This is a genomic window from Pseudomonas sp. LBUM1673 (genome assembly GCF_059695645.1).
Window position 1 is genome coordinate 230686 of the sequence record NZ_CP166780.1, and the last position, 226111, is coordinate 456796.

The window sequence follows — 226111 nt, forward strand, 5'->3', positions numbered from 1 at the left end:
GCGCACAGCAAAGGAGGCGGAGTTGGGCCGTCCCCTTACTGAGTTGGAAACTCTGTTGCCGCCGAGAGGGCTTGTTGTGTCATACCGAGCTTTTTACGTAGCTCGACTATGCGTTGGGAAAAGCTCATGGCCGTTAACCAGTGGTGGGGATATCTACAGCCTGGGTGATCTGAGCATTGATCGCGGTGGCCTCGGCACGCGTGCCAGCCGCATCCTCAACAGCTCCGGTTCACCGAGGATTTAAAAGTCGCCCAAGGCATCGTTACTCAATTGGCGGTAAGCGCTCCATGAACCCCACATTTTAAAGGTGGGGATCTATGGCTATCTTGGAGTTTGCGGCGTGCAGTTCCACGGTAGCAAGGCCTCGAAGTCTTCTACGCTCGAGGCTTGTGGCAGGCGCTCAAGTGCGTGGCGCAGCCACGCATAGGGCTCTTGGCCGTTGGCTTTAGCCGTCTCGACCAAACTGTAAAGTTGAGCGCTGGCCGTCGCGCCTTTGGGCGTGTCGCTGAACAGCCAATTCTTGCGCCCGATAACGAAGGGCCTGATCGCACGCTCGCGGCGTTGTTGTCGATCGGCAAGTAACCGGCTTCGGTGTAGCGCACCAACTTGTTCCAGTTGTTGCCCAGATAACTGATCGCCTTACCCAGCGCGTTCTGCGCGGTTACTTGAGGCTGGGTTTTCTCCAGCCAGGCGTGTAACTGCGCCAACACCGGCAGACTGTTTTGCTGTCGACTTTCGTGGTGATGTTCATCGCCGACTTCTTTTAAATCTCGCTCAATACCGTACAGCTTGTTGATCATATTCAGCGCGATATCCGCGCGCCCAGTCTTGCCTTTGGGCTGCACTTTTTTGCGCTTCGACGAACTTGCGTCGAGCGTGTGCCCAACAGCCCATACGCTCGACACCAGGCTGTACACCCAGCGCGTTGTAACCGGCGTAATCATCGGTCATCAGGTAGCCGCGATAGTTTTCGAGCAAGCGCGACGGTACCTCCTGCGCTCGGCTGGTCGAGTAGTCAAAAAGAATGACTGGCTTATCAGGCGGCCCGCCGGTTTGAACCCACATCCAGGACTGGCTGCTCGGTTCTCGATCAGGTTCTTTCAGCACTTGTACGCGCGTTTCGTCGCAGTGGATGACGCGGCTTTCCAGTAGCCGGTCGCGCATCAAGTTCAGCAAGGGTTGCAGGTATTCACCGCACTGGATCACCCAGCGCGCCAAGGTCTGGCGTGGGATCTCGATACCGTGGCGGCCCAGCACTTTTTCGAAGCGGTGAAGCGGTAAGCCGTCGACGTATTTGGTCGTCAGCAACATCGCCAAAACACTGGGGCTGGCCATACTCTTTTCAATCAGTTGAGCCGGTTTGTCAGCAGTGACCGGCGCGGTTTCACAGCCACGGCAGGCGTAGACCTTGCGCACATGTTTGATCACGCGGATTTGCATCGGCACGATCTCCAGCTGCTCGCTGATTTCCTCGCCAATGGTGTGTTTACGGCAACCGCAGGTGCAAGTCAGCTCGTGATCAGGCAGTTCGTGGATGACTTCGATGCGCGGAAGATCGGCGGGCAGAGGCTTGCGTTTGCCCCGTCGCTTGGTCGGAGCTACGACCTCTTCTTCTGCCGTTTCGTCGACAGACTCGGCCACGCTTTCAGCTTCGTTGAACAAGGCCATTTGCGGGGTCGTGGGATCGGCCGTCTGCTCTGACTTGCGCCCGAAAAGGCGCTGACGCAACAGCGCGTTTTCTTCTTCGAGATGAACGATCTTGCCCTTATCCGACTCGCGCTCACTCAGCATTTGCTCAAGCAGTTGCTTGAGCAAAACAGGGTCGTCAGGAAGGTCTTTGGGCATGGAAATCATGCCCTGGATTATACCGAATCAGGCGACGAATCGAGGCGTCAAAACTTGATGCGGACGGTTGCGCCACAAATCAAAACCGTCCAGTAACCAGTTGAGTTCTTGAACCGTCAGCACGATGGCTTCACCCGAACAATCCGGGGATGTTTTGAAGCGCTCGGACTCCAGCCGCTTTAGCCAAAGGCAAAAGCCGTTGCGCTTCCAATACAAAATCTTCACTCGATTTCGAGGCTTGTTGAGGAACACGAAAAGCACCGGGTCAAACACCGCGACCTTGATGTCCAGTCCGACCAGAGCGGCGAGGCCAACGATGGATTTTCGGAAGTCGACGGGCTTGGGGTAGAGGTAGACTTTTTCGACTTTTGCGTCGGGGCGCATCATGAGGTGCTGGCTCCAGAAAGGAATCGGGAGCACAGCATCGGGGATCAGGTGGCGGCTTTGAATGTGGGGTTTATGGAGCGCTTACAACGTAATGCGTGATGGTGAGTGCTTGATCAAGGGCTGTGTACCGGACGGCTATATTAAATTTATCCAAAAATAGGATTTACTATGGATCGGAAAACGAACGAACTGCTCAATGGCATCCCGGAACAAGCAGATTATGCCGCTGAAGCAGGAGAGCTGGATCCTGAGGATATTCCGCAGGAGAGAATGAGTGCTGTGCTGGATTTGCTTATCAACTCAGATGATGAGGTGGTGCGCTTCCAAGCTGCGAAGTTACTGACTAGTTGGGGGATCCTTGAAGGCCTGGTTGCTTTGGAGAAAAGCATGGAAAGGCCTGAACTTATCAAGAATATCTATCTTCATAGACTGCATGGGTATGATGATACTTATCGTCAGATCCTGATGGCTGTAACTATGTATTTTGCCAATATGGCTGGTAGGGGGGAGAGAGAGGTGGCGAGGACTCAAGTCTTCTTACCTTTATCTAAGATCATAAAATTCGCAGGTAGCGAGCCTTTTGAAATATCCGATGCTTTTGCCTTTGTGAAGCGTGAAAGGTATCTAGAATATATCCCGCTTGTTAAGCAGCATCTCAGTTCGATAATCGATCATCCGGAAATACATTGGTGGAAAATTTACGATGCTATTGAGTTTTTAATGGGCTTTGAGCCGGAGTTCGTTATGTCTTTGTTGAAAGAAAAAAACAAAAGCATTGACGATTTTGTACCAAGACTACAGCGGTGACGTATGAGAAATGGCGATACTAGTAGAATGGTGGGCGCTATGCTTTCAGATGCCGATTGTCCAGTAATCTATCCGTAAGCCCGATGTATTGGGGTTTAAGTTCAAGGTTATATAGGACACCAAGGATCTCCACCATTTGCGCGTTCCATTATCTTCGAAAAATTTCGCTCAAAAGCCCGGCCTGAGGCCACGGCAGTCATGGTGGTTTTGCAGGCGGGGTTCTTTTCCGAGATGATCACGTTCATATAGAACTGGTTTCCGTAGATCGTCGGTGCCCATAGCACCATGTCGCTTCTTTCGTCATTCCTGTCGACTTTCAATTGGATGGTATTGACGAGTGTCCCACCTGTCGTGAGTTCGGTCACTTGCGGGTGAAAGCAATGGTTCAGGTAGCCTTGCACCCGTTCTTCCACCACCGCCCGCTCTTGCGTCAGGCAGTACTCGGGGCTGGTTATGCCAGTGTTCAGCAGGTCGTCCTTGGTATACGGATGCAGTGAGCAGCCGCTCAATAGCAGAAAAACGATCCCTGTAAATTTCTTGTACATGATTGGTGCTCCTGTAGAGCGTAATTGCTCGATAACGCTATCTAGTTTGCTGGTATCAGAGATATTGTTGGGTTTAATGGCGAGTCAGTACAGGAGCTTCGAGATGCATTTGAAGAGGCCGTCACTGATTATCTGGAGACTTGCGCCAAGCTCGGGCGCACACCGCAGAAGCCCTATTCTGGCCACCTCAGTCTGCGTTTAGCGCCGGCACTCCACGCAACTGTCGCCGTAAAAGCGCAGCTAGCCCACAAGAGTATCAATCAGTGGGTAGCTGACGTTCTTGATCGTGAGGTGCATGCCTGACCACTGCCATTGCACCTTCCTGAGAAGGAGCCAGAAGGTGTAAACCTTATTCAGGACGCGACAGACAACACCCACAAAAAAGCCCCAGACCCTAAGATCTGAGGCTTTCTCGTTTCTACGTATGGTGCACCAGGCGGGATTCGAACCCACGACCCCTGCCTTCGGAGGGCAGTACTCTATCCAGCTGAGCTACTGGTGCAATGCGGGCGCTATGATACTCATATGCGCTGCGGGCGTCCATGCTGCTGAATCGCCTGCGTTTTTCCCAAGCGTAACCTACGATTGCTACGCTGATCCGAAAAAATAGGCAAATGCGGCGTTTTCGTTCTTTTTTTCGAACAGCCTATTGTCCTTTACCCCCTTTGATCCTAGGATTCGTTTGAGATTTCAAACGCTCTTGTCTGGGTGCTGAACCGCACGAGTTCGATCAGTGCGCTATTTATGTGCTTCAGCCCGGTGAATGATTTCCCTGACGGCAGCCTATAAGGCGCCTTTCTACAATCATAATTCGCTCCGCGCTTGCCGCGGTGCTGTTAAGGAAAGCCGACATGCAGCTTAAAGACACCCAGTTGTTCCGCCAGCAAGCCTTTATAGATGGCGCTTGGGTCGATGCGGACAACGGTCAGACGATCAAGGTCACCAACCCGGCAACGGGTGAAACTCTGGGCACCGTGCCGAAAATGGGCGCTGCCGAAACCCGCCGTGCGATTGAAGCCGCTGATAAAGCGCTGCCGGCCTGGCGTGCACTGACCGCCAAGGATCGCGCGAACAAACTGCGTCGCTGGTTCGAGTTGATCATCGAGAACCAGGACGACCTGGCGCGCCTGATGACCCTCGAGCAGGGCAAGCCATTGGCCGAAGCCAAGGGCGAGATCGTTTACGCCGCTTCCTTTATCGAATGGTTCGCCGAAGAAGCCAAGCGCGTCTACGGTGACGTGATTCCGGGCCACCAGCCAGACAAGCGCCTGATCGTGATCAAGCAGCCGATCGGCGTGACCGCTGCGATTACCCCGTGGAACTTCCCGGCCGCGATGATCACCCGTAAAGCCGGCCCGGCCCTGGCCGCCGGTTGCACCATGGTGCTCAAGCCTGCGTCGCAAACCCCATTCTCGGCTTTCGCCCTGGCGGAACTGGCCCAGCGTGCCGGTATTCCGAACGGTGTGTTCAGTGTTGTGACCGGCAGCGCTGGCGACATTGGCAGCGAGCTGACCGGCAACCCGATCGTGCGTAAACTGTCGTTCACCGGCTCGACCGAAATCGGTCGTCAGTTGATGACCGAGTGTGCCAAGGACATCAAAAAAGTCTCGCTGGAGCTGGGCGGCAACGCGCCGTTCATCGTGTTCGACGATGCGGACCTGGATAAGGCCGTCGAAGGCGCGATCATTTCCAAGTACCGCAACAACGGCCAGACCTGCGTCTGCGCCAACCGCCTGTACATTCAGGACTCGGTCTACGACGCGTTCGCCGAAAAACTGAAAGTGGCCGTGGCCAAACTCAAGATCGGCAACGGTCTGGAAGACGGCACCACCACTGGCCCGTTGATCGACGAAAAAGCCGTAGCCAAGGTGCAGGAGCACATTGCTGACGCTGTCGGCAAAGGCGCCACCGTTCTGGCGGGTGGCAAGAGCATGCAAGGCAACTTCTTCGAGCCGACCATTCTGACCAACGTGCCGAATAACGCTGCCGTGGCCAAGGAAGAAACCTTCGGTCCATTGGCGCCACTGTTCCGCTTCAAAGACGAAGCCGACGTGATCGCGATGTCCAACGACACCGAGTTCGGTCTGGCTTCGTACTTCTATGCTCGCGACCTGGGCCGTGTGTTCCGTGTGGCTGAAGCCCTGGAATACGGCATGGTTGGCGTCAACACCGGGTTGATCTCCAACGAAGTCGCGCCGTTCGGCGGCATCAAGGCGTCGGGCCTGGGCCGTGAAGGCTCCAAGTACGGCATCGAAGATTACCTGGAAATCAAATACCTCTGCCTGGGTATCTGAGTCCATTGCTTCAAGCGCAAAGGGCACGAGAGCGCTGTCCCTTTGCGACGCTTCAAACGGAATTTTCTCTGTGGCCGGGAAAGCTGTGGCAGTCGATCATCGCATGCTGCCGTAGTTGCCTCCCCGCCGCATTTTCCTTGAACCACACCGCCCGATGAGCGGTGAATGAGGACACTATGAGCAAGACTAACGCATCCCTGATGAAACGCCGCGAAGCCGCTGTACCGCGTGGTGTTGGCCAGATTCACCCGATCTTCGCCGAGTCCGCGAAGAACGCCACCGTGACCGATGTTGAAGGTCGCGAGTTCATCGACTTCGCCGGCGGTATCGCGGTGCTGAACACCGGTCACGTGCACCCGAAAATCATCGCCGCCGTGACTGAGCAGCTGAACAAGCTGACCCACACCTGCTTCCAGGTACTGGCTTACGAGCCGTACGTGGAAGTGTGCGAAAAAATCAACGCCAAGGTGCCGGGTGATTTCGCCAAGAAAACCCTGCTGGTGACCACCGGCTCCGAAGCCGTGGAAAACTCCATCAAGATCGCCCGCGCCGCCACTGGCCGTGCCGGCGTAATTGCCTTCACCGGCGCTTACCACGGTCGCACCATGATGACTCTGGGCCTGACCGGTAAAGTCGTGCCTTACTCGGCTGGCATGGGCCTGATGCCAGGCGGTATCTTCCGCGCGCTGTACCCGAACGAACTGCACGGTGTGAGCATCGACGATTCGATCGCCAGCATCGAGCGCATCTTCAAGAACGACGCCGAGCCACGTGACATCGCGGCCATCATCATCGAGCCGGTTCAGGGCGAAGGTGGTTTCTACGTCGCGCCTAAAGAGTTCATGAAGCGTCTGCGCGCCTTGTGCGACCAGCACGGCATCCTGTTGATCGCTGACGAAGTGCAGACTGGCGCTGGCCGTACCGGCACCTTCTTCGCCATGGAGCAGATGGGCGTTGCCGCCGACCTGACCACCTTCGCCAAATCCATCGCTGGCGGTTTCCCGTTGGCCGGCGTGTGCGGCAAGGCCGAATACATGGACGCCATCGCTCCGGGCGGCCTGGGCGGCACTTACGCCGGTAGCCCGATTGCTTGCGCCGCGGCCCTGGCCGTGATGGAAGTGTTCGAGGAAGAGCACCTGCTGGATCGCTGCAAAGCGGTAGGCGAGCGTCTGGTGACTGGCCTGAAGGCCATCCAGGCCAAGTACCCGGTCATTGGCGAAGTGCGTGCACTGGGCGCGATGATCGCGGTCGAGCTGTTCGTCGATGGCGACAGCCACAAGCCGAACGCTGCTGCCGTGGCATCGGTTGTGGCCAAGGCGCGCGACAAGGGCCTGATCCTGCTGTCGTGTGGCACCTATGGCAACGTTCTGCGCGTGCTGGTACCGCTGACTTCGCCAGACGAGCAACTGGATAAAGGCCTGGCGATCATGGAAGAGTGCTTCGCCGAGCTCTGATTCATTTGTGATCTGATCGACAAAAAACCCGCTTCGCAGACTGTGTGAAAACACGCTGAAGGCGGCCTAAGCAAACGCCCCGACTTGTTCGGGGCGTTTGCTTTTGTGCAGGTAACAGGCGAAAAAAGGCTTTTCAGCCCATCAACTCCATCATTTGACGTACACCCAGCACATTGATCGCTCTTTTGAGGTTGTAGGCGTTCACCGCCAGGGCAATTTCCGCTTTTGCCCCCTCTAACTGTCGCAGCAGGAAGCGGCCGTTTCCAAACAGCCATTGTTTAAGGTTGCCGAAGGGATGCTCAACGATGGACCTTCGGCTCACCATCATTTCGGGATGCGCCTGCATGCGCTGCTCCATTCGCTCGAAGGCATCTTCGTGGGCGTGGCGTGAGACGTATCGGCGCTGAGCGTCGGTGCATTGACCTTTCAGTGGGCAGTTGGCGCAGTCGCTGATAGCTGCGTGGTAAATGCGCTCACCTTTATTCAGCTGTTTGAGTGTCAGCAGTTTGCCGGCAGGGCATTGGTACTGATCCTGCTGCGCATCGTAAGCAAAATCTTTTCGCTCGAAGAGTTCCTTCTCCTTGCTACGGGGGTTAACCGCTCGGTTGGGCGGCACGTACGCCGTAATGCCCGCGTCTTCACACGCCTGGAACTGCTTGCCGTTGGAGTAGCCCGCATCGGCGGTCACGCTCAGTTCGCTCTGCTGCAACTGTTCTTTGGCGGCCTTGGCCATGGGCTCAAGTTGCTGGGTATCGTTGCCGTCTTGTGTCACGTCGTGATGCAGGATCAAGCAATGTTCAGCGTCCACGGCGGTTTGTACGTTGTAAGCCACCCGCGGACCTTTGGGCGTGCGCATCATTCGGGCATCGCTTTCGCCGGTGTTGAACTGCTCGATCCCCATCGACTTCATCAGCGCCTGGCAGGTCAGATTGTTCAGTTGCCGGGCTTCAAGTTGCTTCAGCGCTGTCTTGATGGCGCTGCGATCAATGGTTTCACCCGCTTCGGCTTTATCGGCCTCATCCAGTTCAGCCAGATATTGGGCGATGCGCTTATCCAGTTTTTCCTGCTGGCGTTTGAGTTGTTTCACGTTCAGATGGCGCCGCGACGAGGCTACCGCCTGGAATTTACTGCCATCAATGGCAACCAGGTCGCCAGCGATCAAACCGACCGTACGACAGAACTGAACGAAGACCCGGCACGTTGCACTGAACGCCTGTTTGTTGTCCTTGCGAAAGTCGGCAATGGTCTTGAAATCGGGTTTGAGGCGGTTGAGTAACCACATGACTTCGATGTTGCGCTGGCATTCGGCTTCGAGACGACGGGAGGAGCGGATACACTGGAAATAGCCGTACAGATAGAGCTTTAGCTGATCGGCCGGATCGTAAGAGGGGCGACCTGTGCTTTTGGGCACCGCCTTGTCAAACCCCAGACGTATGAGATCGAGCTTGGCAACGAAGGCATCAATCACGCGAACGAGGTGATCCTCAGGGATTAAATCTTCCAGCGAAACCGGAAAAAGGCTGGTCTGATCGCGCGCTTGGCCCTGGATGTAAGCCATAACAAGAATGCCCCGTATCTTTCGATACGGGGCATTTTCTTAAACCGCGATGCAGATTGCTAGGTTTTCACACAGTCTGTTCGGCGGGTTTTTTCATACCGCTCGAAACACATCAGGGCAATTGAGCTGTATCGAATGGCCGGCATTGACTAAGGTGCAAGCATTGCCGTTGGAGTGTGCGATGACTGCTGTGGTGTTACCCGCTGTACCGCGTGTGCTGATTGCCGAGGCCGACCCCTGGTCCCGCGATCTGCTCAAGCAGGTAGTGCTGAATGTACGTTGCGATGCACGGCTGGACCTGTGTGCCGATGGCCAGGAGACACTGGGCCTGTTGGCGGAGAACCCTTACGACCTGGTGATCGTCGACTGGGAGTTGCCCGGCGTCGATGGCCTGAATGTCTTGCGCAGCGTCCGTCAGCGCAAACGTCATCCGCCGCTGCCCTTCATTCTGATGAGCAGCCGCAACGACAGCGCCAGCGTGCGCGAAGCCTTGCCCCTGGCGCCCACGGCGTACCTGACCAAACCCTTGGACATGGAAAACCTGACCCAGCGCTTGCAGGATTTGCTGTTGAACGCCGGTGAAGAGGTGCCGTGCGAGGTGCCGTCACTGGCACCGGGCATGACTTTGTCGGTGTACCTGGAGCGGCGGCGCGAACTGGCGGACGGTGCGCCGTTGATGACCGATGTGCAGGTGGCGATCAAACGTAGCCTCAATCCCAGTGGCCTCGATCTGACGCGGCTGGAAGACGAGATCCGCACCGACCCGCAAATCACCGCCGTCCTGATCGCCGCCGCCAACAGCGCGGCCCAGCATCATGGCGCCGCCGTGCAAACCTTGGCTCAGGCGCTGCATCGCTTGGGCACCGGGCAAAGCATGAACCTGATTCTGGGCCTCGCCCTCAAGCGCAGCGCCCGGCTCAGCGATCCGTGTCTGGCCGACTACGCGGAGCGTTATTGGGAGTTGTCCTTGCACACCGCCGAATACGCGCGGACGTTGGCGCGCTTGCTGGATCTGGATCAGGAGCGCTGTTATTGCGCGGGCGTGCTGCATCGCCTCGGCGATCTGGCGTTGTTACGGTGTTTGCAGGAGTGGAAACAGGCCGGTGGTGAGCTGGATGAGTTGGAAGAAGTCGGTGATGCACTGGCCGAATTCGGTGCGGCCTATGGTTCGGCGCTACGGACCCGTTGGCGCCTGCCGCTGGAGTTGCGGGAGCTGATTGCGGCGGTTTACCAGCTCGGTGGTGGGGTTTACTCCCGCGAAGCGCTGGTGATGAACATGGCCGCGCAACTGGCGCGCCTGACCGAGCATGAGGGGATCGAGGCGCTGGCCAAGAGCCGAACGGCGCGGTTGCTCAAGATCGGATTGCCGGAGTTGATGCGTTTGCGCAAAAAGTGAATCTGACACCGAACCCTTGTGGGAGCGGCGGTGCAGCGATCCGACTTGCTCGCTCCCACATTAGGTCTGTCAGCCGGAGATAATCCGGTTCTTGCCCTGGCGCTTGGCTTCGTACATTGCCGCATCGGCGCGGGCGAACAGGCTGTCGAGGCTTTCATCCTCGGGAGTGAGGCTGCTCAGGCCCTGGCTGACGGTGATGCCGAATGTCTGGTCGTCATGGCTGAAGCTTAACCGCTGAATCTCCCGTTGCAGGCGCTCGGCCACTTGCATGGCCATGTCCGGTGCGCAACCGGGGAACACGGCGGCGAATTCCTCACCGCCGATCCGTCCGAACAGATCACCGCGCCGCAGGGCCGCGCGACCGCTCTCGGCGATGCGTTGCAGCACCTTGTCGCCTTCCTGGTGGCCGTAAGTGTCGTTGACCACTTTGAAATCATCGATGTCCAGCAGCAGGAAGGCCATCGGCGCACCTTGCAGTCGCGCCTGTTCGAATTCGCGATGGGCGCATTCGAAGAAGTGTCGGCGGTTGCTGCTTTGGGTCAACACGTCGGTAGTGGCCAGGCGTTGCAGCTCGGCTTCCATCTGCTTTTTTTCGGTGATGTCTTCGGCAATGCCGACGATGATCACTGGTTGGCCCGGTTCGGCCTGACGGTTGATGAAACACTTGTCGCTAAGCCAGCGCACCTGGCCATCGGCAGCGATGATGCGGTATTCGCGGTCTTCAACGGCGCCTTTGACCAGCACTTGCGCCAGGCTGCGCTCGGCGTAGTCCAGGTCATCGGGATAGATACTGTCGCGCCAGTGCTTGTAGTCGGACAGCAGCAGACCGGCGGGGCGGCCGAAAATCCGGTCATAGGCCGGGCTGACATAGAGCACCTGACGGGTTTCCCAGTTGAATGCCCAAAGCACCGCGTTGACGCTGACCAGCAGCGAGCTGAACAGCTGCTCACGCTCGCTCAGGCGCGCCACTTCACCCTGGGCATGCATCAGCGCCATCAGTGTTTGCGCGGCCTCGGGCCACTGTGGAAGGGATGTGTCTTGTAGGTTTTTATTGACCATCGGCACAAGTCTCAAAGGGCATGCCGCTATGTCGACAGCGGCCAGAGCAAAGCCCGCCTGGATGGCGAAGTGTCTTTGAGATAGGGGATTTGGAGCGAAGTTCCCGCCTTATGTGGCGAGGGGGCTTGCTCCCGCCGGGCGGTATTGGCGACGCGCTTTTTCAGGTTAAACGCGTCGTCAGGTTTTACGGCTGCTGCGCAGCCGAGCGGGAGCAAGCTCCCTCGCCACAGGCAAGCCCCTTTACCAGAGGGTCAGACAGCGGCAGGGCGCAGGGAGTAGGTTTTCAACTGGTCGGCGAAATCACGCAGGGATTGAATCCCGCTGGCCTCGGCCTCGTGTACCCAATCCTTGATGGCGGCCAGCATGTCGTGACCATTTGAGCTTGTCTTGACCCAGATCTGCTGCAAGGCCAGGCGTTTTTCGTAAATTACCTTCAGCGCCTGGCTGTGCTCGAGCATGGTCTGGATGCGCACATGGTGTTTGTCGTCCAGCAGGCTGGTTTCCCGCGAGAGCAGGCGCTTGGCCCGGTGAAACTGGTGACGGACCGAGTGATCGACCTTTTCCAGCTCTTGCTTGACCAGCGGCGCGATCACCAGCTTGCGGTACTGGGCCATGATCTGGAAGCGGTTGTTGAGGATCGCCATGGCGGTGTCCATGTCCAGGCTGCCTTTGCCTTCGACACGGTGGGCGATCGGCGCGACCCGCTGGACCTTGGCCAGGCGCAGGAAGCTGAAGACTTGGATCCAGGCCCAGCCGAGGTCGAATTCCCACTTCTTCACCGACAGCTTGGCCGAGTTAGGGTAGGTGTGATGGTTGTTATGCAGTTCTTCGCCGCCGATCAGGATGCCCCAAGGCACCAGATTGGTCGCCGCATCGCGGCATTCGAAGTTGCGGTAGCCGATGGCATGGCCCAGGCCATTGACCACACCGGCGGCCCAGACCGGGATCCACATCATCTGGATGGCCCAGATGGTGATGCCGATGGTGCCGAACAACAGCAGGTCGATGACGCCCATGATTGCCACGCCCAGCAGAGGAAAGCGGCTGTAGAGGTTGCGTTCGATCCAGTCTTCGGGGCAGTTCTTGCCGTAGATGCGCAGGGTCTCGGGGTTTTCCGCTTCGGCGCGGTACAACTCGGCACCTTTGCGCAGAACGGTGGACAGACCCTTGATGACCGGGCTGTGCGGGTCATCGACGGTTTCGCATTTGGCGTGATGCTTGCGGTGGATAGCCGTCCACTCGCGGGTGTTCTGCGCCGTGGTCAACCACAGCCAGAAGCGGAAGAAATGTTTCAGGCCGGCATTGAGCTCGAGCGAGCGATGGGCTGAATAACGATGCAGATAGACCGTGACGCCGACGATCGTCACGTGGGTCATCAGTAGGGTGACTGCCACCAGTGACCAGGGCGATAAGCCAAGAAAACCTTCGTACCACATAGCCTATAGGACCCTCGATAAAGAGAAAAACAGCCTTTGCATTATCACTAAGCCCACAGATAAAACCAGTCGCCCTTTCAGATAAGAGTGGCTGGATGTTTCTTTAATCTATAATTCTGACCTTATTTGTAGGGACATGGACGCTCTAATGTCAGCCACATATCGCGATGCCTTGCGGGCGGCGCTGCTCTACCTAGTGCTTTCTGTAATTTGGCTCCAGTTGGGTGGTTATTTATTGAACAGATTCTTCGATCACTCCACCGACCTGCTGCGCTGGCAACTGATCAACGGTTATGCCTGGGTGGCGCTCAGTGCCGGGCTGATCTTCATTGCGCGGGCACGATTGTTTCGCTGCCTGGGCGTCGGCGCCACATTGCGTGAGCGCAATGCAGACCGGGAACGTTTGCGTCAGGCGGCCGCGGTGTTCGATTGCACCCGCGAAGGGGTACTGGTCACCAATAGCAAAGGGCTGATTGTCCATGTGAACCGGGCGTTCATGGAAATCACCGGCTACCAGCGCGAGGAAGTGCTGGGTCAGCGACCGAGCATGTTCAAGTCGGGCCATCACTTACCGGGTTTCTACCAGGCGATGTTCGCGACACTCGACGATATCGGTGAGTGGAGCGGGGAAATCTGGAACCGTCGCAAAAGCGGCGAGATCTACCCACAATGGCAGACGATCCGCCTCATTCGCGACGACCGAGGGCGGCTCAGCCAGTATGTTGCAGTGTTTTCCGACATCAGTGCGATCAAGAACACCGAGCATGAACTGACGCACCTGGCCCACCACGACCCGCTGACCGATCTGCCCAATCGCCTGTTGTTTACCGACCGTGCCGGCCAGGCCGTGGCCTCGGCGCAGGTCCATAAACGCGGCTGCGCGTTGCTGATGATCGACCTGGATCACTTCAAGTTGATCAACGACAGTCTCGGTCACAGTGTCGGTGACCAACTGCTCAAGGCTGTGGCTGAGCGCTTTAAAACCATGTTTGGCCCTGGCATCACGCTAGCGCGGCTCAGTGGCGATGAATTTGCGGTACTGGCTGAAAATTGCCCGCAACCGGGGCTCGCCGCGGCGCTGGCTCGGCGGGTCATCGATGGCCTCAAAGAGCCATTCCAGATCGACGGGCAGCCGCTATTCATCAACGCCAGCATCGGCATCAGCCTGTTCCCCAGCGATGCCTTGAGCGCCGAGCAGTTGTTGCGCAACGCCGATTCGGCGCTGTTCAAGGTCAAGAGCGCTGGCCGCGACGGCTATGCCCTCTACACCGAAGAATTGACCGCGCATGCCCAGCAGCGCGTCGAGATTGCGTTTGAATTGCGCCGAGCGCTGGAACAGCAGGAGTTGCGGGTTTATTACCAGCCGGTGCATGACCTCAAAACCAGTCGCCTGGTCGGCGTAGAGGCCTTGGTGCGCTGGGAGCATCCACAACGGGGGTTGGTGTCGCCGGCAGAGTTCATCCCCATTGCCGAACGCACCGGGCTGATTGCCGAGATCGATGCCTGGGTCATGCGCCAGGCCTGTCAGCAGATGTGCCAGTGGCAAGCGGCGGGCGTGGTGTTGTCGTTTGTCGCGGTGAATGTTTCTTCTCGCCTGTTCGCCCGCCGCGAGTTGTATCAACAGGTGGCTCTGGTGCTGCACGACACCGGGCTGGATCCGGCGTATCTGGAGCTGGAAGTCACCGAAAGCGCGGTGATGGAGGAGCCGGAAGTGGCACTGGAACAGATGCATCGCTTGCGCGAGTTGGGCGTGCGGCTGGCCATCGATGACTTCGGCACGGGTTATTCGTCGTTACTGCGGCTCAAGCGTTTGCCGGTGCAAAAGCTCAAGATCGATCAGGGATTCGTCGCAGGCTTGCCGGGTGATGAGGATGACGCGGCGATCGCGCGGGTGATCATTGCGCTGGCGCAGAGCATGGGCATGCAAGTGCATGCCGAAGGGATCGAACAGGTCGAGCAGGCGGGTTTCCTGCTCGAGCACGACTGCGATCTGGGGCAGGGGTACTGGTTTGGGCGGCCAGTACCGGAGGCATCATTGGATTGGGCTCGGGCGCCAGCGATTGGATGAGCGCTTGATCTGCTTTTTGTGGCGAGGGGGCTTGTTGTGGCGAGGGGGCTTGCCCCCGTTGGGTCGCGCAGTGGCCCCAAATTCTTGCGTCTGCTACGCAGCCCAACGGGGGCAAGCCCCCTCGCCACAGGGTTTTGTGCGCGCCTGAAAGTTGCAGATCCCCCGCAAACCCTTGCACCGTCAGATAATGCCTTATGGTTATATAAAAATTCTTAAATAGTATTTTTAAGAATATAAGCGCTTATCTACTATTGCTCTCACGCCTTAAGCAGTGCCGCCACTGCCAGGCACACCTCATTAAAGGAGCAGCACCATGAGCGCATCCCTACGTAGTGTTGACGGGCAGGACGAAGCCACCATTTTGCGTGAGATCCAGAGCGCCTTGCGCGACCTGCGCTTTGGCGCAGTGGAAATCACCGTGCACAACGCCCAGGTGGTTCAGATCGAACGCAAAGAGAAATTCCGTTTGCAGAACCCGAACAACAAACCGAGCTGAAGCGAAAGATCAAAAGATCGCAGCCTTCGGCAGCTCCTACGGGAGGCTGATGTGGGCGCTTTCGAAGGCTGCGATCTTTGAACAGGCAACCCGTTCCAGACCATAAGAAAAAGCCAACACATCAAGAACTCCAGGAGCTTTCACCATGTCGTCGATTCGCCATTTTGCTTTGGCCGCCCTGGCCAGTGCCCTTTTTGCTGGTTCCGCGGTTGCCAAGGATTACGAGCTGCTCAACGTGTCGTATGACCCGACCCGTGAGCTGTATCAGGACTACAACGCCGAGTTCATTAACTTCTGGAAGAAAGACCACGCTGGCGACAACGTGAAGATCCAGCAATCCCACGGTGGTTCGGGTAAACAGGCTCGCGCTGTCATCGACGGTCTGCGTGCCGATGTGGTGACCCTGGCACTGGCCGGTGACATCGACGAAGTCGCCAAACTCGGCAAGTCCCTGCCGGCTGACTGGCAGAAGCGTCTGCCGGAAGCGAGCACGCCTTACACCTCGACCATCGTGTTCCTGGTGCGTAAGGGCAACCCGAAAGGCATCAAGGATTGGGGCGACCTGACCAAAAACGGTGTGGAAGTCATCACCCCGAACCCGAAAACCTCTGGCGGCGCGCGCTGGAACTTCCTCGCGGCCTGGGCCTATGGCCTGAAAGCCAACGGCGGTAACGAAGCCAAGGCCAAAGAGTACGTGCAGACCCTGTTCAAACACGTGCCCGTGCTGGACACCGGTGCTCGCGGCTCGACCATCACCTTCGTCAACAACGGTCAGGGCGACGTGTTGCTGGCCTGGGAAAACGAAGCCTTCCTGGCTTTGAAAGAAGACGGTGGCGCCGACAAATTCGACATCGTCGTGCCTTCGCTGTCGATCCTTGCCGAACCACCGGTGGCCGTGGTCGACAAAAACGCTGAGAAAAAGGGCAACACCGAGCTCGCCGAAGCGTACCTCAAGCACCTGTACAGCCCGGCCGGCCAGGAAATTGCGGCAAAAAACTTCTATCGTCCACGTGACAAGGACGTGGCCGCCAAGTACGCCAAACAGTTCCCGAAACTGGACTTGGTGACCATCGACAAGGACTTCGGCGGCTGGAAAACCGCGCAACCGAAATTCTTCAATGACGGGGGCGTGTTCGACCAGATTTATCAGGCACAGTAATCTGAAAAAGGTCAGTTAAACGCAATTCATGTGGGAGCGGGCTTGCTCGCGAAGGCGGCGGCACAGTCAATATCGATGTTGTCTGACACACCGCTTTCGCGAGCAAGCCCGCTCCCACAGGTTACGCACCAACGGGCCCCGATTTCACCGTCGGGGCTTAGCGCGTTCTCAACCAAGGACTTTTATGTCGCGTCGTATCTCCCCCGTCATACCCGGCTTCGGGCTGACGCTGGGCTACACCTTGGTGTACCTCAGCCTGATTGTGCTCATTCCACTGGCGGCGATGTTCGTGCACGCCGCTCAACTTACCTGGGACCAGTTCTGGGCAATCATCTCGGCGCCACGGGTGCTCGCGGCGTTGAAGCTGAGCTTCGGCACCGCGCTGTACGCTGCGATCATCAACGGCGTGATCGGCACGCTGCTGGCCTGGGTGCTGGTGCGCTACACCTTCCCGGGGCGCAAGATCATCGATGCGATGATCGATTTGCCGTTCGCATTGCCCACCGCCGTCGCCGGTATCGCGCTGACAGCGCTGTACACCCCCACCGGCCTGGTGGGTCAGTTCGCGGCGGACCTGGGTTTCAAGATCGCGTATACCCCCCTCGGCATCACCCTGGCGCTGACTTTTGTAACGCTTCCATTCGTGGTACGTACGGTACAGCCAGTATTGGCCGATATTCCCCGTGAAGTGGAGGAGGCGGCGGCTTGTCTCGGGGCAAAACCGTTGCAGGTTTTCCGCCATATTCTGGTGCCGGCGCTGTTGCCAGCCTGGCTGACCGGTTTCGCCCTGGCCTTTGCCCGCGGGGTCGGCGAGTACGGTTCGGTGATTTTTATCGCCGGCAACATGCCGATGAAAACCGAAATTCTGCCGCTGCTGATCATGGTCAAGCTCGACCAGTACGATTACACCGGCGCCACCTCCATTGGTGTACTGATGCTGGTGGTTTCCTTTGTCCTGTTGCTGCTGATCAACTTGCTGCAGCGGCACATCGAAACCCCATAAGGAGGCGCAAAAAATGTCCCAATCGTCTATTGCAGCGGCCTCCTCGAACGCCGCCCGCCGTGGCAATGCCACGTCGCGGCGAATCCTGATCGGCCTTGGCTGGCTGATTTTTGCGCTGTTTCTGTTGTTGCCGCTGTTCATCGTGGTGTCCCAGGGTTTGAAGCTGGGCCTGGGTGCATTCTTCACGGCGATCTTCGAGCCAGACGCTTTGTCGGCGTTGAAACTCACCGTGATTGCGGTGTTGATTTCGGTGCCATTGAACCTGGTGTTCGGTGTCAGCGCGGCGTGGTGCGTGAGTAAATACTCGTTCCGCGGCAAGAGCATGCTGGTGACGTTGATCGACCTGCCGTTCTCGGTGTCGCCGGTGATCGCAGGTCTGGTCTACGTGTTGATGTTCGGCGCCCAAGGCTTGTTCGGCCCGTGGTTGCAGGATCACGACATTCAGATCGTCTTCGCCTTGCCAGGCATCGTGCTGGCGACGATTTTCGTCACCGTGCCGTTCGTGGCCCGTGAGTTGATCCCGCTGATGCAGGAACAAGGCACCCAGGAAGAAGAGGCCGCGCGCCTGCTCGGCGCCAATGGCTGGCAGATGTTCTGGCACGTCACCGTGCCCAATATCAAATGGGGCCTGATCTATGGCGTGGTGTTGTGTACGGCCCGGGCCATGGGTGAGTTCGGTGCGGTGTCGGTGGTTTCCGGGCACATTCGCGGGGTGACCAACACCTTGCCGCTGCACGTCGAGATCCTCTACAACGAATACAACCACGTGGCCGCGTTCGCCGTGGCGAGCCTGTTGCTGATCCTGGCGCTCTTCATCCTGCTGCTCAAGCAGTGGAGCGAAAACCGTATTAACCGCCTGCGCGCCAGCGCCGCGGAGGAATAAGTCATGTCGATCGAAGTGCGTAACGTCAGCAAGAACTTCCACGCGTTCAAGGCGCTGGACAACATCAGCCTGGACATTCAAAGCGGCGAGCTGGTGGCGCTGCTGGGGCCGTCGGGCTGCGGCAAGACCACGCTGCTGCGGATCATTGCCGGCCTGGAAACCCCGGATCAGGGCAACATCGTGTTCCACGGCGAAGACGTCTCCGGCCACGATGTACGTGATCGCAATGTCGGTTTCGTGTTCCAGCACTATGCCTTGTTCCGCCACATGACGGTGTTCGACAACGTCGCGTTCGGCCTGCGTATGAAGCCGAAAAACCAGCGTCCGAATGAAAGCCAGATCGCGGTGAAAGTCCACGAACTGCTGAACATGGTGCAGCTGGATTGGTTGGCGGATCGCTACCCGGAACAACTCTCCGGCGGCCAGCGTCAGCGCATCGCGTTGGCCCGTGCCTTGGCGGTGGAGCCGAAAGTGCTGCTGCTCGACGAACCCTTCGGCGCACTCGACGCCAAGGTCCGTAAAGAGTTGCGTCGCTGGCTCGCGCGGCTGCACGAAGACATCAACCTGACCTCGGTGTTCGTGACCCACGACCAGGAAGAAGCGATGGAAGTCGCCGACCGCATCGTGGTGATGAACAAGGGGGTGATCGAGCAGATCGGCTCACCTGGCGACGTCTACGAAAACCCGGCCAGCGATTTCGTCTATCACTTCCTCGGCGACTCGAACCGTCTGCATTTGGGTGAAGACCGGCACGTGCTGTTCCGTCCACACGAAGTGTCGCTGTCGCGCCATGAACTGGAAGACCACCACGCGGCTGAGGTGCGCGATATCCGTCCGCTGGGCGCCACCACGCGGGTGACGTTGAAGGTCGAAGGCCAGAGCGAGCTGATCGAAGCTGAAGTGGTGAAGGATCACGACAGCCTAGTTGGATTGGCCAAGGGTGAGACGTTGTTCTTCAAGCCGAAGGTCTGGCAGAAAGTCGCCAACCTTTAAAAGCAAAAGCTTCGCGAGCAGGCTCGCTCCCACAGTGATTTGTGTCGTTCACAAATCCCCTGTGGGAGCGAGCCTGCTCGCGATGGCGTCTTACGTTGCTGCGTTTTTCTGACGCAAACGCACACTCCCCACCCGCGCCTCGATCTGCTCTTTCAGCTCATGCCGCAACCCCAGCAAAAACGCCAACTCAACCACCACAAACAACGGCCCGACAATCAACCCCGTCACATCATCGACAAACGCCGGTTTGCGCCCCTCGTAATGATGACCGACAAACTGAATCGCCCATCCCACCACAAACATGCCGATGCCGCTGGCAAGCCAGACCAGCGTACTTTGCTGTGCGAGAACCTGACCCGCCCAAATGCACAGACCGAGTAATACGGTCATCAACACCCCAAGACGCACCTCCAGGCGCAGGTAAAACCACGCCGATGCCATCGCGACCAGCACCGCCGGCGAAATCCAGCCTCCACCCCATTGCGGCCGTGACAGCAACACCGCGACCGCCACTACAATCAGCGGGATACCGATAAAGTGGCTGGCGATATTGCGCGGGTCACGGTGGTAGGCGGCGTATTGACTGAGATGGTCAACGAGGTTTTTCATTGTTATTCCTCCAGAAGGGTGATGATCATGCCCCCGGGTTCATCTCTTGCTCTGTCAGCCAGGCGACAATCTCCAGGAGTTTTCATGGGCATGCAGGTTTGGCGTTCGCGCCTGGATACGGGGCAGTGGTTCAGTCATTTACCTGTTTCTTTACAGGATAGTCTGCTGGCTGCGGCCCGGGTTCGGCGCCTGCCGTCGGGGCAACTGCTATTCAAACGCGGCGACCCGCCGTGCGGGCTGTATGCAGTGCTCGAAGGTTCGGTGCGCATTGGCGCGGTGAGCGAGCAGGGCAAGGAAGCGCTGCTGAGCCTAGTGGAAGCGCCGCACTGGTTCGGCGAAATCTGCCTGTTCGATGGCCAGCCGCGAACCCACGATGCCTACGCCGTTGGCCAGTGCACCCTGTTGCACATCCCGCAGGCGACGCTGCTGAAATTGCTCGACCAACAACCGGTTTACTGGCGGCAACTGGCGTTGCTGATGAGCCACAAACTGCGCCTGACCTTCATCAACCTCGAACAGCTCAGTCTGATGCCTGCCTCGGCACGGCTGGCTCATCGCTTGCTGATGATCGCCGAGGGCTATGGCGAAACCGCCCCGCCGCGTCGTGTTCTGCAACTGCCTCAGGAGCAACTGGCGTCGATGCTGTCGCTGTCGCGCCAGACCACCAACCAGCTCCTCAAGGATTTGCAGGGGCAAGGGATTCTGAATCTCAAGTATGGCGAGATCGAGATTCTGGATGCCGAGCGGTTGCGGGCGTTGGCGGCGATTTGAACAAAAGATCGCCACAGTATTGGTGGGCTTTGTCCGCGAACGCGCCTAGCCTGTGATGACGACAATCGAGGTGTGCCATGCGTGTGCTGTTAGTGGAAGACGAACCCGAGACCGCCAGGCTCCTGGCCAAGGGCCTGAGCGAGGCGAGTTACACGGTGGATGTGGCGCTCAATGGCATGGACGGCCGGCGCTTTATCGAATCCGGCGAATACGAACTGATCATCCTCGACGTGATGCTGCCCGGCCTTAACGGCTGGCAGTTGCAGCAGCAGGTCCGCAAGCTTGGCGATACGCCGGTGCTCTTCCTCACCACCGCGGACGGCATCGAAGATCGCCTGCGGGGCCTGGAGCTGCATGAGGATGATTACCTGCTCAAGCCGTTTGCCGTCAGTGAACTGGTGAAGCGGGTGCGCAAGTTGTTGCGGCGTAAACGTTGATGCCAAGCGGTGAATTGATTGACGCCTTCGCGGGCAAGCCTCGCTCCTACAGATGACCGCGTATTCCCGTAGGAGCGAGGCTTGCCCGCGAAGAGGCCGGAAAATTCAACACACCTCCCGGATCTGTCACCGCAACCCATCCCGAAACTGCCCCGGTGTCATCCCGGTCCAGCGTTTGAATGCGCGGCTGAAGCTGCTGGTGTCGGCGAATCCCAGCAGGTAACTGACCTCGCTCAACGAGCACTGCGGGTCACGCAAGTGCAGTAGCGCCAGGTTTTCCCGACTTTCGTTGAGCAGCGTATCGAACCGACAACCCTCGTCCGCCAAGTGCCGTTGCAGGCTGCGTAAGCTCAGGTGCAGCGCCTCGGCGATGCGTTCGGCCGACGGCTCGCCTTCGGGCAATTGTTCTTCAATGGCGTCGCGAACCTTGCGTTCCCAGGTCAGGGGTTTGAGTTGCGCCAGGGTGCGTTTGAGCACGGTTTCGTTGTGTTCGGCCAGTTCCGGGTTGGCGTCGTCCAAGTGGCTGTCGAAATCCACCAGGGCAAATTCCAGTCGGTCTTCGTCGGCGGCGAAATACACCGGCGAGCGGAACACTTTGTGCCATTGATGCGGGTCGGCAGGTTCCGGACGGCGCAGGTAAACCGCCAGGGGAGCGTAGTCACGGCCCAGGCGATTGCGGCAGGTGCGTACGTAAATCGCCGCGAAGGCGTCGATGGCTTCGAAGGCGGGCGCGGGGTTGCCTTGGGGGATTTTCAGGCGGAAGCGGTAGCGATCCTCGGCGCGGACCAACTCCAGGTCCAGCGCATCGCTGACCACTTGGTGATAACGCACGATGCGCTCGAAGACTTCCCGCAAACTGCCGCTGGCCACCAACGCATATCCCAGCGCATGAAACGTGGTGGGGCTGACGAAACGCGACACCCGCAAGCCAATCGCCGGATCGCCGCTGACCTGCACCGCGATTTCCCACAGGCGCGTGGTACCGGACAACGGGTAACGGGCGTTCGGGTCGTCCATCAACCGCGGGTCGAGCCCCGCCTGTTGGCACAGGGCGGTGCTGTCGAGGCCCAGCGCATCGAGCTGCTTGCGCAGGGCGCGGGTCCAGCTGGCGAGGGAGGTCGGTTCAGTCATGTTGATTGGCGCGTCCGGTCAACAGGTTGGCGTTCACGGCTACCGCTCTGTAAATCATCACAGGGCAGGATGCGAACATCAATAACCAGAGGATGGAAGCATGGACGGTACTTCTGCAAGTCCCCAGCGACTGAATGCAGCACAGCGATCAGCGCATATTCGCCAGGTGGTATTGGCCAAAGGCGTCGAACTGCGTCAGCGCTACCCGATTCTCAACCATCAGGACGCCTTGGGCGCGGGCATTCTGGCCTTCGCGCTGGCCGGGATGATCGGTTCCGCAGCGCTGTACATCACCGGGTACATGGCCTGGTGGGTATGCCTGTTGCTCAACGCGTTTTTCGCCTCGCTGACCCACGAGCTGGAGCATGACCTGATCCACAGCATGTATTTCCGCAAACAGCGGGTGCCGCACAACCTGATGATGGGCCTGGTATGGCTGGCGCGACCGAGCACCATCAACCCCTGGATCCGCCGCCATTTGCACCTCAATCACCACAAGGTGTCCGGCACCGAAGCCGACATGGAAGAGCGGGCGATCACCAACGGTGAGCCTTGGGGTATCGCGCGGTTGTTGATGGTCGGCGACAACGTGATGTCGGCGTTCATCCGCATGCTGCGGGCCAAGACCCGGGCGCACAAGTTCAGCATCATCAAGCGTTTTCTGAAGGTTTACGCACCGCTGGCGCTGCTGCATTGGGGGGCGTGGTACGTGTTCCTCGGTTTCCACGCAGCCAATGGCATCGCCCATCTACTGGGTACGTCCATCGAATGGTCGGCGACTACTTTGGCGGTGATGCAGGTGATCGACATCGCCGCCGTGGTGATCATCGGCCCGAACGTGTTGCGTACGTTCTGTCTGCACTTTGTCAGCTCGAACATGCACTACTACGGTGATGTGGAGCCGGGGAATGTGATTCAGCAGACTCAGGTGTTGAACCCTTGGTGGATGTGGCCGTTGCAGGCGTTCTGCTTCAACTTCGGCAGCAGCCACGGGATCCATCATTTTGTGGTGAAGGAGCCGTTTTACATCCGCCAGATGACCGTCCCGGTGGCGCATGAGGTGATGCAGGAGATGGGGGTGCGGTTCAATGATTTCGGGACGTTCGGGCGGGCTAACCGGTTTGTGCGCAAGGCCTGGCGACGCAAGAGGTGTCTGCCGCTCAGGTTTGACAGATGTGTTCGGAAACTCAGTCGCTGGTCATAAATTTGACCCAAAGAAACGTTACGTTGTGACGCAAGCAGCGGTGGCTTGCATGCATTGTAATGAGTCGTATATATGACTTTGATCTAATAAAGTAATTAAATATTCCTTTATTGGATAACCATTTCAGCCAATCATCACCTCTCAGCGATGTGGTTCGCGCTAACAGATTTGAGTTTCCGGGGCCGTCTCCTTGGCAGGGTGCGGCCCCTTTTTTATTTTGAGGCAAGTACAAAACCCTGTGGGAGCTTATGTGGCGAGGGGGCTTGTCTCCGTTGGGGTGCGAAGCGCCCCTAAATCAGTCCTTACGATTCTGAATTTGGAAAGTGGTGACTGGTTTACGACTGCTTCGCAGTCGAACGGGGGCAAGTCCCCTCGCCAGCTTTATATTCTATATTGATCTTAATAAATATCTTCTTATTCCTTATCTAATATAACTCTCCTCCCTATACTCGGTCAGGAACAGACACGCAGCAGGAGAGCTCCCCCATGCGCAACGAATCAATTCGCTACCTGATTGTGCCGGGCTGGCAAGGATCGCCAGAAGATCATTGGCAAACCCATTGGCAGAACAGCCTGCCGAACAGTGCGCGGGTGGAGCAGGCCGATTGGCTGACGCCTCGTCGCGAGGACTGGGTCGCGGCGCTGGCCGAGGCGATTGCCGCCGACAGCACGCCAGTGATTCTGATCGCCCATAGCCTGGGTTGCATCACCGTTGCACATTGGGCGGCCACGGCGCCGCTGCATTTTTTGCGTCAGGTTCGCGGTGCCTTGCTGGTCGCCCCGGCGGACGTCGAGCGCCCGGCCTGCGCGCCGGCCCTGCGCAACTTCGCGCCGATCCCGACTCATTTATTGCCGTTCCCGAGCCAGGTCGTCAGCTCCGACAACGACAGCGCCGTGAGCGCGCCACGTGCGCTTGAACTGGCGCGCCAGTGGGGCGCCGAGGCAGGGATTCTATCGGGAGCCGGGCACATCAATGTGAAGTCCGGTCACCGGCGCTGGGAGCAGGGTTTTGCGTACCTCTATCGTCTGCAAAACCGCATGGAACAGCACGCCTTGCGTCGCGCTTGAACCTTTTCTTTTTTTAAAAATCGCCTCCGTCTTCCTGGCGGTTTTGGGCGGGAGTCTGCCATGAGCTTGCATGAAACCTTCGGTCAGCCGCTGCTGACCTTTCCCGACGCGGAAAAAAGCCCTCTGAGCATTCGCGCCAAGGCGCTGGTGTTTGTCGACCCGCGTTCCCGGCAGTTGCGCCAAGAGCTGGAACAATTGGCGCCACGTTCGATCTCGGTATTGATTCGCGGTGAAACCGGCAGCGGTAAAGAACTGCTGGCACGGCACATCCATCGCGCGAGTGACCGCGGCGGGTTGTTTGTGTCAGTCAATTGCGGCGCGATCAGCCCGACCTACGCCGACGCTGAATTGTTCGGCTATGCCGCCGGCAGTTACAGCGGTTCGGCCAGCAGTCGTGCCGGCTGGTTCGGTTCGGCCAACGGCGGCACCTTGTATCTGGATGAGATCGGTGACCTGCCGCTGCCGATCCAGATCAAGTTGCTCGCGGCCCTGGAAAACCACGAAGTCACTCGCGTCGGCGCTCACCAGCCGAGCCCGGTGGACGTACGTCTGGTGGCGGCCACCAGCATCGATCTGGCCCAGGCGGTGGCTGCCGGGAAATTCCATGAGCGGCTCTATCACTACCTCAGCGAAGGCCAGCTCGAACTGCCGGCATTGCGCGAACGGGTGGGCGATATTTTGTCGCTCGCCGAATACTTCCTCGGCATCTACAGCCAACGCCTCGACCTGCCGGTGCCATTGATCAGCGAAGCCGCGCAGCATCTGCTGGAGCAGCACAGTTGGCCGGGCAACACCCGGGAACTGGAGAACGTCATTCACTTTGCGTTGTTGGTGAGTACCGGCGACGAGATTTTGCCGGAGCATTTGAATCTGCCTGAGGCGCCCGTGTCGTTGCTACAGATCGAGCAGCACCTCAAACACATTCTCGGCAACGGTTCCGCCGCCGAGAAAGATGCCTTGAAAAGACTGCTCAAAGACGCCGACCTTTTGTAGGAGCGAAGCGCAAATCCATGTGGGAGCGGGCTTGCTCGCGAAGGCGGCGTGCCAGGCAACATTATTGTCGACTGACACATCGCCTTCGCGAGCAAGCCCGCTCCCACAGATGTGGTGGTTGTATGAACAAAATGGAATATGAAAGTGAATAAAAGATATTGTTCTGGAATAAAAAATCCCGGTATTGTCCGCGTCACGCCAGCAATAGCATTTCACTGGCACTCGTACTAACAGCCGTCGTCGATGACGACCGTGATTTTCGATAAGGACACTGCATGAAAAAGGTTCTGCTGTTCACCGCATTGGCGGCTGCCCTGACTGCGGGCCTGGCCCAGGCTGGCGAGAAACTGGTGGTTGCGGCAACCCCGATTCCACACGCCGAGATTCTGGAACTGATCAAGCCAACCCTCGCCAAAGAAGGCGTGGACCTGGAGATCAAAGTCTTCACCGACTACGTTCAGCCGAACGTACAGGTCGACCAGAAGCGTCTGGACGCCAACTATTTCCAGACCCTGCCGTACCTGAAAAGCTTCAACGAAGGCAAAGGCACTCACCTGGTGACCGTGATCGGCGTGCACGTCGAACCGTTCGGTGGCTACTCGAAGAAAGTCAAAACCCTGGCTGAGCTGAAGGACGGCGCAACCATCGCCATCCCGAACGAAGGCAGCAACAGCGGCCGTGCCCTGATCCTGCTGCAGAAGGCTGGCCTGATCGAGTTGAAAGACCCGAAAAATGCGCTGGCCACCCCGAAAGACATCGCCAAGAACCCGCACAACTTCAAGTTCAAGGAGCTGGAGTCGGCCATGCTGCCGCGTGTGCTGGATCAGGTCGACCTGGGCATGATCAACACCAACTACGCGTTGGACGCAGGTCTGAACCCGGCTAAAGACGCGCTGGTGATCGAAGGTGCCGATTCGCCTTACGTGAACTTCCTGGTGGCTCGTCCAGACAACAAGGACAGCGTCGCCATCCAGAAACTGGCCAAGGCCCTGACCAGCCCGGAAGTGAAGGCGTTCATCGACAAGAAATACAGCGGCGCGGTGCTGCCAGCGTTCTGATTTAACGCAGTCTCGAACCCCTTCAAGGTTTCAAACGCCGACGGCTGATATAGCGTCGGCGTTTTTTATTGAGAGTTCGTTCACCTGTAGCAAGAGGGCTTTTGTGGCGAGGGGGCTTGCCCCCGTTCGGCTGCGCAGCAGTCGCCGATCAGTCGATGAGGTGTGTCAGAGGGAGTCGGAATGCAGGTTTTAGGGCCGCTTCGCGGCCCAACGGGAGCAAGCTCCCTCGCCACAGGCTTCTCACTGACTCAAGATTCTCTTAAGTGAACAGCATTGCCAGCTACAGGGAACCTGCTCACCTCAGATCGGTCCAGGCCACCCTGGTCTTCAGCGCCTTGCGCAGCGCCACCAGCAATTTCACGATGTCCTGCGGATCCAGCCGCTGCGGCACTTTCAGGTCAGCCATTATTTCTCTTCCTTGTGATGGTTCGGCCGGGGAGTCTGGCCAAAAGCTGCACGTCCTTGGAGGGGGATTTTGAAAAAAAGATCCTTCCTGCAGCGCAAGGGAAAATAGCCGTCTTCCGCTGCCGCCGCAAATCCGCAGGATAGTTTTTTGCGTGATATCAATATGCTTTATCGGTATTTAAATTATTCTTTTTATACCTTTAAAGTCGGTGCCTGCCGGGTAGTTATCCACTGCCCATGGACTGCGTCATCGTCGCTTACCGAGTGGCGTACAGGGATGTTCAATGACTTTCGATTACGCTTTTATCCTTAGCACCCTGCCGGCGTTTCTCAACGCCGTGGGTGTGACGCTGCAGGTCGGCTTCATCGCCATCGGCACTTCGTTGCTGGTGGCGCTGATCAACGCGACGATCCTGGTGTTTCGCACGCCCTACCTTCAGCGCCTGGTCGGGCTGTACGTAGAACTGGCACGCAACACCCCACTGCTGATTCAGTTGTTCTTCGTCTACTTCGCCTTGCCGGCCCTGGGCATCAAGGTCTCGGGTTTCGCGGCTGCGATCATCACCATGACTTTTCTCGGCGGTGCCTACCTCACGGAAGTATTGCGTGCCGGTGTAGATGCGGTGCCCCAGGCGCAACTCGAGTCTGGCCGTTCCATCGGCTTGTCCCACGGCCAATTGCTGCGCTACGTGATTCTGCCGCAAGCCGGCATCCTCAGCCTGCCGTCGCTGTTCGCCAATTTCATTTTCCTGCTCAAGGAAACCACCGTGGTCTCGGCGGTGGCGGTGCCGGAGATTCTCTACACCACCAAGAGTTACATCGCGCTCTATTACAAAACCTACGAAATGCTCGCCGTGCTGACGCTGATCTGCGTGCTGCTGTTTTTGCCGTTGTCGCTGCTGCTCAGCCGTTTGGAAAGGAGGCTCCAGCATGGCCAGTTCGGGTCTTGAGTTGCTGTGGGTGTCGTTGCCGCAACTGGGCAAGGGCGCTGCGCAAACCTTGTCGATTTCTTTCCTGAGCATCGCCATCAGCACGGTGGGCGGTGTGCTCTACGGCGTGTTGCGCACGCTGAATGTGAGATGGCTGAACGCGATTTTGCGGGTCTATCTGGAGCTGTTCCGGGCAATCCCGGTGCTGGTCTGGCTGTATTTGCTGTTCTTCGGCTTGCCGATCTTTTTTGGGCTGAGCATTCCAAGCTTCTGGTGCGCGGTGCTGGTGTTGTCGCTGTGGGGCGCCAGCGAAGTCGGCGAAGTGGTGCGCGGTGCCTTGCATTCGTTGCCGCGCGGGCAACGTGAGGCCGGGTTGTCGATTGGCCTGGATGGCCCGCAACTCTACGGCTACGTGCTGCTGCCTCAAGCCTTGAAGCGCATGACGCCGCCGACCATCAACGTCTACACGAGGATCATCAAGACCAGCTCCCTGGCGGTGCTGATCGGCGTGGTGGACGTGATCAAAGTCGGCCAGCAGATCATCGAGCGCACCTACGAATCAGTGCTGATCTACGGCGCGCTGTTCCTGTTTTTCTTTTTCATCTGCTACCCGCTGTCGGCCGCATCCGGCGTGCTGGAGCGGCGCTGGACGCAAGCATGAGCGCATTGATCGAGTTCAAGGGTTTCAACAAGTTTTTCGGCGAGCAGCAGGTGCTCAACGGCATCGACCTGAAGGTAAAACCGGGCGAAGTGATCGTCATCCTCGGCCCCAGCGGCTGTGGCAAAAGCACCTTGCTGCGCTGCCTCAACGGCCTGGAAGTGGCTCACAGCGGCAGCTTGAATTTTGCCGGGCGCGAGTTGCTGGATAAGGGCACCGACTGGCGCGAAGTGCGTCAGCAGATCGGCATGGTGTTCCAGAGTTATCACCTGTTCCCGCACATGAGCGTGCTCGACAACCTGTTGCTCGGCCCGCTCAAGGTGCAGAAACGCGAACGCCGTGAGGCGCGTATCCAGGCTGAAGCCTTGCTGGCGCGTGTGGGCCTTTTGGACAAACGTGACGCCTTCCCGCGCCAGCTCTCCGGCGGTCAGCAGCAACGCATCGCCATCGTCCGATCGTTGTGCATGAACCCCAAGGTCATGCTCTTCGACGAAGTCACCGCCGCCCTCGACCCGGAAATGGTCAAGGAAGTGCTCGAAGTGATTCAGGGCCTGGCCCGCGAAGGCATGACCCTGTTGATCGTCACCCACGAAATGGCGTTTGCCCGCGCCGTGGCCGACCGCATCGTGTTCATGGACGCCGGGCGCATCCTTGAGCAACACCCACCCGAGATTTTCTTTACGAACCCGCAAACCGCACGAGCGCAGCAGTTCCTGGAGAAGTTCTCCTACGTCGCCGCACTACCCAAAACGACTCAAACAAAGGAATTGGAACTGCCATGAAAACTGCCAAGTCTTCTCTGCTGCTACTCCCGCTGTTCAGCCTGGCGCTGCTGGCCGGCTGCAACAAAACCGAAGAACCGGCGAAGCCGAAAGTCGCAAGCGTTAGCACCGCACCGGCCGGTTACCTGGAAAAAATCAAAGCCCGGGACAAGCTGATCGTCGGCGTCTTTACCGACAAACCGCCGTTCGGCTTTGTCGATGAGGCCGGGCGCTACGTGGGGTTCGATACCGACATCGGTCGCCAATTCGCCAAGGATCTGTTGGGCGACGAGAACAAGGTCGAATTCGTTGCGGTGGAGCCGGCGAGCCGGATTCCGTTCCTGCAAAGCGACAAGGTCGACTTGATCCTGGCCAACATGACCGTCACCCCGGAGCGCAAGGAAGCGGTGGAATTCACCAATCCGAATTTGAAAGTCGCGGTGCAGGCGTTGGTGCCGCAGGCAAGCTCGGTGAAGAGCCTCGATGACCTGGCGAGCCGCACCACCATCGTCACCACGGGCACCACGGCGGATATCTGGCTGACCAAGAATCATCCAGACTGGAAACTGCTGAAGTTCGAGAAAAACTCCGAGTCCCTGCAAGCCCTGGCCAATGGTCGCGGCGACGCGTATGCCCAGGACAACCTGGTGCTGTTCAGCTGGGCCAAGCAGAACCCGGGCTACCGCGTACTGGAGGAAAAACTGGGTGCCGAAGCACCGATTGCGCCAGCGGTGAAGAAGGGCAACATCGAACTGCGTGATTGGGTGAATGCGGAGTTGGCGAAGCTGGGGGAGGAGAAGTACTTGCTCAAGCTGTACGACCAATATGTGCGTAAGGAATTGAGCGATGACACCAAGCCTGAGAGCGTGATTGTCGAGGGTGGGAAGTGGCAGGGGTGATTTGCTTCAGATGATCGTTCCCACGCTTTGCGTGGGAATGCAGCCAGTGACGCTCTGCGTCACAGCCGCAGGGACGCGGAGCGTCCCGAGAGGCATTCCCACGCAGAGCGTGGGAACGATCAGTGTGTCTCAATCCGGCCAATACCACACCGGCTCATCCAGCATCCGCTGCCCGACCATCCCGGTCTGGCCGAAGTCCTTTTCCAGCACAATGCAATTGCACTCCGGGTCTTGCTGCAACGCCCAGATCAACCGCCGCGCATGGGATACCACCCACACCTGACACTGTTCGGACGCTCGGATGATCAAGCGCGCCAACGCCGGCAACAGGTCCGGATGCAGACTGGTCTCCGGCTCGTTCAACACCATCAACGTCGGCGGCCGGGGTGTAAGCAATGCCGCGACCAGCAGCAGATAGCGCAACGTTCCGTCCGACAACTCGGCGGCGGATAACGGCCGCAACAGCCCTTCCTGATAAAACTCGATCGCAAACCGTCCCCCCTGCAACGGCTCGATGCTCAGCCGCGCGCCGGGAAAGGCATCGCTGATAGCCGCCTGCAATGCCTCGGGATCGCCGATTTCGATGATGGTCTGCAAGGCTGCCGCCAGGTCGCGACCGTCGTGGTGCAGCACTGGCGTGCGGGTGCCGAGTTGCGGTTGGCGAACCGGTGCGTCGGCGTCACTGCGAAAGTGATCGTAGAAGCGCCAGCGACGGATGAACTCGCGTAATTCCAGAACCTCTGGCGAAGAACGCAAGCTGCCGACCTGATCGAACAGGCTGTCGAAATTCGGCGTGTGCTGAGCCAGTACATCCCAGCTGCGATTGGCTCGGGCACGGATCATCGGGCCGTCGCGATCCACCAGCAGGCTGGCCGGACGATAAATCGGCCCGGCCCAGACGCATTCACGCTTGATTTGCGGGTCGAGGTTGAAGCGTGACGGAATAGGTGAGCTGTGTTCGGGCAGCATGAAGTGGCCGTTGGAATCGGGCAGCCCGAGGCTGATCGAGTAGCTGAAATCCTCACCGGCAAACCCCAGCCGCAGTCGTTTGACGCCGTGTCTCACCGTTGCCTCGACCGGGACTTCGCCATTGCGCATGCGTCGGGTGACGTTTTCGGGGCCGGCCCAGAACGTCGAATCCAGCCCACCCTCACGAGCTAACGCATTGACCACGCCACCCTGAGCGGTTTCCGCCAGCAGGCGCAAGGCGCGGTAGAGGTTGGATTTGCCGCTGCCGTTGGGGCCGGTGATCAGGTTCAACCGGCCCAGCGGAATCACCAATTTATTGATCGAACGGTAATTGGCCACCGCGAGGGTTTTGAGCATGGGTAGCTTCCTGCTGCATGGTTCGTCATTCTGCCTTATTGTCAGCAACACGGTGATCCCTGTGGCGAGGGGGCTTGCCCCCGTTGGGTTGCGAAGCAGCCCTAAAACCAGTCACCGCGTTTCTTTCAGGATCACTGCGTCAGCCGGTTTACGACTGCTGCGCAGTCGAACGGGGGCAAGCCCCCTCGCCACAGGTAATCGCCTCAGCCACAGGGAATGCAGTAACCCCGTGCACCTGTTGAACCCTGTTCTAAGCTCACAGTCGTATCGTCACTGGCACGTTCGTACAACGCAAAGGAGTCTGCATGGCGGGTCCCGGATTGAAATTAATGGTTGGCTTGAGCCTCTTCGCCTTGCTGACCGCCTGTGAAGATAAAAAGCCCGTCGAAAAGGACCGTCCGCGAGTCTTCGTGCAAGAGGTCAAGCCAACCGATTACGCCGCCGCGGTGACACTCACGGGTGATGTTCAGGCGCGGGTACAAACCGAATTGTCATTCCGCGTGGGTGGCAAGATCATCCAGCGCATGGTCGACGTCGGTGACCGGGTTTCGGCCAAACAAGTGCTGGCCAGACTCGACCCCAAAGACCTGCAAACCAATGTCGACTCGGCTCAGGCTCAGGTCGTGGCCGAACAGGCCCGGGTTAAACAAACCGCCGCAGCCTTCGTTCGCCAGCAAAAACTTCTGCCCAAGGGCTACACCAGCCAGAGCGAATACGACTCCGCCCAAGCCGCCTTGCGCAGCAGTCAGAGCGCGCTGACCGCTGCTCAAGCGCAATTGGCCAACGCCCGTGATCAACTGAGTTACACCGCGTTGATTGCCGATGCGCCAGGGGTGATTACTGCGCGCCAGGCCGAGGTCGGCCAGGTGGTGCAAGCCACGGTGCCGATTTTCAGCCTGGCCCGGGACGGCGAGCGTGACGCGGTGTTCAACGTGTACGAATCGCTGCTGGCCGAGCCGCCGTCGGATAGATCGATTGTGGTCAGCCTGCTCGACAATCCGAAGATCAAGACCACGGGCACCGTTCGGGAAGTCACCCCGGCAGTGTCCGCGCAGACCGGCACAGTGCAAGTCAAAGTCAGTCTCGACCGTCTCCCCGAGGGCATGCAACTCGGGTCAGTGGTGAGCGCCACCGCCAAGCCAGTCGGTAAAGCCGCGGTGGAACTGCCCTGGTCGGCCCTGACCAAAAACCTCAGCGACCCGGCCGTATGGCTGGTGGATGCCGAGGGCAAGGCGCAGCTGCACACCGTCACCGTCGGGCGTTACCTGACCGGTAAAGTCATTGTCAGCGCCGGCCTCAACGGTGGCGAAAAAGTCGTCACCGCGGGGGGCCAATTGCTGCATCCGGGCGTGCGGGTGGAGATCGTCGAAAACACCTACCAGACCCCGACGACAGGAGCCCAACCATGAAGCGCCTGTTGCTGTTGTCCGCTGCTGTGCTGCTGGTCGCTTGCTCCAAGGAGGAAGCGCCGCCAGAACCGGTGCGGCCGGTGTTGTCCGTGGAGGTGAAAGCGCTCAATCAAGAAGACCTCGGCCGGTTTGCCGGCAGTATTCAGGCCCGTTACGAAAGCAACGTCGGTTTCCGGGTGCCGGGGCGTATCGCCAGTCGTAATGTCGATGTCGGCGCCGAAGTCCAGAAGGGCGCCTTGCTTGCCACCCTCGACCCCACTGATCAGCAGAACCAGTTGCGCTCGGCTCAGGGCGATCTGGCGCGCGTTCAGGCGCAGCTCATCAACGCCCAGGCCAACGCCCGGCGTCAGCAGGAACTGTTCAATCGCGGGGTTGGCGCGCAGGCGCAACTGGACATCGCCCAGACCGACCTGAAAACCACCCAGGCGTCCCTCGATCAAGCCAGGGCCGCGGTCGATCAGGCGAAGGACCAACTCAACTACGTCGAGCTGCGCACCGACCACAAAGCCATTGTCACCGCGTGGAACGCCGAAGCCGGGCAAGTGGTCACGGCCGGCCAGCAAGTGGTGACCCTGGCACAGCCGGACATCAAGGAAGCGGTGATCGACTTGCCTGACACTCTGGTCGATCAGTTGCCAGACGACGTGGTGTTCCAGGTTGCCTCACAACTGGACCCGAGCATCACCAGCACCGCCATCGTGCGTGAAATCGAACCCCAGGCCCAAAGCGCAACCCGTACCCGTCGCGCCCGCCTGAGCCTGACCGATACGCCGCCGGGCTTTCGCCTCGGCACGGCGATCAGCGTGACCCTCAGCTCCGCGATCAAGCCGCGCCTCGAACTGCCGGTGAGCGCGCTGCAGGAGGTCGATGGAAAGCTGCGGATCTGGATCGTTGATCCGCAGACGCAAACCGTTTCTCCACGGGAGGTCAGCCTGATCAGCCGGACCGATGCCACGGTGGTCCTGGCCAACGGCGTGAAGTCCGGCGAGCGGGTGGTCAGTGCGGGTGTGAACAGCCTCAAACCGGGGCAGAAAGTGAAAATCGATGAGGACAGCCCGCAATGAAAGGGAGTTTCAACTTATCCGAATGGGCCCTCAAGCATCAGTCGTTTGTCTGGTATTTGATGTTCGTCGCGCTGCTGATGGGCGTGTTCTCGTACCTGAACCTGGGGCGCGAAGAAGACCCGTCGTTCACCATCAAAACCATGGTGATCCAGACCCGCTGGCCCGGCGCGACCCAGGAAGAAACCCTCAAGCAGGTCACCGACCGGATCGAGAAAAAACTCGAAGAACTCGACTCGCTCGATTACGTGAAAAGCTACACCCGCCCCGGCGAATCAACGGTTTTCGTTAACCTGCTCGACACCACCAGCGCCAAGGACATCCCGCAAATCTGGTACCAGGTGCGCAAGAAGATCAACGACATCCTCGGCGACTTCCCCCAGGGCCTGCAAGGGCCGGGCTTTAACGATGAGTTCGGCGACGTGTTCGGTTCGGTGTATGCCTTTACCGCCGACGGCTTGTCGATGCGCCAGTTGCGCGATTACGTGGAGCAGGTGCGTGCCGAAATCCGCGAAGTCCCGGGGTTGGGCAAGGTCGAGATGGTCGGCGAGCAAGATGAAGTGCTGTACCTGAACTTCTCCACCCGCAAACTCGCCGCGCTCGGCATCGATCAGCGTCAGGTGGTGCAGAGCCTGCAGTCGCAGAATGCCGTGACCCCGGCTGGGGTGATCGAGGCCGGTCCGGAGCGGATCTCGGTGCGGACCTCGGGGCAATTTGCCTCTGAGAAAGACCTGGCCAACGTCAACCTGAAGCTCAACGACCGCTTCTACCGACTGGCCGACATCGCCAACATCAGCCGTGGCTACGTCGATCCGTCGACCCCGGAGTTTCGCTTCAACGGCCAGCCAGCCATCGGCCTGGCGATCGCCATGAAAAAGGGCGGCAACATTCAGGAATTCGGCAAGGCGCTGCACCTGCGCATGAACGAGCTGACGGCGGACCTGCCGGTGGGTGTTGGCGTGCATAACGTTTCCGACCAGGCCGAAGTGGTGGAAGAAGCCGTCGGCGGCTTCACCAGTGCGTTGTTCGAAGCGGTGGTGATCGTGTTGATCGTCAGCTTCATCAGTCTCGGTGTACGTGCCGGGTTGGTGGTGGCGTGCTCGATTCCGTTGGTGCTGGCGATGGTCTTCCTCTTCATGGAATACAGCGGCATCACCATGCAGCGGATTTCCCTCGGTGCGCTGATCATCGCCCTCGGCCTGCTGGTGGACGACGCGATGATCACGGTGGAGATGATGGTCACGCGCCTGGAAATGGGTGAAACCAAAGAGCAAGCGGCGACCTTCGCCTACACCTCGACCGCATTCCCGATGCTCACCGGCACGCTGGTCACCGTGGCCGGTTTCGTGCCGATCGGCTTGAACGCAAGCTCCGCCGGCGAGTACACCTTCACGCTGTTCGCGGTGATCGCGGTGGCCATGCTGGTGTCGTGGATCGTCGCCGTGCTGTTCGCCCCGGTGCTCGGTGTGCACATTCTGAGCGCCAAGGTGAAACCTCATGACGCAGAGCCAGGGCGCATCGGTCGGGCGTTCAATGGCGGCCTGCTCTGGGCGATGCGCAATCGCTGGTGGGCCATCGGCATCACCGTGGCGCTGTTTGTGCTCTCGGTGTTTTCCATGCAGTTTGTGCAGAACCAGTTCTTCCCGTCCTCGGACCGCCCGGAAATTCTCGTCGACCTGAACCTGCCGCAAAACGCTTCGATCGCCGAAACCCGCATGGTGGTGGATAAGCTCGAAGCGACGTTCAAGGATGATCCGGACATCGTGCGCTGGAGCACCTACATCGGTGAAGGGGCGATCCGTTTCTACCTGCCCCTCGACCAGCAATTGCAGAACCCGTACTACGCGCAATTGGTGATCGTCAGCAAAGGCCTGGAGTCACGCACGGCCCTGACGGCACGTCTGCAAAAGCGCCTGCGTGAAGAGTTCGTCGGTGTCGGCAGCTACGTACAGGCATTGGAAATGGGCCCGCCGGTGGGGCGGCCGATTCAGTACCGGGTCAGCGGCAAAGACATCGATCAGGTGCGCAAACACGCCATCGCCCTGGCCACCGAACTGGATAAGAACACCCACATCGGCGAGATCATTTACGACTGGAACGAGCCGGGTAAAGTGCTGCGCATCGATATCGCCCAAGACAAGGCGCGGCAACTGGGGCTGTCGTCGGAAGACGTGGCGAACCTGATGAACAGCATCGTCGTCGGCTCACCGGTAACGCAGGTCGATGACGATATATACCTGATCGACGTGGTCGGTCGTGCTGAAGATGCCGAACGCGGCAGTCCGGAAACCTTGCAGAACCTGCAGATCGTCACTCCCGGCGGCACCTCGATTCCACTGCTGGCGTTTGCCACGGTGCGTTATGAACTCGAGCAGCCGTTGGTGTGGCGTCGTGATCGTAAACCGACCATCACTATCAAGGCTGCGGTACGCGATGAAATTCAGCCGACCGACCTGGTGAAACAACTGCAACCGGACATCGACAAATTCGCCGCCAGTTTGCCGGTGGGCTACAAAGTTGCCACCGGCGGTACGGTGGAGGAAAGCGGCAAGGCCCAGGGCCCGATTGCCAAAGTCGTGCCGTTGATGCTTTTCTTGATGGCGACCTTCCTGATGATCCAGTTGCACAGTGTGCAGAAGCTGTTCCTGGTGGCCAGCGTCGCACCGCTCGGGTTGATCGGCGTGGTGCTGGCGCTGATCCCGACCGGTACGCCCATGGGCTTCGTGGCGATCCTCGGGATTCTGGCGCTGATCGGCATCATCATCCGCAACTCGGTGATCCTGGTGACCCAGATCGAATCTTTCGAGAAGAGCGGCTACACGCCATGGGACGCAGTGGTGCAGGCCACGGAACATCGGCGCCGACCGATTCTGTTGACGGCGGCGGCAGCGAGCATGGGGATGATCCCGATTGCCCGGGAAGTGTTCTGGGGGCCGATGGCCTACGCGATGATTGGCGGGATCATCATTGCGACGTTGCTGACGCTGCTGTTTTTGCCGGCGCTGTACGTGGCCTGGTACAAGATTCGCGAGCCGAAGAAAGAGGTGCAGTAATTGATGCATTGATCGTTCCCGAGTGACGTTTGGGAACGGTCCTACTTACATGGCCAGTGCGTTGCTGTAGGGTCCCTTTCCAAATGGAGGAGGGACTTCGATGTCATTGATGACCTATTGTCTGCACTATGTGCTGTTGCTTGGCGCTCTGTTGTTTTCACCCTCGACGCTGGCCGGCAGTGTGCTGGAAAATTCGCTGTGGCGCGTCGAACTCGACCCCGCCACGCTGGCGATCCGCGTCATCCCCGCACAAAATTCCCCAGTGCAAGCCTCGTCGGGCGTTATTGGGCACAAGGTCAGCGATCTCAAGCAAAGCGCCAATCGTCTGGACTGGGAGTGGGATGACGGCGCCTGGACGCTGAATGCCGCCCTCGATCAGCGCGATCTTTCCCTGTCCATCACTGCCCGCGATCCCGGTGAACTCAGCTTTCTCAAACAGCCCGGCAGTGCCATGGGCAAAGGTCTGATCTGGCCGCTGGCCGAGGGGCATTACGTGCCTGCCGGTGATTCTCTGTGGCAAACCTTTCTGCTCGATCAGGGGGAATTCAACACAACCCAAGACCTGAGTTTGCCGTTGTGGGGCGTTGATCACGGTGGTTTCACGCTGAACTGGCTGTTGACCAACCCTTACAACAATCGTTTGAGTTTCAGCGCCGAAGACAAGACCCTGGCGCTGGCTGCGCGTCATGAGTTCACCGTCCTTGAACCCGACACCTCGCTGACTTTCAAACTGTCGCTGGGTGATGCCGATCGGTTGGCCGGTGCCAAGCGCTATCGGCAATGGTTGGTCGATAACGGGCAATACGAAACTTTGAGCGACAAACTGCTGAAAACCCCCGAGGCCAAAAAACTACTGGGGGCCAGTCATATTTATCTGTGGGGTAACGACTTGCTTGGACCTGAGGATGTGCGCAGTTGGCCGGCGCTGCTGAAGGTCTTGAGAGGGAACGGCGCATTGGCCAGTGAATTGCGCGCTAGCTTCGACGCTGAAACCCGGCAGATTCTTGCCAACGCCCAACCGCAGCTCGACCAATATCAGCAAATCACGCTGGTGCGGAGCCTCAATGGCGCACTGAACAAAATGGCACGAAACGGCTGGCAGTCGGTCGGCGAACCGGACATGCAAAAACTCGCTGACGGCTACGGCCAGGTGCGTGCGCAACTGGCGACAGCGTTCGCCGAGGCGTTGACCGCGCCCCCTGAACGCTGGGGCAGTACATTGTCGCCGCGGACCTTTGAACGATTGAGGGCTGCCGGGTTACCGCGCTTATGGTTAGGTCTCGGTGAAGGCTGGGAGGGCGGTCTCTGGCATCCTGAAACAGTGCGTCAAGGCGTTGCGAACGGATACTTGATAGCGCCTTACGACTCCTATGAAACCGCGCTCGCCACCACTGAAAATCCGGACTGGACCACTGCGCATCTGGGCTCCCGGGCGAACCTTGAGTGCGCAATTGTTTTAAATACCGGCGCATTCAAAAGCGGTTTCCAGCAATCGGGGCATTACACTGATCCGCGCTGTGTGCGGCCATTGCTTGAGGCTCGAATTAGAGCGGTTCAGGCCAAGGCCGGGTTCAATAGCTGGTTTCTCGATGCTTACGCCACGGGCATGTTATTCGACAGCTACCGCTCGGGTGCCACCATGACTCAGGCGCAAAACGCCGAGCACAACATCGAGGCTTCACGCTGGGTGAACGAGGTCATGCAATTACCTGCCGGTTCCGAGGACGGCAACGCCACCACGTCCCTCGGCGTGTTGTTTACTCATGGCATGCAGACACCGGTGATCGGCTGGGGTGATGTGGATATGAGCAAAGACCCAAAGTCGCCCTATTACCTGGGCCGCTGGTTCCCTGGTGAACAGCCGCAGGTGTTTTTCAAATCCGTGCCGCTCAAGGAACCCTATCGCACGGTTCACTTTGCGCCGCAAACCCGTCTTCCGCTATACCAGGCGGTATTCCACGGCTCGTTGATCACCACCCATCATTGGCTGTTCGATAGTCTTAAACTGAGCAATGTGCGGGCCGAGAACGAACTGATGCAGTTGCTTTACAACGTGCCACCGCTCTATCACCTGAGTGCGGCGACCCTGAAGCAGCGATTACCGGTGGTTGCTCGACAGGATGCGTTCTTCCGCCCGCTGCATGAGCGTCTGGCGACTCAGGCGATGACAGATTTTCGTTGGCTGACCGAGGATCGTCAGGTGCAGCAGACAACGTTTGCCGATGGAACACGGTTGGTGGCGAACTTTGATTTGCACGAACGTGAGGTTGATGGGCAACGACTGGCCGGGCAAAGCATTACCGCGTTTGACGCGGATGGGGGGGTGGCGACCTATCAGGTCGCTGTGCAACGTTAAGAAATTTTTGGAAGCTGATTACACCGACTTGCGCCAAACACTCGCCAACCAAGGCTGCTGCTCCCGCGGCAGCCCCGCCGGCCGGTAGTAATGCTCCAGCTCCACAAACCCCGCCTCAGTCAACAGCTCCTGCCACGCCTGAAGATCGTAATACGCCCCATATCGCGGCCCGTTCCAGCCTTCCTGATTTTCACCACGCGGGTTTGAACTGAACAACACCCCACCCGGTTTCAACGCCTCGCGCAGATGCTTCAACACCCGAGGTAATTCCTGACTCGGGATGTGGAACAGCACCGCATTGGCAAAAATCCCGTCAAATCGATCGGCCGGCAAATCGAGTTTCAGAAAGTCCTGCTGCCAGACTTCGCAGCCACTGTCCTCCCGCGCCATCTGCGCAAACTTTTCCGAACCGTCGAGGCCGACAGCGGTGTGGCCCAGGCGCGTGAAGGTTTTCAGGTCACGACCAGGGCCGCAGCCAAAGTCGAGAAGGGTGAACGGCGCCTCACCCTGAATATGCCGCAACAGGGCGCTGATATTCTGGCTGACATCGTGATCGCGAGTGCCTTCCCGGAAGTCCTCGGCCACCGCGTTGTAATGGCCCAGGGTGGTAGAGGTGATCTGCTTCAGGTCGTCGGGAGTCTGTTTCATGGTCGGCTGCGCAGGCAATTGGGATTCGCCGAATATACGCCATGACGCCGGGGGCTGCTGCGCAGCCATTCGCGGGCAAGCCTCGCTCCTACAGGAGTACGACATAAATCCTGTAGGAGCGAGGCTTGCCCGCGAAGGCGATATCACTGAAAACCAATGACTTCAGCCAGGCTCAAGGTTTGTTAAAGACCGATGTCAGTGAATTGTCGGGTGGCAGCTGTACGTAGGTTAGTAGGCCGGTCAATAGGAAAACCGGTGCACCCGAGGATGCCCAGCGTACAGCCACCAAATCCTCAGGTCTGTTTCATCCCCAGGCATTCGATGGACCGATCAACCATCGCCTTGGCGATCTCCAGCAAATGCCAGACGGAGAACACCAATGCCCGATCGGCGCCCTTGAGTTGATCGCCACACTGATACGCCGTGACCGAGGCGCAGCGCAGCAGATCAGCGACATAGAGCTGGGCGTCTTCGAAGCTCACGTCTTTGCTGACGTTGTAGAAGCGTAATTCATCGGGAGCCGTCGGCTGCTTGCCGGTGAGGTGGAAATCGATCGCACGGTAGAGCGCCGATCGATCCCTGAGCGGGTCTTCAGTGGCGGTTTCGTTGGTGGGGGTTTCGGGAGGTGGATCGGGTACGGATTTTTTCATTGGTAAAACTCCTGGAATTAATTGGAGCCAACCGTTATCGCGACTAAACGAATAGGGGTGGCGGCTGCACGCAGGTTAGTCGACCGGTCTCCAGGCAACACCGGCGCACCCGAGGGTGCCCTGCGCACAGCCACCATAACTTTCAGGCAATGAAAACACCTGGAATGAGGTAGCGCTGTGCGCCTGGAAAGATCCGGGCGACTAAACCCGATCACTGATGAGCAGTGACGGACCGAGACTAGCCACGGAATTTGGCAGGCGCAAGCGAGCGGAATGATCTAGGAAACGTCCTGCAAATGAAAGGGATCTGGCCTGCTGGCCAACTGATTTTCCTGTGCGAAAACTTCCCTTCTGAGGTCGGTGATTACCCGTGGCGAGGGGGCTTGCCCCCGTTCGGCTGCGCAGCAGTCGCAAAACCTGCTGGCCGGTTTTATCTGACACACCTTATTGAATGGTTTGGGGGCCGCTTCGCAGCCCAACGGGGGCAAGCCCCCTCGCCACAAAGGTGCTCTCACCGCAATGAGAGCTCAACGCTTGTTCAACCCCCGCGCCAACCGATCCCCACCCAACTGAATCACCGCCACCAACACCACCAGCAACACAATCACCGTCAACATGATCTGGCCATCAAACCGCTGGTACCCATATCGATAAGCAATGTCGCCCAACCCACCGGCCCCAATCGCCCCGGCCATGGCCGACGAGTTGATCATCGTCACCAACGTAATGGTGAACCCGCCGACAATCCCCGGCAACGCCTCAGGCAAAAGCACATGCCAGACGATATGCCAGCGTCGGCAGCCCATCGCCTGCGCCGCTTCGATCAACCCATGGTCGACTTCCCGCAAACTGACCTCGGCAATGCGCGCGAAGAACGGCGTAGCGGCGATGGTCAACGGCACCACAGCAGCCCACACGCCATACGTGGTGCCGACGATCAGCCGGGTAAACGGAATCAACGCCACCATCAAAATCAAAAACGGAATCGAGCGAAACAGATTCACAAACGCACCCAACGCGCGGTTCAGCCCCGGTGCTTCGTAGATCCCGCCCTTTGAACTGGTGACCAAAATCACCGCCAACGGAATGCCCGCCAGTAGCGCGATCAGCGACGACACTCCAACCATCAAAAACGTGTCGATAAAACCCTGAAGCAACCGATCAAACCACATAACCCAGCACCTCCACCTGTTGCGCCCAGTTGCCAGCGCGCTGACGCAATTCCTCGGCACCGAGGGACGAGCCGGTCACCGCCAGCAGTAATTGCCCCAAGACATGCCCCTGAATCCGTTCCACGCCCCCTTGCAGCAAGCGCACGCGGCCACCGAGGGCGCTGAACAGCGCCGCCAGGTCTGGCTCGTCGCTGGCGCTGCCGGTAAATTGCAAACGCAGCACCACGGCAGCATCTGAAGACTGCGGTTGTGGACGCAGGCGGCTTTGCAGCTCTTCCGGCAGACCGTGTTGCAATGGCGCGAGCAAGGTCTTGCTGACCTCATGTTGCGGGTTGCCAAAGACTTCCCAGACCGGCCCTTGCTCGACTATTCGTCCGTGTTCCAGCACGACGACCCGATCACAGATATCGCGAATCACCGCCATCTCGTGGGTGATCAGCACGATGGTCAGGCCCAGGCGCTGATTGATCTCGCGCAACAGGCCGAGGATCGATTGCGTGGTCTCTGGATCCAGCGCCGAAGTCGCCTCGTCACACAATAGAATCTCCGGGTCATGCACCAGCGCGCGGGCGATGCCGACGCGCTGTTTCTGCCCGCCGGAAAGCTGCGCCGGGTAGGCTTTGTGTTTCTCTTGCAGGCCGACCAATTCCAGCAATTCGCGGACTTTCCGCTCGCGCTGCTCTTTGGGCACACCGGCCACTTTCAGCGGCAATTCGACGTTCTGCCAAACCGTCTTGGCCGACATCAGATTGAAGTGCTGGAAGATCATGCCGATCCGCCGGCGCAGCGCCACCAACCGGGCTTCATCAAACTCGCCGATGTCGACCTGATCGATCAGCACCCGCCCGCTGCTCGGTTGTTCGAGGCGGTTGATGGTACGGATCAGCGACGATTTGCCGGCGCCGCTGCGCCCGATGATGCCGAACACTTCGCCGCGCTGGATCGCCAGGTCGATGCCGTGCAGGGCCGCCACCGGACCTTGCTGGCCGTTGTAGGTTTTGCCCAGGCCGATGAAGCGCACGTGAGCGCGATTGAGGTCTGGGTGCAGTTCGGTTTGTGTGGCGTTATGTGGCTCCGGAAGTTCCAGTCGCCGTTGGATCGCGGCCGTCATGCTCAGCTTTCCCAGCCGGCTTGATAGAGCTTGCCGTGGGCCTTATCCAGCGCTGCACGAACGGCGGGCGAATGCTGGTAGATGTCGACGAATTTGATCAGCCGCGGGTCGGTTTTGCTTTTCGGCTGGATCACAAACTGGATCACGTACTCCTTGTGATCAAGACCGTCGAACAGCAGGGCGGAGCTGGCATCGAAGGTCTTCGACAGACGGATGTAGGCTGGGTAGCCCTGAACCAGATCGGCGTCGTCGTAGGCACGCACCAGCTGCACGGCTTCGACCTGAAGGATTTTGATTTTCTTCGGGTTGGCGATGATGTCTTCTTCGGTGGCCTTGTAGCCGACGCCCGGTTTGAGCGTGATCAGGCCAGCCTTGGCCAGCAGTTGCAGACCACGACCGCTGTTGATCGGGTCATTGGCGATGGCCACGCTGGCGCCTTCGGGCAACTCGTCGAAGCTTTTGTATTTTTCGAGTAGAGGCCGACGTTGTTGATGATGCCCGGGGCGAACGGCACCAGATCAAAACCGGCGGCGGCCTTGGCGTTTTCCAGGAACGGGATGTGCTGGAAATAGTTCACGTCGATGTCGCCCGAAGCGAGGCTGACGTTGGGGGCGATCCAGTCGCTGAACTCCACCAGTTCGACTTTCAGGCCTTGTTTGTTGGCTTCTTCTACTGCGGCTTCCAGGGGAATGGCGAAGGCGGCGGTGGTGCCGACTTTCAGTGGTGCGTCGGCGGCGAAGGTGATGGAGCTGAAGAGGCCGAGGGCCAGGGCCAGTGCTTTGACTGGGTGAGAGAGGTAGGTCTTTTTCATGATGGGGTTTCCAGTCAGTGCATTAAATTTTTGGTGTCTGTTCGGGCCTCATTGCGGGCAAGCCCGCTCCCACAGTGTTCTCGGGTGTTCACACAATCCCTGTGGGAGCGGGCTTGCCCGCGATGCTTTTAGCGGCGAAAAGCCGACCCGGAATGTTGCTCAGGCAAATGCGCTTCGCCGTGAAACAGCTTTTCCCGCAGGCTGCCGTTGTCGTATGCGGTCTTGTACGACCCTCTGCGCTGCAACTCCGGAATCACCAGCTCAATGAAATCCACATAGCTTTCCGGGGTGACGATCCGTGTCAGGTTGAAGCCATCCAGGCCGGTTTCCGCGATCCACGATTCCAGCTCATCGGCCACTTGTTCCGGCGAGCCGACCACGGTGATGTAGCGGCCACCGAGGGCGTGTTGTTCCAGCAGTTTGCGGCGGGTCCAGTCGTTGTTTTGCAGGTTCTTGGTGGCGGACTGGATGGCGTTGCTCTTCACGTACTGGATCGGTTCATCGAGTTCGTACTCGGAAAAGTCGATCCCGGTGGACGCCGAAAAGTGCGCCACACCGGCCTCGGCGCTGGCGTAGCTCAGGTATTCGGCGTGCTTCTTCCAGGCCAGCGCCTCTGTCTCACCGACGATCACGTTCAAGCCCATGAACACCTTGATGTCCCAGGGATTGCGCCCGGCCTCGACGACGCTGGCGCGAACTTTGTCCACCTGGACCCGGGTCGCCGGTTTGTTCTGACCGCTGATGAACACACACTCGGCATGCCGACCGGCGAACAGCAGACCGCGATCGGAACTGCCGGCCTGGAACAGCACCGGGGTGCGTTGCGGCGATGGCTCGCAGAGGTGATAACCCTCGACCTGATAGAACTCGCCCTTGTGCTCGACCTTGTGCACTTTCGCAGGTAAGGCGTAAATCCGTTGTTCGCGGTCGTTGAGCACCGCGCCGTTTTCCCAGCTGCCTTCCCAGAGTTTGTAGAGCACTTGCAAGTATTCATCGGCCTGGTCGTAGCGGCGGTCGTGTTCCACCTGTTCGCTCAGGCCCATGGCCTTGGCGGCGCTGTCGAGGTAGCCGGTGACGATGTTCCAGCCGACCCGCCCACGGCTCAAATGATCGAGCGTCGACATGCGACGGGCGAACAGATACGGCGGCTCGTAGGTCAGGTTGGCGGTGAGGCCGAAGCCGAGGTTTTTGGTGACCGCGGCCATGGCTGAGACCAGCAGCAGCGGGTCGTTGACCGGCAACTGGATCGACTCTTTGAGCGGCACATCCACCGAGTTCTGATAGACGTCGTACACGCCGACGATGTCGGCGATGAACAGACCGTCGAACAGTCCGCGCTCCAGTAACTGCGCCAGTTCAGTCCAGTATTCGATGGTTTTGTATTGGGTCGACGTGTCTCGTGGATGCGTCCACAGGCCGTGATTGATGTGCCCGATGCAGTTCATGTTGAACGCGTTGAGCAGGATCTTCTTTTTGGCGTCGGCCATCAGATGGTCCCCCGCAACGGCGGGTTTTCATCGTTGAGGTAGTAGTTGCCGACAGCGTGATACTTCCAGCGCACCGGGTCGTGCAGGGTATGCACCCGGGCGTTGCGCCAGTGGCGATCGAGGCCGTGCTCGATCAGGGTCGCCTGACTGCCGGCCAACTCGAACAACGTGCTGCCGGCGGCGAGGGAGATTTCGGTGCTGATGGCCCGTGCTTCGGCGACGGCAATCGACGCGGCGGCGACGGTCTCGGCATTGGTGTCGGCCTGAGCCTGATCGAGGAATTCGCCGGAGCGTTCCAACAAGGCTTCGGTGGCGTGCAGGCGAATGCTCAAGTGGCCGAAACTCTTGATCGTCAGCGGGTCTTCGGTGGCTTTGTCGTTGCCGGAATCAATCCATGGGCGAGTCTTGGTGCGCACAAAATGCAACGCATCCTCATACGCGGCGCGGGCAATGCCGGTGTCGATAGCGGCGTGGAGAATCTGCGCCAACGGGCCGACAGTGGTCGGGCGCTCGAACGCGCTTTGAAACGGGATTACGTCTTCGGCCGCGACGTAGACATCCTCGAATACCACCGAACCACTGCCGGTGGTGCGCTGACCGAAGCCGCTCCAGTCGTCGATCACCGTCAGGCCTTTGCTGTTGCGCGGGACGAAAGCCAATTGCTGCGCACCGTTTTCGTCCACCACTGACGTCGGGATGCGCTGGGCGTAAATCGCGCCGGTGGCGTAGAACTTGCGCCCGTTGATGCGGTAGCCGTTGCCGTCAGGGACCAGGCTGGTGACGCGATCATGGGCAGTTTTGGTGCCCAGCTCCGCGAGTGCATTGCCAAAGCGCTGACCGGCTAACACCTCTGCGTATAGGCGCTTTTTCTGCTCATCAGTGCCGTTCACGCGCAGCACTTCCAGGGCATAGAAATGGTTTTGTGGAATCTGTCCGAGTGAACCGTCAGCCTGGGCGATCAAGGCAATCACCTTGGCCAGGGTGACGTTGGAAACCCCGGCGCCGCCGTATTCTTTTGGCACGCTGATGCCCCAAAGACCCGAGTGGGAAAACACTTCCAGCTCCGGGTGCGGCAAACGACGTTCGCGGTCGCGCAGGGCGCTGTCGCGTTTGAAATCGTCGGCCAGGTCACTGGCGACGATCAGGGCTTGCTCATCGCTGGTGATGACCGCGACGTGGCGAGAAAGAGTCATGTGTTTCTCCAGAGATCTGGTCGTTAAATCCAGGAGTGGCGAGCCGGCAAAATGCCGTTCAAGTGGTAAGTGCCAACCGCGTGATACTTCCAGCGCACCGGGTCGTGCAATGTGTGCACCCGGGCATTGCGCCAGTGTCGGTCGAGGTTGAATTCGGCGAGGGTCGCGCGGCTGCCGGCCAGTTCGAAGAGTTTTTCGCTGGCCAGCAGCGAGATCTCGGTGGTCAGCACTTTGGCTTCGGCCACGGCAATCGAGGCGCGTGCCGCGGACTCGGCGGTGAATGGTGCTGCGTTAACCTGGTCGAGCACTTGCCCGGCCTTGCGCAGCAGCGCTTCGGCGGCGTGCAGTTCGATTTTCAGCTTGCCGATGTCGGCGATCACGTAGAGATCGTCACTGGCCCGTTCGACCTTGGCGTCAATCCAGGGGCGTGCGCGTTTTTGCACGAACTCGATGGCGTCATCGATGGCGCCCCGGGCGATGCCGGCGTCGATGGCCGCTTGAATCAGTTGCGACACGGCGCCCTGGATATTCGGGCTGTCATTGATCTTCCAGTTATCCACCACCAGCTCAGCGTCGACCCGCACGTTGTTGAGCAAAATGGTGCCGCTGGCAGTGGTGCGCTGGCCGAAACCTGACCAGTCATCAACGATGCGCAGGCCCGGGGTGCCACGACGGACGAAGGCCAGCACTTGCTTGCCGTCGTCGTTCAGCGCCTTGACGGCCACCCAGTGGGCGAACAATGCGCCGGTGGAATAGAACTTCTGCCCATTGATGACGAAGCCATCACCATCGGCGGTGATCCGCGCCTTGAGTTCGAGGGTATTTTTGGTCCCGCGCTCCGGCCCCGCGTTACCGATTCGCCAGCCTTCGAGCGCACTTTTGAACAGCTGCTTTTTCTGCGACTCGGTGGCGCTGCCGAGTATCAGGTTGATAATCCCGAACTGGTTCTGCGGGATCTGCCCCAAGGCCGGGTCGGCCGCGGAAATGATCGCGAATACCGAGGCTAAGGTGACGAATGAAACCTGTGGGCCACCGTACTCACGGGGGATGGCAATGCTGCCCAGGCCGCTGCGGGTGAACTGTTCGACTTCCGACCACGGCAACTTGCGCTGCTGGTCACGTTTGGCTGCTTGCAGGCGGGCAACTTGTGCCAGCTCATGGGCAGCCTTGATGGCTTGTGCGTCGTTGCGCAAAACCTGCGCGGGCAACAACAACGGGGCGATGTCCAGATCACTCTGGACGATTGCATCTGCCAGACTGGACATCAATGCCGCTCCTTGGCTGCACGCAATGCCCTGGCGATTTGCACTGGGGTGATTGTGTTCCGGACCATACCTACCTCACATTTCATGGAAGCGCCGCGATGGTTGCGGCGAACGAAAAACACGAATGTCCGGTGGTCCGGTGCATATACCCTAATCGCGTATAAATAATTAATGAACTAACTTTTAGGAATATGTATAGAAGGTCTGCTCTGAACCCTGTGGCGAGGGGGCTTGCCCCCGTTCGGCTGCGAAGCAGTCGTAAATCCTGCCTATGCGGTTTGCCTGACACACCTCATTGGAAAGGGCTGGGGCCGCTTCGCGACCCAACGGGGGCAAGCCCCCTCGCCACAAAGGCCCCCTCCCCAAAGAGGTCGGTGTTTACAGCAAGCTTTTTCACTTCTTTCGGGGTTCAGCGGCCATGAGCGCTTCTTTCGGCGGCACTTTCAGGTAAGGATTGGCACAGCCGATTTTCAGTGTGCGTGCCGGTGCCCAACGGGAGTTGTTACCCACCCGGTCGAGGATGCAGTAGGTCACTTCCAGTCGAAGGTCTTCGCCGGCTTCGAGAATGATCGCCGGCGGCACCCAGACCTGAATCGGCTGACCCACATCGCCGGCCTTGAGCTTGGGCAGGTCCATGCGCACATCGCCCCAGCGCAGGGTGATTTCGTCGTCGGCGGCCATGTTCAGGTACGGCTCGATGGTCAACGGGACACCGCGTTTGACCTGGTTCCGATTGACCCCCTGACGACGAATGGTCTCGGGGATGAACACGGGCGCCAGGCTCTGGTTTTCCTCATCGCAAAGGGGCGAGGGCTGGCCTCCCGGGCAATCGAGTTTGATCTGGACACGCGCCGCCGGTGATGCTGCGGGCCCTTGTCCGACCTGCATGACCTTGTAATGAATACGTGCAGAACCATTGGCGATGAAGCTTTCCGGTACCCGCAAACTCACCGCTTTGTCGCCATGGTCGGCACCCAATACGCTGGAGGCCACGTAGCAGTTATTCCAGAACAGCTCGATCAGGTCGCCTTCGTCCATGCCGGGGTAGGGTGGCACGTCGATCATAAGATGAGCGGCCGAGGTGATGTTGATGCCGGCCTTGTGGCTTTGCGCCAGGGTCGGGGCTGCAAGTTCGGGTTTGTTCGAAGTGCTTGTCATGGGGTTTCTCTCCTTGAAGCCTTGCCGCGAAGTCCGTTTCTGAAAGATCGAAAAGCGTGAACTACCAAGCAACAAAACGATTCAATATTCGTGCATTTAAATAATGATTGAGTGTGATGGTTGGTGCCTGTTGGAGACTAGATAAGAGTGCGCTTGAATAGGTGTCAATAGCGTTGATTGGTTAAAGGTTGGTTCTTGGGTTATTCAGAAATTTCCTACGCAGTGTAGTTAATAAACCACATTGCTCCGTCGAATTTAGTCCGACTTCTGGTGGTTTTTACGCCTTGGTGGGAGCAACCCGTTGACGATGGATGGCGAGAGATTTTATGGATTTTAGGCGGCATGAATCTGTTGCAGGACATATATATGTACCGCATGGAATGGAGGGGAGTTATCTATGATTGGGGGAATCAAATAAGTCGTTGGAGGCTGTCATGAAACTTTATAAAGCAGGGTCAATGTCACTTCCGTCCATGGAAGTTGACACTTTTCGAGTGGGGCAGCACTAAGCGTTATTAAGAAACTTGCTGAGAAACTGCTTCGTCCGTTCTTCTTTCGGATTGGCAAACAGTGCCTTGGCTTCGCCTTGTTCGACGATCACTCCTTTGTCGAAAAACACCACTCGGTTGGCCACGTCCCGGGCAAAGCCCATTTCGTGGGTGACGATCACCATGGTGCGTTTCTCCTCGGCCAGGCCGCGGATGGTCGCCAACACTTCTCCCACCAATTCCGGGTCCAGCGCTGAGGTCGGTTCATCGAACAGGATCACTTCCGGTTCCATCGCCAGCGCGCGGGCAATCGCCACACGCTGTTGCTGACCTCCGGACAGGCGTCGCGGGTAAGCGTCTTCCTTGCCCGCCAGGCCGACCTTGGCCAACAGTTTTTTACCCAAAGCAACGGCTTCGGCATGTGGGATCTTTTTCACCACCAGCGGGCCTTCGATGACGTTTTCCAGGGCCGTGCGATGGGGAAACAGGTTGAAGTTCTGGAACACGAAACCCACGTGCTGGCGCAAGCGCCGTACCAGGCTCTGCTGCTGGTTCAGGGGGCGGCTGCCATCGATCTCGATGTCGCCGACCTTGATCCGGCCGCTGCTAGGCTCCTCGAGAAAATTCAGGCAACGCAGGAAGGTGGTCTTGCCCGAGCCGCTGGGGCCGATGATCGCCACCACCTCGCCTTCCTTCACTTCAAGATCGATGCCGTTGAGCACGACTTGACCCTTGAACTGCTTTGTCAGTTTTTCCACGACAATCATGGGGTCAGGACTCCTGGTCGTGCCGATTGACCCGGGCTTCCAACTGGTTCTGGAAGTGCGACAGCACCGTTGCCAGAATCCAGTAGATCACCGCGGCGGCAAGATACATGGTGAAAATTTCGAAGGTGCGGGCGGTGATCAGCTGCGCCTGACGGAACAGCTCCGGTACCTGAATGGTGGCTGCCAGCGCGGTGTCCTTGACCAGCGAAATGAAGCTGTTGCCCAGCGGCGGCAACGCCGTGCGCATCGCTTGCGGCAGGATGGCCCGGCGCAGGGTCTGCGCGCGGGTCATGCCGATACTCGCAGCGGCTTCCCACTGGCCGCGTTCAATCGAACTGATCGCGGAACGGAGGATTTCACAGGCATAAGCGGCCATGTTCAGCGAGAGGCCGATCAGGGCTGCCGGTATCGGATCCAGTTCGAGACCCAATTGCGGCAAGCCGAAATAGATCATGAACAGTTGCACCAGCAACGGCGTGCCGCGAAAGAACGACACGTAGATGCGGGCGGTCCAGCTCACCAGTTTGAAGCGCGACAGGCGCATCAACGCCAGGCCGAAGCCCAGCAGCAAGCCGAAGAACATGCCGCCCAGGCTGAGGATGACCGTAAAGTACACGCCCTTCATCAGGAAGGGCGCGGACTCCAGTACGAGTTGGAAAGCTGCTTCCATTATTTAGTGACGTCAGCGCTGAAGTATTTTTCCGAAAGCTTGGTCAGCGTACCGTCGGCACGCAGCTTGTCGATGGCCTTGTTCACCGCGGCCAGCAGCTCAGGCTCGCCTTTGCGCAGGGCAATACCGGCTTCCTGGCGGGAGAACGCTTCGCCGGCGGCGGCAGTGTCCTTGGCCTTCCTGGCATATTCCAGCGCGGCCAGGCGGTCGATCAGAATGGCGTCGATGCGGCCGACGCGCAGATCCTGGAACTTGGTCGGATCATCTTCGTAGGTGCGGATGTCAGCCGTAGGCACATTGGCTTTCACCCACTGCTCATAGTTGGTGCCCAGACCTACGCCTACTTTCTTGCCGGCAAGATCGGCGGCGGTCTTGATGGTGTCTTTGTTTTTGGTCAGGGTCAGGGCCTGAATCCCGGAAACGGTATACGGCTCGGAGAAGTCATACTTCTTCTTGCGCTCTTCGGAGATGGTGACCTGGTTGATCACCGCGTCCAGACGCTTGGATTCCAGGGCTGCGAGGATGCCGTCCCATTTGGTTGGCTGCAGCTTGACCTTCACGCCCAACTCTTTGGCCAGGGCTTCGGAGAACTCGACTTCGAAGCCGGCCAGTTTGCCGTCGGCGTCGACGAAACTGAACGGTGGATAAGTGCCTTCCAGACCGACGTTGATCACGCCTGCGTCCTTGATTTTTTGCAGCTGCTCACCGGCCACTGCCTGCCCGAGCAGGCCGGCGCTCAGCGCCAGGCCCAGCGAACCCACCAGCAGATTTCGACGTAATGCGGAAAAATTCATGACAAGCCCCTGTGTTTTCTTATGGAAGACGCTTTAAGGAAAGTTGGCAAATTCGGGATTTGAACGACTGCGATATCCTGCCCTAAAGCAGCTTATGCGTCTTGCTGCAAATTCGCCTGCGGCGCGACTATATGATGGCGCTTTTAGAATGGAAAATAATAAATATAAATTTTGTTATTCTTAAAGTGAATATCGGTGTGGTGCATTCCTGTGGCGAGGGGGCTTGCCCCCGTTCGGCTGCGAAGCAGTCGCAAAGCCAGCCAACGCGCTCAATCTGAAAGAACCTGATCACAGGTTTTGGGGCCACTTCGTGGCCCAACGGGGGCAAGCCCCCTCGCCACAGAGAAACTTAAAAGACAGAAGTATAGGCAAACAACGCCGGCGCCCCACCGGTGTGCAGGAAGATGATCGGGCCGTCGTTGAAGCGCTGGCGCCCGATGCCGTCGAGCAATCCGGCCATGGCCTTGCCGGTATACACCGGGTCCAGCAGCAACCCTTCCTGGCTTGCCACCAACTTCACCGCCGCCAGCGTCCCGGCATTTGGCTCGCCATACCGTGGGCCGAAATATTCGTCCCACAGTTCGATTTTGAAACTCGCCGGCAGGCTTACGCCCAGCAGTTCGGCAGTGCGCTCGGCGAGGCCCTGGACTTTCGGTCGCTGATCTTCATCGCTGCGGGAAACGGTCACGCCGATCACTGGCAAATCCGGCAGTGCTTCACTCAACGCCAGCGCCAGGCCACTGTGGGTGCCGGCACTGCCGGACGCCAATACCACGGCGGCGAATGGCAGCCCGGTGTCTTTGATCTGTTCGGCCAGTTCCAGGCCCGCACGGACATAACCCAAAGCGCCCAAGGCATTGGAGCCACCAATCGGCACCAGATACGGCTTCTTGCCGTTGCTGCGCAGACGTCCGGCCAGCGCTTCCAACTGCTCGTCGGCGTTGTCGAGGTTTTCCACCAGCTCGACCTTGGCATCGAACAGATCCAGCAACAGCCGATTGCCGTTGCCGACGTAGTTGCTGTCGTCGGTGCCGAGCGGATTTTCCAGCAGGGCTACGCAACCCAAGCCAAGCTTGGCCGCAATGGCAGCCGTCTGGCGCACATGGTTGGACTGGATCGCGCCAGCAGTGATCAGAGTGTCAGCGCCCTGGGCCAAGGCATCGGCGGCCAGGTATTCGAGTTTGCGCAGCTTGTTGCCGCCCAGTGCCAATGGCGTCAGGTCATCGCGTTTGACGTACAGATCGCGGCCCAGCCAGGTCGACAGGCGTTCGAGTTTTTCCAGGGGAGTAGGATGACCAAGCAGGTCGAGGCGGTTAAAGCGGGCAAGCTGTTGTTTGATCATGGGTCCGTACTGGCGGAGGAAGATGTCAGGACTATAGGCACGGGTATTTAGTGGGGCAACTGCCAATCGCTTATAGCCAAAAGTGTTGAGCACAGCACTATTGGTTCTTAATTCGGCTGCAAGCCGTTGCCGTAAAGTAATCGCCGTTGACGCGGCCAGACAGTCCGGCCGCCCGTGAGGAGTTTTTACCGTGAGCGAGCGTTCCAGCCATTGGCAATTGCAGACCATCGTCAGCCAACTGCGCACGGCGCGCGACCAGTGGCGCGCACAAAACGGCCGTGCCAGCGGCGAGCAGGGCGGTCGCGAGTTGCCGTCCCGAGCGGCCATGGCGGAGATTCTCGAAGCCTTGTGTGGTGCGCTGTTCCCGATGCGTCTGGGCCCGGTGGATTTGCGCGAGGAGAGTGAAGACTTCTACGTCGGCCACACACTGGACGTGGCGTTGAACGCATTGCTGGCGCAGGCGCGGCTCGAACTGCGTTACGCCGCTCGCCACAGTGCCGAGGCCGACACCGAAGTCGAGGCCAAAACCATTTCGATCATTCAGGACTTCGCCCTCGCTCTGCCAGGGTTGCGCAGCCTGCTGGACACCGACGTTCTGGCGGCTTATCACGGCGACCCGGCAGCTCGCAGTGTCGATGAAGTGTTGCTGTGCTATCCGGGGATTCTGGCGGTGATTCACCACCGCCTGGCCCACCATTTGTACCGCGCCGGGCTGCCGCTGCTGGCGCGGATCAGCGCGGAAATCGCCCACTCGGCCACCGGCATCGACATCCATCCGGGGGCGCAGATCGGCCGCAGTTTCTTCATCGATCACGGGACGGGTGTGGTGATCGGTGAAACCGCGATCATCGGCGAGCGCGTGCGGATTTATCAGGCGGTGACCCTGGGCGCCAAGCGCTTCCCGGCGGACGAAGACGGCCAGTTGCAGAAGGGCCATCCGCGGCATCCGATTGTCGAGGACGATGTGGTGATCTATGCCGGCGCAACGATTCTGGGGCGCATCACCATCGGCAAGGGCTCGACCATCGGCGGCAACGTCTGGCTGACCCGTAGCGTGCCGGCGGGGTGCAACCTGACCCAGGCGAATCTTCAGCATGATGATGGGACGCAGAAGTAAGCTATATGACGCTTAACACTGTGGCGAGGGGGCTTGCCCCCGTTCGGCTGCGCAGCAGTCGCAAAACCAACCAACGCGGTCTATCTGAAAGAACCTGATCACAGGTTTTGGGGCCACTTCGTGGCCCAACGGGGGCAAGCCCCCTCGCCACAGCCCTTCCTTGAGCTAGCGTAGGAAAGCTACCGCCGAGCCCTGCGATTAGTCCTTAGCCCCCTATCCATGTTTAACTTGAACGCTCATTCAAGTTAAACCGCCGGTTTGCTGCCCGCTCACAACAGGAGGCTTGCCTTTGCCGAGTCCGTTATTGATTGCCCTGTTTCACCCCCTTGAGGTGCACCTTTCATGAGTGCATCGTCCACCCCCGCAAGCGGCCAGGTCCGCATGAATCCGCCGGTTTTTTATTTCGCGGCGACCTTTATTTTGTTGTTCGCCGTTGTCGTCATGGCGATGCCTGAACAGGCCGGTGCCTGGCTGTTGCAAGCGCAAAACTGGGCGGCCAATACGGTCGGCTGGTACTACATGCTCGCGATGACGCTGTATCTGGTCTTCGTGGTGGTCACCGCCTTGTCCGGCTACGGCAAGATCAAGCTCGGTGCCGACCACGACGAGCCCGAATTCAGCTACCTGTCCTGGGCCGGCATGCTGTTCGCCGCCGGGATCAGCATCACGCTGTTTTTCTTTTGCGTGTCCGAACCGCTGACGCACCTGGCGCAACCGCCCCAAGGCGAGGCCGGCACGGCGGATGCGGCGCGTCAGGCGATGCAGATTCTGTTTCTGCACTGGGGCCTGCACGGTTGGGGCGTGTTCGCCTTCGTTGGCATGGCGTTGGCCTATTTCGCCTATCGACATAACCTGCCGCTGGCCCTGCGTTCGGCGCTGTACCCACTGATCGGCAAGCGCATCAACGGCCCCATCGGTTACGCGGTGGATGGCTTCGGCATCATCGCCACGGTGTTCGGCCTCGGCGCCGACATGGGCTTTGGCGTATTGCACCTCAACTCGGGCCTGGATTACCTGTTCGGCATCGCCCACACCCAGTGGATTCAGGTCGGCCTGATCACGCTGATGATGGGCGCGGCGATCATCGTCGCGGTGTCCGGCGTCGATAAAGGCGTGCGAGTGATGTCGGACATCAACATGCTGCTGGCCTGTGCGCTGCTGCTGTTCGTGTTGTTCGCCGGCCCCACCCAGCACTTGCTCAATACGCTGATCCAGAACATCGGCGACTACCTCGGCGCCTTGCCGATGAAGAGTTTCGACCTCTACGCCTATGACAAACCCAGCGACTGGCTGGGCGGCTGGACGGTGTTTTACTGGGCCTGGTGGATTGCATGGTCGCCGTTCGTGGGCCTGTTCATCGCACGGATTTCCCGTGGCCGGACCATCCGCGAATTTGTTTTCGGCGTGCTGCTGATCCCGCTCGGTTTCACCCTGGCGTGGATGTCGATCTTCGGCAACAGCGCCATTGATCAGGTGCTCAACCACGGCATGAGCGCCCTCGGCATGTCGGCCATCGATAACCCGTCGATGACGCTGTACCTGCTGCTGGAAACCTACCCATGGAGCAAAACCGTGATTGCGGTCACGGTGTTCATCAGCTTCGTGTTCTTCGTCACGTCGGCCGACTCCGGCACCGTGGTGTTGTCGACGCTGTCCGCCAAAGGCGGTAACCCGGATGAAGACGGGCCGAAATGGCTGCGAGTGTTCTGGGGCGCGATGACGGCGCTGGTGACCAGCGCGCTGTTGTTCTCCGGCAGCATCGATGCATTGAAGTCAGCGGTGGTGCTGACGTCGTTGCCGTTTTCGATGATTTTGCTGTTGATGATGTGGGGGCTGCACAAGGCGTTTTATCTGGAATCGCAGAAGCAGATCGCGCAACTGCATTCCCTCGCGCCGGTGTCCGGATCGCGGCGTGGCGGTTGGCGTCAGCGCTTGAGTCAGGCGGTGCATTTCCCGTCTCGGGATGAGGTCTATCGCTTCCTCGATGCCACGGTGCGCCCGGCCATTGAGGAGGTGACCGCTGTGTTCGTTGAGAAGGGCTTGCACGTGGTCACTCAGCCCGATCCGGCCAACGACAGCGTCAGCCTGGAGATCGGTCATGGCGAACTGCATCCGTTCATCTATCAGGTGCAAATGCGCGGTTACTTCACGCCGTCCTTCGCCCGTGGCGGCATGGGTTCCAAGGAACTCAACAATCGTCGTTACTACCGGGCCGAAGTGCATTTGAGCGAGGGCAGTCAGGACTACGATCTGGTGGGCTACACCAAGGAGCAGGTTATCAACGACATCCTCGACCAGTACGAACGGCACATGCAGTTTTTGCATCTGGTGCGTTGATCGAGCGTCTTTTCAAGCATCAGTGCTCAACACCGTGAACAACACCAGCGCCGCCACCGGTACGCCGAATACCGCGCTACCCACCACCAGCTCCGTGCTCAACGGCTGGCCGGCGTTGACCATGCCGACCGCGCCGTTGATCAAGGTCAACGCCAGCCACAACACGACAAAGCTGAAGGCCAGGGTCTGGCGGGGGAAACCGATTTTCTCGCCGATGAACAGCATCAGCGCCAGCAGAACCAGGCCGAAGAAGATGATGATTGCTGTGTGCATGGTGAGTCCACCCTTCAGGTATGCATTGCTTTTGAGGCAGCCATCGCGAGCAGGCTCGCTCCCACATTCAACCGCGTTGCTGGATGAGAGCTCGGTCATCTGTGGGAGCGAGCCTGCTCGCGATGGGGTCACCTCGGTGTCCTTGCTAATTATTGAGCATAGGCACCGCTGCGTTTAAACCAACCCACCATTCACCCGCAGAATTTGCCCATTCACCCAAGCCGAATCCGGTCCCGCCAGAAACGACACAACGCGAGCAATATCCTCCGGCTGACCCAAACGCTCCAGTGGAGGCATTTTGGCAAAGTTCTGGATCTGCTCTTCGCTCTTGCCGTGCAAAAACAGCTCAGTCACCACCGGGCCAGGGGCCACGGCATTGACGGTGATGCTGTGCCCGCGCATTTCCTTGGCGAACACCTGGGTCAAGGATTCCACTGCCGCTTTGCTGGCGATGTACACCGCGTAGCCGGGCAAGTTAAGGCCAACGGTGCTGCTGGAGAAGTTGATGATCCGGCCGCCGCTGTTCAGGCGGGTCGCCGCTTCACGCAAGGTGTTGAACGTACCGCGCGCGTGGATGTTGAAAGTCTGGTCGAACAGTTCGTCCGTGTGCTGCGCCAGCGGCATGACTTTGAGGATGCCGGCGTTGTTGATCAGCACATCGACCTTGCCCAATTGCGCTTCAGTCTCGTCGAACAACCGGCGCACGTCGTCGGCATTCGCCACGTCAGCCTTGACCGCTATGGCCTGATGCCCGGCCTGACGCAACTCCACCACCAGTTTTGATGCTTCAGTGGCGCTGCTGGCGTAGTTGATGGCGACGGCGAAACCTTCGCTGGCGAGTTGTCTGGCGATTACGGCGCCGATGCCGCGAGAGGCGCCGGTCACGATGGCAACTTTCGAAGTTTGAGTAGTCATGGTGTTGATTCCTTAGAGGGGTTTGAAGTGGAGCCAGACTCACATGTTTACTCAGGGCGATAAATGCATGAGAGTTGTCTTGACTGTTCAATAACCGCCAACAATCGACCGTCAGGAGCCCTGCGTGGATCAAGTCAAAGCGATGAAGGTTTTCGTGCGGATCTACGAGCGCAGCAGTTTCACGCTGGCGGCCAATGACCTGAACCTGCCGCGGGCGACCCTGACTCACACGCTGAATCAGTTCGAAGCCTGGCTCGGTACTCGTTTACTGGAGCGCAGTACCCGCAAGGTGCGTCCTACGCTGGATGGAGAGGCGTACTACTCGCGTTGTGTGCAGTTGCTGGCGGAACTGGAAGAAGCCGAACTGGCATTCCGCAGCGTGGCGCCGAAAGGGCGGTTGCGTGTGGATTTGCATGGGACGTTGGCCAAGCACTTTGTAATCCCCGCGTTGCCGCAATTCATGGCGCGCTACCCGGACATCGAACTGTCCATCAGCGAAGCCGACCGGTTTGTCGACCTGATCGCCGAAGGCGTTGATTGCGTGTTGCGCGCCGGTACCTTGGGCGACTCGGCCCTGATCGGTAAACGCGTCGCCAACCTGCGGCAGATCACCTGCGCCAGCCCCGCCTACCTGCGCAAATATGGCGAACCGAAAAACCTCGAAGACCTGAAAAAACACCGCGCGGTGAACTACGTTTCGCGCACCACCGCCAAGTTGTTTCCGTTTGAATTTATGGTGGATGGCGAGCTGCAAGAAGTGGCCATCGATGGCGCGTTGTCGGTGTTCGGTGCGGAAATTTATGCAGCCTCGGCGATTGCAGGCCTGGGCCTGATTCAGTGCCCGCATTACCGAATGGAAACGCTGATTTCCCAAGGCCTGGTGCGGGAAATCCTCACCGACACACCACCGCCACCGATGCCGGTTTCCGTGTTGTATCCCCATAACAAGCACATGTCGCCACGGGTTCGGGTGTTTGTGGATTGGTTGGGGGAGGTGTTTGCAGAGGCCCGATAACCGATGGTCCGCGGGCAATCTGGCTTGCTTGAGTTCGGCTAATATTTATCAGAGTGTGTATCGTGTGTATTAAAGGTGTGATCATCACGTAATGTGCTCAGCAGATGCTGCCCACAAGGACGAAGGTGATGCTAAGTCGGGAAATGATCAGGATGATCGAGGAGGATGGCTGGTATCTGGTGGCCGTGAAAGGTAGCCACCATCAGTACAAGCATTCGTGCAAGTCAGGCAGGGTGACGATAAAGCACCCTGATTCGGATCTTCCAAAAGGAACGATCAACAGCATATTGAAACAGGCGGGTCTGAAATGAGGCCCGACATCGGAAACGAAAGCCTCGAAGGGGCCACATCACAGGAAGGACTCATCGAAATGAAATTCCCGGTCGTTCTGCACAAGGATGCCGACTCAGAATACGGAGTGATTATCCCGGACGTGCCGGGTTGCTTCTCCGCGGGCGCTACTGTGGCGCAGGCATTTGAAAACGTGAAAGAAGCGTTGGCTTTGCACTATGAAGGCTTGGTCGCCGATGGTGATCCACTGCCGCAGGTGCGTGAGATTGACGCTCATCTTGATAACCCTGATTACGCTGGCGGTGTATGGGGTGTGGTCGACTTCGATATCACGCCTTACTTCGGCAAGTCGGTGCGCTTCAATGCCACGCTCCCAGAGCAATTGCTTGAGCGTATCGACCAGACGGTCAGACGAGATCAACGATACAGCTCAAGATCTGGTTTTTTGGCGGCTGCCGCGTTGCGTGAGTTGTCGGCGTAAACGTTGGGAGTGGATATCGGCGCTATGCGGTGGGTCAGATTTAATAATCTGTGAAACGTTTCAGCATTTTCTCGAGTCCGAGGTTTATCGGCGTTTGTCCAAGCGTATGCTGGGCAACTTGCAAAGCAGTCGATACCACATTCAAGACAGACAAGAGAGGATTCGATGACCTACACCGCCGCCGAAAACCGCTACGATTCCATCCCTTACCGCCGCGTGGGTCGCAGCGGGTTGGTGCTGCCGGCACTGTCCCTGGGCTTGTGGCACAACTTCGGCGACAGCACGCCGATCGACACCCAGCGTTCGTTGCTGCGCACGGCGTTCGATCTCGGTATCAACCACTTCGACCTGGCCAACAACTACGGCCCGCCGTACGGCAGCGCCGAGATCAACTTCGGTCGTTTGCTGCGTGAAGACTTCAAGCAGTACCGCGATGAGTTGATCATCTCCAGCAAGGCCGGTTGGGACATGTGGGCTGGCCCTTATGGTCAGGGCGGCGGTTCGCGCAAATATGTATTGGCCAGCCTCGATCAGAGCCTGCAACGCCTGGGTCTCGATTACGTAGACATCTTCTATTCCCACCGCTTCGACCCGGATACTCCACTGGAAGAAACGGCCAGCGCACTGGCCACCGTCGTGCAACAAGGCAAGGCGCTGTACATCGGCATCTCGTCCTACTCCGGGGTGAAAACCCGTGAAATCGCCGGGTTGCTGAAAGAGTGGAAAGTGCCGTTGCTGATTCATCAACCGGCTTACAACCTGCTGAATCGCTGGGTGGAAAAGGACCTGCTGGACACCACCGATGAACTCGGCACCGGAGTGATCGCCTTCACGCCATTGGCTCAGGGGCTGTTGACCGACAAGTATCTCAATGGCGTGCCAGCGGATGCGCGGGTGAACCGTCCGGGTGGTGGTTCGTTGCAGGCGTCTCACCTGTCTGAAGCCAACATTGCTCACGTGCGTGCGTTGAATGAGATCGCCAAACGCCGCGGTCAGAGCCTGGCGCAGTTGGCGCTGGCCTGGACCCTGCGCGATCCGCGGGTGACCTCGGCGCTGATTGGCGCGAGCCGGCCGGAGCAGATCATCGAGAACGTCGGGGCGTTGAAGAACCTGAGTTTTAGCGTGGAAGAGTTGGCGGAGATTGATCGGTTTGCCCAGGAGGGTGGGGTCAACTTGTGGGAGAAGCCTTCGACGGCTGAATAACTCCGTACTAATCGTTCCCACGCTCCGCGTGGGAATGCAGCCCGGGACGCTCCGCGTCCCATCCAGAGCCGAACGCAGAGCGTCCGTTGAGGCATTCCCACGCGGAGCGGGGGAACGATCGGCTCACCGGAAGAAAGGCACATCCCCCAACACCGTCGCCCGCTGCATCACCCGCCGCGCCGGACGGTAATCATCCACCGCGTGATGCTGGGTCACACGGTTGTCCCAGAACGCGATGTCGTCTTTCTGCCAGCGCCAGCGGATGGTGAATTCCGGCCGTGTGGTGTGGGCGAACAAGAATTTCAGAATCACTTCGCTTTCCGTTTCCGACAGTTCATTGATCTTCGACGTGAACCCTTCATTGACGAACAACGACCGGCGCCCGCTTACCGGGTGCGTGCGAATCACTGGGTGCGACAGCGGTGGGTTCTTGCGCCGGGCTTCTTCCCACTGGGCCAAGGCTTCCGGTGTATTGCCATAGCGTTCCAGCGGGAACGAGCGGGTGAAATCATGGGTAGCGGTCAACCCTTCGAGCAGGGTTTTCATCGGTATGGACAGTGCTTCATACGCCGCAATACCACTGGCCCACAGCGTATCGCCGCCAAATTCCGGCAGCAGTTTGGCGCTGAGCACCGCGCCCATCGCCGGGGTCGGCAGGAAGGTCACGTCGGTGTGCCAGATCGCGTTGTCCCGCACGTCGGTGACGGCGGTGTCGAGGATCAGCACTTGCGGCTGCTCAGGCACGTTCGGGTAGATCGGATGAATATGCAGGTCACCGAAATAGGCGGCGAATCGCGCTTGCTGTTGCGGCTTGATCGGCTGGTCGCGGAAGAACAGCACTTGATGCTTGAGCAACGCCTGCTCGATGGCGTCGCGTTGTTCCGCGCTCAGCGGCTGGCTGATGTCGATGCCGCTGATTTGTGCGCCGAGGGCGGAGCTTACAGGGACGATCGTCAGGTTACTCATGGTCTTTCTCTTCAATCCGGGGCGTCGAGTTGTTGTGGGAGCGGGCTTGTGTGGTGAGGGGGCTTGTCGGAACGCCGCACCGCCCCGTTGGGCTGCGAAGCAGCCCCAAAATCTCCGATGTACCAAAGATCTTGTGAGTGCTACGCACTCAAACGGGGGCAAGCCCCCTCGCCACAGGCCCGCTCCCACAATGAATACTCAGTGAGCCTGGCCGTGCCATGGCACCAGTTTGCGTTGCAAGGCACGCAGGCCCATTTCCATGGCGAAAGCGATCAGCGCGATCACCAGAATCCCTAACACCACCACATCGGTGACCAGAAACTGCGCGGCCGACTGCACCATGAAGCCCAAACCACTGGTGGCGGCGATCAATTCGGCAGCGACCAGCGTTGACCAACCCACGCCCAAGCCAATCCGCACACCGGTCAAAATGTCCGGCAACGCACTGGGTAGAATTACATGGCGAATCAACTGTGCCCGGGTCGCGCCCAGCGACTGCGCGGCGCGCAATTTCGCCGGGTCGACGGTACGCACACCGGTGGCGGTGGCAATCGCGATGGGGGCGAAGATCGCCAGGTAGATCAGCAAAACTTTTGACAACTCACCGATGCCGCACCAGATCACGATCAGCGGCAGATAAGCCAGCGGCGGAATCGGACGGTAAAACTCGATCAGCGGGTCGAGAATGCCGCGAGCGATGCGGTTGTGGCCGATGGCGATGCCGACCGGCACGGCGGTCAACACCGCAAAGCCCAGGCCCAGGCCAATACGGCTGAGGCTCGCGCCCAGGTGCTGCCACAAGGTCGAATCCATGTAGCCGGTGGTCACCAGCAACCAGCCTTTTTGCAGCACGGCAGACGGTGGCGGCAGGAACAGGGGTTCGATCAAGGCCGTGGCGGTGACGGCCCACCAAATGGCAACGAGAGCGGTCAGCGTCAGTACGCTGATCCAGCGCGTGTTCAAACTGCGACGCAGCGGGATTACCGCCGAGCCCTTCACTTTTGAGCCCGGTTTCACCGTTGCGGCGGGAACTTCATAGCTGCTCATGCGCGCTCCTGCCGCTGGACGGTACTGCGTTGGGAGAACACTTTGGCGAGTACATGTTCACGGGTTTCGATAAAGCGCGGGTCGGATTTGATCGCCCGCGCCGACTCACCGGCGGCGTAACGCTGACCGAAATCCAGGCTCAGACGCTCGACGACTTGCCCAGGGTTTGGCGCCAGCAGAATCAGATCCGTGGCGAGGAACACCGCTTCTTCAATGTCGTGGGTAATCAGGAACACCGGTTTAGCGGTGCGCTGCCAGACTTGCAGCAACAACTCCTGCATCTGTTCGCGGGTGAAGGCGTCGAGGGCACCGAAGGGTTCGTCCATCAGCAAAACCCGAGGGTCGGCGGCGAGGGCGCGAGCGAGGCCGACACGTTGTTTCTGCCCGCCCGAGAGTTGCCAGATGCGGCGATGTTCGAAACCGGAGAGGTCCACCAGTGCGAGCATTTCCCGGGCGCGCTGTTCACGTTTTCCCCGCGGAGCGCCAGCCAGTTCCAGACCGAAACCGACGTTGGCCAGCACGTCCTGCCAGGGCAGCAGGGCGTCGTCCTGGAACACCACGCCGCGCTCGGCGCTCGGGCCTTTGACCGGCACGCCGTCAAGGGTGATGCGCCCGGCACTGGGCTCGACGAAACCGGCAATCAGGTTCAACAGCGAGGTCTTGCCACTGCCGGACGGGCCGAGGGCGACCAGCAATTGCTGGGGCCCAAGGCTCAGGGAAATATCCGCCAGCACAGGTTCCGCTGCACCGGGGTACTGTGCGCAGATGCGCTCCAGCTGTAGCAAAGCCATCGCGGTTAACTCCCGATCAATTGGTGATGTATTTGGCGCTGACGTAGGGCGCGTAGTCCGGCAGCACGGCCTCGACCTTGCCCTGTTCCTTGAGGAACACCGCGGTGTCGGTGATGGCTTTGGTGGTCGGCGCGCCGAGGGTGATCACCTGATCAGCCGCGAGCGGGAAAACGTTGCCTTGCAGCAACAATGGAATGTCGCTGGCCTTGGCACCGGAGAGTTTCACCAGTTTGTCGACATTGCTTTGGTTGGCGAGCCAGGCTTTTGGGTCTTTACGATAGTCGGCGTAGGCATCCAGGGTCACTTTGGCGAACGCAGTGACGATTTCCGGGTGCTTCTCGGCGAAATCCTTACGCACGATCCAGGCATCGAAAGTCGGCGCGCCAAACTTGGCCAGTTCGCCCGAGGTGATCAGCACTTTGCCGTTTTCCTTGGCCACGCCGAGCGCCGGATCCCACACGTAGGTGGCGTCGATATCACCGCGTTTCCATGCCGCGATGATCGCTGGTGGTGCAAGGTTGAGCACGGTGACTTTCGATGGGTCGATGTTCCAGTGTTTCAGCGCGGCCAGCAGGCTGTAATGGCCGGTGGAAACGAACGGTACGGCGACTTTCTTGCCGATCAGGTCTTGCGGGGTCTTGATCCCGGAACCGTCACGCGCGACCAGCGCTTCGGCCGCACCGATCTGGGTGGCGATGAGGAAGGTTTCCACCGGGACTTTGCGGGTGATTGCAGCCGTCAGGGGGCTGGAACCGAGGTAGCCGATCTGCACATCGCCGGAAGCGATGGCGGCGATGATATCGGCGCCGTTGTCGAATTTGCGCCAGTCGATCTTGGCGTTGGTGGCTTTTTCGTATGCGCCGTCGGCCTGGGCGACTTTCGCTGGGTCAACGGTGGTTTGGTAAGCGACGGTCACATCTGCCGCTTGAGCCAGGACACTCGCCGCAGCCAGAGACGCGGCCGCCAGGAGGCGAAGGGGGGAAGTCAGTTTCATCGAGGAAGCTCCTTGTCAGGCGACCGAGTGTCGGCGTGAAAAGGAGACTAAATGATATAAGAATCCGAAAATAAATAACTTTTTCGAATGACCTTATGAGCGGAAAATTCTAAGGGAGAATAGTTGTGTATCGCTTTTGTGGCGAGGGAGCTTGCTCCCGCTGGAGGCCGAAGGACTCCCAAAACCAGCGAAGGTGTGTCTGATTAAACACGGTCGCAGATTTTACGGCTGCTGCGCAGCCGAGCGGGAGCAAGCTCCCTCGCCACAGAGGTTTGCGTCTAATTACTGATCGCCAGAATACTCGCCTGATACGACCCGACAAACACATCGAAATCGCCGACTTCGTTCTGTTCCAGCTCTGTTTGCTGAGCCAACGACGAACGCGCCAATGCTTCAAATCTAGCCTGTTCTTCGCTTGAAAGTGGCTCACTGCGGAAAAACTCTGCATGCACCTGGCTCTGACGCAAGGAGAACCGGGCGAAGCTTTCCTTGTGCTCGGCCATCGCCGCCAGCACTTGAGCCGATGGCGTCAGGGACGAATCCTTGACCTTGGCCAGTTGTGCGTCCAGAGCCTTGCTGTGCGCATCGCCGCCATGGCTCTGATCCAGCAACGCCGCCAATGGCGCAATCTTCTCCAGCAATTCGCCGGCCCATTGCTTCAGGTCGACTGCTTGCCCGTCGCGTTGCAATTGCAGGCCCGGACGACGACCTTCCTTGACCACGCTGAGGAAGTTCGACGTTGCATTACCGCAGCTGTTACTGGTCAGCAGCGGGCTGTCGTTCAGTGCGCAGTACAACAGGAACGCGTCGAGGAACCGCGATTCGGTGAGATCAATGCCCATCGGCAGAAACGGGTTGATGTCCAGGCAGCGCACTTCGACGTACTGAATGCCACGGGCCACCAGCGCCTGAATCGGCCGTTCGCCGGTGTAGGTCACGCGCTTCGGACGGATGTTGGAGTAGTACTCGTTTTCGATCTGCAGGATGTTGGTGTTGAGCTGAACCCACTCACCGTCCTTGTGCGTGCCGACTTCAACGTATGGCGCATACGGCGTGGCTACGGCTTTGCGCAGGCTGTCGGTGTAGCTGGCCAGATCGTTGTAGCACGGCGTCAGGCCTGCCTGGGCGTTGCTCTGGTAACCCAGATCGCTCATGCGCAGGCTGGTGGCGTACGGCAGGTACAGGGTGTCCGGGTCCAGCTGTTCCAACTGGTGCGAACGACCGCGCAGGAAACCGGCGTCCAGCGCAGGGGACGCGCCGAACAGGTACATCAACAGCCAGCTGTAGCGGCGGAAGTTACGGATCAGCGCGATGTAGGCCGACGACTGATAGTCGCGGTCGGTGCCGTCAAAGCCTTCAGCCTCTTTGAGCAGCGGCCAGAGTTTTTCCGGCAGGGAAAAGTTGTAGTGAATCCCGGCGATGCACTGCATGGTCTTGCCGTAACGCAGGGCCAGGCCCTTGCGATAAACGTACTTGAGCTGACCGATGTTGGAGGTGCCGTAGTAGGCGATCGGGATATCTTCCTCGGCCGGCAGCGGGCACGGCATCGATGGACTCCACAGGTACTCGTTGCCGAGCTTGCTGTAGGCAAACCGGTGGATCTTGTCCAGGCTCGCCAGCGTATCCGCCGGGTCTGGCAGGGCTGGCGTGATGAACTCCAGCAACGACTCGGAATAGTCGGTGGTGATTTGTTCGTTGGTCAGCGCGGAACCCAATTCTTCGGGGTGCGGCGTTTGCGCCAGGCGTCCTTCGCCCGTCACGCGCAGGCATTCACGTTCGATGCCGTGAAGGCACTGTTCGAGCAGAGAGAGGTTAGCGCGCTCGCCGAGCAGAGCCAGGCGGCGGTTGAGAAGTTCGCTCAAGTTGGATTCCTTCACGCGTCAGTCGCCCCAATATGGGGGTGGGCAAGACGGTCTACAAGGGTGAAGTTGAAACTGGCGTTTTCGCCTGGTTTTCGGGCCGCACAGGCTTGCTGTCAGCCAGCCAAGGGTTGATCGCCGCAATCCCCTGTGGGAGCGGGCTTGTGGCGAGGGGGCTTGCCCCCGTTGGGCTGCGAAGCAGCCCCAAAACCTCTGATGTTCCAATATATTGTGAGTGCTACGCACTCAAACGGGGGCAAGCCCCCTCGCCACAGGCGCTCCCACAGAAAACTCCAGCGCTGCAGTCACAGCGCCGAAATTAACTCAAATTGATGACCACTAGCTACAGGACAGCGAACGTGCCTTGTGCTTTTGCGACCAGTTTGTCGCCTTGCATCACGTCGGCCTCGACCACCAGCGTGCGGCGGCCCGGGTGGATCACCCGCGCCGTGCACATCACTTCACCGTCGGCGACGGCGCGGATGTAGTTGATCTTGCACTCGATGGTTGCGCTCTGCTGGTCAAAGCCGTGGGTGCTGGAACAAGCCAGCCCCATGGCAATGTCCACCAGACTGAACAAGGCCCCGCCATGCAGCTTGCCGCCGCGATTGCGCAGTTCTGGCTCAAGCGCCAGGGCGACTTGCGCCACCCCGGTTTCCAGGCTGTGCAAGCGACATCCCAGCAGCTTGAAAAACGCGCTTTCGGTCAAGCCGGCCGGGATCTCCATCAGCGTTTTTTCAACTGTTTGGCGTTAGCGAACAGCGAGGCCATGGCGTTGTTGGCCGGGGCTGTCGCCGTGGTTTCCTTGCGCGGTGCGGTGTTCTGGGATTGGCGTGGTGCCGAACCCGGACGCGCGCCACGGGCACCGTCGATTTTCTCGCCCGGGGTATCGCTCATGCGCATCGACAGGCCAACGCGTTTGCGCGGGATGTCGACTTCCATGACCTTCACCTTGACCACATCACCGGCCTTCACCGCTTCGCGCGGATCCTTGATGAACTTCTCCGACAGCGCGGAGATGTGTACCAAACCGTCCTGATGTACGCCGATGTCGACGAAGGCGCCGAAGTTGGTCACGTTGGTGACCACGCCTTCGAGGATCATGCCCAGTTGCAGGTCCTTGAGGTCTTCGACGCCTTCCTGGAACTCGGCGGTCTTGAACTCGGGACGCGGGTCGCGACCGGGTTTTTCCAGTTCTTGGAGGATGTCGGTGACGGTCGGCAGACCGAAGGTTTCGTCGGTGTACTTCTTCGGATCGAGGCGCTTGAGAAAGCTCGCGTCGCCGATCAGCGAACGGATGTCACGGTCGGTTTCAGCGGCAATGCGCTGCACCAGCGGATAGGCTTCCGGGTGAACCGCAGACGAATCCAGCGGGTTGTCGCCGTTCATCACACGCAGGAAGCCGGCGGCCTGTTCAAAGGTTTTTTCACCCAGACGTGCGACTTTCTTCAATGCCGCACGGGTTTTGAATGCACCGTGCTCGTCGCGGTGGGTGACGATGTTTTGCGCCAGGGTCGCGTTGAGGCCGGAGATGCGCGCCAGCAGCGCCACGGAGGCGGTGTTGACGTCGACGCCCACGGCGTTCACGCAGTCCTCGACCACTGCGTCCAGGCCGCGTGCCAGTTTCAGCTGCGACACGTCGTGCTGGTATTGGCCGACGCCGATGGATTTCGGATCGATCTTCACCAGCTCAGCCAACGGATCCTGCAAGCGGCGGGCAATCGACACCGCGCCACGGATCGACACGTCGAGGTCCGGGAATTCCCTGGAAGCCAGTTCCGACGCCGAGTACACCGATGCACCGGCCTCGGAGACCATGACTTTGGTCATCTTCATGGCTGGGTATTTTTTGATCAGCTCAGCGGCGAGCTTATCGGTTTCGCGGCTGGCGGTGCCGTTGCCGATGGCGATCAGGTCCACCGAATGCTTGGCGCACAGGGCGGCGAGCACGGCGAGGGTCTGATCCCACTTGTTGTGTGGCACGTGCGGGTAAACCGTGGCGTGGTCCAGCAGCTTACCGGTGGCATCAACCACGGCGACCTTGCAGCCGGTGCGCAGGCCCGGGTCGAGGCCCAGGGTGGCGCGCGGGCCGGCCGGGGCCGACAGCAGCAAGTCGTGCAGGTTGTGGGCGAACACGTTGATCGCTTCGGTTTCCGCGCCATCGCGCAGCTCGCCCAGCAGGTCGGTTTCCAGATGGGTGTAGAGCTTGACCTTCCAGGTCCAGCGCACCACTTCGCCCAGCCATTTGTCGGCGGCGCGGTTCTGGTTCTGGATGCCGAATTGCTGGCCGATCATGCCTTCGCACGGGTGCATGGTGCCCGGCAGTTCATCGCCGACTTTCAGTGCGGAGCTGAGAATGCCTTCGTTGCGGCCACGGAAAATCGCCAGTGCGCGGTGGGACGGCATGCTTTTCAGCGGTTCGTCGTGTTCGAAGTAGTCGCGGAACTTGGCGCCTTCCTCTTCCTTGCCGGCGATCACGCGGGCACTGAGGGTGGCTTCCTGTTTGAGGTAGTTGCGCAGCTTGTCCAGCAGGCCGGCGTCTTCGGCGAAGCGCTCCATGAGGATGTACTTGGCGCCTTCAAGGGCGGCTTTCACATCGGCCACGCCTTTTTCGCCGTCGATGAAGCGGGCGGCTTCGGTTTCCGGGCTCAGGGTCGGATCGTTGAACAGGCCGTCGGCCAACTCGCCGAGGCCGGCTTCCAGGGCGATCTGGCCCTTGGTACGGCGCTTCTGCTTGTACGGCAGGTACAAGTCTTCGAGGCGGGTCTTGGTGTCGGCGAGTTTGATATCGCGCTCAAGTTGCGGGGTCAGCTTGCCTTGCTCCTCGATGCTGGCGAGGATGCTGATCCGCCGTTCGTCGAGTTCTCGCAGGTAGCGCAGACGCTCTTCCAGATGACGCAACTGGATGTCATCGAGGCTGCCGGTCACTTCTTTCCGGTAGCGGGCGATGAAGGGAACGGTAGAGCCTTCATCGAGTAGCGCGACGGCCGCTTCGACCTGTTGTGGGCGTACGCCGAGTTCCTCGGCGATGCGGCTGTTGATGCTGTCCATAAAACCACCTGAAAAATTGTGAAAGCAGGCTCGCAGGCGCAGAAATAAAGGCTCGGCGAGTCTGGTTGAGCGGCCTGGCGTGCGCCGCTACCTGGATCAACAGGCTTCCCGTTGACCCGTGAAATCGAACAATTACTGCCGGCGCCATGAAAAAAAGAGCGGCTACCAGCAATAACGATCAGACGTTGCCTGACACAAAAGGCCGCGCATTATAACCAGCGTTCTGACATTCGGGGGCATCGCAGGCTGTAGGCACAAAGGTCGGCTTTCTGGCGGTGAAGGAAAAATCTGCTAACAATGCACTCGGTGCGTATAACGACAGCTACGCCATAATGCGCGCCGAGATCAAAGGAGCATCCAATGAGCAGCACTGCACAAACTGCTGAAGGCGAAAAAATTCTTATCGTGGACGACGATCCGGGGCTGAGCAGCCTGCTGGAGCGTTTTTTCGTCAGCAAGGGCTACCGTGCCCGCGCCGTCCCGAACACTGAACAAATGGACCGCCTGCTGGCGCGTGAAGTGTTCAACCTGGTCGTTCTCGACCTGATGCTGCCCGGCGAAGATGGCCTGACCGCCTGCCGCCGCCTGCGCACAGCGAACAATCAGATCCCGATCATCATGCTCACCGCCAAGGGCGATGAGCTGAGCCGCATCAAGGGCCTGGAACTGGGCGCCGACGATTACCTGGCCAAGCCATTCAACCCGGATGAGCTGATGGCCCGTGTCAAAGCGGTCCTGCGCCGTCAATCGACTCCTGTGCCGGGTGCACCGGGCAGCGAAGACGAAAGCGTGACCTTCGGTGACTACGAGCTGTCCCTGGCCACCCGCGAACTCAAGCGTGGTGACGAAGTGCACATGCTGACGACCGGTGAATTCGCGGTGCTCAAGGCATTGGTCATGAACGCGCGTCAGCCACTGACTCGCGACAAGCTGATGAATTTGGCCCGTGGTCGCGAGTGGGATGCCCTGGAGCGTTCCATCGACGTGCAGATCTCCCGTCTGCGCCGGATGATCGAGCCCGATCCATCCAAGCCGCGTTACATCCAGACCGTCTGGGGCGTGGGTTACGTGTTCGTTCCGGATGGCGCCGCCACCAAGTGATCGGCGATTTGTAGGAGCGGGTCTTGCGCACGATTGTCCGCAGACTCGCGATCCGCAATATGCGAGCATCGCTCGCTCCTGCAAGTGTGTAGCGGTTATCCATGAAAACCCCCGTTTGGTTCCCCCAGAGTTTCTTCTCCCGCACCCTGTGGCTGGTGCTGATCGTCGTCCTGTTCTCCAAGGCGCTGACCCTGGTTTATCTGTTGATGAACGAAGACGTGCTGGTGGATCGCCAATACAGCCACGGCGTCGCCCTGACGCTGCGCGCCTATTGGGCCGCCGATGAAAAAAACCGTGAGAAAATCGCTGATGCCGCAACCCTGATCCGGGTAGTGGGCGCGGGTGTGCCGGAAGGGGAGCAACACTGGCCTTACAGCGAGATCTATCAGCGGCAGATGCAGGCTGAGCTGGGTGCCGACACCGAAGTGCGATTACGCATGCATTCGCCGCCGGCGCTGTGGGTCCGGGCGCCCAGCCTGGGCGATGGCTGGCTGAAAGTGCCGTTGTACCCGCATCCGTTGCGCGGTCAGAAAATCTGGAACGTGCTGGGCTGGTTCCTCGCCATCGGCTTGTTGTCCACCGCTTCGGCGTGGATCTTCGTCAGCCAGCTCAATCAACCATTGAAACGTCTGGTCTATGCCGCAAGGCAACTCGGTCAGGGCCGTAGCGTGCGGCTGCCGATCAGCGATACACCGAGTGAAATGACCGAGGTTTATCGCGCCTTCAACCAGATGGCTGAAGACGTCGAACAAGCCGGGCGCGAACGGGAATTGATGCTGGCCGGGGTGTCCCACGATCTGCGCACGCCGCTGACCCGTTTGCGGCTGTCCCTGGAACTGATGGGCGATCACAGCGACCTGACGGACGACATGATCCGCGACATCGAAGACATGGACGCGATTCTCGACCAGTTCCTGGCGTTCATTCGTGACGGACGTGACGAGTCGGTGGAAGAAGTGGACCTGAGCGATCTGGTTCGCGAAGTTGCCGCGCCGTACAACCAGAACGAAGAGAAAGTGCACTTGCGCCTGGAGCCTATCCAGCCGTTTCCGTTGCGTCGGGTATCGATGAAGCGGCTGCTGAACAATTTGATCGGTAATGCCTTGCATCACGCCGGCAGCGGCGTCGAAGTGGCGGCTTATGTGTCTGGAGATACCAGCGCGCCGTATGTGGTGCTGAGTGTCATGGACCGCGGCGCGGGGATCGATCCGTCGGAGTTGGAGGCGATCTTCAACCCGTTCACCCGTGGTGATCGTGCCCGAGGCGGCAAAGGCACAGGACTTGGATTGGCAATCGTGAAGCGGATTGCTTCGATGCATGGCGGGAATGTCGAGCTGCGCAACCGGCCCGGTGGTGGCCTGGAGGCGCGGGTGCGGTTGCCGCTTGGGTTGATGCTGCCGCGGGATGCTGTCTAAGCACGGTACACAACCTCTGTGGCGAGGGAGCTTGTTCCCGCTCGGTTGCGCAGCAGCCGCAAAACCCGGCAACCGTATTTCAATAAAAGAATACAGTTGCCGGAATCGGGAGTCCTTCGGCCTCCAGCGGGAGCAAGCTCCCTCGCCACAGGGACCGAGTAAGCTTCAACCTTTCCCTTTGGTCCGAGTCATATTCGGCCCGCCATTCTTCTCCAGATGCTCGATGATGATCCCCGCCACGTTCTTCCCGGTGGTGGTTTCAATCCCTTCAAGCCCTGGCGACGAGTTCACTTCCATCACCAGCGGCCCGTGATTGGAGCGCAGGATATCCACCCCCGCCACCGCCAACCCCATGACCTTCGCCGCACGCAACGCGGTCATGCGTTCTTCCGGCGTGATCTTGATCAGGCTCGCACTGCCGCCGCGATGCAGGTTGGAGCGAAACTCCCCCGGCTTGGCCTGGCGCTTCATCGCTGCGATCACCTTGTCGCCGACCACGAAACAACGAATGTCCGCGCCGCCTGCCTCCTTGATGTACTCCTGAACCATGATGTTCTGCTTCAAACCCATGAACGCCTCGATCACCGATTCCGCCGCGGTCGCCGTTTCACACAGCACCACACCGATGCCTTGGGTGCCCTCCAGCACCTTGATCACCAGCGGCGCACCGTTGACCATCTCGATCAAATCGGGAATGTCATCCGGGGAGTGGGCAAAACCGGTGACCGGCAAACCGATCCCCCGGCGCGACAGCAATTGCAGCGAACGCAGTTTGTCTCGCGAACGGGCGATGGCCACCGATTCGTTGAGCGGAAACACCCCCATCATTTCGAACTGGCGCAGCACCGCGCAGCCATAGAACGTCACCGACGCACCGATCCGCGGGATCACCGCATCGAAACCTTCCAGCGGTTTGCCGCGGTAGTGGATTTGCGGCTTGTGACTGGCAATGTTCATGTAGGCGCGCAGGGTGTCGATCACCACCATTTCATGGCCACGCTCCATACCGGCTTCGACCAGGCGACGGGTGGAATACAGACGCGGGTTCCGCGACAGCACAGCGATCTTCATGCAACACCTGTGGAGAAGGTAGATACCGGGAACACCGGCTTGTCTTGTACATATTTGATGCCCGGATTGACCACCAACTGGCCGTCGATCAGGGCTTTGGAACCGAGTAACAGGCGATAACGCATGGACTTGCGGCAGGCGAGGGTGAACTCGACCCGCCAGACCCGATCACCGAGGGCCAGGGTGGTGCTGACCACGTAGCGCATCTGCGCGTGGCCGTTGGAGCTTTTAATGGTTTTCATCGTCACCAGCGGTGCTTCGCAGCGCCGGTGCCGCAATTGCACCACCGTGCCCAGGTGCGCGGTGAAGCGCACCCATTGTTCGCCATCGCGCTCGAACGGCTCGATGTCGGTGGCGTGCAGGCTGGAGGTGCTGGCCCCGGTGTCGATTTTTGCCCGAAGGCCCGCAACTCCCAAATCCGGGAGCGCCACCCACTCGCGCAGACCGATAACGGTCAAATGGTCAAATGTCTTCAAAAGTGCTCAACCGGCAAAAACCGCTCAGGCCGCGTACGGCCGAATTCGCGGTATTCACGCAGAATAATGGGTAAAAGGCGACAGATATCTACTGCCCGGATTTCCATCCCTCAATTGCGGGGAATGCCTGACATTCTAATCCACAGCGTGGCGATTCATGGCACGACAGAAACGGTAGTACAGTTCATCGATATTTCAGAATGAGGTCATCCAATGGCACAAAAAAGCGAAGAGGACGACAAGGTCCGTCTCGATAAATGGTTGTGGGCCGCGCGTTTTTATAAAACACGTGCCTTGGCCAAGGCCGCGATTGAAAGTGGCAAGGTGCATTGCCGGGGCGAGCGCTGCAAGCCGGGCAAGGAGCCGAGGATCGGCGATGAATTTCAGATTCGCACAGGCTTCGAGGAGCGCACGGTGGTGGTCCAGGCGCTGTCGATCGTGCGCCGTGGCGCCCCGGAGGCCCAGGCTCTGTATGCCGAAACCGAAGCCAGCATCGCCAAACGTGAAGCGGCTGCGGCCATGCGCAAGGCCGGGGCGTTGGGCGTGAGCACCGACGGTAAGCCGAGCAAGAAACAGCGCCGGGACCTGTTCAAATTTCGCGGTAACAGCAACGACGAGTAGTGACCGCCGTCGGGCACAGACTTGCAATCGCGCGCCTGTGTAGCCATATGGGGGTATTCGCCAGCGGCGCATTCAGCAGGTGAGAAACGCCGTTCGTCGAAAAGAGAGGTTTGACCTTGCTTGGAACAACCCCGGATTGTTCATAAAATGCCTCCATGGCTGAACTTTTCGCACCCAAAAGTGCGGCAATGGCGCGATATTCATTTTTTGTAACCACTTCAGATACCCAGACTTATGACCGATCTACCGGATAACGACTACACCCAACGCTTCATCTTCGATGACAGCGATACCCGCGGCGAGCTGGTTGGGTTGGAGCGTAGCTATGCTGAAGTCCTCGCCAAACACGCCTATCCGGAGCCGGTCGCGCAACTGCTGGGCGAGCTGATGGCGGCAGCAGCGTTGCTGGTCGGCACCTTGAAGTTCGATGGCTTGCTGATTCTTCAGGCCCGTTCCGAAGGTCCGGTGCCGTTGCTGATGATCGAGTGCTCCAGCGAGCGTGAAATCCGTGGCCTGGCTCGTTACGAAGCCGACCAGATTGCCCCCGACGCGACCCTTGCCGACCTGATGCCCAATGGCGTGCTGGCGCTGACTGTCGACCCGACTCAGGGCCAGCGTTACCAAGGCATCGTCGACCTCGACGGCGGGACCCTGTCGGAGTGCTTTACCAACTACTTCGTCATGTCCCAACAGACCAATACCCGCTTCTGGCTCTACGCCGATGGCCGTCGTGCCCGTGGCCTGTTGTTGCAGCAATTGCCTGCCGACCGTCTGAAAGACGAAGAAGAACGCGCCGCCAGTTGGCAGCACATCACCGCCCTGGCCAGCACCCTGACCGCCGATGAATTGCTGAGCCTGGACAACGAAACCGTGCTCCATCGCCTCTACCACGAAGAGCAGGTGCGCCTGTTCGACGTGCAGAAACTACGCTTTCGTTGCAGCTGTTCCCGGGAACGCTCGGGCAATGCGCTGGTCAGTCTTGGTCTGGAAGATGCTCAGGAACTGGTCGTCGAACATGGCGGCCGCATCGAGATCGATTGCCAGTTTTGCAACGAACGCTACCTGTTCGATGCCGCCGATATCACCCAATTGTTTGCCGGTGCAGGGGTCGATTCGCCGTCAGATACCCGGCACTAAAACGTTTCAGTACAGGTAAATTCACTGCTTAACGCCGGAATAACGCCGTTCTGACGGGAGGGCCCTACACTTTTTGGGCTTTTCTGGCATAATCCGGCCCACTTTTTTCGCGGTAGTAGTGCACGACTTTCTACTACAAAACGTTTGGAGCACTCGGCCACTGGCCGACGGGGAACCTCATGACGCAAGCCAATAACGCCGTGTACACCAATCTGAGTGTTGATGATCTGGTTAAAGAAGCCCTGAATCGCGGTGAAGGCGAGCTTGCCGATACCGGCGCGCTGGTTGTTCGCACCGGTCACCGTACCGGCCGTTCGCCAGTCGATCGTTTCATCGTTGAAGAACCGACCACCCAGGACGCCATTGCCTGGGGCCCGATCAACCGCAAGTTCCCGGCCGACAAGTTCGATGCCCTGTGGGCTCGCGTCGAGGCGTTCAACAACGCGCAAGAGCATTTCGTTTCTCACGTGCACGTAGGTGCGGCCACCGAGCACTACCTGGCCGTGAAGATGACCACCCAGACCGCCTGGCAGAATCTGTTCGGCCGCTGCCTGTTCATCAACCCTGCTCAGTACAACCCGGCTGGCCGTGAAGAGTGGCAGGTCCTCAACGTCGCCAACTTCGAGTGCGTGCCAGAGCGTGATGGCACCAACTCCGATGGCTGCGTGATCCTCAACTTCGCCCAGAAGAAAGTGCTGATCGCTGGCATGCGCTACGCCGGTGAAATGAAGAAAGCCATGTTCTCGGTGCAGAACTTCCTGCTGCCGGCCGCAGATGTGCTGCCGATGCACTGTGCCGCTAACATCGGCGAAGAGGGCGACGTGACCCTGTTCTTCGGTTTGTCCGGCACTGGCAAGACCACCCTGTCTGCCGATGAAAGCCGTTACCTGATCGGTGACGACGAGCACGGCTGGGGCGAGGGTGTGGTGTTCAACATCGAAGGCGGTTGCTATGCCAAGTGCATCGACCTGTCCGAGAAGAACGAGCCGGTCATCTGGAAAGCCATCAAGCACGGCGCGGTCCTGGAAAACGTTGTGCTGGACGACGCCAAGAAGGCTGACTACGCCGACGGCAGCCTGACCCAGAACAGCCGCGCGGCCTACCCGCTGGAGCACGTCGAGAAGCGTTCCGAGAAGAACCTCGGTGGCGAGCCAAACGCTGTGATCTTCCTGACCTGCGACCTGACCGGCGTCCTGCCGCCAGTGTCGATCCTCAGCGAAGAACAAGCGGCCTACCACTTCCTGTCCGGCTACACCGCACTGGTGGGCTCGACCGAAATGGGTTCCGGCAGCGGCATCAAGTCGACCTTCTCCACCTGCTTCGGCGCACCGTTCTTCCCGCGTCCGGCTGGCGAATACGCAGAACTGCTGATCAAACGCATCCGCGGCTTCGGCTCCAAGGTCTACCTGGTCAACACCGGCTGGACCGGCGGCGGCTACGGCGTCGGCAAACGCTTCAACATCCCGACCACCCGCGGCGTGATCGCAGCGATCCAGAGCGGCGCGTTGATCGGTGCCGAAACCGAACACCTCGACATCATCAACCTCAACGTGCCAAAAGCCGTACCGGGCGTTGAGACTGGCCTGTTGAACCCACGCAACACCTGGGCTGACAAGGCTGCTTACGATGAGGCTGCCAAGGCACTGGCCGGGTTGTTTGTTGAGAACTTCAAGAAGTTCGACGTGAGCGACGCGATCAAGGCTGCTGGGCCGAAGTTGTAAGAATCGGTAGTGGTTTGATTGAATGAAAAAGCCGCCCTTTGGGGCGGCTTTTTTGTGAGCGCGATTCAGTTCCCTTGAGGCAGAACTGGCAATATTCCCGCAGTAAACACGCAAAACAGCCAGAATAATTCCACTTCTGTTGTCCTGATCCACTAAACCGCTTCCACTTCCTGCGTGTCCCACCGTTGCTTCTTGACTGCTTTGTAGAGGATGCCAATGGTCAGCGGGACTTTGTCGCCACGACCCTTCGCCCGGCGCTTTAGGAACACGTCAAAGCCTTCAGGCTGGAAGTAGCGATAGGCGTCGTAGTCGATGAAGTCGATGGCGAACTGTTCTTCCAGCGCTTCCATCAGGTGCCGCGCATCGGCGCCAGCGCAACCCAGGTCGAAGTTGATCGAGGTGGTGAGGCTGATGGTTTTGCGTTCGGGCAGGCCGAGTTCTTCGTGCAGCAACTGCATGAGCAGGTGCATGGCGTGGTCGTCGGGGAAGTTGGGGGCGAGGTTCATGGTGCATCTTCCATTAGGGGGCATGCCGGTGAATCGGCTTGGGTCGGATTTTGCGGCAAGTTTGGAGTGGAATCATCCGCAATGGACGATGAAGAAGGATCGCACGGCAGGTTCAGATTAGCCCTACAACCGCACTTTCCAGCACTCGGTAACTTCACCGGCCTCGGCATTGAGCCGTGGTTTCAGTAGTGACCGAGAGGGGGACGGATGGGCAAGGACACACCACAAGTGTGGCAGCACTACGATAACGATGGAGGTGGTTACCGCTGGCTACGGGACATGAGCGCTACTGAATTGGCGAAGAGAGAGGCCAGGCAAAACGCCTACGAAGCGATGCTTGCCAGGCAGGACACATTCGAAAAGAGCCGGGAAGTGGCGTTTCAGAAAAAGCGCCAGTCGTTCGTCGGTTGTGTATTTGCCAAGTCTTGTAAGTTGCCGGATTCAATCATCGATTACACCAGCCCATCCGGGTTTTTGCCGACGGATAGCGTTGGTGAGTTTGGTGAGCTCACCTTATTGGGAGGTCGTCAGGCCGATGGCTCTGGCCGTTTGCCGCTCAAGAAGATCAGCGGTGTTCTGCCGGCGGGTATTGGCTCTTTGGCGTTGGGTGGGGCGGTGATTGCTCCGGCAACGGCTACCGTCGCAAGTACTGGCGCCGGAGTCGTTACTGCCGGAGTTGCTGCGGGTGCATTAGTTGGATTGGTTGCTTTGCTTGCTCCGTCGAGTCTGGGCGATGGTGCGTTGTATACCGACGATCAACTCAGGTCACTCAAACAAGCTCGAACACGGGTTCGTTTGCGGGTAGAGGAGCAGGCTGACGGCACGCTCAAGGGCTACGGCTACAACACCCAGAGCCGGCGTGATTGGGAGATGGTCCCTGTCGTGACGTTTGAAACGCGGGGATCTCAGCAGGTGGCTGACTTTGGCGGCGGAGTTGAGTTGATTTGGACTCCCGCAGAGAACCCGGCAGATACGCTGGGCATCCCGGCGCTGGAAGCGGCACCGCAAGCGCCTCAGGTGTGGATTTTTCCGCCGACGGAGCAGGCGGACAACATTATCGTCAGCCCGGTTTATCCGCCGGAGTATCAGGATTTTATTCTGGTGTTTCCGGCGGATTCGGGGGTTCGGCCGCTGTACATCGTGTTAAGCGTGCCGAGGGATTTCAGCTATCGCCCCGCCCCTGAGGAGTTGCTTGCGTTTCCAGATACCTATCCGGTGCCATCGAAAACCTCTGTGAGGGGTGGCGGAAAGAGAAGAGTACGTTGGCTGGATTCGAAAGGCCGAATTTATGAGTGGGACTACATGCACGGAACGGTTGAGCAATACACTCGGCAAGGTAAACATCTAGGCGAGTTCAATGCAGAAACTGGCAGGAGACTATCGGACGCGGACCCGGAAAGGAGCACGCAGAAATGAAGCATTCCATCAGAGCGTTTTATAAAACAACGGAGCGGCTGGCATTTCGAGTTGATATTCCCGCTGAGCATTTCACGCAGCTCAAAGAGCTGATGGAGTGGAAGGAACCAGACGATCCCATCTATGAGTACGAGCTATCGCACGAGCAAATAAACAGCCTGGAGGTACTTATTGGGAAGAAATTCGACAGCCCGGACTACCTGTTTTTTTTGTCTTGTAGCGTATGAAAAAGTGGGGATTTACTGTCAGGACGGACGTTGGATTTTGTCTTGTCGGTATTTGGCAAGTGCTTCTTCTCGAGTAGGCAGCGGTTTTTCGAGGTCTGTCGGTGACGTGTCGAAGCCTGCGAGCCGCAAGCTGGCCAAGTAGTTTGAACGGCGCACTTTTTCGTAGTGCGCTTGTTTTTGTTTGAACGTTAATTCGCTCATCGCGGTTGTCTCGGGTTACGAGTGTTCGATCATTGCCATGGGTGACGCTCTGCGCTCCAAGAGCCGAACGCGGAGCGTCCGTAGAGGCATTCCCACGCGGAGCGTGGGAACGACTTCACTAGGCGTCAGGCAGGCGCTTTCCAGCCCATCATGCGTTGCTGGGCGACTTGCAGCAGGTCGCAGCCGTCCTGGGTTAACAAGAAGAGTGCGTGGGTGATGTGGGGGATGTCTTCTACATCGCCGTGTTTGAAGCAAACGCAGTGCAGGGTTTTGAGGAGATCGCTGGAGGCTCGGATGCGCTGGAGGGCGGCTTCGAGGATGTCTTGGGGGTTGGCCTCTGTGTCGATGATCAGGGGCGGGGTGTCGGTGAGGTTGGATTGGAGTGGAAGGTAACGATCATTGGTGAGCGGATTCCATGTCTTCATTGGTTTTAGCCTCAAATGCATCAGGAAGGATCGCCACCACCGTGACCAAGCGATGGGAGGCGGACTGTGTTCGGGTTGGTCAACCGATGAGGCTCACATCCCGGCACGCCCGAGGGCGTCCCAAACACAGCCACCATATAGCGTGCAGACACTTGAAGTGCCGGCAGCATACAACGGACGCGTATATATGAGCCATTCAGGTGACCAAGCCCGAGCCGCTGATTTGGCAGCGGCAGTTCGACTATAGGTCTGAGCCGCCGGGCAGCGATAGGCGACAAGGTGTCTTCGGTTGTAGGACCGGGATGAAGCTTTGATAGGGCGTTGCTTACAGACTTATCTCTTTCGCAATCTGTCTCGTTTGATTGCCATCAGGTGTTTGGCTTCTTCGTCTGGAATGCTGGGGCGAGCATCGTTGAGGCTGGCTTGTACTTGTGCTTTGAACCATGCGTCGTAGGCCGCTTTGTCGGGTTGTTGTTGAGTGTCGGATGTTTCGCTTTTCATCAGGTACACCGCGTTATCGTTCATCGCGGGCAAGCCCGGCTCCCACAGGGATCTTTATTTAAGTTTGAATTTGTTTCAGGCATCAAACCGCTGTGGTTTTCGGCAGGTGTTGCCGGGCGATTTCGAGCAGTTCGTTGCCATCCTGGGTCAGCAGGTACAGCGCGTTGACGATGTTGGGAATGTCTTTCACGTCGGCCTGTTTAAAGCACAGGCAATAGAGCGTTTCGAGCAGGTCGCTGGCGGCGCGGATGCGTTGGCGGGCGGCGTCGAGGATTTCGTGAGGATTGGCTTCGGTGTCGATGACCAACACCGGGGTGTCGCTGTAGCTGGTTTTGAGCGGGCGATAGCGGTCTGTTAACGAGTGGCGCGTGTTCATCGAAGTCAGTCCTGTGGAAAGTCGGGCAGTCTCGCCGGCAGGCTGACACAGTGTTTTCAGCCGCGTCGAAAACTATAGAGGGCCGCGACGAGGCGTCGCAAGGTGACGCAAATGGACAGGATTTGTAGGGGGTTTACCGGCGTTATCGCCCTTTGCCTACGCACACCCCGACTATTTTTTAAGCTTTTCCCCTAGAGGTCGATATTCCTACGGGATTGTCAGGCTTAACGCATCAAACCTCTGTAGGGTGCGCGCCAGAATGTGTAGGACGTTTCGAAGCGTCTGAGTCGACTCTTAAAGGGAATTAGGTATGCAATGGCTACGTATGGTTGTTGTGGGCCAGTGTTTGTCGGATGGCGAGCGCTGCCGACTCAGGTAACGCGCTGATCCTCGCCAACATGGACCGTACCGGTTGGCCGCAGGCTCTGACCACCCAGGCAGAAGTAGACACCGCGTCCCGCGCCGAGGTGTTGATGGTGGGCAAGGCGCTGCTGGCCAGCGAAGCGTTGGATGAACAGAGTCTGAAACAGCGACTGGGCGTGCAGGCTGCGAAGCTCAAGTCGGTCAGGCAAGTGCGTGACGGGTTGTGGGATCGGTTGCTGGCCACTTACCGCAACGCCAGCCAGAACTGCGACGGCGAACCCTTTTGCCCCCGTGTGCGAAGTGTCACGGATTTGCGTCAGTTGGCGGCGGCGTTCACTGGCGAAATCAGCCCGGCTTATGCGGTTTGGGCGAGTAAAAGTCAGGTGTTTCATGAGCAGGCGCTGGATGAGCAGTTGCGGGTGGCGGTGTTGGTACCCTGAGTTTCTATCGATGTTTTTGGGGTGACATGGCTGGCCTCTTCGCGAGCAAGCCCGCTCTCACCCTCAGTCTAATTCCTGCGCAAGACACAAGCGGGCTTGCTCGCGAAAGCGATCTGCCAGCCACCTCATCTCCCAAGCCTTGCAGTCTCCCGGAACTATCCGCTGTATCATCCCGTATCGTTTTTGCCCCCGACCTTTTCTCGACTCGCTGCGTTCGCCGGCTAGGCTTTGGGCTTCGCAGCGGTCAACGGAGTGACAGCTTATGCACAACACCCTGGAACAGGTTTTCGGTTATCCACAGTTTCGGCCGGGTCAGGAGGCGGCGGTCAGTGCTGTGCTGGCCGGGCGCTCGGCGGCGGCGATTTTCCCGACAGGTTCAGGCAAGTCTCTTTGCTATCAATTGCCTGCCTTGTTGCTGCCGCACCTGACATTGGTTGTGTCGCCCCTGTTGGCGCTGATGCAGGATCAGTTGGCGTTCTTGCAGCGCCACGGCATTGCGGCAGGCAGTATCGATTCGGCGCAGAGCCGCGATGACGCCAGCGATGTGATGGCCCGGGCAAAGTCCGGCGAATTGAAGATTCTGATGATTTCCGTGGAGCGCCTGAAGAACGAGCGCTTCCGCCATTTTTTGCAGCAGGTGCCGATCTCGCTGCTGGTGGTGGACGAGGCCCACTGCATCTCTGAATGGGGCCACAACTTTCGCCCCGACTACCTCAAGCTGCCGGACTATCAGCGTCAGTTCAACATCCCTCAGGCCCTGCTGCTGACCGCCACCGCGACACCCAAGGTGATCGCCGACATGGAGGCCAAATTCGCCATCGCCCCCGAGGACGTGGTGACCACCGGTTTCTACCGACCCAACCTCAATCTGTTGGTGGAACCGGTGCGCGGCCAGGACAAGCGTCGACGCCTTGTTGAGTGGATGAGTCAGCGCCCCGGTCAGCCGAGCATCGTCTACGTCACCCTGCAAAAAACCGCCGAGTACATCGCCCAACATCTGAGCCAGCACGGCATCCAGGCCGAGGCCTATCACGCCGGTTTGCCCCACGAACAACGGGAAGGGATACAGAAGCGGTTCATGGGCGGGCAGTCCAATTGCATCGTCGCCACCATCGCCTTCGGCATGGGCATCGATAAAAGTGACATCCGCAATGTGGTGCATTTCGACCTGCCCAAATCCATTGAAAACTACAGCCAGGAAATCGGTCGCGCCGGGCGTGACGGTCAGCCTTCCGATTGCCTGGTGCTGGCCAACCGCGACAGCCTCAACGTGTTGGAAAACTTCGTTTACGGCGACACGCCAGAGCTGGACGGCATTCGTTGCGTGCTCGACGAGTTGCAAGCCGCCGCGCCCGAGGGGCAGTGGGAGTTTCTGCTGGGGCCGCTGGCCGATCAGAGCAACATTCGCCAGTTACCGCTCAAGACCTTGCTGGTGCAGCTGGAACTGCGGGGACTGATCGCTCCGCGTTATGCCTATTACGCCGAATACCGTTTCAAGTATTTGCAGGAGCCCGAAGCATTGCTGGCCCGATTCGAAGGTGAGCGAAAGGACTTCGTCTCGGCCATCATCCAGACCTCCAGCCGTGCCCGAACCTGGGCCACGGTGAATTTCGACGCGCTGTATGAGCAGTATTCCGCCGAACGCAGTCGGGTGGTCAAGGCGCTGGATTATTTTCAGGAAAAGGGCTGGGTCGAGCTTGAAAGCAAGCAGATGACTGAGGTCTACAGCTTGTTGAAAACCGACGTCGACACGCAGGCGCTGAGTGCCGAACTGCACGCCTACTTCACCCAGCACGAGCGCACCGAGATCGCACGGATTCACGCCATGCTGGATCTCTTCGCCACCGACCACTGCCTGGGCTATCGCCTGGCCGAGTACTTCGGCGACGAAAACGCGCCGCAGCAGTGCGGGCATTGTTCGGTGTGTCACGGCCATGTGGCGCGGCTACCCGAGCCACCGGAGTTACCGGCGCTTGTGGATAAAAGTTTCGAGGGGCTGTGCGGTGATTTTATCCACAGGCACGAGCAGCACACGGGCAACGTACCATCGGCAGAGCGCGTGACGCGGTTTCTGTGCGGGATCAGCGTGCCGCTGTTTACCAAGCTCAAGGCGCGGTCGATTCCGGGGTTTGCGGCGTTGGAGGATTATCCGTATGCCGACGTCCGGGCGTGGGCCGAAGCTCATTTGCCAAGTTGAAAAACGGTCAATGTGGGAGCGGGCTTGCTCGCGAATACGGTGTGTCATTCAACATTGATGTCGGCTGGCAGGCCGCCTTCGCAAGCAAGCCCGCTCCCACAGGGATATCGGTGTTTTTGAAAGCACATCCATCCGCTGAATGTCGCTCATCACACGAATAAATTTCAAAAACACCCATTGGCTGACTATGGTGAGAACTGTCTTTGGATCGCCAATAAGAGAACAACAATGAGCCAGACATCGTTCGATATTCAGCGCGCCGCCGTGATCGGCGCGGGCACCATGGGCCGTGGCATTGTCATGTGCCTGGCCAACGCCGGGGTACCGGTGCAATGGGTCGATAATAATCCGCAGATGCTCGAGCAGGCGCTGGCCAGCGTGGCTGAAACTTACACCCACAGCGTGCGGCAGGGGCGGATCGATCAGGCCGAGGCGGATGCGCGTATTGCGCGGGTGACGGCGGCTGCCGATTACGCAGCGATTCACGATGTCGATCTGGTCATCGAGGCGGTCTACGAAAACCTTGAGCTGAAGCAGACAATCTTTCGTGAACTCGACGGCCTGCTCAAACCCGAAGCGATTCTGGCCAGCAACACCTCGGCGCTGGACATCGATGCCATCGCCGCCGTCACTCGCCGTCCGCAGCAGGTCCTGGGCCTGCATTTCTTCAGCCCGGCGCACATCATGAAATTGCTGGAAATCGTGCGCGGTGCCCAGACGGCGCCGGCGGTGCTTGATGCTGCCCTGGCGCTGGGCCAGCGCATGGGCAAGGTCAGCGTAGTCTCGGGCAACTGCCACGGCTTCATTGGCAATCGCATGCTGCATCCGTACGTGCTCGAAGCACGCAAGATGCTGCTTGAAGGCGCTTTGCCTTATCAGGTGGATGCGGCGCTGCAAGGTTTTGGTTTCGCCATGGGGCCGTTTCGCATGTACGACGTGGTCGGCATCGACCTGGAATGGCGTGCTCGGGAACTGGCTGGCCAGGGCCAGGATGCGCCGGAGGTTCAGGTGGACAACCGATTGTGCGAACTGGGGCGTTTCGGGCAGAAGAGTGGCGACGGGTATTACCACTATGAACCGGGCAGTCGTCAGGCTGAGCATGATGTGGAAGTCGATGCGCTGGTACTGGAGATCAGCGAAGGGCTGGGGTTCCAGCGTCGCGAGATTGGCCCTGAAGAGGTTCTGGAGCGTTGTTTGCTGGCTCTGGTCAACGAAGGGGCGAAGATTCTTCAGGAAGGCATTGCGGCGTCGGCGCATGACATCGATCTGGTTTACCTCAATGGTTATGGCTTCCCGGCGGACAAGGGCGGGCCGATGGCCTGGGCAGATCAGCAAGGGTTGGACGATATTCATCTGCGGTTATTGCAGCTTGAGACCAAGCAGGGCGATCACTGGGCGCCGGCGCGGTTGATTGGTGAGTTGGCGGCGCAGGCTAGAGGGTTTGCAGGCATGTGATTTATGTGGCGTCTGTGAAGACCCCTTCGCGAGCAAGCCCGCTCCCACACTAGGTCTCAGGCGTGCACAAAATCTGTGCTCAATGAAGATCGATATGGGAGCGGGCTTGCTCGCGAAGAGCGATAACGCGGTTTTCGCTTTAGACTCGCTATCCAACTACAGGAACCGACGCTGATGTCCAACCCGATGCCCCAACGCACCGATTACCCCTACTTCCAGCCCATCACCACCCGCTGGCACGACAATGACGTCTACGGTCACGTCAACGACGTCACCTACTACAGTTTCTTTGACACGGCGGTGAACACCTACCTGATCGAAGTCGGCGGTCTGGATATCCATGACGGCGAAGTGGTGGGTTTTGTGGTGAGTTCGGCTTGCGATTACTTCGCTTCTGTCGCTTACCCGGATCGGATCGAGATCGGCCTGCGGGTGGGCAAGTTGGGCAACAGTTCGGTGCAATACGAGTTGGCGGTGTTCAAGGCAGGCGAAGATGAAGCCTGTGCGGCGGGGCGGTTCGTGCATGTGTTCGTGGATCGGACCACGAATCAACCAGTGGCGATTCCTGCCGAATTGCGCGGGGCATTGGAGCGACTGGCGGTTTGAAGGGCAAAAAAAAATCGCAACCCGAGGGCTGCGATTTTTTTTGATCTACCGGTAAACGAGGCGATTCAAGCCTCAGTCGCGATAGCGATGTTTATGCTTGCGATGGCCATAGGCATGACCACGACCTGGATGGCCGTCACGGTAGTAACGACGATCATCACGGCCACGATAGGAGCGACGATCATCGTCGTCATCGCTCTTGTTGCCCATGTAGTTACCCAGTGCGCCACCGGCGCCGCCGCCTGCTGCGGAGCCGATCAGGCTGCCGGTGGTGCCGCCCATGCTGCGGCCGACCACATTACCGCCTGCTGCGCCCAACGCACCGCCAATGGCGGCTTCGCCACGGCTGCGTTTGTCTGCGCCGACTGCGCTACCACCCGCGCCGCCCAGGGCTGCGCCAATGGTTGAACCTGTATTGCCGCCTAACGATTGACCGACGACCGAGCCCAGAACCCCGCCCAATGCGCCGCCCACACCTGCTTCGGTGGTGCCGCCAGCAGAAGCGAAGCCACTGACCAGGCCAAGGGACAACAAGAGAATCGAGGAGAACTTCATAGAGGAACCTCAAGGGGATGACGGCGCGATCCTGAGGCTGTGTCGTAGCTGTGACAATAGAAATCCGACGAATAACACGACTTGAACACAATTCTATAAGTTGCTGTTTTTTGGGCGGAACTTAAGTATTTTTCGCCGGTCTTTAGCTACTTCACAAAGGCTGTTTTTATACAAAAACGGCCTTTTTTGTGGGCGTTTGGAAAGTGTTGGCTGCGAAAGATTCGTTGAATGATCCACCGCTTTCGCGAGCAAGCCCGCTCCCACATTCGATCTTCAGCGAACACAGATTTCGCGAACGACTGAGTTCCAATGTGGGAGCGGGCTTGCTCGCGAAGGCGTCAGACCGCGCGCCGCGTCAAGCCGACTTGGCCAAAATCAACCCAGTCTCGCTCGCCGCTTCCAAGCGGATCGCCACAAACTTCGACGTCGGCGTATGGCTGCGGTCCCCGGTGCTTTCCAGCGGCACCAGCGGGTTCACTTCCGGATAGTAAGCGGCTGCTTGCCCGGCAGGAATATCAAACGCCAACAGCGTAAAGCCCTTCACCCGCCGCTCACGGCCATCATCCCAGATGGAAACGATGTCAGCCTTCTGCCCCGGTTTGAAGCCCAGGCGAATAATGTCGGCCTCATTGACGAACAACACATCCCGCTGACCTTTCACCCCGCGATAGCGGTCATCGAGACCATAAATCGTGGTGTTGTACTGATCATGGGAGCGCATCGACTGCATGATCAGGTCCGGCAATACGCCGGTGGCGCGGGTGCGTTCGTGCACCAGGTCTTTGGGCAGGATGTTCGGACGGAAATTGGCCCGACCCGACGGCGTATTCCAACGACGCGCGCCGGCACTGCTGCCCAGGTAGAAACCGCCCGGGTTCTGGATTTTTTCGTTGAAGTCCCGGAAGCCCGGGATGGTGTCGGCGATCAGGTCGCGGATGCGGCTGTAATCGGCCACCAGCCAGTTCCAGTCCACCGGACGGCTACCCAGGGTCGCGGCGGCGATACCGGCGATAATCGCCGGCTCCGAGCGCATTTGATTCGACAGCGGTTGCAGTTGGCCGTTGGAGGCGTGGACCATGCTGAACGAGTCTTCCACGGTCACCGCTTGGGCACCTTCGGCCTGGATATCGATGTCGGTGCGGCCCAGGCACGGCAGGATCAGCGCGTCTTTACCGTGCGCCAAATGGCTGCGGTTGAGCTTGGTGCTGATCTGCACGGTCAGATCGCAGTTGCTCAAGGCCTGGAAGGTCCGTGGGCTGTCCGGGGTGGCTTGGGCGAAGTTGCCGCCCAGGCCGATGAAGACTTTCGAGCGGCCGTCGGCCATGGCGTGAATCGCCTCGACCACGTTGTGGCCGTTTTCGCGCGGCACCTTGAACTGGAAGCGCCGCTCCAGGGAATCGAGGAGCGCCACCGGAGGACGTTCGTTGATGCCCATCGTCCGGTCGCCCTGCACGTTACTGTGACCACGAACCGGGCATAGACCGGCACCCGGCCGACCGATGTTGCCACGCAACAGCATCAGGTTGGCGATTTCCTGGATGGTAGACACCGAATGACGATGTTGGGTGATGCCCATGGCCCAGCACATGATCACGTTCTTGCCTTTGGCATACATGCGCGCCGCTTGCTCGATCTCTACCAGGGTCAGGCCGGACTGCTCGACGATCTGCTCCCATGGGGTGTCGTCGATGACGCCTATGTATTCCAGCACGTTGACGGCATGTTCATTGAGGAAGTCGTGATCGAACACCGCCGGTGCGCCGGTTTTTTGCGCGTCGCGTTCCCATTGCAGCAGGAATTTCGCCATGCCGCGCAGCACCGCCATGTCGCCGCCCAGCGCCGGGCGGAAGTACGCCGTGTTGGTTGGCTTGTCGCCGTTGGTGAGCATTTCCAGCGGGTGCTGCGGATGCTGGAAGCGTTCCAGACCGCGTTCTTTCAGCGGGTTGATGCACACCACTTGAGCGCCGCGTTTCACTGCTTCGCGCAGCGGCTCGAGCATCCGTGGGTGATTGGTGCCGGGGTTCTGGCCCCAGACGAAAATCGCATCGGCGTGTTCGAAATCATCGAAGGTCACCGTGCCTTTGCCGACGCCGACACTTTGCGCCAGGGCCACACCACTGGCCTCGTGGCACATGTTCGAACAGTCGGGGAAATTGTTGGTGCCATAGGCGCGCACGAACAGCTGATAGAGGTACGCCGCTTCGTTGCTGGCGCGGCCCGAGGTGTAGAACTCGGCTTGATCCGGGCTCGACAGGCCCTGCAAATGTTTGCCGATCAGCGCGAAAGCGTCTTCCCAGCTGATGGGTTTGTAGCGATCGGTCTCGGCGTCGTAGCTCAGCGGCTCAGTCAATCGGCCCTGATACTCGAGCCAGTAGTCACTCTGCTCCAGCAACGAACTGACGCTGTGTTTGGCGAAGAATGCGCCGTCGACACGGCGTTTGGTCGCTTCCCAGTTCACCGCTTTGGCGCCGTTCTCGCAGAACATCACCATGCCCTTTTCCGGAGAATCGCCCCAGGCGCAACCGGGGCAGTCGAAGCCGCCGTTCTGGTTGGTCTTGAGCATTATGCGGATGTTTTTCAGCGCGTTGTCGCTGGTCAACCAGGCCCGGGCAACGCTGATCAGCGCGCCCCAGCCACCGGCCGGGCCTCTGTAAGGCTTATAGCGAGGGGTCGGTTTCTGGTCGGCTTGTTGATGTTGACTCACGCTTGGTTCTCCGTCGCAGGGCTGTAGACCCGCGGCGCACTTTTCTGCGGCAGGTGGATGAGGTTGAGGTTGTGGCGGCGGGCCCATTGCACGGCAAGGCCCGTGGGCGACGACAGGCTGACCAGGGTCTGGATGCCGGCGCGTAACACTTTCTGGATCAATTCGAGGCTGCAGCGGCTGGTGACAATCACCAGACCATCGGTGGTCGGGATTTTCTGGCGGATCAGCCCGCCGATCAGCTTGTCGAGGGCGTTGTGCCGACCGATGTCTTCACGGCCCAGCAGCAATTCGCCTTTGCCGTTCATGAACACTGCCGCATGCACGGCGCCGCAATGCTGGCCCAGCGGCTGAAATTCGCCGATGCGATGGCGCAGGCCGTCCAGCCATTCAGCCGGGGGCAGCGCAGCGCCGGGCAATACTTTGAGATCGGGCAGCGCTTGCTCCACCGCTTCCACGCCGCAGAGCCCGCAACCGCTGGTGCCGGCCAGTTGCCGACGCTGCTGCTTGAGGTTCCAGAAGGCGCGGTTGGCGATGGTCACTTGCGCGTATTGCGCCGAACCCGTGCCACTGAGTTGCAAGTCGTAGATGTCTGAGGCGTCTTCGATGATGCCGCTGCCGAGGCTGAAGCCGACGATGAAGTCTTCAAGATCCGTCGGTGTTACCAACATGACCGCCTGGCTGATGCCGTTATAGGCGATCGCCAACGCAACTTCCTCGGCCAACGCGGTGCTGGCCGATTCGGTGTATTCAAGGTTGCAGTAACTGTACGTCTGGCTTGCGGCGGGCGCGGGCGTTTCAAGAGCAGGCGCCGCGCGGGCAGGGCGCTTGGCGTTCATTAGGCATCACCGACGGTTTAGTCAGCCTTAAGCCTAGGCGCGTCAACTTGTCGCGTCTAATCGCTATTACTGATCTGCCGATAGATGGCGTCGATCAAGCGTCTGTCAGTGATTTCTGATAAATCGCGAAGCAGGCTTCTGCGAGCGCTGAGCGCGGAGCGCTGCGACGCATGATCAGCCCCAGCCGGGCGAGGGTCTGGGCGCTTTCTATGGGTTGCAGACGCAAGTGATCGGTGAGGTTTTCGAGGCCGCCATCCAGCGGCATCACCGCACAGCAGAGACCGCCGTGCACCGCTTGTAACAATTGATGGACCGCATCGGTTTGCAGTAACGGTTGTGGGGTCAAGCCACGGCTGTGGAAGTTATGGTCGATGGACTGGCGAAAATGCATGCCGCTGGTGAGCATGCCCAAGGGCAGTTCGATCAGCGACTCCCAGCTCAGTGGCGCCTCGCCGAAACTGAAAAAACGCTGATCGTAGAGCAGGCCCATGTGGGTTTCGCTGAAAGCCAGGGAGTCAAAACGCTCGCCGTCCAGGCGTTCCAGGTAGGAAACGCCGAGGTCGAGGCGATTGTTCGCCAGTTGTTCGAGGATCTGTTCGGAACTCAGGGCCGAGAGTTCGAAGCGCAGGCTCGGGTGTTCGGCATGCAGGCGTTGCATCAGCGGCACGGGGTCGAAACTCGACAGCGGCACCACGCCCAGACGCAACGTACCCACGAGATTGCCGCGACAGGCTGCTGCTTCGGCCTGCAAACCGTCATAGGCCGCCAGTACCGTACGCGCCCACGCCAGCACACGCTCGCCCGGCGCGGTGAAACCTTCGAAGCGTTGGCCGCGGTTGACCAGCGGCAGTTCGAGCTCTTCTTCGAGGCTGCGCAGGCGCATGGACAGGGTCGGCTGGGTGATGTGACAACGCGCGGCGGCCTGGCCGAAGTGCCGGGTTTCGTCCAGAGCGATGAGGAATTTGAGCTGCTTGATGTCCATCTTCGCTCCAGGGCGCGGGCAAGGTTTGCGATTCTACCGCCTGCGCGGGGTTGGGTCATTGGTCGGCTGGGAGCCGGACTTCGCAAGGCTGGTCTAGTCTTTGGCGTCTGGACCCTAAACCCCAAGGAGAGCGCACCATGAGTATTTTTAGCTTTGTGAAAGAAGCAGGCGAAAAGCTTATCGATCTGCTGACACCCGGCAATGCCAATGCCAGTGAGCAGCTGAAGGAACACATCAGTAAGGTCGGCCTGGGTAACCCGAATGTTCAGGCGACAATCGAGGGCGACAAAGTCATCGTCACCGGTGAAGTGGGGAGCCAGGAAGAGAAGGAAAAGATTCTGTTGGCCGTGGGCAATATTGCCGGTGTCGGCAGCGTGGATGACCAGATCACCGTAACGGGCCCGGTTGCTCAGGCGGCGCGGTTCGTCACTGTTAAAAAAGGCGACACCCTCAGCGCGATTTCCAAGGCGGAATACGGCGACGCGAACAAGTACAACAAAATCTTTGAAGCCAACAAACCCATGCTTTCGCACCCGGACAAGATCTATCCGGGGCAGGTGTTGCGGATTCCTGAATAAGGCTTGAGATCGCTATCGCGGGCAAGCCCGCTCCCACAGGAATTGTGTCGTTCACGAAGGATGCGAAACGACACAGATCCTGTGGGAGCGTGGCTTGCCCGCGATGCAGGCGACTCGGTCTAGAGCCCGGCAATCAACTCCCGATAATCCCCCACCGCCGCAAACTCCGCCGTGTCTTTCGGCCCTTTGCGACTGTCCGGCTCGCTTACGGCCAGCAGGTGCGCCACGCCAAAATTGCGTGCGCTGCGCAGGATCGGCAAAGTGTCGTCGATAAATAGGCTGCGCGCCGGGTCGAAGCCGATGTCGGCCTGCAAGGCATCCCAGAACTGCGGGTTTTCCTTGGCGAAACCGTAATCATGGGAGCTGATCAACCGCTCGAAATACGGCGCCAGTTCAATTCGTTCCAGCTTCAATGACAGCGAGTCGCGGTGGGCGTTGGTGATCAGTACCACATGTTTGCCGGCCTGTTTGATCGCCGCCAGAAAAGTGTCCGCATCCGGACGCAAGGCGATCAGGTGCGCGGTTTCCAGTTTCAGCTCGCGCACCGACAGCTTCAGCTCGGCGCTCCAGAAGTCCAGGCAATACCACTGCAACTGACCGGCGTTGCGTTCGAACAGCGGCTGCAATTCTAGCTCCGCCATGGCCCGGCTCACCCCGTGCAGCTCGGCATAACGCTTTGGCAGATGCTCCATCCAGAAATGGTTGTCGTAGTGCAGGTCCAGCAGCGTGCCGTCCATGTCCAGCAAAACGGTATCGATGTCGCGCCAGGGCAGCAGGGACATAAAAAACTTCTCCAGCGGTAAAAAAGATATCCGAGATAAACAAGGTCTGATGCCCGTCAGTTGAGGAGCGGAACCTGTGGGAGCGGGCTTGTGGCGAGGGGGCTTGCCCCCGTTCGAGTGCGCAGCGCTCGCAGATCCTGGGTCCGCTGCGCGGCCCAACGGGGGCAAGCCCCCTCGCCACAAGCCCGCTCCCACATGAATCTGACCAGCATTAAGGATAGGCCGGGTATAGTAACCCGCTTACGCCAAGGAGCCATTTATGCGCCAGAAACCCACCGTACTCGCCCGCGAGATCGTCGCCACCAGCCGTTTGTTCTGTGTCGAAGAGCTGAAGTTGCGCTTTTCCAATGGCGTGGAGCGCACTTACGAGCGCCTGGTCGGCAGGGGCGCCGGTTATGGCGCGGTGATGATCGTGGCGATGCTCGACGCAGACCACGCGGTGCTGGTGGAGGAATACTGCGGCGGCACTGATGCCTATGAACTGTCCCTGCCCAAAGGCTTGATCGAGCCGGGCGAAGACGTACTGGCGGCGGCCGAGCGGGAGCTCAAGGAAGAGGCCGGGTATGGCGCGCGTCAGCTGGAACATCTGACTGAGTTGTCGTTGTCACCGGGTTATATGAGTCAGAAGATCCAGGTGGTGCTGGCCACCGATCTGTACGAAGAACGCCTGGAGGGTGACGAGCCCGAGCCGATGGGGGTGGACAAGATCAACCTGCGTGAATTGTCATCCCTGGCGCAGAACCCGCGATTCACTGAAGGCCGTGCCTTGGCGGCGCTGTATCTGGCCCGTGATCTGCTGACCCAACGAGGGGTGTTCCTGCCATGAAATTGAATTTCCCCCATCCGCTGATGGCTCCCGTCGTTGAGCTGGCTTTGAAGGCTGGCGAAGCAATCTTGCCGTTCTGGCGAGTCAACGTTGCCGTGACTGCAAAGTCCGATGATTCACCGGTCACGGCCGCCGACATGGCGGCTCACCATGTGATTCTGGCCGGGCTGACGGCGCTGGATCCGAGCATTGCGGTGCTGTCCGAAGAGGACGCCAACATCCCCCAGAACGTGCGCGCCGGCTGGCAGCGTTGGTGGCTGGTCGACCCGTTGGACGGGACCAAGGAGTTCATTTCCGGCAGCGAAGAGTTCACCGTCAACATTGCGCTGATCGAGCAGGGGCGTGTGGTGTTCGGTGTGGTGTCGATGCCGACTAACGGGCGTTTTTATGTCGGCGGTGCCGGGTTAGGGGCATGGCGTGGCGATAAGGGTGCCGAGCCGTTGCCGATTCAGGTTCGTGAGGTCCCGGCAGCGGGTGAAGCCTTTACGGTGGTCGCCAGTCGTCGGCATTCGAGCCCCGAGCAGGAGCGGTTACTCGCAGGGTTGAGCGACAGCCTGGGTGAGCTGCAACTGGCCAATATCGGCAGTTCGCTGAAGTTTTGCCTGCTGGCGGAAGGGGCGGCGGATTGTTATCCGCGATTGGCGCCGACTTCGCAGTGGGACACGGCGGCTGCGCAAGGTGTGCTGGAAGGTGCGGGTGGTGAGGTGCTGGATTTGAGCGGTGAGCCGTTCTGTTATCCGGCGCGGGAATCGTTGTTGAATGAATTCTTTCTGGCGCTGCCGGCTAAAGCGGCTTGGCGGGAGAAGTTGTTGGCACTCGCACGTTCCTGAGCACGCCCTACCTCTGTGGCGAGGGGGCTTGCCCCCGTTGGGCTGCGCAGCGGCCCCAAATCCAGACACCGCGAAATATCAGTTAACCCCCGTTGTCTGAATTGCGACTGCTGCGCAGCCGAACGGGGGCAAGCCCCCTCGCCACAGGTGCTGTATTGGCTCTGGTTTCTAGCGGTGCAGCACGTACTGCCCCACGAACTTCACCGCATCCTCTTCACTCCCGGTATTCACAATCCGCGAATGCAGCGTCAACCGGGCCCGCCCATATCGCTCATACATCGCCAAAAACTTCTTCCACATTGCCGCACTCGGTGCCTGGCAAATCACTGTCGCGTCCATGGTGACCGGCAGCGGGTAGCTGATCTTCCCTTCCTGAATCACGATGTGCCCATCGTCGATGCCTTCTTCATGCAAACGCAAATGCAGCCAGCCCCAACCGGCCAGTACTGCGCCGCAATACAGGCTGCCACCGAACATGGTGCTCTTGTGATTGACGTTGGCCTCCAGCGGCAGGTGCAGGCGCAGTTGTTGATCGTGCCAGTCGAGCACTTTGAGGCCCATGTCCCGCGTGAGGGGGATGTCGTGATGGAGGATTGATTCCAGGTGACGACTGTCGCGGTTCATTCACGGGCCTTTTATTTGAAGAGGATGATTTTACGGTAGCTCAATCAAGGTCGTCGGTGTGGCTGCTGGCGCCGCCGTCGGCGAAGTTCAGGCCATGCTTGCGCAGTTTGTCATGCAAGGTTTTGCGCGGAATCCCGAGCGCTTCTGCGAGGCTGCGCACGGAGCTGTGCGAGCGTGCCAGTTCGGCGGCAATCAGGCTCTTCTCGAAGTTCTCCACTTGTTCACTCAGACCGCCGCTGACCACTTCAACCGTAGTGCCGACGCCGCCATCCGGCGCGATGTTGTCCAGGGCCAGCTCCAGGCCCAGGGCAAAGCGTTCGGCGGCGTTCTGCAGTTCTCGCACGTTGCCTGGCCAGGTGTGACGCAATAGCAGCGCCCGTTGCCCCGGTTGTAATTCGTGGGACGGCAAGCCATGGCGGGCGCTGGCTTCGTCGGCGAAATGCTGGAACAGCATCAGCGCATCTTCGCCCCGCTCGCGTAGCGGCGGAATGCGCAGCGGCGCGACGTTCAGGCGGTAATACAAGTCGGCGCGGAAGCGACCCTGATCGGCGGATTGGCGCAGGTCTTCCTTAGTTGCGGCGATGATGCGGATGTCCAGCGGGATCTGCTGGTTGCCGCCCAAGCGCTCGACGACCCGCTCTTGCAGCAAGCGCAGCAATTTCACCTGCACGTCCAGGCTCATGCTTTCGATTTCATCGAGGAACAATGTGCCGCCGTTGGCGAACTCGAACTTGCCGATGCGGCGCTTCTGCGCGCCGGTGAAGGCGCCGGGCTCGTGACCGAACAGCTCGCTTTCCACCACCGACTCGGCCAGGGCCCCGGCGTTGATCGCCACGAACGGGCCATTACGACGACTCGACAGGTCGTGCAGCGCGCGCGCCACCACTTCTTTACCCGCACCGGTTTCGCCGAGGATCAGTACGTCGGCCTTGGTCGCCGCCAATGCACCGATCTGCTCGCGCAGGCGCAACATCTGCGCCGATTGCCCAACCAGTCGAGCACTCAGTTCGTTGCGATCGCTCAGGGCCAGACGCAGGCTGCGGTTGTCCAGCACCAGCCGACGCAGGGCCAGGGCACGGCGCACGCTGTCGAGCAGGGCGTCGCTGGCGAATGGTTTTTCCAGAAAGTCATAGGCCCCGGCGCGCATGGCTTGTACGGCTAGCGGCACATCGCCGTGACCGGTGATCAGCAGCACGGGCAGCTCCGAGTCCTGGGTGTGGAGTTCGGTCAGCAGTTCGAGACCGTCCATGCCCGGCATGCGGATGTCGCTGACCACCACACCCGGCCAGTCGCGTTCCAGTTGCCCGGCCAGGCCCTTGGCTTCAGCGAGCGGCAGGATCTTCAGGCCGGCCAGGTCCAGGGTCTGGCTCAGGGCCTGGCGCAGGTGGGGATCGTCGTCGATCAACACGACCTGGATGCGGTTGTCGATGGTCATGCACTTCGGTCCTCGGACGGTTGCAGGCTCACGCCCGGCGCGCCTGCGCGCAACTTCAGGGTAATCAGGGCGCCGCCTTCCTTGTGGTTGGAGAACAACAGTTCACCACCGAAGGCGCGCATCAGGGTGTCGCAGATCGCCAGCCCCAGCCCAAGCCCCTGGGTGCGGGTCTTGGTGGTGTAGAAGGGCTCGCCGGCACGACCCAGCGCTTCCAGGCAGAACCCGGGGCCATTATCGCGAATGTACAGATTGACGCCGTTGGCGGTGGATTCGGCACTCAACCAGAGTTTACGCGGCGGGCCTTTTTCCGTCAGCGCGTCGAGGGCATTGGCCAGCAGGTTGCCGAGTACCTGGCGCAGACGGGTTTCCCCTGCCTCGACCCACAGGGTGGCGGCCGGCAGGTCACGGATCAGCTCGACTTCCATGCTGCGCCGACGCTTGGCCAATAAGGCCAGAGCATCGTCCAGTGCCGGTTGCAGGGCCACGCTTTCCGGGGCGTGGCGATCACGCCGGGCAAAGGCGCGCAGGTGGGCGATGATCGAGGCCATGCGCTCGGTCAATTCGCTGATCAGCTTGAGGTTGCCGCGAGCATCTTCGGTGCGCTGATGATCGAGCAGCACTTCGGCGTTTTCCGCGTAGCTGCGGATTGCCGCCAGCGGTTGGTTGAGTTCATGGCTGATGCTCGCCGACATCGTGCCCAGCGCCGAGAGCTTGCCGGCCTGCACCAGATCATCCTGGGCGCGTACCAGTTCCTGCTGGGCGTGTTCGCGCTCCAGCACTTCCTGTTTCAATCGACGGTTGAGGCCCTCGAGGTCGCTGGTCCGTTCGGCGACCCGGCCTTCCAGTTCGTGGCGGGCCTTGCCTTCGAAGGCGATCCGGTCCAGATAATGGCGTCGACGCTGCATCATCAGGCCGAGCAGCAGCATTAATACCAACAGCGTTGCACCACCGATGGCCAAGACCGTGCGTACCGGGCGGTCGATCAAGGTGCGCGGCGCAAGGATACTGACGCTCCAGCCGGTTTCTTCGATCTGCCGGGTTTGGGTCAGCCAGGCGTCGGAAGCGAGATCCAACGGCTTTGGATCGCGGGTCGGGTAGGGTTGAATCGCGGTGATGGCCTGGCGCTCTTCGTCGTTCAATGGGCGGGTCGAACGGAAACGCCACTCTGGCCGCGACGTGAGGATGACCACGCCGTTGTGGTCGGTGACCAACAGTTGTTCAGGGGTTTTGCCCCAGAGGCTTTCGGTGTGGTCGAGGTCGACCTTGACCACCAGCACGCCGACGATTTTTTCGCGATCACGTACCGCCGCGGCAAAGAAGTAACCGCGCTTGGCCGAGGTGGTGCCCAGACCGAAGAAGCGCCCCAGGCGCCCGGCCATGGCTTCACTGAAATAAGGGCGGAAGGCGAAATTGCGGCCAACGAAACTGTCGTGTTTGTCCCAGTTGGAGGCCGCCAGCGTCTTGCCCGTGGTGTCCATCAGGTACATGACTTCGGCGCCGGTCTGGGCACTGATGTTTTTCAGCAGGCGATTGGCATTACCTTGAACCACGCCCTCGTCGGGTGCGGCCAAGGTCGCACGCAGGGCAGGCAGCTCGCCGAGAATCTGCGGCAACACTTCATACCGGTGCAGGGTGCCCAGCAGGTTGGCGACGTAAAGGTCGAGGGTCTGGCGGTTCTGCCCGGCCAGTTCACTGCGGTAGTAACGCTCGGCCAGATGTTCCAGCGGCCACAGCAAGGGCGCCAGGCACAGCGCGAGTAGCGCCAGGCTGCGCCAGCGGGGTCTGCGGGGGAGGGTCGGTGTCATGAGCATCAAGCGCCTGTGGGTACAGACGCATTATGCCTAGCCTTGCGGGCGCAGTCTGCGCACCGTGGATCAAGTGCGCGCTGGCGGTGAAGATTCAGACAGGAATTCAGGAAAAGACTTCAGCGTCCTTGAGGAACGCAGCGGCCTGATCCTTGGCGGACAGTTTCGGTGCTTCGTCCAGCTGCCAGTCGATGCCCAGGTCCGGGTCGTCCCAACGAATGCTGCGCTCGGCCGACGGGGTGTAGTAGTCGGTGGTTTTGTAGAGGAACTCGGCGAAATCGCTCAGTACCACAAAACCGTGGGCGAAACCTTCCGGCACCCAGAGTTGGCGATGGTTGTTGGCGGACAGGCGCACCGCGACCCATTTGCCGAAATGCGGCGAGCTGCGGCGAATGTCCACCGCCACGTCCAGTACTTCACCCACGGTGACGCGGACCAGTTTGCCCTGAGTATTTTCCAACTGGTAATGCAGGCCGCGCAGTACGCCTTTTTGCGAGCGGGAATGGTTGTCCTGAACGAATTGGGTGTTCAGGCCAGTTGCTTCTTCGAAAGCCTTGGCGTTGAAGCTTTCATAGAAGAAGCCGCGCTCGTCACCAAATACCTTGGGTTCGATGATCAGAACACCGGGCAGGTCGGTGGTGACTACATTCATTGGTATTTCTCCAGTAATAGGCGTTGATGGCCGCCATTCTTACGCAAAGTGACGGCGGGCGCGAGTGGGACGGTGAAGAGAGTTGCGCGGGCATTTGATTCGCGCCAGCCAGGGAGGGGGTTGCGTATCGCCCGAAGCAGTGGCGATATAAGCGCCTAATAAAATTTCAGGGGTCGTTGTATGCCGCTCGCCACGTTGATTCACCGCACCAGTCTGCCCAGCCCGCAGGTGTCTGCGGCGCAAGCGCTGGAGCTGCTGGAGGAGCATTACGGGCTGAGCGGGCGGTTGCAGGCGCTTGGTAGCCAGCAGGATCTCAACTACCGCGTCGACAGCGAGCAGGGGCGTTTCGTCCTGAAAATCTGCCGTGGTGACTATTCGGCGCTGGAACTGCAAGCCCAGCACGCAGGGCTCAAGCATTTGGCGGAGCATCCCGGCGTGCAGGTGCCGCGAGTGATCCCTGCCAAAAGCGGCGCAGACCTGCTCTCCCTGGAGGTCGGCGGTCAGTCGGTGCACGTGCGCCTGCTCGATTACATCGACGGCCAGCCCCTGACGCATCTCGATCATCTAAGCCATTGGGTGGTTGCCGGTTTCGGTCGGCTTTGCGGCGAAATGGATCAAGCGCTGGTCGGTTTCGATCACCCCGGCCTTGAGCGCACCCTTCAATGGGACGCCCGCCACGCCAACGCGTTGATCGCGCATTTGCTGCCGGTGATCAAGGATGAGCGGCAACGAGCGTTGATTGCTGAAGCGGCCGAACACGCCGAGCGCCATTTGCAGCCCTTGGTGGATAAGCTGCCGGTGCAGGCGATTCACATGGATATCACCGACGACAACGTGGTCTGGCAGCGGGATTCGCAGCGCCAATGGCAGTTGCAGGGAGTGATCGATTTCGGCGATCTGGTCCGAACCTGGCGGATCACCGATCTGTCGGTGACCTGCGCCGCGCTGCTGCACCATGCCGACGGCGATCCGTTCTACATTTTGCCGGCGGTTCGGGCGTATCACGCGGTCAATCCGTTGCAGCATGAAGAGCTGCTGGCGCTCTGGCCGCTGATCGTTGCGCGTTCGGCGGTGCTGGTGCTGAGTGGGGAACAGCAGGTCAGCATCGATCCAGGCAATGAGTACAGTCGCGACAACCTGACCCATGAGTGGGAAATTTTCCGCGTTGCCACGTCGGTGCCGTTGGCGTTGATGGAGGCGGCGATTCTTACCGCAGTCGGTCAAAACCTGCCGGGCATCGGCAGCGAAGGCTTCGCGCCATTGTTGCCAAGCCTGGTGGGGCGTGAATTTGCGTTGATCGATCTGGGTGTGCTCAGTCCGCATTTCGAGGCCGGTAACTGGGAGCAGGAGGGAATCGATCTGCGTCTGTTGACGCAAGCCGCCGTTGCTCATGGGCTGGCGGCCAGTCGATATGGCCAATATCGTCTGTCCCGCACTCGGCCGGACAGCGCCAGCGAACCGGACACTTTCCCGCTGCACGTTGCGTTACGAGTGCCTGACGGCACGGCGGTCGAAGCGCCGTTTGCCGGCGTTATCCATATCGAAGGGGAGAACCTGCTGCAACTGGACGGTCCAGAACTCAGCGTCCGATTGCGGGGTGTGGCCCCGTCGGTGCGCAGTGGCGCGGCGCTGGTCAAAGGTCAGGTGCTGGGTTCGGTCACCGGGCCGTTGATCGTGCAGTTGTGCCGAGGCGCTCAGCTCGACGCGCCGTTGTTTTGCACGCCTTCGCGCGCCGCAGCCTGGCAGGCGTTGTGTCCTTCACCTGCCACGTTGCTGGGCCTGGCCTGTGATGCGGAAGAAGAACTCGACCCGCAGACGTTGCTGGCCCGTCGTGACGCGAGTTTCGCCCGTTCCCAAAAACATTATTACGTCGACCCGCCGCGTATCGAGCGTGGCTGGCGCAATCATTTGATCGACATGCAGGGCCGCGCTTACCTCGACATGCTCAACAACGTTGCGGTCCTGGGTCATGGCCATCCGCGCATGGCCGCCGTCGCCAGTCGCCAGTGGTCGCTGCTGAACACCAACTCACGTTTTCACTATGCGGCGATTGCCGAGTTTTCCGAGCGCTTGCTGAAGCTGGCACCGGACAACATGGATCGCGTATTTCTGGTCAACAGCGGCACCGAGGCCAATGACCTGGCGATTCGTCTGGCCTGGGCCTACAGCGGCGGTCGCGACATGCTCAGCGTGCTGGAGGCGTATCACGGCTGGTCGGTGGCGGCGGATGCGGTTTCGACGTCGATTGCCGACAACCCCAAGGCCTTGAGCAGCCGTCCCGATTGGGTGCATCCGGTAACAGCGCCGAACACCTATCGCGGCGAATTCCGCGGCCCGGGCAGTGCGCCGGATTACGTGCGCAGCGTCGAACACAACCTGGCGAAAATCGCTGCGCAAGGACGCAAGCTGGCCGGCTTCATCTGCGAGCCGGTGTACGGCAATGCCGGCGGTATCTCGCTGCCGCCGGGCTATTTGAAACAGGTCTATGGGCTGGTCCGCGCTCAGGGCGGGGTGTGCATCGCCGACGAGGTGCAGGTCGGCTACGGCCGCATGGGTAAATTCTTCTGGGGCTTCGAAGAGCAGGGCGTGGTGCCGGACATCATCACCATGGCCAAGGGCATGGGGAACGGCCAACCGTTGGGCGCGGTGATCACCCGCCGGGAAATCGCCGAAGCGCTGGAGGCCGAGGGTTACTTCTTCTCGTCGGCCGGTGGCAGCCCGGTCAGTTGCCGGATCGGCATGGCGGTGCTGGATGTGATGGAAGAAGAACAACTCTGGGAAAACGCCCAGGTCGTGGGCGGGTATTTCAAGGAGCGTCTTGAAGCGTTGATCGACCGGCATCCATTGGTGGGAGCCGTGCATGGTTCCGGCTTCTATCTGGGCGTGGAGTTGGTACGCAATCGCGAAACCCTTGAACCGGCGACCGAAGAAACCACGGTGCTGTGCGATCGCCTTCGTGAGCTGGGGATTTTCATGCAGCCGACGGGCGATTACCTGAACATCCTCAAGATCAAACCACCGATGGTCACCTCGCGTCAGAGCGTGGATTTCTTTGTCGACATGCTGTCGAAGGTGTTGGACGAAGGTTTGTAAGACTGGATATCGCCTTCGCGGGCAAGCCTCGCTCCTACGGATTTATGTCGTGCTCATATTTCGCGAACGACGCAAATCCGTAGGAGCGAGGCTTGCCCGCGAAGACATCTTCAATCACTCCGAAAATACCGATTGTTATCGATATTAATCGATTAATTTACGACATAAATAATATTTATCGCTTTAAATGCGGATATTTATCGGCTATAAAGTCGTCACCGTTAACGGCGTGCCTCACCACGCTCGACCCTCAAGCCCTTGCTCAGGAGCCGATTCATGAGCCGTATCGTTGCCGTCGCCGCTACCCAGATGGCCTGCTCCTGGGACCTTGAAGCCAACATCGAAACCGCTGAGAAGCTGGTCCGTGAGGCAGCGGCCAAAGGTGCGCAAATCATCCTGATCCAGGAACTGTTCGAGAGCCCGTACTTCTGCCAGAAACCGAACCCGGACTACCTGCAACTGGCCACGTCGGTCGAAGACAATGTCGCCATCAAGCACTTCCAGAAAGTCGCTAAAGAACTGCAGGTGGTTCTGCCAATCAGCTTCTACGAGCTGGCCGGCCGCGCGCGTTTCAACAGCATCGCGATCATCGATGCCGACGGCAGCAATCTCGGGATTTATCGTAAAAGCCACATCCCGGATGGCCCTGGCTACCATGAAAAGTATTACTTCAACCCGGGCGATACCGGTTTCAAAGTCTGGAACACCCGCTACGCGAAAATCGGCGTGGGTATCTGCTGGGATCAGTGGTTCCCTGAGTGCGCCCGCAGCATGGCGTTACTGGGCGCGGAAATTCTGTTCTATCCGACCGCCATTGGCAGCGAGCCACACGACAAGACCATTTCGTCGCGTGACCATTGGCAGCGCGTGCAACAGGGCCATGCCGGCGCCAACCTGATGCCGCTGATCGCCAGCAACCGCATCGGCAATGAAGAGCAGGATGGCTACGACATTACCTTCTACGGCTCGTCGTTCATCGCCAACCAGTTCGGCGAGAAGGTGCAGGAACTCGACAAAACCGAAGAAGGCGTATTGGTTCAAAGCTTCGACCTCGACGAGTTGGAGCACATCCGCAGCGCGTGGGGGGCGTTCCGTGATCGCCGCCCGAACCTGTATGGCACACTAAAGACCCTCGACGGTTCCCTGGAGTCCTGATCGCTATGACCACTTTGAACAGCACCCCTCGCGCCGACGGCTTTTACATGCCGGCCGAGTGGGCGCCACAAACCCAGACCTGGATGATCTGGCCCGAGCGCCCGGACAACTGGCGCCTGGGTGGCAAACCGGCGCAAGCCGCACACGTGGCGGTGGCCAAAGCCATCGCCCGATTCGAACCGGTGACCGTGGCAGTTTCCGCCGGCCAGTACGAAAACGCTCGCGCCCGTCTAGACGTGCCGAATATTCGTGTGGTGGAGATGTCCAGCGACGACGCTTGGGTTCGCGACACCGGCCCGACGTTCGTCATCAATAACAGCGGCGAAGTCCGTGGTGTGAATTGGGACTTCAACTCGTGGGGCGGTTTCGACGGTGGTCTGTATTCGCCGTGGAACCGTGATTCGCAGGTGGCTGGCAAGATCCTCGAAATCGAGCGCAGCCCGCGCTACCGCACCGAGGGTTTCGTGCTCGAAGGCGGCTCGATTCATGTCGATGGCGAAGGCACCCTGATCACCACTGAAGAATGCCTGCTCAACCGCAATCGCAACCCGCACATGAACCGTGCGCAAATCGAAGCGGTGCTCAGCGCAAATCTGGCTGTGGATAAAATCATCTGGCTGCCGGACGGTTTGTTCAACGACGAAACCGACGGCCATGTGGATAACTTCTGCTGCTATGTGCGTCCGGGCGAAGTATTGCTGGCTTGGACCGACGATCCGCAGAACCCGAACTACCCGCGCTGCCAGGCGGCAATGAACGTGCTGCAAAACAGCACCGATGCCAAGGGTCGCCCGTTCACGGTGCACAAAATGCCGATTCCGGGGCCGCTGTATGCGACCGAAGAAGAGTGCGCCGGTGTGGATCCGGTGGACGGCACTCAGGAGCGCAATCCGACCGTTCGTCTGGCCGGTTCTTATGTGAACTTCCTGATCGTCAACGGCGGCATCATCGCTCCGAGCTTTGACGACCCACTGGACGGTCCGGCCAAAGAGATTTTGCAGGCTTTGTTCCCGCAGCACGAAGTGGTCATGGTGCCGGGCCGGGAACTGTTACTGGGGGGCGGTAATATCCACTGCCTTACTCAACAACAGCCCGCGCCGCACAAGGAGTGAGTGAGGTCGTAACAGCTTGAGTGGGTTGAAGAATCGATTGAGCAACGATTTTGCCCCGTCGTTTCACAGAAAGCCCGCAGCCCATCTGGACTGCGGGTTTTTTTGTATCCACTTATCGACACTTCGAAAACATTGGCACAGCTCTTGTATCTTCGATGGGGCAACACGGGGAGGGAGAGAACTTCGATGTTCTGTCATAAACCTTGGATAAGTTAGCCGCTCACAAACCAGGAGAGAGCGCTGAGATGAACGCCGAAATGAACGTCGTGAGCGAGCGGGCACTGCATCCCCTGGCAGTTAACAGTGAATCGCTCCAGGTCCTGGCGCGGTGGTTGAAGTCCAATGGAACGCGTCAGATCAGGGAACCTGATCCGCGCCGGATGATGATCGAGCGCTACCCCGCTGGTTTATTCAGCGAGGCGGAACTGGAAGCATTGTGGGATGTGATGGAAGGATAAGAACAAAAACAACGGATTGAAAAAGCGCTGCCGGGAAGGCGGCGCTTTTTTATGGGCGAAGGTTTTTTATAGCGACTGCAGATCAAATGTGGGAGTGGGCTTGCTCGCGAAAGCGGTATGAGGGTCAACGAAGATGTTGAACAGGATGGCCTCTTCGCGAGCAAGCCCGCTCCCACAGGTGATCGGTGTGAACGAGCTATTCGACCGATTCGTGAAACACACTGAAAGCCATTCCGGCGTTTTTCCGAAACTATCTGGGGATTAATCTGCCGCCATTGAGTTTTCCTACTTTGTTGCCGGAGCTTTCCCATGATCCTTCACTACATTTACGACCCGTTGTGTGGCTGGTGCTACGGCGCCAAACCATTGGTGCAGGCCGCCCAAGCCGTGTTGCCGGTAATCGCCCACGGTGGCGGCATGATGACCGGTGCCAATCGCCAGACCGTCTCGCCCCAACTGCGTAACTACGTGATGCCTCACGACCGACGCATCGCCGAGTACACCGGCCAGCCGTTTGGCGAGGCGTATTTTGAAGGTCTGCTGCGCGATGAGACGGCGGTGTTCGATTCCGCGCCGCCGATTGCCGCCGTGCTGGCAGCTGAGCACATCGCTGGACGCGGGCTAGCATTGCTGGGGCGTTTGCAGACGGCTCATTACATGGAGGGGCGACGCATCGCTGACGAAGCCGTTCTGCTGGAGCTTGCCACACAGACAGGCCTTGAACCTGAGGTTTTCCAACAGGCATTTAATGAAGCCGACTCCGATCGTCATATCAAGGACAGTCGCGCATTCTTGGGCAACGTCGGCGGTCAGGGCTTCCCGACCTTCGCGCTGGAACAGGATGGCCAGTTCACCCTGGTCGATATCGGCCCCTGGCTCGGTAAGCCGCAAGCCTTCACCCAGTGGTTGAGTCAGTCGCTTGCGGCAAAAGAGTCTTCATCCGCGTTTCAAGCGTGTGGCCTCGACGGCTGTGCCTCTTAAATGAAGGGTATTGCGCCTGGTTTGGGTTTTTTCGCCTCATGACCGTAGAAAAAGACCGAAAATGGCTGTTTTCGATCGTAAAAAGTCGAATTAAAGCAACTTCATACCGCGTTTCAAGTAACGCTTGAGATGCCTGAAATTCTTTCTCATGGGCCGCAAATCCTGCACCTACTAGATTAGGCCGCTAAATGTAGCGGAGACCTAGTAATGATCGTTTTGAACAGAGAAGTTGGTGAATCGCTACGGCGCGACAAATATGTCAACGTCCAGGGCGCTGACTTCAATCTCTTCGGTCATTTTTCCGACTTCGTCAGATTGACCAGAAGTTGGGAAAGCATGGAGCCGGACAGTTATTACGGCCAGGCCGATGCGGGCATGCGTTTTCGTCGTTACAGCGATTTCGAATACAACCCGGTCACCCGTGACTTGAAGCAGTTGGAGCACCGCGCCTACGTGCAATCGAAGGCCAACAACAGCTACGTCGGCGGACTGGAGCGGCACTTCCAGGACTTCTCCAATGAAGTCATTAATTCGCCGGTGATGCGCAGCCTTATCGATGCGGATTTCGAGGTGTACAAAAACGTATTGCCGCCGGAGTTGCACGACGAAGTCTGGCAATGCCAGATCCATCAGATCCGCATCGAGATCAAACCGGGCAAACAACTGGAAATCACGCCTGAAGGGATTCACTGCGACGGTTATCCGTTCAGCGGTGTGCATTTCTGGGGTCGTAACAACGTTGACGGGGCAGAGAGCCGTTTGTATTCGGCCCAGGAGGAACAGTTGGCGGCGACGACCTATCAGGAAATCCTCGACACCACCTACTTCCTCGATCGCGACATGCGTCACTACGTGACACCGGCACGTAACACCCATGCTCACGAAATGGCCTATCGGCAGATTCTGGCCATTTCCTTCTCGCGGCCCGGGACCGCTTTCGACATTGTTCGCTGAACAGCTAGACCCCATGATGCACATCGCCGAGTGCCCTGCACCGGTGATGCTGCAGCGCGCGATGGCCAAGGATGCCCAACGCCTGGAGCGCTTCTTTCGGCAATTCGAGGAAGTGTCGTTCTGTGAGTGGCAGGACGCCAAATGCTTGCGCGCAGTGTTGGTCCAGAAGACCACCATCGCGTTCCTCGCACTCGATGTCCGTGGCGAAGTGGTCGGCGCGGTGTTGGGCGGAATGCTCGGCAGCCGTGGCACCATCAATCACCTGGCGGTGAGCCCGGTGTATCGCAGCCGGGGCGTCGGCCAGCGCCTGGTGGAAGCGGCCTCGGCGGACATGAAACGGGTGGGGGTGCTGCGGATGTTCCTGTTCGTCGACGATGCTAACCTTGCCGGCAAGCGTTTTTGGAGTGCCCAGGGCTTTTGTGAGCCGCGCGGCGAAACTACCTTTGAGAGGGACCTATGAATGAGACGTCCAGCAGCCAGCCGCTGATGGTCGAGCCCCAGCCCTCGCGCACGTTCGCTGAAGCCAGCCCGGTTGTTGCGGGTTACTTCACAGTGTCGTTTGTGTTCGGTTTGATGGCCGTCAATGCCGGGTTGCCCGTATGGCTGCCGGTCGCGATGTGCCTGTTCGTCTACGCCGGTGCCTCGCAGTTCGCCGCCTTGGCGCTGATCTCCAGCGGCGCGTCACTGACCACCATCATCCTCACCACGTTTCTGATCAACGCGCGGCACATGCTGATGTCGGTCTACATGGCCAAGGCCTTGCAGGCGATGGGGCTCAGTCGTCTCGAGCGCTGGTGTTATGCCGGCGGGCTGACCGATGAATCGTTCGCCTTCCACAGCGTCAAACTGGGCAAGGGCTCGCCGGTCAATGTGCGTTACTTGATCGGCTTCAATCTGTATTGCCACACGTCGTGGGTGCTCGGCGGTTTGCTGGGGGCGATTTGCGCGCAGTACGCGGCGCACTTGATCAAGTACCAGCTCGACTATGCGTTGACCGCGATGATGCTCTACGTGCTGGTATCGCTGTGCAACACCCGCAACAAACTGATCGCCGCCCTGGCCGCGGTCGCCTGCATGGGTGTTCTGAGTCTGATCGGCAGCTCACCCTTCAACGTGTTCATCGCCACATTTGTGGGCTGCGGGGTGGGTGTATGCCTGACCAAACGTTCCTGATCCTGGTCGTCGTGCTGATGATGGCCGTGACTTTCCTGCCGCGCGCGTTGCCGCTGCAGGTGAGCACTGACCATTGGCCACCCCTGGTCGCCCGGGCGCTGGAATACCTGCCGGTGGCGATCGTCGCTGCAATCAGCCTTACGCCGCTGTTGATCAAGGATCAGCAGGTGCAGCTCGATCGCCCGGAATTTTATGCAGCCATTCCGACGTTGTTATGTGCGTATTTCAGCAAAAACCTCTTTCTCAGCGTGGCGGTGGGAACGGCTGCGTACATCGCGCTCGGATCGTTCATGTAGCGACAGAGCAACCACGTCGTTCAGGGCCTGGCCCGACAACTCGGGGTTATTGACCGCCAGCCGCACTTCGAGGGAATCCTCGAAACCCGGGAAAATGGTCAAGCCGTTACGCAGGGCCGCCTCACGGGAAACCATGCCGAGACCGTCCATTTGCGTGATCAACGACAGGGTCAGGGTTTCGCTGCAGGAATAGATCATCCGCTTGCCTGACTCGTAGTTGCCAAGACCGGCGTCGAGAAAGCGCAAGAAACTGTGGGAATACGGACAATCGTCGGCAGGACGAACCTGAAACTTATTGCCGAGCAGCATCAGCGGATCGTTTTCCTGACCGCAATGAGCACCGACCACCTGCACCTGCACATCGGGCAGGGCAATGCTGGGTAATCCCGGCTGCTGCGGCCCGATCAGCACGGCCAGGTCGAAGTCCTCATTCTTCAACTTGCTGAGGTTTTCCATCGACTCGGCGTAGCTGAATTCCAGTTGATAATCAGGAAAAACCTCAATGAGGCGTCCGATCATTCGCCGGTTGAAGTCGGCCGAGAGCGTGGTGTTAAGCGCCACCTTGAGCGTGCGCTGCCCGGGGACCTTGAGCGTGGCGACTTTCTCTTCCAGTTGTCGCGTGGCAACCAACACCTTGTCCATGTAGGGCGTGAGCTCCGTGCCCTGCGTCGTCAGCGTCAACCCCTTGTTGGAGCGACGAAACAACCGAAAACCGAACTGCTCTTCGACCTTGTTCAACTGTGCGGCCAACGCCTGCACCGTCAAACAGGAGTGCTCTGCCGCCGCCGACAACGAGCCGGTCTGCACAATGCGCATGAGGTTGCGTAAGGTTCTGCTATCCATTTGGGTAATGCCCTCTGAAGTGGGCTGGCTATTGTTGTGTACCTTGCCGCCCGGTGGGCGTTGGTCGCGTGCTGGCTATAATCCTGCACCTGAGCATGCTTGTCCCGAGTTTAGTAGCGAAATGATTTCGCGTCCGATGGTTGGAGGCTTACACAGAGTCGAGGTTTTGGGCAGGGTGTAGATGATCGGGGTCAAAAAATGGCTCGGATGGGGCCCACTTGGGCGTTTTTTGGGTGTTGGTTTATCAATGAAACCTTTTTCCAAGGCAAAAAAAAGCAGCCTGATCAGGCTGCTTTCATGAAAAGGTGCTTGATATTGTGCTCCCTCAAGCAGGGGAGGAGAGGTCTTAGCCCAGCGCTGATTTTCAGGCCATCAACGGGGTTCCTAACGTCGACTATCGCCACCTGAAGGCAGTCGGTTTCGCGCTCTCAATTAAATTCTCTGCCCCTGTGATGCGGGTGTCAACGGGTGTGTTTGACCGTGTGTCGGCGTCTTTTGGGGCTGCGAAAAAGCTGCGTGAAGTTCCTTACCGAGAAGGAAGTAGAACTATACGTTTGCGAATTAATGTTTCATGTTTGTTCGCATCTGTACTAGTCTGAAATCAAGACATCGCTCATCCAAGGAGGCCATCCCCATGCCTGCCTCATCCACTGCCTTAAGCCCACAGCAACAACTCGAGACCCCCGAAGCCGGTCGAGTCGCGCTGAAGTTTTTCTTCAACCTCATGGAACGCTGGGGCTGCACCGCCGAGCAACAACGTACCCTTCTGGGCAAAGTCGGCAACACCACCTTCTACAAGTACAAACATCTGCCGCCCAACATACGCCTGCCCCACGACACCCTGGAGCGCATCTCCTATTTGATGGGCATCCACAAAGCGCTGAGCATCATCTTCAGCAACAGTCGCGAGCGCGCCTACACATGGGTCAGCAGCCCCAACACCGCCGCGCCGTTCAATGGCCAGTCGGCGTTGTCCTACATGCTGGCCGGCCGCGTGGTCGACATCGCTGACGTGCGCCGCTACCTCGACGGAGTGCGCGGTTGATGGCGCCGGAACGGGCCGACCCGCAGTGGCCGCGGGCCTATCGGATCGTCAACAGCTGCTTCCCGCCGATCTCGTTGTTCGAAGATGTGCTCGACCCTGAAGACCTGCCCACTGCCTACGCCTTGGAAGCCCTGACCAACGATCGGCTAATAGAAGAAGCCGGCATGCTCGCCCGCGTGCGCCCTGAAGACCGCGTCTGCGGCCCCGGCTCCACACCCGTCATGGCCGCGTTCACCCACGTCGGCAAAACCAGCCGCTTCACCGACGGCACCTTCGGTGTCTACTACGCCGCCAGCAGCCAGGCCGCCGCCATCGCTGAAACGAGCTATCACCAGGAACGCTTCCTCGCCGCGACCAACGAGCCCGACCTCGAGTTGACCATGCGCACCTACGTCAACCGGGTCGTCAAACCCTTGCACGACATCCGTGGCAACTACCCGCACCTGCACGACCCGGATCCCAACGCCTACGGTCCGGCCCAGGCTTTCGCCCGCCAATTGCGCGAAACATTGTCCTGGGGATTGCTCTACAACAGCGTTCGTTTGCCGGGTCATGAATGTGTTGCTGCGTTTCGGCCGCCAGCCGTTTCTATTCCGAAGCAAGGGAAGCATATTCGGTATGTATGGAGTGCGAGCAGCAGGAAGATTTCGTTTGTGTTTGAAGTCAGCGAGATGTGAAGCCCAACGAAACGCAAAAAAGTCCCCGATTGATTCGCAATGCTATTCACCTAAGCGCGCTCATCAGTCAAGCCTAACTTTGTGGCGAGCGAGCGAGCTTGCTCGCGCTGGGCTGCGTAGCGGCCCCAAAAATCTGACATTCATTCCGATCTTTTGTGAGTGCTACGCACTCAAGCGGGAGCAAGCTCCCTCGCCACAGATTTCTCTGAATCAAGACGCGCTTAAGTGAACAGCGTTGCGATTAATTCGGGGGCTTTTTTCTTTCATGCGGCTCAGGTTTACGTGACGACGTTACTGGTTGCGATTGTTACCCGGTGCGTCGAGCACTTTCACCACGTCATCGATGATTGCCTTGCTCATATCCTGCAAATAATGCGACGCCCAGGCATGCCGGTCGGTGTCGCGAACCATGGCGGCGTCTGATGCGAGCAGTTTGGCGACGTGGAGCAGATCGGAGGCGTGGGAGAGGGCTTCGATCACCGGGACACCGGCGTTGATGCGGAACAGCGGTTCGTTAGCGTGGAAGGAGAAGTGGGTGAGGCCGATGGTTTTAAGGTCTTGGGGGTTGGTCATAGGGCCACCTCCGTTTTTTGGGTGGTGGTGAGTTATGACCGGTGGAGCAGAAGCGCAAATAGTGGCGGAAAAATTGAGCCAAGCTGTGTATGAACTAACTTTGGCTAGAGAGCAGGGCTGAGCCCGTATACTTTGTACGGAGTGGGGACAGACGATTGTTCCTCATGACACCAAGTTCTACGACCCACAGCATGCGACCGAAGGCGGTGACTGGTGATAATCAGCTCGGGTCCTCGTCATCCCCCCAGCCAAATTCCTAACTAGCATCAATCAACGCTCGTTCTTCAAGCCATATTTCTTGGACAAACTGATCCGTAATCGCATAAATCCCATGCCCGCGCCGCATGATGATGTTCTCAGCTACCAACGCAATCACCACCGGCTGAATCTCTTCAACACGCACCTCGCGCCCCACAGTCTTCGAATACTCAGCGGCAGCGTCGGTTGAAAAAATACCTCGTGCATCGCCTTCCGCAGACGCAATTTTGTTGAAAATAGCTTGGGCCAAGCTTCCCAGCTGCTCAACCTTTTCAAGCTCAATACCGGCCGCCGCTGAACGTAATGTGCTGGCAATAACCGGCAGGAAAAGATCGGGATCACCTTCTTGCTGCATCAACTGTCGTAGCGCCTTGAGCATTTCCTCAGGCCGATTCCCCAAGGTGTTGAACGCTTCAATGGCAACCTCAAGAGACGGCAACTTTTCCTTATTTACCGTCATTGCAAGGCGGTTGAGCAGATACTCAACGTAATCCCCTTTCAGCACCGGATACGCCGCCGACGTTGCGCCGGAAAACGCTTGGTTCCGCTTTGCAGTCAGTTCACTGACTTGTGCCCGGTGCGATCCCGTTCCGATGAATAGAAAGTAGCCCGGTGTATTCGGGCGTGGATTGATCGCGTCACGAGCTGCTTTGAGTGCGAGGAGCAACTGATTGCCGTCGTCGGAGGAAATGGCGTGCTGCACTTCGTCGATGATCAGCACCAAATCTGTTTTCGCTTGATCGACCACCTCAGTCAGCGCCTGTGCCAACGTTGGCCCATCGGCATTGCCAATGCTGTCGAGCTTGAAGCCAAACTTGAATCCGGCTGCGCCGATATCTGCACCGCTAACGCGTTTGAGCATTTCGAGCAGGCTGGAGCCGGGCGTTTGGAGTTCTTCCAGGCGTTGACGGATAGCGTCATGTACGAGTGTGGCAGGATTGGCCAGTGTGTCGCTCCATAAGTCGACGTAAATGACCAGAGCACCCGCTTCTTCCAGGGCAGGGATGAGGTCGTTTCTCAGGAATGTCGTTTTACCGGTCCTGCGCAGGCCGGACAAAAACAGACCTGAGCGCAGACCCTCATCAAGAACACCCGGATTGAGAAGCTGATTTGCCATCTGTTCAGCCAGTTCAGGGCGCTGAAAAATGCTGCTCATGCAATTACCTCTTTTTATGGATACGCCATAATTATTGGCCAGCCATAATTTAGCATAAAGGTTGGAACCTGACGTAAGAGCGCTCAGATCAGCATTTTTCTGAGCTTTCTGAGCTTTCTGAGCTTTCTAAGCGAGAGGGGAGGTTCACTGACATGTCGTCGCCAACGACATGTCATCAAGACGTGTCGCAAAAACTTAAAAATAGCGACACGTCCGTGTAAGAACATCGTTGGAATAAGCACAACATCCACTCTGAACTCATTACGTCACGTAACTAATGATGTTCCCGCCCCCACCTTTATCCCCCCAAACCAACCCCCTACATTGAGCTCCACCCACCTACCCATTCATCCCGAAGGGCAGGTCACTGGAGACTCATCATGCCTTTCGTCAGCGTACGCATCACCCGCGATGGCGTTACCTCAGAGCAAAAAGCTCAGGTGATCGCTGAAATCACTGAAACCCTGGAACGCGTCCTCAATAAACGCCCAGACCTGACCCACATCGTGATCGAAGAAGTCGACACCGATAACTGGGGCTATGCCGGGATAACCACCACCCAGTACCGAAAGCAACTGGCTGAGGCAGAGGCGCAGTAGCTTCATTGATCGATTTTTAAAATCCTCAATATCTTGAGAGGTTCATTATGAGCAATTCGAAAAAAGTCATCGTTATTACTGGCGCCTCCCAAGGTCTCGGCGCAGGGATGGTCAAGGCTTTTCGTGATCTCGATTACAAGGTTGTCGCCACCTCGCGTTCGATCAAACCGTCCGCCGACCCGGACGTTCTCACCGTGGCGGGCGACATCGGCGACCCGGCGGTCGCCCGGCAAGTCATCCATGAAGCAATCGCACGTTTTGGCCGTATCGATACCCTGGTCAATAACGCCGGGATCTTCGTCGCCAAGCCGTTCACCGCCTACACCCACGAAGACTACGCCGCGGTGCTGTCAGTGAACCTGAATGGTTTTTTCTACATCACCCAACTCGCGATCACCGAAATGGAAAAGCAGGGCAGCGGCCACGTCGTCAACATCACCACCAGCCTGGTGGACCACGCCATTGACGGTGTGCCGTCGGTACTGGCGTCGTTGACCAAGGGTGGCTTGAACGCTGCGACCAAGTCCCTGGCCATTGAGTATGCCAAGCGTGGGATTCGGGTGAATGCGGTCAGCCCCGGCATCATCAAAACTCCGATGCATGGTGAGGAAGCTCATGAAGCGCTGGGGAATTTGCACCCGGTTGGGCATATGGGCGAGGTTAGTGATATTGCTCAAGCTGTTGTTTATCTGGACAGCGCCAACTTTGTCACCGGAGAAATCCTGCACGTTGATGGTGGGCAGAGTGCGGGTCACTGAGACCTGTGCCTCCAACCCCATACAAAACAACGCCCTCGCAGCAATGCGAGGGCTTTGCTTTGTATGGGGCGGCACGCATCGGCGAGCCAACCCGCCAAGGGTGATAACTCCAGGTACTTAGTGATGCGCCAAAAAAATCTAAACCCATCCTATTGTTTCTACGATGTTTAAGAATTCATTGCTGGAGTCGTCCTGCTGCCGGCTCTGGCATGGCCGCCAGCGAACTAAACTAGTTGTATCTCGGTAGCAGATGTCTCTAGAGAGGCAAGGAGGTGTCAAATGGCTATTCATGATACCTATCGGGAAATTGAACAGACCCTGGGTCAAGTACCGGAGTGGATCAAGCAGATGCCGGAAGGCGGAGCGATCGGATTCTGGGGTGTGGCCCGGGACTTTTGGCTGGCGGATACCAAGATTCCTAATAAGTACAAGGAGTTGATAGGTCTGGCGGTGTCCGGGGCGACCCGTTGTAAGTATTGCGCCCTGTTCCATACCGAAGCTGCGCGCTTGTTTGGCGCGAGCGACGAAGAAATTTCCGAAGCCAGTTTTATGGGCGCGGTGACCATGATGGGCAGCACCTTTATTAACGCCCAGCAGATCGACTACGAGCAGTTCCGGCAGGAGACGCTGAGTATCGTCCGGTATGTCAAAGATCACTCGCAACCCAAAGCCGCTTAAGCCGTTGCGCGAACCTGCCCTTCGCCAGCTGACGAAGGATAAGTTGATTGCAATCACCGGCGATGGTCCCAGGACCACCGCTCGGTGGCAAGCGGCTGTGCTGCGAGCCATCGGCGAACTCATGCAATACAGCGATACTGCCCGCGAAGAAAACCAAGACCTGCGCATTCCTTTCGCCAAAGCACTCCATGACCTCTATGCGGGACAAAAGTCCGACGCCGAGTTGACGGAAATGGTGTTGCTGATGCTGGAAGTGGAAACCGCCCCCTTTCTCGACAAAGGGCTTCAGGCGGGAGCGGCCTCTGGGAACAATGGTCTCTGAGAAGTGGATAGGACCAAAGTAATCGTAGTGATTTGATCTGAGCTAAATCACGACGTCTTCTGATCTTCCGTTCATGTGCTGAAATGTCCGCACGTTCGTTGCCGCCATTTCGGTTCGGCTTGAACTACAGTCAGTGTCGCCTGTTCATTCAATGTTCGACTTGCCTCAGCGTCTAACAATAAGTTCAGGTCATTCGCTTCGCTCACTGGGACGGGCTAAAGCCCGCCCCTTGGCTTAATCGTTGGGCGTTACAAGGATCCCGTATGCGCACCATCACCACCTTGGCGACCATAGCCCTCTTCAGTGCCTTGGCCGGCTGCGCCACTACCAAGATAGAAACCACAGGCGCGTCTATGAAGGCTCCTCTGTGCCAGCCCGGAGGGGATCGAATCTCAGTCGTCAGTTTTTGGCAGCCAAAGTGGCGTCCCGACCAGAAGGAACCGAAATTACGCGAAATTGCCGCAGCGCGTGGGCTTGAAGAATTCTTCGCCTCCACCACGTGCGTCGAAAAGGTCGAGATCCGCAGACTGAACAGGCAAGGCGCGACCGATCAGCTATCAGACGAAGAGCTCGTGAAACTGGCATCAACTTCGACGTCAGGCGTTGACAGAGTGCTTCTAATCACGGTTCGCGAACTCGGTCCAAAGTTGCTCATTGGGATACCCGTCATTGTCGAGGGAAGCACCGAAGCGGTATTGGAGATTCGAGCGCTTGACGCTCACAACGCCCAGTCACTCGCTGACCTCAAGACTCACTGGCAAAACGGCGGCACCTTCGTCATCAAGGGTGTCCGGACACTGCCAAGTGACATGAAGTCCGCTCTCCAGGCTGCTCTCATGCCGAATCGATCGGCCGAGTGACGCCTGACCCCTCGTTCAACCGGGCCCGCTACGGCAGGCCACCTTGGCCCGGTCGGCGGTACGCGGTACATTTTCGCCAACCCGGCCAAGGCGTCCTGCCTCCGCGGGCCGGTTAACTCAAACATCAGGTACTACATGGCTTCGGTTTCGCGCGATAGCAGATCAGAATACGAAGGCCGAATGCATCGGGTGCTCGAATATATCGATCAGCATCTGGAACAACCGCTAAGCCTCAACACGCTGGCCGAAGTCGCACACTTCTCCCCGTTCCACTTCCACCGACTCTTCTGCGCATGGATGGGTGAAACGTTTGGTGACTATCTGCGGCGTCGGCGTGTCGAGATTGCGGCCAAGCGGCTTGCGGCCCAACCGCGCACGAGGATTCTGAATATTGCCTTGTCGGTGGGTTTTGGTTCTGCCGAAGCATTTACACGCGCTTTCAAAAGTCGGTTTGGTTGTTCGCCAACGCAATGGCGCAGACATCAATCATCACAACGCCTTGCAAATAGCAATTCTGGTCAGGTGAATAGCAAGCACGGTCAGGCATTACAGGTGCCTTTCGCACAGCATGAGGTCTCCCGAAATCTCAACAAGGAGAACATCATGAAAGTCACACTTATTGACCGCGAGCCCGCAACGGTTGCCTATCTTCGCCACCTCGGCCCCTACGGCGAGCCGATCGCGCGGTTCTGGCAGGATACCTATGTGCCATGGGCTGTCATGAACAAGCTTGGCGCGGACCACGCGCGCTACGGCATCAGCCATGACGACCCGAGCATCACCGCACCCGAGCAATGCAGATATGACGCTTGTGCCGAAGTGTCGCCTGATTTCATGGCAACGGGTGGTGCGCTCAAGACAACCATTCCAGGTGGCAAATATGCGGTACTCAAATTCAATGGCACAGTCGCGCAGGTGGGTGAGGCGTGGGCGGCGCTACTTCGGGACTGGTTGCCTTCCAGTGGTTTGCAACTTGATGCCCGGCCATGTTTTGAGTATTTCCCGAAAGGTGCGGCCTGCGAGGCAGGGACATTCGAGTGCGAGATATGCATTCCTGTCGTTCCGCTTTGAAAGGTTCAGCACCTGACATGGCGTTTGAGAGGGGCGCCCCAAAAGCGGCGCGCCCCTCAACCTTACGTTAGGCATATGAATAAAGCTGAGCAACTGCTTAGCCGACGATTCCAGTTCCGCGAGTCATCATCGAACGGGCGTCCGGATCGGTTAGCGAAACCTGCTTATCCGGCGACTCGTTGAGCTGGATTTCAATCGCTTGAAGCTCTTTCATTTGAGTCTTCAGCTTGGCGATTTTTTTCTTCCAACCGCACCACCTTGGCCGGGCCAGGGCAGTCCAACAAATAGCTTTTCATCTGCTCGATGTTCTTGGCGCATGACCTCGTCAACCTTGAAGCCGACGAATCCAGGAGGGCGACTTTTATGCGCTCCCGTTTCGTCAGTCTCCCGGCTTATTCCTTTTGGATCCATTTAGTGCGATTAAATGTATTTCCGTTCATGTCATAAAAATGACATAAATCGCCGAAACCAACATGGACAGGGTTATTTAAATGAAAAGAACACGAGTGATAGCGACAATAGGTCCGGCGTCCCGTAATCCCGAAATTTTACTATCTCTGAGCAAGGCTGGGATGTCGGTAGCACGGCTTAATGGCTCCCACAGCAATCTTGCCTGGCACGAAGAAACCATCGCACTGATACGTGACACTCTCCCCGACACACCGATCTTGCTCGATATACCTGGACGCAAAATAAGAACCTTGCAGTTAGAGCACGAACCGGTGTTCCTGGCGGGCCAGACTATTATTCTGACGACCGATATCACTCACACTGGGAAAGAAAAAGTACCGGTGGGGTACGATAAATTGCATGAGCGATTGAAGGCAGGGGACAAGTTATTTGCAGACGACGGCACACTGTCCTTTGAAGTGACCAGCGTTACGGGACGCGACATATCAGTCCGTGCAGACATGGATGGCCAGCTCAAAAGTCGTAAAGGTATAAATGTTCCAGGGATCGACCTCGGCCAATCACTGGTGACAGCAAAAGATCGGGACATGATTGCCTTTGCCAAAACACAAGGTGTTGATTACATCGGCATCAGTTTTGTGGAAAGCAAAGCGCATATCGAGGCCATTCGCTCCCTTATTGACGGACACACCCCTAAAATAGTCGCCAAGGTTGAAAACGCCGGCGGAATTGCGCATTTGGAAGAAGTGGTTTCTGCAGCCGATGTCATCATGATTGACCGTGGGGACTTGGCAGTTGAAACATCCATTGATCGGGTAGCTATTTATCAGAAACAAATATTGAAATCAGCCACTCTTGCTGGCAAGCCCACGATAGTCGCAACCGAAATGCTGCACAGCATGATCGAGAACCCATTACCGACCAAAGCGGAAGTCAGTGATATTACAAATGCCGTATTCGATGGGGCCGCTGCGGTAATGCTTTCTGGCGAAACAGCCGTGGGTCGTTATCCAGTGGAGGCTGTTTCCAGGATATCCGGGATATCGCAACTGGCGGAAGGGTATATCTCGAATCACCGGGAAACCGCGTTTCCAGATAAGCAAAATGATATTCGCAGCGCCATACAGGCGCTTACCCAAGCGCTTCCCGTGACCAAAATCATAGTGCTGTCACGCTCAGGGTATGGCGTGAGAATCGCATCCATGTCAGGCAGCGGTATTCCGGTTATTGCGGTAGGGCACGATCCTGCTGTAACGCGCAGCTGGAATTTGTTTCCCGGCGTCACCGGTATCGCACTGAATCTGACGGAATTATCCAGTAGTGCCCAAGACGCCAAGTTGATACGAACACTGCTTGAGCGTCAGTTGGTACGTGAAGATGACTACACGCTCATTCTCAGTACACAATCTGATTACACACATCTGAGTGGGAACTTGCTGCGAACGCTGAACATACAGTCGTGGCTGGGCAATGTGAGCGAGCGCAAACGTTCGGCGGCTATCGAGGTTGCGTAAATGGAAGATCAATACCTCTATTTTTTGATAGTGGCTATTTTCGCTGTCATCCAGTCTATATTCGGCATGGGCATCCTGGTTTTTGGGACACCTACATTATTATTGCTGGGGTTTGAGTTTTCGACGGTGTTGGCTTTATTGCTGCCGTCTTCGGTGTTGATTTCATTAACACAAGTCATCACATCAGGCTCCATCGCATTCCAGAGGCGAGAAAAACAGAACATAGTCATATGTACGCTTTTTGTGCTTGGCTTTTTGGCGCTCATACTGAAACTCCAGTTGAAAATAAATATTGATATTCTGGTCGGCGGAGTATTGCTGTTTTCCGCACTGGTTCGCCTCAGTCCAGCGTTCAGGGCGAGGGTGAAACAACTACTGAGCAAAAATGAACGCTTATTTGTTGTAGTCATGGGCGCGGTACATGGGCTTACCAATATGGGAGGAGCGCTGCTTGCCCTTTATGCCTCTTCCACTCAAGAAGGTAAGCTTGAAATTCGTACGGCGATATCGCGTTATTACCTGGCATTTGGGCTAATACAACTAGCTACGCTGGCAGCTCTTAAATTTGATGCGTTGAGTCTGTACGGCTTTGTCGCGGCGCCACTCGCTCTATTTGTCTATCTTGTTGTGGGTAACTTGATGTTCAAAAGAACTAGTGCTTTCACTTATGAAAGGCTTGTCACCTTCTTTATTGCTGTGTACGGAGTAATTGTTTTGACCAAAGGATATCTGTAACTAAATGATGGTAATTACCTTGCTGTCCCTGGTGCCAATAATATTCCTGATCGCTATGGGTGTTGTCCTGCGAGTCAGAAATCTCATTGATGCCAGTTTTTGGCTGCCTTGTGAAAAGCTTAATTACTACTACCTCTTCCCCGCCTTGATGTTCTCTCTGGTCGGCAAGGCGGACTTGAGTCAGTTTCCGGTCAAGCCCATTGCGTTATCGATTCTTGGTGCGGTGTTTATTGGTGGGATGGCGCTTTGGCTATGGCGGATATGGTTAAAGCAATCCGGACCGATTTTCTCTTCGGTCATGCAGGGCGCGTTGCGCCCTAACACCTATATCGGCGTTGCAGCTGCGGCTGCCACCTATGGGCATACCGGGCTGACGGTGACTTCTATCAGTATTGCCGTGGCCATTCCCCTGCTGAACGTGGGCTCAATCGTAGTCCTGATGCACTATGGGGAGGGCAGCAAGCCCGGCTGGCCTCAAATTATCAAAGCTCTGGTCAAAAACCCGGTCATTTTGTCTGTGCTGGCAGGGTTGTCATTCAACAGCAGCGGATTATCTTTGCCGGTCGCGATTGACAGCATCTTGAAGATATTGGGTGGCGCTTCCTTGCCTCTGGGCTTGCTCGCCGTCGGCGCGGGTCTGAACATTCGAGCGGCCAGGGCCGGACACGGGCCGGTGATGCAGTCCTCTTTCGTGAAGTTACTGCTGGTGCCAGTGGCCACCTTGTTCATAGGTGCATCCCTCGGCATTTCTGGTGCAGTGCTGGCGACGGTGGTGCTATTCAATGCATTGCCTTGCACCCCGTCCGCTTACATCATGGCAAAGCTGCTGGGAGGGGACCACCAATTGGCCGCCGGCATTATCACCGTCCAGACATTATTTGCTGCCGTCACTATTCCTCTGGTGCTGATGCTTACGCAGTTACTCACGTACACGGGCTGACCGGTTGCTCGTCCCTATTTGGCGTTAGCGTCGTAGTTGTAGGCGCAGAGTAATCAGGCTTATGGTCAGCAGGTAGTAATAGCGCGTCGATTTTGAGTGCGTCCTGATGTGGTGAATCAAAAATCAGTCCAGATGTTTTCCTTTGCCAGGTCCATGGGTTCTGGATAAGCGATTTGCGCAGTAGCGATAGCAAGCTTACCGGAACGCCAAAACGAAAAAACCCGCCAGAAGGCGGGTTTTTCGGGGGTTCCAGAGATTTTGAAAGCCTTCTCTGGAACCTTGTATGGTGCCGGCACCAGGAGTCGAACCCGGGAGCTACTGATTACAAGCCGTTTGCTCTGAGGCTTCGCCCCGCTTCATCGAGTATCACCTGTTTTGCTTGGTCTAGGGTTTACGTGGTCTGTAGCCAATTCGGTGTCTTTCTATGTTTCACCTGTTAGCGTACCTTTGCATGAGAAACGGGGAACGGATGGGGAAAACGGGGAAAGAATGGCTAAGCGTACGCGAATGACCGAGATGGAAGCCTATGCGGTAAAGACTCGTCAGTCGGAGCCGGTCGGCTCTCGCGGAAAGGGGACTTTGCTGCTCGAACGTAAAGCTTCCGGAGCGATTCAGGCCTACTACCGGGAACGCACATCGGACAGCGACAAGCGGCTGCCTCTCGGGACGCTTGCGAAGAAGCCGCGTGTGGGTACAGACGAGCAGAGCTTGGATGGTATCCGCGGTGAGGCTATGCGCATTTCAGTTGAGGCCGCTGCCGCTGGCGGTATTGCCAAGTACCTGGAGCACATCTCGGTACAACAAGTAGCGGCCGCGGCTAGTCGTGCAGCCACAGCTGCATTGGAAGAAGCGGAACGGCTAGAGCGTTTCCGCCTCGCCGAAATTGAAGCGTCCCGCGGAAGCTTTCACGATTTGTTCCTGGATTACATTGAGTCGCGCCGCGTGAAGGCGACGCCAGGCGTCGTGAAGGAGTTGGAACGGCTGCTCAAGACGAACATGCAAGAGCCTCACCCAGAGGTAATGCGGATGAAGGCCCGGGATATTAGGGCTGACCACATCCTCACCATTCTCAATCCGATCTGGGAGCGCGGCTCCAAAGTGCAGGCGGATCGTATGCGTTCGTTTCTGGTGGCGGCATTCAACCATGGGCTCACGGCTGAGAGTATGGTTGGCCGCTCCAATGCGAAGACCTATAGCCTTGAGATCAACCCTGCAGCAATGGTGAAGGTCGATAAAGTCTCGGCCCCTGTCGAACGAGCCCTGTCTGATGCTGAACTTAAGCAATTCTGGGAGACGGTTCAGAGTACGGACGGTATTGGTCCGGTAATGGCGCTGCTATTCAAGTTTGTCATATCAACTGGCGGTCAGCGGATCAAGAACCTGATCGAAACCACTTGGGCGGACTACGATCTAGGCGCGGGCACGGTGCTATTGATTCACCGCAAGGGGCGAGGTGGTCAGACCATGAGCCGGCCGCACCTGGTACCGCTCTCCGATCGAGCCATTGCCATAATGCGGCAAGTGCGGGAAATCAATGGTGATCATCCATGGCCCTGGACTACACACGGTAAACAGCCCTTTGTGATCAGTAGTCCGACCCATGCCGTTGCAGACTGGCTGGATTCCAAGCACGTGTTAATCGCTGGCGCGAAGATCCCGACGTTCTCCCCGAGAGACCTGCGCCGGACCTGCACACAGCTTATGCAGAAGCACGGTATTGATGATCGTTTGTCAGATCTCCTTCAGGCTCATGGCCAGACAGGTGTCGTTTCTCGGCACTACCGAAACAATCCCGAAGCGGCGTTACCTGAGAAACGTCGAGCTATCGAGCTATTCGACCGAGCGCTGGCTAAGGTGCTGGGGGAAACCAAGGGCGCCGGAAACGTACTTCCCATCTCGCGTCGGAAAAAGATAATCCCCGACTCAATGTCCTGAATGCCCCAGATATCCCAGCCTGTCGTTCGCTGAAGCACATAGGGCACCACCAGCAGTCCTCTGCTGAATCCCCATAGTACGCGGCTTGTAGCGATATTCCGTTCCACAAACCCTGCTGAAAACACTCTGAAACTACGAATAAGTGGGAATAACAGCGAATAAGAGCGAATAAACAGAATAACTGTGAATAACTGTGAATAACAGCGCTTAACGGTGTTTAACAACACTTTAAGTGGATGGATTTACACTTTAAGTGGAAGTCCATTCGTCACGCCCCCACGTCACATTAATCAATTCCGCGACACGTTTTCGTAATTCGCAAAACGTGTCGCGACATGGCTTAACGTTAGCGAATCTATGTATAAAAATTCTCAGCTACGAAGGGCAGACGATTCGTGGTAGGGGCTACTGAGGGCCTCGTCAGCCCCCCCTGTGAACCCCGTAATTAGGGCATTACGCCCTGTTCCGACGAACGGTATGCAGGGTGCTGCTTGCCTTCTCATGAGTGCTCATGGGTTCTCATGAGTGCTGGTGGGACGCAGTGGTACAGTAAGTTTCGACCAGAAAATGTCCGGGGATAGGAAGTTATGCAAAGTATGCAAAGGAGATTCAAAAAAAACAGGTTCTTTTTTTTAAAAGCGCCGCTACCATGCGAGCACGCCTACAGCGTTCTGTCGATGTATGAGACACCTTGATAGTTGATTGGCTGGTGTTTACTGACAGGATTGCTGGAATTGGAATTGCAGACAAAGAAAAGCCCCTGGTGGTCGAAGACCAGGGGCTGATTCGGGAAAGGACGTTGGAGCGTCCTCTGCATACCAGCTAGGCCAGCACACAACCCCGAGGGGAGAAGCGTTTGACACGGCTTCAATGGCTCTACCTGTTTACGGTTTACCGTAAAAGGTAAAGCTCGGGCGGACTGTAGTACCGGAGGGAATAATGCGCTACTGGTTTCTTAACCAGTGATACTGTTTCCGATGACTTGCAGGCCCACCCCCTCGGTTTTTCCGCTTTTGGAGAAATCACCAATGACATCAAATGTCGCTCGCAGCACCGATACACCCAACCTGCCCATACCTGGCGCCCGCGCTACCGCCGCCCAGCTCTGCGCGAAGTACCAAGTCAGCCGCGCTACTTGGTGGCGCTGGTCCAAGACTCCCGGCTTTCCAGTTCCTATTCGCTTCGGCCGCTCCGTCCGTTGGGAGCCCGAGTCTGTGGAATCCTTCCTGCTCAGCCAGGAGGCTTAACCCATGATGACTAATCAGTCCTGCCTAGATGCGGGAACGGGAACGGCCGCCCTAAAAAAATCGGCTCTATCTCTTCTTGTACCCTTAATCTCTCCGGTACTCATGATTCCCGCTTGCCTGTGTCTCGAAATGAACCGTGTCGGCGTCGGCTCAAATCACGAGGCGGCCTGAAATGAAAAAGTCCACGATCCTCGAAGAGAAACGCAGCCTTTCGCAAGGCAACAGTAACACCAGCGCCAACGCTCAGAACGCACGGCTTGTTCCACACCTGCGCCTTGGGCAATCCGACACGTTCACCATCATGCGCGAGCTGAACATCTGCCGTCCTGGCGCCCGTATCTGCGACTTGCGCAATGCCGGCTACAAGATCATTACCAACCGCATCACGATGACGGACGAGTGGGGCCGCATCCACCGTGGTGTTGCCGTCTACACCCTGATCGCTGAACCCGGCAAGAAGGTGGCAGCATGAGCGCTCGTATCATTCCCTTCGACTACCAGGGTCAGGCCGTCTCTTTCAATACCGACGGCTGGATCAACGCAACCGTAGCAGCCACACGCTTCGGCAAGGTTCCTAATGAATGGCTGCGCCTCAGCTCCACCGAGGAGTACATCGAGAAGCTGGCCAGCAGGATGGCTGAGAGTAATACGGGGAAATCCCGCATTACCCTCGTGACAACTCGCCGGGGCAACACCGCCAACAGTGGAACTTGGCTTCACCCGAAACTCGCGGTGAAGTTCGCTCGTTGGCTCTCTGTGGATTTTGAAATCTGGTGCGACGAGCAGATCGATGCCTTGGTACGCGGCGACCAAGCCAATTGGCAGCATGCCCGCCAGCAATCGGCCGTCGGCTATCGCGGCCTGTGTGAAGCGCTGGCGATCGCCCACGAGGAGAGCGGCAAGACTCCCCAACGCCACCACTTCATCAATGAAGCCAAGCTGATCAACCAGGCAATCACCGGACAATTCGCCGGCCGCAATCGCGATCAACTCAGCGCGCATGAGCTGGTGCTGGTAACCCTGATCGAGATCCGCGACGTGTTGCTGATCGGCCAGGGGAAAGACTTCGCAGCCCGCAAAGCATCTCTACTGCGCTACGTCCAAAGCCTGACGGCCAAGCACCTTCGGAGTGATGCCGCATGACAGCTATGCTTATGATCAGAGACAAACAGTCGATAAGTTTTCTTGCCAGCAGTCGCGCCCGTCGGTATGGTTTGCCTGTCGCTGCAAATTCAGCGACCGACCTTGGCGGGTCGCTCAGTAAACGGCGCAACAGCGCCCCCATTACGATTGCAGGCGCTTTTTTTGTGCCCGCATTCTCGTGTTATGGCGGGTTGCGCAGGAGCACCCTCGGGTGCGCCGGGTTCCGTTTACCCCGGTCCGCCAATCCTGTGCAACTCGCCACCCTTATCTGCTTGGCGGCAGACTGGAGTGGCTCCAATGAAGTAAACGGAGCTCCACCCATGAAACACGCCCTAATTCCGTCCGCAATTCGCGCCTTTGCTCACCGCCGCATGGCGCTGAGCGCTCTCCGCGCAAACTCGTCCCTCTCCGATCGACTCGCCCGCTACAACGCCCACATGACCATCGTCCGCACTCTGGAAGCTCAAGGCGGTGCGCAATGACCCAGACCAGCGCCAACATCGCCGACGATGCTCTCGACCTTCTTCGTGCTACCCACGAACGGATCAATCACATGCGGGTGCTGTTCAACTCCATCATCAAGGATTTGAAGCACGGCAAATCAAACGACGTCGAGGAGTTGGCAAACCTCGGTGGCTTCCTGGGTTACGACTGGGCGAACTACGTCGATTGTGAGGTCGAGAAAATGCAGAAAACTTTGGATTCTGCGGAGGTGGCCAAATGAGCACCGCCATTCAAACACGGGACGATCTGAGCTTCACAAAGCGTGATTCCGAAGGGCGATTGATCAACTGGCCGCGGAACAATCCCGGTGTAGCGGCTGACTGGAAGAAGGGTGTCGACTTCTTCGAAGGTGAAGTGCGCGACTTGGCGGCCCACGATGAAACCGAAGCGTTCTACGCCATCCAGTTCGCACTTATCGGGATGGGTGGCCGCTACACCTGTCTTGAAATTGGCTTCATTGATCGCGTGGCCCGGGCGGCGGTAATTGGGCTTCGTGTTATTCGCGGCGGCGCAACACGGTTCGAACCGACCGACTCCAAAGAGATTTAAACCATGAAAATTCAAAATGGCGCGCCAGCGTCAACGGGATCGGCTTGTCCAAAAAAAGCCACCGAGCTTTGGTTTGTCACTCACCCGAAGGTGCCCAAGGCGTTGCTGGGGCCGTTCTTGACCGAGGCCGACGCCGAGTGTGGACGCGTAGTTATGCGTAGTACTGGCGCCCAAGTGACGGCCTGCCTGGTTGATTCAATCGACGACATTACCCACTGGCACGGCGTGAACAACGGCCAGGTCTGCCGGGCCTTTGCTGGCGCTGATCGCCGGGAGGTACGCCGTGGGTAACGTAACTCCGCTCAAGCGCAAGGGTAGCGGCGTGCCGCCCACCACGGGCGCACACATCGACAGCGCCAGCTATGTGCTGCTGGTGGAAACCCTGATTGGTTTCCTGGAGCTGCGCATCGCAGAGGGCGACCAAGGCCGTCACTGCGATGAACTGGAGCGCCTGACCCAGAAACTGGAGAGCTTGGCCAAGCGGTTCACCCCGCCGAAGGGGGCCGCATGACTGACGCCGCGATTCTATTCCGCGATGCGCTCCAAGCCGTATATGGCCCGCTCGACTGGCTGCCCGTTCCCGACAGCACCATTCACCGGTTCCGCGTCCCGGATGACAAGTCCGACACCCTCAACGGCTGGTATGTGCTGTACCTGGACGGTATCGCCTCTGGCGCGTTCGGCAGTTGGAAATCCGGCGGCGCCAGCACCTGGTGTAGTCGTGAGCCGGTTGACGCCCGCGAAGCCGCGCAGATCCGGGAGCGAGTTGATCAGGCCCGGCGCCAACGCGAGGCCGAGCAACACCGGCGCCAGCAGCAGGCCGCCGAGAAGGCCAACCACTGGTGGCGCAATGCGCGCCGCGCCGCGCCAGACCACCCATACCTCGCAGCCAAAGGAGTTCGCTCCCACGGCTTGCGCCAGCGCGGCGCTGATCTGCTGATCCCGCTGTACCTGGAAGGGCGCTTGGTCAACCTACAACGAATTGCTCCCGACGGCGCCAAGCGCTTCTTGCCCGGTGGCCGCGTGAAAGGCACCTATTCGCCGCTGGGCATCATTGAGCCCGGTTCTGTGCTTTGCATCTGCGAGGGGTGGGCGACGGCCGCCAGCCTCCACCAGCACGGCGGCTACGTCGTTGCTGCCGCCATGAACGCAGGCAACCTGATCCCGGCGGCGATGGGCCTTCGCTCCCGCTACCCAGGCCAACCCATTGTTATCGCCGGCGACGACGACCGGCTCACCGACGGCAACCCGGGACGCATAGCGGCGAACGCCGCGGCGGCGGCAGTAGGCGGGCAGGTGGCTTTTCCTGAATGGCCAGAAGGCGCACCCAATCACCTCACCGACTTCAACGACCTCGCCAACTGGAAGCTCGCCAATGTCCAAGCCTGACACTAACGTGATCAACCTTCGGCCAGATGCCGCGACCATTGCGCCTGATCGTCCCTGCTGGTCGGTGTACGAGCACTGGGTGACCAATGAGAAAGGCCGCAAACTGCGCCCGGGTGTCTACTGGCACAGCTTCAAGCGCGCCGCCGCTGACCAGGATGACGCCGAGGGCGATACCGGTGATCGGCCTATCACTGATGAGTGGATCTCCAGCCCCGTCACGGTCGTGGCCCGTACCACCAACAGCGATGATGGCAGCGAGGGGCGGTTGCTGCGTCTGGTCACTGAAGGCGGCATCAAGGAATGGATCATCGCTATGGAGGTGTTCGGCGGCAGCGGAGAGGATGCCCGGCGCGCCCTATTCGGCATGGGCGTCATTATCGCGCTCAAGAAACGCGGCACCTTCATGGAGTACCTGCTCGACCAGCATCCTGCAGAAGTGTTTGCCACCACCAGCCGGCCAGGTTGGCATGAGTCGGGCGCGTTCGTGCTGCCTGGGCGGACGATCGGCAGCGCCAATGTGCGGTACCAGGCCAGCAACAAGGCTCAGGTGCTTTTCAGTCGGCGCGGTGAGCTGGCGCTGTGGCAGTCGGAGGTGGCAGCCAAGTGCGCGGGCAATCCGGTACTAACACTGGCGATCGGCTGCTCGCTGGCCGGCCCATTGCTGAGTTTGGTTGGCGTGCTGGGTGGCGGTGTTCACTTGGTGGGCGACAGCTCGAGCGGCAAGTCGCTGGCGCAACTGATCGGGTCGTCGGTGTGGGGCGACCCGGGCGTGTTCGCTGCCAGTTGGGACATGACCAAGGGCGGGCTTGAGATCGAAGCGTCGAGCCGTAATGACACCATCCTTCCACTGGACGAGATCAAGCGCGCCGACCCCAAACGGGTACAGGAAATGGCCTACTCCCTCGCCAACGGCCAAGGCAAAGGCACCATGACCCGCGAGCGTGAAGGCCGCGCCAAATTGAGCTGGCGCCTGCTGACGCTCTCCAGCGGCGAGCGCTCGCTCTCCGAACACGCCGCCATTTCCGGCAATGCCGCCCACGCTGGCGCCGAGCTGCGCATGGTCGACGTGAACGCCGGCACCCGCACACACCGGGCCTTCGATGAGTTGCACGGGCTTGAGGGAGCGGACTTCCACCGGCAGCTCACCGTGGCGGTCGGCGCCCACCATGGCCACCTGGGGCCAGCGTTCGTGGAGTGCCTTGTCGCCGCCGACGATAAGCCCGGCCTGCTCAGTGACTTTGACGGCATCCGCGCCCAGTTCGTCGAGGACAACGCCCAGGCCGGGCGCGTAGCCGACCGGTTCGCCGTCATCGCGCTCGCGGGCGAGATGGCCATCGCCTACGGCCTGCTGCCTTGGGAGCCGGGTACCGCCCTCGCCGACTGTCGTTTGCTCTATGGCGAATGGCTCTCCCGTGTGGGCGGCGGTAACGCAGAAGACCGCCAGATCCTGGCCGGCATCATCGACTTTATCGACAAACACGGCAGCAGCCGGTTCTCCGACGTGGATGCCTCAGAGGTGGACGCCAAGGTGTTCAACCGCGCCGGCTATTGGGAGCTGGTGGCCGGCAAGCGGCTCTACCTGTTTAACAAGTCGGCGCTCATTGAGGCCGCTCACGGGTTCGGCCTTACCCGTGTGGTCAAGGCGCTTGAGGTGGGTGGAGCCCTGGCCAAACGCGACACCGACCGAGATAGCCGTAAAACCAAAAAGTACCGCATCCCCGCCGGCGGTTCAGCGCGCCTGTACGTCATCGATCCCGAAGCCATGGACAGCGAAGGGGGCAGCGCATGACCACCAATGCCACCAATGCCACCAAGTACGAATGCCCGTGTTCACAGGAACCTATAAACGTGGGGAACAGGGGGAACGGGGGAACAGCCGGTAAAACCGTGGCCTGTAGCCGTTCCCCCTTATTGAAGGTATGGGGAACAGGGGGAACACAAACATGTTTTTGAATATAAGCGTGTCCGCGTTTACGAGCATTTGGTTATCACCGTTCCCCACAAAAAAACGTGGGGAACAGAAACCCCCTCTGAAAGCCCCAGAAACATTGGCTGTTCCCACTGTTCCCCCGTTCCCCCGATTTTTTTCTAGAGACACATATGGGCAATGGAGCAATCAGAGTGAGGTGACGGTATGAGCCTCCTCTCTCCGTTGCTCGATCAGATGCCGCCAGCCGTTACCGGTACCGACTCGCCAAAAGTGGATAGTCGGCCTCGCCCGCGCCTGGTGTTGGCCAGCCCCGTCGATCGCGCTCCTCAGTTCAGCGCCAGCCCACACGCAAGCGCCGCCACCGCCACACCGGAGTGGCGACAGGCCCGTGACCGATACCTCAACCACATCATGGTTTGTCGGAGCTGCTGCGCGCCCACCGGCCGCCATTGCACGGCTGGCGCTCACCTGCGCGCCAGCTACGACAACACACCTATGGAGGCTCGCCCATGAGCACCAGTCTCGTTATTGCCTTGCTGGACATTGCCAGGAAGCCTGGCGCCAGCATGAGCACCAGCTTGATCACCACTCGGCGGATCTGCCGCATCTTCGGGGAGCGGGTTGATTCGATCCGCGGAGAGCGCCGGGCCATGCGCCGCAAGGCCAGCAAGTTGCGCCACTACCTCCCCTTCACTGCCGCCAAGATTTACGAGATCCAGCAGCAAGCCACCGAACACCGCCGCACCGAGTGGGAAGACCTGCGCACGGTACTCGCCGCATTCGGGCGATCGCTGGTGCTGGACACCGAGGGACTGGCCAACGGCCTGGGGTTTGATCGTCTGTGCGATCTGCTCGCGATCAACACCGTGGAGCAGGAGACGGCGCGCAAGGAGGGCTTGGCCAGCCTGGCCGACCTGGTGTTTGCCTATGCGCTCGAAGAAAGCGCCGCCCGCCGAGGCCAGGAATGGAACGACGCCCCACTGTTCAACGCCTGCCAACTCGCGACCGCGAACTTCATCAGGGAATGCCCGGAGCACCTGCTGCCCGATCCGTTCGCGCCTGGCGCGCCGTTCGGCCCGAAGCTCCCGCCCATCTTGAGCATCGTCGGAACGTAGACGCCCCATTACGCGACACGTTTTGCGAATAACGAAAACGTGTCGCGACATTGAGCAACACCACCGGGCATCAGCCCATCAGTGGCGCCACGGCGCCGAAGGAGAGACGCATGTCCCACCACATACGCTTCGCGGAAGTGTGCAAGACCACTGATTTCATCAGTGACACCAGGACGATCGGCGGTTACGTCGTTTGGAATGTTCAGCATTTACGCGACGGTGAAAAGGTCGAGATCGAGGGGCCTTTCTTCACCGAGGAAGAGGCAAGGATCTCCGCCGAATTGATGCGCGTCGAGTACCGCGGCGCCCGGGCCTATCAATCGACTCACTGTTCGGCCTGGAATCCCGACGTGAACCGAGAGATCGCGATCCGAAACGACGCGATGGCCGCACGCATGATCCTCGCCGGTCAACTCGGCATGGAAATCCCCAAACACAGCGCCCAGGGCGCTCAGGAGTAAGACATGGCAATGGCAGTGAACTACGGCACCAAAACACGGATTCTGCTCGGCGGGTCGGCTGCGAAGCTGTTCGGGCGGGAGCACATCTACGAGCTTTCAACCGGTGATGCGCGCGAGGCTGTGAAGGCTATCGACGTCAACCACCCTGGATTTGTGAAATATCTCGCGGACGCCAAGAGCAAGGGCCTCGAGTTCGCGGTTTTCCGGAACCGGAAGAACATCGGCGAGAAGGAGTTGAAACTGGGCGGTGCCCAAGAGCTGCGCATCGTCCCGGTGATCGCCGGCAGTAAGCGGGCAGGCCTGCTACAAACGATCCTCGGTGTAGCTCTGATTGTGCTGAGCCCGTTCACGAATGGGGCGACGCTGGCGCCAGGAATCGCGCTCGCGGCCGGTGGTGTCATCCAGATGCTCAGCCCCCAAGCCTCAGGCCTCAAGCAAAGCGCCTCCCCCGAAAACCTGCCGAGTTATGCATTCGGCTCGGCCAAAAACACCACGACCAGCGGCAACCCGGTACCGATCTGCATCGGCGAGCGCCGGTGGGGCGGAATGATCATCTCGGCCTCGATCTACGCCGAAGACAAAACATAGTTGTAGGTGATGTACATTCACGGCTCACATCTGAGGACGAACCACATGAACAGGATTTTTCTCACGCTACTTGCTGCCGGCGCCGCTGGTTTTCTGAGCGGATGCTCCAGCACTCCTGTCGATCCGGGATCAGCCAAAAAAGTGCCGTCGGATAGGACGTTCGCCTATCAAGCCGACGTGCCAGGAGGTGCAAGGCTGTTGATCAGTCGCGATAACGGGTTTTGGGCGTCCGGCGGATGCTACGCAACGATTCTTGTGGACGGCAGGAAGGCGGCTCGAATCGACACGGGCGAGATGGTGAGCTTCAAACTCAAGCCGGGTCGTCACATCATCGGCATAGCAGGCGATGACGACGGCAACGGTGTATGCGCTCTGCAGATCGGCCAGCCAGTGAAGGAGACTTCAACCGATCTGAGCGTGGGAGATGAGCAAAAATTCAGGGTGTCCGGTACCCAAAACGGAACGGATATTCGCCCTAGCTCACTTTGAACAAAAATGGAGCGACTGGCGGCCGCATGAATGATCCGCCTTCCAACGCTCATGATCGAACTGCGCGGAACCCACCAGGCTTTCCCCACAGCCTGGTGGCCTGCTATCCAATTTAAGCAAACACCTCGGAGAGTGGCAGCAGATGGCAGTGAACCGTCACTGCTGCCAACCCTACGATCGGAAATATGCGCTCAATAACTTGAACACACGTTCCGATCGGGAATGATTTCGCCAGCAATTTGATTCTGAGCACACACTGCAACATCCACTCCGAATGGAAGCGGCACATGTACGATCTCGCCGTAGGCGACATCGATTGTCTTCGAGATCACATGGTTGGCTTGCAATGCCTGCACATCAGAAGGTACCTCCAACTTGAGCTGCTGACCGTTAGAGTCAAGTGAGTAGCTACGACCCACCCGGTAATTCAGATTGATCGCCACTGTTGCGCCGGTTGCGCTCGACGAGATGATTTCAGCGTTACCGTCAACGACGCCAATACCCAACGAGCAGCTTGTATTAAATTGGTTGCAAGCACGCACATCCATGGGTGGATAGCTGAGCTGGGTGGCCCCTCCCTCACGGACATCTAAACGTCCTCCCACGCCATGCGCGTGCTTACCGAACAGATCCGGCCCGTACGCGGAAACAGTGACAACTGCCGCATCCCTCGCGACAGACTTCCCTCCAGCACAACCAGCAACCAGTGCGAAGGCAAAAAACGCAGCGAATCGGAAACCCATCTGCATGTAGCGAAATCCTTGAAATTGATTGGTTACGCCTCCCTGAATGTTCGGCGCCAAGAGGTAACATATCGAGTCAGCGGAGAGAATGCATTCCAACTGCGTGTCATTTGTGAGGGCAGGAAAAGCGACGCTTAGCTGGATGGTTGCCGCCGATTTCTATACTTTCGAACCGTTCGTAATGAGTCGAAAGTCGCCATTATCTACTCATGCATCCTTGGTTAGAGGTCTCTCTGGCACGGACACCCTGAGTGGTGACCACCACCAATGAACGCTCTGGTAACCACCAAAAGTAACCACCCCGCCTGGTTACCATCCATCAAAGGGATCTCCATCGGAGCCTTCCCGGTGCTGCACAGCCTTAGTAATTATTAACAGGCTGGCACCATGCCCGCTGTCGGCACCAGCCCTTGCATCCAGGTAAACGTCCTAACAAGAACCGAACCATTGCTTGCGCAGTGCAAGGAAGCAGGCAATCACTACACTCGACCATCTAACGCAAAGCATTCGGAGGTTTCTGTGTTTATTTTTGAGATTGTCGTCCCTGGCACCTGGCTGGATTACGAAGATCACGACTGGTCATGGAAAATCGACGGGCTGCTAAGAAATCTTCAGTCCCAGTTCTTCGAAGCGAATTTAGCCCTGAACCTGTTTGCGCAATCCAGGCAAGAAAGAACCATATCTCTTGGCCCGAACAAATGGGATCAAGATTCTCAGCTACGTCGCGAAATTCAGCAGTCAGTAGAGCAAGAAAAGGGAGGCATGACTAACCATACCAATTGGGAAGAAGTACATTTTGAAGTCGATGTCCGTTTTAAGAGAGAGCAGTGGGCTAGAGGCAAGATACCTAGGGAATTCGATCATAATGTCGTGTTTCTCTATGCGAGAGCGTTTCTGTACGCCCTCGATGGGTTCGACAAATTCCTAGGGGTTCTGTCGAAGACCGAAAATACTCCAGTCGTGGTAACAGAGCTGCATAAAAAAATGGCTACGGAGTTTCCAAACCTCCGCGGGGTTCGAAACTCAGCACAGCACCTAGAGGATCGAGCGCGTTTTTTAGGCCAAGGTGGTAAGCCATTGGACCTGAAGCCTGTTGATCATGGCGGGGTGAATGCCCCCGGAGGGGCGCTGATACTCAATAACCTAAATGGATCAAAATATGGGTCAACTATGGCCGATGGTCATTATGGCGAAGTCGATGTCTCGCCAGAGTCTATGAGCTCCCTTCAAAGCCTACTCTCAGAAGCACTGAATGCATTTAACTGGACGGGGCCTAAGCAACATGCGCCAAGTGCCTAGAGCAGGTCGTTATCCACTCCGGTATCCACGGTTTGAGGTTGATCCAAGCACCGACATCTAGGGGGTGACCATGTACGTGACCACCACCGGTGACCGCTTTCCCTTGGTCACAAACCAATGTGCGCTAGCAATTCAGGGCAACTTCATTTTTGTGCTGAAATCCACAATGGCGCCGCCGATACCCAAAGTCTTCACGTATCGTCCTTTCAGATTTCGACCCTCCTTACCAAAAACTGCTTGAACGCTATCTGGCTGGACCGCCGACATTCCAGCGCTCACTTCAATGGTGTAAAGACCTGGCGGCAAAGCAAACTCTCCCTCGGAAAACTTCCCCGCTGAAAATTTTCCGCTCTCAACCTTCGCCTCAGACTGGGCAAAGAATTCCCCACCTACGGAGTGAAGACCGACTATCAGCTCAGTATCATCCGGCAAGTTGGTTAGACCGATGATGGTTGGCTTTTCGTTTCCATCAGACGTCACACTCATCGTTACATTCAGGGCGAATGCGTTGGATGATAGAAACGCTAGAAGACATGTTGCAATCGTGACTTTCAAGCCCATAAATGCTCCGTGCATTCGACTCGTGCGCGCCGGCGAAACTGCCCCGCGATCCTGCTTCTAATGGAACATAGAACAATCCGCCTTGCTACTGACGGTCAGGAGCTTTGAGGGCAAGAAAAGGCGAAAACTTCAGTTTTCAAAACTACACCATGGAAGGCACCAAGTTCCGGCCGGCGTGTTTCGCACAGTCTTTCGCGCACGTCCATCGCGCACCTGGTCAATGCGCGAAGCCCTCCCTCGGCAAGGTTTCACGCACCCTTTACGCAGTGTCTTCACGCACCTGGAGTGCGCAAACGTTCCGTGGGAGCGAGCTGTGTGCCGATGGTACGCAGCCAGGTACGCACGATTGGTACGCATTGGCGGGGGGGGCGTACCGGCGAAGTTCGCACCGAGGTTCGCACGTCCGGTTCGCCCCCTCCAACGCGATGCTGGCGCGAACCAGTCTGACGGCTACCGGCGAAACATCAGATACAAAGGTTTCCAGGCGCGAGGTTTCCATGATGGTTTCCACCAGAAGCAGGTGTTTTGACTAACAATCTGGAGTTTTGCAGAGTAAACGCGCGAGATTGTGTAACCAGTCCCAGATCATTAAGCGAAACAAATTCCCGGCTGCCGACTGATTCACTCAGTCGAACGGAAGGGTTATGTCGATTCTTTATGGCGCTGGACGTGCGTGGGTGCCCAGGGAGTGCTATAGCTAACGCAAATAGCATGCGCCGTTAGCCGGGGAGATCGATACCGTTGGGCTGAACCTGTGGGCAGACCTATTGACTAACCTGTAGGTCGGCTGATAATTCGCGACCATTTGTATGCTGGACCACCCCCAAGGAATGGGGAAGAGAGGTAATAAGTGATTTTCAGTGAACAGAAAGTAGCGCAGATCGCGGCTTTCTTCTTGGCTCGCGCCGAAGGTTCGCTGCCAAATCTGAAGCTCATCAAGCTGATGTACTTGGCTGATAGAGAGTCGATGAATAGGTTTGACGTTCCAATGTCAGAGGATCGAGCAGTTTCGATGCCTCATGGGCCCGTTTTATCTGCGACCCTAGATTTAATCAAAGGTAAGCGCGGATCGGCTGAGTGGAGCTCATGGATTTCTCCGCCGTCTGATAACGAAGTGAAATTGGCTAGAGAACTACAAAACTTCGACGACCTTGATGAACTGAGCCGGTCGGACTTTTCGGTACTGGATTCCGTTTGGCATCAATTTGGGCACATGAGCAAATACCAGCTTCGGGACTACACTCATAAGCACATCCCCGAATGGCACGACCCGCACGGCACCTCGGTAGATATTGATCCGAAATCTACCTTCATAGCCCTCGGCGTGGCTGAAGATCTTGCTGAAAGCAAAGCACAGGATCTCCGTGAGCGGCGGGCCCTTGGTAGGAAAATATCTGAGTTCAGTTGATGCCAGGGACAATATTTCAGAAAGGAACTTTGTTGATCCCTACTGGCGGGGCTGATCACTTACATATAGTGATTAATGACCCAGTTTATTGCCCGTTTCAGGGCGATAATGTTGTATTGCTGGTGAACATATCCTCAGTTCATCCGGGCAAATACACAGACACTACATGCATACTTTTGCCTGGCTCACACCGGTTCGTTAGACATGACAGCTGGGTCGTTTACCGTGAAGCGGTGATAAAAAAAGTGGACGCCCTCGAGACTGGGGTAGCACAAAATCAGATCAGAACTCACGATCCGTTCCTCACCGGCGAGTACCTACGTATTCGAGAGGGCTTTGACAATTCCCCCGACGTCAAAATAAAGATCGCTCGATTCCTTAAGCAGCACCGCCTGTAACGCTTTAGCTTCGTCTCCCCTCCTACATCCCCATCAATAAAGCAGGTCATCTCTTCAGCGTTTCACTTTTGACCACACTTTGACGGAATGTGAGACAGGCATGAGACGAAACCGGCGCCGGGGGGGCGTCTAAGGCTTATCCCATGCGGTGGCCGTCAAACAGACGCCTCTCTTGACGTCTCATACCCCCGACAGACCCCAGACGGATTCTGGACCTCCCCATAGAATGGATTCCGAGAGCCGAGATGCCGGTGCTACGCTACCTCGACACACGGAGAGTCACCATGACGGATGCCAAATTGATCGCCAGTCTGTTCGATCGCCTGAATCAGAACCAACTTGCCCTGGGCGCGGCGGTTGAAGAACTTTCCAACTGGATTGAGCAGCGCGGATCGGCAGACATCGCCAGCAACGTGCGCGGCGCGCTCGAAACGCTCGACGAGAACCTAGTGTTCATTCGCCAGGGCATTGCTGAACTGACCGTCGCCGGCAGTCTGGGCAAGGCGTGACGAGCCTCAAGATTCTGGACAGGCATTGGACGGTCGACGCGGCGACAGGATATCCGACTCTGCCCAAGAGCCACGGCCAGCATGGGTGACGGCAGATCGGGCAGCAGACTGGATAGCCGCCACGTCCAGAAAATGGGAACTCCTATAACGGTGACTTGTGAGGCTGGCGAGTCATGAATACACCAGGGAAAGCGAACTCGAATCCCTGACCATCCTTGACGGAGCCTTGACGAAATTTTTGACAGGTCTTGACAGATTCTAGACGGATTTGCGCCTGCCAATGCTGTGGGAGCGAGCTGAGATCCACGGAATATAAGGGTTACAAGCGCCCAAGATCGTCAGAGCACCACCAGCGGCGTCTAAAATTTTCGGCGCGCTCGTCAAGACCCCGTCAAGGGGAAAACTGATGAGGGTCGACTGGCACGGATGCTTTGCTCAGCCGGTCGACTACTACCTTGGCTGATTTTTATGCGTGCCCTTCGGCAGCCGATGTCGGCGACATGAAGTGGCGCACAATCAGATCAGTAGTGGGCACTTCCTTAAACCCCAATTGCTTTAGCAAGCTCATCATACTTTTCGACTCGGGTAGACAACGAACCAACATCCGTCGACTTCCCAACGTCAGTTGTGAAACCAACTCACGGACAGCAAAGCGCGCCAACCCGCGACCACGCCACTGCGGATCAATGACCAGTACATTCAGATCCATCACGTTAGCATCGGGAGTAGCCATAAGTACCAGATAGCCAACTGGAACAACATCAACCGTGATTGCAATGAGCGATACACGAACCGGCTTTTCTTTAGCTAAGGTCTCAATCTGAGATCGCAATTCGACTAGATATCCCTCAATTTCCTTAGAGGTACTTAACCCAAAAAAATGAGCATTAGCAGCCTCGAATTGCAGCAGGCCACCAAGGGCTTTTAGATCCTCTGCTCGACCAGCGCGAAGATCAATGCAAGGCTCAGCCTGCTTAAACAAACGTTGAAGTAACTTCATGGCCATCCCTGTTTCTGAAAGTAAATATCTCGCAGGCCAAAGCGTATGTGAGCACTTCTTAAGGCCTTCAGGCGCACAGGCGATCGCCGTTACCTAAGAATCGCGCGAGTTGAGAAGACTAGTCGAGCACCGACTGAAAATCCCGGCCGGCAGCGAGGCCGGCAAAGTGCCGCACCACCGTCCGCCTATCCGGACTGCATCGATTAGTCTCAAGCGTACGACACGTTTTGCGCAATGAGAAAACGTGTCGCGACACCTGTCCTAACGAAATGAGAGGCCAGGTCATCCTAGCGACCGCTTTAGCCTCGAACGACGATTTGCGAAAACAAACCCCATGAAAGAGCATCGAATGGCGCGCGTGTGGAAACACCCAATGAATGACCACTACCCTGATCCAGGGTGGTGCTGGCGCGAGGTGTAGATTGGTTTGAAATGGCTTTTGGTGCGCATGACTGACGAGTTGGAATTATCAGTCTCTTAAAGAAACGGGGAACGAACGGGGAAAATTTCTGCTTTCGGAAGCCTAAAACGAAAAAGGCCCACCGCGAGGTGAACCTAAGTCGTTGTTCTATATGGTGCCGGCACCAGGAGTCGAACCCGGGACCTACTGATTACAAGTCAGTTGCTCTACCAACTGAGCTATACCGGCGTGTTAGGGCGACGATTATAGCGATTGGGTTGGTTCTGTAAACCCCTGAATTCAGACTATTTTTGCACAGGCTTTCGGTCAGACGCGAAGCAGTACTTTCTTGAGTTTCTGGAGGGTGCGCCAGGCTCGGCTGTTTTGCAGGGCGCGTAGTTGGGCTTCGGCGTGTTCGGCGCGTTGCAGGGCGGCGGCGAGGTGGTTTTCGGCGTCGGTGACGGGGTGGCTGAATTTGTGGCCGCGGCAGAACTGGAAGTCGTCCAGGTTGCACGGCGGGATGTCGAAGGCGGGTTTGAGGGCCAGGTGTTCTTCGGCGAGGTAATAGGTGTTGATGCCGTCGAACAGGATGGACTGGTAGCCGGCGTCGGTGACGAGGGTTTCCCAGGTCTGGTCGCGCTCCCATGGGGTTTCGATGAGGATGATCCACGGCCGCCATTGAGTGAAGTCCATTCCCTGCAGGACGCTTTCTTCGTGTCCTTCGACGTCGATTTTCAGAAAATGGATGGGGCGGTTCCGGGCGTGTTGTTCGCAGATTGAGGCCAGGGTGCGGGATTTGACGGTTTGGCTGCGCACGTCCAGACCGGCGTTTTTGTGTTGCTGGGCCAGGACTGGGTCGAGAGTCGACAGGCCGGTGCCGGCGATGCCGTAGAAGGTCAGGTCGTCGGCGCTTTCACCGGCCACGCATTGCAGGTTGATGTCGTTGGGGCGTTGCTGGCACAGGGCGTGGTAGTAGTTCGGCATGGGCTCGACGTTGATGCCAGTCCAGCCGCGATCGTAAAAGGCTTTGGTGACGGAGTCCTGAGCGGGGTCGTTGGCCCCGATGTCGATATAAAAGCCGTTTTTGACGTTTTTAAGGGTGCGCCACAGGCGGATGTCTTCGAAATTCTGTGCGTAAGAGATGAACGTCACGGTCGCATCCTGTCGGTCAGATTTTTCTTGTTCATGGCCGCACTGTCGCGCCCTTGCATGCGTGTATAGCAAGGGGTGTTGCAAGGTGCAATTTTCTGCTGTGGGTGTCCGGTATTCGGCGGTTATGTCATTTTGATTAAATGCTTATGCACAATGGTCTAGGGGCGATTGTCTGTTCATTACGATTTTGTAGACTCGTTCTCATTTGTCCGCAAATCCCTGTTTTGCGGGTTTTTTATTTGTGTGAACAAAAAATGACCAGCAGTGTTTGAGGCGTAAAACAGCGTGGATATTGGATCCACGATAATTCCATCAACAGAGTTATCCACAGGTCGTCACTGTTTAAGGGCGTTCTGCCAGGAGCAGGAAATTACGCGGCGTGAGTGGGGTTTCACAGAAGGTGCCGAGGCGGACGGCGTAACCCTGTTCGGTGAGAAAAAGTGCCCGATCGAGTACCAGCCACAGCTCCAGAGGGCGTCGGAAAAGGCCGCGCAGCAGCTCCAGGTTGCGCACTTCGGCCAGTCGCTGCCCCCCGGCGGCTTCCAGCGCGGCCCAATCTGGCGCGCCGACTGTGGATAAGTCCTTGAGCGCCGCCAGATCCTGGCAGTAATCGACGAAGGGCTTGTCCAGCCAGGCGCTGGGCAGGGAAGGGGTCGGCAGATATTCGTCGACGCCGCGCAGTTGCCGTTGCAGCAGGTCGAACGCCAGGCGCCGGGCCATGGAGGTATCGCGCTGGCGTCGGACGCGAGCGCCAGCGGTGACGGTTTCGCTCATCGGCAGCGCAAGATCATCGAGGGAGAGGTGTAGGTCGGAGCGCTCAGCCGCACAGGAAAGCGGCTGATAGGTGTTCAGGCTGATCCGGTTGTAGCAGCACGGTGCGATGGCCAGTTGTTTACAACCGGCGGCGCTGGCGAGCTGGATCAGTCGCACATGCAGATCACCGCAGGCGTGCAGCGCGACCGGCGTGTGATTGGCGTTCAATAAAGCGGCTGCGCCAGGCGCGAGTACATCCTGCTCGACATGCAGTGCATGCAATTGATGACGCTGGCTGAGTGCCTGGCCGCTGGCGACCAGTGCCGGGTCGTATTCCAGGCAAGTCAGTTGTTGCCCGGTTTGCAGCAGGCGTCGCCCCAAATGGCCTTTGCCCGAACACCAATCCAGCCAATGTGTCGGCGCATGAGCAAACTGCAGACGACCGGCGAACGCTTCAATCTGCTGCCACTTGCGCCCCGGTACATCCACATTCAACCGATGGCCCGCCGCTTCTAGCGCATGCGTCGGCAATTCAGCCACCGCGCTCAGCTCAAGAGACATCGCCGCCAATGAAGCAAACGGCTCTGGCGCATCGAGCAAACACGGTTGGTTATGACTGTTTTCCGCATCCTCCAGTGACCGCCCGCGTAGCCATTGAGCCACTTCCGGGTAGGACGCTTCCCAAGGCAATTGCAGATGAGTAAACGGCCGAGGTTTCCACAGTGTCTGATGCTCGATCAGAAAAGCATCCAGCGCAGCGAAACGGGCGAGTAGGGCCTCGCCCGTCAGCACGCAGGCATTAACGGCCCTGGCAGGCATCGACGCGCAGCCAGCGCTCCAGCAGCTTGAAGCCGCGAACCAGTACGTAAGCCATCAGCAGATAGAACATGCCTGCTGCGAAGAAAATCTCCACTGGCAGGTAGGTGCGGGCAATGATGGTGCGGGCCATGCCGGTCAGTTCCAGCAGGGTCACAGTGCTGGCCAGTGCGCTGGCCTTGAGCATCAGGATCACTTCGTTGCTATAGGCCGGCAGGCCGATGCGCGCAGCACGCGGCAGCATGATATAGAACAGCGCTTTGGCCCGGGACATGCCCAGCGCCCGCGCCGCTTCGATCTCACCCGGTGGAATCGCCTGGATCGCGCCGCGCAGGATCTCGGCGATGTAGGCCGCGGTGTGCAGGGTCATGGTCGCGGTGGCGCACCAGAACGGATTGCGCAGGTACGGCCACATCGAGCTGTTACGCACCGCGTCGAACTGCGCCAGGCCGTAGTAGACCAGGAACAGTTGAACCAGCAACGGCGTGCCGCGGAAAAAGAAGATGTAGCCGTAGGGGAATGCCCGTACGTACCAGAGGCGCGACGAGCGAGCGATGCCCAGCGGAATCGCCAGCAGCAACCCGGCAATCACGGCGATGGCCACCAGTTCCAGGGTCAGGGTCGCGCCCTGAGCCAGTTTCGGCAGCCACTTGATGATGACTTCCCAGTTCATTGGGTGCTCCTCGCGAAGCCGCGAGCGGCGCGTCGTTCCATGAAGTGCATGCCGGTCATGGCCAGAATGGTCAGGCCCAGGTACATGAAGGCTGCCACCATATAGAAGGTGAACGGTTGCTTGGACACGCTCACGCCAATTTGTGCGTGACGCATGATTTCTTCCAGGCCGATGACCGACACCAGTGCAGTGTCTTTCATCAGGATCATGAACAGGTTGCCCAGGCCCGGCAGGGCGATGCGCCACATCTGCGGCATGATCAACCGGGTGAAAATGCGGAATTTCGACAAACCCAAGGCCACGCCGGCTTCACGGTGACCTTTGGGGATCGCCAGAATCGCACCGCGAAATACTTCCGTGGCGTAGGCGCCGAAGCACAGGCCCAGCGCAATCACGCCGGCGGCGAAGGCGTTGAGTTCGAGCTCGGGGTTGCCGAAGAACTCGCCCAGGGCACGCATCAGGTTGACCGTGCCGAAGTAGATCAATAGCACCCAGAGCAATTCCGGGATGCCGCGAACCAGCGTTGAATAAGTACCGCCAAGCCATTGCAACGGCTTGTACGGGGAAGTCTTGGCCAAGGCGCCGAGCAGACCGAGCACCAGCCCCAGGCACAAGGCCGAGAGTGCCAGTTTCACAGTCATCAGCGCACCAGCGGCGAGCGCCGGGCCGAATCCGTAGAGGTCGATAATCATGGATTTCTTTTCAAATCGCGGCAGGCAATGCCAAGGACTGGCGCCGTCAGCGAGCGGCGCCGGTCAGGCAGGTCAGAATCAATAGATGCTGAACGGGAAGTACTTGTCGTTGATATTTTTGTACGTGCCGTCAGCGACGATTTCTTTCAGCGCGGCGTTCAGCTTCTCGCGGATAGGGTCGTCCTTGCGAACAGCGATACCGATCTTGTCGCTTTCTTCCACCGGGTCGCCCTTGAATTCGTAAGCACGGCCGGCATCGCTTTTCAGCCACTCGTAGTTGACGTACTTGTCGGCCAGGATGCCGTCCAGACGACCCGAAGTCAGGTCCAGGTAGGCGTTTTCCTGAGTGTCGTAGAGTTTGACTTCGACGCCTTCCAGGTTGTCTTCCAACCAGGTACCGGCCAGGGTCGCGCGTTGCGCGCCAATAACCTTGCCTTGCAGCGAAGCCTTGTCGGTTTTGAAGTCGACGTTTTTCGGCGCAATGAACTGCAGTTTGTTGGAGTAGTACGGTTCGGTGAAGTCCACCGCTTGCTTGCGCTCGTCGGTGATCGACATCGAGGAGATCAGGAAGTCGAACTTCTTGGCGTTCAGGGCCGGGATGATGCCGTCCCAGTCGGACGTGACCACGGCGCACTCGACTTTCATCTTGGCGCACAGGGCGTCGCCGATGTCTTTGTCGAAGCCGACGACATTGCCACTGGCATCTTTGTTGTTGAACGGCGGGTAGGCCGCTTCGATGCCCATCTTCAAGGTCTCGGCGGCGGCACCGGCGCTGAAGGCCAGGGTGACGGCAGCGGCCAGGAAGATTTTTTTGTAGTTTTGCATGCGGGTAGCTCCGTTAGCGGTTGCTGGACATGAATTGTTTGCAGCGCGCCGAAAGCGGGTTTTCGAACACCTGCTGTGGCGATCCTTGTTCTTCTACCAGGCCCTGGTGGAGGAACACCACTTCGCTGGACACCTGACGGGCGAAGCCCATTTCATGGGTCACGAGCAGCATGGTGCGGCCTTCTTCGGCCAATGCGCGGATGACATTAAGTACTTCCTGGACCATTTCCGGGTCAAGGGCAGAGGTGGGCTCGTCGAACAGGATTACCTTGGGCTGCATCGCCAGGGTGCGGGCAATGGCCGCGCGTTGCTGTTGGCCGCCGGAGAGTTGCGCCGGGTAGGCGTGACGCTTGTCAGCGATGCCGACCTTGGCCAGCAAGGCTTCGGCGACTTCGATGGCTTCGGCCTTGCTTTGGCCGAGCACGCGACGCGGGGCTTCGATGATGTTGTCGAGCACGCTCATGTGCGGCCAGAGATTAAAGTTTTGAAATACAAAACCGATCTCGCTGCGCAGGCGATTGATCTGTTTGTCATCGGCAGCGACCAGTTCGCCGTTCTTGGCGGCTTTGAGCTTGAGTTCTTCACCGGCCACCAGGATCTGGCCCTGATGCGGGTTTTCCAGCAGGTTGATGCAACGCAGGAACGTGGACTTGCCGGAACCGGAGGAGCCCAGGATCGAGATCACGTCGCCGTCGCGGGCGGTCAGCGAGATGCCTTTGAGCACCTCAAGCTGTCCGTAGCGTTTGTGCAAGTTGCGGATTTCAAGCGCGGGCGTGGCCTCAGCCATGTGCGTTCCTCATAGTGTGTTGCGCTCCTGCTGTTGGCGGCCTTCCTGGCGAGGCGGCCAAGCTAGCATAGCGTTCGAATGGCAGCCAACAGCGCTACGGATGGTAAACGGGTGGCATGTGGGAGGTTGTCGCATCGGCACAGCAGACTGTCGCCCCATCAACAACCGAACAGCCGTTTGAACACGCTTTGACGCGGCTGTCGCGTAAAAAAAGGCGCGATGTTGCCAGCTTTGGCGGGGTGTTGGAAGCGCTAACCGGCCAAACGTTCCTGATCCGCGCTTTTATTGTGCGTGCTTGAATTTTTTGATGTGTTTCCGGCGCGCTGATTCGTTTTTGAAGTGGGTGGCAAGGTAACGCTCTGGCGGAATGCCATTAATCTCAATGACTTGCGATAACCGTTCGATCGGCGTTCAGGCCCCGCATACCGGGCGTATGAAACATTTTGGCGCAATTATTGCGTGCAGAATAAGAAACACCCTGTTGGATTCTTTTTACGAGAAGGAATGTCAGACCGGGCCGACGTCATCGCTTTACTTGCAAAGGTAGTCTTAATGAGTAGTAGCCAAAGCTCCTCCAACGGCCTCGAGCAGGGGCTAAAACCGCGTCATGTGACCATGCTGTCGATCGCCGGGGTGATCGGCGCCGGGCTGTTTGTTGGCTCCGGCCACGCCATTGCCGCTGCAGGCCCGGCCGTGCTGTTGGCCTACGCGGCCGCCGGTGCTCTGGTGGTTCTGGTAATGCGAATGCTCGGCGAGATGGCCGTTGCATCGCCAGACACAGGCTCCTTCTCGACGTACGCCGATCGCGCGATCGGTCACTGGGCCGGTTTCACCATCGGCTGGCTCTACTGGTGGTTCTGGGTTTTGGTCATCCCGCTGGAGGCTAACGCTGCCGCAACCATCCTGCATGCCTGGTTCCCGAACGTGGCGATCTGGGCCTTCACCCTGGTTATCACGTTGCTGCTAACGGTGACCAACCTGTTCAGTGTGAAGAACTACGGCGAGTTCGAGTTCTGGTTCGCCCTGGTCAAAGTCGTAGCGATCATCGGCTTTATCGGCCTTGGCATTCTGGCGATCTTCGGCTTCCTGCCCACCAGCCAGGTCAGCGGTGTGTCGCACCTGTTTGACACTCAGGGCTTCCTGCCAAACGGCATGGGCGCGGTGCTGGGAGCCATTCTGACCACCATGTTTTCCTTCATGGGCACCGAGATCGTGACCATCGCGGCCGCGGAATCGAAGAACCCTGGCCAGCAAATCTCCAAGGCCACCAACTCGGTGATCTGGAGGATTGGCTTGTTCTACCTCGTATCCATCTTCATCGTTGTGGCCCTGGTGCCATGGAACGACCCGATTCTCGCCAGCGTCGGTTCCTACCAGACCGTGCTGGAGCGCATGGGGATCCCGAATGCCAAGCTGATCGTCGATATCGTGGTTCTGGTTGCGGTAACCAGCTGCCTGAACTCGGCGCTCTACACCGCTTCGCGCATGATGTTCTCGTTAGGCAAACGCGGCGATGCGCCGGCCGTTTCCCAGCGCACCAACAAGAGCGGCACACCTTACTGGGCCGTGATGCTGTCGACCGCAGCTGCGTTTCTTGCAGTGTTCGCCAACTACGTGGCCCCGGCCGCTGTATTCGAGTTCCTGCTGGCCAGTTCTGGCGCCATCGCGTTGCTGGTGTACCTAGTGATCGCGATTTCGCAACTGCGTATGCGCAAACAGCGTATGGCTCGCGGTGAAAAAATCGCCTTCAGCATGTGGCTGTTCCCGGGCCTGACCTACGCGGTGATCGTATTCATTGTCGCGGCCCTGACCATCTGCTGTTCCAGGACGCTCATCGCGTGGAAATCCTCGCGACTGGTTTGCTGAGTGTGTTGGTGGTGGCTGCCGGGTTGTTTGTGGCTCGCCGTCGCAAGCTGCAGAAAGTGGGCGCGGTGGTCCTGAACTGATTCGTACCGCGTAACGCAAAACGGCCGCTGTCAGTGATGACAAGCGGCCGTTTTTGTTTTGTCTGTTGTGCCTGGATCTATGGGCCCATTCTTCTGAGCGAAATCGGTAACTATGATGTTTCGTGGTTGGCCATGAAATCGGCACTGACGTCATCACCGTCGAACCAGCTATCCCAAGCTTCTCCTGCGGGTGTGATAACCCGAGCCCTGCCGATGGCGACAACATTGATTTGTTTAACGTTGTCTGGCATCGCCATGGTCTTGGGCAGGTGGATGATCTGACTTCGATTGTTCATGAAAAGGGTGATCTTCTCCATGGGACCTCCTGCATTTTTCTATGACGACGGCCGCTGTCAGCAACAAACGGCCGTTTTTACTTGCGGGATAGCCTTACTCGGCCTTTTCAACAGGCAGGTCCAGCGACTGACGATAACTGTCCAGCGCATCGCCAAAATCGGTGATGAATTGCGGGTCGGTCAGCCAGGCCTGGGCGGCATCGCGGTCCATGCCATCGGCCCACATGCGGTAGTCGATCAGCATATCGGCGGCCAGGTGCGTGGCGGCCATGGCTTCGTTGTCGGCGTTTTCCATGTCCAGCAGTTCTGGATTGTCGCTGATGATCCCGGCGAGGTTCGACAGCAAGGTCAGCAGCATGTCGTTGCGGCTGATGGCTTCGGCGTCACGCATTTTGCTGAACATCGCCAGGGTGTATTCCGGGATCGGCTCGCCGAGTTCGCCCAGGTCATCGTCCAGTGCGGCGGGTTTTCTGCCGTGGATATTGATCTGCTTGGCTTTGATCTTGGCGCGTTTGGCGCGTTTCTGTTGCTTGTTCAGGGATGCCATGGGAACTCAGTTGGTTTTCTGTTGGGTTTGGGTCGCGATGACGTCGGACGCCGCCACGTAATCAGCCTGGAAGGCCGGGGATTCGATCCACGCCAGGGCGCCGGTTTCGTCTGCTTCGGTGGACCATTGGCGGTATTCGATCAGTGCCGCGAGGATGAAGTCCATCGCGCCTTCTTCGCCTTCCTGTTCGTACACCAGTTCCAGCAACGGGTCTTCGAGGAAGGCTGTGCACATCGCTTGCTGGCTGGTTTTTTCGGCGTCGATCATTTTTTTGAACAGTTCGGTCAGGTCTACCGACTCGAAGTCGATGCGATCGTCGTTCGGGTCCAGTTCGACCGGCGCGGCGGCCCGCTGGGTGCGGTTCTGCTTGGCCTTGGCTTTGGCGCGGGAGGCGCGTTTGTTCTGTTTGTTGGCGGAGGCCATGGACGTTGTTCCGTAATTCGTTGGGAGGGCGCATCAATCAACTGCGTGGCACTCGCCACCCGGGGGTATCGGGGGTCAGCTCGCCGGTCTGCAGCCAGGACAATGCAATGGGCCATAGTGTGGCTTGGTATGCGCTGCGAAAAAAGGCGAAATGTCCGACTTCTTCTTCGCCGATGTCTTCGGGGGCGATTCGCAGGTGGGTGTTTGTACTGCCAGTGAAGTAGCCGAGCAGGCGTTCGATGGCCGAAATCGTGCCGTAGGGATCGTCGCTGAGGCTGATGGCCAGGGTTTGGGCGGTGACGTTGGCGAAGGGGAGCTGACCGTTTTTGGCATGGATGGCACGACCGCTGGGGCGTTTCTCGTATCGGGCGGTGGGCATGCTCCAGTCGCGGACTACACCGGCGGGGGTGTCTTCGAGCCAGCCGAGGCGTTTGCCGGGAAAGTAGCCGTAAAGCATGGTCATCAATGGCATCACCACATGCCACTTGCCAAACATTCGCCAGCGATGAGCAGGGGCATAGTCGCGCCAGTAAGCGAACTGAGCACCCACCGTCACCAGCCGTCGAATCACATGCCCGGAGGTTCCCAGCCCGGCCGCGCAACCGCCGAAGCTGTGGCCGACGACATTGATAGGTTGTTGCGCAAACTCGCGTTGCGCCCTTTGCAGCATCGCCTCGAAATCCAGCGCGCCCCAGTCGGACCATGAGGCCTCAAGCCCTTTCAACGACGCGGGGCGCGACTCGCCGATACCGCGGTAGTCATAGGTGATCACGTCGAAGCCGTTGGCGAACAGGTAATCGGCGAAGCGCGAATAGTGTCGGCAACGGACTGAAGTAGCGGCGTTGATGATCACCACCGGACGGGTTGGGTCTTGATTCGTATGCCGCCAGGTGAAGCCGCCAAGGATGAAGCCGTCGGCGGCGGGTTCGTTGAACGGCTCTCCGGCAGCGCTGGAGGGCGACTTTTCGAGTCGAAGCTTTGGAAATTGCGTGAGCAGGATTTGTTGTCTCATTGGTGCTCCGTTGCTAACCGGGCCCATTTAGAGCGAGAAAGTTTGTCTAGAGTTTGTCTAGAGTTTGTCTATGGTATGGCGTCAGTAAAACTTCTGAGAATCCAGCGGCCTTTGTGCAAACTGCCCGATTTTTCAATGCTTTGATCGCGTGTCGACATCGAGTGCAGCAAATTGCGAAATTTGTTCTGCTTTTGTTTTTCGTCTAAAGCATCCGACAGTTTGTCTAGGATGAGCGCGACTAGCTCAACGCGTGATGCTGACCCATATTGCCTCAAATAGTCGAGAATCAGATCTTTGTAGTAGCCATCATTGAAAGCCCGGTTGCGAATATAGTCGCTTTGGTTGCCCGTGCTGCGCGCCACTTGGGCGGCCGCGTAATAATTCGGTTTTCGCCCCTCAATAAGCCCTTGCTTGCGCAGCAAGACCGCGGCATTTTCTGTGATGGGTTGTCTTTTCTGCACCCTGTCCAGCAGCATGACTGTATTCAATGGCAGATCTTGATTTTCCAACAGTAGACGGGTGTAGTTTTCGTCGATCACGTTCCCGTAAATCTCCAGCACAACTTTGTTTTCCTTGGACTTGTTGTAGTCCGGCAGCGGGAAGTATCGGCTACGTTGGGACAGGGTCATGGTGGAAATACCGAAACCCATGGTGTCGATCATGTTCAAGCCGACCATCGCTTGGGTGAGCCAAGGGTTACGGTAGCGGCTTGGCGTATGCTCGCCGCTAAAGTAATCCTCAGGTTCACCCTCATAGAAACCGCCAGCATTTTCGAATACCAATCTGTCGACACGCTCGATGACGATAATGCGTGAGCGCAGCTGATAGTCCTGATGGGCAATGCAGTTGTGCAAGGCTTCCAGGATGACGCGAGTGTCATATTTGCTGACTTCGGTAGCCAGTAATTGGTTTTGTGGAAAAAGCTTGTAGTCAATATTACGTATGCGATGCAGCACCTGAGTCGTCGTCAGCAAAAACGGTAGGCCAAAGTGTTCGTATGCCTGTTCTTCACCTGCGAGTTTCCAGGTGATTTGTGCCAGGGTTGGCAGAAAATGACTGGCTTCTCGTTTGCCCACCAACAACAAAGCGGAGTGCGTGATGCATCCCTGAATAGTCAGCTTCGCTTTGTCCAGAAAAGTCGTCAGATCCCAGGTTTGAATGTCTTCAGCAAATGAAGCATTGCGGTGTTTCTCCGCAAACTTCTGTCGTGCTACGTCGACCGCCTGTTCATCAAGGTCGGCGTGGGTCGCGCCTAATACCGTCTGAGCCGACCAATCCTGTATGTCGATTGGCCCATTCAAAATAGCCTCCAGCCGTTCCTGCCGCATCTCAATCAATACATCGTCCAACCGCTGCCAGGCTTTATCGTGCGCATAAACCGGCAGCCTCGGCCTATGCCTGGGAATATGAAACACCCAGACGGTCTTGCCGGTATCGCTGGTAGTGAAACTTTCGATGCAAAAACCTTCCGAGTTCAGATTGCAGCAACGCCCGAGCAAACGCTGGCGAATGTTTTCAGGTGTGTAGTCATGAAACTGCTGGACTCCGACAATGTGTAGCGAACAATCCTGAACGCCGATCACCAAATGACCTCCGGCCATATTTGCGATGGCGGATAGATAACTCGCAATATCTGCACCTTTGCGTCCAGACACGGCATGAGTAAGATTCTTGAACTCTTTCCATTCGCAGGCGGTGTTTTCCTTGGGGTATTTGCCGCGTAGGTAGTTTTGAAGGGCCAACTCGTTCACCGGATTACCCGGCCACACAACCGCTCTTCAAGTGCCGCCCATTCCCGATCCAGTTCTGCGCGAAGTTCCTCCTCGCTCGGCAGCACCAGTCTGTATGTACTGGCGAAGAGTTGTTCGTTGCCTTGCAGCACTGAGTAGCGCACCACCGATTCATCCTTTTGCGCGCAGAGAATGAGGCCGACGGTGGGGCCATCCTCCGGTCCGCGCTTGAGGTCGTCGTACATGCGCACATACATGTCCATCTGGCCGACATCCTGGTGGGACAGTTCGCCGCGCTTGAGGTCGAAGATGACGAAGCACTTGAGCAGGTAGTTGTAGAACACCAGGTCGATGTAGAAGTCTTTGCTGTCGGTACTGATGCGTTGCTGGCGAGCGATGAAGGCGAAGCCTTTGCCCAGTTCGAGCAGGAAGCCCTGGAGTTGATTGATCAATGCTTGTTCAAGTTCGCTTTCCTGGATCAAGCCCGCATTGGGCAGGCCGAGAAATTCCAGTAGCACGGGGTCCCGGATGAAATCCCGAGGGCTGGCATTCATTTGCTGGATATTGGTGGCGGCCTCCTGCTTGACGGCAGCCCGGTCGCGGCTGGCCAGCAGGCGTTCGTAATAGAGGGTATTGATCTGGCGCTCGAGGGCGCGACTTGACCAGTTCTGCAGGGCAGATTCGTTCATGTACCAGTGGCGAGCGTTGTCGTTGTCGACTCGTAGCAGTCTGCGGTAGTGGGTCCAGCTCAATTCGGAACGCACTGCGTTCCAAATTGGAAAGGTCTGATAAAAGTCCCGCATGTATCGCAGGTTGCGTTCGTCAAAACCTTTCCCAAACTCGGACGTGAGGACTTTCGCCAGCGTTGATAGCAGTTGCTTGCCATAAGCCGCCCGCCGAGCGCCTTCCTGCTCGAACTCCACAATATGCCTCCCGATTTTCCAACAGGTTTGCACCTGAACGGTATCGACCGCTCGCAGCACCTTCTGACGCGCTTCACGGATCAATTCGCCAAGATTGCCGAGCAGTGAAGCTATTTGTGGATCTTGAGTGTTATCGGGTTTGAGGGGGGTCATGACATTTTCCGCGGCTGAAGGAAACAGGCGCAAGAGGATGGCAAGAGAGCGATAGTCCGCGATGCCGGGCGTTGCTGGTAAATCGGAAGGAAAGGCGGATTTGCTTTGCAGGACCGAGCCGATGGCAGCGCATGCATGAGGAGCACATCACGTAGTCCGATTCGCAGTGATCCCAAGTTCGAATCGATCTAAAACTTGAACATTCAGCAACAAATCTAAAAGGAATAACGATTGGGTTCCGCGCAACCCGGGAGTCGCCATTATGAAGTACGTCCATTCTTTCATGCTGCCCATCGCCGCTGTCGGCGTACTGATGTTTCCAGTCGTGCTTAGCGCCGCCAGTCTTGAACCAATCGACAGCACGGGCGTGCAAGTCCAGCAGCAACAGCAAAACGGGATTACTTACTTGTCTGGGGGGATCGGAGAGGATGAGGCTCGAGCCATTCAGCAAGCGCAGGGCTACAACCTGCACATGACCTTCTCCATCGGGGCGGAGGGCAAATATGTTCCGGATGTGAACCTGCTCATCCAGAAAGACCCTGGGCAGACCGTGCTGACCCTGAGCGAGGCTGGCCCGTTGGTTTACGTACAGCTGCCACCTGGCAAGTACACCGTCGTCGCGACACGCAATGGTGAGGAGCGGCGTGATACGACGGATGTAGGAAGCGGTACCGCTCGCAATCTGGTCTTCCACTGGAGTGGTGAAAACTAGTCGGGATAGATGGCTTGCACGATGCCTGATCAAATCGCGGGCATAAAAAAACCCTGAATCTTGCGATTCAGGGTTTTCGGTATTTGGTGCCCAGAGACGGAATCGAACCGCCGACACGGGGATTTTCAATCCCCTGCTCTACCGACTGAGCTATCTGGGCAACGGGGCGCATTAAACGGGTTTTTCAGGGGGTCGTCAAGCAAGTTTTCAAAAAATATTTAATTATTACCGTCGCTTACGATCCGACCCCCGAGAAGGCGGGATTATTCAGTTGGCGGAACGTAGCCTTCAGCCTTGGCGTATTCCTCGCCGGAAAAGAACTTGTCCATCTCGCCCTGAAGGTATTTGCGGTCTTCGGCGTTCATCATGTTCAGGCGTTTTTCGTTGATCAGCAGGGTCTGGTGTTTCTGCCAGTCGGCCCAGGCTTTGGCCGAGACGTGGTCAAAAATGTCCTGACCTTTTGCACCCGGAAATGGAGCGCGCTCCAGGGCGGGCAATTGTTCTTTGTACTTGCGGCACATGATGGTGCGGGTCATGACGACTCTCCTGCGTTCAATACGGCGGCCGCGCGTTCGAGCAAGGTTTTGACCGGGGCGGCAAGGCCCAGGCGCGGCGGGGTGGCGAGGTTATACCAGAGCCAGTCGGCCTCGGCCACGTGATGGCCGGCCTCCTGGACCTGGACCAGCCAGGGTTCGATGGATAACTGAAAATGGCTGAAAGTGTGCACCAGGTTTGGCAGTGCCTGTTGGTTGCCCAGTTCCAGGGAGTGCTGCGAAGCCAGATGTTGCAGGTCGTCGAGGTCATCGAGTTCCGGCAGGCTCCAGAGACCGCCCCACAGGCCCGTGGAAGGGCGACGGTAAAGCAGAATCGCACCTTCGCCGTTGGCGAGCATCGGCATCAGCGTGCGCTTCTGTGGCACGGCTTTGCGTGGTTTGGGGATCGGGTAGCGGGTTTCGAGGCCAAGCATGTGCGCTTCGCAGCCCTTTTCCAGCGGGCAGAGCAGGCAGCTAGGTTTGCTGCGGGTACAGAGCGTGGCGCCCAGGTCCATCATCGCCTGGGTGTAGGCGTTGACCCGATCATGCGGCGTAAAGCGCTCAGCGTTGGCCCATAGCTGTTTGGCAACCTTTGGCTCGCCCGGATAACCCTCTTGTGCGGTAAAGCGCGCCAGCACCCGTTTGACGTTGCCATCGAGGATCGGCGCCCGCAGGCCCATGCTCAGGCTGGCAATCGCGCCGGCCGTGGACAGGCCGATACCCGGCAGATCGGTAAGCTTTTCCACATCACGGGGAAACTCGCCGCCATATTCGGCAACGACAATCTTCGCGGTCTTCTGCAAGTTGCGCGCGCGGGTGTAATAACCAAGGCCGGTCCACAGGTGCAGCACTTCGTCTTCCGGTGCGGCGGCCAGGGCTTCGACGGTTGGCAGCGAGGCCATGAAGCGGTCGAAGTAGTTCAGCACAGTGCTGACCTGGGTCTGCTGCAACATGATTTCCGAGACCCACACCCGGTAAGGGGTAATGCCCTGTTGCCACGGTAAGTCATGGCGACCATGGCGGTCGTACCAATCCAGCACCGCCGTTGAAAACTGCTCGGCTCTCATCGCTTGAACAGCCCCTTGAGCGCGTTTTTCAGTTCCGGGCTGACTTTGTCGCCAAGCTTTTCGTCGATTTTTTCGCTGATTTTTTCGCCCGCCAGTTTGCTTGCGACCTGGCCCATGCGTTCGTTGTCGACGCGGCAGGCCTTGGCACCCAGTTCCAGCGGGCCACGGCAGCGCAGCGGCCATTCGATGCCAACGTAGCGCTCGCCAACCTGGCAGGCCGGGTCCGGCATGTCGCTCTTGTCGCCTTCGACGATGACACCGACGCGGTAATCCATGCCCAGCACCCGCAGGTCGATGTCGCCGTTACCGTTGACGGTCATGCCCGGGATGCGCACTTTCAGGTCCGGGTTACTGGCCACGCCGTTGTGCAGGGTCAGGTTGCCCTTGAGCTCCTCGAACGGTGTGTCCTTGCCCCGTGGCTCGCCCGTGAGGGTTTTGCGATTCAGGGTGGCGATGCCTTTGCACAGTTGCTGCTCAAGGTTGGCATTGAGCAACACGCCATTGCTGATGACGAAACTGACGTTGCCGTTGAGGCTATCGATCAGCGCGCTCTGGCTATTGCCGCTGCCTGTCAGGGTGCTGTTGAGCGTGACCAGGCCTTGGACCGGTGGATTTTTCCCCTGGCTTTCGAGGATTTTTTCCACAGGCACTTTGCTGATGCGCGTCTGCATGTTCAGCACCGGCGCTTGCTGGCGCACGTCCAGGGTGCCTTTGGCTTCGAAGTTACCGTCGTACAGGTCGCCGCGCAGGTTCTCCAGCGTCAGCAGGCCGCCTTGGCCTGTGGCCTTGAGTGCAGCATTCTGAATCGGCAGTTTGTCGAGGGTCAGCTGGCCGAAGGTCAGGTCGGCGTCCACGTCGAGTTTGCTCAGACGCTCCACCGGCAACAGACGCTCGGTGCTCCACGGGCCTTTGGTCGGTGACGGCGGCAGCGGTGTGCTGCCCGCGCCAGCCATGGCTTCGGCCTCGGTGCTGGCCACTTCGGCCTGACGCACCTGCTTCGCGCTGTTGGCTTCGGCGGATTTTGGCGGCAGGTAACGGTCGACGTTGAACGTGTCAGCCTTGAGATTTGCCCGCAACGATTGCTTGGCGAAGTCTTCAACCGCGATGCGACCGCTGAAGTTGCTGTCGTCGAGTTTCAGGTTGATGTTGTCGAGCGACAGACTGGTCGGCGTGGCGGCAACGTGGCTCACCAGTTCGACTTTGCTCAGGCTGCCTTCGGCCATCGCCGGGAGTTTCTGGCCGATGCTGTCGACGAATTTTGCCAGGTCGAACTGGGCAATCGACAGGCCACCGCTGATTTGCGGAGTCTTGTCGAGGTTGTTGGCCTTCAGTTCACCCAAGGCGCGCAGCTGGTTGGCGGATATCTTGATACCGGTCCATTCGGCGACGTTGGCGGCCTTGTCCAGCAGTAACTGACCTTGAGCGGCGAAGGTCATGGTCTTGCCTTGCAGCGGATCACCGGCGACTTCGCCGGAGAGTTTCATGTCTTCGAATTTGTAGCGCTGCAGCGCACGCTCGAAACGCAGTTCGCCAGCCAGCTCGGTCCGCACCCGCAGAACCGGTTGGTTGGTGCCGAGGAACGCGGTGAGTTTGACCGGGATGTTGGTCGAGTCATGTACCGGGCCAGTGCTCAGCTGGATGCTTTCGGCGCTGAACTGCTTGCCGGTTTTCTCATCGCTGTATTCAACGCGGGCGTTGTTGACGGTCAGGCTGTCGATGTCCAGGCGGATCGGCTGAGCCGGTTTTTCCGCCTGGGCGGTGGTGGCGGGTGCAGGCTCGGCGGTGACGGGCGGCGTGGCCGAGGTGCTTGGGGTGGCAGACGCCGGGACCTTGCCGATGTCTTCCCAGTTGCCGTGACCGTCCTTGTCGCGATTCAGGCGCAGGTTCAGGCCTTCGACACGTACATCGCTCATCTGCACTTCACGGCGCAACAGCGGAATCACGCGGACCGACAGACCGAGCATCTGCAAGTCAGCGAACGGTTCGGTGGGCTTGGCCAGGGTCGCAACACTGGCTTCGTGCAATTCCAGGCCCAGCCACGGAAACAGGCTCCAGCCGATATCGCCATTGAGCGTCAGCTCGATGTGGGCCTTGTCGCGGGCAATCTGGCGAATCTCGTCTTTATAGTCGTTGGGATCGAAGAGGTGGGTCAGGGCAAAGCCCAGCGCCACAATGATCAGCAACAGCCCGAGAAGTACCAGACCCAGGATTTTGCCGAACGCTTTCATGGGCGAGTCCTTGTATTAGTCGAATTCGAAATTTAGCCGGGGAGTATAGCGCTCCGAAGTGGCCGACCGGTCAGCGATCACGTTGGGAGCACATCCAGCGGCACCTTCAGCTTGGCTGCCAGCGCCTGGGCTTCGAGGTGCCCGGCAGGCGCCAGTAGCTGCAATGTCGCGCCCGATTGCGACGCCATTTTCTGAGCTTCGTTCACCAGACGCTCGGCAACGCCACGACGACGGGTGATTTTTCTTACGCATAAGTGGGACAAATGCCAGACGTCCTGGTGCCGTTGCAACCGCGCCGCGCCCAACAACCGATCGTTGAAGCGCCCGACGATCAGCGAACCGTCCCGCAGGCAGGCTTCAATCAGCTGCATATCCCCTGTGAATGGCGCAAACAGCCAGTCCGGGGCGTCGCGGTAGATCTTCTGCAGGTCTTGCTGATCCTGATAAGTGGCTTGGTTCAGCAGCTCGACAATGATCGGCATGGCGCTTCCTTTGAAAAATTAATCCGGATCCTACGGCTGAAAACATGTTTTTCCAGTTGTACGAGAACAGATGACGTACAAAAGGTGATATCAGTTTGGTTTTTCTGTCACGTGCAAATGGTAACCTCTGCCCGTTCGTCCGTCCTTACTGCGACGTGATGTCGCACAAAAATGGAGCTTCACCTAAAAAACAGTCATGCCTGCGTGCATAAAGGCTGGAGGTGAAGAGCGGCTGGCGAACCATATTAATAATTGGGGGATTCACCATGACCACGAGCATCACGGCGGACGGCTTTGCCGACCAGCCCGCGTTCCTGTCCAAGGAGCGCATCATCGCCAAGCCGGGTTTTAACCGTTGGCTTGTACCACCGGCCGCTCTGGCCATCCACCTGTGCATCGGCATGGCCTATGGCTTTTCGGTGTTCTGGTTGCCGCTGTCCAAAGCCTTGGGCGTGACCAAAGCCGTGGCCTGCGCGCCGGAGATGAGCTTCATCTCGCAAGTGTTCTCGTCGCAATGCGACTGGCCGATCTCGATGCTTGGCTGGATCTACACCCTGTTCTTCATCTTCCTCGGCTGCTCGGCAGCCATCTGGGGTGGTTGGCTGGAACACGCAGGTCCTCGCAAGGCCGGTGTTGTGTCGGCACTGTGCTGGTGTGGCGGTCTGCTGATTTCGGCGCTCGGGGTCTACACCCACCAGATCTGGCTGATGTGGATCGGCTCCGGGGTCATTGGCGGTATCGGCCTGGGCCTGGGTTACATCTCGCCGGTCTCGACCCTGATCAAGTGGTTCCCGGACAAGCGCGGTATGGCGACCGGCATGGCGATCATGGGTTTCGGTGGCGGCGCGATGGTCGGCGCTCCACTGGCTGCAGCCCTGATGGGCCACTTCGCTTCGCCAACCAGCGTGGGCGTATGGCAGAGCTTCCTGGTGATGGCCGCGATCTACTTCGTGTTCATGATCGGTGGCGCGCTGTCCTACCGCGTTCCACCCACCGGCTGGAAGCCTGAAGGCTGGACGGCTCCGGCGAAAAAAGCTTCGAACGCGATGATCACTCACCGTCACGTCCACGTGAATGTGGCGTGGAAGACCCCGCAATTCCGTCTGGTGTGGCTGGTGCTGTGCCTGAACGTTTCGGCGGGTATCGGCATCCTCGGCATGGCTTCGCCGCTGTTGCAGGAAGTGTTCGCTGGCAAGTTGTTGGGTAACGGCCTGACATTCGGTCAACTGGACGCGTCGCAACTGGCCTCGATCGCTGCGATTGCTGCCGGTTTTACTGGTTTGCTGAGCCTGTTCAACATTGGTGGCCGGTTCTTCTGGGCGTCCTTCTCGGATTACCTGGGCCGCAAAAACACCTATTTTGTGTTCTTCGCCCTGGGTTTTGCCCTGTACGCGCTGATCCCGAACCTCGGTCACCTGGGCAGTGTTGCGCTGTTCGTGGCGGCGTTCTGCATCATCCTGTCGATGTACGGCGGTGGTTTTGCGACGGTGCCGGCTTATCTGGCGGACCTGTTCGGTACACAAATGGTCGGCGCGATCCACGGTCGTCTGCTGACGGCCTGGGCGGCGGCGGGTGTATTGGGGCCGGTACTGGTGAACTACCTGCGTGAATATCAGCTGAGCATCGGCGTTGAACGTGCAGCGGCTTACGACATTACCTTGTACATCCTCGCGGGCCTGTTGGTGCTGGGCTTCCTGTGCAACCTGATGGTTCGCCCGGTGGCCGACAAGTACTTCATGACCGACGCAGAACTGGCGGCCGAACAGGCGCTGGGCCACGACAAGGGTGCTGACGCCAGCACCGTGCTGGAGTGGAAAGCCGATGCGGGCACCAAGCCTTTGGCGGTAGCTGCGTGGCTGGTGGTGGGTATTCCGTTGGCGTGGGGTGTTTGGGTGACGCTGCAGAAAACAGCTGTTCTGTTCCATTAAGTAAACGCGTCATCCCTGTGGGAGCGAGCCTGCTCGCGATAGCGGTCTGACAGTCAACATAGATGTTGAATGTGATGGCCCTATCGCGAGCAGGCTCGCTCCCACATTTGTTTTCCGCAACCGCAGAATTTGATTCACACGCTTGTACTGACATGTCTATCCCCGACAGCAGGGGATTCACTCCGTCAGTGATATCACCTCTCGTGTTTCTGTTTAGCGCTCGCGACCCTATAATGGCTGCCTTTTTCGCCCCAATGATTTTTGCGGAGCTGGTGATGGCCGAACGTATGGCGTCTGTCGAGCGCGACACTCTGGAAACCCAGATCAAAGCCTCGATCAACCTGGATGGCACCGGAAAGGCCCGATTTGATATCGGTGTGCCTTTTCTTGAGCACATGCTGGACCAGATCGCCCGTCACGGGCTGATCGACCTGGATATTGTCAGCAAGGGCGACCTGCATATCGACGACCACCACACGGTGGAAGACGTCGGTATCACCCTGGGTCAGGCGTTCACCAAAGCCATCGGCGACAAGAAAGGCATCCGTCGCTACGGCCATGCCTACGTGCCGCTCGATGAAGCGCTGTCGCGCGTGGTGATCGACTTCTCCGGCCGTCCTGGCCTGCAGATGCATGTTCCTTATACCCGCGCTACCGTCGGCGGCTTCGACGTTGACCTGTTCCAGGAATTCTTCCAGGGCTTCGTCAACCACGCCAACGTCACCTTGCACATCGACAATCTGCGTGGGCACAACACCCATCACCAGATCGAGACCGTGTTCAAGGCTTTCGGCCGCGCACTGCGCATGGCCGTGGAGCTGGATGACCGCATGGCCGGACAAATGCCTTCGACCAAAGGCGTTCTGTAATGCAGACGGTCGCGGTTATCGATTACGGCATGGGCAACCTGCACTCGGTGGCCAAGGCTCTCGAGCACGTCGGTGCCGGCAAGGTGCTGATCACCAGCGATGCCGATGTGATTCGCGAAGCCGACCGGGTGGTATTCCCTGGCGTCGGCGCGATTCGCGATTGCATGGCGGAGATCCGTCGCCTGGGCTTCGACTCGCTGGTGCGTGAAGTCAGCCAGGACCGTCCATTCCTCGGCATCTGCGTGGGCATGCAAGCCTTGCTCGACAGCAGTGAAGAGAACAACGGCGTGGACTGCATCGGCCTGTTCCCGGGTCAGGTGAAGTTCTTCGGCAAAGATCTGCACGAAGACGGCGAACACCTGAAAGTCCCGCACATGGGCTGGAACGAAGTGAAGCAAACGGTAGAACACCCGCTGTGGCACAACATTCCGGACCTGGCGCGTTTCTACTTCGTGCACAGCTACTACATCGCTGCCGGCAATGCGCGGCAGGTGGTCGGTAGCGGTCACTACGGGGTTGATTTCGCCGCCGCGCTGGCCGATGGCTCGCGTTTCGCCGTGCAGTTCCACCCGGAGAAGAGCCACACCCATGGCCTGCAATTGCTGCAGAACTTCGCCGCATGGGATGGTCGCTGGTAAATGGCTGCCAAAAAGAAGCCGCCGATCCTGACCCTCACTCCCGAACAGGAGAACGAGGCCAATCACAAGATCAAACGCTTCATGGAAGACCGCTTTGAGCTGGACCTGGGTTCGTTCGAAGCGGCTGAAATCCTTGAGCTGTTTACCCGCGAAATTGCTCCGCACTATTACAACAGGGCGATTTTCGATGTGCAGACGCACCTCAAAGAGAGGTTCGAAAGCATCGAAAGCGACCTGTGGGCGCTCGAGAAAAACTGATTTCCGAGCGAAGCTGAACATTCGAATTTGAAGGTTTGCCAGATGCTGATTATTCCCGCTATCGATCTCAAAGACGGTGCCTGTGTTCGTCTGCGCCAGGGCCGCATGGAAGATTCCACGGTGTTCTCCGATGACCCGGTGAGCATGGCTGCCAAGTGGGTGGAAGGCGGTTGCCGCCGTCTGCATCTGGTCGACCTGAATGGCGCCTTCGAAGGCCAGCCGGTCAACGGCGAAGTGGTCACCGCCATCGCCAAGCGCTACCCGAACCTGCCGATTCAGATCGGCGGCGGTATCCGCTCCCTGGAAACCATCGAACACTACGTGAAAGCGGGCGTGAGCTACGTGATCATCGGCACCAAAGCCGTGAAAGATCCGGCCTTCGTTGCCGAAGCCTGCCGCGCTTTTCCGGGCAAGGTGATTGTCGGTCTGGATGCCAAAGACGGCTTCGTCGCCACCGATGGCTGGGCTGAGATCAGCACCATTCAGGTGATTGACCTGGCCAAGCAATTCGAAGCCGACGGCGTATCCGCGATCGTTTATACCGACATCGCCAAAGACGGCATGATGCAGGGCTGCAACGTTTCGTACACCGCCGGCCTGGCCGCTGCGACAAAGATTCCGGTGATCGCTTCCGGCGGTATCCACAATCTGGGTGACATCAAGTCGCTGCTCGACGCCAAGGCGCCAGGCATCATCGGCGCCATCACCGGCCGGGCGATCTACGAAGGCACCCTCGACGTCGCTCAAGCGCAAGCTTTCTGCGATTCGTACAAAGGCTGAGGACTCACCATGGCGCTGGCCAAACGCATCATCCCTTGCCTGGACGTGGATAACGGCCGGGTGGTCAAGGGCGTCAAGTTCGAGAACATCCGCGATGCCGGCGACCCGGTTGAAATCGCCCGTCGCTACGACGAGCAAGGTGCCGACGAGATTACCTTTCTCGACATCACCGCCAGTGTCGACGGTCGCGACACCACGCTGCATACCGTCGAACGCATGGCCAGCCAGGTGTTCATTCCGCTGACCGTGGGTGGCGGCGTGCGTACCGTGCAGGACATTCGCAACTTGCTCAATGCCGGTGCGGACAAGGTTTCGATCAACACCGCTGCGGTGTTTAACCCGGAATTCGTCGGCGAAGCGGCCCAGCATTTCGGTTCGCAGTGCATCGTTGTCGCCATCGACGCGAAGAAAGTTTCCGGTCCGGGCGAAACCCCGCGCTGGGAAATCTTCACCCATGGCGGTCGCAAGCCAACCGGCCTCGACGCCGTTGAGTGGGCGAAGAAGATGGAAGGCCTCGGTGCCGGTGAAATCCTGCTGACCAGCATGGACCAGGACGGCATGAAAAACGGCTTCGACCTGGGCGTCACCCGGGCCATCAGCGACGCGCTGGGGATTCCGGTGATCGCGTCCGGCGGAGTTGGCAACTTGCAGCACTTGGCCGACGGCATTCTCGAAGGCCACGCCAGCGCAGTGCTGGCAGCGAGTATTTTCCACTTCGGCGAATATACCGTGCAGGAAGCCAAGGCCTACATGGCTCATCGCGGCATCGTGATGCGTTAAACACTGCAGGCCAGTGGACAGTATGGCGTGCTCAAGGCACTCTTGAGCACGCCATGGATTCCGGTAGCCCGACATGCTTAAACGTCTTCTTCTTGTCCTCGCCAGCGCCTCTTTGTTGTTTATCAACGGAGCCCGCGCCGAAGAAAGTCCCGGCACCGGCCTGGTGTTGCTGACCGAAAATTTCCCGCCGTACAACATGGCGAAAAACGGCAAGAACTTCGCTCAGGACGAGAACATCAATGGCATCGCCGTGGACATCGTCCGCGAGATGTTCAAGCGCGCCGACATCACTTACAGCCTGACGCTGCGTTTCCCTTGGGAGCGAATCTACAAGCTCGCCCTGGAAAAGCCCGGTTATGGCGTGTTCGTGATGGCGCGGCTGCCGGACCGCGAGAAACTCTTCAAGTGGGTCGGCCCTATCGGCCCGGACGACTGGATCATGCTGGCCAAGGCCGATAGCAAGATCACCCTCGAGTCGCTGGAGCAGGCGCGCAGATACAAAATTGGCGCCTACAAGGGCGACGCGATTGCCGAGACACTGGCCAAGCAAGGGCTGAAGCCGATTGTTGTGCTGCGGGATCAGGACAACGCAAAAAAACTGGTCAACGGCCAGATTGACCTGTGGGCCACCGGTGACCCGGCAGGCCGCTATCTGGCGCGCCAGGAAGGCGTGAACGGGCTCAAGACCGTGCTGCGCTTCAACAGCGCCGAGTTGTATCTGGCGCTGAATAAAGACGTTCCGGATGAAACCGTCGCCAAGCTGCAAGCCGCGCTGAATCAGCTGCGCAAGGAAGGCGTGGTGGACGACATCATGGCGAAGTATCTGTAACCATCACTTCGATACAACCTGAGACGGAGCGGCCGGCGTCGCGCTCAAGTACACGGCACTTGTAAAAACGTTATTCAACGTCGCCCTTGTCAGCTGCTGTTCCCCTGAGGCTACGCCGATAATGCAGAGTGCATGTGCGCCGCTTTGTGGCCCGATTTCAGTATTGATGTAAGCATCTTCAGCGCTGATGGCGGTGCTGTAGTTGTCGGCAGCTTTGCAGTCCCTGGCGTTATGGACCGTTTTGTAGCGATAGAAGGGCGCCTCGAGGGAGAACCTGAAGTCCCACGTAGGTAATACCATCTGCCCATCCGCGTTTTGCGTTCTATAAACGTATGACTTGAGCTTCCAGGGCTCCGTGACAGTCAGCTCGACCGGTTCCAGCGAACAGCCCGCTCCATCGCGGGTGAAGACACCGTCAATAAAACACTTGTGCAGAAAGTTGGCCGAGTAGCTGTAGTTGAAGCGGGCGGCCTTGCAAGACGTCGAGTGCTCACAGTCGGGCGGCGCTGGTGTATTGCGCGAGGCCACGACTTTACTGACGATGCCGGTGATTTCGTTGGTGCGGCGGTTCAGCATCGGGCTGCCGGAGCTGCCAGCATGAAGGTCGCAGCTGTTTTTCATGGCCAAAGGGAACACCCCGGGGTGATCGATGAACGTTCCGGCGGTTTGTTCAGCGCAGGCACTCAATCGAAGCCCCTGTTCGGTAAAGCCACTCGGCGCGCTAACGTTAAGCGCATCCTGACTCTCGTAGGTTTGATGGGACGCCAGTTTGAGCGGGTTGACCCAGGCCTGTATCAGCGACGCCAATGTCGCGTCGACCTCGAGTACTGCAAGATCGGTCCCGACCAGACTGCTCCATCGGGCGGTCCGGATGGCGTATCGGCGCTTGCGCTGTGGTGTGTCATGAAAGTAGTGGAAGGTGACGCTGGCTTTCAAAGGCAGATTGGCCCGCGCCGATCCGTACTGAAAGAACACGCAATGACCGCTGGTGAGCAGGTAAGCAGGGCCGGTGGCTCGGCCTTGTCTGTTTCGCGTGTCCAGTAGAACGGCGCTGCAGCTCTCACCCGATTGGAGACTGAGGTGTCCCACACCGCTCCAGATTTCATAAAAGTGTTCACTGTTTTGCAGGGCTCTTGAAGGTGAATCGTTGACGGCGTCTTCGCCCAAGTCGCGGGCCTGCACGGCGGAAATAGCCAGCAGGCCAATCAGGCCGGCGAAGCAAAAGAAGCTGAGGTATTTCATGTCCATTCCTTGGTGATGAAATTCAGGGTGAGCGCTATCGTGGCACGGGGCGGTGTACCGGCAGGTATAAATAGTTATCGCGAAATGGAGTGGGCTGCGAGGAATTACCGGGCGGTCGGAAGGCGGTACTGGCCATCCTTGCCGTGCGCTGCCGTGGCACGATTGCCGCGTACGCTGATCATCAGTTTGATGTCGATCCAGTCAATACCCTGAGCCTTGAGCTTGGGCAATTCACGTTCAAGCACCGCCAATGTCTGCGGATACGGATGCCCGATCATCACCGCAGAACCCTGTTTGCGCGCCAAGTCGATAGCCGTCTGTAGCTGAGTAAAGATCGCGGCTTCAGTGGGCTCGTCATCCAGGAACACATCCCGCGAAACGCTCGCCAGACCAATCTTCTGCGCCTCGGCGGCCGCCACGGTTTGCGCACTGGTGCGGCTGTCGACGAAGAACTTGTGTCGGCGCTGCAAGTCCGCCATCAGCCAGGCCATGGCCGGTTGCTGAACGGTCATGCGGCTGCCCATGTGGTTGTTGATGCCCGCGGTAAACGGCACAGCCTGGAACGCCGCGTTCAGACGCTTCTCGAGTTCTTCGATGGGCAACTCGGGATGCCAGGCGAATGGCCCGGTGGCCGGGTCCATGGGCATGTGCAGGATGACGGTCTTGCCGGCGCGATGGGCTTCGCGGGCGAATTCGGTGGCGTGGGGCGTATCGGGCATGATTGCCGTGGTGACCGGGCCGGGCAGGGCCAGCACGCGGCGATCTCGGGGCAGGTTCTGCCCCAAGTCATCGATGATCAGGCTCAGATAAGCCTTTTGAGGTGTGGTCGCTGTCGTGGCGGGCGCCGCGTGAGCAACACTCGCCAGACAGCACAGCAGACCGAGGAGCAACCGCAGGCGCATCTCAGTGGCCGCGGGTAATGCTCAGTCCTTTGAGCAGGCTCAGGGCCTGGGCCAACTGGTAATCGTCATCCTGCGGCATGGCCTTGGCCTTGGCTTTGCCGCTGGAGCCGGTCGGTTTGTCGGCACCGCCGTTGCCATTGCCCAGGTGACCTTGCAGATCGGCTTCCTTGAAGTATTCGCCGTCCTGCTCGTTGGTGATCTTGGCCTTGCGCACTTCGATGTCCGGGACGATGCCCTGAGCCTGAATCGAGCGGCCGTTTGGCGTGTAGTACAGCGCCGTGGTGATTTTCAGTGCGCGTTCGTTGTTCAGTGGCAACACGGTTTGTACCGAGCCTTTGCCGAAACTGGTGGTGCCCATGACGACCGCACGTTTCTGATCCTGCAGGGCACCGGCAACAATTTCCGAGGCCGAGGCGCTGCCGCCGTTGATCAGCACGACCATTGGCACGGCTTCGCTTTCGTCCTTGCCGGTGGCGGAGAAGCGCAATTCGGAGTTGGCGATGCGGCCCTTGGTGTAGACGATCAGGCCCTTGGTGATGAAGTGGTCGACCACTTCCACCGCCGATTGCAGTACGCCGCCCGGGTTGTTACGCAGGTCGAGGACGATGCCGCTGAGCTTCTTGCCGTTGTCCTTGCGCAACTTGGCCAGAGCCTTGGAGACCTCTTCGCCGGTCTTCACCTGGAACTGGGTGATGCGAATGTAGCCATAGCCGGACTCCAGCAACTGGCTCTTCACGCTTTTCACTTGAATGATGGCGCGGACCAGGGTCACGTCGAACGGTGCACCGCCGTCGCGAACCAGGGTCAGGGTGATCTTCTGGCCGATCTTGCCGCGCATCTTGTCCACGGCTTCGGTCATGCTCTGGCCACGAGTCGGCTGGCCGTTGATCTTGACGATGAAGTCGCCGGCCTGAATGCCAGCCTTGGAGGCCGGGGTGTCATCGATGGGCGAAACCACTTTGATGAAACCGTCTTCGGCGCCGACTTCGATGCCCAGGCCGCCGAATTCGCCGCTGGTGCTTTCCTGCAATTCAGCGAAGTCTTCCGGGCCCAGGTACGCGGAGTGCGGGTCGAGGTTGCTGAGCATGCCTTTGATGGCGTTTTCCAGCAGGGTCTTGTCGTCGACCGGTTCTACATAGGCTGCCTTGATCCGGTCCATGACTTCGGCAAAGGTGCGCAACTCGTCCAGCGGCAATGGCGCCTTGGTGGTCGCAGCGGTGCCGGCAGGTGCGACCGCCGGGGCTGGTTGAGCAGCAAACGCCAATGGCGCGCCGATGACCAGGGCAATCGTCAGGGCCAGCGAGGTAAGGCGGGACAAATACAGCATGTCGAACGAACTCCTGAATTAGGTAACGTGCTTATCCTTGCGCACGGCACCATTGCGCCGGATCACTCGGGTGACCCTGCTGACGAATAGCGAAATACAGCGCTGGTGTGTCCTGCCCGCCACTGCTACCGACAGTGGAGATGGACTCACCGGCTTTTACCACGTCACCCGCAGATTTGAGCAGCGTCTGGTTGTGACCGTAAAGACTCAAAAAACCGTTGCCGTGGTCGAGGATCACCAGCAACCCGGCGCCTCGCAGCCAATCGGCAAACACCACTCGGCCGCCGTGAACGGCATGCACCTGGCTGCCGGCGGAGGCGCTGATCATCACGCCGTCCCATTTGGTACGGGCATCGTCGCCACGGCTTTCACCGAAGCGTGCCAGCAGTCGACCATCAACCGGCCATGGAAGTTTGCCGCGAGTGGAAGCAAAGGGGCCGCCAAAGGTCTCGCCTGAACTTGAAACCAGTGCGCCGGGTGTCGATTTAACGGTTTTGCGTGGGGCGTCGGTGGCATCTGCTTCAGCCTGAGCCTCACGTAAACGCTTTTTTTCGGCTTCCTGCTGGGCGATCAGCGCTTTTTGCCGCGCCTCTTCTGCCTCTCGGGCCTGACGGGCCAGGGTTTCTTCGATGGTTTTAAGGACTTTAGACAGGTCCGCCTGATCCTGCTCGCGCGCCGCCAGTTTCTGATCGCGAGCCTTCACGTCGTCGCTGAGCTTGGCCAGGACTTGCTGGCGCTCTTTGCGAACCTTGTCGAGTTCGTCGCGCTGGCTGTCGAGGCTGCTCTTCTGCACCAGCAATTGAGCCTGCTGCATGGCGATGTCTTTTTCGACATTGGCCAGTTGGCGCAGGGTTTCGTTGAAATTCTTCAGCTGCTCCAGGCGGGCCTGGCTCAGGTAGTCGTAATAGGTGAGGGTGCGGGCGAATTTTTCCGGATTCTGCTGGTTGAGCAGCAACTTCAGGTACTCCTGGCGGCCATTCTGATAGGCGGCTCGGGCCTGAATGGCGATCAGTCGTTGCTGTTCAATGCGCGCGCTCTGGAGTTTTTTTTTCTCACCATCGAGTCGCTGCAGCTCGGATTCGCTTTTCTTCAGCTCTTTTTGCAGGGCTTCGACCTGCTTCTCGAGCTTGCCCATCTCGGTTTCGGTGCCTTTGAGGTCTTTCTGCACCCCGGATTTTTCTTCCTGGAGTTTACCCAGCAGTTTCTTCAGCTCGGCAATGTCCTGACGCGTGGCGTCCAACTGTTGTTGGGTTTGCGTGCGCTCGTCGGCAAAGGCCGGTTGAAGCAGGCAGGTCAGGGCAAGGGCTATCAAGACGCGAAGCATAGAGGCGGGCGACACCAGGGGAAAGGGACGGCCTAGTATGCCCGCCAAGCGCAGCAAAAAAAATGCCCAATTGGGGCTGTGTGATAACTGGAGTGGGGTTCAGGGGTAATTAGTCTTCGAAACCACCACAAACCACTGTGGGAGCGGCGGTGCGGCGATCCGACTTGCCCGCGATGGCGTCCTGACATTCAACATAGAAGTTGGCTGTCAGATTGCTATCGCGGGCAAGCCCGCTCCCACAGGGTATGGCGTCGTCAGATGGATCTGATCAGACCAGAATCGAAGTCCCGGTCATTTCCACTGGCTTCTCAAGCCCCAGCAACATCAGCATGGTCGGCGCGACATCCGCCAGCACGCCGCCATCACGCACCTTGAGAGCACGCTTGCCGACATAAATGAACGGCACCGGCTCGGTGGTATGCGCAGTGTGCGCCTGGCCAGTGGATGCATCGGACATTTGCTCGACATTGCCGTGGTCGGCGGTAATCAGGGCTTCGCCGCCGACTTTTTCCAGTGCATCGACGATGCGACCGACACACAGGTCCAGGCATTCAACCGCTTTGACAGCCGCGTCGAATACACCGCTATGGCCGACCATGTCGCCGTTGGCGTAGTTGACCACGATCACGTCGTAACGCTGGTTTTCAATGGCATCGACGATGCGGTCGGTGACTTCCGGGGCACTCATCTCAGGCTGCAAGTCATAGGTGGCGACTTTCGGCGACGGAATCAGGATGCGTTCTTCGCCCGGGAACGGTTCTTCGCGGCCGCCCGAGAAGAAGAAAGTCACGTGGGCGTACTTCTCGGTTTCGGCGATGCGCAGCTGCGTCTTGCCATTTTTCGCCAGGTAATCGCCCAGCACGTTGTCCAGGCTGCTCGCGGCGAAGGCCGACGGCGCGGGAATGCTGGCGGCGTATTGGGTCAGCATGACGAAACCGGCAAGTGCAGGCTGGCGAGCGCGTTCGAATTCCTTGAAATCGTCTTCGACGAACACGCGGGTCAGTTCGCGAGCGCGGTCGGCGCGGAAGTTCATGAAGACTACGGCGTCGCCGTCTTCAACCTTGACCGGCTCACCGATGCTGGTGGCTTTGACGAACTCGTCGCTCTCGCCACGTTCGTAAGCGGCTTGCAGGCCTTCCTGCGCGGTAGCGGCGTTGAATTCGCTGTTGCCATCGACAATCAGGTTGTAGGCCTGAGACACGCGGTCCCAACGGTTATCGCGGTCCATGGCGTAGTAACGGCCGATGATGCTGGCGATCCGGCCTTTACCGAGGGCTTCGAAGGTCGCATCCAGCAATTCGATCGACGACTGGGCGCTTTTCGGTGGTGTATCACGGCCATCAAGAAACGCGTGCAGGTAGATTTTTTCGGCGCCGCGCTTGTAGGCCAGCTCAGCCATGGCGATCAGGTGATCCTGGTGGCTATGAACGCCGCCATCGGACAGCAGACCCATGAAGTGCACGGCTTTGCCGGCAGCAACGGCTTTATCCACCGCAGCGCAGATGGTCGGGTTCTCGAAGAACTCGCCGTCGCGGATCGCTTTGGTCACGCGGGTGAAGTCCTGGTACACCACGCGGCCGGCGCCAAGGTTCATGTGACCGACTTCGGAGTTGCCCATCTGGCCGTCCGGCAAGCCGACGTCCATGCCGCTGCCCGAGATCAGGCCGTTCGGCACGGTGGCCCACAGGCGGTCCAGTACGGGCTTCTTCGCGGCATAGATGGCGTTGGATTCAGGGCTCTCACTGTGACCGAAGCCGTCGAGAATAATCAGGACCAAAGGTTTAGGCGTGGTAGTCATGGATTCCACTCGTGGCTGAATTAAAAGAGGGCGATGGAAAAGGGAGTGGCAGTTTAAAGCCAAGTTCAATCCGCGTCACCGCCGGACGGGGTTTGGCCCACCATAGTGGCTGTGTATACTGGCCGACATTTTAACGCCCTGGAACCTCCTTCGATGGTTGCTCACCTGATTGAATTTGCCACTAACCACTATTTGCTCGTCGGTATCTTCGTCGTACTGCTGGCGTTGCTGATCGCTTATCAGATGCAAGGCGGCGGCCGTAGCCTGAGCACCGGTGAACTGACCGGGCTGGTCAACAAGGACGCAGGCGTGGTCATCGACATCCGTCCGATCAAGGATTTCACCGCTGGTCACATTGTTGGCGCGTTGAACATTCCTCACGACAAACTGACCGCTCGCGTTGGCGAACTGGAAAAGCACAAGGCCAAGACCATTATCCTGGTTGACGCCATGGGCCAGACTGCCGGCACCCATGCCCGCGAATTGATGAAGTCCGGCTTCACCGCCGCCAAATTGTCTGGTGGTATTTCCAGCTGGAAAGCCGACAATCTGCCGCTGGTGAAGTGATATGAACAACGTCGTCGTCTATTCCAGCGATTACTGCCCTTATTGCTCGCGAGCCAAGTACCTGCTCGAGAACAAAGGCGTAGCCTTTGAAGAGATCAAGGTCGATGGCAAGCCGCAGGTACGTGCCGCGATGGCTCAGAAGGCCGGGCGTACGTCCGTGCCGCAGATCTGGATCGGCAGCACCCACGTTGGCGGCTGTGATGATTTGTTTGCCCTGGAGCGCGCCGGCAAGCTCGACGCCATGCTCAAGGCCTGACTGCCTTCCTCAAAAATAGCCAACCCTATAAGACCCGAGATCAGAAAGGATCTGAGATGACTGACCAACAGAACACTGCAGCTAGCGAAGAAGAAACCGCACCGCAATTCTCCTTGCAGCGCATCTACGTACGTGACTTGTCCTTCGAAGCCCCGAAAAGCCCGGCGATCTTCCGCCAGCAGTGGGAGCCGAGTGTCGGTCTGGATCTGAACACCCGCCAGAAGGCTTTGGAAGGCGACTTCCACGAAGTCGTGCTGACCCTGTCGGTCACCGTGAAAAACGGTGAAGAAGTGGCGTTCATTGCTGAAGTGCAACAGGCCGGGATTTTCCTGATCAAGAACCTGGACGATGCTTCGATGAGCCACACCCTGGGCGCGTTCTGCCCGAACATCCTGTTCCCGTACGCTCGCGAAACCCTGGACAGCCTGGTGACCCGCGGTTCGTTCCCGGCCCTGATGCTGGCCCCGGTGAACTTCGACGCCCTGTACGCACAAGAGCTGCAACGCATGCAGGCAGCTGGCGAGACTCCGACCGTTCAATAAGCGGTCCTGAGCGTCGAAGCAAGTCCAATGTGGGAGCGGGCTTGCTCGCGAAGGCGGTGTATCAGTCAGCATTAATGTTGCAGCTGATGGCCCCTTCGCGAGCAAGCCCGCTCCCACATTTGTTATGGGGTGTTATTTAAAACCGAGCTGGCGCCAGCCTTCATACACGGCAACCGCCACGGTGTTGGACAGGTTCAGGCTGCGGCAGCCTTCGCGCATGGGCAGGCGCAGGCGTTGCTCACCGGGCAGGGCATCGAGTACTTCGGCCGGCAAGCCACGGCTTTCCGGGCCGAACAGGAAGGCATCGCCCTCGGCGAAGCTGGCGTCGTGAAATGGCCGCGAGCCTTTGGTGGTAAAGGCGAACAGCCGTGGATGACCGAGGCTTTCCAGGCAGCTGGCGAGGTCCGCGTGGCGTTGCAGGGTGGCATACTCATGGTAATCGAGGCCGGCCCGGCGCAGGCGCTTGTCGTCCATCTCAAAGCCCAGCGGTTCGATCAAATGCAGGTGGCAGCCACTGTTGGCGCACAGCCTGATAACGTTGCCGGTATTCGGCGGAATTTCTGGTTGGAAAAGGATGACGTGAAACATGCACGGCTCCGAAGGTAAAGATGACGGGCATTCTACGCCGCCAAAGGACCCTCGTTCGAAACTATTCCCGCGGGTGATGGCTTCGCTGGCGATTGTCGGGGTGATGGTGGGCCTGATGATCGGTCGTTTGACCGCGCCCGACCCCAGCGTTTTGCAACAGGTCGAGGTGACGAGCGATGGGCTGGTGGTGTGGTTCAACAACGAACCCAAAACCCACGGCGAGATAGTCGACGGCAGCGTGGCGCTCTTGTTCGAGGCTGAAGGCAAGGCACAGAAAGGTCAGCTCAAGCTCAACGGCAAGGACGTGAACTGGCGAACGCGGTTGAGTGATGGGGGTTTGTTGCTGACGGTGGTGGCGGCCCGGCCGCTGCAGGGCGAGTGGGCCGGTAGCGAGGTCGATGACCGCTGGCGGCTGGAGATCCATCTCCGAGAGCAATAAAAGAGGGAATCCCCGGCCTGCCTGTACCAAGGTTCCCAAAACGGGAGGGCTCGCGCATTGCGTCGTGAGCCCGGTGTAAAGAGGGAATCCCCGGCCTGCCTGTACCAAGGACCCCAAAACGGGATGGGCTCGTCGCTGTTGCGGTATGAGCCCGGTGTAAAGAGGGGAATCCCCGGCCTGCCTGTACCAAGGTCCCCGAAACTGGGTAGTGAATCGAATCACTGATTGGACTAATGCAGGGGGCGTGCCAGTTTTTAACAAGTTGCAACAGAAAACCGTTGAGCAGCGCTGAAAGCTCCGTAGTTCGGGGCTTTTGTGTTTCTGTGATATGGGTTTTCTTGCAGGTGGAGGTGGGATTTTGGATCGGTTGTCGTGCGCGATTGCGGTTCATGGTGCATTCAGTCGGTGCACGTTGGCCCCAAAAGCTTCGCGGGCAAGCCTCGCTCCTACAGGTCCGGCGTTGACCACCATTCGGAGTTCACACCGGACCTGTAGGAGCGAGGCTTGCCCGCGAATGGATCTAGAGAGCGACGAAAATTGAAAGCACTAACTAGCCCTCATCCCCCTCATCATCATCCCCACCATCAACCTTCATCCCCAATTCCTTGATCTTGCGAGTCAGGGTATTACGCCCCCAGCCCAGCAAAACGGCGGCATCGCGGCGGCGGCCGGCGGTATGTTTGAGGGCAGTCTCGATCATGATCCGCTCGAAGGCCGGCACGGCGCTGTCGAGCAGGCTCGATTGGCCGCGTGCCAGGGCCTGATCAGCCCACTGACGCAGCGCTTGCTCCCAGTTGGTCACCGGTGCCGAATCCTGCGGCAGGCTCAGCAGCTCTGGCGGCAGGTCACTGATGTGCACTTCGCGACCCGAAGCCATCACGGTGATCCAACGGCAGGTGTTCTCCAGTTGGCGCACGTTGCCCGGCCACGGCAGGTTTTTCAGGTATTCCTCGGTTTCGCTTTTCAGCAGCTTCGGTTCCACCGCCAGTTCTTGCGCGGCGCGGCTGAGGAAGTGCTTGGCCAGGGTCGGGATGTCTTCGCGACGGTCCGACATCCGCGGAATGTGGATGCGGATCACGTTGAGGCGGTGGAACAAGTCCTCACGGAATTTCCCGGCGTGCACCAGCGTTTCCAGATTTTGGTGAGTCGCGGCGATGATTCGTACATCGACCTTCACCGGCACGTGGCCGCCGACGCGGTAAAACTCACCGTCCGCCAATACCCGCAGCAAGCGAGTCTGAGTGTCCGCCGGCATGTCGCCGATTTCATCGAGGAACAGCGTGCCGCCGTCAGCCTGTTCAAAGCGCCCACGACGCAGGTTGGCCGCGCCGGTGAATGCGCCTTTTTCATGGCCGAACAGCTCGGACTCCATCAGGTCCTTGGGGATCGCCGCCATGTTCAGCGCAATGAACGGCGAGGCCGCCCGTGGGCTGTGACGGTGCAGGGCGTGGGCCACCAGTTCTTTACCGGTACCGGATTCGCCATTGATCAGCACAGTGATGTTGGAGTGGCTCAAACGCCCGATGGCGCGAAACACTTCCTGCATCGCCGGCGCTTCGCCAATGATTTCCGGGGTGCGGGTCAAGGCGACCGGGACTTCCAGGCCTTGCTGTTCCTGAGCGTGCTGGTTGGCGCGCTTGACCAGGGAAACGGCTTCGTCGACGTCGAACGGCTTGGGCAGGTATTCGAATGCGCCGCCCTGATAGGAGGCGACAGCGCTGTCCAGATCGGAGTGGGCGGTCATGATGATGACCGGCAGCCGTGGGTGTTGTTCGCGAATCCGCGCCAAAAGGTCCAGACCGCTGGCACCCGGCATGCGGATGTCGGAGATGATCACGTCCGGCTGCTGGCGCGCCAGGCGGCTCATCACGCCATCGGCGCTGTCGAAGCTTTGCGTGGTCATGCCTTCCTGCTGCAAGGCTTTTTCCAGGACCCAACGGATAGAACGGTCGTCATCGACGATCCACACGGTTTCACTACGGCTCATGTCGATGTGGCTCCTTGTTCCAGTGGCAGAAAGATCGAGAACGTGGTGTGGCCTGGATGGCTGTCACATTCGATCAGGCCCTGGTGCTGGCTGATGATGTTCTGGGTAATGGCCAGGCCCAGCCCGGTACCGTCTGGACGGCCGCTGACCATGGGAAAGAAGATGGTTTCTTGCAACTCCGCGGGAATGCCCGGGCCGTTGTCGATGATTTCGATCTTGGTCACCAGGCGATGGCGCACGTGGCCGATGGTGAACTGGCGCATGGCGCGGGTGCGCAAGCTGATGCGACCAAGGCGCAGCTCGTTCTGGCTGCTGATGGCCTGCATCGCGTTGCGCACGATGTTCAGCACGGCCTGAATCATTTGTTCGCGGTCGATCAACACGTCGGGAATGCTTGGGTCGTAGTCGCGCACCAAAGTGATGCAGCCCTGGCTTTCGGCTTCCACCAGGTGACAGACACGCTCCAACACTTCGTGAACGTTACACATGGCCAGCGACGGCAATTTGTTGGAGCCGAGCATGCGGTCCACCAGATTGCGCAGGCGATCGGCCTCTTCAATGATGACGTTGGTGTAATCGCGCAGGCTTTCTTCCGGCAACTCACGGGCGAGCAACTGAGCTGCGCCACGAATTCCGCCCAGAGGGTTCTTGATCTCATGGGCGAGGCCGCGTACCAGCATCTTGCTGGTTTCCTGCTTCGACAACTGGGCCTCTTCCTTGGTGATTCGCAGCAAGCGGTCGCGAGGGTGAACCTCCAGCAGCAGCATGGTGTTGCCATTGCTCAGGATCGGCGTCACGGCGTAGTCGACGGTCAGGGTCTGGCCGGTGAGAGCGGTGAGCATCGCTTCGCGCTTGGTGAACGGGTGCGCTTGCTCGACCGCCTGGCGCAGCGAGTTCAGCGCCTCGGTGGACTCGGTGAACAATTCACTGATGAACTGCCCATGGCTACGCTGACCGCTAATGGCCAGCAGCATCTCCGCCGCCGGGTTCATGTACTCAAGGCGCAATTCGGCGTCGAGCAGAATGGTTGCGGTGGTCAGGTTGTCGAGTAGCAAGCGGTGTAGTGCATCGCTAATGGTCATCAGGACCTCTTTTGCGTGCGCAAGAAAAAAGCGCCGATACAAGGAAAATGCAAAAACCAAACCAAGGCTCCGAAAAGAAGCGTTTAGAGCCTGAAACAGGCGTTTGACGCTCATTTGCGTGGCGTTCTGCCAGTTTTTGCGGGTGCTTTCGAACCAAAATGGGTTGAAACGTGAGTGCGGTGCAGATCATTGCACCAATATAGTGCGCAAACCTGAACGAAGTTATAAAGACGCGAAGCTGTAATGTTATCCGTAGCAGCTGCCGAGCCTGCGAGGCTGCGTTCGGCTGCGAAGCAGTCGTAAAATCAGAAACTGCGATGAGTCAGGCAGACCGAGTCTGCCGGACTCATGACTGCTACGCAGCCGAACGCAGCCTCGCGGGCTCGGCAGCTGCTACAAGGAGTGCGTCGCGGTTGAAATTGCTCAACTGACTGGCATTAGTGCCAGAAGAGGCTTTTTGGCTCGATGGGTTTGTCTTTGAGGGGGCATTCCGGCCGTTGGCCGTAGTCGGTGAGGACGCAGGGTTTAGCCTGGCGTTTCTGCGCGAGGGAAATGCGCAGCATGTGGAACGGTTGATTGGCCGTGCGTTCGACGGTGTGGCCCTGTTCGTCGAGGATTTCCACCGACAGGTTATGGCTGCCACGGTCGATGTTGCTCAGGGCGAACACCGGACTTGGGCTGGGTTCGGCGGTGGGCTGGCCGTCCAGCAGCAAACGATAGCGATGACCCTTTTGCAGGCCGGGTTCGCTGGTAACGCTGACGATCAATTCTCCGGTATTGCTACGGATCGTGGCATCCGGCTCCGGCACCAGCACACGGAGCATGTCGTAATGAAACGGTGGTTTGGCCTGGTTCTGTTTCGCAGCGGTTATGGGCGCCATGCCGCTCGGGTTGGCCGACATTCGATTGCTCGTTGCCAGTGGCACACGCTTGGCGTTACGGGTGCCCGGTTGATCGGTGAAGACCCGATTGCCCTGGGCGTCGATGTAGGTGAAGACCTCGGCCATTGCCGGCAGGCTGATCAGGCACGCGACCAGCAGCCAGATCCTCAAGGCTTATGCACCCGTTGTACGGTGAGAGTCACAGTGGGGCTCTGCTGCACGACGTTTTGCCCATCGATCACCTGAACCGCAAAGCGGTGTTCGCCACGGTCGATGTTCACCAATTGCAGAGTCGGTACGTTGCTCGGTTGGCCGTAGGGTTGATCGTCCAGTAACAGCCTCAATCGATGAGGGCTTTGCAGGCGTGGCTGGATCAGTACGCTGACGGTGAACGTGCCGTTGTTGGCGCGCAGGGCTTCTTCGGTGGGTAGACCGGTCAGTTCCAGCACCTGGTAGGCGCTGCCGGGTTGTTCACGACTACGGGATTGCGCAGGCGCTACAGGCTCGCTCGGCGGTTGAAGCTCGACGCTGTTAAGCGGCGGCAACTCCACGGGCTGAGCCTTTACGCCATCAGGCGGTTGATTGCTGTAGGCAGTGTTGCCGTTGGCGTCGGTGTACTTGTAGATCTGCGCGGTGGCGGGCAGGGCGATCAGTACAAGCAGGCATAACAACAATGAGCGCATTGCAGGCTTCCATTGGCCGTTGGGCAAGTGTTCGGCCCTGTTCCGTTCATGGCGACTAAGCGCTGAGCATAGAGCACTTCAGCGCATGTCGGCAGGCCGGCTCAGCGGCTGGCGCTGCACAGCTCAGCGGTGGCGCGTACCTGGGCGAGCTCGCGCAGCGACACTTGGGCGTTGGGTTTATTGGCCTTGGCCAGCCAGGACGGGCACTGTGGGTCGTTGCGATAAGGGCTGAAATCGGCCAGTTGTTGCAGCAGGCGTTTTTGTAACCGATCAAGTTGTGGGCGGATCTGCCCAACGAGATCGGGGCGAGGATCGTTGGGCGCCTTGCCTTGCGCATGCCAGTCAGACAGATGTGCGTATTGCACCAGTTTGTTGGCCTCGATCTGTGCCGAGAAGAATTGTTCGACAGCTTCGTTGCTCAATTTATAGGTCGGTGCCAGGGCGACAGCGGCGGCAATCACCTCGCGCTCGCGCTGACGGTCTTCGACAGGTTTGCCGCTGTCCCATTTGCTCAGTGCGACCTGATCGGCAATCGCCAGGCGTTCTTCGATGGTGCCAAGCAGCGGGGCGAGGGTGGCAGGTGCCGGGCTGGCAAAAGCGCTGTTGGCCAGCAAGACGGTAAGCAAGGCAAGGCATGGGCGTAGGCGCATGGAGGATCTCGGCTTTATCGGGTGAAGGCCATGATGCACGTAACTGTGCATCCGATGACAGACATTCGCCCATAAAAAAGGCCTCCCGAAGGAGGCCTCTCTTTTGTCACGCCGCGTGCTGCAGCGCTACCGGATCAGCAGCTGTAGTACAGCTCATATTCCAGTGGGTGTACGAAGGTACGAACCTTGATTTCTTCTTCGCTTTTCAGGGCGATGTAAGCGTCGATGAAGTCGTCGCTGAAAACGCCGCCTTTGGTCAGGAACGCACGACCTTTGTCCAGCTCTTCCAGGGCTTCTTTCAGGCTGCCGCAAACTTGTGGGATCTCTTTCGCCTCTTCAGGCGGCAGGTCGTACAGGTTTTTGTCAGCAGCGTCGCCAGGGTGGATCTTGTTCTGGATGCCGTCCAGGCCAGCCATCAACAGTGCAGCGAAGCCCAGGTACGGGTTGGCTGCTGGATCCGGGAAGCGAGCTTCGATACGGCGAGCACGAGGGCTGGACACGTAAGGAATACGGATCGAAGCCGAACGGTTGCGAGCCGAGTAAGCCAGCATCACTGGAGCTTCGAAACCTGGGACCAGACGCTTGTAGGAGTTGGTCGACGGGTTGGTGAAGCCGTTCAGAGCCTTACCGTGCTTGATGATGCCGCCGATGAAGTACAGAGCGGTATCGGACAGGCCGGCATAGCCTTCGCCAGCGAAGGTGTTCTTGCCATCTTTGGCGATGGACAGGTGAACGTGCATACCCGAACCGTTGTCGCCGTACAGAGGCTTAGGCATGAAGGTCGCGGTGCGGCCGTATGCGTCAGCAACGTTGTGTACGCAGTACTTCAGGGTTTGAACTTCGTCAGCCTTGGCAACCAGGGTGTTGAACTTCACGCCGATTTCGTTCTGACCGGCAGTCGCCACTTCGTGGTGGTGAACTTCGATGACCAGGCCCATTTCTTCCATGGCGTTGCACATGGAGGTACGGATTTCGTGGTCGTGGTCGAACGGCGGAACAGGGAAGTAGCCGCCTTTGACGCCTGGACGGTGGCCTTTGTTGCCGCCTTCCACGTCCTGGTCGGACATCCACGAACCTTGTTCGGAGAAGATTTTGAACATGGAGCCGGAGATGTCGGACTTGAACTTCACTTCGTCGAAGATGAAGAATTCAGGCTCTGGACCAACGAATACGGTGTCGCCGATACCGGTCGACTTCAGGTATTCCTCGGCACGCTTGGCGATCGCACGTGGGTCACGGTCGTAGCCTTGCATGGTCGAAGGCTCGATCACGTCGCAAACCAGGATCAGGGTCGGCTCTTCGGTGAACGGGTCGAGAACGGCAGTGCTGTCGTCCGGCATCAGGATCATGTCGGAGGCTTCGATGCCTTTCCAGCCAGCGATGGAGGAACCGTCGAACATTTTGCCTTCTTCGAAGAAAGCTTCATCCAGCCCATCGCGAGCCGGCATGGTCACGTGGTGCTGAGTGCCTTTGGTGTCCGTGAAGCGCAGATCAATCCACTTGACGTCATGATCTTTGATGAGTTGAACCGACTTCGACATAGTGTCCTCCGGGTGGCTTCGGGCTTAGTAGTGGATGCCCTTAGAATGTGGGTGATGCCGGCGCGAATACTCTGCCATGGCAACCTGCCTCACAAGGGAGCAAATTGCATGCCAGTGCCCCACCATGGGTTTTTTGCCCCAATATCACGCTTATAAAGGTGCAAGGCCCCGAAAGGCGCAAAACCTTGCCCTGTAATGTAGCGTCTAATCTCGAGAATGACCTGTTTTGGTGCGCGCAAAACCTTCTGCACATTAACTGGTTAAACCTTGAGCAATTTCCGCTATAATCCGCGCCCCCCTTTTTCGGCTGGCCCAGCGCGCGCTGTTTTCATGAAACTAATCGTAAAAGTCTTCCCCGAGATCACCATCAAGAGCCGCCCGGTACGGATGCGTTTCATCCGCCAGTTGGCCAAAAACATCCGTACCGTGCTCCGCGATCTGGACCCGGCTGTGGTGGTGAACGGTGTGTGGGACAACCTCGAGCTGGAAACCCGCGTCAGCGATCCGAAAGCCCTGAAGGAGATGACCGAGCGCCTGAGCTGCATGCCGGGCATCGCGCATTTCCTGCAAGTCGACGAATACCCGTTGGGCGACTTCGACGACATCGTCGAGAAGTGCAAGCTGCACTTCGGCGATTCGCTGGCCGGGAAGATTTTTTCGGTGCGCTGCAAACGTGCCGGCAAGCACGAATTCAGCTCCATGGACGTAGAGAAATACGTCGGCAGCCAGTTGCGTCGTCAGTGCGGCGCCGCCGGGATTTCGCTGAAAGAACCTGAAATCGAAGTTCGCATCGAAATTCGCGACAAACGGTTGTTCGTGATCCACAACCAGCACAACAGCATCGGCGGTTATCCGCTGGGTGCCCTGGAGCAGACGCTTGTATTGATGTCCGGTGGCTTCGATTCCACGGTTGCCGCGTACCAGATCATGCGTCGCGGTCTGATGAGCCATTTCTGCTTCTTCAATCTGGGCGGACGTGCCCACGAGCTGGGCGTGATGGAAGTCGCGCACTTCATCTGGAAGAAGTACGGCAGCTCCCAACGCGTGTTATTTGTCAGTGTGCCGTTCGAGGAAGTGCTGGGAGAAATTCTCGGGAAAGTCGATAACAGTCATATGGGTGTAGTTTTGAAGCGTATGATGTTGCGCGCTGCTTCCCGTATTGCCGATCGGCTGGAGATCGAAGCGCTGGTCACCGGCGAAGCGATTTCCCAGGTGTCGAGCCAGACGTTGCCGAACCTGTCCGTGATCGACTGCGTGACCGACAAGCTGGTCTTGCGCCCGCTGATCGCCAGTCACAAGCAGGACATCATCGACCTGGCCAACGAAATCGGTACTGCCGATTTCGCCAAGCACATGCCGGAATACTGCGGGGTCATCTCGGTGAACCCAAAGACCCACGCCAAGCGTCCGCGTGTGGAGCATGAAGAGAAAGAATTCGACATGGCGGTGCTCGAGCGTGCGCTCGAGAACGCCAAACTGGTGCCGATCGATCGCGTGATCGACGAATTGGGCCAGGATTTGCAGATCGAAGAAGTCAGCGAAGCACTGGCGGGCCAGATCATCATCGACATCCGTCACCCGGATGCCGCTGAAGACGAGCCGCTGGAACTCGCTGGCATTGAGGTGCAGACGATGCCGTTTTATGCATTGAACGCTCGTTTCAAGGAACTGGACCCTACTCGCCAGTACCTGTTGTATTGCGACAAAGGCGTGATGAGTCGCCTGCATGCCCACCATTTGCTCAGTGAGGGGCATGCCAATGTGCGCGTTTATCGACCGAGCTAAGTGCCCGGGGCTGTTTGCCTGTGGCCTGCGTCACCGGCCCCCCGACGCCGCCGTCAAGCTGTAACGGCTTTGACGGACTCTAAAGTTAATCGCTGCCACGACCTGTCAGCACACCGAATCCTCTGATCGAGATACACAAGTGATCGAAAATCTACGCAACATCGCCATCATTGCTCACGTTGACCATGGTAAAACCACCCTGGTAGACAAACTCTTGCGTCAATCCGGCACCCTGGAGCGCAACGAGCTCAACGACGAGCGCGTGATGGACTCCAACGACCAGGAGAAAGAGCGCGGTATTACCATTCTGGCGAAAAACACCGCCATCAACTGGAACGGCTACCACATCAACATCGTGGACACCCCGGGCCACGCCGACTTCGGCGGCGAAGTTGAACGCGTAATGTCGATGGTTGACTCCGTTCTGCTGCTGGTTGACGCTCAAGACGGCCCTATGCCGCAAACCCGTTTCGTGACCAAGAAGGCTTTCGAAGCCGGCCTGCGTCCAATCGTGGTGATCAACAAGGTTGACCGTCCGGGCGCGCGTCCGGACTGGGTTCTGGACCAGATCTTCGACCTGTTCGACAACCTCGGTGCTACCGAAGAACAGCTGGACTTCAAAGTTGTCTACGCCTCGGCCCTGAACGGCATTGCCGGTCTGGAACACACCGACATGGCTGAAGACATGACTCCGCTGTACCAGTCGATCGTCGACAACGTACCTGCGCCAAAAGTCGACCGTGACGGTCCGTTCCAGATGCAAATCTCCGCTCTGGACTACAACAGCTTCCTGGGTGTTATCGGCGTTGGCCGTATCGCTCGTGGTCGCATCAAGCCGAACACTCCGGTTGTGGCTATCGACGCCGACGGCAAGAAGCGTAACGGCCGTATCCTGAAGCTGATGGGTCACCACGGTCTGCACCGTATCGACGTTGAAGAAGCAGCTGCCGGCGACATCGTCTGCATCAGCGGCTTTGACCAGCTGTTCATCTCCGACACTCTGTGCGACCCACTGAACGTCGAAGCGATGAAGCCGCTGACCGTTGACGAGCCAACCGTTTCCATGACCTTCCAGGTAAACGACTCGCCTTTCTGCGGTAAAGAAGGCAAGTTCGTCACCAGCCGTAACATCAAGGAACGTCTGGACAAAGAACTGCTCTACAACGTTGCTCTGCGCGTTGAAGAAGGCGACACCGCCGACAAGTTCAAAGTCTCCGGCCGTGGTGAGCTGCACCTCTCGGTACTGATCGAAACCATGCGTCGCGAAGGCTTCGAAATGGGTGTTGGTCGTCCGGAAGTGATCATCCGCATGGTTGACGGCGTCAAGCACGAACCGTACGAAAACGTGACCATCGACCTGCCAGAAGAATCGCAAGGTTCGATCATGGAACAGATCGGTATCCGTAAAGGCGACCTGACCAACATGGTTCCGGATGGCAAGGGCCGTGTTCGCCTTGAGTACAACATCCCGGCTCGTGGCTTGATCGGTTTCCGTAACGAGTTCCTGACCCTGACCTCCGGTGCAGGCATCCTGACCTCGATCTTCGACCGTTACGACGTGATGAAGTCCGGCGACATGTCCGGCCGTCAGAACGGCGTGCTGGTTTCGGTTGCTACCGGTAAGGCACTGACTTACTCGCTGGAAACCCTGCAAGCTCGCGGCAAACTGTTCCTGGGTCACGGCGAAGACGTGTACGAAGGTCAAATCGTCGGCATCAACAGCCGCGACAACGACCTGGGCGTCAACCCAACCAAAGGCAAGAAGCTCGACAACATGCGTGCTTCGGGTAAAGACGAAACCATCGCTCTGGTTCCGCCTATCCGCTTCACCCTGGAGCAGGCTCTGGAATTCGTTCAAGAAGACGAATTGTGCGAAGTCACTCCTAAGTCCATCCGTCTTCGCAAGAAGATCCTGGGCGAAAGCGAGCGTACCCGCGCTGCCAAGAAAAGCGGTAACTGAGTTTCGACTTAGTTAGCAGCTAAAAAAACGCCCCCGACCGCAAGGTCGGGGGCGTTTTTGTTTGTCTGGGGTTTTTGCAGTGTTTGTGGGGGCCTCTTCGCGGGCAAGCCTCGCTCCTACAGGGTTAGTGGTGTTCGCGCTAATCCTGTAGGAGCGAGGCTTGCCCGCAAAAGCAATCTGTCAGACAACGAAGATAGGAAATCAGAACTTGTCCAGCGTCCGCGGATTGTTCTCGCGCACCACTTCTTTGGGCTTGTACGCGCAATACCCCGGCCGCGGTCCGATCTTCGGGTGATTGCGGCAGGTGTCCGGGCGCTTATCATAAATAGTGCACAAACGGCTCTTACGATCCAGGTACAGGCAATCGTTGTTGCTCATGCGCTGAAGGGTGAAGATCTCGGACTTCTGGTTATAGCGCTCGACGATCCCTTCCTTCTGCAAACGCTTGGCGATGTTCTTCGGCGGATCGCCACGCTCGAATTCGTCGACGATGCCGATACGGATCAGATCCTTGATCTTGACCTCGACCGGCAAGGTGCAGCAACTGGACACGCAGGCGCCGCACATTGGGGCAGAGTACTTGGCCCAGGTATCGAGGCGATCGATCTCCGCGGCGGCGATCAGGTTGGGCTTCATCATCGGTTGTTACCAGCGTGTGCATCAGGGCGCGCGATCATACCGGGACTGGTGGATTTTTGAACAACCTTTCGCCAGATTTTTTCTCTTGGCGCAAAATAATCCCTGTGTCCGGCACGGCCCCTGCATTGTTTCTGGCACGCGACAACGTAATGTCGATCTATCTCGCACTAACAGGGAAAACTGCCGAACCAGAGTCTCAATGGTCTGTCAGACCGACTAGGCTCAGACAACTTCACGCTCGCTCGAGGTCCTATCGATGACTCAAGAACCACTTGTTCGCGAAGCAGAGGTGGCCGCATTTCGCGACGCCGTCTTGACCAAGCTTACCTACGCGGTGGGCAAAGACCCGGATCACGCCTTCGACCACGACTGGTTCGAAGCCATCGCCCTGGCGGCGCGCGATCACATGGTCGAGCACTGGATGGACCACACCCGGCAGATCTACCGCAAAGGCCAGAAACGGGTTTATTACCTTTCCCTTGAATTCCTCATCGGCCGCTTGCTCTACGACAGCCTGAGCAACCTCGGCCTGCTCGATGTGGCCCGCGAGGCCATGACCGAACTGGGCGTCGATATCGAACGCATCCGTCTGCTGGAGCCCGATGCGGCACTGGGCAACGGTGGTCTCGGGCGTCTGGCGGCGTGCTTCATGGAAAGCATGTCGACCCTCGGCATCGCCGGCCATGGTTACGGCATTCGTTATGAGCACGGTTTGTTCCGCCAAGCCATCGTCGATGGCTGGCAGCAGGAGCAGACCGAACACTGGCTGGATTTCGGCAACCCATGGGAGTTCGAACGGCCGGAGGTCGCCTACCCGATCGGCTTCGGCGGCAGTGTCGAAACCGTAACCGATGAAAGCGGCAAGTCCAGGCAAGTCTGGTCCCCGGCTGAAACCGTGCGGGCCATTGCCTATGACACCCCGGTGGTCGGTTGGCACGGCGCGAGTGTCAACACGCTGCGGCTGTGGCGTGCCCGGGCCATGGAAGATTTGCACCTGGAGCGCTTTAACGCTGGCGACCACTTGGGCGCGGTAGCCGAAGTGGCTCGGGCCGAAAGTATTTCCCGCGTGCTCTACCCGGCGGACAGTACCGAGGCCGGCCAGGAACTGCGTCTGCGTCAGGAATATTTCTTCGTCGCTGCGTCCCTGCAGGATTTGCTGCGCCGCCATCGCAATATGCACACTTCGGTGCTGACCCTGGGCGATCACGCGGCCATTCAACTCAATGACACTCACCCCTCGATTGCCGTGGCCGAGCTGATGCGTCAGTTGGTCGACGTCTACGACGTGGCGTGGGATGCGGCGTGGCAGGTCACCGTCGACACGCTGTCGTACACCAACCACACGCTGTTGCCGGAAGCGCTGGAAACCTGGCCGGTTGGTTTGATGGAACGGATGCTGCCACGGCACATGCAGATCATTTATTTGATCAATGCCCAGCACATCGATTCCCTGCGAGCCAAAGGCATTCACGATTTTGACGTGCTGCGTGCGGTATCGCTGATTGAGGAGGACAACGGTCGCCGCGTGCGCATGGGTAACCTGGCGTTTCTTGGTTCCCACAGCGTCAACGGCGTGTCCGGCCTGCACACGCAGCTGATGCGCAGCACGGTGTTCTCCGAACTGCACCAACTCTACCCGGAGCGGATCAACAACAAGACCAACGGCATCACCTTTCGCCGCTGGCTCTATCAGGCCAACCCTGAGTTGACCTCCATGATGGTCGACGCCCTTGGCCCGGATCTGCTGGACAACCCCGAAGAGCGCCTGGTGGGACTGGAGCCGTTTGCCGAGAAGACTGCATTCCGCAAACAGTTCGCCGAACAGCGGCTGCACAACAAGAAAGCTTTGGCGTACCTGATTCATGAGCGGCTGGGGATTGCGATCAACCCGGCAGCGATGTTCGACGTGCAGGTCAAGCGGATCCACGAATACAAACGTCAGTTGCTCAACCTGTTGCACACCGTCGCGCTGTATCAGGCGATTCGTGCCGAGCCGGAAATCGACTGGGTACCGCGGGTGAAAATCTTCGCCGGCAAGGCGGCGGCCAGTTATCACCAGGCCAAGCTGATTATCAAACTGACCAACGACATCGCCCGGGTGGTCAACAACGATCCGACCGTGCGTGGGTTGCTCAAGGTGGTGTTCCTGCCCAACTACAATGTGAGTCTGGCCGAAAGCATCATTCCGGCGGCGGATTTGTCGGAACAGATTTCCACCGCCGGCTTCGAAGCCTCGGGCACCAGCAACATGAAATTCGGCCTCAACGGCGCGCTGACCATCGGCACCCTGGACGGGGCCAACGTGGAGATGTGCGAGCGTATCGGCGCCGAACACATGTTCATCTTCGGCCTCAGCGCCGAGCAAGTGGAGGCGCGCAAGCGCAACCATGAATTCAGCGCGGCGCCGGACATTGCTGCCTCCCATCGACTCAACGACGTGCTGCAAGCGATTCGCGGCGGGGTATTCTCGCCGGACGATCCGTCCCGTTACACCGCGCTGATCGATTCGCTGGTGGACTACGACCGCTTCCTGGTCTGCGCCGATTTCGACGCCTACTGGAACGCTCAGATGCGGGTCGAGGCCCACTGGCACGACTCGAATGAATGGTGGCGCTCGGCGGTATTGAGCAGCGCTCGGATGGGCTGGTTCTCGTCCGACCGGACCATTCGCGAGTACGCCACGGATATTTGGAAGGCCCTGGAGTAACTTTTAGCGAGAAATGTGCGCAAGGCCCAACGTCCGTTGGGCCTGATCGATATACTAAGCACCAACTTGATCCTTGTGGGAGCGGGCTTGCTCGCGAAAGCGGACCGACATTCAACATCAATGCCGAATGTCAGGCCCTCTTCGCGAGCACGCCCGCTCCCTCATTGGATTTGTGGTGCAGATGCAATCTGCTCTCACACTGGACTCCGGGTGTCTGCTCACTAGACTGAGCCTGACGCTGTATCGCCCGGATTCGCCCCGCCGTGGGGCCGCTTAGGGATATCGACCATGCAATGGATGTTCATGCTGATTGGGCTGCTGCTGGGCTGGATGCTGGACGAGTCGTTCAGCGATGCGCTGTTGGGCGCTTTGCTCGGGCTGGGTATTGGCCAGGCCATTCGCATCGGCGGCTTGACGACTCAAACGGCCGAGCAGCGGCGCTTGCTCGATCAGGCACAGGTTGCGTTGAATGCGGTCGAGCAGCGACTGTCATTGCTGGAGGTGTCGGGTGTCAAAGCACCTGAAGCCAGCGAACCGGTTGCCGGCGAATCCGCTCCATCCCCTGAAATTGTTCTCGATCAAGCCGCTGTCGCAGCCCCGGAGCTGATCTGGGAGCTACCGCCCGAACTCGAACCCATCACAGCGGCCGCCGCTGCAACCAGTCGTCCGCTGCCCGCCGATGTCTGGCAACCCGAACCGGTTGCCCGTGAACCACGGCAACCGGCTGAGCCGCGCGGCCCGAACTTCATCGAGCGCGCCATCAGTGGCGCACGCAACTGGTTATTCGGTGGCAATACCGTGCTGCGGGTCGGCGTGGTGCTGTTGTTCCTCGGTTTGGCCTTCCTGTTGCGCTACGCCACCGAAGGCATGGTGGTGCCAGTCGAACTGCGTTACGCCGGTGTCGCGGCGGCGGCCTTGGGCTTGCTCGCGCTGGGATGGTGGCTGCGCCTGCGCAACAGCAATTACGCGCTGATGCTGCAAGGCACCGGGATTGCGGTGTTGTACCTGACGGTATTTGCCGCGATGCGTCTGCATCCGCTGCTCGACCCCACGGCGGCGCTGGGGCTGCTGGTGGTGGTGACGGTGTTCTCGGCAATTCTCGCCATTACCCAAAACGCGCTGGGCCTGGCCGCCGCTGCCGCATTGGGCGGTTTCGCCGCGCCGATCCTGACCTCTACCGGGTCAGGCAACCACATCGCGCTGTTCAGCTACTTTGCCTTGCTCAACGCCGGCATCCTCGCTATCGCGTGGTTCAAGGCCTGGCGGCTGCTTAACCTGATCGGGTTTGTCGGCACCTTCGGCATCGGCTTTGCCTGGGGCCTGCGTTCCTATACGCCGGAATTGCTGTGGAGCACCGAGCCGTTCCTGATTCTGTTTTTCCTGATGTACCTGGTCATCGGTCTGTTGTTCGCCCGGCGCAAGCTGCTGGAGATGAGCGACGCACCCGAAGACGACAGCCGCGATGCACTGCTGCACTGGTCGGCGCGCAAGGGCGATTACGTCGACGGCACTATGCTGTTCGCGCCACCGCTGGTGGGCTTCGGTTTGCAGTTCGCGCTGGTGGAGCATCTGGAATTTGCCGCCGCCTTCAGCGCCTTGGCACTGGGCATGATTTACATGGGCCTGGCCCGGTTGCTGATGGGCGGTCGAGCGCTGTTGTTGGCGGAAACCTGTCTGGCACTTGGCGTGATCTTCGCCAGCCTGGCAATTCCGCTGGGGCTCGATGCGCGTTGGACAGCAGCCGCCTGGGCGGTGGAAGGCGCGGGGATTTTCTGGCTCGGCCTGCGCCAACAACGACCGCTGGCGCGAGCGTTTGCCTTGCTGCTGCAACTGGGCTCGGCACTGGCCTTTCTCAGTGAACTGCGCAGCGGCGAGAGCAGCCTGCTCGAGGGCGCACCGCTGGGGGCGTTGATGCTCGGCGTGGCGCTGCTGTTCAGCTTCTACCAATTGCGCAAAGCGTTGCCTGAACAGGCGTCGGACTGGGAGCGCCAAGGGCTGCCGGTGCTGGCCTGCCTGGGGCTGACTTTCCTCTATCTATTGGCGCCGCTGTTCTTCTTCACTCACGGCACGGCGATCAGTTGGGCGCTGGCCGGGTTGGTGACGCTGTTCGTTGGCCTGCGCCTGCAATCGCGGGCGTTCCTGTTCACCGCGTTCGCCGTGCAGTTGCTTGGCGGTGCGTTGTTCCTGTTGCGGCTGCAAGGGGCGGGTGGTGAGTCTGCCGCGGTGTTCAGCGCCGGTTGGAGCGGCTTGCTCAGCGCGTCCCTGATTGGCCTGGCGTTAATCGCCGGCATGTTGCTGGCGGCCCGCGACGACATGGTGCGCAGTGATGTGCGTTTGCTGCGCGGCTTGTCGGTGGTGTTGTTGGCCGGTCTGGTGCTGATCAACCTCGCCGTGTTGTTCGTGTTGCCGTGGCAGACCGCGAGTGCGGTGTGGGCGGCCAGTGGTTTGTTCATCATCTGGCTGAGCCTGTACCTGAAGCAGCGCATGAGTTTTGTCTTTGGTCTGCTGTTGCAGGTGATCGGTGGCGCTGCGTTCCTGTTCGCCGGGCCGGATCTGCTCGGGCCGCTGGTCAGCGAAGGGTTGCGACCACTGGCGCATAGCGGTTTCTGGACACCGTTGGTGCTGGGTCTGGCCGCATTCGTCGGCGCCTGGCGTTTGCAGCTTGGCAATCATGCTTCGGCCTTCGATGGATTGAGCCTGCAGCGCTTGTCTGAAGTGTTGCTGGTGTGGGGCGCGGGTTGGTGGGCACTGGCGTGGGTCAGCGAAGTGCTGCGCTTTGCGCCGGTGAATCTGCAAGCGACGTTGTTGCTGGCGATCGCGGCCGTGAGCGTCGCGCTGTGGACGGTATTGGCGTTGCGCCTGAAGTGGTCGTCGCTGGGTTTGCTCTGCACGTTGCTGATTCCCGCTGCCGGTCTGGTATTACTCGCCGCTTGGCATTCGCAATATCACCCGGCAGGCAATTTCGGCTGGCTGGTTTGGGCTGCGGTGTTCGTCGTACATTTCTTCTCCCTGCGGCGCCTGGCGCCGATGCTGCCTGCAAGAGCCCTGAGTACCGCCCATGTGCTCGGCAGCTGGCTGTTGATCGGCGTGCTGGCCCTGGAGTTGCGTTACGGCTTGCTGCTGTTGTCGGAGCAGTACAACGCCTGGCGCTGGTTGGGCTGGGCGATTCTGCCGAGTGTGTATCTGGTACTGATGGCCGCACCGCGCGCGTGGCCATGGCCAGTGTCGGCTTATCCCCGCGAGTACCGGGTCTATGCCGCTGCACCATTGGCGTTATTGATGCTCGGCTGGTTCTGGCTGGCGAACATCGCCAGTGACGGCACCGCCGAGCCGTTGCCGTATGTGCCGCTGATCAACCCGCTGGAGCTGGGCCTGTTGTTCGCCCTGTTTGGCGTTTATGTCTGGTCCCGCAGTGCGGTCGCGCAACTGGCGATCCGCAAGGATTACGCCGATAACGCCACGCAAGTGATTGCCGGGGTTTCGTTGTTCGCCTTCTTCACCGCACTGGTGATGCGCGCGGCTCACCATTGGGGCGGCGTGCCGTTCGCGCTGGATCTGCTGCTTGAATCGATGCTGGTGCAGGCGGGCCTGTCCATCGTCTGGACCCTGATGGCCCTGAGTCTGATGATCGGTGGGCATCTGCGTCATCGCCGCGAAGTCTGGCTGATCGGCGCGGCGCTGATCGCGCTGGTGGTCGCCAAGTTGTTCTTCGTTGAATTGAGTAACCGTGGCGGGCTGGCGCGGATCGTGTCGTTTATCGGCGTTGGCGTGTTGCTGTTGGTGGTGGGCTATTTCGCCCCGTTGCCACCCAAGCGCGCCGAGGCTGTGCCGGATGCTGAAAAACCGGCCCCTGTAACCGAAGGAGTGTCGTCTTGAGTCAGAAGCTGAACCTGAACCTGAACCTGAACCTGAACCTGAACCTGGGCTGGTGGGGTGCTGTGGTGCTGGGAGTGACGCTGTCGGCCGGCGCGCAGGAAAAACCGGCGGACTTTTCCGCGCAGGTGCCGTTGTCGGTGAGTGGCGAGGGCCCGTGGTATCGCCTGGAGTTACCCTTGAGCGTGCAGCTGAAAGCGCGGCAAACCGATCTCAGCGATCTACGCGTGTTCAACGCCGCCGGTGAGTCTCAGGCGTATGCCCTGGCCCGGGAACCTGCGCAGACCCGCGAAAACCGCACACTGAACGATGTGAAGTGGTTCCCGTTGTACAACTCGGCGGATGCCACCGAACGCGCGCCGAGTGTGCGCGTGCAATCGAACACCAATGGCACGTTGATCGAAGTGCAACCGTCCAGCCAGTTGGAGGCGGGCGAAGAAGAGCTGCGCGGCTGGTTACTCGATGCCAGCCGCATCAAGGCGCCGTTACAGCAATTGATCCTCGATTGGACCAGCGATCGCGACGGTTTCCAGCGTTTCAGCATTGAAGCCAGCGACGATTTGCAGCATTGGCAGTCGTGGGGCGAAGGGCAGGTGGCGCGTCTGACGTTTGCCGACGAACGGGTCGAGCAACATGAAGTCGGCCTGCCGGGGCAATCGGCACGCTATTTGCGCTTGCTATGGAATTCGCCTCAGTCGGCGCCGGTGCTGACGTCGGCGCAACTGGAAAGCGCCAGCCCTCGCACCTTGCCGCTGCCGTTGGTCTGGTCACAACCGTTGGCCGGCACCAGCGTGAAGGCCGGTGAGTACATCTGGCAATTGCCGATGGGGTTGAACGTCCAGCGCTTGCAGATCGAGCTGAGTCAGCCCAACAGCCTGGCACCGGTGACGTTGTCGGGTCGCCGGGAGACCAGCCTGCCATGGCAACCGTTGACCAGCGGTTTGCTTTATCGTCTGACCCAGAATGGCCAGGATGTGGTGCAGAACGAATTACAACTGCCGGGCCAGACCGTGCAGCAGTTGAAGCTGACGGTGGATGAGCGCGGCGGTGGCCTGGGCGCCGAAGCGCCAACCGTGCGGTTTGCTGTGCGCTCCACGCAATTGGTGTTCCTGGCGCGCGGGGCCGGACCTTATACGCTGGCGCTGGGGAGTGCGACGGTGAAGCCGGCGAATTTACCGTTGTCGACGCTGATTCCGGATTACAGCGCGGCGAAGCTGGCGGCGTTGGGCAAGGCGACGGTGGAGGGTGGGGTCGTGGTGACTCCGGTGGCGACAGTGCCAACGGTGGCGGACACGAACTGGAAGAAATTCGGGTTGTGGGCGGTGTTGTTGCTCAGTGTGCTGTTTCTGGGGGCGATGGCGTTCAGCTTGCTGCGCAAGCCGCAGGTCAAACTCTAGGCTGGCGCTTCGCGCCAGATCGCGGGCAAGCCTCGCTCCTACAGGATTGGTGGAATACTTGTGGGAGCGAGGCTTGCCCGCGAAGGCGTCCTTCCTACCACCAAAAATATAGAATCTGCCGCCAATCGCGGCCCCATTTCGAACTACGCTCAACCCCGCGCATGAACTCTATTGGGTGTATCACGTCTGATAGGAGGAAATGCGCCCCGACTCGCGTTAAACTGCGCGGGTTTTTAGCCCCCCCATTCCTCCGGAGCCTTCCATGTCCCGCGTTACCCTGAGTCGCTATTTGATTGAGCAGACCCGTAGCAACAACACTCCTGCCGATCTGCGCTTCCTGATCGAAGTGGTGGCGCGTGCCTGCAAGGAAATCAGCCACGCCGTGTCCAAAGGCGCCCTGGGTGGCGTTCTGGGCAGCATGGGCACTGAAAACGTCCAGGGCGAAGTGCAGAAGAAGCTCGACGTGATCTCCAACGAAATCCTGCTCGAAGCCAACGAATGGGGCGGTCACCTGGCCGGCATGGCGTCCGAAGAAATGGACAACGCCTACCAGATCCCGGGCAAATACCCGAAAGGCGCGTACCTGCTGGTGTTCGACCCGCTGGACGGTTCGTCGAACATCGACATCAACGCCCCGGTCGGCACCATCTTCTCGGTACTGCGTTGCCCGAACGAATACCTGAGCCAGAACGAGCCCTTGAATGAAAAGGCTTTCCTGCAGCCAGGTACCCAGCAAGTGGCCGCCGGTTATGCCATCTATGGTCCACAGACCATGCTGATCCTGACTCTGGGCGACGGCGTGAAAGGTTTCACCCTGGACCGTGAAATGGGCAGCTTCGTCCTGACCCATGAAGACATCACCATTCCTGAAGCCACCCAGGAATTCGCCATCAACGCGTCCAACCAGCGTCACTGGGAAGCTCCGGTACAGCGCTACGTGGGCGAATTACTGGCAGGCGAAGAAGGCCCGCTGAAAAAGAACTACAACATGCGTTGGGTCGCCGCAATGGTGGCTGACGTGCACCGCATCCTGACCCGCGGCGGTCTGTTCATGTACCCACGCGACAGCCGCGAGCCGTCGAAGCCGGGCAAACTGCGCCTGATGTACGAAGCCAACCCGATGTCGTTCCTGGTTGAACAAGCGGGTGGCGCCTCCACCGACGGTCACCAGCGCATCCTCGACATCCAGCCGGAAGGCCTGCACCAGCGTGTTGCGGTGTTCCTCGGTTCGAAAGAAGAAGTTGCCCGCGTCACGGCTTACCACAAGGAATAAACCATGACCGGGCCCTGGCAGCCGTTACTCGAGTGTTGGTTCGGCTCTTTCGAATCACCCAACGAAATAGCGGCTGACAAGGGCAAGTTATGGTTCGGCAAGCGCGACAGCCAGGACCTCGAAGCGCGTAGGCGTTTCGGGGACCAGGTCGAGCAGGCACTGGCCGGCGGATTGACCGAATGGGTGCAACACCCTGAAGGTTGGCTGGCCCTGGTGCTGCTGCTCGATCAACTTCCGCGAATGATCTTTCGCGACACCCCAAAATCCTTTTCAGGCGATCTCAGGGCTCAGGCACTGGTAGCGCAAGGCATTGCTGCGGATTTCGATCGGCAACTGCGACCGATCCAGCGGCTGTTTATCTATCTGGTGTTCGAGCACTGCGAAAACCTGGCGGTGCAGAACGAAGCGGTCTCGCGGTTTCTCGATCTGGTTGAACAGCAACCCGAGGCGGACCGGGCGGTGTTTGCCAATAACCTGGATTATGCCGAGCGGCATCAGAAGATCATTGCACGGTTTGGACGGTTTCCCCATCGCAATGCGGTGTTGGGGCGCGAATCTACGGCTGAGGAAATTGAGTTTCTTTCAGGGCCCGGATCTCGGTTCTAAGGTTTCTTTGCGGCTAATGCCGTCTTCGCGGGCAAGCCTCGCTCCTACAGGTTATGCGCGATGCGCCAATACCCTGTAGGAGCGAGGCTTGCCCGTGAAGGGGCCCTTGAAAACACTAGATCCGGAAGCTTCCAACCAACTGCTTCAACCGCGCCGCCTGCTGCTCAAGGTCAGCACACGCCCGCAAGGTCGACTGCAAGTTCTCCACACCTTCCTGGTTCAGCGTGTTGATTTCGGTGATGTCGACGTTGATCGACTCGACCACGGCAGTCTGCTCTTCGGTCGCGGTCGCCACGGACTGGTTCATCCCGTCGATCTCTCCGATGCGCTGCGTCACGCTGCCCAGGCGTTCGCCGGCCTGGTTGGCAATGCCGACGCTGCTTTCGCTCTGGCGCTGGCTGTCAGTCATGGTGCTGACCGCTTCCCGGGCGCCGACTTGCAGCTCTTCGATCATCTTCTGCACTTGCTGCGCCGAGTCCTGAGTGCGGTGGGCGAGGTTGCGCACCTCATCCGCGACCACGGCAAAGCCACGGCCAGCCTCACCGGCACGGGCTGCTTCGATGGCCGCGTTAAGCGCCAGCAGGTTGGTTTGCTGCGAGATGCTGGTGATCACTTCCAGAATCTGGCCGATGTTCACCGTGTTGCTGTTCAGGGTTTCGATGTTGCCGCACGAGTCGCTGATCTTCGCCGACAGTTGCTGCATCGCGGCGATGGTTTTATCCACGACTTGCTGACCGTCTTCGGCCAAGGCCCGCGCGTCGCTCGAATGCTGGGAGGCGAGGGCGGCGTTCTGGGCGATTTCCTGAGCGGCGGCGCCGAGCTGGTTGATCGCGGCCGCGACGCTGCTGGTGCGTGAAGCTTGCTGGTCGGAGTTGAACATCGACGAGTTGGAGGCAGCGACTACCCGCAAGGCCACTTCGTTGACCTGGCCGGTGGCCGAGGACACTTCGCGAATCGAGGTATGAATACGCTCGACGAAACGGTTGAACGAGGTGCCCAGTGCGCCGAATTCGTCCTGGCCGTGGATGGTCAGGCGTTTGGTCAGATCGCCTTCACCTTCGGCGATGTCATGCATGGCGCGACCCATGGTCAGCAGCGGTTGCATCAGCACGCGGATCAACATGCCCAGCAGCGTGATGATGATCACCACGGCAATGACCATGGCAATGATCGCCGAGGTGCGGAATTCGCTGAGCATCGAGAACGCGGTGTCCTTGTCCAGTACCAGCGCCACGTACCAGTCTGCCGACGGCACACCGTTGATGTGAGTGAAGGAGATGAACTGTGTTTTGCTTTCCAGCTCGACTTCCTTCAGACCCGGGCTGATTTTTGGCGCGCCGTTGGGGTAGGCGTCGGCCAGGTTCTTGAGCACCAGTTTGCTGTCCGGGTGAATCAGGATCTTGCCGTCGGCGCTGACGATGAACGCATGGCCATGACCGCCGAAATTCAGCGAGTTAATGATGGCGCTGACGCTGGACAGGTCGATATCCGCGCCGGCGACGCCAATCATCTGATTCTGGTGCTTGACTGGCGTGGCAACGGTGATCACCAGTTTGCCCGACGATGCCGCGATGTAGGGTTCGGTGACGATGGTCTGTTGCGCGCTGTTGGCCGCCTTGTACCAGCCGCGAGCGCGGGGGTCGTAGTCCGCGGCACGGTTGCCGACCGGGATCGAGAACATCACGCCATCGGTGCCGCCGAAGTAGCTCAGCTGGAAGTTGCCGGTGTAGGCCGGCAGGTCGATGGCACGCTTGAGGTTGGCTTGGGCGCTGCCGTCCACGGCGATCTGCTGGGACAGCGATTGCAGCAATTGCATGCGGCTTTCCAGCCAGGTCTGGATGTTGCTGGTGGTCAGGCTACCGAGTTCCTGCATCGAGGATTCGGTACTGCTGCGTAGGGTCTGCCGCTGGCGGTAATCGTTGAACAGGATGAAACAGGCGAACGCAACGGCCACCACGAGGGCGGCCGCCAGCAAGATCTTGTGGCTGAATTTCATGTTTCTGGTCATTAAATGAACTACCGCGCAGGGGTTGGTCAACAATGGGGCGTCAATTTGCCACAGTAGAGGGCGTGCCGTTGCTTTTATGTCGACTGGTTAGCGCCAAAGATTAGGCAGGTTTGACGAAAACCGACGAAATACTCAACGGCGCGAGAAAGTGGCTGATTTATCGGCAAAGGGTGGACGGGCGGCCGAACAAATAGCCGAATGCTCAGGGAACCAGACAGGGGTTTTCTCTTCTAAGCTTCAGCTTGGCAGCCATGCCATTCCCTTCGCCCCAGGAGTTACACCATGTCACTGCGGTCTATCGCCTTGCTCTCGTTCTGCGTGTTGTTGGCCGCATGCGGCAAGATCAATCAGGAAAACTACTCGAAGCTGTCGACCGGCATGCCCAAGGCCGAGGTTGAAACCTTGCTGGGCAAACCTACCGACTGCTCGGGCGCGCTCGGAATGTCCAGCTGCACCTGGGGTGACAAAAACAGCTTTATCAGCGTGCAGTACGCCGGTGACAAAGTGCTGATGTTTTCTGGCCAAGGCCTGAAATAAACCGGGGCTACGCGCCCACGGGAGAAAAAAATAATGAAGCGGTTACTGATCGTTCTTTTTGCCGGCCTGGTATTGGCCGGCTGCGCCACTTCTGGCGTAGATTCGTTGGCGCCCAAGACCGTCAACAGTGTCAACCTCAAGCGCTACCAGGGAACCTGGTACGAGTTGGCGCGTCTGCCGATGTATTTCCAGCGCAACTGCGCGCAATCCGAAGCCCATTACACCCTCAAGCCTGAAGGTGACATGGCGGTGCTGAACCGCTGTCTGACGTCGGACTGGCAATGGGAAGAGGCCAAGGGCACGGCTTATCCACAGGTGCCCGGCAAGGCCGACAAGCTGTGGGTCGAGTTCGATACCTGGTTCTCGCGACTTATCCCGGGTGTGGCGAAGGGAGAATACTGGGTGTTGTACGTGAGCGATGATTACAAGACCGCGATTGTCGGCGACCCGAGCCGCCGTCACCTCTGGCTGCTGTCACGCACTCCGACGGTCAATGGTGTAGTGCGTGAAGAACTGCTGAGTAAGGCGCGTCAGCAGGGTTATGACACGACGCGGCTGATCTGGCGCACGTCGGATACCAAGATGGCCAAGACTTCGAACTAGCTGTCGCCGAAGATCAAAAAGTGGGAGCGAGCCTGCTCGCGATAGCGGTCTGTCAGTCAACACTTCTGTTGAATTGGACGGCCCTATCGCGAGCAGGCTCGCTCCCACATTTTTTGTGTCAGCCCAAGAGATCGCGCAAGACTTGGGTGAAGGCGCGGTTACTCTCTTCTTCCCCGGCATGCCGCCCATCACGCACAACCCACTGGCCGTTGACCAGCACATCCCGCACTTGACGATCACCTCCGGCAAACAACCAACGATTGAGAATCCCGTCACCACTGGCGGTCGCCAGGTAGGGATCGTTGCCATCCAGTACCAACCAATCCGCACGTTTTCCGACTTCCAGGGCGCCGATCGGCTGCCCCAACGCCTGGGCACCGCCATCCAGCGCGGCGTCGTACAGCGTGCGGCCGACCATCGGCTGATCCGCGCCATACAAACGATTACGCCGCTGATCACGCAGACGCTGGCCGTATTCCAGCCAGCGCAACTCTTCTACCACGCTCAATGACACATGGCTGTCGGAACCGATGCCCATGCGCCCGCCCTGTGCCAGGAAGTCCACCGCCGGGAAAATTCCGTCGCCAAGGTTGGCTTCGGTGGTCAGGCATAGGCCGGCGATGGCGCGGCTCTTGGCCATGAGCGTAACTTCTTCCGGGTTGGCGTGAGTCGCGTGGACCAGGCACCAGCGCTGATCGACTTCGGTGTTTTCGTAAAGCCATTGCAGCGGACGGCGACCGCTCCAGCTCAGACAGTCGTCGACTTCTTTTTGCTGCTCGGCGATGTGGATGTGCACCGGGCACTGCTTGTCGCTGGCCGCCAGCACTTCACTGATCTGCTGCGGTGTGACCGCGCGCAACGAGTGGAAACACAAACCCAGGGCCTGGGCCGGTTGCTGCGCCAGGATCGGTTGCAAGCGCGACTGAAGTTTCAGGTAGTTTTCGGTGCTGTTGATAAAGCGGCGCTGGCCTTCATTCGGGGCCTGGCCGCCGAAACCTGAGTGGCTGTAGAGCACCGGCAGCAGGGTCAGGCCGATACCGGCGGAGCTGGCCGCCTGGCTGATGCGCAGTGCCAGTTCAGCCGGGTCCGTGTAGGGCTGGCCGTTACTGTCGTGGTGCACATAGTGAAATTCTGCGACCGAGGTGTAACCGGCCTTGAGCATTTCGATGTACAGCTGACGGGCGATGACACCGAGTTGGTCCGGGCTGATTTTTCCGACGAGCCGGTACATCAGGTCGCGCCAGGTCCAGAAACTGTCATTCGGATTGCCTGCCACTTCCGCCAGCCCGGCCATGGCCCGCTGGAAGGCGTGGGAGTGTAAATTCGGCATCCCCGGCAGCAGCGGACCGCTCAACCGTTCGGCATCATCTGCGTGGGAATCGGCCTGGATATGGGTCAGCATGCCATCGGCGCTGACCTCAAGACGTACATTGTTGGCCCATCCACTAGGCAGCAGCGCGCGTTCGGCAAAGAAGGCGGACATGGTTCAGCACCCCATCGTGTGTTATTTGTATATACATATACAGACGTTTGCCTCCCCGGTAAACTCCGGCAAGCTAGCAACTTCTACCTGATCAACAAGGATTAACCGTGCCGACTCCGCCTGCAGTCTCCCCGTTGGCCGCACACATGGGCGACAGTCCGGCGCCCTTGTATGCCCGCGTAAAACAGATGATCACCCAGCAAATCGACAGTGGAAACTGGCCGCCGCATTACCGCGTTCCGTCGGAAAGCGAGTTGGTCAGCCAGTTGGGTTTCAGCCGCATGACCATCAACCGCGCCCTGCGTGAGATGACCGCCGACGGCCTGTTGGTGCGTATGCAGGGTGTGGGTACGTTCGTCGCCGAGCCGAAAAGTCAGTCTGCCTTGTTTGAAGTGCACAACATCGCCGACGAGATCGCCTCCCGTGGGCATCGTCACACCTGCAAGGTGATCACCCTCGAAGAAGAGGCTGCCGGTTCCGAGCGTGCCCTGGCCCTGGACATGCGCGAAGGCCAGAAGGTGTTCCACTCGCTGATCGTGCATTTCGAAAACGATATTCCGGTGCAAATCGAAGACCGTTTCGTCAACGCGCTGGTGGCGCCGGACTACCTCAAGCAAGACTTCACCCTGCAAACGCCTTACGCCTATCTGAATCAGGTCGCGCCGTTGACCGAAGGCGAGCATGTGGTTGAAGCGATTCTCGCCGAGCCGTCCGAATGCAAGTTGCTGCAGATTGAAAAGGGCGAGCCGTGCCTGCTGATTCGTCGCCGCACCTGGTCTGGCCGTCAGCCAGTGACCGCCGCCCGCTTGATCCACCCTGGGTCCCGTCATCGTCTGGAAGGACGATTCCACAAATAAAGAGCCATAAATAAGAAAGAGACATCAATGAGTCAGTTGAAGGTTTTACGCGCGGCCGGTTACCCGCGCATGCCGTGGAAAAACGGCGGTGGCAGCACCGAAGAAATCACCCGCGATACCGGTGTGGGCCTTGATGGTTTTGGTTGGCGCCTGTCGATTGCCGACATCGGCGAGTCGGGCGGGTTTTCCACCTTTGCCGGTTATGAGCGGATCATCACCGTGTTGCAGGGCGACGGCATGACCTTGCGCGTCGAGGGTCAGGACACGCGGGCATTGTTACCTCTGGACCCCTTCGCTTTCAGTGGCGAGAGTCATGTGTCCTGCACATTGCTCGGCGGACCGATTCGCGATTTCAACCTGATTTATGCGCCGGACCGTTACAGCGCGCGGTTGCAGTGGCTGGAGGGCGAGCAGCGGTTTTTCAGCTCGGCCGGCACCGTGCTGGTGTTTAGCGTGGCTGAACAACTTGAAGTGACGGTTGATAACAACGCCTCTCAGCTAGGGCGCCATGATTGTCTGCAACTCGACGGTAACGCCGGGCTGCTGGATATCTCTATCAAGGGGCAGTGCTGTGTGATCGAGCTGATCGCACGCTGATCCAAAATCCTTTCGCGGGCAAGCCTCGCTCCTACAGGTTTTTTGTCGTTCTCATGTTGGGATGGCAAGCCTGAACCCTGTAGGAGCGAGGCTTGCCCGCGAAGCTTTCCACCGTTCAAACACGTTTCCCATTGCGCACCACTTTGTTACCGAACGCCCCAGCGTGGCGCAAAACCACGTTCAAGTAACAGCTATCCTTCCCCGCGAAAATTCTCCCAAAAAATTTCATCTTCCTAAAAACCCTTGATCTACAGGCGTTCCAGCCCATTCAAAACTTTTCTTGAATGCCCATCCAACAAGTTGGCCGCTTGATTGCATATGCTTGTATGTACAAGTAAAGACGTATGCGTATGAGTCCACCGAGACTCCTCGCAACGTCCACTGATTCGCTTGTGTCGCTTTGACGCGCACAGGCTGGCTTGCCCACCGCCAGGGTTGGTTTGGATTGATCGCTGAGGAGTCTTTTTCGTGACTGACAATAAACCTACGAAGTTTCGTGACGTTGAAATCCGCGCTGCCCGCGGTAACAAGCTGACCGCCAAGAGCTGGCTGACTGAAGCGCCGCTGCGGATGTTGATGAACAACCTCGACCCGGAAGTCGCCGAGAACCCTAAAGAATTGGTGGTTTACGGTGGTATCGGTCGTGCGGCACGTAACTGGGAATGCTACGACAAGATCGTCGAAAGCCTGACCAACCTGAACGACGACGAGACCCTGCTGGTGCAATCCGGCAAGCCGGTCGGCGTGTTCAAGACCCACAGCAACGCCCCGCGCGTACTGATCGCCAACTCCAACCTGGTACCGCACTGGGCGAGCTGGGAACACTTCAACGAACTCGACGCCAAAGGCCTGGCCATGTACGGCCAGATGACTGCCGGCAGCTGGATCTACATCGGCAGCCAGGGCATCGTTCAAGGCACCTACGAAACGTTCGTCGAAGCCGGTCGCCAACATTACAACGATGACCTGAAAGGTCGTTGGGTCCTGACCGCAGGCCTCGGTGGCATGGGCGGCGCTCAACCACTGGCCGCGACCCTGGCCGGCGCGTGCTCGCTGAACATCGAATGCCAACAAGTCAGTATCGATTTCCGTTTGAACAGCCGTTATGTCGATGAGCAAGCCACCGACCTCGACGACGCTCTGGCGCGTATCGCCAAATACACTAAGGAAGGCAAAGCGATTTCCATCGCCCTGCTGGGTAACGCGGCTGAAATCCTTCCAGAACTGGTCAAGCGCGGCGTGCGCCCGGACATGGTCACCGACCAGACCAGCGCCCACGACCCGCTCAACGGTTACCTGCCAGCCGGCTGGACCTGGGAAGAGTACCGCGCTCGCGCCAAGACCGAGCCAGCCGCTGTCGTCAAAGCCGCCAAGCAATCCATGGCCGTGCACGTTAAAGCGATGCTCGACTTCCAGAAGATGGGCATTCCAACCTTCGACTACGGCAACAACATCCGTCAGATGGCGCAAGAAGAAGGCGTCGAGAACGCGTTCGACTTCCCAGGCTTCGTACCGGCTTACATCCGTCCGCTGTTCTGCCGCGGCATCGGCCCATTCCGTTGGGCTGCGCTGTCGGGCGACCCGCAGGACATCTACAAGACCGACGCCAAAGTAAAAGAACTGATCCCGGACGATGCCCACCTGCACAACTGGCTGGACATGGCTCGCGAGCGCATCAGCTTCCAGGGGCTGCCGGCACGTATCTGCTGGGTTGGCCTGGGCCTGCGCGCCAAGCTCGGTCTGGCGTTCAACGAAATGGTTCGCAGCGGTGAATTGTCCGCGCCGATCGTGATCGGTCGCGACCACCTGGACTCCGGCTCTGTTGCCAGCCCGAACCGCGAAACCGAATCGATGCAGGACGGCTCCGACGCCGTGTCCGACTGGCCACTGCTCAACGCTCTGCTCAATACCGCGAGCGGCGCGACCTGGGTTTCCCTGCACCACGGCGGCGGCGTCGGCATGGGCTTCTCCCAGCACTCGGGCATGGTGATTGTCTGCGACGGTACGGACGAAGCGGCCGAGCGTATTGCTCGCGTGCTGCACAACGACCCGGCCACCGGCGTCATGCGTCACGCCGATGCGGGTTACCAGATCGCAATCGACTGCGCCAAGGAGCAGGGTCTGAATCTGCCGATGATTACCGGCAAATAAAACGACCTGTGGACACTGCTTTATGTGGGAGCGGGCTTGCTCGCGAAGAGACCGGCACATTCAACATCTGTGTTGGCTGACACGCCGCTTTCGCGAGCAAGTCCGCTCCCACAAAAAAGCAGTTCAATGGAAAACGGTTTCACAGCGAATTCCTGGTTGAACCATTGCGCAGTACCTGAGCGTTTGATCCTGCCGGTCGAGCAGGACGATGTAGCAGACCCAACAACAAGCGGGGCTGGTCGCGCTGTTGCGCAGGCCTGATTGGACGTGGACAGGGCTGGATGCCTCTTGACTGCCGTAAGCCAACTCATGATTAGGAGCGTCACACAATGAAATCGAACAAGACCCTGCTGACCACATTGCTTTCCATGGGCCTGTTGGCCAGTGCTGGCGCCACTCAGGCGGCTGGCTGGTGCGAATCGGGCAAACCGGTGAAGTTCGCCGGCCTGAACTGGGAAAGCGCCATGCTGCTGACCGACGTGCTGCAAGTCGTGTTGGAGAAAGGCTACGACTGCAAGACTGACAGCCTGCCGGGCAACTCCATCACCATGGAAAACGCCCTGAGCAGCAATGACATCCAAGTGTTCGCCGAAGAGTGGGTCGGCCGCAGCGAAGTCTGGAACAAGGCCGAGAAGGCCGGCAAAGTCGTCGGTGTCGGTGCTCCGGTGGTGGGGGCGGTCGAAGGCTGGTACGTGCCGCGTTATGTGATCGAAGGCGATGCCAAGCGCAAACTGGAACCCAAAGCCCCGGACCTGAAAAACATTGCTGACCTGGGCAAGTATTCCGCTGTGTTCAAGGACGCCGAAGAGCCTTCCAAGGGCCGTTTCTACAACTGCCCGGCCGGTTGGACCTGCGAGCTGGATAACAGCGAAATGCTGAAAAGCTACGGCCTGGAAAACAGCTACACCAACTTCCGCCCAGGCACCGGTCCGGCGCTGGATGCGGCAGTGCTGTCGAGCTACAAGCGAGGCGAGCCGATCCTGTTCTACTACTGGTCGCCAACTCCGCTGATGGGCCAGGTCGACCTGGTCAAACTCGATGAGAAACCAGGCGTGAACAAGCAAGTGACCATCAAGGTCGGCCTGTCCAAGACCTTCCACGAGCAAGCCCCGGAACTGGTGGCCGTGCTGGAAAAGGTCAACCTGCCGATCGACCTGCTGAATCAGAACCTCGGGCGGATGGCCAAAGAGCGGATCGAATCGCCAAAACTGGCCAAGATCTTCTTGAAGGAACATCCTGAAGTCTGGCACGCATGGGTGAGCGAAGACGCAGCCAAGAAGATCGACGCGGCCTTGTAGGTTGAGTGTCTCCGACTGTCGGCAACGGCAGTCGGATGCTTGATCGCAACCCCTTGATTGAGAGTCTCTTATGTTTCCCGAAAGCTTTACCTTTTCCATCGCCGACTGGGTCAACAGTTGGGTCGATTCGCTGGTCACCAACTACGGCGATGTGTTTCGCAGCATCTCCGACACTCTGTTGTGGGCCATCGTCAATCTCGAAGGGCTGCTGCGGGCGGCGCCCTGGTGGCTGATGCTGGCGATCGTGGCGGGCGTGGCCTGGCACGCGACCCGCAAAGTCGTGACCACTTCAGTCATCGTCGGCTTGCTGTTCCTGGTGGGGGCGGTCGGCCTCTGGGACAAACTGATGCAGACCCTGGCGCTGATGATGGTGGCGACGGTCATCTCGGTGCTGATCGGCATTCCGCTGGGCATTCTTTCAGCGCGCAGCAATCGCTTGCGTTCGGTGCTGATGCCGCTGCTGGACATCATGCAGACCATGCCGAGTTTCGTGTACCTGATCCCGGTGCTGATGCTGTTCGGCCTGGGCAAGGTCCCGGCGATTTTCGCCACGGTGATCTACGCCGCGCCGCCACTGATCCGCCTGACCGATCTGGGTATTCGCCAAGTCGACGGTGAAGTGATGGAGGCGATCAACGCCTTCGGTGCCAACCGCTGGCAGCAACTGTTTGGCGTGCAACTACCACTGGCCCTGCCGAGCATCATGGCCGGGATCAACCAGACCACCATGATGGCGCTGTCGATGGTGGTGATCGCCTCGATGATCGGTGCCCGTGGCTTGGGTGAAGATGTGTTGGTGGGGATTCAGACCCTCAACGTCGGGCGCGGTCTTGAGGCCGGTCTGGCGATCGTGATTCTGGCAGTGGTCATCGACCGCATTACTCAGGCGTATGGTCGGCCACGGCATGAGGTGAGCAAATGAGCAACGAAGCCATCAGCAAGATTGAAGTCAAAAACGTCTTCAAGATTTTCGGCAACCGTTCCAAGGATGCGCTGGGCATGATTGGCCAGGGTAAGACCAAGGATCAGGTGCTGGCAGAGACCGGTTGTGTGGTCGGCGTGAACGACTTGTCGCTGAGCATCGGCACCGGCGAGATCTTCGTGATCATGGGCCTGTCGGGTTCCGGCAAGTCGACCCTGGTGCGCCACTTCAATCGCCTGATCGACCCCACCAGCGGCGCGATCCTGGTGGACGGCGTGGACATCCTGCAATACGACATGGAAGCCCTGCGCGAGTTTCGCCGGCACAAGATCAGCATGGTGTTCCAGAGCTTCGGCCTGCTGCCGCACAAGACCGTGCTGGATAACGTCGCCTACGGTCTGAAAGTGCGTGGCGAGAGCAAGCAGATGTGCGCCGAGCGCGCGCTGCACTGGATCAACACCGTGGGCCTCAAGGGCTACGAAAACAAGTACCCGCATCAGCTTTCGGGCGGCATGCGCCAGCGTGTGGGCCTGGCTCGAGCATTGGCGGCGGACACTGACATCATCCTGATGGACGAAGCCTTCAGTGCTCTCGACCCGCTGATCCGCGCCGAGATGCAGGACCAGTTGCTGGAACTGCAAAAGACCCTGCACAAGACCATCGTCTTCATCACCCACGACCTCGACGAGGCCGTGCGCATCGGCAACCGCATTGCGATCCTCAAGGATGGCCGCCTGATTCAGGTTGGCACGCCAAGAGAGATCCTGCATTCGCCGGCGGATGAGTATGTTGACCGGTTTGTACAGCGGCGGGCTGCGGTGGTTTAAGGGTTTGCGGTGATCGGGCGGGCCTCTTCGCGGGCAAGCCTCGCTCCTACAGGTTTTGTGTCGTTCCTACATTGGACGGCAAACCTGAATCGCTGTAGGAGCGAGGCTTGCCCGCGAAGAGGCCGGTAAAGCTGCATCAATATTCAGGTTGTACGCACGAGGTTAATGATGTCCCAGGCTGAAAAAATCGTTATCGCCGATACTCCATTGCGCTGGCAGGATGTGGTTGCCGTAGCCCGCCATGGCGCGCAGCTTGAGCTATCGGCCCAGGTCTGGGCGCGGATCGAGAACGCCCAGGCGATCGTCCAGTGCATCGTCACCAGCGGCGAGCGTGCCTACGGCGTCAATACCGGGCTGGGCGCCTTGTGCAACGTCTCGCTCAAGGACGAACAGCTCAGCCAATTGTCGCGCAACACCTTGCTCAGCCACGCCTGTGGCGTTGGCGCGCCATTGGCCGACGAGCAGACCCGCGCGATCATGTGTGCGGCGATCCGTAACTATAGCCACGGTAAATCCGGCATTCACCGTCGGGTAGTCGAAGCTCTGCTGGCGCTGCTCAACCGCGGCATCACCCCGCAAGTGCCGTCCCAGGGGTCGGTCGGTTATCTGACCCATATGGCCCACATCGGTATCGCGCTGCTGGGCGTCGGTAATGTCAGCTATCGCGGGCAGATCATTTGCGCGCAGCAGGCCTTGGCCGAAGAAGGTCTGCAACCGGTTCAACTCGGCGCCAAAGATGGTTTGTGCCTGGTCAACGGTACGCCGTGCATGACCGGCCTCAGCTGCCTGGCCCTGGCCGATGCTACGCGCCTGGTGCAGTGGGCTGATGTGATCGGTGCCATGAGTTTCGAAGCCCAGCGCGGCCAGATTGCCGCGTTCGATGCCGAGATCATCGCCCTCAAGCCTCATTCGGGCATGCAGCAGGTCGGCATCAATTTGCGGGCGTTGCTCGAGGGCAGTGAAGTGATCGCCAGCAGCAAGGGTATTCGCACTCAGGATGCGCTGAGCATCCGCTCTATCCCGCAAGTGCACGGCGCTGCTCGTGATCAGCTTGAACACGCCCAAAAGCAGATCGAAACCGAACTCAACGCTGTCACCGACAACCCGATGCTGCTGGGTACGCCGGACAACTTCCGGGTAGTGTCCCAGGCCAATCCCCACGGCCAATCGGTCGCCCTGGCCGCTGACTTGCTGGCCATCGCCATGGCCGAAATCGGCTCGATCGCCGAGCGTCGTCTGGACCGTTTGATCAACCCGCACGTCAGCGGCCTGCCGGCGTTTCTGGTGGCCAACCCCGGAGTGAATTCCGGGATGATGATCGTCCAGTACGTCGCCGCTTCCCTGTGCGCGGAAAACCGCCAATTGGCGCAACCGGCGGTGCTCGACAACTACGTCACTTCGGGCCTGCAGGAAGACCACCTGAGCATGGGCACCAACGCGGCGCTGAAGCTGCATCGCGCGCTGGAAAACTGCACGCAGATCCTCGCCATCGAGTATCTGCTGGCGGCCCAGGCGTTTGAATTCCTCAAAGAGCAACGCTTCGGCGCCGGCACCGATGCCGCATGGCGCCTGCTGCGCGAGCAGGTTCCAGCCTACGATCAAGACCGTTGGCTGGCGCCCGATATCGCCGCCGCTGCCAGCGTTTTGAAAGCCCCGGATTTGCTGCACAAGGCTTTACCGAATCTGAATTGATTTCCACAACACCAGCGTGCCAAGGCGCGGCTCCCCAGAAGGCGAGACGCGACGGACAACGGACATCTCCGGAGCGTCTGGTGAGTTAATAACAAACTCTCAAAAGGAGCACAAAATGACTGCGCTAAACCTGATTCCCGGCCAACTGAGCCTTGCCCAACTGCGTGATGTCTATCAGCAACCGGTCAACATTACCCTCGATGAAAGTGCTGCGGCGCAAATCGAAGCCAGTGTTGCCTGCGTGGAACAAATCCTCGCCGAGAACCGCACCGCTTATGGCATCAACACCGGTTTCGGCCTGCTGGCCTCGACCCGCATCGCCAGCGAAGACCTGGAAAACCTCCAGCGCTCGCTGGTGCTGTCCCATGCCGCCGGTGTCGGCGAGCCGATCAGCGACGCCTTGGTGCGGCTGGTCATGGTGCTCAAGGTCAACAGCCTGAGCCGTGGTTTCTCCGGCATTCGCCGCGTAGTGATCGACGCGCTGATCGCGTTGATCAACGCCGAGGTTTACCCGCACATTCCATTGAAAGGTTCGGTCGGTGCCTCCGGCGATTTGGCGCCATTGGCCCACATGTCGCTGGTGCTGCTGGGTGAGGGCAAGGCACGCTACAAAGGTGAATGGCTGCCAGCCACCGAAGCGCTGAAAGTTGCCGGTCTGACACCGCTGACCTTGGCCGCGAAAGAGGGTCTGGCGTTGCTCAACGGTACTCAGGTTTCCACCGCTTACGCCCTGCGTGGCTTGTTTGAAGGCGAAGATCTGTTCGCCGGTGCTGTAGCGCTGGGGGCTCTGACCGTTGAAGCGGTACTGGGCTCGCGCTCGCCATTCGACGCGCGGATCCACGCCGCACGCGGCCAGCAAGGCCAGATCGACGCCGCTGCCGCTTACCGCGATCTGCTGGGCGAGCGCAGCGAAGTGTCCGACTCGCACCAGAACTGCGAGAAGGTCCAGGACCCTTATTCCCTGCGCTGCCAGCCGCAAGTCATGGGCGCCTGCCTGACCCAGTTCCGTCAGGCTGCCGAAGTGCTCGCTGTCGAAGCCAACGCTGTATCGGACAACCCGCTGGTGTTCGCCGCTGAAGGCGACGTGATCTCCGGCGGTAACTTCCACGCCGAACCGGTCGCCATGGCCGCCGACAACATGGCCCTGGCCATCGCTGAAATCGGTTCCCTGAGCGAACGCCGCATCTCGCTGATGATGGACAAGCACATGTCGCAACTGCCGCCATTCCTGGTGGCCAATGGCGGTGTGAACTCTGGCTTCATGATCGCCCAGGTGACGGCGGCAGCCTTGGCCAGCGAGAACAAGGCACTGTCCCATCCGCACTCGGTGGACAGCCTGCCGACGTCGGCCAACCAGGAAGATCACGTGTCCATGGCCCCGGCGGCAGGCAAGCGTCTGTGGGAAATGGCGGAGAACACACGGGGGGTTCTGGCGGTGGAATGGTTGGCGGCGGCTCAGGGCCTCGATTTGCGTGAAGGGCTGAAAACCTCGGCCAAACTGGAAAAGGCCCGGGCGATTTTGCGGGCGCAAGTGCCGTTCTATGAGAAGGACCGGTTCTTTGCGCCGGACATCAATGCGGCCAGTGAGTTGTTGGCGACGCGTTGCCTGAATGAGCTGGTTACGGCGAAGTTGCTGCCGAGCCTGTGATGGCCCCTTCGCGAGCAAGCCCGCTCCCACAAGGATTGCGCTGAACCTGTGGGAGCGGGCTTGCTCGCGAATCGATTTTGAGTAACTCGTGGAGACTAAGGGATGAAAACCCTCTGGCAACACTGCCACGTCGCAACCATGGCGCAAGGCGTCTACTCGATCATCGAGGATGCGGCCATCGTGACGTCCGGTGCGCACATTGAGTGGATCGGCCCGCGCGGCGAACTGCCGTCGGGCGAGTACCCGGCCGTCAATGACCTCAACGGGGCCTGGGTTACGCCAGGCCTGATCGACTGCCACACTCACACGGTGTTCGGCGGCAACCGCAGCGGCGAATTCGAGCAACGCCTGCAAGGTGTCAGCTACGCGGAAATCGCAGCAAACGGCGGTGGCATCGCCAGCACCGTGCGCGCCACCCGCGCCGCCAGTGAAGACGAGCTGTTCGCCAGCGCCGCCAAGCGCCTGAAGAGCCTGATGTGCGATGGCGTGACCACGGTCGAGATGAAGTCCGGCTACGGCCTGGACCTGGCCAGCGAACGCAAGATCCTGCGGGTGATCCGCCGTCTCGGCGCCGAATTGCCGGTCAGCGTGCGCAGCACTTGCCTGGCGGCCCATGCCTTGCCGCCGGAATACGCCGACCGCGCCGATGCTTACATCGATCACATCTGCAGCGAAATGCTTCCGGCCCTGGCGGCCGAAGGGCTGGTGGATGCGGTGGACGCTTTCTGCGAATACCTGGCGTTTTCACCGGAACAGGTCGAACGGGTTTTCGTCGCGGCGCAGAACCTCGGCTTGCCAGTGAAGCTGCATGCCGAGCAATTGTCGTCGCTGCACGGCTCGAGCCTGGCGGCGCGTTACCACGCACTGTCTGCCGATCATCTGGAATTCATGACCGAAGACGACGCCATCGCCATGGCCGAGTCCGGCACCGTCGCGGTATTGCTGCCCGGCGCGTTTTACTTCCTGCGGGAAACCCAATTGCCGCCGATGGAAGCCCTGCGCAAACACGGCGTAAAAATCGCCATCGCCAGCGACCTCAATCCCGGCACTTCACCGGCGCTGTCACTGCGCTTGATGTTGAACATGGCCTGCACCTGTTTGCGCATGACTCCGGAAGAGGCCCTGGCTGGCGCAACGATTCATGCCGCCACCGCGCTGGGCATGGGCGAGACTCACGGTTCGCTGGAAGCCGGCAAAGTCGCAGACTTCGTCGCCTGGCAGATTGATCGACCGGCCGACCTGTCGTACTGGCTGGGCGGCGATCTGGAAAAACGCGTCGTGCGTCACGGCGTCGAGACGAGCGTTTAGGAGAGCAGTTGTGGATAAGGTTCTGAACTTCAAACAAGGCCGCGTGCCACTGCTGATCAGCATGCCCCACGCCGGCCTGCGCCTGACCCCGACGGTCGAAGCGGGGTTGATTCCCGACGCGAAAAGTCTGCCGGACACTGACTGGCACATCCCCAGGCTTTACGAATTCGCCGCCGAGTTGGGTGCCAGTACATTGGCGGCCGAGTACTCGCGGTTTGTCATTGACCTGAACCGGCCGTCCGACGACAAACCTTTATATGTCGGCGCCACCACTGGTCTGTACCCGGCCACGCTGTTCGACGGTATTCCATTGTTCCGCGAAGGGCTGGAACCATCGGCCGCAGAACGGGCGACTTATCTGGAGCGCATCTGGACGCCGTACCACCGCACCTTGCAGGAAGAACTGGTGCGGCTGAAAGCCGAATTCGGCTACGCGCTGCTATTCGATGCGCACTCGATCCGCTCGATCATCCCGCACCTGTTCGACGGCAAACTGCCGGACTTCAACCTCGGCACCTTCAACGGCGCCAGTTGCGATCCACAATTGGCCAGCCAACTGGAAGCCATCTGCGCGCAACACGGCGATTACAGCCATGTGCTGAACGGTCGCTTCAAGGGCGGGCACATCACCCGGCATTACGGCAACCCGGCCGAGAACATCCATGCCGTGCAACTGGAGTTAGGGCAGTGCACGTACATGGAAGAGTTCGAGCCGTTCCGTTATCGCCCGGACCTGGCGACGCCGACGCAAGTGGTGCTCAGGGAATTGCTGCAAGGGCTGCTGGCGTGGGGCGAAAAGCGCTACAGCGCATAACCCTGTGGGAGCGAGCCTTTGTGGCGAGGGAGCTTGCTCCCGCTCGGCGGCGAAGCCGTCGTAAACCCGGCTGGTCGGGCGTATCTGATAAAACTCGGTTGAATGGTTTGGGGGCTGCTTTGCAACCCAGCGGGAGCAAGCTCCCTCGCCACAGATTGGTGTTCGCCTTGATAACGCATCAGGACAGTCGCCACCGTGCAAATCTCGGTCGCCACAGGGCGCTTTTGCCGTCTCGACGCTGCGTAATGTTCTGGGCACGGTGCATGAAGACACCGGGCCCATAATAATCTGCTGCCGAGCGAGCCTTCCTGATGAAACGACTGATCAACCGTTGTCTGTTAATCCTCACCGGCACTGCTCTTCTGAGCACCAGCGTTTTCGCCAACGACCCCGCTTCCTGCAAGACCGTACGCATGGGCGTGGTCAACTGGACCGACGTCATCGCCACCAGCGGCATGGCCGACGTGCTGCTCAACGGCCTTGGCTATGAAAGCAAGCAAACCAGCGCCGTGCAGCAAATCATCTTCGCCGGCATCCGCGACAAGCGTCTGGACATCTACCTCGGTTACTGGAAACCGGCGATGGACAAAAACATCGCGCCGTTTCTGGCCGCCAATCAAGTGAAAGTTATGGACAAACCGAGCCTGGCCGACGCCCAGGCAACGCTCGCCGTGCCTGACTACGTCGCTGCCGCCGGCCTGAAAACCTTCGCCGACATCGCCAGATTCAAAGATCAGCTCGGCGGCAAGATTTACGGCATCGAGCCCGGCAGTGGCGCCAACACAACCATCAAAACCATGATCGAGACCAATCGCTTTGGCTTGAAGGACTTCAAGCTGATCGAGTCGGGTGAGGCCGGCATGCTTGCCGCCGTGCAACGGGCGGTCAATCGCAAGGAGTTCGTGGTGTTCGTCGGCTGGACCCCACATCCGATGAACATCAACATGAACATCGCCTACCTGACCGGCAGCGAAGACGTCTACGGGCCGAACGAAGGCGCGGCGACCGTTTCCACCGTGACCGCGCCGGACTATGCCGAACGCTGCCCGAACGTGAATCGTTTGTTGGAAAACCTGGCTTTCACCGCCACGCAGGAAAGCCAGTTGATGGTGCCGATCTTGGAGCGCAAGACGCCTCAGGATGTCGCCAGGCAATGGCTGCGTGATCATCCCGAAGATCTTCAACGCTGGCTGGCAGGTGTCAGCAGTTTTGATGGCAAGGAGGGTGTGGCAACTGTTCAGGCCAGTTTGAAAAACTGACGAACTGAATACTTGCTGCCGGTCGAGTAACTGTGGCGAGGGGGCTTGCCCCCGTTCGAGTGCGTAGCGCTCGCGAAACCGGACGACCGGCTTTACCTGACACACCAGTATCGAAAATTCGGGGGCTGCTGCGCAGCCCAACGGGGGCAAGCCCCCTCGCCACAGACCTCATTCCATTATTTGGCTGGCTGCAGGCTCATGGCTCCTTATCCACTCTCTGAACAGATGGCGGCTTTCGTCGAGAAAACCCTCAGCTTCAATAGCACCGACAGCAGCCTCACCGGTTTGCGTCAGGCTTACAGCGAGATGTGCCGGGCATTCACCCCGGAGCATCCCGTCGGGCTTGAGGTCGTCGACTTCAAATTGGCGGGTGTTGCCGTGCGTTTCTATCGACCGCCGGTCACGCCACCGACCAGCGGTTGGCCGTGCATCGTGTATCTGCACGGCGGTGGTTGGGTGGTGGGGGACCTGGATTCCCACGACTTCATCTGCGCCGAACTGGCATCGACGCTCGGCGTGCTGGTGATTGCTGTCGATTATCGGTTGGCGCCGGAGCATCCGTTTCCGGCGGCGTTCGATGACTGCCTGGGTGTCTGGCGCGCGCTACGGGCCGGGCCATTGCGGCTCGATCCCAAGCGAATGCTGGTGGCCGGGGACAGCGCCGGTGGCAACCTTGCGGCTGCGTTGTGTCTGGCGTTACGCGATGCGGGTGAGCCATTACCGGCTGCGCAGGTCCTGATTTATCCGGGGCTGGGCGGTGAGCACCGATTGCCGTCGCGCAGCGAATGCATCGACGCTCCCTTGCTCAGCAGCAGCGATCTGGATTGTTATCACGCCCTGTACTTGCGCGGCAGCCGACAGCCAGGTGCCTATGCGATGCCGTTGCTCGCCGAGGATCTGAGTGGCTTGCCGCCGGCCTTGATCGCCGTGGCGCAATTCGATCCGCTGCGCGATGACGGCGTGCTTTACGCCGAACGACTCAACGCCGCCGGCGTGGGCACAACGCTTTACTACGGGGAGGGGCTGGTTCACGGCTGTTTGCGGGCGCGGGGGCAGGTCGCCGAGGTCGACCGACTCTATGAATCCATGCTCGGCTATTTGGCTGAGAAGATGGGCTGACAAACACTGACGCTGCAAGGGGCATGCTCATTGACGTAATTCGGGTTTATGATGCCGGACGGCAGAATAATTGTAGTCCCCCCAGGGATGACCTCGACCCCTTACGGAGCGCGCAATGCAGACTTTGTACCCGCAGATCAAACCCCACGCCCGGCACGATCTGGCCGTCGATAAAACCCACACGCTGTATGTCGACGAAAGCGGTTCGCCGGAAGGTTTGCCGGTGGTGTTCATCCACGGCGGCCCCGGCGCCGGGTGTGATGCCCAGAGCCGCCGGTATTTCGATCCGAACCTGTATCGCATCGTCACCTTCGACCAGCGCGGTTGCGGTCGCTCCACACCCCACGCCAGCCTTGAGAACAACACCACCTGGGATCTGGTCGCCGACCTCGAGCGGATTCGCAAGCACCTGGGCATCGACAAATGGGTGCTGTTCGGCGGCTCCTGGGGTTCGACCCTGGCCCTGGCCTATGCGCAAACCCATCCGGAGCGCGTGCACGGTCTGATTCTGCGCGGGATTTTTCTCTGCCGCCCGCAGGAAATCGAGTGGTTCTACCAGTGTGGCGCCAGTCGTCTGTTTCCCGATTACTGGCAAGACTACATCGCGCCGATCCCGCTGGACGAGCGCAACGACTTGCTCTCGGCATTCCACAAACGCCTGATCGGCAACGATCAGATTGCCCAGATGCATGCAGCCAAGGCCTGGTCCACCTGGGAAGGCCGCACCGCGACCCTGCGTCCGAATCCGCTGGTGGTCGACCGTTTCTCCGAACCCCAGCGTGCGTTGTCCATCGCCCGAATCGAATGCCACTACTTCACCAACAACGCTTTTCTCGAACCGAATCAGCTGATCCGCGACATGGGCAAGATCGCCCATTTGCCCGGGGTGATCGTCCATGGTCGTTATGACGTGATCTGTCCGCTGGACAACGCCTGGGAACTGCATCAGGCCTGGCCGAACAGCGAATTGCAGGTGATTCGCGACGCCGGCCATGCGGCGTCCGAGCCGGGTATCACCGATGCATTGGTACGCGCCGCTGATCTGATGGCGCGTCGCTTGCTCGACTTGTCGCCCGAAGAAGCATGAAGGGCCTGCTGCAACGCGTGCGTGGTGCGCGAGTCGAGGTTGCGGGAGAGGTGGTTGGCGCGATAGATCAGGGGTTGTTGGTGCTGGTGGCGGTCGAGCCTGACGACACTCGGGTCAGCGCCGACAAACTTCTGCATAAACTGCTTAACTATCGAGTATTCAGTGATGCCGAGGGCAAGATGAATCTTTCCCTGGCGGACGTAGGTGGTGGGTTGCTGCTGGTCTCGCAGTTCACCCTGGCTGCCGATACCAAAAACGGATTGCGCCCGAGTTTTTCGACTGCGGCCCCTCCGGCTTTGGGCGAGGAGCTTTTCGACTATCTATCAGGTAAAGCGAAACAGGTGCATGGCACTGTGGCATCAGGTAAATTCGGCGCGGATATGCAGGTGCACCTGGTCAATGATGGCCCGGTAACCTTCCTGTTACAGACGTGAAAGCGCCTGAAACATCTTTTTAAATGCATTTCGGCTGAAAACCGGGCTTTTTCCCGATAAATACTTGGTTCCCCCTGATGCGTTGTAACGCGGTGTACTAGATAATCGCGCGCTACGGGGATCAGCGTTCGTTGGTCCGTTTGACTTAGGTAGAGACTTGTCCGGGGCCTGTTGGGGAATCATTTTGCCCCATAGGAGTCGGAACAATGCTCGCCAACTTGGCAAGAGTGGTTCGCAGGGTCGGTTTTTTTACACCGCACACCGTGCTGGCACTTTAACTGGCCGTTGGTTTTTTGATCTGTTTTCGGCGAGGGTTGCTCGTGATTGTTAGTCCCTGTAATGCACCAAAATTGTCTGCCAAACGGTTTCGAAGCGCTCTGGTAGCGGGCTCTGCACTGCTCTGCCTGTTCAGCGCCGGCCAGCTTTGGGCATTCAATCTGGATGACGTATCGGTCAAGGCAAAAGAGCTGGCCGGGCAAAAATACGAAGCCCCGCGCAGTAACCTGCCGAATGAATTTCGCGAGATGAAATTCGCGGACTATCAAAAAATTCGGTTCCTCACTGAAAAGGCCGAATGGGCGAACCAGAAAACCCCATTCAAGCTGTCGTTCTATCACCAGGGTATGCACTTCGATACGCCGGTGAAAATCAACGAAATCACGGCCAACACCGTCGAAGAGATCAAATACGACCCGAGTCGTTTCGATTTCGGCGACGTGAAGTTCGATCCTAAAGCCACCGAACAGCTGGGTTATGCCGGTTTCCGTGTGCTGTACCCGATCAACAAGGCCGACAAGCAAGACGAAATCATGACCATGCTCGGCGCGAGTTATTTCCGCGTGATCGGCAAAGGGCACACTTATGGCCTGTCCGCTCGCGGCATGGCCATCGATACTGCATTGCCGTCCGGCGAAGAGTTCCCGCGCTTCACCGAGTTCTGGATTCAACAGCCGAAGCCGGGCGATAAGCACCTGGTGATCTTCGCCCTGCTCGATTCGCCACGCGCCACCGGTGCCTATCGCCTGACCCTGCGTCCGGGCAGCGACACGGTCGTCGACGTCAAAGCCAAGATGTTCCTGCGTGACAAGGTGACCAAGCTCGGCGTGGCGCCGCTGACCAGCATGTTCCTGTTCGGCGCCAACCAGCCGTCGAAAGTGCTGAACTACCGTCGCGAACTGCACGACTCCAGCGGTCTGTCGATCCATGCCGGCAACGGCGAATGGATCTGGCGCCCGCTGAACAACCCGAAACACCTGGCCGTGAGCAACTTCTCGATCGAGAACCCGCGCGGTTTCGGCTTGCTGCAACGTGGCCGTGACTTCAGCCACTACGAAGACCTCGACGACCGCTACGACAAGCGTCCAAGTGCCTGGATCGAACCGAAAGGCGATTGGGGCAAAGGCTCCGTCGATCTGGTAGAGATTCCTACCGCTGACGAAACCAACGACAATATCGTCGCTTTCTGGAGCCCGGAAAAACTGCCTGAGCCTGGCCAGTCTCTGGACGTCGCCTATCGCATGCACTGGACCACCGACGAAGCCTCCCTGCATTCGCCGGACAGCGCCTGGGTTCAACAGACCCTGCGTTCCACAGGTGACGTGAAGCAGTCGAACCTGATTCGTCAGCCGGACGGCAGCGTGGCCTATTTGGTGGATTTCGAAGGCCCGTCCCTGCAAGTCTTGCCGGAAGATGCCGAAGTGCGCAGCCAGGTGAGCGTTGGCGACAACGCAGAACTGGTCGAGAACAGCGTCCGTTACAACCCTGAAACCAAGGGCTGGCGCCTGACTTTGCGGATGAAGATCAAGGATCCGGGCAAGGCCACCGAAATGCGCGCAGCGCTGGTCAAGAACATCTCGCCTGCCGAGGCGCTCAAGACCGCGGCACCAGCGTCCAGTTCTTCCGTCGCCAAGGCTGACAAGATCGCCGCCCGGCAGCAGGAGAAGAAGGACAAGGAAGCCAAGCAGGCGGAAGCACAAGCCCAGCAAGTCAAGGACACCAAGGACAAGGACAACAAAGACGCCAAGCAGCCTGTCGCTGCCGAAGCGGCCCCAGCCACAACGGAATCGGCACCGACTGAACAAGTCCTGACCGAGACCTGGAGCTATCAGTTGCCCGCCGATGAGTAATTTACACGTACAGCCACAAACGCTTGCCGAGTACCTGGCGCATTTGCCGATGAGTGATGAGCAGCGCGCGGAACTCGCGGGCTGCAAGTCTTTCAGTGAACTGCACGAACGTCTGTCGTCCTCGACGTTCGACGCGCCGACCGAGGCTGCTCAAGCCTCGGTCGGCCGGCGCCTGACCCTGAACACCGCCGAAGAACTGGCGGATGCGCAAATGCTGGTGCTCGACGCCAGTGGTCGGGTTTGCCTCAAGGCAACCCCGCCGATCCGTCGGACCAAAGTCGTGCCCGAGCCGTGGCGCACCAACATTCTGGTGCGTGGCTGGCGTCGGCTGACCGGTCGCACCAATCCGCCAGCACCGCCGAAAGATGAGAACGTGCTGCCGGCGGCTCGCTGGCGCACCGTCGGTTCGATCCGACGCTACATTCTTCTGGTGCTGATGCTTGGTCAGACGATCGTCGCCGGCTGGTACATGAAAGGCATCATGCCGTATCAGGGCTGGTCGTTCGTCGATCTTGAAGAAGTCCTGCATCAACCGCTGACCCAAACCGCCACGCAAGTGCTGCCATATGCCTTGCAAACCAGCATTCTGATTATGTTCGGGATTCTGTTCTGCTGGGTCTCGGCGGGTTTCTGGACCGCGCTGATGGGCTTCCTCGAGTTGATCACCGGCCGTGACAAGTACCGCATTTCCGGCGCCAGCGCCGGAAACGAGCCGATCGCCAAGGACGCACGCACCGCACTGGTGATGCCGATCTGCAACGAAGACGTGCCGCGGGTGTTCGCCGGTTTGCGGGCGACCTTCGAATCGGTTGCGGCCTCGGGTAACCTGGATCGCTTCGACTTTTTCGTGCTCAGCGACAGTAACGACGCCGACATCTGCGTTGCCGAGCAGCAGGCCTGGCTGGACGTCTGCCGTGAAGCCAAGGGCTTTGGCAAGATTTTCTATCGCCGCCGTCGCCGCCGCGTAAAACGTAAAAGCGGCAACCTCGACGACTTCTGCCGTCGTTGGGGCGGTGACTACAAGTACATGGTCGTGCTCGACGCCGACAGCGTGATGAGCGGCGAATGCCTGAGCAGTCTGGTGCGCCTGATGGAAGCCACGCCGGACGCCGGGATCATCCAGACCGCGCCGCGTGCGTCGGGCATGGACACTCTTTATGCGCGTATGCAGCAGTTCGCCACCCGTGTGTACGGTCCGCTGTTCACCGCCGGCCTGCACTTCTGGCAGTTGGGCGAGTCCCACTACTGGGGCCACAACGCGATTATCCGCATGAAGCCGTTCATCGAGCACTGCGCCCTGGCGCCGTTGCCCGGTAAAGGCGCGTTTGCCGGTGCGATTCTGTCCCATGACTTCGTCGAAGCTGCGCTGATGCGCCGTGCCGGCTGGGGCGTGTGGATTGCCTACGACTTGCCGGGCAGCTACGAAGAACTGCCACCGAACCTGCTGGACGAACTCAAGCGTGACCGTCGCTGGTGCCACGGCAACCTGATGAACTTCCGGCTGTTCCTGGTCAAGGGCATGCACCCGGTGCACCGTGCGGTGTTCCTGACCGGCGTGATGTCCTACCTGTCTGCGCCGTTGTGGTTCTTATTCCTGGTGTTGTCGACGGCCTTGCTGGCGGTCAACACGTTGATGGAACCGCAATACTTCCTGGAACCGCGTCAGCTCTATCCACTGTGGCCACAATGGCAGCCAGACAAGGCAATTGCGTTGTTCTCGACGACCATCGTGCTGCTGTTCCTGCCGAAATTGCTGAGCATCATCCTGATCTGGGCCAAGGGCGCGAAAGAGTTCGGTGGCAAGTTCAAGGTGACGTTGTCGATGCTGCTGGAGATGTTGTTCTCCATGCTGCTGGCGCCGGTGCGGATGATTTTCCACACCCGCTTCGTACTCGCCGCGTTCCTCGGCTGGGCCGCGACCTGGAATTCGCCGCAACGCGACGATGACTCCACGCCGTGGAGCGAAGCGGTTCGCCGCCATGGTCCGCAAACCTTGCTGGGTTTCCTGTGGGCCCTGCTGGTGATCTGGTTGAACCCGAGCTTCCTCTGGTGGTTGGTGCCGATTGTCGGTTCGCTGATGCTGTCGATTCCTGTGTCGGTGATCTCCAGCCGTGTGGGTCTGGGTCTCAAGTCCCGTGACGAAAGCCTGTTCCTGATTCCTGAGGAATACAATCCGCCACAGGCGTTGCTGGCAACCGACCAGTACACCCACGAAAACCGTTGGCATGCGCTGAACGACGGCTTCGTCCGGGCAGTGGTCGATCCACAGCAGAACGCTTTGGCGTGCGCGCTGGCGACGTCCCGTCACGGTCAGGCCGAGCCGATCGAGTGGCTGCGCATCGAGCGGGTTCGTCATGCGATGAAGGTCGGGCCTGCCGGGCTGACCAACAACGAGCGTGTGGCCCTGCTGAGTGATCCGGTGGCACTGGGTCGCTTGCATGATCAGATCTGGAACGAAGGCCACGCCGAGTGGCTGCAAGCCTGGCGCACATCGGTGGATGCCGATCCCCATGCGCCGCTGTTGCCGCTCAAGCCTGTGAGCGCGCAGCCTCAGTTGGCATAGTGAAAAACCCCGCGAAAGCGGGGTTTTTTTTGTGCGTGCGCCAGGCTTGGCTGTGTTGGCCACGCTGGTGACTTGGAGGTGAAAGTCCTCTACACACCCGGCAAGGGGAAGTGTTAGCTGAACGGCAAGGGTGTCGCGGGTGACTGCGAATCTGAAGGAAGCCGAAAGCAAAATGCTGGCCTGACGAACAGGAAGCGGATTAGGCGGCGCAGCGGGGTAAGAAGGCCAATATCTTCAAAGCCCAATACTTGCACGGAACGCTGTGACGTAGATCCGACAGGCATAAGCAGGAAGGTCGCGCGAATTACCCTGGGAGATCTGTTTAGCCTGCCATGTGCTACCGGCATCGCGAGATGACGGGATGGGCGACAGAAGTCAGCAGAGGCCGTAGTAGTTGCTCGAAACCGGAGCAATGAAGGGCTGAACCTGCCATGAGTGGATAGTCGGGTGTGATCTCTGTTGGAGCGTAAAGCAGAAACTCCGCATAGCGGGGGTCGAGACCATCAGGAGGTAGGAGTCGGAAGCTCCGAGGGCCGGTCTGGACGCTTAGATACCGCAGGCGACACATCAACGGAACCAAGCTCGCTGACGTTGTTTGTCAGTAGGCAGGAACCGCCGTATACGGAACCGTATGTACGGTGTGAGAGGACGGCGGTTGTGAAACCGCCTCCTACTCGATTGATCAAAATCCTCTGTAAAACCCTTGTGCAAACGGCCGAGTGCGTTAGCATCCGTCCCCGAATTGGTGCGCCCGGACAACTTTCTGTTCGTATCTGCCGGTTTCCCAAGGGAAACCCGCTGTTTGCGTGCCTCACAATGCGATGGTTTTGGGGACTTGATGATGAAGAAGTATCTCTCGATGCTGCTGGTCGGCGTCACGGCATTGGTTGCAGTCAACGCGGCGCAGGCCGGTGCCATCGATGACGCGGTCAAGCGCGGCACGCTGAAAGTCGGCATGGACCCGACCTACATGCCGTTCGAAATGACCAATAAACGTGGCGAGATCATCGGCTTCGAAGTCGACATCCTCAAAGCCATGACCAAGGCCATGGGCGTCAAGCTGGAACTGGTGTCCACCGGCTACGACGGCATCATCCCGGCGTTGCTCACCGACAAGTTCGACATGATCGGCAGCGGCATGACCCTGACCCAGGAACGCAACCTGCGCCTGAACTTCAGCGAACCGTTCATTGTGGTCGGCCAGACGCTGCTGATCCGCAAGGAGCTGGAAGGCACCATCAAGTCCTATAAAGACCTGAACACCGCCGACTACCGCATCACCTCCAAGCTAGGTACCACTGGCGAGATGGTCGCCAAAAAACTCATCTCCAAAGCCAAGTACCACGGTTACGACAACGAGCAGGAAGCCGTGCTTGATGTGGTCAACGGCAAGGCCGACGCCTTCATCTACGACGCGCCTTACAACGTTGTGGCGGTGAACAAGGTCGGCAACGGCAAACTGGTATTCCTCGACAAGCCGTTCACCTATGAGCCTCTGGCTTTCGGCCTGAAGAAGGGCGACTACGACAGCATCAACTTCATCAACAACTTCCTGCACCAGATCCACGAAGACGGCACCTACGATCGCATCCATGACAAGTGGTTCAAGGACACCGCTTGGCTCAAGGACATGGAATAAGGCTCGGTCAGACAGACCACGTCGCTCCATTCGCGGGCAAGCCTCGCTCCTACAGGTGTCGTTCCCATGGCAAGCGTGAATCCTGTAGGAGCGAGGCTTGCCCGCGAAGACGGCCTCCCTCGCGACACAGAATTCGGAACCTTCAGACTCAATGAAACATAAAAAAGCCCAATGGCCATGGCACGTGTTGACGGTGCTGGTGCTGATCGGCCTGGCCGGCGCGTTGTATTACGCCACCTCGCTGATGTCCTACGAATGGCGCTGGAATCGCGTGCCGCAGTACTTCGCCTACCACGCCGAAGAATCCCAACGCGCGGCGGACATCTCCACCGTCAGCGAACTGGTGCGCAAAGGCGATAAAGCCGAAGTCACCCTGCGCAATGATGCCGGTGTCGAGCAGCACCTGACGGTCGACGACAACAGCCTGCAAGTCGCTCAAGGCGATGATGTGGCCGAAGGCGACGTGATTGGTGTCACCCGCCATTGGGCCGCAGGGCCACTGATGTGGGGCCTCTGGACCACCCTGTGGTTGTCCATGGTGTCTGGCGTGCTTGGTCTGCTGATCGGCCTGGCCACCGGGCTGTGCCGTCTGTCGAACAACCCGACCCTGCGCGACCTCTCGACGATCTACGTCGAACTGGTGCGCGGTACGCCGCTACTGGTGCAGATTTTCATTTTCTACTTCTTCATTGGCACCGTGATGAATCTTTCCCGGGAGTTCGCCGGGATCGCCGCGCTGTCGCTGTTCACCGGTGCCTACGTGGCAGAGATCATCCGTTCCGGCGTGCAATCGATTGCACGGGGTCAGAACGAAGCCGCGCGTTCGCTGGGCCTGAGTGCCGGTCAGTCGATGCGCCACGTGGTGCTGCCGCAAGCGTTCAAGCGCGTGCTGCCGCCGCTCGCAGGGCAGTTCATCAGTCTGGTCAAGGACACCTCGCTGGTGTCGGTGATTGCCATCACCGAACTGCTGAAAAGCGGTCGCGAAGTCATCACCACCTCGTTCTCGCCGTTCGAAATCCTGTTCTGCGTGGCCGGGCTGTACCTGTTGATCAACCTGCCGCTGTCGAAAATCGCCAGCCGGCTTGAGCGGAGGCTCGCGCAAAGTGATTGAAGTCCGCGATCTGGTAAAAGTCTTCGACACTCGCGGCCAAGTGGTTCGCGCGGTGGATAACGTCACCACTCAAGTGGCCAGGGGTGAAGTGCTGGTGGTGATCGGCCCGTCCGGTTCCGGCAAGTCGACCTTCCTGCGCTGCCTCAACGGCCTGGAAGAATTCGACTCGGGTTCGGTGAGCATCGACGGCTTGCAATTGGCCGACCCGAAAACCGACGTCAACGCCTACCGCCGCGAAGTCGGCATGGTGTTCCAGCATTTCAACCTGTTTCCCCACATGACCGTGCTGGAGAACCTCTGCCTGGCCCAGAAAGTCGTGCGCAAACGCGGCAAGAAGGAGCGCGAAGCCAAGGCCCTGGCGTTGCTGGAGAAGGTCGGTATCGCTCAGAAAGCCCACGAGTTTCCCTCACGCCTGTCCGGTGGTCAGCAACAGCGTGTGGCCATCGCCCGGGCATTGGCCATGGAGCCGAAGGTCATGCTGTTCGATGAGCCGACTTCGGCGCTCGACCCGGAAATGGTCGGTGAAGTGCTGGACGTGATGAAAACCCTGGCCGTGGAAGGCATGACCATGGTCTGCGTCACCCACGAAATGGGCTTCGCCCGGGAAGTGGCGGATCGGGTGCTGTTCTTCGATCACGGCAAACTGTTGGAAGATGCTTCACCGGCCGAATTCTTCGATGCGCCGAAGGATCCTCGGGCTCAGGCATTTTTGCGGCAGGTTTTGTAGCGTTAGCGCCTGTCAAGACGCCTTCGCGGGCAAGCCTCGCTCCTACAGTTTTGTGTCCTGCCCAATCCCTGCGGCAGACATCAATCCGTAGGATCGAGGCTTGCCCGCGAACGGCTCCCCTCGGTCCCAAGCGAACCGAGATCTGCGTATCACCTCAAACCTTGAACTTGCCCACCAGCATCTGCAAATGCGTCCCCAACCGCGCCAGCTCGACGCTGGAAGCCGCGGTCTCTTCACTGGCGGCCGAGGTCTGCTCGGACACGTCACGCACGTTCAGCACACTGCGGTTGATCTCTTCGGCCACCGCACTCTGTTGCTCGGCAGCAGCAGCGATTTGCTGGTTCATCGACTGGATCGCCGACACAGTGCGGGTGATGCTTTCCAGCGAGCCACCGGCGCGGCGGGTCAGTTCGACGCTGCTGTCGGTCAGGGTGCGGCTGTTGTCCATGATGGTCGCGACTTGCTGAGTGCCGTTTTGCAGGCCGACGATCAGCTCTTCGATTTCTTCGGTGGACTTCTGGGTGCGCTGGGCCAGGCTGCGGACTTCGTCGGCGACCACCGCAAAACCGCGTCCGGCCTCACCGGCACGGGCGGCTTCGATGGCGGCGTTGAGTGCCAGCAGGTTTGTTTGCTGGGCCACGGATTTGATCACGTCGAGCACGCTGCCGATCTTGTCGCTTTCGCGTTTCAGATCGCCCATGGCGGCGGTGGAGTTGCCGACTTCGAGGGCCAGGCGCTCGATCTGGGCGATGGCTTCGCCGACCACCTTGTCACCCTCGCGAGCCTGCTGGTCGGCGGCGACGGCGGCTTCAGACGCTTCCTCGGCGTTGCGCGCGACTTCCTGTACGGTGGCGGTCATTTCATGCATGGTGGTGGCCACCTGATCGGTTTCGACCTTCTGGCTGTTGACCCCGGCGCTGGTCTGCTCGGTGACGGCAGACAATTCTTCAGCGGCGCTGGCGATTTGTGTCACGCCATCGCTGATGCCGCCGATCAGGTTCCGCAGGCTGACGACCATCCGCTGCAGGGTGCTTTGTAATTGACCCAGCTCGTCGCGGCGAGTGACCTCAAGGTTATGGCTCAGGTCGCCCGAGGCGACACGTTCGACTGCAGTCAAAGTCTGTCGCAGTGGAACGACGATCTGCCGCGTAATGACCCAGGCAGCGAGCAGGCCAAACGCTAACGCCAAGACGGTCACAATGATCAGCGTGTTTTTCGCTTGGACCGTCTCTTGATCACGCATCTCGGTTTGCGAGCGGATCATTTGTGCGCTCAGGTCATTCAAACGGATGTCTTGATCCACCATCTTCTTGAGGGCTGTGGCGCTGGCCACCTGCGAGTCGCGGAACTGGCTGACAGCGGCGCGGTAGCCCTTCAGCGATTCGGTGGCTTGTTGCAGGTTGGCGGTGTGCTGTTCCGGCAGTTTTCCCGGGAGGCTTTCAAGGTTTTTCAGGGCGTTGTCGATGGCATCCAGCGCCGGTTGCTCGGCTTCGGCCTTGCCGCTGTAGGTGTAACCACGAACCTGGAAGCGTGCTTGCTGGATCAGCTTGCTCAGCTCGACCACGCTGTTGAATTGATCGACGCTGTCTCCTTGTAGCAAGGACTTTTCGACTTCTGTGACCCTGGCCACGGCGCTGTCGGCGGTAGCGCCGAGCTTGGATCGGGCCGATTCGCGGTTCTGTGTCGCTTGAGTTATGTCGGCAAAGGCGCGTTTGTACTCGCCGATGGCGGCCAGTTGCTGATTGAGCATTTCCTGGTTCGAGGGGAGCACAAACAGTTTGAGGGCGATCTGTACGCCATCATCGAGCTTGCCCAAGAGTTCGCTGACGACTGCCGGGCCTTGTTCGCCACGGCGCATTTCGTAGTCGAGACGGGCGATTCGCAAATCCTTGCTCAACTCGTTGAGATTGACGATGTGACTCTGCTTGTCTGCGCGACTGATCACACTGCTCAGGCTATTCCAGCCAGTAAAGGTGATCAGGAGAGTCATGAGCAGCACGAGGCCAAAGCCGACACCCAGCTTGCGATTGACGCTTACGTTTCCCAGTTTCTCGGCCAGCCATCGGTACATGCTGCTACTCCCTCGGACCATTTGTCGGTTTTATGGAGACTGTATCGGCAGGCTGGTAGGAATCTGTAGGCGAGTAAACACTTGTGGCGAGGGAGCTTGCACCCGCTTGGGCGCGAAGCGGCCACCGCTTTTTTCCAGCAAGACCGCATTCACCGGTTTTACGACTGCTTCGCAGTCGAGCGGGAGCAAGCTCCCTCGCCACAGGGTAAGTGTCTGGGGTTAGAAGAGGCGTGCCAGCAGCGCCGTGACTGCGGTTTCGACCCGCAAGATGCGCTCACCGAGCTGCACCGGTTGCAGGCCGGCCTTGGCCAGCAGGTCGATTTCGTAGGGAATCCATCCGCCTTCGGGGCCGATGGCCAGGGTCACGGGTTCGTCCAGGCCGCGAGGGCAGGGCGGGTAGTTACCGGGGTGACCGACCAGGCCGAGGGTGCCTTCGGTGATCGCTGGCAGACGGTCTTCAACAAAAGGCTTGAAGCGCTTCTCGATGACGACCTGCGGCAGCACGCTGTCCCGGGCCTGTTCAAGCCCCAGGATCAATTGCTCACGAATCGCTTCCGGCTCCAGGAACGGGGTTTGCCAGAAGCTCTTTTCGACGCGATAGCTGTTCACCAGCACGATTCGCGGTACACCCATGGCGGCCACAGTCTGGAACACTCGACGGAGCATTTTCGGTCGTGGCAGAGCCAGCACCAAAGTCAGTGGCAGCTTGGCCGGTGGCGGCTGGTCGAGGGTGACGCGCAACTCGGCTTCATCGGTGTCCAGGCGCAGCAATTCGGCCGAGCCCATCAGCCCGCCAATACGCCCGACCCGCAGGCTGTCGCCGACAACGGAACGATGGACTTCCTGCATATGAGTCAACCGGCGATCGCGCAGGATCGCCCGGTCGGCCGCAATGAAGTCGGCCTCTTCCAGAAGCAGCAGGTTCACGCTTGGGTCGCTGGCGGCTGGTCGTTGTGATCGTCAGCCGGCTGGTCGTCCGGATGGTCACCACGCTTGCTGATCAGGCTGCCGAACAAGATGCCGATTTCGAACAGCAACCACATCGGGACGGCCAACAGTGTCTGCGAGAAGATGTCCGGCGGCGTCAGGATCATGCCGACCACGAAGCAGCCGATGATCACGTATGGGCGGATTTTCTTCAGGTAAGCGACATTGACCACGCCGATCCACACCAACAGCACCACGGCCACCGGAATCTCGAACGCTACGCCGAAGGCGAAGAATAGCGTCATGACGAAATCGAGGTAGCTGGTGATGTCAGTCATCATTTCCACGCCGGCCGGGGTGGCCGCGGCGAAGAATTTGAAGATCAGCGGGAACACCAGGAAATAGGCGAAGGCCATGCCGGTGTAGAACAGCAAAATGCTGGAGACCAGTAACGGCACGGCGATGCGCTTTTCATGCTTGTACAGTCCAGGAGCGATGAAGCCCCAGATCTGGTGCAGGATCACCGGGATCGCCAGGAACAGCGAGACCATCATGGTCAGTTTCAGCGGCGTCAGGAACGGCGACGACACGTCGGTGGCGATCATCGTCGCGCCGGCCGGCAGATACTGGCGCAGCGGCGTGGAGACGAAGGTGTAGATCTGCTGGGTGAAGGCGAACAACCCGGCGAAGATGATGAAGATCGCCGCTACGCAGCGCAGCAGACGGGTACGCAACTCGGTGAGGTGCGAAACCAGCGGCATGTGCTGGTCGTTTTCAGGGAGATTAGGGCCTGTCATCGGTCATTTCCTGTGTCGCGCCGGGCCTGTATTTGCGCAGGGCAAGGCGCGAGGAGCGTAGTTTGGCGTTTCAAATAAGCGACGAGTAACGCAGCCCTGCGCAAATACAGGCCGGCCCTCCGGGTTGTGCCTGAAAGCGGGCCAGGCTGCGTTGTAGTCCTTGGAAAGGGAGCAACCATTCCCTGCGGCCTACGCCTTGCCTGGCCCGCTTTCAGGCGACAACGCGACACAGGAAATGACCGATGACAGGCCCTTATCATGGGGCTCGCGGCGGCAATGTTGGGTCGTGAGGGGCTGGCGCAACAGGCGTAGCCGCAGGAGGAACAGGTTCTACCGGAGTAGCAGGTTCAGCGACTGCAACCACCGGCGTAGCGTCAGCCGCTGGCGCATGAATCGTCTGCGTCGCTACAGGTTCCACCGGTGTCGGCTCCTGCTGAGTCGGCGTGAAAATCTTCCGCGCCTCCTGCTCCAGGGACAGAATGTGCTCGTTGTGCAGTTGCCGGCGAATCTCGTCGGCACCGATTTCACGTTCAACTTCCTGTTTGATCGCGTTGAAGCTGCGCTTCAGCCGCCCGACCCACAGGCCGGCGGTGCGCGCAGCGCCCGGCAGGCGCTCGGGGCCCAGCACCAGCAGGGCGACGAGGCCGACGAGCAGCAGTTCAGAGAAGCTGATACCAAACATTAGTCAGTGCTCATACGTCTTTGCGGGTCGGCTCTTCGACTTTTTGCGCCTGCACGTCGATGGTGTGCGGCGGGTTCACAGACGTTGTGGCCTGTGGCTGGGCAGGCGGAACCGGTTGGGCCGGGGTCGCTGTCGGGTCGGCCGGTTTCTCGTCGTCGTTCATGGCCTTGCGAAAGCCCTTGATCGATTCGCCCACGTCAGTGCCGAGGTTTTTCAGTTTCTTGGTGCCGAACACCAGCACCACGACAACCAGGATGACGATCCAGTGTTTCCAGTCAAAAATGCCCATGTTGCGTTCCTCTCTAATAGTTGTTCAGGCGGACGGGCGAGAGGCTTTCTCTGCGTGTCCGGACAGACCGAAGCGACGGTCCAGTTCATCGAGCACAGCCTGTGGATGCTGCCCCAGTTGGGCGAGCATGACCATACTGTGGAACCACAAATCGGCGGTTTCATAGATCACATCGCTGCAGTCACCGCTGATGGCGGCATCCTTGGCGGCAATGATGGTTTCGACCGACTCTTCGCCGACTTTTTCCAGAATCTTGTTCAAGCCCTTGTGATACAGGCTGGCGACATACGAGCTGTCGGCGGCGGCGCCTTTGCGCTCTTCCAGCACTTGGGCCAGACGGGTCAGGGTGTCACTCATGTTTGTGTCCTGCGGAGTAGATAGCGTGCGGGTCTTTCAGAACCGGGTCGACGGTTTTCCAGTCGCCATTCTCGAAGACGCGGTAGAAGCAGCTCTGACGGCCGGTATGGCAGGCGATGTCGCCGATCTGCTCGACCATCAGGATGATCACGTCGGCGTCACAGTCCAGGCGCATCTCATGCAGGGTTTGCACATGGCCGGACTCTTCGCCCTTGCGCCACAGCTTGCCACGGGAACGTGACCAGTAAATGGCACGGTTCTCGGCGGCGGTCAATTCCAGTGCTTCGCGGTTCATCCAGGCCATCATCAGGACGCGTCCGGTCTTGTGATCCTGGGCAATCGCCGGCACCAGGCCATCGGCGTCCCACTTGATCTCGTCCAGCCAGTTTTTCATCTTCGACTCCGACAGCGGGCTCTACTTCAATAGCTGAGCCCAAGCGTTGAAACAGTGTGCCAGCCGATCATCCAACTGGCTATCGGCGAACGACCAGATACAAACCGACGGCCACCATGATTCCGGCGGGCCAGTGCCCCAGTTCGTTCAACGGGCCACCGGCGGCGAGTATCGTACCTCCGGCCAAATGAGCGGTGCCAAGCAGACGCAGGAACCAGTCGTCCTTGCGCTTGTGCCAAGGGGGCGGCGGGTCGTTGGCGTGGGGCTGGGACATGCGCTCAAGCAGGTCGCGGGCCATGTTG

At 58.8% G+C, this 226111-nt stretch carries 213 protein-coding genes, 3 tRNA genes and 8 pseudogenes (1 of these 224 cut by a window edge); 124 read left to right on the plus strand and 100 right to left on the minus strand.

The features are described 5' to 3' along the window. Positions 1–321: 321 nt before the first annotated feature. The 4 genes and pseudogenes from ACA044_RS00990 to tnpB form a co-directional block, all read right to left on the minus strand. Complete coding sequence (locus ACA044_RS00990; protein ID WP_497447144.1) at positions 322–462, minus strand: transposase domain-containing protein; 141 nt, start codon at positions 460–462, stop codon at positions 322–324. Positions 463–543: 81 nt separating this feature from the next. After that, a pseudogene (locus ACA044_RS00995) lies at positions 544–800 on the minus strand (IS66 family transposase); the annotation flags it as partial. After that, the gene (tnpC, locus tag ACA044_RS01000) at positions 775–1845 is read right to left on the minus strand and encodes an IS66 family transposase (protein ID WP_497444773.1); all 1071 of its coding nucleotides are present in this window, start codon (positions 1843–1845) and stop codon (positions 775–777) included. The gene tnpC and the pseudogene ACA044_RS00995, both read right to left, overlap by 26 nt. A gap of 27 nt (positions 1846–1872) precedes the next feature. Beyond that, positions 1873–2232 (minus strand): IS66 family insertion sequence element accessory protein TnpB, encoded by a 360-nt coding sequence (gene tnpB, locus ACA044_RS01005; RefSeq protein ID WP_497444774.1) that lies wholly within the window; start codon positions 2230–2232, stop codon positions 1873–1875. A gap of 168 nt (positions 2233–2400) precedes the next feature. Here tnpB and ACA044_RS01010 point away from each other — a divergent pair, with 168 nt between their 5' ends. Beyond that, positions 2401–3039, plus strand: a complete 639-nt coding sequence (locus tag ACA044_RS01010; protein WP_497444775.1) for a hypothetical protein — start codon at positions 2401–2403, stop codon at positions 3037–3039. A 107-nt stretch (positions 3040–3146) separates the two neighbouring features. On the opposite strand, the gene ACA044_RS01015 is transcribed toward ACA044_RS01010, so the two are convergent. Continuing rightward, positions 3147–3584 carry a hypothetical protein gene (locus ACA044_RS01015; protein WP_497444776.1) on the minus strand — a complete coding sequence of 146 codons (438 nt, stop codon included), beginning with the start codon at positions 3582–3584 and terminating at the stop codon, positions 3147–3149. Positions 3585–3632: 48 nt separating this feature from the next. Between ACA044_RS01015 and ACA044_RS01020 the strand changes: the two are divergent. Continuing rightward, a pseudogene (locus ACA044_RS01020) lies at positions 3633–3887 on the plus strand (type II toxin-antitoxin system HicB family antitoxin); the annotation flags it as partial. A 122-nt stretch (positions 3888–4009) separates the two neighbouring features. Here the strand turns inward: ACA044_RS01020 and ACA044_RS01025 are convergent. Continuing rightward, a tRNA-Arg gene (locus ACA044_RS01025) sits at positions 4010–4086 on the minus strand. A 349-nt stretch (positions 4087–4435) separates the two neighbouring features. On the opposite strand from ACA044_RS01025, the gene gabD reads away from it, so the two are divergent. Both gabD and gabT read left to right on the plus strand, forming a co-directional pair. Next, complete coding sequence (gene gabD, locus ACA044_RS01030; RefSeq protein ID WP_497444777.1) at positions 4436–5878, plus strand: NADP-dependent succinate-semialdehyde dehydrogenase; 1443 nt, start codon at positions 4436–4438, stop codon at positions 5876–5878. A 176-nt stretch (positions 5879–6054) separates the two neighbouring features. Next, entirely contained in the window at positions 6055–7332 is a 1278-nt protein-coding gene (gabT, locus tag ACA044_RS01035; RefSeq protein WP_497444778.1) for a 4-aminobutyrate--2-oxoglutarate transaminase, read from the plus strand. 133 nt (positions 7333–7465) lie between these two features. Here gabT and ACA044_RS01040 read toward each other — a convergent pair whose 3' ends face one another. Beyond that, positions 7466–8890, minus strand: coding sequence for an IS1182 family transposase (locus ACA044_RS01040; RefSeq protein ID WP_497444779.1), 1425 nt, complete (start codon positions 8888–8890; stop codon positions 7466–7468). Between the two features lie 181 nt (positions 8891–9071). On the opposite strand from ACA044_RS01040, the gene ACA044_RS01045 reads away from it, so the two are divergent. Beyond that, entirely contained in the window at positions 9072–10286 is a 1215-nt protein-coding gene (locus ACA044_RS01045; RefSeq protein WP_497444780.1) for an HDOD domain-containing protein, read from the plus strand. Between the two features lie 69 nt (positions 10287–10355). Here the strand turns inward: ACA044_RS01045 and ACA044_RS01050 are convergent, their stop codons facing one another. Together ACA044_RS01050 and desA are read right to left on the minus strand one after the other, a co-directional pair. Next, positions 10356–11345, minus strand: a complete 990-nt coding sequence (locus ACA044_RS01050) for a GGDEF domain-containing protein (protein WP_497444781.1) — start codon at positions 11343–11345, stop codon at positions 10356–10358. Positions 11346–11596: 251 nt separating this feature from the next. Continuing rightward, complete coding sequence (gene desA / locus ACA044_RS01055; RefSeq protein WP_497444782.1) at positions 11597–12781, minus strand: delta-9 fatty acid desaturase DesA; 1185 nt, start codon at positions 12779–12781, stop codon at positions 11597–11599. A gap of 148 nt (positions 12782–12929) precedes the next feature. Here desA and dibA point away from each other — a divergent pair, with 148 nt between their 5' ends. The 6 genes from dibA to ACA044_RS01085 all read left to right on the plus strand — a co-directional run bounded on the left by dibA (position 12930) and on the right by ACA044_RS01085 (position 19383). After that, positions 12930–14849 (plus strand): phosphodiesterase DibA, encoded by a 1920-nt coding sequence (gene dibA, locus ACA044_RS01060; protein WP_497444783.1) that lies wholly within the window; start codon positions 12930–12932, stop codon positions 14847–14849. A gap of 313 nt (positions 14850–15162) precedes the next feature. Further along, positions 15163–15345: a sulfur starvation response protein OscA gene (gene oscA, locus ACA044_RS01065; RefSeq protein ID WP_052962923.1), complete on the plus strand. Its 183-nt coding sequence runs from the start codon at positions 15163–15165 to the stop codon at positions 15343–15345. A 145-nt stretch (positions 15346–15490) separates the two neighbouring features. Then, positions 15491–16504, plus strand: a complete 1014-nt coding sequence (locus ACA044_RS01070; RefSeq protein ID WP_497444784.1) for a sulfate ABC transporter substrate-binding protein — start codon at positions 15491–15493, stop codon at positions 16502–16504. 184 nt (positions 16505–16688) lie between these two features. Further along, positions 16689–17507, plus strand: coding sequence for a sulfate ABC transporter permease subunit CysT (cysT, locus tag ACA044_RS01075; protein ID WP_497444785.1), 819 nt, complete (start codon positions 16689–16691; stop codon positions 17505–17507). A 13-nt stretch (positions 17508–17520) separates the two neighbouring features. Further along, positions 17521–18390 carry a sulfate ABC transporter permease subunit CysW gene (cysW, locus tag ACA044_RS01080; protein ID WP_497444786.1) on the plus strand — a complete coding sequence of 290 codons (870 nt, stop codon included), beginning with the start codon at positions 17521–17523 and terminating at the stop codon, positions 18388–18390. Positions 18391–18393: 3 nt separating this feature from the next. After that, complete coding sequence (locus ACA044_RS01085) at positions 18394–19383, plus strand: sulfate/molybdate ABC transporter ATP-binding protein (RefSeq protein WP_123357244.1); 990 nt, start codon at positions 18394–18396, stop codon at positions 19381–19383. A 90-nt stretch (positions 19384–19473) separates the two neighbouring features. On the opposite strand, the gene ACA044_RS01090 is transcribed toward ACA044_RS01085, so the two are convergent. After that, complete coding sequence (locus ACA044_RS01090; RefSeq protein WP_497444787.1) at positions 19474–19992, minus strand: Mpo1 family 2-hydroxy fatty acid dioxygenase; 519 nt, start codon at positions 19990–19992, stop codon at positions 19474–19476. Between the two features lie 84 nt (positions 19993–20076). Here ACA044_RS01090 and ACA044_RS01095 point away from each other — a divergent pair, with 84 nt between their 5' ends. Together ACA044_RS01095 and ACA044_RS01100 are read left to right on the plus strand one after the other, a co-directional pair. Next, complete coding sequence (locus ACA044_RS01095; protein ID WP_497444788.1) at positions 20077–20763, plus strand: Crp/Fnr family transcriptional regulator; 687 nt, start codon at positions 20077–20079, stop codon at positions 20761–20763. 77 nt (positions 20764–20840) lie between these two features. Continuing rightward, entirely contained in the window at positions 20841–21200 is a 360-nt protein-coding gene (locus ACA044_RS01100) for a response regulator (protein WP_497444789.1), read from the plus strand. Between the two features lie 126 nt (positions 21201–21326). Here ACA044_RS01100 and ACA044_RS01105 read toward each other — a convergent pair whose 3' ends face one another. Continuing rightward, the gene (locus tag ACA044_RS01105; protein ID WP_497444790.1) at positions 21327–22331 is read right to left on the minus strand and encodes an AraC family transcriptional regulator; all 1005 of its coding nucleotides are present in this window, start codon (positions 22329–22331) and stop codon (positions 21327–21329) included. 100 nt (positions 22332–22431) lie between these two features. Here ACA044_RS01105 and ACA044_RS01110 point away from each other — a divergent pair, with 100 nt between their 5' ends. The 8 genes from ACA044_RS01110 (at position 22432) to ACA044_RS01145 (ending at position 30306) form a co-directional block, all read left to right on the plus strand. Continuing rightward, the gene (locus ACA044_RS01110; RefSeq protein WP_497444791.1) at positions 22432–23535 is read left to right on the plus strand and encodes a fatty acid desaturase; all 1104 of its coding nucleotides are present in this window, start codon (positions 22432–22434) and stop codon (positions 23533–23535) included. A gap of 486 nt (positions 23536–24021) precedes the next feature. Next, a complete protein-coding gene (locus ACA044_RS01115; protein ID WP_497444792.1) occupies positions 24022–24603 on the plus strand; it encodes an alpha/beta hydrolase in 582 nt (193 codons plus the stop codon). Between the two features lie 60 nt (positions 24604–24663). Next, positions 24664–25596: a sigma 54-interacting transcriptional regulator gene (locus ACA044_RS01120; RefSeq protein WP_497444793.1), complete on the plus strand. Its 933-nt coding sequence runs from the start codon at positions 24664–24666 to the stop codon at positions 25594–25596. 275 nt (positions 25597–25871) lie between these two features. After that, positions 25872–26654 (plus strand): MetQ/NlpA family ABC transporter substrate-binding protein, encoded by a 783-nt coding sequence (locus tag ACA044_RS01125; protein ID WP_497444794.1) that lies wholly within the window; start codon positions 25872–25874, stop codon positions 26652–26654. A 689-nt stretch (positions 26655–27343) separates the two neighbouring features. Beyond that, positions 27344–28009, plus strand: a complete 666-nt coding sequence (locus ACA044_RS01130) for an amino acid ABC transporter permease (protein ID WP_497444795.1) — start codon at positions 27344–27346, stop codon at positions 28007–28009. Further along, a complete protein-coding gene (locus ACA044_RS01135; RefSeq protein WP_497444796.1) occupies positions 27990–28649 on the plus strand; it encodes an amino acid ABC transporter permease in 660 nt (219 codons plus the stop codon). Before ACA044_RS01130 ends, ACA044_RS01135 begins: the two co-directional genes overlap by 20 nt. Beyond that, positions 28646–29428, plus strand: coding sequence for an amino acid ABC transporter ATP-binding protein (locus ACA044_RS01140; protein ID WP_497444797.1), 783 nt, complete (start codon positions 28646–28648; stop codon positions 29426–29428). The genes ACA044_RS01135 and ACA044_RS01140 overlap by 4 nt, the downstream gene beginning before the upstream one ends. Further along, the gene (locus ACA044_RS01145; protein ID WP_497444798.1) at positions 29425–30306 is read left to right on the plus strand and encodes a transporter substrate-binding domain-containing protein; all 882 of its coding nucleotides are present in this window, start codon (positions 29425–29427) and stop codon (positions 30304–30306) included. The genes ACA044_RS01140 and ACA044_RS01145 overlap by 4 nt, the downstream gene beginning before the upstream one ends. 129 nt (positions 30307–30435) lie before the next feature. Here the strand turns inward: ACA044_RS01145 and ACA044_RS01150 are convergent, their stop codons facing one another. Beyond that, a complete protein-coding gene (locus tag ACA044_RS01150) occupies positions 30436–31632 on the minus strand; it encodes an AAA family ATPase (RefSeq protein ID WP_497444799.1) in 1197 nt (398 codons plus the stop codon). Between the two features lie 305 nt (positions 31633–31937). On the opposite strand from ACA044_RS01150, the gene ACA044_RS01155 reads away from it, so the two are divergent. The 4 genes from ACA044_RS01155 (at position 31938) to ACA044_RS01170 (ending at position 39511) form a co-directional block, all read left to right on the plus strand. Beyond that, positions 31938–33041 (plus strand): efflux RND transporter periplasmic adaptor subunit, encoded by a 1104-nt coding sequence (locus ACA044_RS01155; protein ID WP_497444800.1) that lies wholly within the window; start codon positions 31938–31940, stop codon positions 33039–33041. Next, positions 33038–34105, plus strand: a complete 1068-nt coding sequence (locus ACA044_RS01160; protein ID WP_497444801.1) for an efflux RND transporter periplasmic adaptor subunit — start codon at positions 33038–33040, stop codon at positions 34103–34105. Before ACA044_RS01155 ends, ACA044_RS01160 begins: the two co-directional genes overlap by 4 nt. Beyond that, on the plus strand, positions 34102–37155 hold the full coding sequence (locus ACA044_RS01165) for an efflux RND transporter permease subunit (RefSeq protein WP_497444802.1): 3054 nt from the start codon (positions 34102–34104) through the stop codon (positions 37153–37155). Before ACA044_RS01160 ends, ACA044_RS01165 begins: the two co-directional genes overlap by 4 nt. Positions 37156–37255: 100 nt before the next feature. Then, positions 37256–39511, plus strand: a complete 2256-nt coding sequence (locus tag ACA044_RS01170; protein ID WP_497444803.1) for a glycoside hydrolase — start codon at positions 37256–37258, stop codon at positions 39509–39511. Positions 39512–39529: 18 nt separating this feature from the next. On the opposite strand, the gene ACA044_RS01175 is transcribed toward ACA044_RS01170, so the two are convergent. The 13 genes and pseudogenes from ACA044_RS01175 to ACA044_RS01235 form a co-directional block, all read right to left on the minus strand. Then, a complete protein-coding gene (locus ACA044_RS01175) occupies positions 39530–40159 on the minus strand; it encodes a class I SAM-dependent methyltransferase (RefSeq protein WP_497444804.1) in 630 nt (209 codons plus the stop codon). 293 nt (positions 40160–40452) lie between these two features. Further along, positions 40453–40809: a DUF6124 family protein gene (locus tag ACA044_RS01180; RefSeq protein WP_497444805.1), complete on the minus strand. Its 357-nt coding sequence runs from the start codon at positions 40807–40809 to the stop codon at positions 40453–40455. Between the two features lie 527 nt (positions 40810–41336). Then, the gene (locus ACA044_RS01185; protein ID WP_497444806.1) at positions 41337–41981 is read right to left on the minus strand and encodes a methionine ABC transporter permease; all 645 of its coding nucleotides are present in this window, start codon (positions 41979–41981) and stop codon (positions 41337–41339) included. Then, complete coding sequence (locus tag ACA044_RS01190; protein WP_497444807.1) at positions 41971–43092, minus strand: methionine ABC transporter ATP-binding protein; 1122 nt, start codon at positions 43090–43092, stop codon at positions 41971–41973. The genes ACA044_RS01185 and ACA044_RS01190 overlap by 11 nt, the downstream gene beginning before the upstream one ends. A 2-nt stretch (positions 43093–43094) precedes the next feature. Next, positions 43095–43903, minus strand: a pseudogene (locus ACA044_RS01195) (MetQ/NlpA family ABC transporter substrate-binding protein). Between the two features lie 128 nt (positions 43904–44031). After that, entirely contained in the window at positions 44032–45390 is a 1359-nt protein-coding gene (locus ACA044_RS01200) for an LLM class flavin-dependent oxidoreductase (RefSeq protein WP_497444808.1), read from the minus strand. Then, entirely contained in the window at positions 45390–46583 is a 1194-nt protein-coding gene (locus ACA044_RS01205; protein ID WP_497444809.1) for an SfnB family sulfur acquisition oxidoreductase, read from the minus strand. The genes ACA044_RS01200 and ACA044_RS01205 overlap by 1 nt, the downstream gene beginning before the upstream one ends. Positions 46584–46606: 23 nt before the next feature. After that, positions 46607–47848: an SfnB family sulfur acquisition oxidoreductase gene (locus ACA044_RS01210; protein WP_497444810.1), complete on the minus strand. Its 1242-nt coding sequence runs from the start codon at positions 47846–47848 to the stop codon at positions 46607–46609. A gap of 393 nt (positions 47849–48241) precedes the next feature. Continuing rightward, positions 48242–49006 (minus strand): hypothetical protein, encoded by a 765-nt coding sequence (locus ACA044_RS01215; RefSeq protein WP_497444811.1) that lies wholly within the window; start codon positions 49004–49006, stop codon positions 48242–48244. Positions 49007–49511: 505 nt separating this feature from the next. Beyond that, a complete protein-coding gene (gene tcyN, locus ACA044_RS01220) occupies positions 49512–50261 on the minus strand; it encodes an L-cystine ABC transporter ATP-binding protein TcyN (RefSeq protein ID WP_497444812.1) in 750 nt (249 codons plus the stop codon). Positions 50262–50265: 4 nt separating this feature from the next. Beyond that, on the minus strand, positions 50266–50931 hold the full coding sequence (tcyL, locus tag ACA044_RS01225; RefSeq protein WP_497444813.1) for a cystine ABC transporter permease: 666 nt from the start codon (positions 50929–50931) through the stop codon (positions 50266–50268). Further along, positions 50931–51725, minus strand: coding sequence for a cystine ABC transporter substrate-binding protein (gene tcyJ, locus ACA044_RS01230; RefSeq protein WP_497444814.1), 795 nt, complete (start codon positions 51723–51725; stop codon positions 50931–50933). The genes tcyL and tcyJ overlap by 1 nt, the downstream gene beginning before the upstream one ends. 349 nt (positions 51726–52074) lie before the next feature. Next, positions 52075–53067 carry a D-cysteine desulfhydrase gene (locus ACA044_RS01235; RefSeq protein WP_497444815.1) on the minus strand — a complete coding sequence of 331 codons (993 nt, stop codon included), beginning with the start codon at positions 53065–53067 and terminating at the stop codon, positions 52075–52077. A 190-nt stretch (positions 53068–53257) separates the two neighbouring features. Between ACA044_RS01235 and epsC the strand changes: the two genes are divergently transcribed. Next, positions 53258–54184, plus strand: a complete 927-nt coding sequence (gene epsC, locus ACA044_RS01240; protein ID WP_497444816.1) for a serine O-acetyltransferase EpsC — start codon at positions 53258–53260, stop codon at positions 54182–54184. A gap of 381 nt (positions 54185–54565) precedes the next feature. Further along, positions 54566–56521, plus strand: a complete 1956-nt coding sequence (gene betT / locus ACA044_RS01245) for a choline transporter BetT (protein WP_497447145.1) — start codon at positions 54566–54568, stop codon at positions 56519–56521. Positions 56522–56533: 12 nt separating this feature from the next. Here betT and ACA044_RS01250 read toward each other — a convergent pair whose 3' ends face one another. Both ACA044_RS01250 and ACA044_RS01255 read right to left on the minus strand, forming a co-directional pair. Further along, complete coding sequence (locus tag ACA044_RS01250) at positions 56534–56794, minus strand: hypothetical protein (protein WP_497444817.1); 261 nt, start codon at positions 56792–56794, stop codon at positions 56534–56536. 174 nt (positions 56795–56968) lie between these two features. Then, on the minus strand, positions 56969–57709 hold the full coding sequence (locus ACA044_RS01255; protein WP_497444818.1) for an SDR family oxidoreductase: 741 nt from the start codon (positions 57707–57709) through the stop codon (positions 56969–56971). A 124-nt stretch (positions 57710–57833) separates the two neighbouring features. On the opposite strand from ACA044_RS01255, the gene ACA044_RS01260 reads away from it, so the two are divergent. From ACA044_RS01260 to mgrA, 4 genes are all read left to right on the plus strand, one after another. Beyond that, positions 57834–58724 carry a LysR family transcriptional regulator gene (locus ACA044_RS01260; protein WP_497444819.1) on the plus strand — a complete coding sequence of 297 codons (891 nt, stop codon included), beginning with the start codon at positions 57834–57836 and terminating at the stop codon, positions 58722–58724. A gap of 128 nt (positions 58725–58852) precedes the next feature. Further along, the gene (locus ACA044_RS01265) at positions 58853–59035 is read left to right on the plus strand and encodes a type II toxin-antitoxin system HicA family toxin (protein ID WP_497444820.1); all 183 of its coding nucleotides are present in this window, start codon (positions 58853–58855) and stop codon (positions 59033–59035) included. Continuing rightward, positions 59032–59496, plus strand: a complete 465-nt coding sequence (locus ACA044_RS01270) for a type II toxin-antitoxin system HicB family antitoxin (protein WP_173667514.1) — start codon at positions 59032–59034, stop codon at positions 59494–59496. The genes ACA044_RS01265 and ACA044_RS01270 overlap by 4 nt, the downstream gene beginning before the upstream one ends. A gap of 165 nt (positions 59497–59661) precedes the next feature. Next, entirely contained in the window at positions 59662–60699 is a 1038-nt protein-coding gene (mgrA, locus tag ACA044_RS01275; RefSeq protein ID WP_497444821.1) for an L-glyceraldehyde 3-phosphate reductase, read from the plus strand. 123 nt (positions 60700–60822) lie between these two features. On the opposite strand, the gene tauD is transcribed toward mgrA, so the two are convergent. From tauD to ACA044_RS01310, 7 genes are all read right to left on the minus strand, one after another. Further along, positions 60823–61665, minus strand: coding sequence for a taurine dioxygenase (gene tauD / locus ACA044_RS01280; protein ID WP_497444822.1), 843 nt, complete (start codon positions 61663–61665; stop codon positions 60823–60825). A gap of 198 nt (positions 61666–61863) precedes the next feature. After that, positions 61864–62712 (minus strand): taurine ABC transporter permease TauC, encoded by an 849-nt coding sequence (gene tauC / locus ACA044_RS01285; protein WP_497444823.1) that lies wholly within the window; start codon positions 62710–62712, stop codon positions 61864–61866. Next, entirely contained in the window at positions 62709–63503 is a 795-nt protein-coding gene (gene tauB, locus ACA044_RS01290) for a taurine ABC transporter ATP-binding subunit (protein WP_497444824.1), read from the minus strand. The genes tauC and tauB overlap by 4 nt, the downstream gene beginning before the upstream one ends. Before the next feature lie 16 nt (positions 63504–63519). Continuing rightward, positions 63520–64497 (minus strand): taurine ABC transporter substrate-binding protein, encoded by a 978-nt coding sequence (tauA, locus tag ACA044_RS01295; RefSeq protein WP_497444825.1) that lies wholly within the window; start codon positions 64495–64497, stop codon positions 63520–63522. Between the two features lie 278 nt (positions 64498–64775). Beyond that, positions 64776–66359: a glutamate--cysteine ligase gene (gene gshA / locus ACA044_RS01300; RefSeq protein ID WP_497444826.1), complete on the minus strand. Its 1584-nt coding sequence runs from the start codon at positions 66357–66359 to the stop codon at positions 64776–64778. A 340-nt stretch (positions 66360–66699) separates the two neighbouring features. Continuing rightward, positions 66700–67083, minus strand: a complete 384-nt coding sequence (locus ACA044_RS01305; RefSeq protein WP_008076564.1) for a PaaI family thioesterase — start codon at positions 67081–67083, stop codon at positions 66700–66702. Next, positions 67083–69407 carry a Tex family protein gene (locus ACA044_RS01310; RefSeq protein ID WP_497444827.1) on the minus strand — a complete coding sequence of 775 codons (2325 nt, stop codon included), beginning with the start codon at positions 69405–69407 and terminating at the stop codon, positions 67083–67085. The genes ACA044_RS01305 and ACA044_RS01310 overlap by 1 nt, the downstream gene beginning before the upstream one ends. A 360-nt stretch (positions 69408–69767) precedes the next feature. Here ACA044_RS01310 and ompR point away from each other — a divergent pair, with 360 nt between their 5' ends. Continuing rightward, positions 69768–70508 carry an osmolarity response regulator transcription factor OmpR gene (gene ompR / locus ACA044_RS01315; protein WP_497444828.1) on the plus strand — a complete coding sequence of 247 codons (741 nt, stop codon included), beginning with the start codon at positions 69768–69770 and terminating at the stop codon, positions 70506–70508. 101 nt (positions 70509–70609) lie between these two features. Further along, the gene (locus ACA044_RS01320; RefSeq protein WP_497444829.1) at positions 70610–71923 is read left to right on the plus strand and encodes an ATP-binding protein; all 1314 of its coding nucleotides are present in this window, start codon (positions 70610–70612) and stop codon (positions 71921–71923) included. 165 nt (positions 71924–72088) lie between these two features. On the opposite strand, the gene rimK is transcribed toward ACA044_RS01320, so the two are convergent. Both rimK and rimB read right to left on the minus strand, forming a co-directional pair. Then, positions 72089–72994: a 30S ribosomal protein S6--L-glutamate ligase gene (gene rimK / locus ACA044_RS01325; protein ID WP_008005189.1), complete on the minus strand. Its 906-nt coding sequence runs from the start codon at positions 72992–72994 to the stop codon at positions 72089–72091. Then, entirely contained in the window at positions 72991–73470 is a 480-nt protein-coding gene (gene rimB, locus ACA044_RS01330; protein WP_497444830.1) for a retropepsin-like aspartic endopeptidase RimB, read from the minus strand. Before rimB ends, rimK begins: the two co-directional genes overlap by 4 nt. Positions 73471–73683: 213 nt before the next feature. On the opposite strand from rimB, the gene ACA044_RS01335 reads away from it, so the two are divergent. From ACA044_RS01335 to ACA044_RS01345, 3 genes are all read left to right on the plus strand, one after another. Continuing rightward, the gene (locus ACA044_RS01335; RefSeq protein WP_497444831.1) at positions 73684–74091 is read left to right on the plus strand and encodes an RNA-binding S4 domain-containing protein; all 408 of its coding nucleotides are present in this window, start codon (positions 73684–73686) and stop codon (positions 74089–74091) included. Between the two features lie 234 nt (positions 74092–74325). Beyond that, complete coding sequence (hslO, locus tag ACA044_RS01340) at positions 74326–75228, plus strand: Hsp33 family molecular chaperone HslO (protein ID WP_497444832.1); 903 nt, start codon at positions 74326–74328, stop codon at positions 75226–75228. A 179-nt stretch (positions 75229–75407) separates the two neighbouring features. Beyond that, a complete protein-coding gene (locus ACA044_RS01345) occupies positions 75408–76949 on the plus strand; it encodes a phosphoenolpyruvate carboxykinase (protein WP_497444833.1) in 1542 nt (513 codons plus the stop codon). Positions 76950–77101: 152 nt separating this feature from the next. Here the strand turns inward: ACA044_RS01345 and ACA044_RS01350 are convergent, their stop codons facing one another. Continuing rightward, positions 77102–77455: a DUF1493 family protein gene (locus ACA044_RS01350; RefSeq protein ID WP_497444834.1), complete on the minus strand. Its 354-nt coding sequence runs from the start codon at positions 77453–77455 to the stop codon at positions 77102–77104. A gap of 207 nt (positions 77456–77662) precedes the next feature. Between ACA044_RS01350 and ACA044_RS01355 the strand changes: the two genes are divergently transcribed. Further along, positions 77663–78871, plus strand: coding sequence for an S-type pyocin domain-containing protein (locus tag ACA044_RS01355; RefSeq protein WP_497444835.1), 1209 nt, complete (start codon positions 77663–77665; stop codon positions 78869–78871). Continuing rightward, a complete protein-coding gene (locus tag ACA044_RS01360) occupies positions 78868–79098 on the plus strand; it encodes a DUF7683 domain-containing protein (RefSeq protein ID WP_497444836.1) in 231 nt (76 codons plus the stop codon). Before ACA044_RS01355 ends, ACA044_RS01360 begins: the two co-directional genes overlap by 4 nt. Positions 79099–79116: 18 nt before the next feature. Here ACA044_RS01360 and ACA044_RS01365 read toward each other — a convergent pair whose 3' ends face one another. From ACA044_RS01365 to ACA044_RS01380, 4 genes are all read right to left on the minus strand, one after another. Beyond that, positions 79117–79299 carry a YhfG family protein gene (locus ACA044_RS01365; RefSeq protein ID WP_497444837.1) on the minus strand — a complete coding sequence of 61 codons (183 nt, stop codon included), beginning with the start codon at positions 79297–79299 and terminating at the stop codon, positions 79117–79119. A 125-nt stretch (positions 79300–79424) separates the two neighbouring features. Further along, positions 79425–79724, minus strand: a complete 300-nt coding sequence (locus ACA044_RS01370; RefSeq protein ID WP_497444838.1) for a hypothetical protein — start codon at positions 79722–79724, stop codon at positions 79425–79427. Positions 79725–80057: 333 nt separating this feature from the next. Continuing rightward, the gene (locus ACA044_RS01375; protein WP_497447146.1) at positions 80058–80249 is read right to left on the minus strand and encodes an antitoxin PaaA2 family protein; all 192 of its coding nucleotides are present in this window, start codon (positions 80247–80249) and stop codon (positions 80058–80060) included. Positions 80250–80307: 58 nt separating this feature from the next. Further along, complete coding sequence (locus tag ACA044_RS01380; protein WP_497444839.1) at positions 80308–80601, minus strand: hypothetical protein; 294 nt, start codon at positions 80599–80601, stop codon at positions 80308–80310. Between the two features lie 310 nt (positions 80602–80911). Here ACA044_RS01380 and ACA044_RS01385 point away from each other — a divergent pair. From ACA044_RS01385 to ACA044_RS01400, 4 genes and pseudogenes are all read left to right on the plus strand, one after another. Then, a pseudogene (locus ACA044_RS01385) lies at positions 80912–81404 on the plus strand (polysaccharide deacetylase). Between the two features lie 262 nt (positions 81405–81666). Next, positions 81667–83601: a RecQ family ATP-dependent DNA helicase gene (locus ACA044_RS01390; protein ID WP_497444840.1), complete on the plus strand. Its 1935-nt coding sequence runs from the start codon at positions 81667–81669 to the stop codon at positions 83599–83601. Positions 83602–83829: 228 nt separating this feature from the next. Beyond that, positions 83830–85056, plus strand: coding sequence for a 3-hydroxyacyl-CoA dehydrogenase (locus ACA044_RS01395; protein ID WP_497444841.1), 1227 nt, complete (start codon positions 83830–83832; stop codon positions 85054–85056). 174 nt (positions 85057–85230) lie between these two features. Beyond that, positions 85231–85662, plus strand: coding sequence for an acyl-CoA thioesterase (locus tag ACA044_RS01400; protein ID WP_497444842.1), 432 nt, complete (start codon positions 85231–85233; stop codon positions 85660–85662). A 72-nt stretch (positions 85663–85734) separates the two neighbouring features. Here ACA044_RS01400 and ACA044_RS01405 read toward each other — a convergent pair whose 3' ends face one another. From ACA044_RS01405 to ACA044_RS01420, 4 genes are all read right to left on the minus strand, one after another. Beyond that, the gene (locus ACA044_RS01405) at positions 85735–86217 is read right to left on the minus strand and encodes a glycine zipper domain-containing protein (RefSeq protein ID WP_497444843.1); all 483 of its coding nucleotides are present in this window, start codon (positions 86215–86217) and stop codon (positions 85735–85737) included. 355 nt (positions 86218–86572) lie between these two features. Continuing rightward, positions 86573–88921, minus strand: a complete 2349-nt coding sequence (locus tag ACA044_RS01410; RefSeq protein ID WP_497444844.1) for an FdhF/YdeP family oxidoreductase — start codon at positions 88919–88921, stop codon at positions 86573–86575. Beyond that, complete coding sequence (gene fdhD, locus ACA044_RS01415) at positions 88918–89757, minus strand: formate dehydrogenase accessory sulfurtransferase FdhD (protein ID WP_497444845.1); 840 nt, start codon at positions 89755–89757, stop codon at positions 88918–88920. The genes ACA044_RS01410 and fdhD overlap by 4 nt, the downstream gene beginning before the upstream one ends. Positions 89758–89851: 94 nt before the next feature. Then, a complete protein-coding gene (locus ACA044_RS01420) occupies positions 89852–90739 on the minus strand; it encodes a LysR family transcriptional regulator (protein ID WP_497444846.1) in 888 nt (295 codons plus the stop codon). A 137-nt stretch (positions 90740–90876) separates the two neighbouring features. Between ACA044_RS01420 and lysM the strand changes: the two genes are divergently transcribed. Then, a complete protein-coding gene (lysM, locus tag ACA044_RS01425) occupies positions 90877–91317 on the plus strand; it encodes a peptidoglycan-binding protein LysM (protein ID WP_497444847.1) in 441 nt (146 codons plus the stop codon). Between the two features lie 119 nt (positions 91318–91436). On the opposite strand, the gene yrfG is transcribed toward lysM, so the two are convergent. Next, complete coding sequence (yrfG, locus tag ACA044_RS01430; RefSeq protein WP_497444848.1) at positions 91437–92099, minus strand: GMP/IMP nucleotidase; 663 nt, start codon at positions 92097–92099, stop codon at positions 91437–91439. 259 nt (positions 92100–92358) lie between these two features. Between yrfG and nudE the strand changes: the two genes are divergently transcribed. Both nudE and cysQ read left to right on the plus strand, forming a co-directional pair. Beyond that, positions 92359–92925, plus strand: coding sequence for an ADP compounds hydrolase NudE (nudE, locus tag ACA044_RS01435; protein ID WP_497444849.1), 567 nt, complete (start codon positions 92359–92361; stop codon positions 92923–92925). Continuing rightward, positions 92922–93755, plus strand: coding sequence for a 3'(2'),5'-bisphosphate nucleotidase CysQ (gene cysQ / locus ACA044_RS01440; protein ID WP_497444850.1), 834 nt, complete (start codon positions 92922–92924; stop codon positions 93753–93755). The genes nudE and cysQ overlap by 4 nt, the downstream gene beginning before the upstream one ends. 168 nt (positions 93756–93923) lie before the next feature. On the opposite strand, the gene ACA044_RS01445 is transcribed toward cysQ, so the two are convergent. The 4 genes from ACA044_RS01445 to rfbC all read right to left on the minus strand — a co-directional run bounded on the left by ACA044_RS01445 (position 93924) and on the right by rfbC (position 98271). Then, positions 93924–94379, minus strand: a complete 456-nt coding sequence (locus ACA044_RS01445; RefSeq protein ID WP_497444851.1) for a YiiD C-terminal domain-containing protein — start codon at positions 94377–94379, stop codon at positions 93924–93926. 40 nt (positions 94380–94419) lie between these two features. Next, positions 94420–95814 (minus strand): sigma-54-dependent transcriptional regulator, encoded by a 1395-nt coding sequence (locus tag ACA044_RS01450; protein WP_497444852.1) that lies wholly within the window; start codon positions 95812–95814, stop codon positions 94420–94422. Further along, complete coding sequence (locus tag ACA044_RS01455; protein ID WP_497444853.1) at positions 95811–97619, minus strand: sensor histidine kinase; 1809 nt, start codon at positions 97617–97619, stop codon at positions 95811–95813. The genes ACA044_RS01450 and ACA044_RS01455 overlap by 4 nt, the downstream gene beginning before the upstream one ends. Positions 97620–97725: 106 nt before the next feature. Continuing rightward, positions 97726–98271: a dTDP-4-dehydrorhamnose 3,5-epimerase gene (gene rfbC / locus ACA044_RS01460; RefSeq protein ID WP_497444854.1), complete on the minus strand. Its 546-nt coding sequence runs from the start codon at positions 98269–98271 to the stop codon at positions 97726–97728. A gap of 180 nt (positions 98272–98451) precedes the next feature. Between rfbC and ACA044_RS01465 the strand changes: the two genes are divergently transcribed. The 9 genes from ACA044_RS01465 (at position 98452) to ACA044_RS01505 (ending at position 107493) form a co-directional block, all read left to right on the plus strand. Then, entirely contained in the window at positions 98452–101364 is a 2913-nt protein-coding gene (locus ACA044_RS01465) for an aminotransferase (RefSeq protein WP_497444855.1), read from the plus strand. 276 nt (positions 101365–101640) lie between these two features. Continuing rightward, a complete protein-coding gene (aguB, locus tag ACA044_RS01470; RefSeq protein WP_497444856.1) occupies positions 101641–102519 on the plus strand; it encodes an N-carbamoylputrescine amidase in 879 nt (292 codons plus the stop codon). Positions 102520–102524: 5 nt separating this feature from the next. Then, positions 102525–103631 (plus strand): agmatine deiminase, encoded by a 1107-nt coding sequence (gene aguA / locus ACA044_RS01475; protein WP_497444857.1) that lies wholly within the window; start codon positions 102525–102527, stop codon positions 103629–103631. 245 nt (positions 103632–103876) lie between these two features. After that, on the plus strand, positions 103877–104089 hold the full coding sequence (locus ACA044_RS01480; RefSeq protein WP_497444858.1) for a hypothetical protein: 213 nt from the start codon (positions 103877–103879) through the stop codon (positions 104087–104089). Between the two features lie 309 nt (positions 104090–104398). Then, positions 104399–105070 carry a DsbA family protein gene (locus ACA044_RS01485; RefSeq protein WP_497444859.1) on the plus strand — a complete coding sequence of 224 codons (672 nt, stop codon included), beginning with the start codon at positions 104399–104401 and terminating at the stop codon, positions 105068–105070. 207 nt (positions 105071–105277) lie between these two features. Continuing rightward, positions 105278–106024: a 2OG-Fe dioxygenase family protein gene (locus ACA044_RS01490; protein ID WP_497444860.1), complete on the plus strand. Its 747-nt coding sequence runs from the start codon at positions 105278–105280 to the stop codon at positions 106022–106024. Between the two features lie 46 nt (positions 106025–106070). Continuing rightward, positions 106071–106484 (plus strand): GNAT family N-acetyltransferase, encoded by a 414-nt coding sequence (locus tag ACA044_RS01495; protein ID WP_497447147.1) that lies wholly within the window; start codon positions 106071–106073, stop codon positions 106482–106484. Beyond that, positions 106481–107197, plus strand: a complete 717-nt coding sequence (locus ACA044_RS01500; RefSeq protein WP_205886905.1) for an AzlC family ABC transporter permease — start codon at positions 106481–106483, stop codon at positions 107195–107197. Before ACA044_RS01495 ends, ACA044_RS01500 begins: the two co-directional genes overlap by 4 nt. Next, complete coding sequence (locus ACA044_RS01505) at positions 107176–107493, plus strand: AzlD domain-containing protein (RefSeq protein ID WP_038978526.1); 318 nt, start codon at positions 107176–107178, stop codon at positions 107491–107493. Before ACA044_RS01500 ends, ACA044_RS01505 begins: the two co-directional genes overlap by 22 nt. On the opposite strand, the gene ACA044_RS01510 is transcribed toward ACA044_RS01505, so the two are convergent. Continuing rightward, positions 107410–108336: a LysR family transcriptional regulator gene (locus ACA044_RS01510; RefSeq protein ID WP_497444861.1), complete on the minus strand. Its 927-nt coding sequence runs from the start codon at positions 108334–108336 to the stop codon at positions 107410–107412. The genes ACA044_RS01505 and ACA044_RS01510 overlap by 84 nt on opposite strands. A gap of 634 nt (positions 108337–108970) precedes the next feature. On the opposite strand from ACA044_RS01510, the gene ACA044_RS01515 reads away from it, so the two are divergent. Both ACA044_RS01515 and ACA044_RS01520 read left to right on the plus strand, forming a co-directional pair. Then, the gene (locus ACA044_RS01515) at positions 108971–109381 is read left to right on the plus strand and encodes an MbcA/ParS/Xre antitoxin family protein (protein ID WP_497444862.1); all 411 of its coding nucleotides are present in this window, start codon (positions 108971–108973) and stop codon (positions 109379–109381) included. Beyond that, entirely contained in the window at positions 109381–110058 is a 678-nt protein-coding gene (locus ACA044_RS01520) for an RES family NAD+ phosphorylase (protein WP_497444863.1), read from the plus strand. The genes ACA044_RS01515 and ACA044_RS01520 overlap by 1 nt, the downstream gene beginning before the upstream one ends. A 291-nt stretch (positions 110059–110349) precedes the next feature. Here the strand turns inward: ACA044_RS01520 and ACA044_RS01525 are convergent, their stop codons facing one another. Further along, positions 110350–110631, minus strand: coding sequence for a DUF3077 domain-containing protein (locus ACA044_RS01525; RefSeq protein ID WP_497444864.1), 282 nt, complete (start codon positions 110629–110631; stop codon positions 110350–110352). Between the two features lie 256 nt (positions 110632–110887). Then, positions 110888–112045 carry an AAA family ATPase gene (locus ACA044_RS01530; RefSeq protein WP_497444865.1) on the minus strand — a complete coding sequence of 386 codons (1158 nt, stop codon included), beginning with the start codon at positions 112043–112045 and terminating at the stop codon, positions 110888–110890. A 380-nt stretch (positions 112046–112425) separates the two neighbouring features. Here ACA044_RS01530 and ACA044_RS01535 point away from each other — a divergent pair, with 380 nt between their 5' ends. The 6 genes from ACA044_RS01535 to ACA044_RS01560 all read left to right on the plus strand — a co-directional run bounded on the left by ACA044_RS01535 (position 112426) and on the right by ACA044_RS01560 (position 116333). Beyond that, positions 112426–112644: a tautomerase family protein gene (locus tag ACA044_RS01535; RefSeq protein ID WP_497444866.1), complete on the plus strand. Its 219-nt coding sequence runs from the start codon at positions 112426–112428 to the stop codon at positions 112642–112644. A 47-nt stretch (positions 112645–112691) separates the two neighbouring features. Then, the gene (locus ACA044_RS01540; protein ID WP_497444867.1) at positions 112692–113402 is read left to right on the plus strand and encodes an SDR family NAD(P)-dependent oxidoreductase; all 711 of its coding nucleotides are present in this window, start codon (positions 112692–112694) and stop codon (positions 113400–113402) included. A gap of 279 nt (positions 113403–113681) precedes the next feature. After that, positions 113682–114080: a carboxymuconolactone decarboxylase family protein gene (locus tag ACA044_RS01545; protein ID WP_497444868.1), complete on the plus strand. Its 399-nt coding sequence runs from the start codon at positions 113682–113684 to the stop codon at positions 114078–114080. Further along, positions 114046–114402 (plus strand): hypothetical protein, encoded by a 357-nt coding sequence (locus ACA044_RS01550; protein ID WP_497444869.1) that lies wholly within the window; start codon positions 114046–114048, stop codon positions 114400–114402. Before ACA044_RS01545 ends, ACA044_RS01550 begins: the two co-directional genes overlap by 35 nt. A gap of 263 nt (positions 114403–114665) precedes the next feature. Beyond that, positions 114666–115262, plus strand: coding sequence for a hypothetical protein (locus tag ACA044_RS01555; protein ID WP_497444870.1), 597 nt, complete (start codon positions 114666–114668; stop codon positions 115260–115262). A gap of 135 nt (positions 115263–115397) precedes the next feature. Next, positions 115398–116333: an AraC family transcriptional regulator gene (locus ACA044_RS01560; protein ID WP_497444871.1), complete on the plus strand. Its 936-nt coding sequence runs from the start codon at positions 115398–115400 to the stop codon at positions 116331–116333. A 100-nt stretch (positions 116334–116433) separates the two neighbouring features. Here ACA044_RS01560 and ACA044_RS01565 read toward each other — a convergent pair. Further along, positions 116434–116571, minus strand: a pseudogene (locus ACA044_RS01565) (hypothetical protein); the annotation flags it as partial. A 253-nt stretch (positions 116572–116824) separates the two neighbouring features. On the opposite strand from ACA044_RS01565, the gene pyk reads away from it, so the two are divergent. The 18 genes from pyk to ACA044_RS01655 all read left to right on the plus strand — a co-directional run bounded on the left by pyk (position 116825) and on the right by ACA044_RS01655 (position 131283). Further along, on the plus strand, positions 116825–118258 hold the full coding sequence (gene pyk, locus ACA044_RS01570) for a pyruvate kinase (protein ID WP_497444872.1): 1434 nt from the start codon (positions 116825–116827) through the stop codon (positions 118256–118258). Then, positions 118259–118993, plus strand: coding sequence for a hypothetical protein (locus ACA044_RS01575; protein ID WP_497444873.1), 735 nt, complete (start codon positions 118259–118261; stop codon positions 118991–118993). A 4-nt stretch (positions 118994–118997) separates the two neighbouring features. Next, positions 118998–119933, plus strand: a complete 936-nt coding sequence (locus ACA044_RS01580; protein WP_497444874.1) for an AEC family transporter — start codon at positions 118998–119000, stop codon at positions 119931–119933. Positions 119934–120440: 507 nt separating this feature from the next. Further along, complete coding sequence (locus ACA044_RS01585) at positions 120441–121868, plus strand: tyrosine-type recombinase/integrase (RefSeq protein ID WP_497444875.1); 1428 nt, start codon at positions 120441–120443, stop codon at positions 121866–121868. 1419 nt (positions 121869–123287) lie between these two features. Further along, entirely contained in the window at positions 123288–123587 is a 300-nt protein-coding gene (locus ACA044_RS01590) for a helix-turn-helix domain-containing protein (RefSeq protein WP_497444876.1), read from the plus strand. Then, the gene (locus ACA044_RS01595) at positions 123584–124258 is read left to right on the plus strand and encodes a KilA-N domain-containing protein (protein ID WP_497444877.1); all 675 of its coding nucleotides are present in this window, start codon (positions 123584–123586) and stop codon (positions 124256–124258) included. The genes ACA044_RS01590 and ACA044_RS01595 overlap by 4 nt, the downstream gene beginning before the upstream one ends. A 320-nt stretch (positions 124259–124578) precedes the next feature. Beyond that, positions 124579–124740 carry a hypothetical protein gene (locus ACA044_RS01600; protein WP_497444878.1) on the plus strand — a complete coding sequence of 54 codons (162 nt, stop codon included), beginning with the start codon at positions 124579–124581 and terminating at the stop codon, positions 124738–124740. Next, positions 124737–124982, plus strand: a complete 246-nt coding sequence (locus ACA044_RS01605; protein ID WP_497444879.1) for a hypothetical protein — start codon at positions 124737–124739, stop codon at positions 124980–124982. Before ACA044_RS01600 ends, ACA044_RS01605 begins: the two co-directional genes overlap by 4 nt. Continuing rightward, positions 124979–125311, plus strand: coding sequence for a hypothetical protein (locus ACA044_RS01610; RefSeq protein ID WP_497444880.1), 333 nt, complete (start codon positions 124979–124981; stop codon positions 125309–125311). The genes ACA044_RS01605 and ACA044_RS01610 overlap by 4 nt, the downstream gene beginning before the upstream one ends. 3 nt (positions 125312–125314) lie before the next feature. Then, on the plus strand, positions 125315–125602 hold the full coding sequence (locus ACA044_RS01615; RefSeq protein ID WP_497444881.1) for a hypothetical protein: 288 nt from the start codon (positions 125315–125317) through the stop codon (positions 125600–125602). Then, complete coding sequence (locus tag ACA044_RS01620) at positions 125595–125822, plus strand: hypothetical protein (protein WP_497444882.1); 228 nt, start codon at positions 125595–125597, stop codon at positions 125820–125822. The genes ACA044_RS01615 and ACA044_RS01620 overlap by 8 nt, the downstream gene beginning before the upstream one ends. Continuing rightward, a complete protein-coding gene (locus ACA044_RS01625; RefSeq protein ID WP_497444883.1) occupies positions 125819–126700 on the plus strand; it encodes a toprim domain-containing protein in 882 nt (293 codons plus the stop codon). Before ACA044_RS01620 ends, ACA044_RS01625 begins: the two co-directional genes overlap by 4 nt. After that, positions 126687–128489, plus strand: coding sequence for a DUF927 domain-containing protein (locus tag ACA044_RS01630; RefSeq protein ID WP_497444884.1), 1803 nt, complete (start codon positions 126687–126689; stop codon positions 128487–128489). The genes ACA044_RS01625 and ACA044_RS01630 overlap by 14 nt, the downstream gene beginning before the upstream one ends. A gap of 345 nt (positions 128490–128834) precedes the next feature. Further along, positions 128835–129143: a hypothetical protein gene (locus ACA044_RS01635; protein ID WP_497444885.1), complete on the plus strand. Its 309-nt coding sequence runs from the start codon at positions 128835–128837 to the stop codon at positions 129141–129143. After that, positions 129140–129745 (plus strand): hypothetical protein, encoded by a 606-nt coding sequence (locus ACA044_RS01640; RefSeq protein WP_497444886.1) that lies wholly within the window; start codon positions 129140–129142, stop codon positions 129743–129745. The genes ACA044_RS01635 and ACA044_RS01640 overlap by 4 nt, the downstream gene beginning before the upstream one ends. A gap of 110 nt (positions 129746–129855) precedes the next feature. Continuing rightward, positions 129856–130206: a hypothetical protein gene (locus ACA044_RS01645; protein ID WP_497444887.1), complete on the plus strand. Its 351-nt coding sequence runs from the start codon at positions 129856–129858 to the stop codon at positions 130204–130206. 3 nt (positions 130207–130209) lie between these two features. After that, positions 130210–130794, plus strand: a complete 585-nt coding sequence (locus tag ACA044_RS01650) for a tail assembly protein (RefSeq protein WP_497444888.1) — start codon at positions 130210–130212, stop codon at positions 130792–130794. 45 nt (positions 130795–130839) lie between these two features. Next, a complete protein-coding gene (locus tag ACA044_RS01655) occupies positions 130840–131283 on the plus strand; it encodes a hypothetical protein (RefSeq protein ID WP_497444889.1) in 444 nt (147 codons plus the stop codon). Between the two features lie 191 nt (positions 131284–131474). On the opposite strand, the gene ACA044_RS01660 is transcribed toward ACA044_RS01655, so the two are convergent. Continuing rightward, the gene (locus ACA044_RS01660; protein WP_497444890.1) at positions 131475–132032 is read right to left on the minus strand and encodes a hypothetical protein; all 558 of its coding nucleotides are present in this window, start codon (positions 132030–132032) and stop codon (positions 131475–131477) included. Between the two features lie 381 nt (positions 132033–132413). Here ACA044_RS01660 and ACA044_RS01665 point away from each other — a divergent pair, with 381 nt between their 5' ends. Then, positions 132414–133325: a hypothetical protein gene (locus ACA044_RS01665; protein WP_497444891.1), complete on the plus strand. Its 912-nt coding sequence runs from the start codon at positions 132414–132416 to the stop codon at positions 133323–133325. A 132-nt stretch (positions 133326–133457) separates the two neighbouring features. Here ACA044_RS01665 and ACA044_RS01670 read toward each other — a convergent pair whose 3' ends face one another. Next, positions 133458–133886: a hypothetical protein gene (locus ACA044_RS01670; RefSeq protein ID WP_497444892.1), complete on the minus strand. Its 429-nt coding sequence runs from the start codon at positions 133884–133886 to the stop codon at positions 133458–133460. A gap of 850 nt (positions 133887–134736) precedes the next feature. Between ACA044_RS01670 and ACA044_RS01675 the strand changes: the two genes are divergently transcribed. Continuing rightward, positions 134737–135294, plus strand: a complete 558-nt coding sequence (locus ACA044_RS01675; protein ID WP_497444893.1) for a Panacea domain-containing protein — start codon at positions 134737–134739, stop codon at positions 135292–135294. Between the two features lie 682 nt (positions 135295–135976). Beyond that, entirely contained in the window at positions 135977–136201 is a 225-nt protein-coding gene (locus ACA044_RS01680; protein WP_497444894.1) for a hypothetical protein, read from the plus strand. Between the two features lie 466 nt (positions 136202–136667). Here the strand turns inward: ACA044_RS01680 and ACA044_RS01685 are convergent, their stop codons facing one another. The 8 genes from ACA044_RS01685 to ACA044_RS01720 form a co-directional block, all read right to left on the minus strand. Further along, positions 136668–137201, minus strand: a complete 534-nt coding sequence (locus ACA044_RS01685; protein ID WP_497444895.1) for a GNAT family N-acetyltransferase — start codon at positions 137199–137201, stop codon at positions 136668–136670. A gap of 573 nt (positions 137202–137774) precedes the next feature. Continuing rightward, positions 137775–137850, minus strand: a tRNA-Thr gene (locus ACA044_RS01690). A 78-nt stretch (positions 137851–137928) separates the two neighbouring features. Then, positions 137929–138753: an FkbM family methyltransferase gene (locus ACA044_RS01695; protein WP_497444896.1), complete on the minus strand. Its 825-nt coding sequence runs from the start codon at positions 138751–138753 to the stop codon at positions 137929–137931. Between the two features lie 342 nt (positions 138754–139095). Next, the gene (locus tag ACA044_RS01700) at positions 139096–140325 is read right to left on the minus strand and encodes a methyltransferase (protein ID WP_497444897.1); all 1230 of its coding nucleotides are present in this window, start codon (positions 140323–140325) and stop codon (positions 139096–139098) included. Continuing rightward, positions 140306–140995: an ABC transporter permease gene (locus ACA044_RS01705; protein WP_497444898.1), complete on the minus strand. Its 690-nt coding sequence runs from the start codon at positions 140993–140995 to the stop codon at positions 140306–140308. The genes ACA044_RS01700 and ACA044_RS01705 overlap by 20 nt, the downstream gene beginning before the upstream one ends. Beyond that, on the minus strand, positions 140992–141687 hold the full coding sequence (locus tag ACA044_RS01710) for an ABC transporter permease (RefSeq protein WP_497444899.1): 696 nt from the start codon (positions 141685–141687) through the stop codon (positions 140992–140994). Before ACA044_RS01710 ends, ACA044_RS01705 begins: the two co-directional genes overlap by 4 nt. Positions 141688–141765: 78 nt before the next feature. Then, on the minus strand, positions 141766–142512 hold the full coding sequence (locus ACA044_RS01715) for an ABC transporter substrate-binding protein (RefSeq protein ID WP_497444900.1): 747 nt from the start codon (positions 142510–142512) through the stop codon (positions 141766–141768). A 13-nt stretch (positions 142513–142525) separates the two neighbouring features. Beyond that, a complete protein-coding gene (locus ACA044_RS01720) occupies positions 142526–143299 on the minus strand; it encodes an ABC transporter ATP-binding protein (protein WP_497444901.1) in 774 nt (257 codons plus the stop codon). 552 nt (positions 143300–143851) lie between these two features. Here ACA044_RS01720 and gabP point away from each other — a divergent pair. Continuing rightward, a pseudogene (gene gabP, locus ACA044_RS01725) lies at positions 143852–145245 on the plus strand (GABA permease). Positions 145246–145355: 110 nt separating this feature from the next. On the opposite strand, the gene vapB reads toward gabP, so the two are convergent. From vapB to ACA044_RS01755, 6 genes are all read right to left on the minus strand, one after another. Further along, complete coding sequence (gene vapB / locus ACA044_RS01730) at positions 145356–145562, minus strand: type II toxin-antitoxin system VapB family antitoxin (protein ID WP_497444902.1); 207 nt, start codon at positions 145560–145562, stop codon at positions 145356–145358. A gap of 73 nt (positions 145563–145635) precedes the next feature. Beyond that, positions 145636–146088, minus strand: coding sequence for a hypothetical protein (locus ACA044_RS01735; RefSeq protein ID WP_497444903.1), 453 nt, complete (start codon positions 146086–146088; stop codon positions 145636–145638). A gap of 6 nt (positions 146089–146094) precedes the next feature. Beyond that, positions 146095–146511 (minus strand): hypothetical protein, encoded by a 417-nt coding sequence (locus ACA044_RS01740; RefSeq protein ID WP_497444904.1) that lies wholly within the window; start codon positions 146509–146511, stop codon positions 146095–146097. Between the two features lie 37 nt (positions 146512–146548). Next, the gene (locus ACA044_RS01745) at positions 146549–147523 is read right to left on the minus strand and encodes an alpha/beta hydrolase family protein (protein ID WP_497444905.1); all 975 of its coding nucleotides are present in this window, start codon (positions 147521–147523) and stop codon (positions 146549–146551) included. A gap of 68 nt (positions 147524–147591) precedes the next feature. Next, positions 147592–149274: an RNA/DNA-binding domain-containing protein gene (locus tag ACA044_RS01750; RefSeq protein ID WP_497444906.1), complete on the minus strand. Its 1683-nt coding sequence runs from the start codon at positions 149272–149274 to the stop codon at positions 147592–147594. Beyond that, complete coding sequence (locus ACA044_RS01755; RefSeq protein WP_497444907.1) at positions 149271–150329, minus strand: PDDEXK nuclease domain-containing protein; 1059 nt, start codon at positions 150327–150329, stop codon at positions 149271–149273. Before ACA044_RS01755 ends, ACA044_RS01750 begins: the two co-directional genes overlap by 4 nt. 262 nt (positions 150330–150591) lie before the next feature. Here ACA044_RS01755 and ACA044_RS01760 point away from each other — a divergent pair, with 262 nt between their 5' ends. Continuing rightward, positions 150592–151041, plus strand: coding sequence for a carboxypeptidase regulatory-like domain-containing protein (locus ACA044_RS01760; RefSeq protein ID WP_497444908.1), 450 nt, complete (start codon positions 150592–150594; stop codon positions 151039–151041). 84 nt (positions 151042–151125) lie between these two features. Here ACA044_RS01760 and ACA044_RS01765 read toward each other — a convergent pair. The 5 genes from ACA044_RS01765 to ACA044_RS01785 form a co-directional block, all read right to left on the minus strand. After that, a tRNA-Phe gene (locus tag ACA044_RS01765) sits at positions 151126–151201 on the minus strand. A 103-nt stretch (positions 151202–151304) separates the two neighbouring features. Further along, entirely contained in the window at positions 151305–151577 is a 273-nt protein-coding gene (locus ACA044_RS01770) for an oxidative damage protection protein (protein WP_497444909.1), read from the minus strand. Further along, positions 151574–152641 (minus strand): A/G-specific adenine glycosylase, encoded by a 1068-nt coding sequence (gene mutY / locus ACA044_RS01775; RefSeq protein ID WP_497444910.1) that lies wholly within the window; start codon positions 152639–152641, stop codon positions 151574–151576. Before mutY ends, ACA044_RS01770 begins: the two co-directional genes overlap by 4 nt. After that, complete coding sequence (locus ACA044_RS01780; RefSeq protein WP_497444911.1) at positions 152638–154869, minus strand: AsmA family protein; 2232 nt, start codon at positions 154867–154869, stop codon at positions 152638–152640. The genes mutY and ACA044_RS01780 overlap by 4 nt, the downstream gene beginning before the upstream one ends. 77 nt (positions 154870–154946) lie before the next feature. After that, positions 154947–155351 carry an acetyl-CoA sensor PanZ family protein gene (locus tag ACA044_RS01785; RefSeq protein WP_497444912.1) on the minus strand — a complete coding sequence of 135 codons (405 nt, stop codon included), beginning with the start codon at positions 155349–155351 and terminating at the stop codon, positions 154947–154949. Positions 155352–155617: 266 nt separating this feature from the next. Between ACA044_RS01785 and ACA044_RS01790 the strand changes: the two genes are divergently transcribed. From ACA044_RS01790 to ACA044_RS01820, 7 genes are all read left to right on the plus strand, one after another. Then, complete coding sequence (locus ACA044_RS01790; protein ID WP_497444913.1) at positions 155618–157279, plus strand: OFA family MFS transporter; 1662 nt, start codon at positions 155618–155620, stop codon at positions 157277–157279. A 275-nt stretch (positions 157280–157554) separates the two neighbouring features. After that, on the plus strand, positions 157555–158148 hold the full coding sequence (gene hisB / locus ACA044_RS01795; protein WP_007939452.1) for an imidazoleglycerol-phosphate dehydratase HisB: 594 nt from the start codon (positions 157555–157557) through the stop codon (positions 158146–158148). After that, positions 158148–158786 (plus strand): imidazole glycerol phosphate synthase subunit HisH, encoded by a 639-nt coding sequence (gene hisH, locus ACA044_RS01800; RefSeq protein WP_008068774.1) that lies wholly within the window; start codon positions 158148–158150, stop codon positions 158784–158786. The genes hisB and hisH overlap by 1 nt, the downstream gene beginning before the upstream one ends. After that, entirely contained in the window at positions 158787–159044 is a 258-nt protein-coding gene (locus ACA044_RS01805) for a DUF2164 domain-containing protein (protein WP_046045558.1), read from the plus strand. Between the two features lie 42 nt (positions 159045–159086). Beyond that, the gene (hisA, locus tag ACA044_RS01810; protein ID WP_497444914.1) at positions 159087–159824 is read left to right on the plus strand and encodes a 1-(5-phosphoribosyl)-5-[(5-phosphoribosylamino)methylideneamino]imidazole-4-carboxamide isomerase; all 738 of its coding nucleotides are present in this window, start codon (positions 159087–159089) and stop codon (positions 159822–159824) included. A gap of 9 nt (positions 159825–159833) precedes the next feature. Continuing rightward, the gene (gene hisF, locus ACA044_RS01815) at positions 159834–160604 is read left to right on the plus strand and encodes an imidazole glycerol phosphate synthase subunit HisF (RefSeq protein WP_007897430.1); all 771 of its coding nucleotides are present in this window, start codon (positions 159834–159836) and stop codon (positions 160602–160604) included. A 73-nt stretch (positions 160605–160677) separates the two neighbouring features. Beyond that, on the plus strand, positions 160678–161433 hold the full coding sequence (locus tag ACA044_RS01820; protein WP_497444915.1) for a substrate-binding periplasmic protein: 756 nt from the start codon (positions 160678–160680) through the stop codon (positions 161431–161433). Positions 161434–161436: 3 nt separating this feature from the next. On the opposite strand, the gene ACA044_RS01825 is transcribed toward ACA044_RS01820, so the two are convergent. From ACA044_RS01825 to gpmI, 5 genes are all read right to left on the minus strand, one after another. Next, entirely contained in the window at positions 161437–162675 is a 1239-nt protein-coding gene (locus tag ACA044_RS01825; protein WP_497444916.1) for a trypsin-like serine peptidase, read from the minus strand. A 104-nt stretch (positions 162676–162779) separates the two neighbouring features. Further along, positions 162780–163577, minus strand: a complete 798-nt coding sequence (locus tag ACA044_RS01830) for a divergent polysaccharide deacetylase family protein (RefSeq protein ID WP_497444917.1) — start codon at positions 163575–163577, stop codon at positions 162780–162782. Between the two features lies 1 nt (position 163578). Continuing rightward, positions 163579–164904, minus strand: coding sequence for a S41 family peptidase (locus ACA044_RS01835; RefSeq protein WP_497444918.1), 1326 nt, complete (start codon positions 164902–164904; stop codon positions 163579–163581). A gap of 31 nt (positions 164905–164935) precedes the next feature. After that, positions 164936–166228, minus strand: a complete 1293-nt coding sequence (locus ACA044_RS01840) for a murein hydrolase activator EnvC family protein (RefSeq protein WP_497444919.1) — start codon at positions 166226–166228, stop codon at positions 164936–164938. A gap of 268 nt (positions 166229–166496) precedes the next feature. Further along, complete coding sequence (gene gpmI / locus ACA044_RS01845) at positions 166497–168026, minus strand: 2,3-bisphosphoglycerate-independent phosphoglycerate mutase (RefSeq protein WP_497444920.1); 1530 nt, start codon at positions 168024–168026, stop codon at positions 166497–166499. Between the two features lie 153 nt (positions 168027–168179). Here gpmI and ACA044_RS01850 point away from each other — a divergent pair, with 153 nt between their 5' ends. The 3 genes from ACA044_RS01850 to secB are packed head-to-tail and all read left to right on the plus strand — an operon-like array spanning position 168180 to position 169391. After that, on the plus strand, positions 168180–168593 hold the full coding sequence (locus ACA044_RS01850; protein WP_038978558.1) for a rhodanese-like domain-containing protein: 414 nt from the start codon (positions 168180–168182) through the stop codon (positions 168591–168593). 1 nt (position 168594) lies between these two features. Beyond that, on the plus strand, positions 168595–168849 hold the full coding sequence (gene grxC / locus ACA044_RS01855; RefSeq protein ID WP_007939440.1) for a glutaredoxin 3: 255 nt from the start codon (positions 168595–168597) through the stop codon (positions 168847–168849). 56 nt (positions 168850–168905) lie between these two features. Continuing rightward, positions 168906–169391: a protein-export chaperone SecB gene (secB, locus tag ACA044_RS01860; protein WP_007897410.1), complete on the plus strand. Its 486-nt coding sequence runs from the start codon at positions 168906–168908 to the stop codon at positions 169389–169391. Positions 169392–169523: 132 nt separating this feature from the next. Here the strand turns inward: secB and ACA044_RS01865 are convergent, their stop codons facing one another. Then, complete coding sequence (locus tag ACA044_RS01865; protein WP_007949025.1) at positions 169524–169979, minus strand: tRNA (cytidine(34)-2'-O)-methyltransferase; 456 nt, start codon at positions 169977–169979, stop codon at positions 169524–169526. Between ACA044_RS01865 and ACA044_RS01870 the strand changes: the two genes are divergently transcribed. After that, on the plus strand, positions 169978–170418 hold the full coding sequence (locus ACA044_RS01870) for a hypothetical protein (RefSeq protein WP_497444921.1): 441 nt from the start codon (positions 169978–169980) through the stop codon (positions 170416–170418). The genes ACA044_RS01865 and ACA044_RS01870 overlap by 2 nt on opposite strands. A 550-nt stretch (positions 170419–170968) precedes the next feature. Here the strand turns inward: ACA044_RS01870 and ntrC are convergent. The 6 genes from ntrC to glnA all read right to left on the minus strand — a co-directional run bounded on the left by ntrC (position 170969) and on the right by glnA (position 177242). Continuing rightward, positions 170969–172405 carry a nitrogen regulation protein NR(I) gene (gene ntrC, locus ACA044_RS01875; RefSeq protein WP_497444922.1) on the minus strand — a complete coding sequence of 479 codons (1437 nt, stop codon included), beginning with the start codon at positions 172403–172405 and terminating at the stop codon, positions 170969–170971. Further along, a complete protein-coding gene (glnL, locus tag ACA044_RS01880; RefSeq protein ID WP_497444923.1) occupies positions 172402–173487 on the minus strand; it encodes a nitrogen regulation protein NR(II) in 1086 nt (361 codons plus the stop codon). Before glnL ends, ntrC begins: the two co-directional genes overlap by 4 nt. Before the next feature lie 437 nt (positions 173488–173924). Next, positions 173925–174539, minus strand: coding sequence for a DUF4124 domain-containing protein (locus ACA044_RS01885; protein WP_497444924.1), 615 nt, complete (start codon positions 174537–174539; stop codon positions 173925–173927). Next, a complete protein-coding gene (locus ACA044_RS01890) occupies positions 174536–175051 on the minus strand; it encodes a DUF4124 domain-containing protein (protein ID WP_497444925.1) in 516 nt (171 codons plus the stop codon). Before ACA044_RS01890 ends, ACA044_RS01885 begins: the two co-directional genes overlap by 4 nt. A gap of 101 nt (positions 175052–175152) precedes the next feature. Continuing rightward, positions 175153–175701: a chorismate mutase gene (locus tag ACA044_RS01895; protein ID WP_497444926.1), complete on the minus strand. Its 549-nt coding sequence runs from the start codon at positions 175699–175701 to the stop codon at positions 175153–175155. A 134-nt stretch (positions 175702–175835) separates the two neighbouring features. Further along, on the minus strand, positions 175836–177242 hold the full coding sequence (glnA, locus tag ACA044_RS01900; protein ID WP_007907861.1) for a glutamate--ammonia ligase: 1407 nt from the start codon (positions 177240–177242) through the stop codon (positions 175836–175838). A gap of 330 nt (positions 177243–177572) precedes the next feature. Between glnA and thiI the strand changes: the two genes are divergently transcribed. Continuing rightward, entirely contained in the window at positions 177573–179027 is a 1455-nt protein-coding gene (gene thiI, locus ACA044_RS01905; RefSeq protein ID WP_497444927.1) for a tRNA uracil 4-sulfurtransferase ThiI, read from the plus strand. Between the two features lie 139 nt (positions 179028–179166). Next, on the plus strand, positions 179167–180987 hold the full coding sequence (gene typA / locus ACA044_RS01910) for a translational GTPase TypA (protein ID WP_090176728.1): 1821 nt from the start codon (positions 179167–179169) through the stop codon (positions 180985–180987). 201 nt (positions 180988–181188) lie between these two features. Here typA and ACA044_RS01915 read toward each other — a convergent pair whose 3' ends face one another. Further along, on the minus strand, positions 181189–181626 hold the full coding sequence (locus tag ACA044_RS01915; protein WP_258697980.1) for a YkgJ family cysteine cluster protein: 438 nt from the start codon (positions 181624–181626) through the stop codon (positions 181189–181191). 256 nt (positions 181627–181882) lie between these two features. Here ACA044_RS01915 and ACA044_RS01920 point away from each other — a divergent pair, with 256 nt between their 5' ends. From ACA044_RS01920 to ACA044_RS01940, 5 genes are all read left to right on the plus strand, one after another. After that, positions 181883–184333, plus strand: a complete 2451-nt coding sequence (locus ACA044_RS01920) for a glycogen/starch/alpha-glucan phosphorylase (RefSeq protein WP_497444928.1) — start codon at positions 181883–181885, stop codon at positions 184331–184333. A gap of 288 nt (positions 184334–184621) precedes the next feature. Continuing rightward, positions 184622–188209, plus strand: a complete 3588-nt coding sequence (locus tag ACA044_RS01925; protein ID WP_497444929.1) for a DUF2339 domain-containing protein — start codon at positions 184622–184624, stop codon at positions 188207–188209. 26 nt (positions 188210–188235) lie between these two features. Then, entirely contained in the window at positions 188236–189603 is a 1368-nt protein-coding gene (locus ACA044_RS01930; RefSeq protein ID WP_497447148.1) for a DUF3999 domain-containing protein, read from the plus strand. A gap of 262 nt (positions 189604–189865) precedes the next feature. After that, positions 189866–190876: a class 1 fructose-bisphosphatase gene (locus ACA044_RS01935; protein WP_497444930.1), complete on the plus strand. Its 1011-nt coding sequence runs from the start codon at positions 189866–189868 to the stop codon at positions 190874–190876. A 3-nt stretch (positions 190877–190879) separates the two neighbouring features. Next, positions 190880–191482, plus strand: a complete 603-nt coding sequence (locus ACA044_RS01940) for a DUF924 family protein (protein ID WP_497444931.1) — start codon at positions 190880–190882, stop codon at positions 191480–191482. Between the two features lie 115 nt (positions 191483–191597). Here ACA044_RS01940 and ACA044_RS01945 read toward each other — a convergent pair whose 3' ends face one another. Together ACA044_RS01945 and ACA044_RS01950 are read right to left on the minus strand one after the other, a co-directional pair. Then, positions 191598–192362 (minus strand): methyl-accepting chemotaxis protein, encoded by a 765-nt coding sequence (locus ACA044_RS01945; RefSeq protein ID WP_370694468.1) that lies wholly within the window; start codon positions 192360–192362, stop codon positions 191598–191600. A 93-nt stretch (positions 192363–192455) separates the two neighbouring features. Continuing rightward, positions 192456–193490: pseudogene (locus ACA044_RS01950) on the minus strand (HAMP domain-containing protein); the annotation flags it as partial. Positions 193491–193772: 282 nt separating this feature from the next. Here ACA044_RS01950 and ACA044_RS01955 point away from each other — a divergent pair. After that, positions 193773–194027 carry a hypothetical protein gene (locus ACA044_RS01955; protein ID WP_007907841.1) on the plus strand — a complete coding sequence of 85 codons (255 nt, stop codon included), beginning with the start codon at positions 193773–193775 and terminating at the stop codon, positions 194025–194027. A gap of 33 nt (positions 194028–194060) precedes the next feature. Next, complete coding sequence (locus ACA044_RS01960) at positions 194061–194630, plus strand: lipocalin family protein (protein ID WP_497444932.1); 570 nt, start codon at positions 194061–194063, stop codon at positions 194628–194630. A gap of 118 nt (positions 194631–194748) precedes the next feature. Here the strand turns inward: ACA044_RS01960 and ACA044_RS01965 are convergent, their stop codons facing one another. Continuing rightward, positions 194749–196113: a formimidoylglutamate deiminase gene (locus ACA044_RS01965; protein WP_497444933.1), complete on the minus strand. Its 1365-nt coding sequence runs from the start codon at positions 196111–196113 to the stop codon at positions 194749–194751. 146 nt (positions 196114–196259) lie between these two features. Here ACA044_RS01965 and hutC point away from each other — a divergent pair, with 146 nt between their 5' ends. From hutC to ACA044_RS02060, 19 genes are all read left to right on the plus strand, one after another. After that, positions 196260–196970, plus strand: coding sequence for a histidine utilization transcriptional repressor HutC (hutC, locus tag ACA044_RS01970; protein ID WP_162135916.1), 711 nt, complete (start codon positions 196260–196262; stop codon positions 196968–196970). Between the two features lie 27 nt (positions 196971–196997). Further along, positions 196998–197567 (plus strand): HutD/Ves family protein, encoded by a 570-nt coding sequence (locus ACA044_RS01975; protein WP_497444934.1) that lies wholly within the window; start codon positions 196998–197000, stop codon positions 197565–197567. 468 nt (positions 197568–198035) lie between these two features. Continuing rightward, positions 198036–199718: a urocanate hydratase gene (hutU, locus tag ACA044_RS01980; protein WP_497444935.1), complete on the plus strand. Its 1683-nt coding sequence runs from the start codon at positions 198036–198038 to the stop codon at positions 199716–199718. Between the two features lie 329 nt (positions 199719–200047). After that, entirely contained in the window at positions 200048–201016 is a 969-nt protein-coding gene (locus ACA044_RS01985) for an ABC transporter substrate-binding protein (protein ID WP_497444936.1), read from the plus strand. A 70-nt stretch (positions 201017–201086) separates the two neighbouring features. Further along, the gene (locus tag ACA044_RS01990) at positions 201087–201938 is read left to right on the plus strand and encodes an ABC transporter permease (protein ID WP_030129253.1); all 852 of its coding nucleotides are present in this window, start codon (positions 201087–201089) and stop codon (positions 201936–201938) included. Then, entirely contained in the window at positions 201935–202765 is an 831-nt protein-coding gene (locus ACA044_RS01995) for a quaternary amine ABC transporter ATP-binding protein (protein ID WP_008005095.1), read from the plus strand. The genes ACA044_RS01990 and ACA044_RS01995 overlap by 4 nt, the downstream gene beginning before the upstream one ends. Positions 202766–202933: 168 nt before the next feature. After that, on the plus strand, positions 202934–204457 hold the full coding sequence (gene hutH / locus ACA044_RS02000) for a histidine ammonia-lyase (protein WP_497447149.1): 1524 nt from the start codon (positions 202934–202936) through the stop codon (positions 204455–204457). A 115-nt stretch (positions 204458–204572) separates the two neighbouring features. Beyond that, positions 204573–206105: a histidine ammonia-lyase gene (hutH, locus tag ACA044_RS02005; protein WP_497444937.1), complete on the plus strand. Its 1533-nt coding sequence runs from the start codon at positions 204573–204575 to the stop codon at positions 206103–206105. 102 nt (positions 206106–206207) lie between these two features. After that, the gene (hutI, locus tag ACA044_RS02010) at positions 206208–207413 is read left to right on the plus strand and encodes an imidazolonepropionase (protein WP_497444938.1); all 1206 of its coding nucleotides are present in this window, start codon (positions 206208–206210) and stop codon (positions 207411–207413) included. Positions 207414–207423: 10 nt separating this feature from the next. Beyond that, positions 207424–208227, plus strand: coding sequence for an N-formylglutamate deformylase (gene hutG / locus ACA044_RS02015; RefSeq protein WP_497444939.1), 804 nt, complete (start codon positions 207424–207426; stop codon positions 208225–208227). A gap of 311 nt (positions 208228–208538) precedes the next feature. After that, complete coding sequence (locus ACA044_RS02020) at positions 208539–209486, plus strand: choline ABC transporter substrate-binding protein (protein WP_497444940.1); 948 nt, start codon at positions 208539–208541, stop codon at positions 209484–209486. A gap of 198 nt (positions 209487–209684) precedes the next feature. Then, a complete protein-coding gene (locus ACA044_RS02025; RefSeq protein WP_497444941.1) occupies positions 209685–210605 on the plus strand; it encodes an alpha/beta hydrolase in 921 nt (306 codons plus the stop codon). A gap of 115 nt (positions 210606–210720) precedes the next feature. Then, positions 210721–211692 carry a prolyl aminopeptidase gene (gene pip, locus ACA044_RS02030; RefSeq protein WP_497444942.1) on the plus strand — a complete coding sequence of 324 codons (972 nt, stop codon included), beginning with the start codon at positions 210721–210723 and terminating at the stop codon, positions 211690–211692. Next, the gene (gene dtd, locus ACA044_RS02035; protein WP_497444943.1) at positions 211689–212126 is read left to right on the plus strand and encodes a D-aminoacyl-tRNA deacylase; all 438 of its coding nucleotides are present in this window, start codon (positions 211689–211691) and stop codon (positions 212124–212126) included. Before pip ends, dtd begins: the two co-directional genes overlap by 4 nt. A gap of 320 nt (positions 212127–212446) precedes the next feature. Continuing rightward, a complete protein-coding gene (locus ACA044_RS02040; RefSeq protein WP_497444944.1) occupies positions 212447–214252 on the plus strand; it encodes a glucan biosynthesis protein G in 1806 nt (601 codons plus the stop codon). After that, positions 214245–216815: a glucans biosynthesis glucosyltransferase MdoH gene (gene mdoH / locus ACA044_RS02045; RefSeq protein ID WP_497444945.1), complete on the plus strand. Its 2571-nt coding sequence runs from the start codon at positions 214245–214247 to the stop codon at positions 216813–216815. Before ACA044_RS02040 ends, mdoH begins: the two co-directional genes overlap by 8 nt. Before the next feature lie 841 nt (positions 216816–217656). Then, on the plus strand, positions 217657–218454 hold the full coding sequence (locus ACA044_RS02050; protein ID WP_007899288.1) for a transporter substrate-binding domain-containing protein: 798 nt from the start codon (positions 217657–217659) through the stop codon (positions 218452–218454). A gap of 151 nt (positions 218455–218605) precedes the next feature. Beyond that, positions 218606–219565, plus strand: a complete 960-nt coding sequence (locus ACA044_RS02055) for an amino acid ABC transporter permease (RefSeq protein ID WP_497444946.1) — start codon at positions 218606–218608, stop codon at positions 219563–219565. Continuing rightward, positions 219558–220292: an amino acid ABC transporter ATP-binding protein gene (locus ACA044_RS02060; protein ID WP_497444947.1), complete on the plus strand. Its 735-nt coding sequence runs from the start codon at positions 219558–219560 to the stop codon at positions 220290–220292. Before ACA044_RS02055 ends, ACA044_RS02060 begins: the two co-directional genes overlap by 8 nt. Positions 220293–220446: 154 nt before the next feature. On the opposite strand, the gene ACA044_RS02065 is transcribed toward ACA044_RS02060, so the two are convergent. The 9 genes and pseudogenes from ACA044_RS02065 to ubiB form a co-directional block, all read right to left on the minus strand. Further along, a complete protein-coding gene (locus ACA044_RS02065) occupies positions 220447–221310 on the minus strand; it encodes a methyl-accepting chemotaxis protein (protein WP_497447150.1) in 864 nt (287 codons plus the stop codon). Continuing rightward, positions 221305–222384: pseudogene (locus ACA044_RS02070) on the minus strand (methyl-accepting chemotaxis protein); the annotation flags it as partial. The pseudogene ACA044_RS02070 and the gene ACA044_RS02065, both read right to left, overlap by 6 nt. 198 nt (positions 222385–222582) lie before the next feature. Then, the gene (locus tag ACA044_RS02075) at positions 222583–223290 is read right to left on the minus strand and encodes a 16S rRNA (uracil(1498)-N(3))-methyltransferase (protein WP_497444948.1); all 708 of its coding nucleotides are present in this window, start codon (positions 223288–223290) and stop codon (positions 222583–222585) included. Then, positions 223287–224087: a twin-arginine translocase subunit TatC gene (gene tatC / locus ACA044_RS02080; protein WP_497444949.1), complete on the minus strand. Its 801-nt coding sequence runs from the start codon at positions 224085–224087 to the stop codon at positions 223287–223289. The genes ACA044_RS02075 and tatC overlap by 4 nt, the downstream gene beginning before the upstream one ends. A 256-nt stretch (positions 224088–224343) precedes the next feature. Next, positions 224344–224769, minus strand: a complete 426-nt coding sequence (gene tatB / locus ACA044_RS02085; protein WP_497444950.1) for a Sec-independent protein translocase protein TatB — start codon at positions 224767–224769, stop codon at positions 224344–224346. A gap of 10 nt (positions 224770–224779) precedes the next feature. Further along, positions 224780–225058 (minus strand): twin-arginine translocase TatA/TatE family subunit, encoded by a 279-nt coding sequence (locus ACA044_RS02090; protein WP_497444951.1) that lies wholly within the window; start codon positions 225056–225058, stop codon positions 224780–224782. A 24-nt stretch (positions 225059–225082) separates the two neighbouring features. Further along, the gene (locus ACA044_RS02095) at positions 225083–225415 is read right to left on the minus strand and encodes a phosphoribosyl-ATP diphosphatase (protein ID WP_007899279.1); all 333 of its coding nucleotides are present in this window, start codon (positions 225413–225415) and stop codon (positions 225083–225085) included. Then, the gene (hisI, locus tag ACA044_RS02100; RefSeq protein ID WP_007909357.1) at positions 225408–225809 is read right to left on the minus strand and encodes a phosphoribosyl-AMP cyclohydrolase; all 402 of its coding nucleotides are present in this window, start codon (positions 225807–225809) and stop codon (positions 225408–225410) included. Before hisI ends, ACA044_RS02095 begins: the two co-directional genes overlap by 8 nt. Positions 225810–225888: 79 nt before the next feature. Continuing rightward, positions 225889–226111, minus strand: partial view of a ubiquinone biosynthesis regulatory protein kinase UbiB gene (gene ubiB, locus ACA044_RS02105; protein WP_497444952.1) — the 3' end only. The gene runs 1382 nt beyond the window's last position; the window shows 223 of its 1605 coding nt (coding positions 1383–1605); its start codon lies off the right edge, out of view; it ends in the stop codon at positions 225889–225891.

What these genes read in the sequence shown, in the direction of transcription:
- tnpC (WP_497444773.1), bottom strand. Translation starts at nt 1,845, where the DNA reads ATGCCCAAAGACCTTCCTGACGACCCTGTTTTGCTCAAGCAACTGCTT.
- tnpB (WP_497444774.1), bottom strand. Translation starts at nt 2,232, where the DNA reads ATGATGCGCCCCGACGCAAAAGTCGAAAAAGTCTACCTCTACCCCAAG.
- ACA044_RS01010 (WP_497444775.1), top strand. Translation starts at nt 2,401, where the DNA reads ATGGATCGGAAAACGAACGAACTGCTCAATGGCATCCCGGAACAAGCA.
- ACA044_RS01015 (WP_497444776.1), bottom strand. Translation starts at nt 3,584, where the DNA reads ATGTACAAGAAATTTACAGGGATCGTTTTTCTGCTATTGAGCGGCTGC.
- gabD (WP_497444777.1), top strand. Translation starts at nt 4,436, where the DNA reads ATGCAGCTTAAAGACACCCAGTTGTTCCGCCAGCAAGCCTTTATAGAT.
- gabT (WP_497444778.1), top strand. Translation starts at nt 6,055, where the DNA reads ATGAGCAAGACTAACGCATCCCTGATGAAACGCCGCGAAGCCGCTGTA.
- ACA044_RS01040 (WP_497444779.1), bottom strand. Translation starts at nt 8,890, where the DNA reads ATGGCTTACATCCAGGGCCAAGCGCGCGATCAGACCAGCCTTTTTCCG.
- ACA044_RS01045 (WP_497444780.1), top strand. Translation starts at nt 9,072, where the DNA reads ATGACTGCTGTGGTGTTACCCGCTGTACCGCGTGTGCTGATTGCCGAG.
- ACA044_RS01050 (WP_497444781.1), bottom strand. Translation starts at nt 11,345, where the DNA reads ATGGTCAATAAAAACCTACAAGACACATCCCTTCCACAGTGGCCCGAG.
- desA (WP_497444782.1), bottom strand. Translation starts at nt 12,781, where the DNA reads ATGTGGTACGAAGGTTTTCTTGGCTTATCGCCCTGGTCACTGGTGGCA.
- dibA (WP_497444783.1), top strand. Translation starts at nt 12,930, where the DNA reads ATGTCAGCCACATATCGCGATGCCTTGCGGGCGGCGCTGCTCTACCTA.
- oscA (WP_052962923.1), top strand. Translation starts at nt 15,163, where the DNA reads ATGAGCGCATCCCTACGTAGTGTTGACGGGCAGGACGAAGCCACCATT.
- ACA044_RS01070 (WP_497444784.1), top strand. Translation starts at nt 15,491, where the DNA reads ATGTCGTCGATTCGCCATTTTGCTTTGGCCGCCCTGGCCAGTGCCCTT.
- cysT (WP_497444785.1), top strand. Translation starts at nt 16,689, where the DNA reads ATGTCGCGTCGTATCTCCCCCGTCATACCCGGCTTCGGGCTGACGCTG.
- cysW (WP_497444786.1), top strand. Translation starts at nt 17,521, where the DNA reads ATGTCCCAATCGTCTATTGCAGCGGCCTCCTCGAACGCCGCCCGCCGT.
- ACA044_RS01085 (WP_123357244.1), top strand. Translation starts at nt 18,394, where the DNA reads ATGTCGATCGAAGTGCGTAACGTCAGCAAGAACTTCCACGCGTTCAAG.
- ACA044_RS01090 (WP_497444787.1), bottom strand. Translation starts at nt 19,992, where the DNA reads ATGAAAAACCTCGTTGACCATCTCAGTCAATACGCCGCCTACCACCGT.
- ACA044_RS01095 (WP_497444788.1), top strand. Translation starts at nt 20,077, where the DNA reads ATGGGCATGCAGGTTTGGCGTTCGCGCCTGGATACGGGGCAGTGGTTC.
- ACA044_RS01100 (WP_497444789.1), top strand. Translation starts at nt 20,841, where the DNA reads ATGCGTGTGCTGTTAGTGGAAGACGAACCCGAGACCGCCAGGCTCCTG.
- ACA044_RS01105 (WP_497444790.1), bottom strand. Translation starts at nt 22,331, where the DNA reads ATGACTGAACCGACCTCCCTCGCCAGCTGGACCCGCGCCCTGCGCAAG.
- ACA044_RS01110 (WP_497444791.1), top strand. Translation starts at nt 22,432, where the DNA reads ATGGACGGTACTTCTGCAAGTCCCCAGCGACTGAATGCAGCACAGCGA.
- ACA044_RS01115 (WP_497444792.1), top strand. Translation starts at nt 24,022, where the DNA reads ATGCGCAACGAATCAATTCGCTACCTGATTGTGCCGGGCTGGCAAGGA.
- ACA044_RS01120 (WP_497444793.1), top strand. Translation starts at nt 24,664, where the DNA reads ATGAGCTTGCATGAAACCTTCGGTCAGCCGCTGCTGACCTTTCCCGAC.
- ACA044_RS01125 (WP_497444794.1), top strand. Translation starts at nt 25,872, where the DNA reads ATGAAAAAGGTTCTGCTGTTCACCGCATTGGCGGCTGCCCTGACTGCG.
- ACA044_RS01130 (WP_497444795.1), top strand. Translation starts at nt 27,344, where the DNA reads ATGACTTTCGATTACGCTTTTATCCTTAGCACCCTGCCGGCGTTTCTC.
- ACA044_RS01135 (WP_497444796.1), top strand. Translation starts at nt 27,990, where the DNA reads ATGGCCAGTTCGGGTCTTGAGTTGCTGTGGGTGTCGTTGCCGCAACTG.
- ACA044_RS01140 (WP_497444797.1), top strand. Translation starts at nt 28,646, where the DNA reads ATGAGCGCATTGATCGAGTTCAAGGGTTTCAACAAGTTTTTCGGCGAG.
- ACA044_RS01145 (WP_497444798.1), top strand. Translation starts at nt 29,425, where the DNA reads ATGAAAACTGCCAAGTCTTCTCTGCTGCTACTCCCGCTGTTCAGCCTG.
- ACA044_RS01150 (WP_497444799.1), bottom strand. Translation starts at nt 31,632, where the DNA reads ATGCTCAAAACCCTCGCGGTGGCCAATTACCGTTCGATCAATAAATTG.
- ACA044_RS01155 (WP_497444800.1), top strand. Translation starts at nt 31,938, where the DNA reads ATGGCGGGTCCCGGATTGAAATTAATGGTTGGCTTGAGCCTCTTCGCC.
- ACA044_RS01160 (WP_497444801.1), top strand. Translation starts at nt 33,038, where the DNA reads ATGAAGCGCCTGTTGCTGTTGTCCGCTGCTGTGCTGCTGGTCGCTTGC.
- ACA044_RS01165 (WP_497444802.1), top strand. Translation starts at nt 34,102, where the DNA reads ATGAAAGGGAGTTTCAACTTATCCGAATGGGCCCTCAAGCATCAGTCG.
- ACA044_RS01170 (WP_497444803.1), top strand. Translation starts at nt 37,256, where the DNA reads ATGTCATTGATGACCTATTGTCTGCACTATGTGCTGTTGCTTGGCGCT.
- ACA044_RS01175 (WP_497444804.1), bottom strand. Translation starts at nt 40,159, where the DNA reads ATGAAACAGACTCCCGACGACCTGAAGCAGATCACCTCTACCACCCTG.
- ACA044_RS01180 (WP_497444805.1), bottom strand. Translation starts at nt 40,809, where the DNA reads ATGAAAAAATCCGTACCCGATCCACCTCCCGAAACCCCCACCAACGAA.
- ACA044_RS01185 (WP_497444806.1), bottom strand. Translation starts at nt 41,981, where the DNA reads ATGTGGTTTGATCGGTTGCTTCAGGGTTTTATCGACACGTTTTTGATG.
- ACA044_RS01190 (WP_497444807.1), bottom strand. Translation starts at nt 43,092, where the DNA reads ATGACGGCCGCGATCCAACGGCGACTGGAACTTCCGGAGCCACATAAC.
- ACA044_RS01200 (WP_497444808.1), bottom strand. Translation starts at nt 45,390, where the DNA reads ATGGCCGACGCCAAAAAGAAGATCCTGCTCAACGCGTTCAACATGAAC.
- ACA044_RS01205 (WP_497444809.1), bottom strand. Translation starts at nt 46,583, where the DNA reads ATGACTCTTTCTCGCCACGTCGCGGTCATCACCAGCGATGAGCAAGCC.
- ACA044_RS01210 (WP_497444810.1), bottom strand. Translation starts at nt 47,848, where the DNA reads ATGTCCAGTCTGGCAGATGCAATCGTCCAGAGTGATCTGGACATCGCC.
- ACA044_RS01215 (WP_497444811.1), bottom strand. Translation starts at nt 49,006, where the DNA reads ATGACAAGCACTTCGAACAAACCCGAACTTGCAGCCCCGACCCTGGCG.
- tcyN (WP_497444812.1), bottom strand. Translation starts at nt 50,261, where the DNA reads ATGATTGTCGTGGAAAAACTGACAAAGCAGTTCAAGGGTCAAGTCGTG.
- tcyL (WP_497444813.1), bottom strand. Translation starts at nt 50,931, where the DNA reads ATGGAAGCAGCTTTCCAACTCGTACTGGAGTCCGCGCCCTTCCTGATG.
- tcyJ (WP_497444814.1), bottom strand. Translation starts at nt 51,725, where the DNA reads ATGAATTTTTCCGCATTACGTCGAAATCTGCTGGTGGGTTCGCTGGGC.
- ACA044_RS01235 (WP_497444815.1), bottom strand. Translation starts at nt 53,067, where the DNA reads ATGATCAAACAACAGCTTGCCCGCTTTAACCGCCTCGACCTGCTTGGT.
- betT (WP_497447145.1), top strand. Translation starts at nt 54,566, where the DNA reads ATGAATCCGCCGGTTTTTTATTTCGCGGCGACCTTTATTTTGTTGTTC.
- ACA044_RS01250 (WP_497444817.1), bottom strand. Translation starts at nt 56,794, where the DNA reads ATGCACACAGCAATCATCATCTTCTTCGGCCTGGTTCTGCTGGCGCTG.
- ACA044_RS01255 (WP_497444818.1), bottom strand. Translation starts at nt 57,709, where the DNA reads ATGACTACTCAAACTTCGAAAGTTGCCATCGTGACCGGCGCCTCTCGC.
- ACA044_RS01265 (WP_497444820.1), top strand. Translation starts at nt 58,853, where the DNA reads ATGCTAAGTCGGGAAATGATCAGGATGATCGAGGAGGATGGCTGGTAT.
- ACA044_RS01270 (WP_173667514.1), top strand. Translation starts at nt 59,032, where the DNA reads ATGAGGCCCGACATCGGAAACGAAAGCCTCGAAGGGGCCACATCACAG.
- mgrA (WP_497444821.1), top strand. Translation starts at nt 59,662, where the DNA reads ATGACCTACACCGCCGCCGAAAACCGCTACGATTCCATCCCTTACCGC.
- tauD (WP_497444822.1), bottom strand. Translation starts at nt 61,665, where the DNA reads ATGAGTAACCTGACGATCGTCCCTGTAAGCTCCGCCCTCGGCGCACAA.
- tauC (WP_497444823.1), bottom strand. Translation starts at nt 62,712, where the DNA reads ATGAGCAGCTATGAAGTTCCCGCCGCAACGGTGAAACCGGGCTCAAAA.
- tauB (WP_497444824.1), bottom strand. Translation starts at nt 63,503, where the DNA reads ATGGCTTTGCTACAGCTGGAGCGCATCTGCGCACAGTACCCCGGTGCA.
- tauA (WP_497444825.1), bottom strand. Translation starts at nt 64,497, where the DNA reads ATGAAACTGACTTCCCCCCTTCGCCTCCTGGCGGCCGCGTCTCTGGCT.
- ACA044_RS01305 (WP_008076564.1), bottom strand. Translation starts at nt 67,083, where the DNA reads ATGGAGATCCCGGCCGGCTTGACCGAAAGCGCGTTTTTCAAGCTGCTG.
- ACA044_RS01310 (WP_497444827.1), bottom strand. Translation starts at nt 69,407, where the DNA reads ATGGACAGCATCAACAGCCGCATCGCCGAGGAACTCGGCGTACGCCCA.
- ompR (WP_497444828.1), top strand. Translation starts at nt 69,768, where the DNA reads ATGAGCAGCACTGCACAAACTGCTGAAGGCGAAAAAATTCTTATCGTG.
- ACA044_RS01320 (WP_497444829.1), top strand. Translation starts at nt 70,610, where the DNA reads ATGAAAACCCCCGTTTGGTTCCCCCAGAGTTTCTTCTCCCGCACCCTG.
- rimK (WP_008005189.1), bottom strand. Translation starts at nt 72,994, where the DNA reads ATGAAGATCGCTGTGCTGTCGCGGAACCCGCGTCTGTATTCCACCCGT.
- ACA044_RS01335 (WP_497444831.1), top strand. Translation starts at nt 73,684, where the DNA reads ATGGCACAAAAAAGCGAAGAGGACGACAAGGTCCGTCTCGATAAATGG.
- hslO (WP_497444832.1), top strand. Translation starts at nt 74,326, where the DNA reads ATGACCGATCTACCGGATAACGACTACACCCAACGCTTCATCTTCGAT.
- ACA044_RS01345 (WP_497444833.1), top strand. Translation starts at nt 75,408, where the DNA reads ATGACGCAAGCCAATAACGCCGTGTACACCAATCTGAGTGTTGATGAT.
- ACA044_RS01350 (WP_497444834.1), bottom strand. Translation starts at nt 77,455, where the DNA reads ATGAACCTCGCCCCCAACTTCCCCGACGACCACGCCATGCACCTGCTC.
- ACA044_RS01355 (WP_497444835.1), top strand. Translation starts at nt 77,663, where the DNA reads ATGGGCAAGGACACACCACAAGTGTGGCAGCACTACGATAACGATGGA.
- ACA044_RS01360 (WP_497444836.1), top strand. Translation starts at nt 78,868, where the DNA reads ATGAAGCATTCCATCAGAGCGTTTTATAAAACAACGGAGCGGCTGGCA.
- ACA044_RS01365 (WP_497444837.1), bottom strand. Translation starts at nt 79,299, where the DNA reads ATGAGCGAATTAACGTTCAAACAAAAACAAGCGCACTACGAAAAAGTG.
- ACA044_RS01370 (WP_497444838.1), bottom strand. Translation starts at nt 79,724, where the DNA reads ATGAAGACATGGAATCCGCTCACCAATGATCGTTACCTTCCACTCCAA.
- ACA044_RS01375 (WP_497447146.1), bottom strand. Translation starts at nt 80,249, where the DNA reads ATGAACGATAACGCGGTGTACCTGATGAAAAGCGAAACATCCGACACT.
- ACA044_RS01380 (WP_497444839.1), bottom strand. Translation starts at nt 80,601, where the DNA reads ATGAACACGCGCCACTCGTTAACAGACCGCTATCGCCCGCTCAAAACC.
- ACA044_RS01390 (WP_497444840.1), top strand. Translation starts at nt 81,667, where the DNA reads ATGCACAACACCCTGGAACAGGTTTTCGGTTATCCACAGTTTCGGCCG.
- ACA044_RS01395 (WP_497444841.1), top strand. Translation starts at nt 83,830, where the DNA reads ATGAGCCAGACATCGTTCGATATTCAGCGCGCCGCCGTGATCGGCGCG.
- ACA044_RS01400 (WP_497444842.1), top strand. Translation starts at nt 85,231, where the DNA reads ATGTCCAACCCGATGCCCCAACGCACCGATTACCCCTACTTCCAGCCC.
- ACA044_RS01405 (WP_497444843.1), bottom strand. Translation starts at nt 86,217, where the DNA reads ATGAAGTTCTCCTCGATTCTCTTGTTGTCCCTTGGCCTGGTCAGTGGC.
- fdhD (WP_497444845.1), bottom strand. Translation starts at nt 89,757, where the DNA reads ATGAACGCCAAGCGCCCTGCCCGCGCGGCGCCTGCTCTTGAAACGCCC.
- ACA044_RS01420 (WP_497444846.1), bottom strand. Translation starts at nt 90,739, where the DNA reads ATGGACATCAAGCAGCTCAAATTCCTCATCGCTCTGGACGAAACCCGG.
- lysM (WP_497444847.1), top strand. Translation starts at nt 90,877, where the DNA reads ATGAGTATTTTTAGCTTTGTGAAAGAAGCAGGCGAAAAGCTTATCGAT.
- yrfG (WP_497444848.1), bottom strand. Translation starts at nt 92,099, where the DNA reads ATGTCCCTGCTGCCCTGGCGCGACATCGATACCGTTTTGCTGGACATG.
- nudE (WP_497444849.1), top strand. Translation starts at nt 92,359, where the DNA reads ATGCGCCAGAAACCCACCGTACTCGCCCGCGAGATCGTCGCCACCAGC.
- cysQ (WP_497444850.1), top strand. Translation starts at nt 92,922, where the DNA reads ATGAAATTGAATTTCCCCCATCCGCTGATGGCTCCCGTCGTTGAGCTG.
- ACA044_RS01445 (WP_497444851.1), bottom strand. Translation starts at nt 94,379, where the DNA reads ATGAACCGCGACAGTCGTCACCTGGAATCAATCCTCCATCACGACATC.
- ACA044_RS01450 (WP_497444852.1), bottom strand. Translation starts at nt 95,814, where the DNA reads ATGACCATCGACAACCGCATCCAGGTCGTGTTGATCGACGACGATCCC.
- ACA044_RS01455 (WP_497444853.1), bottom strand. Translation starts at nt 97,619, where the DNA reads ATGACACCGACCCTCCCCCGCAGACCCCGCTGGCGCAGCCTGGCGCTA.
- rfbC (WP_497444854.1), bottom strand. Translation starts at nt 98,271, where the DNA reads ATGAATGTAGTCACCACCGACCTGCCCGGTGTTCTGATCATCGAACCC.
- ACA044_RS01465 (WP_497444855.1), top strand. Translation starts at nt 98,452, where the DNA reads ATGCCGCTCGCCACGTTGATTCACCGCACCAGTCTGCCCAGCCCGCAG.
- aguB (WP_497444856.1), top strand. Translation starts at nt 101,641, where the DNA reads ATGAGCCGTATCGTTGCCGTCGCCGCTACCCAGATGGCCTGCTCCTGG.
- aguA (WP_497444857.1), top strand. Translation starts at nt 102,525, where the DNA reads ATGACCACTTTGAACAGCACCCCTCGCGCCGACGGCTTTTACATGCCG.
- ACA044_RS01480 (WP_497444858.1), top strand. Translation starts at nt 103,877, where the DNA reads ATGAACGCCGAAATGAACGTCGTGAGCGAGCGGGCACTGCATCCCCTG.
- ACA044_RS01485 (WP_497444859.1), top strand. Translation starts at nt 104,399, where the DNA reads ATGATCCTTCACTACATTTACGACCCGTTGTGTGGCTGGTGCTACGGC.
- ACA044_RS01490 (WP_497444860.1), top strand. Translation starts at nt 105,278, where the DNA reads ATGATCGTTTTGAACAGAGAAGTTGGTGAATCGCTACGGCGCGACAAA.
- ACA044_RS01495 (WP_497447147.1), top strand. Translation starts at nt 106,071, where the DNA reads ATGCTGCAGCGCGCGATGGCCAAGGATGCCCAACGCCTGGAGCGCTTC.
- ACA044_RS01500 (WP_205886905.1), top strand. Translation starts at nt 106,481, where the DNA reads ATGAATGAGACGTCCAGCAGCCAGCCGCTGATGGTCGAGCCCCAGCCC.
- ACA044_RS01505 (WP_038978526.1), top strand. Translation starts at nt 107,176, where the DNA reads ATGCCTGACCAAACGTTCCTGATCCTGGTCGTCGTGCTGATGATGGCC.
- ACA044_RS01510 (WP_497444861.1), bottom strand. Translation starts at nt 108,336, where the DNA reads ATGGATAGCAGAACCTTACGCAACCTCATGCGCATTGTGCAGACCGGC.
- ACA044_RS01515 (WP_497444862.1), top strand. Translation starts at nt 108,971, where the DNA reads ATGCCTGCCTCATCCACTGCCTTAAGCCCACAGCAACAACTCGAGACC.
- ACA044_RS01520 (WP_497444863.1), top strand. Translation starts at nt 109,381, where the DNA reads ATGGCGCCGGAACGGGCCGACCCGCAGTGGCCGCGGGCCTATCGGATC.
- ACA044_RS01525 (WP_497444864.1), bottom strand. Translation starts at nt 110,631, where the DNA reads ATGACCAACCCCCAAGACCTTAAAACCATCGGCCTCACCCACTTCTCC.
- ACA044_RS01530 (WP_497444865.1), bottom strand. Translation starts at nt 112,045, where the DNA reads ATGAGCAGCATTTTTCAGCGCCCTGAACTGGCTGAACAGATGGCAAAT.
- ACA044_RS01535 (WP_497444866.1), top strand. Translation starts at nt 112,426, where the DNA reads ATGCCTTTCGTCAGCGTACGCATCACCCGCGATGGCGTTACCTCAGAG.
- ACA044_RS01540 (WP_497444867.1), top strand. Translation starts at nt 112,692, where the DNA reads ATGAGCAATTCGAAAAAAGTCATCGTTATTACTGGCGCCTCCCAAGGT.
- ACA044_RS01545 (WP_497444868.1), top strand. Translation starts at nt 113,682, where the DNA reads ATGGCTATTCATGATACCTATCGGGAAATTGAACAGACCCTGGGTCAA.
- ACA044_RS01550 (WP_497444869.1), top strand. Translation starts at nt 114,046, where the DNA reads ATGTCAAAGATCACTCGCAACCCAAAGCCGCTTAAGCCGTTGCGCGAA.
- ACA044_RS01555 (WP_497444870.1), top strand. Translation starts at nt 114,666, where the DNA reads ATGCGCACCATCACCACCTTGGCGACCATAGCCCTCTTCAGTGCCTTG.
- ACA044_RS01560 (WP_497444871.1), top strand. Translation starts at nt 115,398, where the DNA reads ATGGCTTCGGTTTCGCGCGATAGCAGATCAGAATACGAAGGCCGAATG.
- pyk (WP_497444872.1), top strand. Translation starts at nt 116,825, where the DNA reads ATGAAAAGAACACGAGTGATAGCGACAATAGGTCCGGCGTCCCGTAAT.
- ACA044_RS01575 (WP_497444873.1), top strand. Translation starts at nt 118,259, where the DNA reads ATGGAAGATCAATACCTCTATTTTTTGATAGTGGCTATTTTCGCTGTC.
- ACA044_RS01580 (WP_497444874.1), top strand. Translation starts at nt 118,998, where the DNA reads ATGATGGTAATTACCTTGCTGTCCCTGGTGCCAATAATATTCCTGATC.
- ACA044_RS01585 (WP_497444875.1), top strand. Translation starts at nt 120,441, where the DNA reads ATGACCGAGATGGAAGCCTATGCGGTAAAGACTCGTCAGTCGGAGCCG.
- ACA044_RS01590 (WP_497444876.1), top strand. Translation starts at nt 123,288, where the DNA reads ATGAAAAAGTCCACGATCCTCGAAGAGAAACGCAGCCTTTCGCAAGGC.
- ACA044_RS01595 (WP_497444877.1), top strand. Translation starts at nt 123,584, where the DNA reads ATGAGCGCTCGTATCATTCCCTTCGACTACCAGGGTCAGGCCGTCTCT.
- ACA044_RS01600 (WP_497444878.1), top strand. Translation starts at nt 124,579, where the DNA reads ATGAAACACGCCCTAATTCCGTCCGCAATTCGCGCCTTTGCTCACCGC.
- ACA044_RS01605 (WP_497444879.1), top strand. Translation starts at nt 124,737, where the DNA reads ATGACCCAGACCAGCGCCAACATCGCCGACGATGCTCTCGACCTTCTT.
- ACA044_RS01610 (WP_497444880.1), top strand. Translation starts at nt 124,979, where the DNA reads ATGAGCACCGCCATTCAAACACGGGACGATCTGAGCTTCACAAAGCGT.
- ACA044_RS01615 (WP_497444881.1), top strand. Translation starts at nt 125,315, where the DNA reads ATGAAAATTCAAAATGGCGCGCCAGCGTCAACGGGATCGGCTTGTCCA.
- ACA044_RS01625 (WP_497444883.1), top strand. Translation starts at nt 125,819, where the DNA reads ATGACTGACGCCGCGATTCTATTCCGCGATGCGCTCCAAGCCGTATAT.
- ACA044_RS01630 (WP_497444884.1), top strand. Translation starts at nt 126,687, where the DNA reads ATGTCCAAGCCTGACACTAACGTGATCAACCTTCGGCCAGATGCCGCG.
- ACA044_RS01635 (WP_497444885.1), top strand. Translation starts at nt 128,835, where the DNA reads ATGAGCCTCCTCTCTCCGTTGCTCGATCAGATGCCGCCAGCCGTTACC.
- ACA044_RS01640 (WP_497444886.1), top strand. Translation starts at nt 129,140, where the DNA reads ATGAGCACCAGTCTCGTTATTGCCTTGCTGGACATTGCCAGGAAGCCT.
- ACA044_RS01645 (WP_497444887.1), top strand. Translation starts at nt 129,856, where the DNA reads ATGTCCCACCACATACGCTTCGCGGAAGTGTGCAAGACCACTGATTTC.
- ACA044_RS01650 (WP_497444888.1), top strand. Translation starts at nt 130,210, where the DNA reads ATGGCAATGGCAGTGAACTACGGCACCAAAACACGGATTCTGCTCGGC.
- ACA044_RS01655 (WP_497444889.1), top strand. Translation starts at nt 130,840, where the DNA reads ATGAACAGGATTTTTCTCACGCTACTTGCTGCCGGCGCCGCTGGTTTT.
- ACA044_RS01660 (WP_497444890.1), bottom strand. Translation starts at nt 132,032, where the DNA reads ATGCAGATGGGTTTCCGATTCGCTGCGTTTTTTGCCTTCGCACTGGTT.
- ACA044_RS01665 (WP_497444891.1), top strand. Translation starts at nt 132,414, where the DNA reads ATGCCCGCTGTCGGCACCAGCCCTTGCATCCAGGTAAACGTCCTAACA.
- ACA044_RS01670 (WP_497444892.1), bottom strand. Translation starts at nt 133,886, where the DNA reads ATGGGCTTGAAAGTCACGATTGCAACATGTCTTCTAGCGTTTCTATCA.
- ACA044_RS01680 (WP_497444894.1), top strand. Translation starts at nt 135,977, where the DNA reads ATGACGGATGCCAAATTGATCGCCAGTCTGTTCGATCGCCTGAATCAG.
- ACA044_RS01685 (WP_497444895.1), bottom strand. Translation starts at nt 137,201, where the DNA reads ATGAAGTTACTTCAACGTTTGTTTAAGCAGGCTGAGCCTTGCATTGAT.
- ACA044_RS01700 (WP_497444897.1), bottom strand. Translation starts at nt 140,325, where the DNA reads ATGCCTGCCAGGGCCGTTAATGCCTGCGTGCTGACGGGCGAGGCCCTA.
- ACA044_RS01705 (WP_497444898.1), bottom strand. Translation starts at nt 140,995, where the DNA reads ATGAACTGGGAAGTCATCATCAAGTGGCTGCCGAAACTGGCTCAGGGC.
- ACA044_RS01710 (WP_497444899.1), bottom strand. Translation starts at nt 141,687, where the DNA reads ATGATTATCGACCTCTACGGATTCGGCCCGGCGCTCGCCGCTGGTGCG.
- ACA044_RS01715 (WP_497444900.1), bottom strand. Translation starts at nt 142,512, where the DNA reads ATGCAAAACTACAAAAAAATCTTCCTGGCCGCTGCCGTCACCCTGGCC.
- ACA044_RS01720 (WP_497444901.1), bottom strand. Translation starts at nt 143,299, where the DNA reads ATGGCTGAGGCCACGCCCGCGCTTGAAATCCGCAACTTGCACAAACGC.
- vapB (WP_497444902.1), bottom strand. Translation starts at nt 145,562, where the DNA reads ATGGAGAAGATCACCCTTTTCATGAACAATCGAAGTCAGATCATCCAC.
- ACA044_RS01735 (WP_497444903.1), bottom strand. Translation starts at nt 146,088, where the DNA reads ATGGCATCCCTGAACAAGCAACAGAAACGCGCCAAACGCGCCAAGATC.
- ACA044_RS01740 (WP_497444904.1), bottom strand. Translation starts at nt 146,511, where the DNA reads ATGGCCTCCGCCAACAAACAGAACAAACGCGCCTCCCGCGCCAAAGCC.
- ACA044_RS01745 (WP_497444905.1), bottom strand. Translation starts at nt 147,523, where the DNA reads ATGAGACAACAAATCCTGCTCACGCAATTTCCAAAGCTTCGACTCGAA.
- ACA044_RS01755 (WP_497444907.1), bottom strand. Translation starts at nt 150,329, where the DNA reads ATGACCCCCCTCAAACCCGATAACACTCAAGATCCACAAATAGCTTCA.
- ACA044_RS01760 (WP_497444908.1), top strand. Translation starts at nt 150,592, where the DNA reads ATGAAGTACGTCCATTCTTTCATGCTGCCCATCGCCGCTGTCGGCGTA.
- ACA044_RS01770 (WP_497444909.1), bottom strand. Translation starts at nt 151,577, where the DNA reads ATGACCCGCACCATCATGTGCCGCAAGTACAAAGAACAATTGCCCGCC.
- mutY (WP_497444910.1), bottom strand. Translation starts at nt 152,641, where the DNA reads ATGAGAGCCGAGCAGTTTTCAACGGCGGTGCTGGATTGGTACGACCGC.
- ACA044_RS01780 (WP_497444911.1), bottom strand. Translation starts at nt 154,869, where the DNA reads ATGAAAGCGTTCGGCAAAATCCTGGGTCTGGTACTTCTCGGGCTGTTG.
- ACA044_RS01785 (WP_497444912.1), bottom strand. Translation starts at nt 155,351, where the DNA reads ATGCCGATCATTGTCGAGCTGCTGAACCAAGCCACTTATCAGGATCAG.
- ACA044_RS01790 (WP_497444913.1), top strand. Translation starts at nt 155,618, where the DNA reads ATGACCACGAGCATCACGGCGGACGGCTTTGCCGACCAGCCCGCGTTC.
- hisB (WP_007939452.1), top strand. Translation starts at nt 157,555, where the DNA reads ATGGCCGAACGTATGGCGTCTGTCGAGCGCGACACTCTGGAAACCCAG.
- hisH (WP_008068774.1), top strand. Translation starts at nt 158,148, where the DNA reads ATGCAGACGGTCGCGGTTATCGATTACGGCATGGGCAACCTGCACTCG.
- ACA044_RS01805 (WP_046045558.1), top strand. Translation starts at nt 158,787, where the DNA reads ATGGCTGCCAAAAAGAAGCCGCCGATCCTGACCCTCACTCCCGAACAG.
- hisA (WP_497444914.1), top strand. Translation starts at nt 159,087, where the DNA reads ATGCTGATTATTCCCGCTATCGATCTCAAAGACGGTGCCTGTGTTCGT.
- hisF (WP_007897430.1), top strand. Translation starts at nt 159,834, where the DNA reads ATGGCGCTGGCCAAACGCATCATCCCTTGCCTGGACGTGGATAACGGC.
- ACA044_RS01820 (WP_497444915.1), top strand. Translation starts at nt 160,678, where the DNA reads ATGCTTAAACGTCTTCTTCTTGTCCTCGCCAGCGCCTCTTTGTTGTTT.
- ACA044_RS01825 (WP_497444916.1), bottom strand. Translation starts at nt 162,675, where the DNA reads ATGAAATACCTCAGCTTCTTTTGCTTCGCCGGCCTGATTGGCCTGCTG.
- ACA044_RS01830 (WP_497444917.1), bottom strand. Translation starts at nt 163,577, where the DNA reads ATGCGCCTGCGGTTGCTCCTCGGTCTGCTGTGCTGTCTGGCGAGTGTT.
- ACA044_RS01835 (WP_497444918.1), bottom strand. Translation starts at nt 164,904, where the DNA reads ATGCTGTATTTGTCCCGCCTTACCTCGCTGGCCCTGACGATTGCCCTG.
- ACA044_RS01840 (WP_497444919.1), bottom strand. Translation starts at nt 166,228, where the DNA reads ATGCTTCGCGTCTTGATAGCCCTTGCCCTGACCTGCCTGCTTCAACCG.
- gpmI (WP_497444920.1), bottom strand. Translation starts at nt 168,026, where the DNA reads ATGACTACCACGCCTAAACCTTTGGTCCTGATTATTCTCGACGGCTTC.
- ACA044_RS01850 (WP_038978558.1), top strand. Translation starts at nt 168,180, where the DNA reads ATGGTTGCTCACCTGATTGAATTTGCCACTAACCACTATTTGCTCGTC.
- grxC (WP_007939440.1), top strand. Translation starts at nt 168,595, where the DNA reads ATGAACAACGTCGTCGTCTATTCCAGCGATTACTGCCCTTATTGCTCG.
- secB (WP_007897410.1), top strand. Translation starts at nt 168,906, where the DNA reads ATGACTGACCAACAGAACACTGCAGCTAGCGAAGAAGAAACCGCACCG.
- ACA044_RS01870 (WP_497444921.1), top strand. Translation starts at nt 169,978, where the DNA reads ATGCACGGCTCCGAAGGTAAAGATGACGGGCATTCTACGCCGCCAAAG.
- ACA044_RS01865 (WP_007949025.1), bottom strand. Translation starts at nt 169,979, where the DNA reads ATGTTTCACGTCATCCTTTTCCAACCAGAAATTCCGCCGAATACCGGC.
- ntrC (WP_497444922.1), bottom strand. Translation starts at nt 172,405, where the DNA reads ATGAGCCGTAGTGAAACCGTGTGGATCGTCGATGACGACCGTTCTATC.
- glnL (WP_497444923.1), bottom strand. Translation starts at nt 173,487, where the DNA reads ATGACCATTAGCGATGCACTACACCGCTTGCTACTCGACAACCTGACC.
- ACA044_RS01890 (WP_497444925.1), bottom strand. Translation starts at nt 175,051, where the DNA reads ATGCGCTCATTGTTGTTATGCCTGCTTGTACTGATCGCCCTGCCCGCC.
- ACA044_RS01895 (WP_497444926.1), bottom strand. Translation starts at nt 175,701, where the DNA reads ATGCGCCTACGCCCATGCCTTGCCTTGCTTACCGTCTTGCTGGCCAAC.
- glnA (WP_007907861.1), bottom strand. Translation starts at nt 177,242, where the DNA reads ATGTCGAAGTCGGTTCAACTCATCAAAGATCATGACGTCAAGTGGATT.
- thiI (WP_497444927.1), top strand. Translation starts at nt 177,573, where the DNA reads ATGAAACTAATCGTAAAAGTCTTCCCCGAGATCACCATCAAGAGCCGC.
- ACA044_RS01915 (WP_258697980.1), bottom strand. Translation starts at nt 181,626, where the DNA reads ATGATGAAGCCCAACCTGATCGCCGCCGCGGAGATCGATCGCCTCGAT.
- ACA044_RS01920 (WP_497444928.1), top strand. Translation starts at nt 181,883, where the DNA reads ATGACTCAAGAACCACTTGTTCGCGAAGCAGAGGTGGCCGCATTTCGC.
- ACA044_RS01925 (WP_497444929.1), top strand. Translation starts at nt 184,622, where the DNA reads ATGCAATGGATGTTCATGCTGATTGGGCTGCTGCTGGGCTGGATGCTG.
- ACA044_RS01935 (WP_497444930.1), top strand. Translation starts at nt 189,866, where the DNA reads ATGTCCCGCGTTACCCTGAGTCGCTATTTGATTGAGCAGACCCGTAGC.
- ACA044_RS01940 (WP_497444931.1), top strand. Translation starts at nt 190,880, where the DNA reads ATGACCGGGCCCTGGCAGCCGTTACTCGAGTGTTGGTTCGGCTCTTTC.
- ACA044_RS01945 (WP_370694468.1), bottom strand. Translation starts at nt 192,362, where the DNA reads ATGTTCAACTCCGACCAGCAAGCTTCACGCACCAGCAGCGTCGCGGCC.
- ACA044_RS01955 (WP_007907841.1), top strand. Translation starts at nt 193,773, where the DNA reads ATGTCACTGCGGTCTATCGCCTTGCTCTCGTTCTGCGTGTTGTTGGCC.
- ACA044_RS01960 (WP_497444932.1), top strand. Translation starts at nt 194,061, where the DNA reads ATGAAGCGGTTACTGATCGTTCTTTTTGCCGGCCTGGTATTGGCCGGC.
- ACA044_RS01965 (WP_497444933.1), bottom strand. Translation starts at nt 196,113, where the DNA reads ATGTCCGCCTTCTTTGCCGAACGCGCGCTGCTGCCTAGTGGATGGGCC.
- hutC (WP_162135916.1), top strand. Translation starts at nt 196,260, where the DNA reads ATGGGCGACAGTCCGGCGCCCTTGTATGCCCGCGTAAAACAGATGATC.
- ACA044_RS01975 (WP_497444934.1), top strand. Translation starts at nt 196,998, where the DNA reads ATGAGTCAGTTGAAGGTTTTACGCGCGGCCGGTTACCCGCGCATGCCG.
- ACA044_RS01985 (WP_497444936.1), top strand. Translation starts at nt 200,048, where the DNA reads ATGAAATCGAACAAGACCCTGCTGACCACATTGCTTTCCATGGGCCTG.
- ACA044_RS01990 (WP_030129253.1), top strand. Translation starts at nt 201,087, where the DNA reads ATGTTTCCCGAAAGCTTTACCTTTTCCATCGCCGACTGGGTCAACAGT.
- ACA044_RS01995 (WP_008005095.1), top strand. Translation starts at nt 201,935, where the DNA reads ATGAGCAACGAAGCCATCAGCAAGATTGAAGTCAAAAACGTCTTCAAG.
- hutH (WP_497447149.1), top strand. Translation starts at nt 202,934, where the DNA reads ATGTCCCAGGCTGAAAAAATCGTTATCGCCGATACTCCATTGCGCTGG.
- hutH (WP_497444937.1), top strand. Translation starts at nt 204,573, where the DNA reads ATGACTGCGCTAAACCTGATTCCCGGCCAACTGAGCCTTGCCCAACTG.
- hutI (WP_497444938.1), top strand. Translation starts at nt 206,208, where the DNA reads ATGAAAACCCTCTGGCAACACTGCCACGTCGCAACCATGGCGCAAGGC.
- ACA044_RS02020 (WP_497444940.1), top strand. Translation starts at nt 208,539, where the DNA reads ATGAAACGACTGATCAACCGTTGTCTGTTAATCCTCACCGGCACTGCT.
- ACA044_RS02025 (WP_497444941.1), top strand. Translation starts at nt 209,685, where the DNA reads ATGGCTCCTTATCCACTCTCTGAACAGATGGCGGCTTTCGTCGAGAAA.
- pip (WP_497444942.1), top strand. Translation starts at nt 210,721, where the DNA reads ATGCAGACTTTGTACCCGCAGATCAAACCCCACGCCCGGCACGATCTG.
- dtd (WP_497444943.1), top strand. Translation starts at nt 211,689, where the DNA reads ATGAAGGGCCTGCTGCAACGCGTGCGTGGTGCGCGAGTCGAGGTTGCG.
- mdoH (WP_497444945.1), top strand. Translation starts at nt 214,245, where the DNA reads ATGAGTAATTTACACGTACAGCCACAAACGCTTGCCGAGTACCTGGCG.
- ACA044_RS02050 (WP_007899288.1), top strand. Translation starts at nt 217,657, where the DNA reads ATGAAGAAGTATCTCTCGATGCTGCTGGTCGGCGTCACGGCATTGGTT.
- ACA044_RS02055 (WP_497444946.1), top strand. Translation starts at nt 218,606, where the DNA reads ATGAAACATAAAAAAGCCCAATGGCCATGGCACGTGTTGACGGTGCTG.
- ACA044_RS02065 (WP_497447150.1), bottom strand. Translation starts at nt 221,310, where the DNA reads ATGGTCGTCAGCCTGCGGAACCTGATCGGCGGCATCAGCGATGGCGTG.
- tatC (WP_497444949.1), bottom strand. Translation starts at nt 224,087, where the DNA reads ATGACAGGCCCTAATCTCCCTGAAAACGACCAGCACATGCCGCTGGTT.
- tatB (WP_497444950.1), bottom strand. Translation starts at nt 224,769, where the DNA reads ATGTTTGGTATCAGCTTCTCTGAACTGCTGCTCGTCGGCCTCGTCGCC.
- ACA044_RS02090 (WP_497444951.1), bottom strand. Translation starts at nt 225,058, where the DNA reads ATGGGCATTTTTGACTGGAAACACTGGATCGTCATCCTGGTTGTCGTG.
- ACA044_RS02095 (WP_007899279.1), bottom strand. Translation starts at nt 225,415, where the DNA reads ATGAGTGACACCCTGACCCGTCTGGCCCAAGTGCTGGAAGAGCGCAAA.
- hisI (WP_007909357.1), bottom strand. Translation starts at nt 225,809, where the DNA reads ATGAAAAACTGGCTGGACGAGATCAAGTGGGACGCCGATGGCCTGGTG.